This is a genomic window from [Flexibacter] sp. ATCC 35103, assembly GCF_001975985.1.
GTDB lineage: Bacteria > Bacteroidota > Bacteroidia > Flavobacteriales > Flavobacteriaceae > Flavobacterium.
This window is the reverse complement of sequence record NZ_MTQF01000011.1, coordinates 43,763-207,637: the sequence shown is the minus strand read 5'-3', so window position 1 is coordinate 207,637 and position 163,875 is coordinate 43,763. Positions and strand designations below refer to the sequence as shown.

Genomic DNA, 163,875 nt, shown 5'->3' with positions numbered 1-163,875 from the left:
ATTATGGAAGAATTATTATGTAAAAAGTCCTACTATTGTAAACAAATAGCAGGACTAAAATATAGTTGTAAATCTATTTTAGGATTAAGTGTAAATATGTAAACTTTTTTCAGGACGAGACAGCTATTCGGGCACGAGCGGGACGCTCGCGCTAGCTGGAAATCTGGAGGAAGTAGTAATGACAATTTTCAATTACGAAATATCAAGCCAATTAAATTTTCTTATAATGAAAATTTGAAAATGTATAAAATCGAAAATAAAGATCAAGTTAAATTTTTCAATTCGTCAGCTTATTAATTTTATCAGTAAAAAATGACATCTACACAAATTCAATCAATTGGAAATTTTTTAGCTTATTACAAAAGAGACTTAAATTACATTAGGAAATTTCAAGAATTTAAAAAAAAACCAGATAATGCTTCAGAATATATAAAGAAAGACATTGGAAGTTTTTATTCTTTTTTAATTGAATTTCGAGTTGTTAGAAATTTTACAAGTGGAAGTACTGATAAATTACTTGATGAAACATTATCATGGGTAAATTCAAAAGAAGCCAATAATGTTGATTTATTCGCTGAAAAACTCGCTCAGACTAATCTTACTCGGGGAAATATAACAACCTCCATGGCTTCTAAAATCCTATTCTTAAATAATCCGTGGGAAATTATACCAATGGATAGATTGGCTAGAAAAACTTTAAAACAAAAGGAAAATAAATATTCTATCTACAATAACAATCTTTTGGAATTTCGTAGAAATAATGAACCAGCTTTTGAAAATTGTTTAGAATTTATAAGACCTTTGATTACTTTAATTCATAGTGATTTCAATGATCTAAGTGAACTCGAGGTTATATGTAAAAATAGAATTGTCGATAAATTATTGTGGACAATGGGAAATAATAACATTTTTTAATTTGACATATTATAAAAAAAAATCTTTGAGTATTATAAATATTTAATACCTTTGCTTAAGCGAGGAGGAACTATACAATTTCAGTATTTTTCTAGACGCAAAAAAAAACAAACGTTAATATAATATTACACAATCTGTCGTGGGTTGTTGTAGCATTATGTTAACGTTTTTTTTTGCCATATATTGAAATAATTAGCTCTTTAGTATTTAAAGAGCAATAAGATTAATGTGTCAAAAAGGGAGGCACAAAAAAAGCCAGAATTGCACTTCTGACTTTGGTCTTATTTAATTTTCCCAGATTTCAAACATCATGGAAAATACATTGATGATCTTATTGCTATTAGTTATAGCAATAAAAAAATAAATAGTCAAACTATTTAAAAAACATGCAAAAGGAGGTGAAAACCTCCTTTTATTCTATCTAAAATAATTTTCAAATATATATAATTTAATTTTTCATTTAATGAAATCTCTTAAATATTTATGTAAACTTTATGTTTAATTATGTCCTATCAGCCTGTAAATAAATCTTATGCAAATCATCCAAAACTTCCATTCTTCTTCAGGCAAAAGCTGTAAAGCAATTTCAAGTAAAGTCACTACATCATTATCAGCTTCGTTAAATGAAAACTTGCCTGATTTCGGGCATCAATTAAGCAAAATAATACTTGCTTTTAACAACGTTGAAACCATTAAATTAGTTCCCCCGCTGTCGTGAGCGTCCCGCTCATGAACGCAATCAAAATCAATTTCAAATAATCTTATTATCCAAAGCAAAAGAAAGCGCTTCGGTAAAATTTTTAACTTCAAAAGTTTCAAAAATTTTTCTTCTGTAATATTTTATCGTATCCGGAGAAACAAACATTTTTTCGGCAATCTGATTTATGGTTAAACCCTGAGCATATAACCGAAGTATTTCTAATTCTTTGTCTTTTAATTTTGATTTGTTTTTTGCAATCCAGACTTTACCGGATAAATCAAATTTCCACAAAGTATCTGAACCCTGCTTGTTTATAATAATGTTTCCGGCTTTTTTATTGTGTGAAATAGAAACCAGACACAACGATTTCCAAACTGCTCCTTCCTGATTAAGAAAAAGTGGCGTCAGTTTATGATTGATAAGAATGGGTTTGTCATATTTCCCTTTTAAATGAAAATCATACGATATGCTGTATAATTTTCGTTCGTCATTGTTAGGTAGTTTATCATAAAAATCAAATCCGGCACTGTTGATGGTTTCTAATAACTGAAGATCTTCTGCTGGAACATTATTAAAATAGAATTCATAACCCATTTCAAGAACTTCTTCTGCCGAAAAACCACATAAAAACAAAGGATTATTAGACACATATTCAAACTTCATTTCTTCATAATCAATTACATAAATACTTTGATATGTTATTTTTGCAAAAGATTTTACCACTTCCAGATAATTACCAAACTGAGATTTGTCAGCCTCAGATGTGGTTTCTATCTTGTTGCGGCTGAGTAAAGATCTTTTTTCATTTTCCATCTTATAAAAATACTAAAAACTACACAAAAGTGTAAATTGAATTTAAAATCTATTACTTTTTTTTGTACTTAGTTTTAACTTTTTTTATTATGAGAAACAAATCAGTATCAGAGTCTAGTTTAAAAGAACTAAATAAGAATAAAAAAGCGTTAAAAATAACTAGTATCGGGTTAAGCATTTTATGGATTCTTATTCTGACCTGGATCATTAGTGTAACAAAGTACAGGTTAATTTTTACGCTGTTGACTCTTAGTGTTACAACAATAATCCCTATTTTAATTTTTATATATCATATAGATTCCGAAATTAAAAAACGTAATTCCCAGAACAGTTAATGAATCACACGCTGGCACTATCGGGACGCACTAGCAATAGAAAAACTTAAACTGCATTAGACTCCAAATAAATCTTGTGCAAATCATCCAACAACTCCATTTCTTGTTCTGGTAAAAGCTGCAATGCAATTTCAAGCAAAGTCATTACATTAATATCTGTATTTGCTGTAATACTTGACAAACTTTTTGCATCATCATTAAGCAAAATAATACTTGCTTTTAGTAAATCTGAAACCATCATATTAAGTTCGTTATAACCGGATACTTTTAGATTTACGCTAAACGAATTATCACCTTTATTTTCTTGTTTTAGTCTTCTGAAATCTTTTGTTTTATTCATTAATTCAAAAAAATCTGTAGCTTGTTTATTATTTTGTATTTCCATGATAGAATTGACTTGTTTAAATAATTTAGAAAAACAAAAATACAAAATAATCGGTTATAAATAACCGATTATTTACAATCATACAAAAACAATCTATTACTTGTAATTTCATCTCCATGAATAAATCAAGAAAAACTGAAATTCCGGAGGTTGTAATACAATTAGGAATTAAGATAAAAGATACAATTGAAGCAAATAAACTCAAACAAAGAGAAGTTGCTCATGATGCAGGATTGGATGTAGAAAACTTACGAAAATACATCAAGGGTTCTCAGGAAATGAAAATAAGTACTTTATTCAAAATTGCTAAATCTTTAAAAATAAATCCAGGCGATTTAATTAAAGATTTATAATATTCAACCAATACTAAAATGAATTTTAATAAAGAACTCGGAATAATTTTATTTATTCCTTTTGCTTTCTTCATGTTTTACAAACCTGTTATTTGTTTCCTGATGTTGGGAACATTATTATTGTTTTTTGCAATTCAAAGTCTTTTGTTTTTGATTAAGATTAACAAAAACGGAATAGAGAATCATGGGAAAATTGTATCTTATGAATCAGATGAGGAAGGCTATAAAACGCCAATTATTGAGTTCCAAATTTCTGAAGGAAAAACTTTTACAGGAACGCCTTACTTTCATACATCATCAGATTTAAACAAATTTAAGTCTTACAATAAAAACATAAATAAAACCATTAAAATAATCTACAATCCAGACCATCCTGAAAAATTTATTTTAAAAGGTAATTCCAGTAACTTTGCCGTAATACTATTGATTATTGTCGGGTTAATTTTTAGTGGTATTTCAATTGGAAATTTGCTCGGATATAATGATATCTTTTAATAAATACTTAAAGTTTATACTATTTTGGGAAACATTTAATTTTACCGATTGAGAAAAATTGAACTGAGCATATCTTATTGAAATATTCTTTAAATGAAAATACCTTCAAAATTTAGAACTTTACTTTTAATTAGAGTAAACATACTTTTTTTTATATTTTATTTCTTTTGTCTTTATATCCTTTTCAGTGGTTTTAAAAATGAAGATTATGAGGTAATTATAGGATCAGTTCTATTTTTAGCATTGAGCATCTTTATCCACATTCTTAAACTTCGCACAGTTAATGAAATTGTTGTTTTAGAAGATGGTTTACAAAAAATAGCTTTACTTTCGGGTAAGGTCGAATTTATTCCTTTTTCGTCTATTGTAAATATTCACACAGAACGCATTCAAGGATCTTATAGTGATGCAGGACAAATTACTACAGTTATTTTGAAAGTACAATTCTTCTTGAAAATGGTACACAATTATTTATTAACCCCGATTATGACAATTATATGGAAATTGTTGTCGCAATCAGGCAAAATATTTAAAAAACAAAAAACTTCTTTTGTGGATTGATTTATAAACAAAAAAGCTACCAGAAAATAATTCCGGTAGCTTTTTTTTAAATAAGTGTATATAGTATTGTTACGTATTAAAAAGAACTTACATAAGTAGCACCTGCGTCTTTAAATGCTTTCCAATTAGTATTTGAATAATCTACATCGTCTACAGCTATTTTAAGCGTAGAAGCATTATTCCTGAAATTACCTCCATTAAATTTTTTGTTATTACCATTTTTTAGATTTAATGAAGTCAGGAGATTGTTATCGCAAGAAAGATAATACCCGTCTTGTGCAGCAATAAGAGGATTTTTAGAAAGGTCTAAAGAAATCAGTTTATTGTTTGAACAGTTTAAACTCACTAATTTTGAATTGTTAGTTAAATCTAAACCTGAAAGTTGATTATCAGGACAAAACAAGGTTACAAGGTTCACATTTTTGCTAACATCTAATGTAGTTAACTTATTTTCCTCGCATAAAACCATCGTCAAAGCTGTATTAGCACTCAAATCTAAGGTTGTCAGCTTATTTAGTTTACAAGATAAACTTTTTAGAGCTGTATTTTTAGAAAGGTCTAATGTAGTTAAATTGTTAAGTTCTGTCCATAATACTTCTAACAAAGTGTTTTTAGAAACATCTAGTGTATTCAATTTAGCTCCTCCGCTATATAGATTTACTAATGCTGTATTTTTAGATAAATCTATTGTAGTGATAGTACCGCCAAAACCTAATTCTTTCAACAACGTATTTTTTGTGACATCTAATGTACTTAACGGATTTCTATCACAGTACAACAATGTAAGGGCAGTATGATTAGAAACGTCTATAGTAGTAATTAAATTAGAACTAACTTTTAATGTTTGTAAAGCCAGATTCTTAGAGATATTCAGAGTTGTGATATTATTAAATGAAACATCTACTGTTTTTAAGGCAAGATTTTTAGAAAGGTCTACTGATGTTAGTTTTATAACAGAAGCAGCATATATGTCTGAACAGGAAAAACTCTCTAAAGCTGCAAAATCCTGAATTCCTGTTAGATCTGCCACTCCAGAATCATTAAGACTTAGTGACTTAATTCTGTTTATTTTATACGTAGGCACACTTCCGTCAACAGGTGCTGTATCATATCCGTATTTAATAAGTACTTCTTCAAATTTAGCATCTGGTATAAGGGTTTTTACCGCAGGATCGCCTCCCATAACAACTGGCAGCGCAGTGGTTGTTCCTGATGCTACCGTAATCGAAGTAGTTTGAGTAATATACGAAGGAAAAGAAATTACAACGCTGGCAGCGCCCACAGGAATACCGGTAAATGTAAAAGTACCATCAGCTCCTATAGTAGCACTTTTATCTTCTTTACCCGTTTGTTTCAAAATTACAGTTGCACCTACAAGAAAAGTATCATTCTCTTTTACAGTTCCTGTTACTGTACCGGTAGTTATAGCTGGTAATGTTGGCGTGTCAGGAGCATCATCTTTACTGCATGATGATGTGGTTAAAGCGATAATAGATAGAAATAAGAAAAGAACTCTGTTAAATTTTTCAAATTTAAAAAATTCAATTGCGTAATGTTTTGTCATAGGTTTTGATAGTTGATTATTTTTAACAAATAACACTATAAAATTGATTAAAAACAAATTCCTATTCACGCATAGTTTTATTAGATTATTAAAAAATTAGTTATCAAACCGAGCAAAATAATTATAAGTTTAAACAAGTAAATTCTCTAAATTTGATTTTAAATATTAAAAACCTCATCTGTATTATCCTGATACAATTTTAAACTTATATAAAATTAAAAAATGAAGACTTACTTTGTGGACTCGTTTACGAATGAAAAATTTAAAGGAAATCCGGCTGCAGTCTGTTTACCCAACTCAGAGCTAGACAGCAAAACGATGCAAAGTATTGCAACAGAAATTGGATTTTCTGAAACTGCTTTTATAAAACAAATTTCAGACAACGTTTACAGCATCCGTTTTTTTTCTCCAAAAACTGAGATTCCGTTATGCGGACATGCGACACTGGCCTCATCAAAAATTGTTTTTGATACTACTTCTTTTGAAAATATAAAATTTATTAACCGTGATAATGTCGAGCTTTTTATTGCGAAAGAAGGAAACAAAATCAAAATGCAATTTCCTGTTTATGATACTCAGCAAACAGAAGTTCCTCAGGAAATGTCAGACGCACTTGGGATTTCTGAGATTTTGGATAAAAGATACAGTCCTAAAAATAATATAATTTTAATTGAAATTAAAAGTGCAACTGAACTGGCAAATTTAAAACCTGATTTCACGGTTTTAGTAAATTCATATACCGGAATAAACGGTGTTTTAGTAACCGCAGTTTCTGATACCGAAGCTTTCGATTTTCATTACAGATATTTTTGGCCTTGGTCTGGCACTAATGAAGATCCTGTAACTGGTGGCGTTCAAACTTTTTTGACCAAGTATTGGGTACAAAAACTGAACAAAACAAAACTGAATGCATATCAGTCTTCAGCAAGAACAGGAACAATGAGTACGGAACTTCTAGACGATAAAGTTTTTATTTTGGGCGAAGCTGTAACGGTATTAGAAGGCGAATTGAAGCTCTGATAATACAAGCATAATTTTCGTAAACATGAATATCCGGATTTTTTGAATATGGTCTTAAATTAAGGCCATTTTTCATTTTATAAAGAAGAGTATTCTATTTAAGTTTCTCAAATTTATTTGCAGTGATTCTATAAGCAAAAGGTCTATTATTTTCAGCTTTCTTTTTTATTTCGGGTAAACGTTTTACCAATTGCTCCACCATTTCCCAGAATGAATAACCATTTGATGGCGGTTTGAAAAAAAATACACCTAAACCGTGCATTTTATATAATTCATTTTGATGCCTAGTAGTTTGAATTTTTAAATCCTGAGTTATAACAATTCCATTTTCTTTACCAACCAACGGAATCCAAACTTCATCTTTTGCCCCGGCTCCAAAAACTTTTTTTATAGACAGGATTTTAATCTGGATTTTTTCTTTAGAATTTAAGTGCTGCTGAAAAACATCAAAACCGTTAGCCAGGAAATGTGAAAAATTCTCATCAATATAAATATTTACCATTATGCTACAATTTTACAATATTCAATTGCATCATTTACTTGCTTAAGTGAAATTTCATATGATTCTGCAATAAATTTTTTCGTTTCTTTAGCCTTATGTAAGTTAAAAATTGTCTGTGGAAAAATATTGGTGTTTTTAATAACCGGTTGTCCAAATTGATGACTTGGATCTACAACTACACTTTTTGCTTTTCCTAATGGATAAAATTTATTTGCCAAATTATCATTATCAAAATCTAATTTATGGGCAAAAGACTTAATAAATTTCATATTCAATTGCTTGGTTGAATCTAAATTGATTAAATCATTTTCGTTTATCTCGAACACTATTCTTTTACCTACGCAATTCATTTTATTGATTATCTCAGAAATAGCAAATGGAAATGTTGTATTAAATCTTTTTGATAAATCTGAATGCGCATTTAAAATTTGATCTGTAGGAACACCAACTTCTTTAAGCTGAAAGAAAATATAAAATTCTACTAAAGTGTGAAAACTTACCGCTTTATTATTATGAATGCTCCATGAATATTTTTTACCAAGTTCACTGGCAAACCTTTTGTCCCAATATTCGTTTAGCAAACTATGTACTTTTTTATAATTTAAATTTAAAATATTTGATATATCAGGAACTGTAAAAATACCTGTTCCTAGTTCTAAATGATTTTCAAATTCAAAATTTTCCATTTCACAAATTTAGACTTTTTTTGTTGCAAAAATTATAAATCAAGAATTTTGTAGTTATTTTCTTTATTTTTGTTTTTAATATATATGTCTGTTTACTAATATAAAGTTGAGAATAAAATATATTAAGTTTACAAACAAATTAAAAGTCTTTTTTAATTTGTTTTATATAAATCCCTATCGAAAAGCCAATAAACATGACACAAACCCAAACCGAAACCTTAAAACCAAAACAACATTTTGAGATCCTCGACGGATTAAGAGGAATAGCCGCTGTGGCAATTGTAATTTTTCATTTTATGGAAATCGTTCATCCGCCAAGCGAAAATTTTATTGCACATGGTTTTCTGGCAGTTGATTTTTTCTTTTGTCTTTCCGGGTTTGTTATTGCTTACGCTTATCACGATCGTATTGACAAAATGAAAATTAGCGACTTTTTTAAATTGCGCTTAATCAGGTTGCATCCTTTGGTTATTTTTGGTTCTGTATTGGGTTTATTGGCTTTTCTGTATGATCCATTTGGCGGTCATCCTGAAACTTACGAAACAGGTAAATTGATTTTGATATTTCTGGCATCGGTTTTTCTGATTCCTTTTCCGGTTATGGCAGATCGCTATTTTAATTTATTTGGTTTAAATGCGCCTGGTTGGTCTTTGTTTTGGGAATATGTGGCGAATATTCTATACGCGCTTTTTCTTTATAAACTAAGTCGTCGTTTGCTCTTTTTATTAACCGTTTTTGCTGCAATAGGTCTTTGTTTTGTCAGTCATCGTGCTGGAGGTTCGTTATTGGGCGGATGGAGCGGAGAAACTTTCTGGGATGGTTTTGCCCGTATTTCGTATTCGTTTTTAGCAGGAATGCTCATCTATCGCTCCAACTGGATTATTAAATCAAAGCTTGGATTTATAGGTTTATCAATATTACTATTGCTGGCTTTTTTTGTGCCTTTTTCTGATTTTAATTGGCTGACAGAACCTATAATTGTTTTGTTGTATTTTCCGTTATTAATAATTTTAGGAGCCGGAGCAACATTAAAACCAGGATTTAGAAAACTTTGTGTGTTTTTAGGAAATATATCTTATCCCCTATACATGACTCATTATGCAGCAATGTGGATATTTGCAAACTATTACACCAAATACAAACCAGAAACAAATGAGCTTACTTTTGTAGTAATTACAGGAACAATTATTTTAGTGGGAATCGCGTATTTAACCATGATTTTTTATGATACTCCAATTCGAAAATACTTAACAGATAAAAGAAAAAAGGTTTAATTTTAAATTTTTCCATTTAAGTTTTAATTTTAAAAAATGAACAACGATTTCTACTACAAAGCCATAGAACCAGACGAGTCACTTCTTGACTTTGTAGAGAATATTGGAATGTTTCATAACATGTCAAACAATGACATGGAAGTTGTCCTGATGCCAGACGGAAGAATTGATTTGTTTTTTATGAAGACAAAATCAGAGCCATTTCAAATTGCACTTATTGGTCTGGAAAATGTACCTGAACAACAAATCATTCCGGCAAATACGCTGGCTTTTAAAATTAGTTTTAAACCATTGGGAGCCGAATATCTTTTGCATACTTCTATTGCCGATATATTAAATAGTGCCAAAGTTTTACCAAAAGACTTTTGGAATATTACCAACGACGATTTAAAAGATTTCGAATCCTTTCATGCCAAAATAGCCGCAAAACTAAAGGAAGTTTTACCGGACAAAATCGATGAAAGAAAACGCAAACTTTTTAAACTGGTTTATGAATCAAACGGCGAAATAAAAATACAACAACTCTCTGAAGAAATTTCCTGGAGCAGCCGTGAAATCAATCGTTATTTCAACAAACAATTTGGACTTTCGTTAAATGCATTTTGTAAAATTCTGCGTTTCAAAGCTTCATTAGAACATATTGCCCAAGGCAAACTTTTTCCGGAATTAAACTTCACCGATCAAAATCATTTCATAAAAGAGATCAAGAAATTTTCCGGCGTAGTTCCCAGCGAATTACTTAAAAACACGAATGACCGATTTATACTATTATCTGTCCTGAAAGCACAATAATTTTGTCCCAACCAAAGGCTAATAAGTCAATTGGAATAAAATTAATTTAAAACTTAAACAGGAATGTTACTAGAAAATAAACAAGTTGCCATTATAGGCGGCGGTCCCGGCGGACTTACTTTAGCCAGACTTTTGCAATTGCAAAACATAGACGTAAAAGTATACGAAAGAGATTTGAATAAAGATGCACGAGTACAAGGTTCTCCGCTTGATTTGCATGACGACTCAGGATTGGCAGCGATTCATAAAGCAAATTTATTTGAGGAATTCAAGAATAATTTTATGCCCGGGGCAGATAAAACCCTTATTACTGACGAAAACGCAAAAATATTTTTTAGCGATCACGAAACAAATGTTGAGGAAGATTTTGGCAATGAATCTTTTCGACCTGAAATCGACCGCGGAGTTTTAAGAAAGATATTATTAGAATCCCTACAACCGGAAACCATAGTTTGGGACAGTCATTTTATTTCGATGAAACCACAAAACGAAGGCTGGCTGTTAAGTTTTAAAAACGGATCGTCATTTTACGCTGATATTGTAATTGGTTCTGATGGGGCAAATTCTAAAATTCGACCTTATATTACTGATATAAAAGCCTTTTATTCTGGCATTACTATGATTGAAGGTAATGTTTATGAATCTAAAATAGCAACGCCTGCAATCGATTCTTTACTAAACGGAGGAAAAATCATGGCTTTTGGGAATGAAAAAAATTTATTGATGGGACAAAAAGGAGACGGCGCACTTGGTTTTTACGCAAGTTTTAAAGCTCCGGAAAATTGGTCAGCCAACAATAACCTGGATTATACTGATAAAACACAAATACTGGAATGGTTTAAAAAAGAATATCCGGAATGGAGCAACATCTGGTACGAGTTATTCGAGAATGTTTCGGCACCTTTTATTCCGCGCCCTATTAATTGCATGCCTTTAGATCAAAACTGGGAAGCTTTGCCTAACCTAACTATTATTGGCGATGCAGCGCATGTTATGCCTCCTTTTGCCGGCGAAGGTGCAAATATGGCAATGCTGGATGCATTAGAACTAAGCGAATTCCTGACATCTGATCATTATAAAACCGTTCAGGAAGCTATTTCAGATTATGAAATAAGTATGCGAGAAAGAGCATCAAAAGCAGCACAGGAATCACTTGAGAATGGCGAAAAAATGCACTCAAAAGAAGCGTTGAAAACAATGCTGGATTTTTTTGCCGGTGTGTAGAAAAATGCTACGATTCTAAGTTGCTATGAAACGAAATAATCTCACTATCAAAATCGACCACTATAATAATTTGGAACGGATATTCTAGATGAGATTGCTTCGTTCCTCGCAAAGACTAAACGTGTAACTTCGCCAGATAAAAAAACAAACTTAAAAAACTTCATATCCAGCTTCTTAACGACAATACAAAAAACTTAGTTTCTTAGAACCTTAGCAATTTAGTAACTTTCTTATAATAAATCCCTAATTTCGCTCTTCAAATGTAAAAGAGAAAATGAAGGTCTGTATAGCTGAGAAACCAAGTGTAGCACGAGAAATTGCATCCGTTTTGGGTGCCAATACCAAACACGATGGGTATTTTGAAGGCAATGGTTATGCCGTGACCTATACTTTTGGGCATTTATGTACTTTAAAAGAACCCAACGATTATAAACCGCACTGGAAAAGCTGGGATTTGAACAATCTGCCCATGCTTCCTGAAAAGTTTGAAACTAAAGTAGTAGAGAATTCAGGAATTCAGAAGCAATTTAAAATAGTAAAAAGTCTATTCGACAAAGCCGAAGTAGTGATAAACTGCGGGGATGCCGGGCAGGAAGGAGAATTGATTCAGCGTTGGGTAATGAACGAAGCCCATTACAAAGGCGAAGTACAGCGTTTATGGATTTCGTCCCTGACAACCGAAGCTATAAAAGAAGGTTTCGAAAATTTAAAACCTTCTGCGAACTACGATAATTTATTTTACGCCGGATTTTCAAGAGCCATTGGCGACTGGTTATTAGGTATGAATGCCACGCGTTTGTATACCGTAAAACACGGCGGTTACAAACAAGTATTGTCTATTGGCCGTGTGCAAACGCCAACATTGGCAATGGTTGTTGATCGCTGGAAAGAAATCGAAAATTTTAAACCTCAGCCCTATTGGGAGTTACAGACTTTATACAGAGAAACCCTTTTTAGTTATGAAGAAGGCCGTTTCCTGAAAAAAGAAGATGGAGAACTTCTCGCCAATAAAGTCAAAGAAAGCGAATTCGAAATTGTTTCTGTCGATAAAAAGAACGGAAATGAATACGCACCAAAACTATTCGACTTAACAGGTTTACAGGTTTATTGCAATACAAAATTTGGATTTTCTGCAGATGAAACGCTTAAAATTGTACAAACGCTGTACGAGCAAAAAGTAGTTACATATCCCAGAGTTGATACGACTTTTTTACCAAACGATATCTACCCGAAAGTACCGGGGATTCTGCAAAGCTTAAAAAAATACAGTGAATTAACGCAACCGCTTTTAGAAAAAAAGATTAAGAAATCGCCTAAGGTTTTCAATGATAAAAAAGTTACGGATCACCACGCGATTATTCCAACCGGAATCGAGAGCAATTTGCAATACAATCAGCAGCAAGTATATGACATTATTACCAAACGTTTTATTGCTGTTTTCTACGACGATTGTTTGGTTGCCAATACTACAGTAGTAGGAAAAGCTGCCGATGTAATGTTTAAAACTACCGGAAAAGAAATCCTAAAAAAAGGATTCCGCGTTGTTTTTGAAGACCCAAATGCCAAAGAAAAAGAAGCCGATCTTTTACCCAGTTTTGTTGTGGGAGAAAAAGGTCCGCATGAACCTTCATTTTTAGAAAAAGAAACCAAACCGCCCAATCAGTTTACCGAGGCAACTTTACTTCGTGCAATGGAAACGGCAGGAAAACAAGTCGACGATGAAGATTTACGCGAATTGATGAAAGAAAATGGTATAGGCCGTCCGTCGACACGAGCAAATATTATCGAAACACTTTTTAAACGTCAGTATATTGTTCGAAATAAAAAGCAGGTTTTACCAACGCCAACAGGGATTCAGCTTATTGATACGATTCAGAATGAACTGATAAAATCGGCTGAGCTTACAGGTTCTTGGGAGAAACAATTGAAAGATATCGAAAAAGGAACTTTTACCGCCGGAGCTTTTATAAAAAACATGAAGCGAATGGTCGAAGCTTTGGTTACCGAAGTACGAAGTGAAACCAGACACGCTAATATTTCCCACGCCGGAAGTGTGCAGAAAGAAGTCGCTAAAGTAGAAAAAAAGAAAGCTGACGGAATTTTAGCAGAAACCTGTCCGAAATGTCAAAAAGCTAATTTGATAAAAGGAAAGTCCGCTTACGGATGCGGTAATTACAAAGCTGGTTGTGATTTTGTTTTGCCTTATACTTTTGCAGAGAAAAAAATAACCGAAAGTCAGTATTTAAGATTAATCCAGAAAGGATCAACCGTAAATATAAAAGGTTTTAAAACTGAAGAAGGAACTGTGGAAGGTTTGATACGTTTTGAGGAAAATTACAAACTCAAACTAGAAACCAAGAAAACAACTCCAAAGGCAAAACCAAAACCCGCTGCAACATCTGAACCAGACGCTCTAACTTGTCCGAAATGTAAAAAAGGAACAATCATGAAAGGTAAAACCGCTTATGGTTGTGGCGATTATAAATTAGGTTGTGATTTTAAAGTTACTTTTGATGATGTAAGAGCCAAACTAAAAGATCAAAAACCAACTAAAGAATTGGTTTATTCTATATTGAGTGAAAGTGTTTAAAAATTTTTAGCCACAGATTATAAAGATTAAAATGATTTTTGTTTCACGCAGATTGGGCAGATTTGGGCAGATTAAATTTTGATTTTAAATTATACAAATCTGTGAAGATCAGCTCAAATCTTTTTAAATCTGCGTGAAATAAAATTCGTATAAATTAGTGAGATTTGTAGCTAACTTTTTTTTCATAATTTAGTATTTCAAATTAACACCAAAAAATCAAAATATATGTTTCAAAAAATTACTCTTTTAATTCTTTTCGTAGCCATTGTTTCTTGCCAGAAAAAGGAATCTGTTGAAAAAGATAAAATCAAAATTGCTGATTGGCTTATTGGCAACTGGGAAAATAAATCTACTGATGGCACACTTTCAGAAAATTGGATCAAACTAAATGACAGTACTTTTAGTGCTGCTTCATACTTTATAAAAGGAAAAGATACTTTGCATTTCGAAAACATTGTTTTGGCTCAAAAAGGAGAAACACTAACCTATTTTGCAACCGTAAAAGGTCAAAATGATGATAAACCTGTTGCATTCAATTCAACTGCAGAATCTGATAAACAATTGGTTTTCGAAAATCCAAAACATGATTATCCTCAAAAAATCACGTATTCAAAAGGCGCTGATAATACTATAACAGCTGAAATTTCGGGGAAATTAGATGGAAAAGTTACAACGGAGAAATTTGTAATGGCGAAGAAATAATGATTTGTAAAAACTTGTTTTCAACAATTGGAATCAAGATTCTTATAATGTAATATTATTTACATTTGCTACATTTTTTTAAACTAAAGTCCAGCTCTACACTATAGATCATTCCTTCGGAATTTTAAAGTAAGAACCTTCTGTTCTATTTATTTTGTAAGGCTGGACTTTAGTCCAGTTTAAACACTAACAAAACTAAATAAAGCCATAGAACCTCAGCAACTTAGTCCCGAAGCCTCGGGATTGAAACTTCAAAAAAACTACTCGTTCTCCCCTATTTTATTCACCATAAAAATCATCAGTATACCTAGAAATGCCATTACCAAAAATGCGAATTTCATACTTAAGTATTCAGAGATAAAACCAACCATTGGCGGCACCAATAAAAAACCAAGGTAACCAATTGTTGATATAGAAGTTAACGCAGAACCACTGCTCAATTTTGAAGATCTTCCAGCAATGCTAAATACTAATGGAACTACGCAGGAAACCCCAACTCCGATTAAGACATAACCAAAAATCGTTGGATAGATAAAAGGCAATAGAAAACAAATTGCAAATCCTACCGTGATAAAAATACCGCTGTAGAGCAAAATTCGTTTCGTACCAAATTTCATTACTCCATAATCTCCAAACAAACGCCCTAAAGTTACTGCGGTTGCAAAAAATACAAATGCCGCACTGGTTAACTTTGGAGAAGCGTGCAATATATTTTCGAAATAAATTCCGCTCCAATCATACATGGTGTTTTCGCAAGCCATAGATACAAAACAAATTATGGCAAACTTAATCAGGTTTTTTTCCGGCATCGAAAAGAACTTCTTCTTCACCGGTACAGGCTCATTATGAATACTTAAAGGATAAAAACAAGCAGTAAGCGCCATCATAAAAACACTTACTCCCAATAAATGATGTGATGGTGCAATATGCCTTGATACCATTACATAACCTAAACCTGCGCCCGAAAAAACCGCAATACTCCAAACGGCATGAAAACGGGTTATGATCGATTGCTTGTATAATTTTTGAACCTCAAGCGATTGTGCATTAATAGATAAATTAAAGATATTACGAGAAGCCCCAAAGATTAAAAGTATAATGACCAGCTGCCATACAAAACCGGCAAGTCCGGGTAACGCAAGAACAATGTTAAACATTACTGCTCCAAGCAACATGATGTAACGGCTGCTGTATTTGTTTAATAATCTTCCTGTAAAAGGCATTGTTAGCATCAAACCAATAGGAAAGGCGAATAAAACAGTTCCAAATTCAGCTTCGGATAAATGTAATTGTGCTTTTATATGCGGAATTCGGGAGACCCAGGAAGAATATCCAAATCCGGAAAGGAAAAAAAATACAGTATTTGCTATTCTAAATCCTCTGGGCGTATTTTGAATTTTTTTAAAGAAAGGTAAAATCATGAAGTAATTTTTCAGACTGCAAAATTAAGGCATTTGAAGTGTAACTTCTACCCTTTTCAAATTTTTTAATGAACGTAAGAATTTTAACTCATTTGAAAGTCATCACAGAAATCTTTTAAAAAAACGGAGGAAAATATAACAAAAAGTACAATAAATCAAGCTAAATAATATTTGTTAAGGAAATATTAATTTTTACATTTGCATTGTTTTTATTCATTCTAAATAAAAATAGAAACCTTAACCAAATTTAATTTAAAAAATGAAATACTCTACTGTGAAAACGTATCGTTTTCTATTTACAATCAGTTTTCTTTTCTCTGTTTTTTGTTCATTTGCGCAACAAAACTTCGGAAAAATAAAAGGAACAATCACTACATCTGACGGAGATGCAGCAGCTGGCGTAAATGTTATTCTTAAAAACTCAAAATATGGCACTACCACAAACGACGATGGTAGTTTTGAACTGAACAGAGTACGACCAAATACTTACACGGTACAAATATCCTTGACGGGTTACGAAACTACTGAACAAGATGTTGTGGTAACCGAAAATGAAACAGCAACTATTAATTTGCAATTAAAAGTTTCTAACAAAGAATTGCATGAAGTTGTTGTAAACGGCAAGAAAAGCATCTTATCTAAAAAAACAGATTACGTTGCGAGAATGCCACTAAAAAATCTCGAAAATCCACAGGTTTATAGTGTGATTCATAAAGAACTTTTGCAGGAACAAATAGCGATAGATATAAAAAGTGCTACACAAAACTCTCCAGGTGCTGTGCCGGTAAGTTATCCTTCAGGAGGAGTGGGAATCACTTTTAGAGGTTTTACAACCGGAATTAATGCCAGAAACGGTATGGAAACAGCAACAAACCGTTCTTCTGTAGATCTGGCAAACGTAGAACGTATCGAAGTACTAAAAGGTCCATCCGGAACTTTATTTGGTTCAACTGTTTCTTCTTTTGGAGGTGTTGTAAATCTGGTAACTAAAAAACCGTTTACAGCAACTGCAGCAGAAGTATCTTATACTATGGGAAGTTTTGGTCAAAACCGCCTTACTGCTGATGTTAACACGCCATTAAACGAAGATAAGACAGTTTTATTCAGAATAAATATGGCTGCCAGTACAGAGAAAAGCTTTCTGGATTATGGTTTCAGTAAAACTTTTGCCATTACTCCCAGTCTTACTTTTAAGGCAAATGATAAGCTGACTTTTAATATTGATGCTGAATTAATTAATTCGAACAATACCAGACGTACTTATAACCGATATGATGCTGCTTCAGGAATTACAAATCCCGGAGATCTAAAAATTGGTTACCGCAAAACTTTGTTTTATGATGATAACGATGCTAAAACTTCGGCAAATAAATTTTTTGCTCAGGCAGAATATCAAATTTCTGAAAACTGGAAATCAACTACTTTATTTTCTTTTGTGGGAGAAAATGTAGATCGCAGTTACCAGACTTATCTTCTTTGGACTTCTCCTACAATGGCGTCCAGAAGAGTTGGAAATTGGGGACCTATTTATGATAATTATACCAATATTCAGGAAAATATTAATGGTCAGTTTTCAACAGGAAGTATCAAACATAAATTACTTATTGGAGCAAATTACAGTTTCAACAAAAGCGGTTTTTCATCTGGTGTAACTCCATATCTTGATACTGTTGATGTAACTGATACTTATGCCCCGCTAAGAAGAAAAGCGGTAGATGCAGTATTAACCCAAACTGCTTATCCTACAGATGGTACGGATACTTTTAGTGTATATGCATCTGATGTGATTAATTTTACAGATCGATTATCGACTATGTTGAGCTTACGTGTGGACCGTTTTAATCGTCCTGAAGTTGAGGGAACCGAAGGATATCATCAAACAGCATTATCACCAAAATTGGGATTAGTGTATGAGTTGGTTAAAGATCAGGTTTCGGTATTTGGAAATTACATGAACGGATTCCAAAATTCTGCTCCTGTAACACAGCCAGATGCTACCAGATTAGTTTTAGATCCAATATATGCTGTACAATATGAAGGTGGTGTAAAAGCAGAAGCTTTCAATAAAAAATTAAGTGCTACTGCTAGTTATTACAACATTAGGATTGACAATGCTACAAGAGCAACCGCAGACGGCTTTACAGTGCAGGATGGTGTACAGGTAAGTAAAGGTCTTGATCTTGAAGTAGTCACTAATCCAATTTTAGGTTTGAGTATCGTTGCCGGATATGCCTACAATGACAATCGTATCGTAAAAGCATCAGACGAATCTATTGAAGGAAACAGGGCTACAAGTTCTCCTGAAAACGTGGCAAACTTCTGGGCAACCTATACGTTGCAAAATCAGTTAAAAGGTTTAGGTTTTGGTGCTGGAGCCAATTATGTGGCTAAAAATTATATGTTTGAAGATAATGTTTTTTACATCCCATCTTACACGACTTATAACGCTACAGTATTTTATGACCAGCCAACCTGGAGAGTTGGAGTAAAATTCAACAATATATCAAACGAAAAATATTGGGATTTTTACGGAAATTCTCAGGCACCAACAAACTTTTTAGTAAACTTAACCTTGAAGTTTTAAATAAATATTTTATCAAAAACACCTCTGTATTAGAGGTGTTTTTTTAATAAATAAGGAAATGACCTTTAAAAAAATCATTCTTAAAATTCATTTATGGCTGGGTTTAGGCTCCGGACTCATTATCGTTATTCTGGGTATTACGGGTTGTATTTATGTTTTTGATGAAGAATTGAGACCTATTGTATACCACAGCAGGTATTATGCAAATGAAATAAAACCAGAACAAAAAAGCCTGGCAGAATTACTAAAAACTGCTCAGGATTCTATTGGAAATGACAAACCAATAAATGCAATCAGAGTACGAAATCAAAAAGATGCTACCATACTATTTTATGCCAGTAAAGAAAGAGAAAACAAAAATGCTATTTGGTATTGGGACACAAGAGCATACAGTTATACGATATACATAAATCCGTTTACAGGAAAAATTCAGAAAATTGAGAACACTACAACCGAGTTTTTTGAGGTAATTGTATTTCTGCACTGGAGTTTATTATTGACAAATAATATTGGTCAGCCTATCGTGGGTATTGCTGTAATCATCTTTATTATCTCCCTGATTACCGGAATTATACTTTGGTGGCCAAAAAATAAAGCTGCAGCAAAACAGCGCTATTGGTTCCGCTGGAAAAATAACACACAATGGAAACGAAAAAATTATGACCTGCATAATATTCTTGGCTTTTATGTTACGCTTTTTGCATTGCTTATTGCTCTTACAGGATTGGTATGGTCATTTAAATGGTTTGACAATAGTATAAAGTGGCTTGCGAACGGAGGTCAGACTATCGAAAGAAAGCAAGAAGATGTAGCATCTGATATTTCAAAAAATCAAAATCAAAATTTATTAGATAAAATATATGCTGCCGTACAATCTGATTATCCAAATGCAGAAGGTTACACTTTTTCGATGCCCGAAGATTCTTTACAATCGCAATCTGTTTATGTCGATAATGGTGGGAATTTCGGAATCGTAGCTACCCAATTTGATCAATATACGGGAGAATTATTAGAAAAGAAAACTTTTGCAGACCGAAACAACGGCGATAAGCTTCGGTCCCTTAATTATGCCATTCATTCAGGCGGAATATTAGGTTTACCAGGAAAGATAATGGCTTTTTTTGCTAGTTTTATATGTGCGAGTCTTCCTATAACCGGATTCTATATTTGGTGGGGAAGAAATAATAAAAAGAAGAAAACGAAATAATAATACTTAAAAATCATTTTTTAATTACTAATCTAACATCTTAACCAAATGAATTACTCAAATTTAAGATTGCCTAAATTCATATACCTTATCATTGTGTTTTTTGCTTTAACAACTTTATCTGCACAGCAAAATAACGGCAAAATTAAAGGAACAATCACAACATCTGACGGTGAAATGGCTGTTGGTGTAAACATCATTCTTAAAGATTCAAAATACGGCACAATTAGTAATGAAGATGGCGCTTTTGAGTTCAACAGAGTAAAAGCAAATACTTATACGCTACAGGTCTCCCTAACAGGTTATGAAACCTTAGAGCAGGAAATAACTGTTTCTGCTAATGAAACCTCAATGCTTAATTTGCAGCTAAAGGTTTCAAACAAACAATTAAAAGAAGTTATCATTACAAATAACAGGGCTAAACTTTTCCCGAAGCAAAGTAATTATGTTTCGAAAATGCCCTTGAAAAACATCGAAAATCCACAGGTTTATAATGTTGTTTCGGCTGATTTATTAAAAGAACAAGCGATTACAAATTATGAAGATGCCATGAAAAATGTACCCGGAATTCAAAAATTATGGGAATCTACAGGTCGTGGCAGTGACGGAGGTTCTTATTACTCTTTGCGTGGTTTCGAAACTCAGGCGAATATCGTAAATGGATTACCGGGTTTATCAAACGGAAGCTTAGATCCTGCCAATATTGAAAGAATTGAAGTGATGAAAGGTCCATCAGGAACTTTATTTGGCAGCAGCTTAATTAGCTATGGCGGACTTATTAATACAGTAACCAAAAAGCCATACACCGGTTTTGGTGCCGAAGTATCTTATCTTGCAGGTAGTTTTGGACTAAACAGAGTTACTGCAGATGTAAATACATCTGTAGATGACACTGATAATGTCGCTATTAGAATTAATGTAGCTTACCAGACTGAAAATAGTTTTCAGGATGCCGGTTTTCGTACTTCCTTTTTTGTAGCTCCTGTTTTATCTTATAAAGTGAACGAAAAATTATCTTTCCTGATTAATACAGAGTTCATGCAGGAAGAAAAAACAACTCCTTCGATGTTATTTTTAGGGAGAAATTCTCCTGTACAATATGCCAATGTTGCTGATCTTAATTACAACACAAAACTTTCCTTTTACAGTAATGATTTGTCTATAAAAAACCCAAAATACAATTTGCAGGGTCAGATGAATTATAAAATATCAGATCAATGGACTTCGCAAACTGCAATTTCAAGAGGTTCTACAAAATCAAACGGATATTACTCATATATCTACGACAACGAAAATGGCCAGCGTGATTTTAGTATTTTCATTACCAGAGAGCAGTCCCAAACCGCAACAACAGATATTCAGCAAAATTTTATAGGCGATTTCAAAATTGGCAATATGCGTAATCGCCTTGTGGTTGGTTTAGATTATTTTTCTAAAAACACTATTTTTAATGGTTCCGGCTGGGGTTGGATTTACAATGTAAATGCACAAGGTGGCATTAATTATATAGATCCTGAAACAGGAGCTGAAGCAACCGTAAAACGTTCTCTGACCCAGAGTTCTGTCGAAGATTTACTTTCGTCCACCGGAGCTCAAAATAACAATATCAAAGATGCAACTTACAGCGCGTACGCCTCTGATGTAATCAATATTACGCCAAAATTAGTTGCAATGGCAAGTTTGCGTCTCGACTATTTTGATACAGAAGGCAATATCAAAACAGATACTGATGATTATAACCAAACCGCTTTATCTCCAAAATTTGGTTTATTGTATCAGCCTATAGAAGATAAATTAGCTTTTTTTGCAAACTACATGAATGGTTTCAGAAACTTAGGCCCCGCACAAACAGCTAATCCTGACGGAAGCAACCCAACCAGCAAATCGTTTAAACCGGAACACGCCAATCAGTTAGAATTTGGAGTAAAAGCAAATCTTCTTGGTGATAAATTAAATGCAACTGTAAGCTACTATGATATAAAAGTGGCAGATCTTGTGACAGCAGATCCGGATAACTTTTACAATAGTTTACAAGGCGGAGAAGCTCAGAGTAAAGGTTTTGAATTTGACCTGAATGCTAACCCGTTTAAGGGATTCAATATAATTGCGGGATATAGTTACAACGACAGTAAAATTATCAAAGGAGACGAAGCAAATGTTTGGTTAGAAACCGGGAAAAGACCAATCTGGTCAGGGCCTGAAAACTTAATCAATCTTTGGGCTACTTATAAATTTGATTATGGAACTCTAAAAGATTTTGGTTTAGGTTTTGGAGGAAATCATGCCAGCGAAAATGCCATTCTGGATAGTCAGGTTACCGGAAAATTTGTGATTCCGTCTTATACTGTAATAAATGGATCTGTTTTTTATAACGTAAACAAATTCAGAATTGCATTAAATATAAATAATATTGCTAACAAAGAATATTTTAATGGAGGCTGGTCTACGATTAATCCTCAAAAAACCAGAAATATTGTAGCTAGTTTTACTTATAAGTTTTAATACCGATAAAACTTTTAACATCAAAAAGGAACTGATTCAAAAATTAGTTCCTTTTATTTTTTACGACATGTTGTGGCGGTAATCTTTAAACTTTAACAAGCCTTTTTATCTGTTTTATTTTTAATTATTCTAAATAAGACTTAAGTTTGTAAAAATATAAATCAATACAAAAATTTAAACTTCATCTTATGAAATCTAAAACTTTAAAATCAATAGCATTTTTACTTTTAATGTTAGTTGCCAGTCCTCAATTATTTGCTCATGCACTTTGGATCGAAACTAAAGCAACCGGAACAAAAGGAAAAGCACAAGAAATTTCAGTTTTCTTTGGAGAATTTTCAGATAATGATATTACGCCTGCTGCAAAATGGTTTTCTGATTTAAAAGATTTTACGTTAGTCGTTATTAGTCCATCAAAAAAAGAGACTAAACTTACTGCAACAGCTTTAGAAAATAAATATCAGGCCTTTTTTACACCAGATGAAGATGGTGTTTATACAATCGCAATGCACCATAAAGTAAAAGATGTTTACGGAACTATGGTTTTAGATTATAACTCAAGTGCAACTGTTACTGTGGGTAACGCTGCAAAAGGAAACGAAGCTGCTGCAAATACAAACATCATCAGCTTATTTTCTAAAGATGCAACAACGGCAAAACAAAAAGTAAAGGTGAACGTAAATGCTTTATACGAAGCTAAAGTTGCCAAAGAGCAAAAAATGAAAGTTATCGCTCCTAACGGATGGGAAAAAGAATTATGGAGTAATGAAAACGGAGAAATTTCGTTTACACCAATCTGGCCAGGAAATTATATGGTAGAATTTGCTTATACAGAGAAAACTGCCGGAGAACATAATGGTAAAAAATACGACGAAATCTGGAAAATGGCTACGTATTTAATCACAGTTAAATAAGCATTTATTCTATTTATTATTACAACCTAAACCTTGTTTCTTTTTGAGCAAGGTTTTTTTATGCCTTACATTAAAATACAATTATAAACAGATTTTTTGTTTGGGCGTTCCCTCCGGTCGGGCTATCCGCTAAATTCCCAATAAGTAAAACTACGGCTAAAAACCCTTGTTTTTCTAATTGCGAGATACCGCTTCTATCCCTAACGCAAACTTGGGTAAATAAGAAATATAAGATTTCAAAAAGCCACTTACATATAAAGGATTAAATCGTTACAAACAAAATCTTAAGCAAATCTTAAGACAAAACTAAGCAAGGTTTAAGTGTGAAAACTTATCAATAAATTTTGTTAAAACAAGTATGTGAACTTATATTTGCAAAAACTTATTTTTATTCAATCTAAATAAATACCATGAGATATAATTTACTATTTGTTTTATCTTTTATAAGCCTTGCCTCTTACAGCCAGCAATATACAAGTACAGAGAATGGTTCTACAGCAAATGATACTGTAAAAAATAAAAAAGGAGAAATTCTTAATGAAGTTTTAATTACAGCAAACAAACCTAAAAAACCTATTGAAGCAGCTCGTTCAGGAATCAAAGTAATGGATTTGCCACAAAGTGTTCAAATTATAGGTAATGAAGTAATCGAACAACAACAAGCTATCAGATTAAGTGAAGTAGTAAAAAACCTTAACGGAGTTTATGTAGGATCAGCTCGTGGTGGTGCGCAGGAATCTTTTTTCTCAAGAGGATACGATATGTCTGCCAATAATATGTTTAAAAACGGTTTTCGTTATAATGCCGGTTCAATACCAGAAGTTTCATCATTAGAAAAAGTAGAATTCTTAAAAGGAGGTTCGGCTTTATTGTATGGAAATGTTGCTCCCGGCGGAATCATGAATTTAGTTACCAAAACACCAAAATTTACACAAGGCGGTGAACTATCCATGCAAATGGGAAGTTACTCTTTCTACAAACCATCGCTGGACATTTATGGCCCATTAAATAAATCAATAGCATATAGATTTAATGCTTCTTACGAAAACTCAGAAAGCTTCAGGGATTTTGTAAAAAACGAGCGTATCTATATTAATCCGTCGTTTTTATTTCATGTTTCAGATAAAACTCAAATTACCGTACAAGGAGATTATTTAAGCGCAGACTGGACGCCTGATTTTGGTACCGGAATCTATGAGAAAACAATATTAAACTTACCACGCAACGAATTCTTTGGAGCGCTTTGGTCAACTGCAAATACTAAATCTGCCAGTGCATCGGTATTATTGAATCATGATTTCAATAAAAACTGGAAATTAAATTTTAATTCTTCTTACCAATCTTACCGCAGAACACAAACCTCAACAGCACAATTAAGTACGGTTGAAGCTAATGGAAACTGGAAACGCGGGTTAACCAAATCGGATGGTGCTGAGCAAATATTTGGTGATCAGTTAAGTTTACAAGGGACTTTTAATACAGGAAGCATCAAACACCAAATATTTACAGGAGTTGATTATGAAAATTCTATCGCTCCAAGTTATACGTATGGTTTTTATGCAACACCAAACGGTACAACAGCTATAACTACAGAAGCTACTGCCATCAATCTTTATAATTACGATTATAGTACACAAAGTCTTACTATACCTTACCCAACCAGAGCAACTCAATTAGCTACTACAAATACTCAACGTTTTGGTGCTTATGCACAGGATTTAATCTCAGTTACAGAGTATGTAAAAGTTTTAGCTGGTTTAAGATGGTCATGGCAGGAAAGTGAAGTTGAAACCTCTAAAGAAGTAATAGAAAAAAATGTTATTACAACAAGTCTTGAAAATTCAACTCCTGTAACAGGCGCTAAAACTTTAAACAGAGCATATTCGCCAAAAGCAGGATTGGTAATACAACCTACTAAAGATTTGTCTTTGTTTGCAAGTTACTCGAACTCTTTTACTCCAAATACAGGAACAACAGTAGACTTAAAACCTTTAGATCCTTCAATTATTGACCAATATGAAGTGGGTATTAAAAAAGATTTCTGGAAAGGTCTTTTGAGTACTAATATTACAGCTTATCAAATATCTAATAATAATTTAGCACAAACAGCGCCGTTTTTAGCAGATGGTGTGACACAAAACACTACTACAACATTAAAAGAATTAGTGGGAGCAACAAAAGGAAAAGGAGTCGAAATAGATATTACAGCTACTCCTGTAGAAGGTTTGAATATTATGGCAGGTTATAGTTTCAATGAAACCAAAGTATCTAAATCATCCGGAACAAACGGAAGTCTTGTTGTTGGTGATGTATTAGCAAGAACTCCAAAAAACACAGCCAATTTGAGCTTTTTCTACAAATTACCTGAAGGTTTATTAAAAGGATTATCATTTGGAGCCATTGCAAACTATGTTGGTGATCGCACAGGTGGTTGGAATGATGATTATTTATGGACAGCTGTTAAACCTACAACTGCAAATCCAAAACCGGATCCTGCTTACATCGTAACAATCAGAGACAGAGATATTCCGTTAAAAGGTTATACCACTATCGATGCATCTTTAGGTTACGAATGGAGAAAAATTTCGATTTTATGCCGATTATCAAATATTACAAATGAATTAAATTATACGGTTCACGAAAATTATAGTGTAAACCCAATAGCACCACGTCAGATAATGACAAGCTTAAGATATAAATTTTAAAAAATTGAATTAGATTTTTATCCTCCAAAACTTTTTCTGTATTTTCTTTATTGAAAATAAGAAGAAGTTTTTGGTTTTTAAAACACTACAAAACCTCATTTATAAACTAAATGAGGTTTTTTGTTTCCACAAAAGAAAGTCTTCTAATTGTATTACTTTTGTTGGGCAGATATTTTTTGCCTCATCAAAATAAATTCCAAATATGTCAAAAAACCAATTAAAGAAAAGTTTAGGATTAAGTTTTAATATTGCCGTACTAATTGGAGGAACAATAGGAGTTGGAATTTTAAGAACACCAGGTTCAATTGCAGGTTTATTAGATAATTACTGGCTTGTTATTGCTTCGTGGCTTTTTGGCGGATTATTTGTTTTAATAGGCGCTAATTCATACGCAGAGTTGGCTACGATGCTTCCTAAAGCCGGAGGATCCTATAATTATATCAAAAGGGCTTTTGGCGAATATGCCGGTTTTTTATCCGGATGGTTTGATTATATTACCAATGTCATTCCGCCCGCATTTTACTGTATTGTAATTAGTGAATACATGATCATCTTATTTCCGGGACTAAAGGAGTTCTCTACCCAAATGGCAATTTCTTTATTAATTGCTTTTGTATTATTACACTTAAGCGGCGTAAAAAACGGAAGCTTAATTCAGCAAATTACCAGTTTACTAAAAGTCATTTGCTTTTTTGCTTTGCTTGTGGCGTGCTTTATGTATTCAGGGGTGAAATTAGCTCCAATTCCTAAAGACAATTCGCTCGTTCAGATTGGTTTATTATTTGGATTTTTTAAATCTCTTCAGCTTATCATCGGAACGTATAACGGCTGGAACAGCGTTTGCTTTTTTGCAGAAGAAAATGATAATCCAAGTAAAAATATCCCAAAATCATTGTTTAGCGGTGTATTACTAGTAATCGCAATTTATGTTTTATTGAATGTTGCTTTCTTTCATGTTTTACCCATAGAAACCATAGCTAAATCGAATCTGGCTGCAGCCGATGTCGCCAATGTAATTTTTGGCAAAAACGGAGCCATAATTGTTACCGTAATTTCTATATTCTCTTTAATAAGTATTCTAAACGCCTTTATGATGATCCCGCCAAGAATTTTATACGGATTAAGCCGCGATGGTTTTTTTATAGAAAAAGGAACATCTGTTAATAAAGGCGGAACTCCAATTGTGGCGCTTTTAGTTTCCTCATTATTCAGTTTATTCCTGATTTGCATTGGCTCGTTTGAAGTCTTGTTTTCATTTGCGGCCTTTACCTCTATTATTGTTTGGGGATTGGCATATTGCTCTCTTATAAAACTAAGAATTTCAGAACCTCATTTACCAAGACCTTATAAATCTGCCTGGTATCCTTTTACAACAATTATCGCTATTATAGCTTCGCTGGCCTTATTAATTGGTTTTGTTTACAGCGATCCTAAAAGTTTTATCATTATCGTTGTTATCACGTTGATTTCTTATCCTTTATTTTTGGTTTTGAGGAGGAAGAAAAAGTAAATTAAACACTTAAAATAAAACTCACAACATTAGTTTCATCAAACAAAGAACTCATTTTTTAATTAGACTTTTTAAGTAAATTTGCTAGATTTATAGTTAATCTGATTAAAATAAATGACAAGTTGCTACTTGTCTTAAAAACAAATTCTAAATGAATAAATTAAAACCTCTAATTGTCTTATTACTATTAATCATCACCTCTTGTTCAGAAAGTGAAATAAAAGAACCAATAGAAACAATAGATCCTAACGAACCGGTAAAAGAAAACACTAAGCCTTTAATCAAATCAATAACGGAGATAAACCCTTCAAGTGGCTCAGTAACAACATTTAATTATAATGGTTTTAAAATCAAAGAAGCTACAACAATTGGTACTAATGTTGGTCTCTTAAAAATAACCTACAGCTATACTGGAGATTTAATAACTCAACAAGATGGCTACGTAGAGGATCAACTATATGTTAGCACCGAATACACTTATGAGAATAACAGATTAAAGACTGCTATTTTTAAAAACACGAATAGCGGAACTATTTTCCCCGCGATGAATCAAACTAAGTATGTCTATAATTATGTTTCCGAAAATCTTGTAGAGATTTATGTTTATAGCTATTCTAATAATGATTGGATACCAACAGGTTCTCTTCCTCAAGTAAAAATATATTTCAATAATGGCAACATTATAAAAAGAGAAAAATTCAGTTCAAAAGGCTTACTTACATCTACGCATAATTACGAATATGACATCAATCCCAATATATACAAAAACATAACAGGGTTTGATAAATTGTACTTTACAGATTCATTTGAAAATGTTTTTAATAGACATTTTGATATTAAAGACATCAATAATTCTAACAATGTAACATTTTTTACTGAACAAATTAATTCAATTTATACTGAAACTAAGCGCTATAGTTACGATCTTAATACAGATGGCTACCCTAAAGAAAAACGTCATCACTATGATAATAATAACATCGACAGATACCTTATAGAAAAAACGTTTACTTATTATTAATTTTTTTATATCATAAAAATTAAAAAATCCCAATACTGAAATTCTTCAGCATTGGGATTTTATATTTTAAGAAAAAATCTAATTCTTATTTCAAACCAGCGATACTTTGCTCGATTGTAGCAATTTTTGCTAAAGCATCCGCTTCTTTTTGTTTTTCGTTAGCCAGCACTTTCTCTGGTGCTCCGGTAACGAATTTCTCGTTTGATAATTTTGCCTGAACTGATTTTAAGAAACCTTGCATGTAAACTAACTCTGCAGTCAGCTTTGCAACTTCTGCTTCAATATCAATATTTCCTCCTGAAATTGGAATGAAATATTCATTTGATTTTACACGGAAAGATAACGCTCCGTCTACTTTTGCCGAAACATATTCGAAAGCTGAAATGTTACCTAATTTCGTTACGATTGTATCAAAATAAACAGAAATATTCTCGCTGTTGATTGCTTTTAATTCGATCGCATCCTTAAACGGAATGTTTTTATCTTTTCTGATCGTTCTAATTCCTGAAATTACTTCAATTGTACTTTCAAAATCAGAAATTAAACTGGCATTGAAAGGTTTTAATTCTGGCCAGGTTGAAACAATTAATGCTTCCTCTGGAGTTCTGTCTGCAATTAAATGCCAAATTTCCTCTGTTAAGAAAGGCATAAACGGGTGAAGTAATTTTAAGTTACTTTCCAGCATTTCGATTGCTTTATCGAAGGTTACTTTATCAATTGGTTGCTGATACGCCGGTTTAATCATTTCTAAAAACCAAGAACAGAAATCATCCCAAACCAATTTGTAGATCGCCATTAATGAATCAGAAATTCTGTACTTTTCGAAATTATCTTCAATGTCAACCAAGGTTTGCTGCAACTTCGCTTCGTACCATTCGATTGCTACTTTTGATGATTCCGGTTGTGGGATTGTTTCAGAAACTTCCCAGCCTTTGATCAATTTAAAGGCATTCCATATTTTATTTGTAAATGATTTTCCTTGCAGGCATAATTCTTCATCAAACATAATATCGTTTCCTGCAGAAGCGCTTAAAAGCAATCCTACACGAACACCATCAGCACCAAATTTTTCGATCAGGTCTAAAGGGTCAGGAGAATTTCCTAGTGATTTAGACATTTTACGGCGTTGTTTATCACGCACTAAACCTGTTAGATATACATTTGTAAATGGTTTTTTACCTGTATATTCATAACCTGCAATAATCATTCTGGCAACCCAGAAAAATAAAATATCCGGACCTGTAACCAAGTCATTTGTTGGATAATAATATTTAAAATCTTCATTTTCAGGATTCACAATTCCATCAAAAACTGACATTGGCCATAACCAAGCCGAAAACCAGGTATCTAATGCATCAACATCTTGTCTCAAATCTTTTGTTTCAAGTTTGAAGTTTGAAGTTCTTTCTTGTGCTAACTTTAAAGCATCTTCGATGTTTTCAGCTACAACAAAATCTTCTTTTCCGTCTCCGTAATAAAAAGCAGGAATTCTGTGTCCCCACCATAATTGGCGAGAAATATTCCAGTCGCGAATATTGTTCAACCAATGTGCGTAAGTGTTCTCGAAACGTTTTGGGTGCAATTTTATATCTCCGTCAACTAAAACTGAATTAATTGCCGGTTTTACTAATTCTTCCATCTTTAAAAACCATTGATCTGATAATCTTGGTTCGATTACCGCTTTGGTTCTTTCAGATGTTCCTACTTTATTCAAATGGATTTCGGTTTTTGCCAAAGCTCCAATTTCTTCTAATTCTTTTGCAATTTCGGTACGAACCACAAAACGGTCTTTTCCCTGATATTGTAATCCGAAACTGTTTAATGTAGCATCTTCATTAAAAATATCAACGATTTCAAGATTGTGTTTCTCTCCAAGCGTTTTATCGTTCATATCGTGAGCAGGAGTTACTTTTAAACATCCTGTTCCAAATTCTACATCTACATATTCATCTTCGATAATTGGAATTACACGACCACAAATAGGAACAATCGCTTTCTTTCCTTTTAAATGTGTAAAACGTTCATCATTTGGGTTAATACAAATTGCAGTATCTCCAAAGATAGTTTCAGGACGTGTGGTTGCAATCGTCAGAAAATCTTCTGAACCTTCAATTTTATATTTTAAGAAAAATAATTTTCCTTGTTGCTCTTCATAAATAACTTCCTCATCAGAAAGCGTTGTTTTAGCTTCAGGATCCCAGTTTACCATTCGGTAACCTCTGTAGATTAATCCTTTATTGTATAAATCTACAAATGATTTGATTACAGCTGCCGACATGTCCGGATCCATAGTAAATTTAGTACGCTCCCAATCGCATGAAGCACCTAATTTTTTAAGTTGCTCCAAAATTGTTCCACCATATTTATGTGTCCATTCCCAGGCGTGTGCTAAAAATTCTTCACGAGATAGATCGTTTTTATTGATTCCTTCAGCTTTTAATTTTGCTACAACCTTTGCTTCAGTTGCAATAGAGGCGTGATCCGTTCCCGGAACCCAGCAGGCATTGAACCCTTTAAGGCGTGCTCTACGAATTAAAACATCCTGAATTGTATTATTTAACATATGTCCCATGTGCAAGACACCAGTGACGTTTGGAGGCGGAATTACTATAGTATACGGCGTTCTATGATCTGGTTCAGAATGAAAATAGTTGTTTTTCATCCAGTAATCATACCATTTATTCTCAATCGTCTTAGCGTCAAATTGTGCTGGAATTGTCATTTAAATAGGTTTGTTTTATCGTTAATTAGTTGATTTGGTTACTGGTAAAATTGTTTAATCGTTGATTTGTTTTTGATGGTTTTTAATACCACAATTATATAAATCAATTAACCGGTTAAACAGTTAAACAAATAAACCATAAAAACTTTGGTTCAATTTTTGTAATTATAACTGACAGCAAAAGTAAATAATTAAGTACACTATAAAAAGCGAATTAATAATTTGTGTGTTAATTAAAAGAATGTATATTTACTTACAACTTTAAAAACAATTTCAAAATGAAAAATGTAGCCTCTTTTATTGCTGTCGTATTGTTTAGCGCAATAGGTTATGCACAAAATGGCCCAAAAATTGAATTTGCAGCCCAAGACAATACGATTGATTATGGAAAAATTTCGAAAAGTGACAATGGAGTCCGCTCTTTTGAATTTACAAATACCGGAGATGCCCCTCTTTTAATAACAGGCGCAGAATCTACTGTAAGTTCTATAGTAGTTACAAAACCCGCAGCAGCAGTTATGCCTGGTAAAAAAGGTAAAATTGATGTAAAATACAACATGACTGCCGGACCAATTCGTAAAACAATTACAGTTGAAACTAATGCTGTAAACTATCCTGACGGTAGAGTTGCCCTTAAAATTAAAGGGGAAGTTTTATAATAAAAACAAAATCTTAAAATAGTAAAAGCCGTTTCTTATTCAAGGAACGGCTTTTTTTTATTTCTCTTATTGGGAATTAAACCCGACAGGTTTTTAAAACCTGTCGGGTTTGAATATCTTATTTACATTCTGAAGTTGAGAATTTATATTTTACACGATCAAAATCAATTGGTTTATCCTTTACCAAATATGTTACTCCCATTGTAGTTTGCATAGTTCCGTTTCCTAAAATAAGTTGATTGTCTCGTTTTAAAAATGCCATTGGATTTTTGAATGTTTTATTTTTATTTGTTATTTCTACAAAAGTATAATCTACAAACAAAGTATCGCCACGAAATTCTCCTGTAACATCACCGGTTCTTTCTGTTGCGCTAGCGACTTTCATTACCATGTTCCCGGCAATTTTACCATTTTTCAGGGTATTTAATGTTAAATCGAGAGTGTCTTTTTCATATACTGCTTTATAACATTGCGTACTTACAGGCTTTTCAGCTTCCGGATCGACAACTTTTTTTTGTTCCTCATTCTTTTTACAGCTTTGGAGTCCAACGAAAGACAAAAGCAAACACGATATAACCAGATTTCTCATAATTATTATTTTTTTAGATTGATTGTTATCTTATAAAGTTAAATAAAAAAGAAGCTAAAAAAAAGCTTCTGAATTAAAATTAAAAAAACCTAACAGTCCCAAGGCTTCGGGACTATTAGGTTATCTTACTTTATGGAAACGAAGTTTATAGATTCTTAATTACAAATTCAGATCTTCTGTTTAATTCGTGTTCTTCTTCTGAACAAGCTTCATCGGTTTTACATTTTATAATAGGCACTGATTCTCCGTATCCTTTTGCCTGAACTCTTTTTGCATTAATTCCGGATTGGATTACAAATTCTCTGGTCGAGTTGGCTCTTTTTTGAGATAAATCCTCATTAAATTTTGCATTTCCCCTTGAATCTGTATGAGAACCAATTTCGATAACCATATCCGGATACTTTTTCATTAGTTCTACAACACGTCCTAAAACAACTTTAGATTCTCTACGGATGTACCACATATTATAGTCAAAATAAATAGGATCTGTTTTGATAATAAGTCTGTCTTTATCTCTAATAACATCTTTTTCATCCGTTAATATCTTTTTTATTTTTTCATTTTTCTTCACTTCCGTAGCAGCAATTTCGGCTGCTTTTTCTTTCTTCTTGATTTCTGCCGCCACAATTTGATCTGCTTTCGCTTTTTTCTGCGCTTCTTTTAAGGCAATAACTGCGAGAGCTTCTCTTTCTTTTTTGCGGGTTATTTCAATTTCTTCTTCTTTCTTTTTCGTTTCAGCAATTTGCTGTTCTTCTTGTTTTATAACTTCCAGGGATTTTAATGCCATTGAAGCATCATTGCTGGCATTTCTGGTTTTTCCTGAAGATAAGGATCGTGATTCGCTCGTATATTTTTCTTTTGAGGCTAAAACTGTAAACGAACTTTCGCAAGGAACTGTAAAACTGAATTTCCCATCTGCACTTGTTGTCACGGTATTCAAAGTTTTTTGATCTGAATCCTGCAATGTTACAATTGCATTTTCTAAAGCTAGTTTAGTATCAACATCTGTAATTGTTCCCGCAATAAACTGCTTGCAATCTTCTACAATTAGTTCTTTGATTTCTTTAAACCAATAAATATCATCACTCCCTTTTCCGCCTTCTCTATTCGATGCAAAAAAACCTTCTTTAGTATCTGAATCTATATTAAAAGAGAAATCATCAAGATTTGAGTTTAGCGGCAAACCAACATTTACCGGTTTTGTATATTCATTCCCGTTAATATCCGAAACAAAAACATCCAGCGATCCGTAGCCTAAATGTCCATCTGAAGAGAAATAAAGTTTGTTATCTCCTGAAACAAAAGGAAATTGTTCTCTTTTATCTGTATTAATACTGGGACCCAAATTTTTTGGTGTATCAAAAGCTCCTTTATTAATATTTACAGAATAAATATCAAATGAACCGAATGTTCCCGGCATATCAGAGGCAAAATACAAAACTTTCTCATCTGCACTTAATGCGGGATGCTCTACTGAATAATTAGCACTATTAAACGGAAGTGACGTTATATTAGTCCATTTTCCGTCAACCAGTTCTGCCTTAAAAATTTGTAGGTTCGAGATTTTTTTGTCGTCTGTTTTTTTAGTTCCTTTTTTAGAATTATTGCGCGTGAAATAAATCGTTTTTCCGTCTTTTGTAAAAACAGCATTCGATTCATGCATTCCGGTTTTTAATTCTTTGGCAAAATAATGTCCTGTAGAATCTGCAGTATTAATATTTTTTAATGGAATCTCTACTAAATTCAAATACGTTTCATTGTCCCATTTAAACTTTTTATCAAACAATCCCGGCTTTAGTTTTACTCCTGCAAAAACCAAATTATCATTATATCGTACTGCTCCAAATTCAGAATTAGGCGTGTTTATCGCCAGATTTTTAATATCGAATCGTTGCCCAATTGCTGATACATTTTCTAAAGTTTTAATATTGTTTTCGAAACTGGCAATATCATCAGCATTTGCAGATTTTGTATAATATTCTTTTAGCGCAGCATTTGCATCTTCATAACTATTACTTGCTTTTAAAGTCTGTGCGTATCTAAAATAATAATTTCGATCTAAATCATTACTATAATTCTGAATCAAAAGCCTGTAATAACGTTGAGCTTTTATCAAATCATTGGTATAGAAATAAGAATCGGCCAGATTTTTTATGACTTCCTGCGAAGGTTTTTTTTCGGCTAACTTTTCATAAAGAACAATTGCTTCACTATAATACGTTTTATCAAAAAATCTCTTGGCTCTTGCCAATTCTAAATCTTGGGCATTTATAAACTGTATTGAAAATACGAATATAATAACGAGTAGTTTTTTCATATTTTTCATTTTAGAAGAATCTTGGTGATTTATCATATCCTTTTCCTAATAAATCTAAATTAAAAAGCAGCATAATTTCATGTGTTCCGGAATTAAACTGACCCATATTCGAAAGCGTATGATCATAAGCATACCCTACTCTAAGTGATGGCGTAACGCTTATATTCATTAAAGCACTCACAGCATCATTTATTCTGTATGCAGCACCAAGTTCAAATTTATTGTTATACAAAACATTTGCCGTAAGGTCTACAGAAATTGGCGCTCCGCTCACATATTTTGACATAAAAGCAGGTTTTAACTTGACCATATCATTGATTTGAAAAACATATCCGGCAGTTAAAAAAGTATGGATGTTCTCTGATCCGTAAGCATTGATTCCTGACTTTTCTTCGATATGTTTTGAACTCAATAAATTTGGAGCAGACAATCCTACATAAAAATTATCTCTAAAATAATAGGCTCCTACTCCAATGTTGGGTTTGGTTACGTTTATATTTTCGGCGAAAGCCAAATCTGTACTGGTATCTCCGCTCTCAAAAATAAAACCGTTAAAATTGGTTTGCAGTGAAGTAAAACCCGCTTTTAATCCTAACGAAAGTTTGTTTTTTCCTCCAAGGTTCAAAACATAGGCAAAATCAGCGTAGAAGTTATTTTCTTTTTTAGCGCCATCACCAATATCATCAGAAACTAATGAAAGGCCTACTTCGACTTTATCCGTCACGGCAGTATGTCCAAAAAAAGTAAATGTTTTTGGAGCTCCTATAGCTCCAACCCATTGTGTTCTGTACAATCCTCCAAGATTTAGCATAGCAGGAACTCCGGTTGCATACGCCGGATTTACAACACTCATATTATACATATAATGTGTGTATTCCGGATCTTGCTGCGCTGAGGCTGATGTTATATAGAAGAGAAAAGATATAAAAAGTATTATTTTTTTCATTTGAAAATTATATTAAATAATATAAAAAGGAATTATCTGTTTAGGTAAAGTCGGCCTTGTTGCGCTTTTCTATTGTCTTTATTAAAATTGACAATATAAAAATAGACTCCATTTGGCGCCATTGCATCTCCAAAACCTGCCGATTCAGAATTTCTTCCGTCCCAGTTGGGTTTATTGGCATTTCCTTTAAACATTACATTTCCATATCTGTTAAAAATTTCAATGGTATAATCCGGGTATAAATATTCAATATCAGGAATTCTGAAAGTATCATTTACATTGTCTCCATTTGGTGAAAATCCGTCAGGTATAAAAAAGTCATATTGCGAAACATCACAATCAATCAATGAAACTTTAACTTCCAGATTCGTATCCGAAATACAATCTGTTACAGTCGAAAGATCGAATCCGTAATACGTCGCATTGTGAACAAGCAATGATGTCGAAGCCAATAAATTTCCGTTGTTTTCAGCATCGTACCAGGCAACCGTTGAAGGCACATTGGTTGAATTTGATAAATCAGCAATCGTAGGATTTGCCAAACCGCAAAAATTTTGTCCATCCTGGTTTAAAGTTGGAGCCGGTGTATCGTTTACTAAAACCGAAATCATTGTGGGAGCTGATGTACAATTTGAAGAAGAAGTTTCTCTTACATACAAATTTTCTGTCTTTAAAATATAAGTATCTGCCAGAGCCGTTACAGATGTTGCAGAACTGTACCATTTGTATTGAGAACCGCGTGGAACTAAGTTCGCTATTGAGGCCCGCTCAACTTTACAAAACTCCTGATCGCCTGCAAATGGTGCAGCAGGAATAGGATTTATTAAAAAGGCATCAGAAACATTCGTTAAATTAACATCACAAGTAGTGATATTGTTTATCAAATTAGTAGCTGTAATAGTTGTAGAACCCGTATTTAGTAATAAACCTGCAGGAATTACAAAACTTGCATTTCCGTTTGTAACCAGTAAATTAATGGTTTGTAGTGTAGAAGAGTTGCTATCTGAAAGTGTATACGAAAGTGTCGCATCTGTTAAATTTCCTAATCCGGAAACGGCAGCGGAAACAGGATCATTAATACAAAAATTATTTACCTGAATACTTACAGTTGCTGCATTTGGCAAAGGATTGATAATTAAATTACCCTGAGTATTCGCAACATTAGAACAACCTGTAGCTGTATTGGTGATTTTAATAATAGTTATTGTGGCAGCGCCGCTATTTCTATTTATACTTGCCGGAATGTTAAAACTCGAATTCCCTCCTGTAACCTGAATATTGGCAGTTTGCCCTGTGGCAAAATTATCACCTGTTACATTATAAACAATGTCATAATTACCATTTGCTAATTGAGATGCATTTGAAATTTGAACTCTTGAACTTTTATTCTGACACACTGTTTGTGCGGTTAATACAGCACCATCTAAGTGAGGCAATGGATTAATTATTAAATCATCTGACAGATTATTAATAATATTTACACAGGCTTGCTTACCGGTTGTGGCAGCAATTTTTGTAACATTTACGATATAGGTACCTACTTGCCTAAAATAAGAAGAACTGACAGGAAAACCAATTACACCGTTTACAAAATTTGCTGTGATAGTTTCTGATCCTCCATTTGGTCCGGATACACTAAATGTCACTTTATATTCTCCGTCAGGAATCGCTGCTGGCCCTTGCGTAATTGTGGCTGAATATGTGGCAGTAGGAATCTTATCTTCGCAAATATCAGAAGAAACTACAATTCGTGCTCCCGTAAAATCAAGTCTTTTTTCGAGCGTAATAGTTATAGGTACCGTTTTATCCGGACAAATTCTATTGTCAGGAAAAGATCGAACTGTATAGGTATAAATATAATCTCCGGGCCCATTATTATCAAACACTTCCTGAAGATTTACAATATTATCTGTTAATGAAGTTAAGCCTATACCATTCCACTCGCCTCCCATATCTTCTCCAGAAAGCAAAGTATGAAGATCTAAATTGGTATAAACGCCTAAATCCGTACTTCCGCATAAGATTAAATCAGTTGCTATTCCGGGTTCCGGTGCTTTAAAAATCGTTACGGTTACGGTTACAGATGGAGATATTGTTTCACAGGCAGGGACTGCAGGTACTGTATAAGTAAAATCAAATGATCCTTGCATACCTGTAATTGGAATTACTGCATCTACAGATCCTCCTGAACTATTTTTCCAGCTACCGTTTGAATGTGGCCCCATTACGGTACTGTTAAATGCTGTAAAAAGATTAAAAGTATCTTCAGAACTACATACTGTGGCAAATGGAGCAGGGACTCCCGGATATGCGCCTATAGTAAGTGTAACGGTAGATTTATTATCTGTACATCCGGCAACAGCAGGAGCGGTATAAGTATATTGATAAGTTCCGCCGCTACGGATAAGGTGTCCGTTTAAAATTCCGGTAGAAACATCTAATCCTCTGGATTTATTATCATCAGACCATGTCCCTCCGGGTGTTGGCGTACCTCCTAATAAAGAAAATAACGATATGTTTTGATTTGCAGAATTCTCAATATCACAAATTACTTTGATGCCGTCATTTCCCGCACATTGTGCAGCCATTTGAGAAGGTAAAACCGATAAAAAAATAAAAAACAATACAAATTGTAAGAAATTAATGTAGTTTTTAGCCATATGGTGTTATTTTTTTATAAACATAATAAAATAATAACGTTCATTAAACAAAAAACATGATTTAATAGCTAAATTTTCACAAAATTTAGTAAAACATAAAAATGAATAGCAATCTGCCATTATATATTTGTATTTTTAAATAATTATAATTGAACACTTTACAACTCATCTTCAAGTTTAAATCTAAATTTTAAAATAAGACTATTTCGTTCAACTTCTAAGTTAATCCATATATCTTCTTCAGATTTTAAAAGGGCATTAATTTGCTGCAAAGAATATTTATAAGGAACATTATTATTGATTCTAACAATAATATCCCCTTTTTGTAATCCGCATTTTTCAGCAGCTGAATTTTTACGAATATTGACAATTTCATAAATGGGTTTTAATGAAAATTTGTATCGGAAATTTCCATCTCTTTTCTCATTATATCCAGATTCCTCTATAGAAGTCGCCACCTTTACAGTTTCTAAATGAACGGTTTCCTGAACCCATTGAAGTCCGTTATGCTGAATCGTGATTCCGCTTTTGTTATAACTGAAAGGATCTGAAAATTTATTGTTTTTTTTAAGATATAACTTCTTATCTGCATAATCTAAAACTACTGTAAATCGTTTTAAAACTTCTCCGCCAACAGAACCAATCCGATCGGGAACCATTTTTACATTTTTAATGGAACTTGAATCCGGAAAAGAAACAATTGGTTTTTTAAAGTTAAAATCATCAATTAAAAAATTATCTATTTTAGCACGATGTCCTTCAATATCTCCGCTAAAACCTTTACCTAAAAAGTCAGGAAAATTCTTTTTGGGCAATTTAATTTTATTATTTTCAAAAATCCAGAATGCATCGCTATTCCCAACATCAATAAGTAATTTTGCCGGTATTCTGGCAGTATCAACAATTGCTGTTGTATAAATATACGGTTTGGATCTTTCTATGGTTATTGGAATTGTTTTAAATTTTTTCTGGAGTCTTTTACGGGTTTCTTCATTGTTTGCATGCACCACTAATCTCTTTTTCTGATAGTTGATTTCGACAATATTATTTTTAAAAAATTTGTACCCAATAATACCATTAACAGGAATACCAATATGAGACGACAAATTAAAACTCTGATCTAAAATAATATAAACCAATTGGCTGTTTGATTTTAAACCATGAGTTTCTAAAATGTTATTTGCTGATTTAAGGCCTTCAATTTCTTCTTCGCTGCCTAAACCTTTTAGTTTTATTTTTTCGACATTTTTAAAACTAACTTCCTGTTTATCTTCCATACTAAACAAGATCGTTTCTTCGACACCGGAATCCAGCAAGAAATTAAGTTCGACACCGTTTACTTTAATAGGAATAAAAACAAGGTTATTTATCAATTTAAAAGGAATAGTAACCTTCTTACTGTGGTTTTCGATTAAAAAATCGACTTGGGACATCACTGGCAAAGATGCCAAAAGCCCAAAAAACAACATGAAATATTTTTTCATTGATAATATTTTATGATAAAATTACTAAAAATATTGATAATTGTTACATTTTAATAAGTACCTGTAATGTTTACGTTAAATTCGAAAAAAAAATGCAAATTTGCACTTCAATAATTAAACTCATGCCAACAATTTCACACAAAGGCAGAAACATGCCCGAATCACCGATACGCAAACTTGCTCCTTTTGCAGATGCTGCAAAACAAAAAGGGAAGAAAGTGTATCACTTAAACATAGGTCAACCGGATATCAATACACCCGAAGTGGCCATCGAGGCGGTAAAAAATATTGATTTAACTCTTATCGAATACAGTCCGTCTGCCGGATATGAAAGTTATAGAAAAAAATTAGCTAAATTTTACCAACGTCAAAACGTAAATGTTAACTCAGAAGACATCATTATTACTACTGGTGGCTCTGAAGCCTTGTTGTTTGCATTAGCCACAATTACAGATCCGGGTGACGAAATTATTATTCCGGAACCTTTTTATGCTAACTATCATGCCTTTGCATCTTCTACAAGCGCAACTGTAATTCCGGTGATTTCGACGATCGAAACTGGATTTGCACTGCCAAGTATTGAAGATGTTGAAAAATTGATTACACCAAAAACAAAAGCGATATTAATATGCAATCCCGGTAATCCAACGGGTTATTTATATTCAGAATCAGAGATTAAACAACTTGCAGGTTTAATAAAAAAACATGATTTGTATTTAATCGCTGACGAAGTATATCGTGAATTTTTATATGATGGTGATGATGTTCACTATTCTGTAATGAATCTTGAAGATGTACAGCAAAATGTGATCATGGTTGATTCTGTTTCAAAACGTTACAGCATGTGCGGCGCAAGAATTGGATGTCTGGTAACTAAAAATAAAGATGTTTTATCAACGGTGATGAAGTTTGCACAGGCACGTTTAAGTCCGCCTACAATTGAGCAAATTGCCTGTGAAGCTGCAATAGATACGCCACAAAGTTATTTTGATGAAGTAATTACAGAATATAAAGGCCGTCGTGATACCTTGATTACTGAATTGAATAAAATCGAAGGCGTAATTGTTACCAAACCAAAAGGCGCTTTTTATTGCATTGCACAATTGCCAATAGAAAATGCTGATGATTTTGCACAATGGCTTCTTGAAACTTATGATTTAAACGGAGAAACCGTGATGGTTGCTCCGGCTGCCGGATTTTATTCGACTCCCGGAATGGGACTTAATCAGGTTAGAATTGCTTATGTGCTGAATAAAAAAGATTTAGTGACCGCCGTAAATATTTTAAAAGAAGCTCTTTTGGTTTACAACAAAAAATAAGCACTACAAAATAACACTCTTAAAAGACAATAACAGGCTATGTTATTGTCTTTTGTATTTTAAAAAAACAGCATTTTGGATTTAATTTAAATTATATCCAAAAACCATCAATTAAATAGTAAAAACGATAGAAAAGGTTTGCTTTTTATTAATTATCTTTACCGCCTTAAAAAGATATACCCATACTAATAGTAGTTTTTAATGATAAATAACGAAGATTTTTTAGACGAAACAGGAGACAATCATTTTAGCAGCAACGCTCAAAACCCTGTAAGACAGGATGCTTTTGACTTAAGTGATGATGAAAAAATAGAAAGAATAAAAAAAGATGTTGAAAACATCCTACAGACTTTAGGAATGGATTTAACTGATGACAGCATAAAAGGTACTCCAAACCGAGTAGCAAAAATGTTTGTAAAAGAGATTTTTGGTGGTCTTAATCCTTCAAAACAGCCAAAAGCTTCGACTTTTGACAATAATTACAAATACGGTGAAATGTTAGTCGAGAAAAACATTACCGTTTATTCTACCTGCGAACACCATTTATTACCTATTATAGGACGTGCTCATGTTGCTTACATTTCCAGCGGAAGAGTTATTGGTTTATCAAAAATGAACCGAATTGTAGAATATTATGCTAAAAGACCTCAGGTTCAAGAGCGTTTGACCATGCAAATTGTTCAGGAATTGCAAAAAGCATTAGGTACTGAAGATGTTGCCTGCGTGATCGATGCCAAACATTTATGTGTAAATTCAAGAGGAATTAAAGATATCGAAAGCAGTACAGTAACATCTGAATTTGGTGGAAAATTCAAAGATCCTCAAACAAAAAGAGAATTTTTAGATTATATTAAATTAGACACTCAGTTCTAGTTTAATTGGTAAATCGTTAATTTGTTTAATCGCTTCATTGCAAATCTGAATTTACGGTTAAATGATTAAACAAATTAACAATTAAACCAAAACACACATGTATACTTTTTCATTTGAAAAGTTAGAAGTTTGGCAAAACTCAAGAATGTTTATTTTGGATATTTATAAATTAACTGGTAAATTTCCATCAAATGAATTATTCGGAATAACTTCTCAAATAAAAAGAAGTTCCGCATCAATTGCGACAAATATTGCAGAAGGAACTTCGAGAAATACGAATAAAGATAAAGCTCATTTTTTAACGATCTCATATTCATCAGCGATGGAAACCTTGAACCACTTAATTATTTCAAAAGATTTAAATTATGTGTCCGAAACTGAATATGTAGAGTCTCGCGAAAAAATTGAGAAAATCTGTAATCAGATAAACAGTTTAAAAAAGTACTATCTTTCAAAAGAATAATACGTATCAAATTAAAAACAAAAAAAACGTTTACACGATTAAACAAATCAACAATTAAACGGTTAAACAGCAAAAAAAATATGCCTTTATATACAACGCAGCCACTAAAAATATACAATTCACTTTCAGGTGAAAAAGAAAATTTCAAACCAATCCATGAAGGAAATGTTGGAATGTATGTTTGCGGACCTACGGTTTATAGCAATGTACACTTAGGAAATGTTAGAACTTTTATGTCTTTTGACGTTATATTCAGGTATTTTTTACATCTTGATTATAAAGTTCGCTATGTTCGAAATATTACTGATGTAGGCCATATTGTAGATGATGTTGATGAAGGAGAAGATAAAATCGCTAAAAAAGCGCGTTTAGAGCAACTGGAACCAATGGAAGTTGTTCAGCGTTATACAGTAGATTTTCATGATATCCTGAAGTCTTTCAACTTTTTACCGCCTAGTATCGAACCAACAGCTACAGGACATATTATTGAACAAATCGAAATCATCAAAAAAATCATTGATACCGGAATTGGTTATGAAGCCAACGGATCTGTTTATTTTGATGTTGTAAAATACAACGAAACCAATAATTACGGAGTTTTAAGTGGCCGAAATATCGAAGATATGCTAGCTAATACCCGTGATCTTGATGGCCAGTCTGACAAAAGAAACCCACAGGATTTTGCTCTTTGGAAAAAAGCAGAACCGCAACATATCATGAGATGGCCTTCGCCATGGAGCGATGGTTTCCCAGGTTGGCATCTTGAATGTACGGCAATGAGTACCAAATATCTTGGTAATCATTTTGATATTCACGGTGGCGGAATGGATTTAAAATTCCCGCATCATGAATGTGAAATCGCACAAAACGAAGCTTGTACAGGTCAGTCTCCGGTAAATTACTGGATGCACGCCAATATGCTTACCCTTAACGGAAAGAAAATGGCAAAATCTACTGGAAATAATATTCTTCCGGGAGAGATTTTAAGCGGAGATAATACTATTTTGAGCAAAGCTTTCTCTGCATCTGTAACTCGATTTTTTATGTTGCAGGCGCATTACCGAAGTATTCTTGATTTTTCTGACGATGCTATTGTTGCTGCCGAAAAAGGATATAAAAGATTAATGGAAGCTGTTGATGCATTGCCAACTATATCAACAAGTGCAACTAGTTCTATTGATATTGCTTCATGGAAACAATTGAGCTACGATGCCATGAATGACGATTTTAATACTCCAATTTTAATCGCTCAATTGTTCGAAGCTGTTCGTTATATCAATTTATTGAAAGAAGGAAAAGAAACGATTTCTGCCGAAGACCTAGCTTTATTTACAACTGCAATTAATGCGTTTGTATTTGATGTTTTAGGCCTGAGTGATGACAAAGGTGCCGATGCTAATAATGATAAATTAGAGGGTGTCGTAAACATGCTTATTGGCATGAGAAATCAAGCCAGAGCTGATAAAAACTTTGCTCTTTCTGACCAGATTCGCGATCAGTTGATTGCTTTAGGCATTCAGTTGAAAGACGGAAAAGAAGGCACAAGCTTTTCTATATAATCAATTCATTTTCTAATAAATCATGAAAGTAACTACTCCATTTGTTTTATTAGTTCGCTTTTATCAAACTGCAATTTCGCCTTTTACACCGGCAAGTTGCAGGTTTGAACCTACATGTTCAACATACATGATTCAGGCCTTACAGACTCATGGTTTATTTTATGGCGGATATTTGGGAATAAAACGAATTTTAAGCTGCAATCCATGGGGAAGAACCGGTTATGATCCTGTTCCTGAAAAGAAATGTTCACATAAACATTAACTTTTTATAAAGAGCAACTTTACTTTTAATATTTATTTTTACATACAAAACAAACAAATTTAAAATATGACACTTTCCTCAAATATCATTTGGAATCCTTCTGAAGGAATCGATTTAGGATTTTTTATGATTCGTTACTACAGTTTAATGTTCGTAATCGCTTTTGGTTTAGGCTGGTTCATAATGAAAAAGATTTTCGAACGCGAAAATGAATCACTTGAAAAATTAGATTCTTTATTTGTCTGGACTGTTTTAGCTACTTTGATAGGAGCACGTTTAGGACATGTTTTATTCTATGACTGGGAATATTTTAGAAATCATTTACTTGAAATCTTTTTACCGGTTAGATTTGAACCAAAATTTGAATTTACAGGTTTTCAGGGATTAGCCAGTCATGGTGCAGCAATTGCCATTATTGTTGCGATGTATTACTACAGCAAAATGATCTTAAAACGTCCTTTATTATGGATTTTGGACCGTGTTGTAATTCCGGTTGCAAGCGGTGCGATTTTTGTTCGTTTAGGAAACTTTTTTAATTCAGAAATTATAGGAAAAGTAACTGATTCAGCATTTGGTATTCGCTTTTTACACGATCAGTTCAGCAAATCTGAAGCTGTAAATGCAACACAAATCGCAGATCCAAAAGCAGCTTATACTGCAATTGCTACAGATCCTAAATTTGCTGATTTATTAGCTCAGGTTCCTGCAAAACATCCGACTCAATTATACGAAGGAATTGCTTATATTTTTGTTTTTGCAGTTCTTTTCTTCATGTACTGGAAAACAAATGCAAGACTTAAATCTGGATTATTATTTGGATCTTTCCTTGTTCTGTTATTTGTAGTACGTTTTATAGTCGAATTTGTAAAAGAAAGCCAGGGCGGATTTGAGAATGAATTAGGCATTTTCTCAACAGGACAATGGCTAAGTATCCCTTTTATCATTATAGGGCTATTCTTTGTTATTAGAGCACAAAGAAATCCATTAGCAGAATCATAAAATACAATCAAAATATAAAAAAGCCCAATACCTTAAAGTATTGGGCTTTTTTATTTACAAGCACTCAAAGAATACCTAATTCAACATTTCTTGCATTATTACCGATATTTCACATCTTCTAATTCTGCATTAAATAGCTAACCAATTAAGCGAATATCAAACCAAGATTCATTTACTTTCACTGAAACTCTTAGCAATAAAACATCAACTAAAATAAACCTTTTGCTATTGTTTTTCTACACCTATTATCATTAACTCACTAACTTCCTAAAGCATTAATAGAATCTTTTCAATTTGTTACTCCTTCTTAACTCCAAAGATTTAGTACACTTAAATGTATTTTAAACTTTAGCATATTGATGTTGACACATAGCACAAAAAAAAGACCCAACTTTCGTTGGGTCTTTTTAATTTATATAAACTTGCAATTATGCTTGTTTGTGTTTTTCTTCGATTGTGTGTTTCTCATCACTTGAAATCGTATCTACCAATACTGGTGTAGCGATAAACAATGAAGAGTAAGTTCCCACAACAATACCTACTAACATCGCGAAGATAAATCCTCTGATAGATTCTCCACCAAAGATAAACATTGTCAATAATACAATGATCATCATTAATGACGTATTCAACGTTCTTGATAATGTAGTATTAATAGAAGCATTTACAATATCTTCAAAAGTACCTTTACGGTTACCGATAATAAACTCTCTAACCCTGTCAAATACAATTACGGTATCATTCATAGAATAACCAATAACAGTAAGGATTGCAGCGATAAAGTGCTGATCCATTTCCATATGGAAAGGCATGAATTTATAACATAAAGAGTAGATACCTAATACAAAGATAACGTCATGCGCTACAGCTGCAATCGCACCTAATGAATATTGCCATTTACGGAAAGAAACCATTAAGTATAAGAAAATAGCCGCCATTGCACCAAGAACTGCCCAGTATGAGTTAGTTTTGATATCCTCAGAGATAGAAGCTCCAACTTTAGAAGCTTGCAATACACCGATTCTTTTACCATCAAATGAGTTGATGAATTTATCGTAAGTAGTGTTTGGATAATACTTTTGCAAAGCAGCGTATAATTTTTGATTCACTTCTTCGTCGATAGCAACACCATCTTCTTTAATTTTATATTTTGTAGTGATTTTTAATTGATCATCATCACCTAAAATCTTAGCCTCAACCGGAGTTCCAAAAGCTGCAGATAATTCATCTGAAACTGTTGTAGCATCAATTGGTTTTTCGAATTTAACCTGGAAAGTTCTTCCTCCAACAAAATCAACACCTTCATCTAATCCATTCACAAAGAAAATAGAAGTTAAACTTACTACAACTACAATAGAAGAGAAGATATAAGTGAATTTTTTGATTTTAATAAAGTCAAAGTGGAAATTAGTAAACCAGTTTTTAGTAATGTTTGTAGAGAAAGTCAAATCAGCTTTTCCAGCAATATTTCTGTCGATAAAAATTCTAGCGATAAAAATTGATGTAAACATTGACGTTACGATACCAATAAGTAAAGTTAAAGCAAAACCTTTAATTGGTCCTGTTCCAAAAATAAATAAGATAGCCCCAGTTAAAACGTGCGTTACGTTCGCATCGATAATAGAACGCATTGCTCCGTGCCATCCGTAAGATTCTGTAACTGCTTCAGATAAAGATTTACCTTCACGTAATTCTTCTTTTGCTCTTTCAAATATAATAATATTCGCATCTACCGCTGTACCTAATGTAAGTACGATACCTGCAATACCTGGTAATGTTAATACAAAACCAAAACTTGCCATAATTCCGAATAAGAAAAGTAAGTTCAATAATAAGGCAAGGTTAGCATACCAACCCGCTTTACCATAATAGAATACCATCCATAAACAAACTAATAAAAATCCTAATACAGATGAAATTGTACCTGCATCAATTGCAGCCTGACCTAAAGATGGTCCTACAACAGTTGATTGAACAATATCAGCAGAAGCCGGTAATTTACCTGCATTTAATACGTTAGCTAAATCTTTAGTTTCAGCAACATCAAAAGAACCTGTAATTTCAGATCTTCCACCAGCAATTGGCCCACTTGTAACACCAGGAGCAGAATAAACGATATTATCCAGAACAATAGCAATATAACCTTTTTGAGAGAAAGCTCTACCTGTTAATTCTTCCCAAACTTTAGCACCCTGGCTGTTCATTTGCATAGAAACAGCTGGTTTTCCTAATTGGTCAAAAGTATCTTTTGCATCAGTAACAACACCACCGCTCATTGCAGGAACGTTATCTCTGTTACCTTTTAAAGCATATAATTCTACAGCTTCAAGATCTTTTCCTTTTGCATCTTTTATAGTAGTTGGTTTACTCCATACAAATTTTGCATTATGTTGGTCAGCAGCCAATAAAACTCTAATGTCAGCTCTTTTAAAATATCCGTTTACAGCAGCAGTATCTTTTGTTGCAAAGTAACCTAAAACCGGTCCGCCACCCTGACCTAACATTTTGTCAAATAATGGGTTGTTTCCTTTTTTAGTCTCAACTGAATCTTTAGCATCAGTTAATAAAGCATTCAATGAATCTTTAGCAACAGTTTTAGTTTCTGTTTTTTTGATTTCAGTCTTTTTCAAAGCCTCGTTAGAAGCTACTAAAAAGTTTCCAATTTCTTCAACTTTATAAGTTTCCCAAAACTCTAATTGAGCTTTTCCACCTAATAATTTTTTAATTCTATCAACATCCTTCGCACCCGGAAGCTCTACTAAGATTCTTCCTGTTTCTCCTAATTTTTGAATGTTTGGTTGTGTAACACCAAATTTGTCGATACGCTCTCTTAATACTTTATAAGCACTTTCAACAGACTCATCAACTTTTCTTTTAATTACTTTTTGAACTTGCGAATCAGACATTTGAAAATCGATTCCACCTTCTCCTTGTAAACTTCTGTTTGCAAAAATATCAGGTGAAGCTAATTTCACTGTTCCGTTTGAATTCGCTTCAAAAGCTTCAAAAAACTTATTTAAATAGGTTTTGTTTCCTTCTAAATTTGCAGATGCATCAGCTAATGATTTATTAAATACCGGATTTTTAGAATTGTTAGCCAAACCTTTTAAAACATCTTTAATAGAAATTTGAAGAATCACGTTGATTCCTCCTTCTAAGTCAAGACCTTTATTAAGTTGTTTGTTTTTTACTTCATTATAAGTAAAATCCGAAAAACCAAGGTTCAACACTTTTTCTTTACCAATAGAATCTAAATATTTTAATTCCTTGTCAGGATTATCTCCTGCAAAAGCTTTAGCTTCACTTTTGACGTTATTTGCCACAAAAGTGAAAGAAAGTTGGTAAATACTTACCAATGCAAATAGAATTGCGAAAAATTTAATAAGTCCTTTATTCTGCATTATTACTAAAAATTAATTATGTTTTATTGTTTGTTTTTGTTTTAAAGTCCCATAAAATAAGTCCTGACATGAGTTTTTAAAACTAAAAAATCGAGATCACGAATTACCACATTTTTTTTAAACCGAGCAAATATATAATTAACGAAAAGATTAACCAATTTATTTATTAATTAATCTTAAAAAAAAGACTGCAAAAGTGCAGTCTTTTCCTTTTTTTTCGAAAATCCTTATACTAAAATCGATTTTAGAGCATCATTCATACCTCTAACCGCATCTGCACTTTTAGCAAATAAGGCTTTTTCCTGGTCATTTAATTTGATGTCTAAAATTTCTTCTACTCCGTTTTTACCAATTATACATGGCACACCTATACATATATCATTTTGTCCGTATTCTCCTTCAACAAAAACAGAACATGCAATCATTTTCTTCTGATCGTTTAAAATACTATCTACAAGAAAGGCAACAGAAGCTCCTGGCGCATACCATGCTGATGTTCCTAAAAGACCTGTAAGAGTAGCTCCGCCAACCATTGTATCAGCAGCTACTTTCTGTAATACTTCTTCTGAAAGAAATTCAGTTACCGGAATTCCATTATAAGATGCCAAACGAGTTAAAGGAATCATAGTCGTATCACCATGACCACCAATAACCATTGCTGAGATATCATTTGCAGGTTTATCTAAAGCTAATGAAAGATAGGTTCTGAAACGAGAACTATCTAACGCTCCACCCATACCAATAATTCTGTTTTTTGGTAATCCGGTAGATTTTAAAGCTAAATAAGTCATAGTATCCATTGGATTAGAAACTACAACAATTATAGTATTTGGAGAAAATTTCAATACATTTTCAGCAACTGTTTTTACAATTCCTGCATTTATACCAATCAATTCTTCACGAGTCATTCCTGGTTTTCTCGGAATTCCTGATGTAATTACAACTACATCACTTCCGGCAGTTTTAGAATAATCGTTGGTTACGCCAGATACTTTGGTATTAAAACCTGTATTTGTCGCACATTGCATAATATCCAACGCTTTCCCTTCGGCAAAACCTTCTTTAATATCCAACAACACTACTTCGCTTGCAATTCCTCTATAAGAAATAACATCTGCACATGTAGCTCCAACATTTCCTGCTCCTACAATGGTAACTTTCATATTTTATACTTTATCGGTTATTAATTAATTTGTTTATTTGATAAATCGACAATTCGTTTAATCGTCTAAGTAAATTTAAACAATTAAACGAATTGAGGATTAAAATTTATTATGCATCGATATTTGCGTAAACTGCATTTTTCTCGATAAATTCTCTACGTGGCGGAACTTCATCTCCCATTAACATTGAGAAAACTCTATCGGCTTCGGCTAAACTATCAATAGTTACCTGGCGTAAAGTTCTAAAGCTTGGATCCATTGTGGTTTCCCATAACTGCTCCGCGTTCATCTCTCCAAGACCTTTATAACGTTGGATCGCTGCACTTCCTCCCATTCTCTCATTGGCCTGATCACGCTGAACGTCGTTCCATGCATATTCTTTCTTGTTTCCTTTTTTAACTAAGTATAAAGGTGGTGCTGCAATATAAACGTGTCCTTCTTCGATTAGTTCTTTCATGAAACGGAAGAAGAATGTTAATATTAAGGTAGAAATGTGACTACCATCGACATCGGCATCACACATGATGATTACTTTATGATATCTTAGTTTTTCAAGATTTAAGGCTTTACTATCTTCTGCAGTACCTACGGTAACTCCTAAAGCGGTAAAGATATTACGAATCTCTTCATTTTCGAATACTTTATGGTGCATCGCTTTCTCAACGTTCAAAATCTTACCACGTAATGGTAAAATCGCCTGAAAGTTACGATCACGACCTTGTTTTGCTGTTCCACCAGCCGAATCTCCCTCGACAAGGTAAACCTCACATCTTGCAGGATCCTGCTCAGAACAATCTGAAAGTTTTCCTGGTAATCCACCGCCACCCATAACGGTTTTACGCTGTACCATTTCACGTGCTTTTTTAGCAGCGTGACGGGCTTGAGCAGCCAAAATTACTTTTTGGATAATGATTCTGGCATCATTTGGATTTTCTTCCAAATAATTCTCTAACATTTCTCCAACTGCCTGAGAAACCGGAGAAACTACTTCTCTGTTTCCAAGTTTAGTTTTTGTTTGTCCTTCGAATTGTGGTTCTGCAACTTTTACCGAAATAATAGCTGTTAATCCTTCACGGAAATCATCTCCTGCAATTTCGAATTTCAGTTTATCGAGCATTCCGGATGCATCAGCGTATTTTTTAAGGGTTCTTGTTAAACCACTTCTAAAACCTTGTAAATGCGTTCCTCCTTCGTGCGTGTTGATATTATTTACGTATGAGAAAATATTCTCTGTATAACTTGTATTATAAATCAAGGCAACCTCAACCGGAATCTCACCTTTTTCGTGATCCATGCTGATTACGTGAGAAATAATTGGCTCACGGTTACCATCTAAATAACGAATGTATTCTTTAAGACCTTCATCAGAGTGAAAAACTTCAACTTTAAATTCGCCTTTTTCATCTACTTCTCTTTTATCTGTAAACGTGATTGTAATTCCTTTATTCAGGAAAGAAAGCTCACGCATACGAGCTGATAAAGTATCATAAGAGAATTCTATAGTCTGGGTAAAAATAGTATCATCAGGATAAAAAGTCTGACGTGTACCTCTTTTATCTGTTTCTCCAATTTGTTTAACAGGATATATTGCTTTACCTCTTTCGTATTCTTGTTCGTAGATTTTACCGTCTCTAAAAACAGTAGATTTCATATGAACTGAAAGTGCATTTACAACTGAAACCCCTACACCGTGTAAACCTCCTGAAACTTTATAAGAATCTTTGTCAAATTTACCTCCGGCACCAATTTTAGTCATTACTACTTCAAGTGCCGAAACACCTTCTTTTTTATGTAAATCAACTGGAATACCACGACCGTTATCTTCAACTGTTACTGAACCGTCTTCGTTGATTGCAACACCAATGGTATCACAATGTCCTCCCATCGCCTCATCAATAGAGTTATCAACAACCTCATAAACCAAATGATGCAGCCCTCGAACTCCCACATCTCCAATATACATCGATGGACGCATTCTTACGTGCTCCATTCCTTCTAATGCCTGAATACTATCTGCTGAATAATTGTTCTTCTTGATTTCTTCGCTCATATAATTTATTCTAAAAAAATGTAATTATTGTCTAACACGCAAATATATAAAAACGCAAATTATATATCCGTTAAAATACCATTTAAAGCACTTAAGTTATTAACACTATTGTGCAAAAAACCACAAAAAACGACAAAAGCTGACTTTAAATTCTAATTTTCACAAATTCTAAATTCTAAAAATAGAAATAACATAAAAAAATCCAAAACCAACAATTGAAATGTGGTTTCGGATTTCTGTTATTTCACACCAAATTGATATTTGGAATTTATTTTTTTGAATTTCTAAACCGTTACTCCTGCCTTCGAAATTTCGATATCGGCTTTTACGTGAGCTGCATTAGCTCTTCCGCTTGGATCCTGGTTTTCCTGCCATTTCGGTATCCATTTTCGAACTGTTTGTGCAGCACTTACCTGTGGATAAAATTTATGAAATATAGATCTGTACAAATAAGCTTCTTTTGTAGTTGGCGAATTATATGGAAATTCAGCACTTGCACCGGCTAATTGGTCGTCAGAAATCTGTCCGGAACAATATTCTATCAATTCATCTACCCAATTATATCCTACACCATCAGAAAACTGTTCTTTCTGTCTCCATAAGATTTCAGTTGGCAAATATGGATTTTCAGGTGTATCAAATGCTTTTCTTAAAATATATTTTTCAATATTATCGTAAGTCTTCGGTTGCTTTTCTTCTGTTTTTATTCGAATAGAAACATCTAGAAATTCCTTGTCTAAAAACGGAATTCTGGCTTCTAATCCGTGTGCCATTGTCGTTTTATCGGCACGAAGCAAATCAGCTGTAAATAATTTCTGCACTCTTTCGATTGTTTCATCCTGAAATTCTTCTGCAGAGGGTGCATTTCTAAAATACAAATGACCTCCAAAAACTTCATCAGCACCTTCACCGGAAAGAATTACTTTTACGCCCTGATCAGCGATTGCTTTTGCTAATAAGTACATAGGAACTCCAGATCTTACCGAAATGATATCGTAAGTCTCAATATGATAAATTACTTTCTCTAAAATAGCAACACCTTCTTCTACAGTAAAATGTATTTCATGATGTTCTGTATCTAAAAATTCAGCCGCTTTTCTTGCTGCAATATTGTCTGGCGAATCTGCATCTAAACCTATAGAAAATGATTTTAACTTTTTACCGTTTTCTTTTAATAATCGAGCTGCAATCGCAGATGTCAATGACGAATCTAAACCTCCTGAAAGCAAAACCCCAACAGGAACTTCGCTCATCAAACGCTTACGGGTAGCCTCGATCAAGGACTCTCTGACCAAATCAAGATCTAACGACTTGTTAGCATTAGAATGATCTTCGTATTCCGGATTATAATATTTTACAAAACCTGTTTTACCGGTATAATAATGCCCGGGAGGAAAAGTTGAAAACGATTTACATTGATCTGCAATTGACTTCATTTCTGAAGAAAAATAAATCCTTCCTCTTTCGTCCAGTCCGTAATATAAAGGCTTAACCCCAACTGCATCTCTCGCTGCAATATAATTATCTCCATCAATGACTACAAAAGCAAAATCACCGTCAAGCATATTACAAAACTTATATCCAAATTCTTCGTACAGGTGTACGATTACTTCAGAATCTGATTTTGTTCTAAAACTATGATCTTTTAAAACAGTATCTTTTAATTCCTGATAATTATAGATTTCTCCATCATGCACCATCCAGGCTTTATTCGTTCCCTGAATAGGCTGTTTGCCCGATTTAAGATCAATAATCGACAAACTTTCATGGCAAATAATACTGCCATTTTCCATAATATGTAAATCACTCTCATCAGGACCACGATGTGACATTCTTGTAGAAAGCTCTTTCACGAGTTGCGGGTCTTTTCCTTTACCAATAACGGCCAATATTCCAGACATACTATTCTATTTTTTTATTTATTTTAATTTTTTACTTAGGACTATTAGGAAATAAACCAAGCATAAAATTTATTATATTTTTCTAATTTTGAGCTAAACCAAATACAAACCTCAACTTTTCTGTACTTAAACAGCTACAATACAAGCAATCTAATTTTATTTCGATGAATGCCAAATATAAAAAAGAAACTTAAATAATTATCTTCAAGTCGCTGAAATAATAGAATTTAACATTATTAGACAAGAAAAACGCTCTCAGGATTGAGAACGTCTTTCAAGAAATATAATATATACTAATTCTAAAATTGTTTTTTATGCTTTTGCATAAGCATCATCATGAACGCTTGCAACGGCTCTTCCTGAAGGATCGTTCATGTTTTTGAAAGCTTCATCCCACTCTAAAGCAATTTTTGTACTACAAGCCACACTTGCTTCCTGAGGCACACATAAAGCTGCCGCATCACTAGGAAAATGTTCTGCAAAAATAGAACGATAGTAATATTCTTCTTTAGAAGTTGGTGTTTGTAATGGGAATTTGTATTTCGCATTTGCCAATTGTTCATCTGAAACTTCTTTGGCTACCACTTCTTTCAAAGTATCAATCCAGCTGTATCCTACTCCGTCAGAAAATTGCTCTTTTTGTCTCCATGCCACACTTTCCGGCAACATATCTTCAAAAGCTTTACGAACTACCCATTTTTCCATAGGGTGTTCTTTGTTGATCATTTTATCTTGCGGGTTGATTCTCATTGCCACATCCATAAACTCTTTATCTAAGAACGGTACACGACCTTCGATTCCCCAAGCAGCTAAGCTTTTGTTTGCACGTAAACAATCGTACATGTGTAGTTTACCTAATTTACGAACGTTTTCTTCGTGAAATTCTCTTGCGTTTGGTGCTTTATGAAAGTATAAATATCCTCCAAATAACTCATCAGCACCTTCTCCTGACAATACCATTTTGATTCCCATTGATTTAATAACTCTCGCCATTAACCACATTGGTGTCGAAGCCCTAACAGTTGTTACATCATACGTTTCTAAGTTGTAAATTACATCACGAACCGCATCTAAACCTTCCTGAATTGTAAATTTGATTTCATGGTGAATCGTTCCAATATGTTTGGCAACAATTTGAGCTGCTGCTAAATCCGGAGAACCATCTAATCCTACTGAAAAAGAGTGCAATTGCGGATACCAGGCCTCAGTAGTATCATCTGATTCAATACGTTTTTGTGCAAATTTTTTGGCTACAGCCGATGTAATAGACGAATCTAAACCTCCTGAAAGTAAAACTCCGTAAGGCACATCACTCATCAATTGTCTGTGAACTGCTGCTTCAAGTGCTTCCTTGATTGCCGGAATACTAGTTTCGTTGTCTTTTACTGCGTCATATTCAGTCCAGTCTCTTTTGTACCATTGTACAAATTCACCGTCTTTGCTTGTCATATAATGTCCCGGAGGAAACAATTGAATTTTTGTACAATATCCTTCTAAAGCTTTCAATTCAGAAGCTACGTAGAAAGTTCCGTGTTGATCCCAACCAATATACAACGGAATAATTCCCATATGGTCACGAGCAATAAAATATTCATCTTTCTCTACATCATAGATCGCAAATCCGAAGATTCCGTTCATTTCATCTACAAAATGAGGTCCTTTTTCTTTGTAAAGAGCCAAGATAACCTCACAATCACTTTCAGTCTGAAAGTTATATTTTCCTTCAAATTGTTTACGCAATTCTCTGTGGTTGTATATTTCACCATTTGCAGCTAAAACCAATTTTTTATCTTCTGTAAATAAAGGCTGTTTTCCTGAAGCCGGATCTACAATCGCCAAACGCTCATGAGAAAGAATTGCTTTATCATTGCTGTAAATTCCGCTCCAGTCCGGTCCGCGGTGACGAATGATTTTAGACATCTCTAATACCTGAGGTCTTAATGTTTCAGCTTTTTGTTTTAGGTCAAAGGCACATACGATTCCACACATAACTATATATTTTTTTTATTAATTTTATTTTGATAAGGCAAAGATGCATTAACAGTTACAATTGAAAAACACAAACATTAATTTCAGTTATAATTTTAAACCATAATTTTGTTTTTACATATAAAATGTAAAATTTTAACATAAAATATTACCCATAACTTTAAAATTTCAATTTCGAGGTTAATCAAAACTTAAAACGCAATATTTTAAAGAGATATTTGAATTAAATTTTACAATAATTCAGAATCATTGAAAAATTCACAAAGACGAGGATTGAAGCTCTTCAGAAATTATTGTTTATCCAATCTTTTCGAAGTTTATACTAGGAGGAAATTAATTAAGGTGTAGTCCCTACGGGACAATTTTATCGTGTCGCCATTTTTGTCTACCAATATTTAATCTCTACGAGATATATTTCTTATCGATAAATAATTGGCAGCTTATTTAATATAATCTTCAAAAAATACTTCTTTACAAGTTAAAAATTATTCGCATACCAATATTTAATCTCTACGAGATATATTTCTTATCGGTAAATAATTGGCAGCTTATTTAATATAATCTTCAAAAAAAACACTTCTTTAGGAGTTAAATATTAATCGTATACCAATATTTAATCTCTACGAGATATTTCTTACGGGTAAATAAGTTGGTAGCATATTTAATATAATCTTCAAAAAAAAATACTCCTTTAGGAGTTAAATGTTGGTAGAAAAAAAACAAAAGATGCAAAATAAAATTGTCTCGTAGGGACTACACAAAAATTACAAAACACTCTCTATAATATAATGCGTCTTATTAATTTCAAAAGTAAACCCAACTTTATTTCCCATCAAATGAGAACCAAGTGGAGATTGTGGAGAAAGTGCAATAACATTTGTACCTTCAATAGCGATTTTAGGAAGCGCTACACTCACATACAAGTAAATTCCGTTAGCTTTTACCAAACTGCCTGAAATAATATTTTCAGTAGTTTTTGAGGCATCAATTTTGTCTAAAACTGCTTTTTGGGTTATGGCTTCTTTTAGTTTATTGGTAAGTTTTTCCTGTTCGATATGCATCATCGACAAAGCCGTTTCATGCTTATCACCGGCAGAACCTTTAGCATCATTTTTAGAATCTTCGGTCAAAGCCGAAATCATGTCCCTAAAAACATCTATTCGGTCTTGGACCATTTGCAAATAATGAGAATGTATTTTTTGTTTGAATTCCATATTGTAGTTTTGCCACAAAGGCGCTAAGTCGCAAAGATCGTAAAAAAAAGTTAGCCACGAATTCACGAATTAATTAATATTATTCGTGAATTCGTGGCTAAAAAAAGTTTGTGTCGTAACGTTTTTGTGCAAATATCTTTTAGAAATCGAATTTATAATTTCCTCCTACTAATACCTGAAATCCTTGTACAGGATAATTAAGCCATTTCTCGTAAGCCTGATTCCCTATATTGTTTAATTTCAGGAAAAAAGTCAAACGTTCGTTATATTTATATCCTAAATGCGCATTGGCATCAAAATAACTTTTTAATGTTGTAATTACCGGATCTGTTCCTAAAGCCAGATTAGACTGCATGTCTTTACGTTCTCCTACAAAGAAAACATTTAAGCCAGCGTACCATTGTTTTGTAATATTTACATCAAGATTTGAACTTATTTTCATCGATGGTAAATTCCACGCTTCTATACCATCATATTTATAACTATTAAAAGTTCCGTTGATACCAAAAGATACATTTCTTGAAAAATCAGCTTTTAGCTCTCCATAAAAACGGAAGGTTCTTACGTCATCATAAACAACCGCAAAAGAATTTCCGAAAGCATAATTCTGATTAGAGAAATCCTCTGTATAATCATTCCCTTTGTATAATGCTTTGTCTTTTTCGTTTAGGTAAGAACCAGTAAGATTATAATTGATATTGTTTGCCAATTTACCTTTTAACCCTGCGAAAACAGTATACTGATTACTTGTTGGACGCATATTTAATGTTGGAGATAAAAACGGATTATCAGTTACAAAATCAGCATATGAATTTTGTTCTAAACCACCATTTACTCCCGTGTAAAAAATCATTAAATCACCTACCAATTTATATGAGGCATTTACTTTTGGATAGATATAAAATTTGTTTCCGCTGTTTTCAGAATCTAAACCATAGAACAATCCTGCTCCTAATTCTAATGTCCAGTCGTTTTCAAGAATTACAAAACTTGGTTCAATCCCAAAATTAGTCAAACTGTATTTTAAAGGTTGCGTATTATCTCTTGCATAATTATGTTCGAAAGATCCGCTTACATGATCCACGATAATGTTTGTATTGATCGATTGATCCATTACTTCTACCTTGAAAGAAGGTTTTACATAAAAACGATTTTCTGAAGAAGAAAAGCTGTCTGAGAAATGGGTGAATTTAGTAGAGATTTTACTAAAAATCCCTTCGTTAAATTCAATATTTCCGCCTAAATCAATTGTATTATAAGAATGATTAGGATTGATACTTCTTATTAAATCATCACGCGTTTGTCCCGCTAAAGTCGATCCAAATTCTGCAGGCAAACCATACCAATTATACAATTGATTTTGATATCCTAATTCAACATTCCAAGCCATATCGCGATTGTTTACACCATATGCCACATTTAATGCTGTATCATAAAACTCATCATTTAAATCTACACCTTTGATTCCGCCTTGCGAAGAATGATGACGAAACATTCCCGCAACATAATCATTGTTTCCCAAATCTTGATTTACGAATAATTCAGCATTTAAAGTTCCGTAATTTCCTACTCCTAAAGTAGCGTAATTATTAAACAATTTTTCTTTTTTTGATTTCTCAACACCTTCAGCTTTTCCTTTAGAAGGCGTAAATGTAGAAGCCACAGGAACAGACAAAATACTGTATTTTATCGTTTCTTTTGGCTGATTTCCGGTATCATCCAGCGAAGGAGTTTCCTTTACCTTAAAAGCATCTGAAATTGTTGGCGAATAGGGTTTTACCACATTTACTGTTTCAGTACCAATTGTTTCCTCTTTTTTCTTTTGAGCAAACGAAACCTGGACAACAAACAATACTAGTAAAATGATGATTTTATTCTGGCAATTAATTTTCATATTTCTTTATTTTTTTAGAGAATAGAATAAAGAGCAAAGAAGAAAGGCTTTTCTCTTATTTCTGAATTTTCTCTATTTCTTTATTCTATTATATTTTTCAGTCTTTGCTCTTTCCCCTAGCTTCTTGACTCTATTTCTATATTCTATTCTCTTTATTCTATTCTCTTTATTCTTTCTTCTTAACTCTATTCTCTTGACTCTTTCTTCTATATATCTTTTCAGCTAAGCTTCCCAATCTCCTTTTGCAACAAACTGAGCTTTTCCTCCTATTTTAATATCAAACTCATTATCGTTTAAACTTCCTTTAAAATAAATTTGAGACGGACGATTGATATAATCTCCCTGATAATTAATTAAATCAATTTCTGGTTTATGATATTTTAATAAAAAAGCTTGTAAACATGTACTTGCGCTTCCTGTTGCTGCATCTTCTACCAATTGATTGTGTTCAATACACAACATTCTGCTAAACAATTTTGAACCTTCGAGATAATAAAAATACAAACCTCTGTGGGTTGTTTTACAATTTTTTACCAACCAGTCGTTTGTTTTATCTTTATCTAAAACCAAACTTTCCAAAGCTCTTTTACTACTCAATCCAACCATTACAAAGGCACTTCCGGTAGTTACTTCCTGAATTGGAAATTGATTTTCGAAATCATGATTTTTCAGATTACTAAATACTGTAATATCTTCTTTCGAAAAAATATCCCAAAATTTTGGCTGAGCTGCTTTTAACCAAATCAAACCTTCTGACTGATGAATTGAAATTGGCCCAATTGGAACATTCAATTTTATATTCTCCGGAGAATCATTAAATATTTTATTCATCAAAACCCAAGATGTCCCAATTATAGGATGTCCCGCAAATTGCATCTCCTGAGATGGCGTAAATATTTTTATCTCGGCTTTATTATTTTCTTTGTCAAGTTTGGTTATAAAAGTACTTTCGGCAAAATTAATTTCGCGCGCAATCTGCTGCATTTCTGCCGAACTTAAATTTTCCGCCTCCAGAAAAACTGCCAATTGATTCCCGGCGTATTTTTTATCAGCAAAAACATCAACTATATAAAAGGGTAAACTCATTGTTCTTATTTTTTATTGAGAAAATAGATGCAAGAGCAAAGAAAAAAGACTTCTCAGCAATCTTTCTTATTGCATCTTGCTTCTATTCTCTTTATTCTATTTTCTTTATTCTATTTTCTATACTCTTTACTCTTACTTATTAATAGACGAATTTGTTTTAGATTCTTCTAATTTTATAGCGGCTAATTCTTTTTTAGCTTCTTCAACAACATCCGGATAATCGGTAAAATTGTTGATTACGTTATCTAAAATATAAGTTGCCTGATAACTATCTTTTAATCCGTAGAAGTTTTTAGCCATTAAAACCAAACTTTTCGCTCCGTAATATTTATAAGCCGAATAATTTTTAGCCAACTTTTGAACTGAAACATTCGAAGCTTCAAACTTGCCTTCTTTAGTTTTAAAATAAGCATCATAATACAATGCTTCTGCTGCCAATTCTCCTTTTGATGTTGCTGATAATTTCGCATAAGCTGCTTTCGCCTTGTCTTCATCTCCGGTTTGCATTGCTGCACGCGCTACGATAATTTGCGCATCGGCTTTTACGTTTGCATCTGCTTTTACATTCTGCAATACTTTATCTGCGTAGATAACCGAATTATCATAATCTTTTTTGTCGTAATGACATTTCATCAGGTTAGCTTGTGCAAAACTTTTGTTTTGAGAAGAATCAGATTCATTTTCTAATCTGATTAATACCGGAGTCGATTTATCACAATCTTTTGCTTTTAGATAAATCTGCGCTAATTTCATTAAAGATTGCTCTGTAAATTCGTTTCTTGGCTGATCTGTTACATACTGATAATTAGCAACCGATTTCGTTTCTGAGCCTTCTGAATAATACAATTGAGCCAAATAAAAATTAGTTTCTAACGAATGAAGCCCTGATGGAAACTTATTTATATAACCTGTAAAGCCTGTAATCGCCTGTTTACTGTTATTTTGACTGTATTGCTTGTAAGCAGCATCATAAGTATCGTTATCCAGCTCAGCATCTGTAACTGCAACAAAGTCTAAAGTACGAACCCAGGTTGCATATTCGTCTACTTTTCCTGAATCTACATAAATTAATCTCGCTGTCGAAACTGCTTCTAAAGCTTCGGGAGTTTTAGGAAAATCAGCCGCTACTTTCTTGAATTTAACCAATGCTTGCTCGTCACGATCTGAGTTATAATAAATCAAACCTTGTTTTAAAATTGACTTTGAAGTAAATGCCCCATTTTTATATTCAGAAATTAACTGATCATACGTTTTAATCGCCTGATCATTCTTTTTCTCTGCTACATAAGTATTTCCCAATTCATATAAAGCATCATCACGGTATTCAGATTTTTTATACATCTGAAGAAAATTATTCAGTTCATCGACTTTCTTGTCATTTTTAGACATAAATCCATAAGAAATTGCTTTTTGAAACTGAGCATAATCGGCATCAACTCCTTTTGCTTCAATTGCTTTTGCGTAAGCCTCATTTGCTGCAGTGTATTTTGAATTTACAAAACGACAATCTCCCAAACGTAAATAGGAATCATTCAAACGAACTTTATCTTCTTTTGAATTATCGATTTGTGCCTGAAATGAATTTCCTGCCTGATCGTATTCTTTGAGTTTAAAATAAGTGTATCCAATATTATAATTGATATTTTTATACTCATCAGTTGTTTTAGCGGCAGCTTGCCCTGCAAATTGTTTGTAAGTCAATAATGCATTCTGAAAATCGGCTGTAACATACTCTGTTTCTGCTTTCCAGAAAGTAGCACGTGCTGTAAACTCAGGTGTTTTTTGTTCGCTGATCGCACTTTTGAACATTTTTCCGGCTTCCTGATAATTCGATTCATTATACAATTCTAAACCTCTGTAAAAAAGTACTTTTTGATACGCCGCTTTATTCTCAGCTGATCTGTTTTTCTCTAATAAAACCAAGGCTTCTTTATAGTTTTTAGTCGAAATATAAGAATCAACTAATAATTTTTCTATTTCAGATCTGCTTGAATTATTTGGATATTTTTTCAGGAAATCAAGTAAAATTGCAGGAACAGTTTGATACGCATTTCCTATATCATAACTCACTTTAGCATAATTTAAAGCCGCATCTTCCTGAATTTGTGCATTAAAATCCATTTCAGAAGCATTTTTAAAAGCATTTAAGGCTTCTTGCTTTTTTCCTGTATTCAAATAACTCAACCCTAAATGATAATAGGCATTTTGAGCCACGAAATCTTTTCCTTCAATAATTTTATTAAATTGAGAAATCGCTTTTTCATACTCTTTTCTCTCATAATAAGCATAACCTAATTGGTAGAAATCAGTATTATTCCATTTTCCTTTTTTACCTGCATATTGCTCTAAAAACGGAATTGCTTTGTCGTATTGTTTTAGATTGAAATAGCTTTCGCCGATAATTTTATTTAATTCTGATTTTTCAAGCTCATTTGATTTAGACATCGCTTTTTGCCCTAAATCAATTGCTTTCTGGAAATTTCCTAATTTGAAATTCATATCAGCCTGATAGTACGAAAGCTTTTCTTTGTATTTTTCTTCGCCTGAAACCTCATCAAAATATTTGGTTGCTTCTTTATAATCATCGCCTTCATAAGCCATGAAACCCAGATAATACTTAGCCTGAGAACCAAATTCAGGAGAATTTACGACTTTATTAAAGTATGTTGTTGCTTCTTTTTTCTTTTTGGCATTGAAGTAAGCATATCCCTTTTGGAAATTAAATTTATCTGAATCTGATTTGCTCATATAACTTTCATCCACTTTATCAAACCACTGTAAAGCTTTTGGATAATTTCCCTGTTCAAAGAAAAACTGGGCAACCTCAATATAGGCCTGATTTTGTTTGGTGCTTGTTGGATAATCGGTAACGAATTTCTCCATCAAAGCATCCGCATTTGCTTTATTGGTCCTAATGGCACAATTGGCGATGTAATACGCACAATCTGACTGCACTTCTTCGGTCGTGGCATTGTTTTTTACATGTTCGAAAATAAGTTGTGCCGAAGCATATTGTTTGTCATTATATAAAGCCAGTGCTTTGTCAAACTCCTTTAGATCGTAAGTATAAATAGCTGATTTTTGTGCCGAAACTATGGTCGAAATAAGAATAATTGGTAATAAAAAGAACCAGGAAAGTTTACGCATTTTAATTATATTTAGTATTCAAATGTATCATTTTATACCGTTTATAACGAAACGTTTCAGGCTTTTATTATGAACAAATATTTTAATGCTTGTTATAAAATGGCTTACAGACTTCAAAATATTGGTTCTCAAACTTCCTCTTACAGATTTGCATCCATAAAAATTTAATTTTTCTCTGATAAACAATAAAATCTTTCTAATCCTTTTAATTTATGGCAGCTCCTTAAAAATTTCTCACAGAAATGATTCAAATTTATTTTGAATCGAAGCGTTATCTTATTACTTTTACCAATCAAATCAATTTATTATGTCACAAACCGTACTATCTCTCAAAGAAGTCACTATATATCAGGAAGGAAGAAAAATTTTATCTCATATTAATCTGGATGTAAATCATGGTGAATTTATATACATTATTGGAAAAACAGGATCCGGAAAAAGTAGTTTTTTAAAAACTTTATATGCAGATTTACCATTATCAGAAGGTGAAGCTCACATAGTTGAGTTTGATTTGGCGACTTTAAAAGAAAAAGATATTCCGTATTTAAGACGTAAAATCGGAATCGTATTTCAGGATTTTAAATTGCTTCCTGATCGTTCTGTAAAAGACAATATGCTTTTTGTTCTAAGAGCTACAGGATGGGTTGATAAAGAAGGAATGGAACGTAAAATCGATGAAGTTCTGGACAAAGTTGGAATGAAAGAATACGTTAACAAAATGCCGCATCAGCTTTCAGGCGGAGAGCAACAACGTGTTGCCATTGCAAGAGCTTTACTTAACGATCCGGAATTTATCCTTGCAGATGAGCCAACAGGAAACTTAGATCCGCAAACCAGTTCTGAGGTGCTTGAAGTATTGAAAAAAATCAACGCTAACGGTAAAACGGTTATAATGGCAACACACGATTATGCTTTACTGATGAAATTCCCGTCTAAAACGCTAAAATGTGAAGACGAAAGAATTTTTGAAGTGGTACAACGCAGCGTGTAATGCTTTCTATTTTAATTCCGACTTACAACTATAATGTTTATAATCTTGTTGAGTTATTATACAATCAGGCTTTAGAAGCAAATGTTACTTTTGAAATTATTTGTCTCGATGATGCTTCCGATAACTTTTTACTTGAAAACCAAAAGATTAATCAATTTCAAAACAGTTCCTATTCTGTTTTAGAAAAAAATATCGGTCGAAGTGCCATTCGGAATCTACTGGCTAAAAAAGCAAATTATGAGAATTTGCTTTTTCTGGATGCTGATACACTTCCGGTTCATAAAAACTTTATCACTAATTATATTTCACAAATCAATAATAGCGAAAAAGTAATATACGGAGGTATTTTATATCAAAGTAAAAAACCTAAAAAAGAACAGCTTTTACGTTGGATTTATGGTAATAAGCGAGAAGCTTTAGGAACTTTGCAAAGAAATATAAATCCTTATATTTCATTTTTAACCTTAAATTTTTTGATATCGAAAAGTATTTTTTCGAAAGTAAAATTCAATGAAAGCATTCCCAATCTCAGACATGAAGACACTTTGTTTTCGTTTGACTTAATGCAAAATAAAACTGAAGTTATTCATATTGAAAATCCTGTTTATCATTTAGGAATTGAGGATAGTCAAACATTTCTAAAAAAATCTGAAGAAGCCGTTATTGGACTAAAAAATCTCGTAGATTCTCATTTAATCACTTCTGATTATGTTAAGCTTTCTCATTATTTTCAAATCATAAAAAAATATTATCTTCGATCTTTAGTTGTTTTTGGGTTTAAAATCTTCAAACCATTTTTTCTTAAGCAATTACTGAGTAAAAAACCATCACTTTTTGTATTTGACATTTACAGACTTGGCTATTATTGTACTTTAAAAATTAAATAAATGACATTTTTTTCTGTAATAATTCCGTTGTATAATAAAGAAAAATTTATCGAAAACACCATAAAAAGTGTCTTGGATCAAAGTTTTGGAGATTACGAAATAATTGTCATAAATGATGGTTCAACAGATAAAAGTGAGGAAAAATTATTGAGTTTTAAAGATGAGCGAATTCGATATTACAGTAAAAAAAATGAAGGCGTTTCCCTAACCAGAAACTTGGGAATTTCCTTAGCTAATGGATCTTTTGTTACCTTTCTTGATGCAGATGACTATTGGTATCCGGATTTTTTAAAAGTAATGCATGAATATTGTACGCGGTTTCCGGAACAAAAAGTATTTGCAGCCGCAATCGAAATTGAAACATCACAAAAAATATTTCCTGCAAAATATTCGATAAGTAAAAAATCTGATTTTGAGTTTGTAAATTACTTTAAAGCTAGTGTAAAAGAATCTGCTATTTTAACATCAAGCGCTGTTTTTAATACAAATATTTTTGAGGAAATTGGCGTTTTTGATCCAAAAATAAAAAGCGGACAAGACACTGATTTATGGATTAGGACTGGATTAAAATATCCCGTTTTATTTATTTGGAAAGTTTTAGTCCGGTATATACACGATGAAAACAGCCTTTCTAAAAATCCGAATTTGATAACATCTAAAATGGATTTTTCGAAATTTACCGAGCTTGAAAAAACAAATCAAGATCTAAAATACTTCTTAGATTTAAATAGATTTTCACTTGCCATTAAAAGTAAATTATTATCTAATAAAATACTTTTTGATTATTATTACAATGGTATTGATTTAAAAAATATTGGCAGAAAAAAAAGATTTTTATTACATCTTCCGCCCTATTTACTTCAATTTTTAATTAAGGTAAAACTTAAATTGGCAAATTTAGGATTTGGCTCATCGGTTTTTAAATAATTTAAAATTTTTATATTCCCTGATATAATCTTCTTCATCAAATTCGTCTGAAGCCAAAACCAAACAAACAGCTCCTGAAGAAAAATTACATAATTCGCGCCAAATTCCGTCTACAATTAATAAGCCCAAATTTGGTCTGTTTAGCGTAACAGTCTGAGTTGATTTTCCGTCTTTCAAAACAACATCAAAACTACCACTCAAGGCTATCAAAAATTCTTGCTGCTTTTTATGTGCATGTCCGCCTCTTTTGCTTCCGCTTGGAACATCGTATAAGTAATAAACACGTTTTGAAGCAAATGGAATTATCGTTCCTTCTATAACCGACAGATTACCTCGTCTATCCTGAATTTTTGGAATTTCGATTAATTGAACGTCACCAATTGTAGTCATAGTTTATTTTGGGTTAATTCTTTGAATTGAGCAATTCCAGCTAATCCAATTTTATATTTCTTACTTAATTCTAAAAAGCGAATGTACTTTTTTCTAATTAAAAAAAGCACATATTTGGCAAGCAAAATGAAAGCAAAATTTCCATACAATTTATAAAACAATGCGGCTCTGGCATAAATTAAGTTATCTGCACCTTCAGCTTTGCCAGAAGAAAACAATGGATGCGAAACAATAATTTCAGGGCTATAATAAATTTTCAAGTTTTGAATCAATGCTCGCTTTAAAAACAAAAATTCTTCAGCTGTTTCAAAAAAGGAACCAAGTCCAAAATATTCATCAAAAGTGATGTTTTTTTCTTTTATATCGTCTGGTTTAAAGGCAATTTCAATAGAACTTACATTCCAGATACTTTTTTTATCATGTAAAAAAGAGGCTTTTTCTTTTTTTTGAGGTTGCAAATCTCCAATTCTCTCATGATTAAATGTAATTATACTTGCAAAAGGAAGGATTTCAAAAGCTGAAAGAATATCTCTATTGAAATCTTTTGCAAAAATCACATCATCATCAGCAATTAAACATATTTTTCCGGATGCATTTTTAATTGCCAGATTTCTGCTTTTAGACAAACCTTTTTCAGTGGAATTAATTACTCTAACTGATTTAAAATCAGAAATTAAAACCTCTGTTTCAGACTGATTTACAATTAAGATATTGAAAAATGAAAAATGCTGAAAGGGAAACATTGGCAACAAAAAATCCAAATTACTTCTGTCTCTTGTAGCAATTAAAATTTCGAAGTCATTTTGAGAAAAAACATTTGACATTTTTCATATATATTTACGTAAATATAAATATTTCCGGCACAAATGAAAATACTCTTGGTAGGAGAATATAGCAGGTTACATAATTCTTTAAAAGAAGGATTAGAAGCTTTGCATCATGAAGTTAAAATTATTGCGACCGGTGATAGTTTTAAACAATTTCCTGTAGACTATTCTATTTTTCCGAGATACTTCCTTAAGAATAAGTTTTTAGTATTTTTAAATAAGATCTTATTTCGTCTTTTAAAAATTGATTTGCAATTGGCTGAAAAAGGAATACGATTTTGGCTTTTTCTACCACAACTCAAAAATTATGACGCTGTTCAATTAATCAATTCAAATGCAATTGAAACTTATCCTTTTTTCTCTAAATTCTTACTGAACAAGCTTTTTAATCAAAATAAAAAAAGTTTTCTTTTAGTTTGTGGTGAAGATACTCCCATTATAGATTTTATGCTAAAAGACACTGGAAAATATTCTATATTAACGCCTTTGTTAGAAGATAGAAAACTTAAATCTTCCTATTCTTTTTCCTTAAAATATACTCAAAAAAACTATCGAAGTTTATATGATTTTATACAATCAAAAGTTAACAAAACAATTGTATCCGATTTAGATTATAAAATTCCACTATCTGAAGAAACATTAATACCGAATCCTGTAAATACAGATAAAATTTGCTTTGAGCCATTTAGCATTACTAAAGAAGTGGTTATTTTTTTAGGTGAAAACAATACAAGTTCTATCAAAAAAGGAACGCATTATTTTACAGAAGCGCTTGAAATAATTCAGAAAAAATACGGCGAAAAAGTCCGTATTATTAAAACTGAAAATACTCCTTACAACATATATATAACTCTTTTTAGAAATGCCCATATTGTGCTTGATCAGGTTTTTTCGTATGATCAGGGATACAATGCACTTGAAGCAATGGCAAAAGGAAAAGTAGTGTTTACTGGCGCTGAAACTGAATTTATAAATTATTATAATCTTACTGAAAAGGTTTGTATAAATGCGCTTCCTGATGTTGATTATTTAGTTCAGGAATTATCATTTTTAATTGAAAATCCTGAAGAAATAGTTGCAATAGGTAAACGTGCGAGAACTTTTATAGAGAAAGAACATGATTATGTAAAAATTGCTGAAAAATATTTGAGTGTCTGGAACTTGGATTAAACGATTAACCATCTGTTTAAATTTTCTTTTTCGCCTTGCCAATCTCTCGAAATATTATTCTTAATCAATTTTACAGGAATACCACCTATTAAAACATTTTCCCCAAACGAAGAATAATCTTTTGTACAGACACTATTTGAAGCAATAGTACAAAAATTAGGTGTTACAGTTCCCTTCATAATAGAAACTCTGTTACTAATAAAATTATAATTTCCTATTTGTATAGGTGAACTCATTTTATAAACCTCACCTGTTTGAGTATCAATCATCTGATGAAAATTAGTATCTATCAATTGACATTCTGATCCTAATCTTGCATAATCTCCTAAAATAATTTTATCTGTACATATTAATTTTCCATTTGATGCAAGAGAAGACATATGACCAAATTCACAGTATCCGTTTGTTTTTACTATAACAAAATAATCTTTCCCAAATTGTACACTTCCTTTAAAAACTAACGTTCCAGTTATATTAATTTCTGCAGTCCCTTTATGAATTGTATTCATTTCATAAGCCTGACCAAAACCAATCATTCCTTTTCGAATAGGTGCGTTGATCTCAATTTTACCTGCAATAGAAGTAAATTTTACCTTTCCATAAAAATATACAGGAAGTTTTTTTGCAACATCAAAAGGAAATTTTTTAAAATTAAAATACAGCGTTTTAGTCCAGTTTACTGAATAATAAAATTTAAATCGATGATATACCAGCCTCAGTTTATTGTACATATTAAAAAGTATTATCATTATTTCTAAAAATCGAAATAAATACATTTTTTAAATTCATTTCTTTATTAATCTGATACAAAACAAAAATTATCGACAATAAACACATTAATCCCATTAAACTGTATTTTACTACTGGCAGCTCTATATATCGCAATAAAAAACTAACAATACATATTAAAAAACAACTCATATAAATGATATAAAAACTCTTATCAAAATAAAAGCCATATCGTTTTTTAGTAATAATTTTCAAAATCAAAAAGTGAAAACCATAATATATTAAAAAACTAATTCCCAAACCTTTCAGTCCGTAAAAATAGTATCCGAAAATATTCATTACAAGCGATACAATATTAAACAAAATAGAAGTTCTAACAAACATTTTAGAATCCCCTTTTGCAATTAGAATATATCCAATAGACCAGGAAACAGCTCTAAATAGCATTCCTAAAATTCCAAAACAAACCATTGGTATTATTATGGTGAATTTTGAAGTATATATAAGTTTTATTATCAAAGGCACAAATGTCAAAAACAAAACTATTATAGGTGTAATAATCAAAATTGAAATTAAAGATTGCTGTGTAACACTTTGTTTTATTTTTTCAGTGTCTTTATTTATAGCCGCTAATCTTGGAAAATAATCCGTGCTCATAACGGTAAAAATAATTCCTACATAAGAATTCAATAATGTAAAACCTGCATTATAAAAACCAACTTGTTCAACATCACTAACGTTACTAATATAAATTTGAATGAGATAGGAAGACAACAATGTCAACAATCCACTTATCGTAAGCATTAATCCTAGTTTAATTATAATTTTCCCTTCTCCTATAAAATGAATTTTTTCTACTTTCTCTTTTTCAATCTTTATCTTATTCGAAAAATAAAAAGAAAACAATAACGCTGATAAAAAACTTATAATGATGGTTGGTACAATTGCATCAATCTTAAAATAAATGTATAAAGGAATTGAAAACAATAGTCCAAATAAATTTCCATACAAATTGGCTTTAGCTAAAAACCTCATTTTTCTTATTGCTTGCAAAACGATCAATTGTCCTGATGTTACTTGTTTAAATAACAATGTTATCGACAAAAAAATAAACGAATACATTTGATCTGTATTCCCAAAAGTCATAATACTAAGCCATTTTGAAAAAATAATGGTTAAAATTGTTCCAAATATACCCGTGAATAGCGTCATTTTTTTTACTATCGCGACTATTCTGGAAATACTTTTTAAATCTTCATCTTTATATTTTTCCGAAATATTTTTAATGGCACTTGTTTCAACTCCTAAACCAGAAATCCCGCCTATTATGTTAATCGTAGAATTTAATAATGATATTAATCCCATACCAGCCGCACCTATAAATACAGCAATAAATTTAGTCCGGATTACCGAAATAAGTATGGTAAAAAATTGAACTCCGCCAAAAAGAGAAGTCGCTTTTAAGATTTGTTCATATGATTTGCTATTGGACATTAATACTTATTTAAAACTTCAATAACAAAACTAACTTCCAAATCTGTTAAAACAGGATTTATTGGCAAACTTAAAACCTCATTATGAATCTTCTCTGTAATTGGAAAAGATAAATCATTAAAATCTAAAAGTGCTTTTTGTTTATGTGGAGCAATTGGATAATGTATAACAGTCTGAATATTATTTTGGCTTAAATATTCCTGCAAATTTTCTCTGTTTTCAGTTCTGATAACAAACAAATGAAAAACGTGATTATCAGAGAATTCCCAAACCGGAAGTATTATTTTATCATTTTTTATTTCCGCTAAATATCGTTTTGCAATAGTGCGGCGTTTGTAATTATCACTATTTAAATTAGGTAATTTTAAATTTAAGAATGCAGCCTGAAGTTCATCTAATCTTGAATTTACGCCTATATAATCGTTATAATATTTTTTCTCAGAACCATAATTGCGAAGCGAAAAAAGAACTTTGGCCAATTCCGGATCGTTTGTGGTTATTGCTCCGCCATCTCCCAACGTACCTAAATTTTTACCCGGATAAAAACTATAGGCAACAGCTGATTTTAGTCCCGAAGTTTCGGGATAGATTTTAGATTTCAGAGTAGTGATGGCACCATGAGATTGTGCAGCATCTTCAACAATTAATAGATTGTTCTGACTTGCAATTTCATTTATTTTATCCATTTCAGCCAATTGTCCGTAGAGATGAACCGCTAAAATGGCTTTTGTTTTCGAGGTTATTTTTTCTTCAATTAAATCCGGATTTATATTGTAAGTTTCTAATCTGGGTTCGACCAAAACAGGAATTAAATCTGCTTGTAAAATAGCCAGAATACTAGCAATATAAGTATTTGCAGGCACAATAACTTCATCTCCTTTTTGAAGTTTACCCAGTTGGATATATCCTTTAAAAATTAAAACCAGAGCATCATAACCATTCCCGACCCCAATACAATAATCTGTTTTGCAGAATTTAGCGAAAGCTTTTTCAAACGCTGCTACTTCATTTCCCAGAATATACCAGCCATTATCCAAAACTGATTTCAGTTTTTCCTGAAAAGCAGCTTCATAAGGTTCGTTTATTTTTTTAAGATCGAGAAATGATATCATATTATTTTTTATTACTAAACAAAAATACCTTTTAACTTTTTATAATTAACAGTTTGCAGTTCGTAGAAATCATGAATTATGATACTTGCGCCAAAACTTTCTTTCCAATATGATAATCCTTCATTTAGATTTTTCCCCTGATTTTCGTTCGAAATACCAAAATCAAAAAATCTCTTTTCAGCAAATCTTTCCTGAATTAAATGATGAAAAAGAAAATCTAAACTTCCCAGATTTTCCTGATCTTTATTTTTCGAAATATACTGACAATGCGCTACAGTCTGAGTTTCAAAAACAGTTGTTCCTGCCACAATTTTATCTCCTGAATAAACATTAAACTGATGAATATTTTTAGGAAAAACCGACTTTAAATAATTCATTTCTTCAACAGAATGAACGGGTTTTGCATTATGTCTTTTATCTAAATTAGGAATCAATATTTCATTCCAAAAAGATTCAAAATGAGTTTCTTCCTTAATTATCAGTTGATTTGAAACTCCCTTTTGAAAACCTCTTTTTCTAATTTTTGATGTAATATTATCTTGTGATAAATCTATTACTGAAAGAGAATCGCGGCGTACCAATTTTGCGTCGCCTAAAAACAAAGCATATAAAACTTCGTCAGCAGGCTTTAAATGATAAATAGAAGGAAGTGCCTTAAATTGTAAAATTTCAATCTTATTTTCATTCAGAAAAAATAAAATCGCCTGAAAAATTTCTATAACAGCTGCTAATTTCGTTTGCTCTTTATACACTAAACTCCCGTATGTAAGCCCTTGATGTGAGTATATAATTTCACCTGATTTATTCGCAGGTAAAACCGAAACTAACTTTTGACCCTCGAAAACTAAAAGTGAAAAATCATCAAAACGATCCTGGTGATATTCCATAAAATCGCGATGAAACAAAAACGTAGCATTTTTTGACTGAGCTACAAAATCATTCCAGATTTTATAGTCATCCTGGTCATATTTTTTTACAATATATTTTGTCATTCTTCTGCCACTTATTTACTGATTCATTAAGTTTTAGCCTAAAAAATCTATTTTAATCCTAATCTGTGGCTAATATCGTTTAAAAAATCTTATTTATGTTCAAATGCCGGTAAATACCATTTGAATTTTACCGCTAACAATCGAACTGTAATAATCACAACTGATGTTACTAAATACAAAACGTCGTCATCTAAATTTAATTTTTTAAGAGCAAAAAACACGATTCCGCCAAAAATACAAATCGTAGCATAAATTTCACGTCTGAATATTGTTGGAATTTCAGTACATAAAATATCCCGTGTAACGCCGCCAAAACAAGCTGTCATAGTTCCTAAAGCAATGCAAATTACAGGATGTAAACCAATCATGATTCCTTTTTCAAGACCTATTAAAGTAAAAACCCCTAACCCAATAGTATCAAATAAAAACAAAGACGTTCTTAATTTGTCAAACTTTTTTCTAAAGAGAATTGCAAGGCCAAAACCCAAAATAATCACATAGACATATTTTAAATCCTGCATCCACCCCACCGGTGTTCTGCCAATTAAAACATCACGAAGCGTACCACCGCCAACTGCCGTAACAAAAGCAATAATAAAAACACCAAACGGATCCAGTTTTTTATGCATTGCCGTTAAAGCGCCGGACATAGCAAAAGCCATCGTACCGATAAGATCTAATAAATGAAACATTCTTTCTTTTTCAAGGTGCAAAGGTAAAGAGATACTAAGATTTTGAGATTAGATTCGTAATTTAATTTAAAACTTTAAATTTTCAATCCTACATATTCTGAGTGTAAAAATTATAATCTTTCAGGATAACTCTCAAGAAATCATTACTATTCCCTGATTGATTTTTGATTCCGGTAACATTTTCAATCTTCGCTACTAATTTATAAATAACTTCATGGTCATTTCGTGCAAGCGCATTTTGAAAAGTCTCTTTAATAATTCGCATATCATTATCAGAAAGTTTAATCACCAAAGGATATGTAGGAACATATGCATCGCCAATTTCTTCAAGGATTGTATGACTAATATTGATTTTATTTTTTAGCGTTATCACAGCGGTTCCTGCAACCATATCGCCTAATCTTTGTGCTTTTTTACTCGAAACTACACTTACGATCGCTACAATTCCGTATAAAAGTGTAATATCAATTAATCTAAAAAACCAACGCATTAAATAATCGCCAAATCCGGCTTGATAACCATCTATTTTCACGACTTTTATCTTCACTAATTTTTTCCCGATAGTCTGTCCTTCAAAAATACTTTCTAGGGTTAAGGAATAAATAAAAAACGGAAAATAAAGAATTAAAATAATGGAAGTTTTTGACCAATTGTCTAATGTCTGGAATAATTTATCGAAATTTAACCCATAAAAAAAGATTAGGGAAATCACCGTTACATAGGCGAGTTTAATAGCCAGATCGATAAAATAAGATCCTATTCGTTCTCCGGCTGAAGCGGCAATAAAATTTATTTTAACATTTTGTGTTGTATTAATAGATAATTCTGACATATTTTATATTTTAGCCTGTAATGAGAGAAGTTGCCTTCATAAAACAAAATAAAGAAAAATGGCTGGAGTTTGAGCTCGCTATTTTTGGTAAAGCTAAAAAAAATCCTGATGAGTTAGCCAATTTGTACATTCAAATGATGAATGACTTGTCGTATGCCCAAACGTATTATCCAAAAAGTAAGACAGTTGTATATTTAAATCATCTTGCTTCTCAGATTTATCAAAAAATTTATAAAACCAAGAGAACCGAAAAAAACAGATTGTTGGAATTCTTTAAAACCGAAGTTCCTTTGATTCTTTATGAATACAAGAGATATTTGCTGTATGCATTTATTTTATTCTTCCTGACTGTGGCAATGGGAGTCATTTCTGCCAGATATGATCAAAATTTCGTGAGGCTGATTTTAGGAGATGGTTATGTAAACATGACTTTAGAAAACATCAAAAAAGGAAATCCAATGGCGGTTTACGGTTCCGGGAGCAACTGGGGAAGTTTTATTGGCATCACCATGAATAACTTGTATGTAGGCGCAAGATGTTACATTTACGGCATCTTTGGCGGATTAGGAACTTTTTATATTTTCCTTCAAAATTCATTGATGTTAGGTTCGTTTCAATACTTTTTTTACGAACAAGGCGTTTTCTGGAAAAGTGTCCGCGGAATCTGGATTCACGGATCTATGGAGATTTTTGCGATTGTAATCGAAAGTGCCGCCGGATTTATCCTGGGTGCTTCTATCTTGTTTCCTAAAACTTTTTCGAGATTAAATTCATTAAAAATAGGTTTTAAAAACAGTTTCAAAATATTTCTGAGTACATTTCCTTTCACTATAAGTGCCGGATTTCTTGAAGGTTTCATAACAAGATATTCTATCGATATGCCCAATTGGTTAAGCAGCTTTATCATTTTATTTACGTTAGGGATAATTTCATTTTATTATTTGGTTTATCCATTCATTGTTCACAAAAAAACAACTTCATTATAATGTTTGAACTTTACAAAAAACGACAACTGGGAGACTATATAGTAGACTCATTTACCTTTTTTAAAACTTTTGGAAAGCATTTTTTCAAAATCTTTTTTATCATAAATGCCGGAATGTTATTGGTTACCGGTGCCTTAATGTATTGGTTTTTAAAACTCAATTTTCAGTTTCTGTCAAATGATGCTGTACAAAAAGCGAATCCCAATCAATTTTTAGATTACTTAGGAAATTCTCCGGTCTTAATAGGTTTTACGATAGTTTCTATCATTATTGTGGTACTTATCTCCTTGTTCAATTCAGCTTATCCAATTTTGTATTTAAAATTAATAGCCCAACAAAACAACAATGATTTTACGGCAAAAGAGATACTGGCAACATTTAGAAAAAGCATCTGGAAAATATTTAAGTTTACCATTGGGCTTCTATTTATAGTAATGCCAGCGTTGTTTATACTTATAATTGCATTATTCTTTCTTTGTTTTGTTTTAGTGGGAATACCATTAATTATACTTGCTATTCCTACCCTTTTTACTTTTATAAATCTTAGCTTTTATAGTTATTTAACAGAAGACAGAAGCTTTTTTGAATCTTTAAATCATGCTTACCTTTTAGTAAAAGAAGATTTTTGGTCTACAATTGGAGCAAGTTTTATTGTCATGATTATCATCCAGATGATTCAGGCATCAATTACCATGTTCTTTTATTTTGTGGGGATATTTGCCTTTATTTTCTTTGCTATAGCAAATCCTGATTTCGAAAAATCATCTTTTCAGGTTTCACCGATAATAATAATTCTCCTGACAATCGTCTTTGTATTAATTCTTGTATTGAGTAATATTTTTAATAACATATTAGTCATTAATCAAGGAATTATCTACTATAGTTTAGAGTCAGAAAATAAAATTTCAACAACTGAAATTGAATCAATTGGAAGTAATAATGAATAAAATTTTCCTCATTATATCTTTCCTCTTCTTTTCTGGTATTTCGCATGCTCAGGATTCTTTGGCTACAGCCGAACCTCCAAAAGTCGCATCCATAAAATATACAGAAAAAGATATTCAAGTTGATTCCAGTACTATAGAAGCCAAAACCTTTACTAAAAATTTCAAGAAAAAATATACCGGATCAGATTTCGTTTACGAACAAAAAGCACCAGAAAAATCTCTTTGGCAACGTTTTATCGAATGGCTCGCCCGTATTTACAGAAGTGTTTTTAAAGAACAAAACGCCCAGACATCTGTAGATTTTGTTACCGTTTTTTTAAGAACAATAGCCGTTTTAATTATAGTTTTTGTAATCTATTTGATCGCGAAAGCCCTGATTAATAAAGAAGGACAATGGATTTTTGGAAAAAACTCGAGTAAAAGAAACATCTATTATTCTGATATCGAAAAGAATATTCATCTTCTTGATTTCGAAAAATTAATCCAGGAAAGTATCCAGTCAGGAGAAAAAAGAGTTGCCGTTCGCTATTATTATCTGTGGTTACTAAAAGTAATGGCGCAGAATCGCTATATCGAATGGGATATCGAAAAAACGAATTCTGATTATTTATATGAACTTCAAAAACCTGCTCATAAAGACGAGTTTACTTATTTGTCATACTTGTACAATTATATCTGGTACGGCGAATTCGAAATTGATGAAAGCTCCTTTATAAAAGCCGAAAACAGATTTAAAAATGCCATAAAAACCTTTAGTAATGGATAAAAGCATGAAAATTTACATTGCTGTTCTGGTTTTTATTTTAGCTTTGATTTTAATAATAGATCGCGACCAGCCAAAGCCAATCGATTGGCGACCAACTTACTCTGTCAATGACAAGATTCCTTACGGATTGTATGTTTTTGACAAGGAGATTAGTGGCATGTTTAAAAATAACAAAGTCGAAAGAATCTCAACCGTAACTCCTTACGAATTTTTAGATTCAAAATATGACGAAGATACTCTGGTAGAAAACTATAAAATAAAAGGCACTTTTATAAACATCTCTGAAGCAAATACAATTGACGACCAATCAATTAAAGAGATATTTTATTTTGTCTCTCATGGAAATAATGCTTTTTTAAGCATGAAAAATTTTCCTAAATATTTATTGGACACTTTAAAAGTCGAAGTTCAATCTGATTTTCAAAATACCGGAAATACTTTTGTCTGGCTGGCAAATAAAAAGGTAAAAACAAAAAAATATAAATTCTCTCAAACATTAGAAGATTATTTTTCTAAAATAGACACCTTAAACACAACTGTTTTGGGATATCAGGGAGTAAAACAAAAACACGTAAATTATATAAAAGTTCCCTATAGAAACGGATATTTTTATTTACATACTCAGCCTGTTGCTTTTACAAACATTAATTTATTAAAAACAGATCAGTATCAATATGCAGAAAATGTATTATCGCATTTGCCCAAAGCCGATGTTTTTTTCTACACCAAAGGTCAAAATGATGAAAATATTTCTCAATCACCGTTAAGATATATTTTAAGTCAGCCGGGATTAAAATGGGCATGGTATTTCTTTTTAATCGGAATGTTGGTCTTTATTATTTTTAATGCCAAACGAAAACAACGTATTGTACCTATTCTTAAACCTTTATCAAATTCAACGGTAGATTTTACAAAAACAATCGGGAATTTATATTATCAGGAAGGCGATCACAACAATATCATCGACAAAAAGATCATTTACTTTTTAGAAAAAATAAGAACTGAATATTTGATTGACACCACAAAACTGGATGATACATTTATTCAAAAATTACATCATAAAACAGGAAAAAGTGTAACCGATATTCAGGAACTTGTATTTTTGATTAACGAACACCGAAACAGCTATCACGGAAGTCTTGAAGAAGATTTAATTAGAATTAATAATGCAATAGAAAAGATTATACATTAGATAAAAAAATAAGATTTCTTGTCATTTCGACGAAGGAGAAATCACACACGAAGAGAAAAAACGTTGCGGAATATTGGATGTGATTTCTCCTTCGTCGAAATGACAAAAAGTAACCAACATATAAAGAAAACAGACCCAATATGGACGATATCAATACAACACAAAACGAAATCACAAATGAAAATGTGAATTTTGAAACAAGAATAAATTTAGCACCGCTTTTAGATCATGTAAACAGTATTAAAAAAGAACTGGAAACTGTGATTGTGGGACAACATAAAATGATCGATCAGCTTTTGGTTGCCATTTTATCAAACGGTCACGTTTTACTCGAAGGTGTTCCGGGAGTAGCTAAAACAATTACAGCAAAGTTATTATCTAAAACATTGAATATAGGCTTTAGCCGAATTCAGTTTACACCAGATTTAATGCCGTCTGATATCTTAGGAACTTCGATTTTTAATCTTAAAACTTCAGAATTTGAGTTTAAAAAAGGACCTGTTTTTTCGAATTTAATTTTAATTGACGAGATCAATCGTGCGCCTGCCAAAACTCAAGCGGCACTTTTTGAAGTTATGGAGGAACGCCAGATCACAATTGATGGATATGCGTATCAGCTTGAAACACCATTTTTAGTCATTGCCACACAAAACCCAATTGAGCAGGAAGGAACATATCGTTTGCCGGAAGCACAATTAGATCGTTTTTTATTCAAAATCACGATTGATTATCCTAAACTAAACGAAGAAATCCTGATTATTCAAAGAGAACATTTATTGCAGGATCACGGAAAATTAGAAGCCATAAAAACCATCCTTTCTGCTGCTGAAATAAAAGAATATCAAGGGCTGGTAAAACAAATTAGGGTTGAGCAAAATCTACTGGAATATATCGCCCGAATTGTGGTAAACACGCGCGAAAATGCTTTTTTATACTTAGGTGCTTCACCTCGTGCTTCGATCGCAATACTAAATGCTGCCAAAGGTTTTGCAGCCATTCGCGCACGTGATTTTGTTACTCCTGAAGATATTAAAGAAGCCGCAATTCCGGTTTTGCAACATCGTGTAATCGTAGCTCCTGAACGTGAAATGGAAGGAATTACAAGCTCAGAAATTATTAAACAAATTATAGAAACTGTAGAGATTCCTAGATAGTTTTCAGTCGCAGTTACAGTTAGCAGTTATCACATTTAAAATATTAAACTTTTTAAAATGAAATTTTCCAAACTATTCCTTTTATCCCTTATTTTTCTTTCGCTGGTAAGTTTTAAACCCATAAATACTAAAACTTTTAGCAATACCAAGACATCAATCTATTTTGCAACTGACAAACAACAACTTGAAACATTGATGAGAAAAGCTTATGAATGGATTGAAACAAAAAAAACACAAACTGATTTTGATGTTGTTGAAAACAAAAAAGGAGATAAATATGTTGGATTAAATGTAAAAGCACACAATAAAGTAGTAGAAGAGCTTAAAAAATCTAACTTTTTTGCACAACAATTTATTGATAATTATAATAAAATAGGCTTAAAAATTGGAGATAATCTTAAAACCAATAAAATGGAATATTTTGTTGGTGAACTTCCTCCTTATGGCAATGACAGTAATCCTTGGTGCAATTGTCAGGACAATCCTGAAGCATTTTGGAAAACCATGAAACTAAACAATTTAAAAATCGAAAATAACAAAGCTACTTTTTACTGGACATGGACAGAATGGAAAGAAACTCCTAAATATAAAGTAACAGCAGTTAAAGAAAATGGAATTTGGAAAATAGCCTATTTAGAAGGCTTTGATTTAAAAACATATTTCTAAATAATTTATCTGAACACTAAAACTTTTTAAAATTGAAATTCATAAAAAGCCTTTACCTCAATAACTTTTTCTTCTATATACTGCTGAGTATTATAGGAATGTTTGTCTGTGCTTTTATTTTTCCAAATTTATATAATGCCGTTTGGTTTGTGGTTTTGATTTTATTCACTTTTTTAGTGCTTGATATTTTAATTTTATATGCAACAAAAACCGGAATCGAAGCCGAAAGAATAACCGCCGAAAAACTTTCAAACGGGGATTTAAATCCTGTAACAATAAGTGTAAAAAACTATTATACTTTCAAAATTTCAGTCAAAATCATAGACGAAATTCCGTTTCAGTTTCAGGTGCGTAATTTTAAAATTGTAAAAACAATTAAAGCTTCTGAACAAAAAGAAATTGGTTACGATTTACGTCCAACAGAACGAGGCGAATATTACTTTGGATATCTGAATGTTTATGTTTCTTCTCCTTTAAAATTAATTTCGAGAAGATTTTCTTTCGATAAGGATAAAATGGTGCCTACATATCCGTCTTACATGCAGTTGAGAAAATATGATTTATTGGCTTTTTCGAATAATTTATATCAATACGGCATCAAGAAAATTCGTCGTATTGGTCACACCATGGAGTTTGAGCAAATTAAGGAATATGTTCAGGGAGATGACCTTAGAACTTTAAACTGGAAAGCCACAGCAAAAAAAGGTTCTTTGATGGTTAATCAATTTCAGGACGAAAAATCACAATCGGTTTATATGGCGATTGACAAAGGCCGCGTGATGCAAATGCCTTTTGATGGTTTGAGTTTATTAGATTATGCCATAAATTCGACCTTGGTTTTATCAAATGTAATTCTGAAAAAACAAGACAAAGCAGGAATTTTTGCTTTCTCAAAAAAAGTAGAAAACAGAGTTTTTGCAGAGAAAAGAGCCTCGCAAATGCAAAAAATCCTGGAAACTTTATACAATATCAAAACTGATTTTTTCGAAAGTGATTACAGTCGTTTATATGTCGATATCAAGAAAAACATTAATCAGAGAAGCTTAATTATTTTGTATACAAATTTCGAAACAATGGATGGATTAAACCGTCAATTACCTTATTTAAAAGGAATTGCAAAAAGTCATTTATTAGTTGTCGTATTTTTTAGTAATACTGAACTGAATACTATCATCAACAAAAAAACAGATACAATTCAGGAAATATACGATAAAGTCATAGCCGAAAAATTCATGTTCGAAAAACGTTTAATCGCAAACGAACTCAAAAAATACGGAATTTATTCTGTGCTTACTCAACCTGAAAATCTGACTTTGGATACCATTAATAAATATTTAGAGATTAAAGCAAGAGGAATTTTATAATTTTTATCCTCTATTAATTTATAGTTACATTACGTTATCACGTAAAAATTGATTGATTAAATTAAGTAGTTTTGAAACAAAATTTAACGAATCAATGTAATTTCAAATTAATAAAAAATGAAAAAGTCAATCTTAGTTCTGTTCATTTTATTAAGCTTTACATCTCAAGCGCAAAAAACAGAAAATATCATCGTTATAACTACGGACGGTTTTAGATGGCAGGAAATTTTTAAGGGAATAGATCCTGCAATCGCCAATGATAAAAAATTCAATCAGGGTGACAGTACTTATATTTATAAAAAATATTCAGGTCCTGACTTTCAGGAATCCCGAAAAAAAATCATGCCTTTTTTATGGTCACAAATTGCTGCAAAAGGGCAAATTTATGGCAATCGTGATTTGGGTAATAAAGTAGATGTTTCAAATCCGTATTGGTTTAGTTATCCGGGATATAGCGAAATCATGACCGGAAATGTAGATGTTGCGGTAAATTCTAATAGTTATAAAGCAAATCCAAATGTGAACGTTTTGGAGTTTTTAAACCAGCAATCTAAACTAAAAGGAAAAGTTGCGGCTTTTGGAGCGTGGGATGCTTTTGACAGAATCTTAAATGAAGAAAGAAGCGGATTCCCTGTAATTTCTGCTTTTGATAATGTGGGAGGAAATAAACCAACAGCAACTCAGAAATTATTAAATGAAATGCGAAATAATTCATTTAAACCTTTTCATGAAGATGAATGTCTAGATGTTTTTACGCATTACCAAGCTTTAGACGAACTCAAAACCAAGAAACCAAAAGTACTTTACATTGCTTATGGAGAAACGGATGAATGGGCACATTCCGGACATTACAGATCCTATCTGGATGCTGCAAACCAAGTAGATAAATGGATTAATGAAATCTGGGATTTTGTACAAAATGATCCTCAATACAAAAACAAAACTACATTACTCATCACCGTAGACCATGGCCGCGGAGACAAAACAAAAGCACAATGGACAGATCATGGAGCTGATGTTGTTGGTGCTTCTCAAATTTGGTTTGCAGCAATTGGACCAGAAATTGCAGCAAAAGGCGAAATCAAAACCGAATCGCAATTCTATCAAAAACAAATCGCCCAAACCATTGCAAAAATCATGAGATATACTTTTACAACATCTCATCCTGTTGCGAATGAGATTACAGAAGTGCTTCAAAAATAATTAGACCAACCAAAATAAAGAATTAACCAAAACCAATTTATTCAAATGAAAAAAACGTTACTATTTCTTTTTTTAATTTCTATTTTCATTCCCAAAATAATAGCGCAAAAAAACGATACTATTGCTGCTTATTATGACAAGGTCGAAAAATCATTTAAATACGAAACCGGCAAAATCGCTTTAACCGAAGGAGAAGGAACGCTTAATGTTCCTAAGGGATTTAAATTTTTAAATGCAGAACAAACACAAAATGTTTTAAGCAATTTATGGGGAAATCCTGAAGACAAAACTGTTTTAGGATCTCTTGTACCTGACGGTAAAGGCGTTACTCACAGCAATAGCTGGATGTTTGTAATTAGTTATCAGGGAGATGGTTTTGTAAAAGATGATGATGCAGGAGATATTGACTATGACGATTTGCTAAAAACCATGAAAGAAGATGTTCTGGCAGAAAACGAAGAACGTAAAAAAGGCGGTTATGAAGAAGTACAATTAGTCGGCTGGGCATCAAAACCCTATTATGATAGTAATTTGAAAGTATTGCATTGGGCAAAAGAACTAAAATTTGGAAAAGACGAAGCGAATACTTTAAATTATGATTTGAGAGTTTTAGGACGAAAAGGAATGTATAATATATCTGCAGTTGCCGGAATGAGTGAACTTGCAGAAGTAAAAGCGAGTATTCCGGGAATCTTAAAAAGTGTAGAATTCAATGACGGACACAAATATCTTGATTTTGATGCAGACACAGATACCGTTGCAGCGTGGACTATTGGCGGATTAGTAGCCGGGAAAGTGTTGGCAAAAGTGGGATTTTTTGCTATTCTCGCAAAATTTGGTAAAATCATCTTTCTAGCGATTGCAGCAGGATTTGCTGCTGTTAGAAAATTTTTATTTGGCAAAAAAGATCAGGTTACAACAAGACCTCAAGAAGAAGAAACGGCACTTCTTGAAGAAAATAATTCTACAGAGGAATAAATATTTTTTTGCCACGAATTTCACGAATTTTTACGAATTTTTACTAGCGTTAAGCGAAATGCTAATTCGGGAAATTCGTGGCAAACTTTTTTTATCATTTTAAGCCTTTGAACCTCTCAACCTTTACCACTTTGACCCTATTTTAAAAAAAACTAAGTATCTTAGCACCTTAGAAACTCAGTACCTTTAAGAATGAAACAAATTACCTCAATCCAAAATCCGTTTATAAAATCACTTGTTTTACTGCAGGAAAAAGCAAAAGCCAGAAAACAAACCGGAACATTTTTGATTGAAGGATTACGTGAAATTTCATTAGCCATAAAAGGCGGTTACGAAATAGAAACCGTTTTATTCTTACCCGAATTAGTAACTGAAAATGAAATTAATAAATTGGTTAATTCACCAGTTCAATTAATTGAAATCAATAAAGAAGTTTACCAAAAATTAGCCTATCGCGATACAACCGAAGGTATTTTGGCTATTGCCAAAACAAAATCGATGTTGTTATCTGATTTAAAATTATCTGCAAATCCGTTGATTATTGTTGCAGAAGCACCGGAAAAACCCGGAAATATTGGTGCCCTTTTGCGTACAGCCGATGCTGCAAATCTGGATGCCGTTTTGATCGCAAACCCAAAAAGTGATTTATATAACCCGAATATTGTTCGCTCAAGCGTAGGCTGTTTATTTACCAACCAAATTGCAACCGGAACTACAGCAGAAATCATTGCTTTTTTGAAGGAAAAAAAGATCGATTTTTATTGCGCAACATTACAAAACTCAACATCGTATCATACGCAGGATTTCACGACTCCAACAGCTTTAGTCGTAGGTACAGAAGCTACCGGTTTAACACAGGATTGGCGCGATGCTGCAACTCAAAATATCATAATCCCAATGCAGGGCGAGATTGACAGCATGAATGTATCAGTTGCTGCTGCTATTTTAATTTTTGAAGCCAAACGTCAAAGAGGGTTTAATTAAAATTATATACATAAACTATTTTGATTACTACCAATATGAAGCTCCTAGTGGAGCATTCTCTGTATAAACTATTTTCTTGGTTCTAAATATTTTTCTATCAATATTTAGCTCCTAACTGAGCATAATCATGTATAAATAATGTTTTTTATCCTATTTTCCGGTAACGGTTTTCTAACAATACCTAGCTCTAGCGAAGTATTATTCATATAAACTATATAGGTTATATTTTTACCTTTAAAGAAATATCCCTTTAGGGATTACATACTGGTAACCATAGCGTTATGATTATGATTTTTTGTCACGTCAGGGACTACACTTAAACTTAGAAAATCTAAAATCTAAACCGAAACTTCGGGACTAAAATCAACCTTCCATTCCCTTGCGTATGTTCAAACTTATTGCTATTTTTAGTACTTGAACTATGCCGTTATGATAGAAATAGATATTGAAAAAGAAAATAAAGCAATTGCCCAAGAGTATAAAGAATTACTTCGAATCAGTTATCAGACTTTAAGCCCTACTGATAAAAAATTAATCCGGAAAGCATTTGATGTTGCAGTAGACGCACATAAAGAACAAAGACGTAAATCCGGCGAAGCGTATATCTTTCATCCTATTGCAGTTGCGAAAATTGTGGCTTCTGAAATTGGTTTAGGAGCTACCTCTATTGCTGCGGCTTTATTGCACGATGTTGTTGAAGATACTCCAATAACGGTCGAGGATATCGAACGATTATTTAATCCAAAAGTAGCTCAGTTAGTTGAAGGGCTGACAAAAATTTCCCTGGTTCAAAAAGATCTGAATGCTTCCATGCAGGCAGAAAATTTCAGAAAAATGATCCTTACACTGAACGATGATGTTCGTGTAATCCTGATTAAACTGGCAGATCGTTTGCATAATATGCAAACCATGGATTCGATGGCAGAATATAAGCAAACCAAAATTGCCTCAGAAACGCTTTATATTTATGCCCCCCTCGCCCACCGTTTAGGACTTTATAATATTAAAACTAAACTCGAAGACTTAGGCTTAAAATATACAGAGCCTGCTGTTTATAATGATATTGTAAGCAAAATAAGAGAAACAAAAGAAGAACAGGATGCTTATATCAAAGATATCTCAGATGTATTGAAGAAATCTTTAGACAATGAAGGCATTGATTATATTATCAAAGGGCGTCCGAAATCTATTTATTCGATTCGCAGAAAAATGCGTGCTCAAAATGTGAGTTTCGACGAAGTTTATGACAAGTTTGCCTTAAGAATAGTTTACAAATCAGATCCGCACGATGAGAAATTTGTTGCCTGGAAAATTTATTCTATCGTAACAGATCATTACAGACCAAGTCCAAGTCGTTTGCGTGACTGGATTTCATCTCCAAAATCAACCGGATACGAAGCTTTGCATATTACCGTAATGGGACCAAAAGGCCGCTGGGTCGAAGTTCAGGTTCGAAGCGAACGTATGGATGAAATTGCAGAGAAAGGTTATGCTGCACATTATAAATACAAAAATGGAGCTACTGAAGAAAGCGGTCTTGATGTCTGGTTGAATTTACTTCGTGAAGCACTTGAAAATCAGGAAACCAATGCGGTTGACTTTGTAGAAGATTTTAAAATGAATTTATATTCTAAAGAAATCTTCGTATTTACACCAAAAGGAGAAATAAAATCGTTGCCAAAAGGTGCCACTTCCCTTGATTTTGCGTTTAGTATTCACTCAGAAATTGGAATCAAAACCAGAGGAACACGTGTAAACGGACGTTTGGTGCCGTTAAATCATGAACTAAAAAGCGGTGATCAGGTCGAAGTCATAACTTCTGCAAACCAAAAACCAACAGTAAACTGGTTAGAATATGTAACGACTTCAAGAGCCAAAAATAAAATTAAAAACGTTCTTAATGAGAACACCAAAAAAATTGCTGAAGAAGGAAAAGAATTACTTACCAGAAAACTGCGCCATTTAAAAATCACGATCAGCGAACAAGTTATCAATGAACTGGTCAACTTTTTTAAACTAAAAACAAGTTTAGATCTATTTTACAGAGTTGGAATTGGTGCCATAGAAAATCAGCAATTAAAAGATTATGCAGCCCAAAAAAGCAATACGTTTATCAATTTCTTTAAAAACAAAATCAAAAGAAATAAAGATACAACAGCTGCAGACGATATTCATAAACCGGTTATCAGCAGTAATTATGATATGCTGGTTTTTGGGACTGAGCATGATAAGTTAGATTACAAACTTTCGCCTTGCTGTAACCCGATTCCCGGTGATGATGTTTTTGGGTTTGTAACCATAAATGAAGGAATTAAAGTTCATAAAAAAGATTGCCCAAATGCTATTGGAATGCAATCAAACTATGCTTACAGAATTATGAGTGCTAAATGGATAGATTCTTCTCAGGAGGAATTCAAAGCCATCATCAACATAACAGGAATGGATGTTTTAGGACTTACAAATCAATTAACGAGAGTTATTTCGAACAATATGAGCGTGAATATTCAAAGTATCTCGTTAAGCACAGATGCCGGGATTTTTCATGGTCAGATTGCAGTAATTGTTCAAAACAATACCATTTTGAAAAAAATGATCAATGCGATTAAAAAAATTGACGGAGTTGATAAAGTTACAAGAGAATACAGAACATAAATCAATCGAAAATTAAAGTCTTAAAGTAAAAAGGAGAATACTATATCGTGCCTATTTTGCTTAAATATTGATATAAATATTTTTTTCATGAAAACAATTTCCTTAGAAGTAGAAATTCCCAAAGTAAATTTTGATGAAAACGGAGAACTTTTAATTGTTGCTTCTGAATCTTCGTCAAAAGATGATTTTGATTTTTTTCAGGGAAAATCAGTTATTCGGAACAAAAAATTAAAAAAGAGGTTTGCAAATTCTACAGAATGGATTGAATTTTCATCCACTCAGGAAATGTATAAGATTTTAAACGGAATTGGCAATATTGATAATTTTCTCGCGACTTTTGACGGCGAACCTTTTGAAGGAATGACGGTTAGATTGTTTAATCCTTCAACACGATTATGGAGTATTTATTGGGCTGATTCAAATACAGGAACTTTAGATAAGCCTGTAATTGGTTCTTTTGAAAATAAGGTAGGACATTTTTTCTCTAAAGACACTTTTGAAGATAAAGATGTGTTGCAAGTTTTTCGCTGGGATGCCAGAGATGAAAACAATCCGGTATGGAGTCAGGGTATGTCTGACGACAACGGAAAAACCTGGGAATGGAATTGGTATATGTATATGACAAAAACAAAGTAAGAAATTGTTAGTTTTATCATAAATAAAAATAATTATGTTAATTAAGTTCTTTTGAACTTATTAAATTTTAATGCTGTAAAAGCCTGTATTTGATGTGTTATAAAGAATCAAATACAGACCTTAACGTTAAACTTTAAACCCGAAACTTTTATTCATTAAAAATAAAAATTTATCTTTGCCGGATATGACACTCATTTCAACTGACAACACTAAGAATCAAGAAATTGTAAAAAATGTTTTTACAATGTATCTTGAGCAAAAAGGGCATCGCAAAACTCCTGAGCGTTATGCTATACTTCAGGAAATTTACGATAGCGAAGAGCATTTTGATATAGAAAACTTATATATCAAAATGAAAAACAAGAACTATCGTGTGAGTAGAGCTACATTATACAACACGATCGAGTTATTGTTAGACTGCGCTTTGGTTAGAAAACATCAATTTGGGCAAAATCAGGCTTACTACGAAAAATCATATTTTGATAAACAGCATGATCACATTATCATGACTGATTCTGGTGAAGTAATCGAATTTTGCGATCCAAGAATTCAAACCATCAAAAAAACAATCGAAGAAATATTTGATATCGAAATTACGAATCATTCACTTTATTTCTACGGAAACAAAAAACAAAAGCAATAATCCGCAAAAGGCATTATTTAAAAAATAAAAAAAAAGAAAATTAACTACATTAATCAGTAGGGCAACTCAAATTGCCCTAACGCAAATTAAAACAGAATGACCGTAGATTTATTACTAGGATTACAATGGGGAGATGAAGGTAAAGGGAAAATTGTTGACGTTCTTACCTCTAATTATGATATTATTGCACGTTTTCAAGGAGGACCAAATGCAGGGCACACATTAGAATTTGACGGAATAAAACATGTACTTAGAACCATTCCTTCTGGAATTTTTCATGAAAAATCAATAAACATCATTGGTAATGGTGTTGTAATAGATCCGGTAGTTTTTCAAAAAGAAATTGAAGGTTTAGAGAAATTTAACCTTGATATCAAAAGCAAATTAATCATTTCAAGAAAAGCACACTTAATCTTACCAACTCACCGTTTACTGGATGCAGCATCTGAGGCATCTAAAGGAAAAGCAAAAATTGGTTCTACTCTTAAAGGAATTGGACCAACTTACATGGACAAAACCGGTAGAAACGGTTTACGTGTTGGAGATATTGAATTAGAAGATTTTAAAGAGCGTTACAGAGCATTAGCTGATAAGCATGAAGCAATGATTGCTTTTTATGACGTAGCGATTCAATACAACTTAGCTGAACTTGAAAAAGAGTTTTTTGAAGCTATCGAAGAATTAAAAAAATTAGATTTTATTGACAGTGAAGAATATATGTACCAGGCTCAAAAAGCAGGTAAATCTATTTTATGCGAAGGAGCTCAAGGATCATTATTAGATGTTGATTTTGGAACTTATCCTTTCGTAACTTCATCAAATACTACTGCTGCAGGAGCTTGTACAGGTTTAGGAATTGCTCCTAACAAAATTAAGGAAGTATACGGAATCTTTAAAGCTTATGTTACACGTGTAGGTAGCGGACCTTTCCCTACGGAACTTTTTGACGAAGTTGGTGCAACAATGGCAAGAGTTGGTAACGAATTTGGATCTGTTACAGGAAGACAAAGACGTTGCGGATGGCTGGATATTGTAGCTTTAAAATATGCTGTTCAGGTAAACGGAGTTACTCAATTAATGATGATGAAAGGCGACGTTCTTTCAGGATTCGAAACTTTGAAAGTTTGTACAGAATACAACTATAAAGGACAAAATATTTCTCACTTTCCTTATAACATCGAGCCGGAAAACGTAACTCCTGTTTATAAAGAATTTAAAGGATGGAAAGCTGACTTAACGGGATTGACAACTTACGATCAATTACCAATTGAGCTAAAAGAATATATTGAGTTTATTGAAGAAGAAGTTGGAGTGCCAATTAAGATTGTATCTGTTGGACCGGACAGAAAACAAACAATAACAAAATAACACCTCTAAACGCTCTGATAACCAGGGCGTTTTTTTATACAAAAATATTTCTAATCATGAGAAATCCAGAAATTAAAGTTACGGAAACAAAATTGTTATCAGACAATTGGTATATACTAAACAAAGTAACTTTTGATTATCAAAAGAAAGATGGTAAAGTAGAATCTCATATTCGTGAAGTCTACGATCGCGGCAACGGAGCTGCTATTTTACTATACAACTCCTCTAAAAAAACAGTAATCTTAACAAGACAATTCAGGCTGCCTACTTATCTTAACGGAAATAAAACCGGAATGATGATCGAGGTTTGTGCAGGACTTCTGGATCAGGATAATGCAGAAGTTGCTGTTATTCGCGAAACCGAAGAAGAAACAGGTTATCGCTTAAAAAAAGTCGAAAAAGTTATAGAAACTTATATGTCTCCAGGTTCTGTTACAGAGATTTTATATCTTTTTGTTGGCGAATATGATGAAACCATGAAAGTAAATGATGGCGGAGGATTAGATGCTGAACAAGAAAACATTGAAGTACTGGAATATACGTTTGATGAAGCATATACAATGATTGAATCCGGTGAAATTACTGACGCTAAAACTATTTTATTATTGCAACATGCTAAAATAAAAGGATTGGTTTAATATCAGATGACTAAAATTAATATTTGGCAGGAATTCGCAAAAGAAACAAATGGAACTTTTAATGAAGGTTATTCATGGCGCTCTGACTCTAACGAAATAGAATACAAAAACTGGAAAATTACGTTTGATAATTACACCTTATGGTCAGGTAAATATAGTACTCAGTTAACACGCGTTATTGTTCCGATTACATTAAAAGATAATTTGAAATTTGAAATTTACCGTGAAGGGTTTACCCGAAAAATTGAAAAATTGTTTGGAGCACAAGATATAGAAATTGGCTATCCTGAATTTGATAAAGCTTATATCATTAAAAGCAATAATGAATTCAAAATAAAAAAAATATTACGCAATAAAGAGTTAAGAGACCTGATCGAATCTCAAAAAGAAGTAAACATTCAAATATTAAATCAAAAAGGAATTTGGGAAAAACAACTTCCCGTTAATGAATTCGAATTATCTTATTTTACAGATGGTAAAATTCTTGATTTAGAGGTTTTAAATTCTTTATTAAAACTTTTTAAAGTTTTGTTGGATCAATTGTTTGAAATGGATTGTATTGAATAAAATGAGAATCAAACAAACAATTCAAAAAATTGTGTAAGTTCCGTTAGCTACTATTAAAATAACTTTACAGTAATAAAAAACCAGTTTATGAAAAAGTTATATTACACATCCAATATCTTATTACTATTAGTATTAGTTTTATTAGGTTCATGCAAAAAAAGTGAATCAACTGAAGTAAAAAAAGAGGCAAAACCAAAGAAAACTATCGAATATAAAAAGCCACAATCAGTTTCTTATAAATTTGAGAAAACGAAAGAATGGCTGAAAATAAATGAATCGGACAGCAGCAAACTTAAAATTGCGTACGCTTTAAACCGAACTGATAAAGCAAATTTCGTAAAAATGGATTCTGTTATAGTTCCAGCTGATTTTACTGGAGACATTGTTTATTATCTTCCGTTTCCTTTGCATGTGAGCGCTTTAGAAGACGTTTCAAAAGTTATTATTTTCTCTTATCCTGCTCAGGCATTTGCCGCTTATGAGAATGGAGAACTTGTATATACCGGACCAACTAATATGGGAAGAAAAAAAGATCCAACTCCAACCGGATTATTTTTCACCAATTGGAAAGCTGAAAAAACGACCAGTACATTTAATGATGAATGGGACTTAAAATGGAATTTTAATATTGAGAACAAACTTGGTGTTGGTTTTCATGAATATGAATTACCAGGATATCCTGCATCACATTCTTGCTTACGATTACAAGAAAACGACGCTAAATACTTGTATAAATTTGCTGATGAATGGATCTTGAAAGATAAAGAAAATGTAAAAGTAAAAGGAACTCCGGTTATTGTTTTTGGAAGTTATCCGTTTGGTGAACCAAAACCTTGGTACGTATTAGTCAAAGATCCAAAAGCTCTGGATATTTCAGAATCTGATCTGGAAACTCAGGTACAACCTTTTATCCAAAAGATATTAGAAAATCAAAAAGTCAGGGAAACAGAAAAACAAACTGCTTCACTTTAAAATATAATCTAAAGAAAAAACTGCTAATAAGTTTTGACGAATTATATTAGTAGTTTTTTTAGATTTAAAATAAAACAAAAGGCATAAGNNCTTATGCCTTTTGTTTTATTTATTGAAAAGTCATTTATTTTTTTCTATTTTTAAATTTACATAACTTTTCTCATAAAAATAATGAAACCAATATTTCTATTAGTCTTCTTGCTTTTCTTTTTTACAGCAAAATTGTATTCTCAAACTAAAAAAGAAATCTATCAGTTTTCTCAGGATATAAATCACAAAATCGAAAAAGATACTGTAAAGTGGAAATATCAAAGCGGAGCAGCTGCTTATTCTATTAGCGGTTACTATAAAAAGGCACTTGAAACCTGGGATAAAAATGGAGCCAAAATACCGGTAATAACAAAGGAAGACAGCTTGTATTTTAAAAAGTTTCATGCAGAAAACGCAGCAGATTATATTGTTCGCAGATCTAAAACTGAAAAAGTTATTATGATCAATGAAGCCCATAATAATGCCAGACATCGAGTATTTACCACTTCAATACTTCAGGGTCTCTATAATAATGGTTTTCGTTTTCTAGGTATCGAAGCTCTTAATGACACCTTAATAAATAAAAGAGAATTTCCTGTTTTGGAGAGCGGATTTTATACGCAGGAACCTCAATTTGGTAATTTGATTAATGAGGCTATAAAAATTGGCTTTACTGTATTTGGCTATGAAGATTTTAATACCCCAAATTTAAACGGAAAAGAAAGAGAAATTAAACAAGCTCAGAATATTGCTAAATGGATAGAGAAAAATCCTGAAGGAAAATTTTTAATTCATTGCGGATACGATCATATCATTGAAGGAATACCTGGAATTAAATCCTGGGAAAAAGCTATGGCGGGCAGAATAACTGAATTTACAGGAATAAATCCGTTTACAATTGATCAAATTCAATATTCTGAAAGAGGCGACAGCAAATTGAATCAGCCTTATATACAAATGCTAAATTTAAATTATCCTGCAATCTTAGTAGATTCAAATAATAAAACATTTAATGGCGCTATTGATAATCCCAAAAAAATTGATTGCTCAATAATACATCCTATTACAAAATATGATAATGAAAGACCGGATTGGATGACTTTATCAGGAAAAAGAAAGATTTACAATATTTCAAATTCTAAAATAAAGGAGTTTCCAGTATTAGTTATGGCTTACCGAATTAATGAACTTGAAAAAGATGGAACACCTGCAGATATTATTGAAATTTTAGACAACACCAGCAAAGGCAGTTTAATATTAGATAAAGGCAAATACAAAATTGTAATTAAAAATAAAGATTACAAAATAACAAATGAGTTTTTGCATACAGTAAAAAACTAAAGCTTATAAAATTAAAAAAGGCATAAGATTTAGTTTCTTATGCCTTTTTTATATCTAAAACTAAAAAATTATCTTGAATAATTTGGAGCTTCTTTTGTAATTGTTACATTATGTGGATGACTTTCTGTAATTCCGCTTGACGTGATTCTAACAAAACGTCCGGTTTCCTGCAAAGTCGGAATATCTTTTGAGCCACAGTATCCCATTCCGGCGCGAAGACCTCCAACAAATTGAAGCATACTTTCATTTAATTCTCCTTTGTAAGGAACACGACCAACGATTCCTTCTGGAACTAATTTTTTGACATCGTCTTCAACATCCTGAAAATAACGATCTTTAGACCCCGTTTGCATGGCTTCAACAGAACCCATTCCGCGGTAAGATTTGAATTTTCTTCCTTCAAAAATAATAGTTTCTCCCGGAGATTCTTTTGTTCCTGCTAGTAAAGATCCTAACATTACACAGTCAGCACCTGCAGCAATTGCTTTAGGGATGTCACCTGTATAACGAATTCCACCATCGGCAATAACGGGAACTCCAGTTCCTTTGATAGCCGCAGCTACTTCAAGAACTGCTGAAAATTGAGGAAAACCAACACCTGCAACGATACGGGTTGTACAAATAGAACCTGGTCCAATTCCTACTTTTACTCCGTCTGCTCCGTTTGCTACTAAATATTTAGCGGCTTCAGGAGTTGCAATGTTCCCTACAATTACATCAATATTTGGGAATTTTGATTTTATTTCTTTTAATGTATTTACCACACCTTCAGTATGTCCGTGAGCGGTATCAATGATAATTGCATCAACTCCGGCAGCAACTAATGCTTCTGCTCTTTGCACTGCATCACCCGTAACACCAATTGCAGCAGCAACTCTTAAACGTCCAAAAACGTCTTTGTTAGCAATTGGTTTTTGCGTTAATTTTGTGATATCTCTAAAAGTGATTAAACCTACCAATTCGTAATTAGCATTTACAACTGGTAATTTTTCTATTTTATGTCCTTGTAAAACTACTTCAGCTTGTTCTAGTGAAGTTCCTTCGGCAACAGTAACTAAGTTTGTACTGGTCATTACCTCAGCAATTGGTTTTGCACCATTTTTTTCGAAACGTAAGTCACGGTTTGTAACGATTCCTTTTAATATTCTGTTTTCGTCAACAATTGGAATACCGCCAATTCCAAATTCTTTCATCGCATTTTTAGCATCTGCAATTGTTGAATTCATTGGTAAAGTTACCGGATCGATAATCATTCCTGATTCAGCGCGTTTTACTCTTCTAACTTTCGCAGCTTGTTGCTCGATTGTCATATTTTTATGCAAAACACCTATTCCGCCTTCTTGCGCCATAGCAATTGCCATAGAACTTTCTGTAACGGTATCCATAGCAGCTGATACTATTGGAACGTTTAATGTTATATTTCGTGAAAATTTTGATTTGATACTCACTTCGCGAGGAAGCACATTCGAGTAGTTAGGTACTAATAATACATCGTCGTAAGTTAAACCTTCGCCGATAATCTTGGAGTTGTGTGCTATCATGTTGCAATTTCTAGTTGAATTGCGTGCAAATATAGTGAATAAATTGGAAACTTGATTACTAACTTATTCATAAATTTAACTTTACAGGAAAGGACTTACAAATACAACAGCACTAGCCCTGATGGAAATGGAAAGCCACGAAAAGTAAAACATCATTTTTTTCTGGTCTTAAAAAGCGACCAGCGGAAGCTCTTTTAAGGCCTTGAAAAAAAGTTGTTTTGCTCGAGTGCTTGCAATAAACAGCAGGAAATAGCTTCTTAAAAAAAATCGCCATATTAGTCATAAAAGAAAATTTAATTCTTAGCCAATTTGCTATACTTTTCGCATAGTTCTCTCCCGAAGTCTCGGGACGCTCGAACTGACAAACTTCATCACTTCGGACTTTGACAAATTAAATGAACTTATATAACTTATATGGTAAAAATCAATCTTCGGAATTCTGAAAAACAAAATTAAAACCAAATTGAAATGCTATACTGTTGGCTTTTGAAACATCTTTATATTCGAGAACATTATCAACGAGAAGGTACATATTGAGTTTTCCAAGTGTTCCGGAAATTCCTAAACCTATATTTTTATTCGAATATGAATCGAATGTATAAGTAGCTTTTATATCTAATTTCTCGAAGATGCTTCGTTTATAAAAAGCGGTTACCGCCACAAATGGATCAACAGGCATTGACATTATAAACAATTGCCCACCAAGTGAATTGACATATTTTCTATCAATTTTTCCTTTACAATTACAATCTCCGTCATAACGCGCCTCGCCAAATGAATACTGAAGTGATGAATAGAATTTTGTTGGTCGCCAGGTCGTATACTTGTTATAAAGTGTATCCCTTGGTATGGCTTTTTCAAATTCATCAAAAATATTTTCAGGCTCATTTGTTGGGTCAAAACTAGGATTAACGCCCTGATAATTATAAGTCCCTTTGTACGTTATTGTTTCGAGATCTTTGGTGTGTCTTATAAAACCGAGATCGACAATACTTGCTGTAAACTGTAGATTTTCCTTAAAATAATAAGTAAGTCCGGCATCAAGACCAAGACCTAAACTCCCGTTAAAGAAAGTATTATGAGCAATATCTTTTGGGATGCTTCCTTCGTATTCATCTTTTGTAAAGGCAGCAATTCCAGAGGTTTTAAGTTCTAAATGCGAAGCTATTATTTGGTTATAAATATTTGGCGTTCCGGCACTTTGACCTGTAAAAATATATCCGGAATTTTTAGTCGATGTTGCATTTGCGCCACTTGAATATAATTTTGCACGACCACCTAAAACCAATTTCTCATTTAGTTTTTTATGAAATCCTACATGAAAAACAGACAAAACTTCTGCTCTTACATTTAAGTCGGCCAGATTAAATGATTTGCCAATGTAATCCCTGTTTCCGTCTAGCGCTAATATTGCAGGATCTTTTGGAACATACATTAAAAAATCGAATTCCTGATAAACACCAAACGACACATAAGATTGACTATCCTTTCCTCCTACCCTAAATCCGCCAGAAAATAATTCAAGCTGTTGATTGACCTGGGCTTTATCCTTGCTCGAAGAATTATTGATAACATTGCGGACTTTATCATTAAAATCAATTCCGTTATTTGCGAATAAATCATACGCCGAAAAACTACTGGAACCAAAATTGGCTGAAACTCCGGATAAAACCGGAATTCCGAAATAGAATTTATACGAAACATCAGCTCCCGGATTTAAAAGTGATGATTGCGGAATAGCCGTGAAATTATAAAGCACTTCTTTGTTTTGAGCAAAGCAGGAAAGTTGAAAAGCGATGATTACTATCAGATATACTTTTCTCATTCTATTTCCATATAAGCGGTTGCGCCTGAGCGTAATCTCAAACTTCCTGTACTATTTTGGTCTAATGCCGGTCCAGGTGCCATTCTAATAAAAAAAGCCAGTTTAGCCGTTTTTTTTAAAAGTTCTAACCTTTGATTTTCAAACACTTCAGTAGGATATTTTATAATATTTGAACTGCCTGAATAGGCTGGAATTGAATAGGAATTTGTTTCTAAAATCTGGCCATTAGCATCCAGAAGTAATATTTCAACTGTAAAATCTCTAATAATAGTGTTTTCTATTTCAAAATCAAGTTCTGCTTTAATGAGATTATCCCTGAGAAATTCTCCTTTAAAAGCGTCAAAAACCTGTTCATCAAATAATACTTGTCCTCCACCACTGTTTGCTAGTTGAGTTGCAGGAACATTAAAGTAGGTGAGATTAGCAACAAATACGGGTTTTAATTTCAGATCTTTAGTCTGGTCAAAATCTAAATCGCTTGAGCATGAAAAAAACAAGCTTGATAAAAAAAGTATCTTAAAAATTCTATTTATAAAGTTTACTTTCATAGCTTAATTTGTATCTAAACAATAACAACGTTATTATTTTATTACTTATTATCTGCCTGATAGTAAATATAGTAATTTTCTTAATGAAATTTGCCGAATAATTTAGAAGCCTCATTATAAGCACTTTCAAAACTTAAAGAGTTTAGTCCGGTTGCTTTTTTATTAGATGTAAAATAAGAGATTAATTTTTCTGTAGGCATATTTCCTGTCAGCTTATCTGTCGCCATCGGGCATCCTCCAAAACCCTGAATAGCACCATCAAAACGGGTACAGCCGGCTTTTGATGCGGCATCGATTTTTTCGAACCAACTATTTGGGGTGGTGTGCAAATGCGCGCCAAACTCTATTTGAGGATATTTAGGAATTAAATTTGAATAAAGATAAGTAATCACTTCAGGCGTAGAACTGCCAACGGTATCTGAAAGCGATAAGATTTTCACTCCCATTCCGGCCAGTTTTTCTGTCCATTCACCAACGATCTCAACATTCCAGGGATCTCCGTACGGATTGCCGAAACCCATAGAAAGATACGTTACGACTTCTTTATTTTTTTTATCGGCGATTTCCAGAATTTCTTCAAGTGTTATTAAAGATTCTGCAATGGTTTTATGGGTATTTCGCATCTGAAAATTCTCAGATATAGAAAAAGGAAATCCTAAATATTGAATAGGCTCATGTTCTGATGCTAATGTTGCGCCTTGGGTATTCGCGATGATAGCCAACAATTTGCTTGTGGTTTGCGATAAATCAAGTTGTGCCAGAACCTCAGCCGTATCCTGCATTTGCGGAATTGCTTTTGGAGAGACAAAACTTCCAAAGTCAATCGTATCAAAACCTACTCGAAGCAAAGCCTGTATATAAGAAACCTTGTTTTTAGTAGGAATAAAAGTTTTGATACCTTGCATAGCATCACGAGGACATTCGATAATCTTGATTTCTTTATTCAAAGCTTATTCTTTAGTGAAGGCTAAGTTAGCTTCTTTTTTAAAGAAATAAAAACTATAATTTTCATTAATTACAATATTACATTAAATCGTAATAACAAAACATATTACGTATAAACGTAATATTAAAACATATTACATTAAATGGTAATATTTACATATCTTTGTAGTATTAAATTTATTTATTTTTAATTATATTTGAATATGACAAGCGTAATTACAGGTGATATCATTGGCTCAAGACAACAAACCTCTAAACATTGGGTAGAGGATTTGAAAAAGATCTTATCTCTGTTTGGAGAAATGCCAAGTCAGTGGGAAATTTACAGAGGAGATGAATTCCAGATCGAAATTAAGAATCCGGAAGACGCGCTATGGTCTGCTATTTTGATAAAAGCCCATCTGAAAGCCATAAAATTAGATGCCAGAATGAGTATTGGTTTTGGCAGTAAAACACATCATGCAGAGAAAATATCAGAAAGTAATGGTACTGCTTTTATACATTCCGGAGAACTTTTTGGGACTTTAAAAAAACAAAAAGTAACTTTAGCCATGCGAACCGGTGATGATGCTATTGATGAAAAAATGAATTTAATGATACAGCTGGCTTTAACTTTTATGGACAGCTGGCTTGCACAACCAGCAGAATTTGTAGTGGCAGCCATACAAAATCCTACGTTATCGCAGGAAGAATTAGGACAAAAATTAGGCATTAATCAGGCAGCTGTAAGCCGCAGGCAAAAACGGGCCCAGTTTGATTTGATAATGCAATTAGATCGTTATTTCAGAAAACAAATAAAACAACTTACAACGTCATGATTTTATTTATAAAACTGCTTTTAGCACATTTATTAGGCGATTTTATATGGCAGCCCAATTCATGGGTAGCACATAAAGAGGCAAAAAAACATACCAGTATTTATTTATATCTTCATATAGTTTTGCATGGTATTCTGGCTGCAATTTTAGTTGGGGAAATTCAATTTATACCTTACGCTTTTTTAATTGCCGTAACACATGGCATAATCGATTTGATCAAATTAAATTTTCAGAAAACGAAAACAAGACGCACCTGGTTTATTATGGACCAAATTGCGCATGTTTTAATTTTAATTGGGGTTGTATTACTCTATAAAGGCGAAACCATCAATTTTACATGGTTCAATAATCAGTTTTGGATTTTAATTACAGGTATTTTATTTATTACCAAACCCACTTCTATTTTTATAAAAACCATTATTTCTATCTGGAGTCCGGAGAGTCAAAATAGTCATAATGATAATTCACTTGCTACCGCAGGAAATTATATTGGTATATTAGAACGCTTGTTTGTATTCTGTTTTATTTTAACAGGACATTTTGAAGCAATAGGATTTTTACTTGCCGCTAAATCAATTTTTAGATTTGGAGATTTAAAAGAAGCCAAAGACAGAAAACTTACTGAATATGTTTTAATAGGCACATTAATTAGTTTTGGGACTGCAATTGTTACAGCATTAATTGTGCAGGCACTACTTTTACAATTGCTTTAATATTTTTTTATTGATTGCTTTTATCAAAGCTGGTCCCTCATAAATAAAACCGGTATATAATTGTACCAGGCTTGCTCCGGCATTTAGCTTTTCGATAGCATCATCTGCAGAATGTATTCCTCCTACTCCAATGATCGGGAATGCTTTATTACTTTTTTCAGAAAGAAAACGAATCACTTCTGTAGAACGTTTCGTTAATGGTTTTCCTGATAACCCGCCCATTTCAGATTGGTTTGAAGATTGTAATCCATCTCTTGAAATTGTTGTATTCGTTGCAATTACTCCTGCAATTTGAGTTGTTTTTACAATATCAATAATATCCAATAATTGCTCGTCTGTAAGATCCGGAGCAATTTTTAATAAAATTGGTTTTATTTTTTGAGTACTTGTTTTTTGTTTTTCTACATTTCTGTTTTGCAGGGTTTGTAACAAAGCCGTTAAAGGTTCTTTATCCTGTAAAGCTCTTAGATTTGGCGTATTTGGAGAACTTACATTCACTACAAAATAATCTACATGATCAAATAGGGCATCAAAGCAAATAATGTAATCGTCTACGGCATTTTCGTTTGGTGTTACTTTATTTTTACCAATGTTTCCGCCAATTAAAACTCCTGAATTCTTTTTTAAACGCTCTACAGCTTCAAGAACACCACCATTATTAAACCCCATTCGGTTAATAATTGCCTGATCAGCTTTCAATCTAAACAAACGTTTCTTAGGATTTCCTTCTTGTCCAACTGGTGTTACAGTTCCTATTTCTATGAATCCAAAACCAAAATCAGAAAGTTCTTTATATAATTTGGCATCTTTATCAAATCCTGCTGCAAGTCCTACCGGGTTTTTGAATTTGATTCCAAATACTTCACGCTCTAAACGAGTATCTTTTACTTCGTATATTGATTTTATAATTGATGAAACTCCGGGAATTTTTGAAATGAATTTAACAAATGAAAAAGTAAAATAATGTACTTCTTCCGGATCAAACCAAAATAGTATAGGGCGAATTATCAATTTATACATAAGAGTGTTGTGTGTGTTTTTTCGGTTGCAAATTTAATTATAATACTTCAGACAATTATACACTAAAATGATTTTTTATTTTTCGCGATTATTCCTATTTTTTTCATAATTTTAATCATCTTAAAACACTGAAAATGAAAAGTATAAAAATAATTCTCAGAAAAATAGCGCTAGTATGTCTGATGGGATCATTTTTTTTGATTTCAATAGATAGCATAGCACAACGTCATGGCGGCGGAGCACACAGAGGCGGAAATATGGCAAGACCGGCTCAATCCAGACCGGCTCAGGCGAGACCTGCAACCCATACCAGACCCGCATCTAATGAATCTACAATAAAACGACCTGCAACTACAACCAGACCAGGATCTGGCGGTACCGGAACAAATAAAATTACAAGGCCATCAACAGGATCAAACTCTAAAATTGGGGATAGAACAAACAATCGAAACTCAAACACCGTAAATAGAAATAAAACCGGAAACAGAAATACTAATATTAGCGGTAATACGGTTAATAGAAACAGAAATAATGTAAATATTGACAGAAGCAGAGATATTAATATACACAATAACAGAAACACTGTTGTAAGACGAAACAATGTCATAGTTTACAATCGTCCGCCTTACAGATATGGAGGTTATCGATACAACACTTTCCACCCTTACTATTTCCATCCTTACCATCCATTTTATTATGGGCCAGTTTGGCATCCATGGGGCTTTTTCGTGGCAACTTTGGCCGTTACAGCAATTGTAGTTAGTGTCGAGAGTACTCAATATCACTATGATCAGGGAGTTTGGTATGCTCCATCAAACGGAGGTTATACGGCCGTTCCTGCTCCAGTTGGAGGAACCGTGAATAATATACCAAGCGGAGCAGAAACTGTCAATACAGGAACCGTCAACAACTACTATTATGGAGGAACTTATTATGAAAAAGACGGAAGCTCTTATAAAGTTGTTCCGCCAACCGCAGGAACCGTAGTCGATAATTTACCTGAAGGAGGTGAAGAAGTTACCATTGGTGATGTTAAGTATGTAAAATTTGGAGAAACCTATTATCAGCCTGTTCAAGTAGACGGAAAATCTAAATACGAGGTTGTATTGGTCGAAGAAGATAAATAAACTATATTAACCTTATCAAATAAATAGAGATTTGTAAGGTTATTTTTTAAACTTTATAAAATTTTATCAGAAATTGCATTTCTACGATTTTATAATAACGAACCAGCCATTTACCACATAAAATAATTATAATGAAAAATAAAACCTATTGGATTTTAGCAATTCTTACTATCTCCATTATTTCAATTGCATATGGTTACAGCACTTTTATTACTCCTAAACAAAAGTTAGCTGCATTAGATTGTGCCGAAACTCCAAATCCAGCTGACTCGTCTTTATTTAAACCTACAATAGAAAATAAAAACAGACCTCCTGCTAATAAAACCCCAAAGGGAATGGTATGGATTCCAGGTGGAGAATTCTCTATGGGAAGCAATGTTGAAGATGAAAGTTTATGCAGCATTAAGGGAGTTACAAAAGATGCAGCACCTATACATCAGGTATATGTAGATGGATTTTATATGGATAAAACAGAAGTTACAAACGAACAATTTGAAGCTTTTGTTAAAGCTACAGGTTATGTAACATTAGCCGAAACAAAACCAAGTCATGAAGAATATCCTGATGCTCCACTAGAAAACTTAGTCGCAGGATCTGCTGTTTTTACTCCTACTCCTGCAAAGGTTGATCTAAATAATTATATGCAATGGTGGACTTATGTTCATGGTGCAGACTGGAGACATCCTGAAGGCGCCGGAAGCTCTATTAAAGGAAGAGAGAAATATCCTGTAGTTCAGGTTTCATATGATGATGCGGCTGCTTATGCAAAATGGGCAGGAAAACGATTGCCCACTGAAGCTGAATGGGAATTTGCAGCACGTGGCGGAAAATCAGGCCAGTTATATGCCTGGGGAAACACCTTAAAACCAAAAGGCAAATTTCAGGCTAATATCTATCAGGGACACTTTCCTATAGAAAAAGGAGACACCGGAGAAGATGGGTATATTGGTATTGCACCAACCGCTCAATTTGAACCAAATTCGTATGGTTTGTATGATATTGGTGGAAATGTTTGGGAATGGACAAACGATTGGTATACTGCAGATTATTATGATATTTTAAAACAAAGCGGTAAAGTAGCCAAAAATCCAAAAGGCCCGGATTCGTCTTATGATCCAGGAGAACCTGGCTTACCTAAAAAAGTACAGCGCGGAGGATCATTTTTATGTACAGATCAATATTGTACACGCTATATGGTAGGAACCAGAGGAAAAGGTGATTATAAATCCCCTGCAAATCATATTGGTTTTAGGTGTGTGCAGTAAGTTTTTCTTAAAGAAATTTTGCCACGAATTTCACTAATTTTCACTAATAAAAAAATTGTTATGCATGCCTTAATATAAAAATCCCAGTTTTATGAATTATGATTCGTAAAACTGGGATTTTTATATTTAAATTAATTGGTGCTACTTTGTGAAATTCGTGGCAAACTTTTTTTACCCAAATTTACAGTTTTCATAATTTACAGCTTTACAACGCCTGATTATTTACTTATATTTGCTAAAAATTAAACAAATGCAACATATTATAGATCGTTTTATTAGTTACATAACTATTGATACCGAATCAGACCCAAATTCACAAACCACTCCAAGTACAGAGAAACAATGGAATCTTGCCAATAAATTGGTCGAAGAATTAAAATCAATTGGATTAGATGACGTTACTATAGATGACAAAGCTTATATCATGGCGACTTTGCCAAGTAATGTAGATCATGAAGTACCAACAATAGGTTTTGTATCGCATTTTGATACATCGCCGGATTTTAGCGGAGCAAATGTAAAACCGCAGATTATTACCAATTACGACGGAAAAGACATTGTTTTGAATGCAGAAAAAAACATCGTTTTATCTCCAAATTATTTCAAAGATTTACTACAATATAAAGGACAAACGATCATCACAACTGACGGAACTACTTTGTTAGGCGCAGATGATAAAGCCGGTATTACAGAGATTGTTTCGGCAATGGAATATTTAATTCAACATCCGGAAATTAAACACGGAAAAATTAGAATTGGATTTGCTCCTGATGAAGAAATTGGTCGTGGCGCACATCATTTTGATGTTCAAAAATTTGGTGCTCAATGGGCTTATACAATGGACGGAAGTCAGATTGGCGAATTAGAATATGAAAATTTTAATGCAGCCGGAGCCAAAATTACTTTCAAAGGAAAAAGCGTTCACCCGGGTTATGCAAAAGGAAAAATGATCAATTCGATGTTGATTGCGAATGATTTCATCAATAAACTTCCAAAAGGGGAAACTCCTCAGGAAACCAAAGGTTATGAAGGTTTTTTCCATGTTCATCACTTAACGGGAAGCATTGAAGAAACTGTTTTAGAACTTATTATAAGAGATCACAATAAATTAAAATTCGAAAAAAGAAAAGATCTGATTGGTAAAATTGCCAAAAAAATCAATAAAAAATTCGCTAAACAATACGGTGAAGATATTGTAACGACCGAAATAAAAGATCAGTATTACAATATGAAAGAAAAAGTGCTTCCGGTAAAACATATTGTAGATATTGCCGAAAAAGCAATGAGAGAACTGAACATTAAACCCATCATAAAGCCTATTCGCGGCGGAACTGACGGATCGCAATTATCCTTTATGGGATTACCTTGCCCGAATATCTTTGCAGGTGGTCATAACTTTCACGGAAAATACGAATATGTTCCTGCAGAAAGCATTCAAAAAGCAACTGATGTTATTGTAAAAATTGCTGAATTAACAGCGATTCAAGGTATATTCGATGTAACCGAAAAACCTAAAAGAAAAAGATAAATTGGAAGAAGCTAATTCTGACAAAAAACACGTTTGGGACAAAGTCAATAAGTGGGAAGAAGAACTTCTTTTCCTGAAATCAATTATTGACAAAACCGAACTTGTTGAAACCATAAAATGGGGCGGACCTATTTATGTTTACAACAAGAGAAATGTTATTGGGATTGGCGGTTTTAAAAATTATTTTGCGATTTGGTTTCTTAACGGAGTTTTTCTGAAAGACAAAAAAAAGAGACTCATTAACGCTCAGGAAGACAAAACAAAATCCATGCGACAATGGCGCTTTACATCAAAAGAAGAAGTAAACGAAAAAGAAGTTTTAGAATACATTCTTGAAGCGATTGAAAACGAAAAGCAAGAAAAAATTATAAAACCTTCTAAAAAAGAAGCTATAATCTCTGAACTTCTCCAAAAAGAAATGGATCAAAATCCAGCTTTAGCAGAAGCTTTTCAAAAATTTAGTCCTTATAAACAATATGAGTTTCTGGAATATATTGAAAGTGCTAAACAAGAGAAAACCAAACTTTCAAGAATCGAGAAAGTGATTCCGATGATTTTGAATAACTTGGGATTGAATGATAAATATAGGTAGAATTTCAAATTCCTATTTTCAGAGACCTTTGTCAAAGTTTAAAACTTTGACAAAGGTCTTTTCTTTTTTTGTCATTTCAAGAGAAACAAAACATACAACGATCTAATTGGAATCCAATCTCTTTACGCAGACGCACTGCAGTGCGTCTCTACGATTAACAATACGGATAATAGGAACGAACCATCAAATTTACAATCTACATAATACAAATCTATAAAGATTGACCGTAGAGACGCACTGCAGTGCGTCTAACTAAAGATTGAAGAGTTACTAAGTGGAGTTTCTTGCGGAGACCCCTCATTCATCGGGATGAAATACTTTGCGTACAATTATTTTTTTGTAATTTCGCATAGCACAACACCTTAAAACAAAAAAAATCCCAAATTCTAAATTAGAATTTGGGATTTATATTTTATAGAATGTCTAAAAAATTACGCTTTTTTAGCTAAAGCAGCGCTCATTTCCATAGAAATAGCTGAACGCTCAATTTTTAATTTTCCAGACATTGTTTCGATAACAGCACTTGTTTCTGCAAGCTCAACAATTTTACCGTGAAAACCACTTTTAGTAATTATCTTATCACCTACTTTCAGGCTGCTTTCAAATTCTTTTTCGTTTTTTGCTCTTTTTTGTTGTGGTCTGATCATGAAGAAATACAGTACTACAAACATTAGTAAATAAGGAGCAAATTTCATTAAATCTTGCATAGTATTCAGTTTTTATTTTTTATTATTAATATTTATGTTTTTCAATTTTTACATCAAACCTCTACCTACTTTAATCATCTTTTTATTGGCGGTAAGCTCTTTAACAAGATTATCTAAAATTCCGTTGATAAAAATACTACTTTTTGGTGTAGAATATTCTTTCGCAATTTCTAAATATTCGTTCAGCGTTACTTTTACTGGAATCGACGGGAATTTTAAAAATTCACAAATTGCCATTTTCAGGATAATAGTATCAATTTCAGCAATCCTTTCGCTATCCCAATTTGGTGTTTTGTCATCATATTCTTTTGCCAGAATAGATTCATTTAAAACTGTTCTTCTAAATAAATCTTTAGCAAAATCTTTATCTTCAACATCTTTATACAATTTTGGCACTCTAAAATCATCCGGATCCTGAGTTTTAATTGCTTTTAATTGTTTTACAATATGAGTATTTACAACCGGAATATCATCAACCCACGTTAATTTATCATCCTCTAAATATTCATATAATTTTTCGTTAGGAACAATTACATCAGCAAACAAATCAATTACAAATTGTCTGTCTTCTTCAAAAGTATTTGTAGTTGTACTCATGTATTTTGCATACAAATCACTTGACTTAATATCATTTAAAAGTAAAATGATATAATCATCATTCAAAGACCAGTTGTTGATTTTACGATTTTCTAAAGCAATACTTAGAGAATTGCTTTCGGCAAGAAGTTGAAAAATTTTGTTATTGATAAATTTTTCATTCGGATTACGTTCTGCTGCAGTTGCAAGATGTTTTTTGCTTGACAGATGCAAAAAAACAGATTCTTTTTTGCAAATTTCAATTAATGAAGAAAGCATTATAAGATATAAGTCCTGAATATTATCGATACTATAGAAAAGAAACTTTTCTTCTTTTTCCAGATTATCAGAACCGCTTTGATGCATTGCATAAATGGACTGCATTACTTTAACGCGTATGTGTCTTCTATTTACCACCTTGTAAGAACATTTAAAAATTAGTCTGCAAAATTAAGGATTTCAATCCTTATAATAAAATTTATTCGCAATTTTTAGTCACAGTTTTCAGGCGAACCTATTAGAAAGTCGCAGTTTTCAGTGTCAGTTTTCAGTCGATGCGCATAAAGTCGCAGTATTCAGTGTCAGTTTTCAGCCAATGCGAATAAAAAAATCCCAGTCTCAATTTTTTTCAAAACTGAAAACTGGGACTGAGACTGAGACTATAAACTGGCACTGAAAACTGAGACCGTGACTCTAAAAATTACTTCTTAGCAGCGTTTTCAATTTTTCTTAAATCAATACGATTTTGAGCAATTGTAAGCGCAGCTTTATGAGTTGTCATTCCGTTTTTCACGGCATAATCTATAATTTCTAAAGTCGTGTTATAGATATTTTCGGTTTTTGTCATGATTTCGGCTTTACCGTAGTGCTCTAATTCAGCATAAACATTGATAATTCCACCAGCATTGATTAAGAAATCCGGCGCGTATAAAATACCTCTTTCCTGTAATCTTGCTCCATGAATATTCTCATCAGCTAATTGATTGTTGGCAGCACCAGCAATAACTTTAGCTTTTATTTTATTTACAGTATCATTATTAATAGTTGCTCCCATTGCACATGGCGCATAAATATCAACATCAGCTGTATATAAATCTTCTCCTGTAAATATTGTTGCGTTGTATTTTTGAGCTACTTCGTATAATTTTTCCTCGTTGATATCACTAATAGTTACGATCGCTCCTTCTTTTGTTAAATACTCAACCAAAGCCTCACCAACGTGACCAATTCCCTGAACCAAAACTTTTTTACCATCTAAAACATCAGTACCAAACTGACTTTTAGCAGCAGCTTTCATCCCTAAATAAACACCATAAGCAGTGATTGGAGAAGGATTTCCTGAACCACCTCTTTCTTCAGAGATACCCGTAACATAAGGAGTTACATCTCTTACGGTATCCATATCTTTAGTTTCCATTCCAACATCTTCAGCAGTAATATATCTACCACCCAAAGAGTGAACAAATTCACCAAATTTGCGCATTAATTCAGGTGTTTTTTGCGTTTTAGCATCACCAATAATTACCGCTTTACCTCCACCGATATTTAATCCGGTAATGGCAGATTTATATGTCATACCTCTTGAAAGACGCAAAACATCATTTAGTGCTTCCCATTCGGTATTATAGTTCCACATTCTGGTTCCTCCTAAAGCTGGTCCCATAACCGAATTATGAATACCAATAATTGCTTTTAAACCCGTATCTTTGTCATTGCAAAAAACAATTTGTTCGTGATCGTCAAAAGATAATTGACCAAAAACAGGATCCATTTTTTGAAGTTCTTTTCCAGTTGCGAAAGTTGCATCCATAGCGCTACTAATTTATTTGTTAAAATTATGAATTTGTTAAAAAGACTTCTCAAATTTATACAAATAATATACATGTGCTAATTTTTTATCCTTAAAATAACAATTTAACAATCGTTTTGTTTTGATTAAATTATATATTCCGCTAATTTTAATTCATAATAATTTACAAAATCAAAACATTTCATCATTGAATCTCTTAAAAAAATGAAAGAATTAAGCTATTTAAACAAATATTTCATCAAATATAAATATAGTTTCTCTTTAGGAATTTTAATCACCATAATCGCACAAATATTCTCTTTATTCACTCCTAAGCTCATTAGCAAGTCTTTAAACGCAATTGAGAAGTTTGATAAACTGCCAAAAACAGATCAAACATCACAGGCAATTATTGACACTTATCGCGATGGTTTGATTCATAACGTTCTGCTAATCATAGCCACTACAATTGTCGCGGGATTCCTGACTTTTCTAATGCGCCAGACTTTAATTGTAATGTCACGTCATATTGAGTTCGATTTAAAAAATGAGGTTTTTAAGCAATACGAAAACCTTTCACAGAACTTTTACAAACAAAACCGTACCGGAGATTTAATGAATCGTATCAGCGAGGATGTTTCTAAAGTCCGCATGTATGTTGGTCCTGCGGTAATGTACACCATCAATACCTTTATCAGATTCGCAATTGTAATCATATATATGTATAATGTTTCACCATTATTGACCTTATATACTATTTTACCTTTACCAATTCTTTCGTATTGTATTTTTAAACTAAGTTCAGAAATCAACAAACGTAGTACAACGTTTCAGCAATATTTATCGAAAGTATCAAGTTTCTCACAGGAAATATTTTCTGGAATTCGTGTCATAAAAGCGTATTCATTAGAAAATCAACATCAGAATAATATGGTGGCTCTTGCCGATGAAAGCAAAAAAAAGAGTTTGGATCTTGCCAAAGTTCAATCCTTATTTGGCCCTTTGATGATTGCCTTAATCGGAATTAGTAATCTGGTGGTGATTTATTTTGGAGGTGTTATGTATATTAACGGAACCATTCCTAATATTGGTACAATTGCAGAGTTTATTTTATATGTAAACATGCTGACCTGGCCAGTTGCTTCTTTAGGATGGGTTTCATCTATGGTTCAGGAAGCAGAAGCTTCTCAAAAACGTTTGAATGAATTTTTAAAAATTGAACCTGAAATTAAAAACGAAAATGAAAATTCATCGGATATACAGGGTTCAATTTCTTTCGAAAATGTAAGTTATACGTATCAGGATACTAATATTGAAGCTTTGAAAAATGTAACTTTTACAGTAAAAAAAGGAGAAACATTAGCGATTTTAGGAAAAACCGGTTCCGGAAAATCTACTATTTTATCTTTAATTTCTCGTTTATATGATGTTACTGACGGGAAAATTACAATTGATCAGAATGAAATTAGCACATTAAATTTAAATGATTTGCGAAATAACATCGGAATTGTCCCTCAGGATGCTTTTTTATTTTCGGATACTATAAAAAACAACATCAAATTTGGTAATCAAAATGCCAGCGACGAAGAAGTAATCGAAGCTGCCAAAAATGCTGTCGTTCATGATAATATTATCGCTTTTAACAAACAATACGACACTATTTTAGGAGAGAGAGGTATTACACTTTCTGGCGGACAAAAGCAGCGTGTATCTATTGCGCGTGCAATAATTAAGAATCCGGCAATTTTACTTTTTGACGATTGTTTATCTGCAGTCGACACAGAAACAGAAGAAACAATTTTGAACAATTTATTTGAAATCTGTAAAGATAAAACTACAATAATAGTCAGTCATCGGGTATCATCAGCAAAAAATGCCGACAAAATAATCATTTTAGAAGATGGCAGGATCATCCAACAAGGCTCTCATAATCAATTAATAAATCAGGAGGGATATTATTCGTCATTATATTTAAAACAACTTTCGGAAAAAGAATTACTTTAAATGTTGCGTAATAGATAATTTTTTATGATTTTTGAGTACTATTAATTCCAAAAATGATAGAACGTATTATGAGAGAAAATGACATGTTAGAAAAAGAAGAGATTTTTTCTAAAGTATTACGAGCAGGAAGAAGAACTTATTTCTTTGATGTGAGAGCTACTAAAGCTGATGACTACTATATCACTATTACCGAAAGTAAAAAATTTACTGAAGAAGATGGTTCTTTTCATTTTAAAAAACACAAAATTTACTTGTACAAAGAAGATTTTAGTGCTTTTGCCGAAATATTAGAAGAAATGACTTCGTATGTCTTGAACCACAAAGGCGAAGAAGTGATTTCAGAAAGACATCAAAAAGATTTTAAAAAAGAATACGGTTCTGATAAGCCTGAAGGTCAAAGGACCAGTTTTACTGATATTGATTTTGACGATATTTAGTCAAAAATAACTTTTTAAAAAGTACGAGTCCAATATGTCCTGCATTTTGGACTTTTTTTATATATTTAAATTAAAAAAGCTAACCTTGATGACACTAACCACAAAACCACATTATTGTTTATTATTTTTTTTCTTTATAATATCAATATCGTACAGTCAAAAAGCGGATTTAAATATTGAAAAGAAAATCGACAAGATCATAAAAAACATGACCCTGGAACAAAAAATTGGCCAGACATGTCTTAAAGGAACTTCAAGCCGCAGTAAAGGTTTATCTGATGAACTTAAAAATGATGTTCGAAAAGGTTTAGTTGGCGCCATTTTAAACCTTACAGATCCCAATTTAGTTTTTGAAATACAAAAAATTGCCTTAGAAGAAAGTCCCAATCATATTCCTTTATTATTTGGAAGAGATGTTATTCATGGTTATAAAACTATTTTCCCGATTCCGTTAGGATTAGCTGCTTCGTGGGATATGGATTTAGTCGAAAAAACATCCCAAATTGCTGCTAATGAATCCTATTCAAGATGTATCAATTGGACTTATGCGCCAATGGTGGATATTGCTAGAGATGCCCGCTGGGGAAGAATCGCAGAATCTCCAGGCGAAGATCCTTTACTGGCATCACGATTAGGAGTTGCTTATATAAAAGGTTTTCAGGGAAATGATCCAGCCGTTCCGGGACAAATTTTAGCTTGTGCCAAACATTTTGCCGCTTATGGCGCTGCAGAAGGCGGACGGGATTACAACACAGTCAGCATGTCTGAATCGTTACTGCGAAACGTATATTTAAAACCTTTTGAAGCCGCAGCAAAAGCCGGAGCAGCTACTTTTATGAGTTCCTTTAATGACCTTAACGGAGTTCCTGCTTCCGGAAATCATTTTTTGCTAAAAAAAATATTACGAGAAGAATGGAAATATGATGGTTTTGTGGTCAGCGACTGGAATTCTGTTACAGAAATGATTCCGCATGGTTATGCCGCTGACGAAAAAGATGCTGCATTAAAATCTGCAACAGCAGGACTTGACATGGAAATGACCAGTTTATCATATGCCCATCATTTAAAAACCCTGATTGCTGAAAAGAAAGTTTCTGAAAAGGAATTGGATGAAATGGTTCGTAATATTCTTCGAATAAAATTCAGAGCCGGAATTTTTGAAAATCCATACTTTAAAGACCGTGAAAAATTTTCATTATTAAGCGCCGATGCTTTGCAGACCGCCAGAACTGCAGCAAGTAAAAGTTGTGTTTTATTAAAAAACGAAAATCAGATTTTACCTTTAAAATCCAATCAAAAAATAGCCGTAATTGGCCCATTGGCAGATGCTTCACGAGAACAATTAGGAACCTGGATTTTTGACGGAAATAAAGAAGATTCTCAAACTCCGCTAAAAGCGTTACAAAATAGTTTTGGATCAAATAATGTGTTTTATTCCGCCGGACTTTCGCATAGCAGATCTTTATCTGAAGATGGTTTTGCAGCGGCAATCTCAGAAGCTAAAAAATCAGATGTAATTTTATTTTTTGCCGGAGAAGAAGCCATTCTTTCCGGAGAAGCACATTCAAGAGCGAATATTAATTTACCGGGTTTACAGGAAAAATTAATAACTGAATTACAAAAAAACGGAAAACCAATTGTATTGGTATTGATGGCAGGAAGACCTATAACTTTAGGCGCTGTTTTACCACAGGTAAATGCCTTAATTATGGCGTGGCATCCGGGAACAATGACTGGTCCTGCCATTTCTGATGTGCTTTTGGGAGTTACAAATCCGTCAGGAAAATTACCTGTAACCTGGCCAAAAGAAGTTGGTCAGATTCCTATTTATTACAATCATCCAAATACCGGACGACCGGCAGATCCTAAAACTTTTGTGGCAATTCAGGATATTCCTGTCGAAGCCTGGCAAAGTTCTTTAGGAAATAACTCTCATTATCTTGATGCAGGTTATGAACCTCAGTTTCCTTTTGGATTTGGATTGAGTTACACGACTTTCTCTTATGAGAATTTAAAAATCGAAAAAGCAATTCTTAAAAATAATAATACTGAAAAATTAAACGTTTCAGCAATTATTACCAATACCGGCAATACTACAGGAACAGAAACGGTACAATTATATGTTCGTGATATTACCGGAAGCATTGTGAGACCAATTAGGGAACTGAAAGATTTTGTACAAATCGAATTAAAACCTAAGGAATCCAAAACAGTACAATTCTCAATTCCTGTTTCTGAGTTTGCTTTTTATAATGATAAAATGGAACTTAAAACAGAGCCTGGTGATTTTAAAGTATGGATTGCTTCGCATGCAAAAAATGGCCTGGAAGGTGATTTTAAAATAGAATAAAATTTACATTATGAAGAAAATAATAGTATTACTTTGTTTTTTTATTGGAGCTTCTTCTTTTGCCCAAAAAACAGAATATGAAACAAAAACCAATATTCAATATTATAATGCAGCAACTAATAAGTCTGATTCTTATATTAACGAAAGATGCGTTTTAGATATTTATTACCCTAAAAATACTAAAAATTTTGCTACAATACTTTGGTTTCATGGCGGAGGATTAACGGGCGGAAGCAAAGAAATTCCCGAAGCTTTAAAAAATAAAGGTTTTGCTATTATTGGCGTTAATTACAGATTATCTCCAAAAGCAAAAGCCGAAAAAGCTATTGAAGATGCTGCGGCAGCCGTTGCATGGACTTTTAATAATATTGCCAGTTATGGCGGTGATACTTCTCAAATTTTTGTTTCCGGACATTCTGCAGGAGGATATTTAGGCTTAATGATTGGTTTAGATAAAAAATGGCTGCAAAAAGAAGGCATCGATGCTAATAAAATTGCAGGACTTATCCCCTTTAGCGGACAATGTATTACGCATTTTGAAATTAGACGAGAAAACGGAATTCCGGAAAAACAACCCACTATTGATGCTTTTGCACCTTTATTTTATGTTCGTGCCGATGCTCCGCCACTTTTATTAATTACCGGAGATCGCGAAATGGAAATGTTAGGCCGCTATGAAGAAAACGCATACATGGCGCGCATGATGAAGCTGGCCGGACATACTCAAACTAAACTTTATGAATTAGACGGTTATGGTCACGGAATGACAGAACCAGGTTTTCCGTTACTTGTAAACGAAGTAAATCGAATCATAAAAGAAAATAAAAAATAATCATTTAAAAAATCCACGGCAATGGAAACAAATTTATTAATATTACCTGGACTTGGTAATTCTGGTGACAAACACTGGCAAACCTTTTGGCATAAAAAATTCGAAAATTCAATTCGCCTTGTTCAGGATAATTGGGATGAGCCCGTTCGCGAAGAATGGCTTCAAAGATTGAATGAAGAAGTTGTAAAACTAGACAAACCAACTATTTTAGTAGCGCATAGCCTTGCGGTTTCATTAGTAAACCATTGGGCAGCATCAAACAGTAATAAAAATATTGTTGGCGCATTATTGGTTGCTCCTGCCGATGTGGATTCACCTCAACATACTCCGGAAATTATTAGAAATTTTGCTCCAATGCCAATTTCAAAATTACCTTTTCCGTCAATCGTTGTTGCTAGCGAAAACGATCCTTATGCTTCTTTCGAAAGAAAACAATATTTTGCAGAAAAGTGGGGAAGTGATTTTGTAAACGTAGGACAAAAAGGACACATCAACTCAGATTCAGACTTAGAATATTGGGAAGAAGGACAATTGATTTTGCAGAAGTTAATTGATAGAATTTCTTAGTTTACAGTTACAAAAAAGTAAAAACAGTGCACAGTCTCAGTTCACAGTTTGACCTGAGACTGAAAACTGCGACTAAAAACTATCCAATTCTAAGTCCATTTTCTATTTTAAAATCCGGAGCTAATAAAATAACATCTCCCTCCTTTCCTATTGCGCCAAGAACAAGACATTCGCTCATGAATTTACCTATTTGTTTTCTAGGGAAATTTACAACCGATATGATTTGTCGATTGATTAAATCTTCTTTTTTGTAATGTACTGTGATTTGTGCTGATGATTTACGGATTCCAATTTCAGGACCAAAATCAATTGTGAGCTGATAAGCCGGTTTTCTCGCTTCAGGAAAATCATTTACTTCTATAATGGTGCCAATACGCATATCGGTTCTTTCAAATTCATTCCAGGTTAAATCCATTTGTTTTAATTTCTAGTGATTTACAAACCTATTAATTTTGTAATTATTACAACTAATTCTATAACCATTTTTTTAGTACTACTGCTAATTTTACTTAGCAAGTTATTAAGCTCATACTAAAAAAATATAAAAATGGAAAACACTCTCCTTAACGCCGACCAATCTATAAGAGATTTTGAATTTGATCTTCAGGAATTAAATACAGATAAATACATCGAAACTGCCAAAAACGTAAGATTGTATGTAAAGGATTATGGAAAAGGAAAACCGGTAATTTTAATTCATGGCTGGCCGCTTTCTAATGAAATGTGGGAATATCAAATTGATTTTTTAGTTCAGAACAATTACAGAGTAATTGCTTATGATCGTCGTGGATTTGGTAAATCTTCTCAGCCTTATGACGGATATGATTATGATACTTTGACGGACGATTTAAAAGAGATTATAGAGCAGCTACAATTAGAAAATGCAACTCTTGTAGGTTTTTCTATGGGCGGTGGTGAAGTAGTTCGCTATTTTAGCCGTTATGGAGGAAAAGGTGTTACAAAAGCAGCGCTGATTTCTTCGGTTGTTCCGTTTTTATTAAAAACCAATGATAATCCTGATGGTCATCCAAAGGAAAAAAGTGAAACTACAGCAAATGCAATCAAGGAAGACAGAATAGGATTTGTAGATAATTTTGGAAAAACTTTTTTCGGTATTAATATTATCAACAAGCCTTTGAGTACTCCGTTATTAGAATATTACAGAACTTTATGCTCTTTTGCTTCTCCTCGTGCAACTTTAAAATGTGCTGAATCTTTTTCATATACTGATTTTAGAGAAGAACTGGATTTTATAAAAGTTCCAACATTGATAATTCACGGTGACGATGACAAAATAGTTCCTATTGACCTTACTTCAAAAAAAGCTGCAGAAGCAATCAGGGAAAATACTTATATTGTTTATGAAGGAGCTCCACACGGATTATTTTATACTGACAAAGATAAATTGAATACAGATTTACTGAATTTCCTAAATTCATAAATCATCACTATACATACAAAAAATATCCAAGGAAGTTTAATAAAAGCTTCTTTGGATATTTTTTTATACGGGTGTATTTTCTTTTACAGAATATTAAAGTTATTTTTGGATAACTAATTTCTCTAAAATGGCACGAACTCTTTCAAATATGTTACCTCTTGGAACAATTGCTCCGGATTTTATATTAAAAGATACTAATTCTAGTAATCAATATTCTTTTGAAGAGTTAAAGGGATCAAAAGGCACATTAGTTATTTTTATTTGTAATCATTGCCCATTTGTACTTCATGTTATTAGAGAAATTGTAATGATTGCGAATGATTATCGTGTTCAGGGAATTGGCGTAATTGCTATTTCAAGCAATGATATTGAAAAGTTTCCGCAGGATTCTCCGGAATTAATGACAGAATTTGCTTTTGAGAATAAAATTGATTTTCCCTATTTATTCGACGAAACCCAGGAAATTGCCAAAGCTTATGATGCTGCATGCACGCCGGATTTTTATTTATTTGACAATCAGGACCGCCTGTTTTACCGCGGTCAGCTAGACGATTCCAGACCCGGAAACGGAATTCCGTTAAGTGGCAGCGATCTTCGCAGTGCCATTGATGCACTCCTTTATAACAGAAGCTTAAAAGAACCACAAAAGCCAAGTATTGGCTGCAATATTAAGTGGAAATAAAAAGAAATTAGCTATTTCAAAAAGTTTGTCTATCTTTGCAGATCAAATTAATCATTCTCATTTTGAGCACTATAAATATATTTACAGTCTTTATGTTGTTGTTTTCTCTAACGAGAAGACCGCTTACTGCTGTATTTATTTCACATAGTAAGGCCTTTATTAATTAGGCCTCCGTCTACTTCAATTTCTTCTTTCAGGCGGAGGATTTTTACCACGATTTTAATTATCTATTTTATTTGAAAGAGTAAACCTCTCTCAAATAATTTTCTGGTTTTCTAAATCAAAAAATTCCAAAAACACATTTCTATCAATTTCAATTGTACCCATACAATCTGAAATGGTATTTATGCATATATCAGCCTTGTAAAGAAGTATAAAACATTAATATTCAAATAATAATAATAATAATAATAAAACAAAATATAGTTATGAAACCAATACCCACTTTCTGTAAAACAGATTATCAGTTTTTAAGAGAATTGATATTAAAAAGTAAAAATTCAACAAATGCCAAAGAGGCAAATCAGCTTTCACAAGAACTTGACCGTGCCGTAATTAGCAAAGAAAGCGAACTGGATAATTCGATTGTAAAAATCAATTCGTATGTCACTATCGAAGATGTAAAAGCAAAAAAACAAATGAAAATTCAGATCGTTTTACCTTCTTTCGCAGACGTAAAACAAAGTAAAATTTCAATTCTGGCACCTTTAAGTGTTGCTATTATTGGCTTTAAAGAAAATGATGAAGTAGACTGGGAATTACCGGCCGGAATAAAAACTTTAAAAATAGTTGCGGTTACTAATACAACTGAAAACAATTCTTAATTTTTCAAACACCTCACTTGTGAAGGTGTTTTTTTATGTCCTATTTCAAACAAAAAAACTATCCAATACAACGTACTGAATAGTTTTATGAATCTACAACCGCAACTTTTATAGTTGAGAATTGATATAATTTGATATTGAAGCCATTTGAGTATCATCTAACTTCGCTTTTTTCTGCATTCTTGTCAAAATTGGTTTCCACTCTTCCTGAGTAAATTTCTTTGCTTCATATAGCTTATGGCATCTTCCACAACTGTTTTCGTACAAGTTTTTAGCCTCGGCTAATTCAGGTGTTAATGGTGCAGCTTTTGCAGTTTCAGTTACTGGAGCGGCAGGTGTTTGTGTTGTTGCAACTGCAGCAGACTTTTGAGTTCCGCAAGAAACTACAAGCAATACCACTGCAGCCAGAATTAAGATTTTTGATTTCATTGTTTTTCTATATTTGATAAGTAAATATAAAAAAATCCCATTCGCCGTGGCAAATGGGATTCTAATTTAAAACAATACTAAATTGTATTTAATATTCTTATTTTACTTCCATTAATTCTACATCGAAGATCAAAGTTGCATGTGGCGGAATAACTCCTCCTGCTCCTGCAGCACCATAAGCTAAATCAGACGGAATTACGAAACGAGCTTTGTCACCCACTTGTAATAAAGCAATACCTTCATCCCATCCTTCGATAACCTGACCTTGACCTAATCTAAATTCGATTGGTTTTTTACGTGGGTAAGATGAATCAAAAACTTTTCCGTTTTCTAAAGATCCTTCGTAGTGAACTGCAACTGTTTTACCAGCTTCAGCTTTTTTACCTTCTCCTTTATTAATCATTTTGTAACGTAAACCACTTTCAGTTTTATCAAAACCAGCAGCCAATTGTTCCATTTTAGCTTCAGATTCTGCTTTTAAAGCTGCATCTCTTTTTAGACGTGCACCTTTTAAACCTACAAAAGCTTCGATAGCATTAAATTTCTCTGCTTCTTCTCCAACTCTAATGATTTCTACACTTTCTAAAGCATCTCCCTGAGCAACTGCATCAACGATATCCTGACCTTCGATTACGTGACCAAATACAGTATGTTTTCCGTCTAACCAAGAAGTTGGAACGTGCGTGATGTAAAATTGAGAACCATTACTTGCAGGTCCTGAATTTGCCATTGCTAAAACTCCCGGACGATCGTGTTTTAAACTTGGGTGAAATTCATCATCAAATTTATATCCAGGATCTCCAGTTCCAGTTCCTTTTGGGCAACCACCCTGAATCATAAAATCAGGAATTACTCTATGAAACGTTAAACCATCATAGAATTTTTGTCCTTGAGGTTTTACTTTATTTTCCATATTTCCTTCTGCAAGAGCTACAAAATTCCCTACAGTTCCCGGAGTTAAATCGTGAGTTAGTTTTACTAAAATCGAACCTTTACTAGTATTGAATTTAGCATATATTCCGTTTTCCATTGTTGTTATTTTTAATTTAATTGCAAATTTACAAATTAATTTTATATCAATTTGTGCTTTCTATTTTTTAGACTTTTTTAGACTTTGATTTATAAGTAAGACCGTAAACTACAAATGAGAGTAATGACAATCCCACACAGCCAATAGCTACAGCGTGCCATCCGCCAAGTTTCCATAATAGTAATCCATAAGCAGATCCGGCTGCAGTTCCTAAAAAGCTAAACGACATGAATACGGTATTTAATCTGTTTCTTGCTTCCGGAAGTAACGAATATACTCTGGTTTGATTTGAAATATGAACGCCTTGAATTCCTATATCAATAAAAACAATTCCAATCGCAATTCCGATTACGCTTTCTATTGAAAAATAAAAAATCAAAAAGCTGATTAAAATCAATAAACAACCGTAACCCACAGCTACTCTTGAACCTCCTTTATCTCCCATTTTACCTACTAAAGGCGCTGCTAAAGCCCCTGAAGCACCTACAATGCCAAACAAACCAATTGTAGCACTACTGTAATGAAAAGGTTCTCCTGAAAGCAGCAAAACCATCGTAACCCAAAAAGCACCAAATTGTGCAAAACTGAACACATTTATAAGCGTTGCTTCACGTAAAATTGGCTGTGTTTTTATAAGTGTAAAAAGAGATTTAATTAACTGACCGTAAGTTCCCTGAAATTGCGGTTTGTTGACAGGAAATTTATTCTGAATCACAAAAAAGATCAAAAGACAAATTCCGGCTGCAATATAAAACATCGATCTCCAGCCTAAAATCTGACCTATGAATCCGCTTAAAGTTCTTGACAACAAGATACCAACAAGTAATCCGCTCATAATGGTACCAACTACTTTCCCTCGTTGTTCCGGCGCACTTAACGAAGCTGCCAAAGGCAAAATAAGCTGCGGAACTATCGAAGTGATTCCGATCAATAAAGAAGCAATTTGCAGTAGAAAAAAACTTTTTGCTGTAGCAGCAAGAATTAAGGCAATTACAGAGGCGAAAGTGGTCATTAAAATTTGCTTTTTTCGCTCGATTTTATCTCCTAACGGAACCATAAAAAATAACCCAATCGCATAACCTGCCTGAGTTAAATAGGTTATTGTTCCCGCACTGGCTTCAGGAATCTTAAATTCGTTGGCAATTAAAACAATTAAGGGTTGGCAGTAATACAGATTTGCAACTATAAGTCCAGTGCAAGCTGCCATAAATAAGACATTCGTTTTGGATAAATTCATTCGGCAAAAATACTATCAATATTTAATCTAAACTTATAATTAAAGTTATTTTTTTTATAAAATCTGTGTAAATCTGCGTCATCAGCGTTCTAAAAATTGACGCTGATTAAACGGATTCGCTATCGCGAAAACACAGATACTTACTGATTTTATTCGTTTAATTCTATTTAAAAAAATCCTCTCTTGCAGGACTAAAAACATCTGTCAAAAGTCCGCTTTCTAAACAAACAACTCCATGAACTGCATGAGGCGGAATATAAAAACTGTCTCCTTCTTTCAGCGTTTCAGTAACGCCATTTATAGTAACATCAAATTTACCGCTTGAAACATAGGTTACCTGAGTATGATAATGTTCATGCAAAACGCCAATTCCGCCTTTCTCAAAATGAACATTTACTAACATTACCCTGTCGTCATATGCTAAAATTTTACGCTTTATTCCTTCACCAACTACTTCCCACTCGATATCATCTCCTTTTAGAAATTCTTTACTTGATCCAAAACTCTTCATATATATTTTTTTTATTGAATTTGCACAAAATATTTAAAATGGTTTTATTTCCAGATTAAACTTTTAGAAATAAAATCACAACTCCTTTTAATAGATTCAAAGGGATTTGGATTAAAATTATTTTCCTGTTCCACAAAAAAATGATTCATGTCAGATTGTTTTGCAGCTTCAAAAATAGTTTTAAAATCAATTGTTCCTGATCCTATTTCTGTGTTCAAAGCCGGATTTAACTTATCCATATCTTTAACATGCCACATTTTAAAACGCCCGGGATTGTTTTCAAATAATTGTAGCGGGTTATTTCCTGAACGAACAACCCAGTATAAATCTAATTCAAAATAGACTGCGTTTTTATCCGTTTCGTTTAATAGAATTTCATAACCAGTAACTCCGTCATGTTTTTGAAATTCAAAATCATGATTATGGTATGCCAGTTTTAAACCTGCTTTTTGGCACATTTTTGCAGCTTCATTCAAGCGGGATACTATTACTTTATAATCTGCGATATTTTGTCTAAAAGGTTCATCGACCCACGGAATTGTAAGATACTCCGTTTTTAAAATTGTAGCAGCTTCAATCGCAGCTTTGAGTTCTGTGATATTACCATCTGCTAAAAAACTTCCTAAATTATAATGTCCACTTACTGCTTTAAGTCCGTTTTTATCTAATATTTTCTTCAATTCAATTGGAGAAAGTCCCCAAAACTGATCCTTTATAGAAAAACCATAAGTTTCAACAGTTGTAAATCCTGCTGCAGCGACTTTTTCAAGAGTTCCTTTTACATTTGCAGGAAGTTCATCACGCAATGTATACAATTGCAAACCTATTTCTTTTTTATCCATAGTAAACGCTAGTGAAGGCATGGCCAAAACTGCTGCTGTGGCCAAACTTGTATGTAATAGAAAATTTCTTCTTGTAACCATTTTTAATTTTAAAAGCTACAGTAAAACTAATCATTTAATCGAATTAGAAGAATCTTGAGACACTAAAAATTGATTTTCAAAATTGCATATAAAGCTCTCCAAAGCAGTCTCCGTTTCCTCGTTTATAATTTTTCCTTCTTCATTAATTTTTCCACGAATGCCTTGTATCAAAAGTTGTGTGCTTTGTTCAAGTTTAGCCTGGACTGTTTTCATTATCAAAATTAATTGTTCATGTGCCATTTCTCCCGAAGCAGAAGCTGTTATTAATCCTGTGTTTTTATTAGAAAAAATTGTTGTCGAAACACACCATTCCAGTGCATTTTTTAAACTTCCGGGCAGACTAAAAACATATTCCGGAGTACATATTATAACTCCATCAGCTTGATTAATTTTATTTCTAAAATCTTCAACTTCCTTTGGAGGATTCTCTGTATCTAAATCCGGATTAAAATGGGGAATTTGAGCTAAATCTTCGAAAATTTCAATCTCAAACTCCGCTTTTATATTTTCCGAAATAAATTTTAGAATCTTGTAATTGCTTGAATTCTTTCTTGTACTACCTGTTATAGCTAAAATTTTCATTTATTTTATTTTTACTGAATAATCTCAATATCCTTTTTCATTAAATTTAACCCATCTGTTAAATTATTCTTTTTAAAATATTTTTCTAAATCCGTAAGTCTCTTTTTATTATCATATTTTATACATGAATTCAATTTTCTTTGACAAACAGAACATAATCTTATGGTACTCTCATCTGTTTCAGATAAACTATTGGTTCCGTTCATCACACAATCTGCAGTAATACAATGATGCAGACCAAACATATGTCCTATTTCATGAGAACTTGTTTTTAATAATCTTGATAAACATAAATTAAAATTTTCAGAAGTCAGTTTTTCATCCTGAAACCTATAAATTGAAGTCACTCCCACTTTATCGTGGTAAGAAGCCAAACCAAAAACATAATTCCATTCCGGCTTAGGATATAAATCCAGTTCTGAAAGTCCCATTAAAGCAATTGTGTTTAAAGGTTTATCTTCTTTTAAAACATCATCTAAAAGATAACCGGCCAATAACTGTTCATGATCAGACATCATTCTTCTGGCAGAATTTGGAACTACATCATTAGAAATAGGCTCTAACGTTTTTGTTTTTAATTGAAAGTAAATTTCTAAATATTCATTGGTGAGCTGAATTTGTTTCTTTTGCAAAGAATTAAAATTCCCAATAGGTCGAATATAAATAATATTCGCCTCCTTTGTTGGAACGATATGTTTAGCTACAAAATATTGCTCAAAAGTTTGTCCTTTTTCTTTATGCGAATACAACCAATCTCCGTAAACTGGCTCAGCCAACTTTAAATCGTTACTCTTGATTTGCTTAAAATAAGAGGCTTCTTCAGGAATTTCTTTTAGACTCTCTTTTTGAGTTTCTTTAGTTTTTTCTTTACTACAGGAACAAAATATTATAAAAATAAGAATAGCGATTTTCTTCATATACTTTTTGTTAAATATATTCAAAAAACAACTATTCTTATTTTCTATTTTGATTTTCTTATTTTTTTTTGAGCTTTTTACTGGGAAGAAATATTACGAGAAGAAATACAAAAAACTTAAAACCCAAATCTACTTTTCGCCTTCTTCTTCAAAATTATCGAAATAATAAAATCTTTGGCAATTAATCCGCTTTTCTATTTTACAGCAATTTCCTGAGGTGTATGTTGCTGTTTATCTGTTCTATAAGAATAAATTTTTCCTTCCTTATTTATGTATACAAATTGATAAGTCCAATAATTAGGTCCTGCTATTCTCGAACCTACATCATTATTAGCATTCTCATAAACTTGTTCTCCGTAAATAAGTATCTCTCCTTGTTCACCATTATTTAAGGTTCTTATTGGAGTTCCCCAACTTTTTATTAGATTTTTTTTTGATTCTCCAATCCAATTATCGTTTGAGTTTTTAGTACTTGCACAAGAATGCAAAACCATAATTGCAATTAAAAAAAGTATGTTCTTGATCATAATAGTCAATTTAAAAATTATTTTTCAGTAAAAATTTCACATCATAATATTAATTGAAAATCAGCGGCATAAATTTACAGGAAAAAATTTATTTTTTATATAATTTCTATTTATTTAATTACATAACAACCTGTTAAACAGGTATATTAACTAAAAAACCTATTAAATATGTGAACCTGTAAATCTTTAAACTTCTCAAATATTAACTTTGTATCTTTGCCAACTGAACTATTGAAGAAAAAAAATGCGAATTGACATTATAACGATTTTGCCTGAATTATTAAGAAGTCCGTTTGAGGCTTCGATTATGAAACGTGCCATAGACAAAGGTCTTGTCGAAGTACATTTTCATAATTTACGCGATTATACTACAAACAAACAAAAAAGCGTCGACGATTACCCTTTTGGCGGTGGTGCCGGAATGGTGATGACCGTTCAGCCAATTGATGCTTGTATTACACATCTAAAAACCGAACGTGAATACGACGAGATTATTTATATGTCGCCTGATGGGGAAACGCTGAACCAGAAAATGGCCAATACTATGTCGATGTATGAAAACATTATCATTTTATGCGGACATTATAAAGGTGTAGATCAGCGTGTGCGAGATCATTTTATTACCAAAGAAATTTCGATTGGTGATTACGTTTTATCTGGCGGAGAATTAGGCGCTTTGGTTTTATCAGACGCTTTAATCCGATTAATTCCTGGTGTTTTAAGCGATGAAACCTCAGCATTAACAGATAGTTTTCAGGATAATTTACTTTCAGGACCTATATATACAAGACCTGCAGATTATAAAGGATGGAAAGTTCCGGAGGTTTTAACAAGCGGTCACTTTGCTAAAATTGACAAATGGCGTGAGGATATGGCTTTTGAACATACAAAGAACAGAAGACCAGATTTGCTTGAAGAGCATTAAATTTGTTTCAGGTTTCTTTTGTTTCAAGTTTCAGGTTTCAGGTTTCAGGTTTCAGGTTTCAGGTTTATATTGGAACGCATTCCGAAACTTGAAACAAAGAAAACACCCTTAACAATCAATTTATCAACAACTTAAAATAATTTACAATTAACAATTTATAATTCATAATTATTTTCTACATTTGCACCCGAATTAGACTAACCTCTGGCGAGATCCGTGAATGTTGCTCTATATAAAAACCATAATTATAAGATATCATGGCAGATTTAATGAAATTCGTTCAAACCGAATTAGTTGCTAAAAAAGATTTCCCTGTTTTCGGAGCTGGAGATACTATCACAGTTTACTACGAAATTAAAGAGGGTGAAAAAACAAGAACTCAGTTTTTCAAAGGAGTTGTTATTCAAAGAAGAGGTTCTGGTAACACAGAAACTTTTACTATCCGTAAAATGTCAGGAGCTATTGGAGTTGAGCGTATCTTCCCAGTAAACTTACCAGCTTTACAGAAAATTGAAATCAACAAAAAAGGAGCTGTACGTAGAGCTAGAATTTTCTACTTCAGAGAACTTACTGGTAAAAAAGCTAAGATTAAAGATAAAAGAAGATAATCATTTATCTCTTTGTTATAAAAAAGCTCGTTTCATTTATTTGAAACGAGTTTTTTTTTATGCCTGATTTTTAAAAATATTTTGCGTGATCATTTTTAGGAGCTAATCCCGCTATTCGTTTCAATCTTTTGCTTTTTAAAGAAAAAATCAAAAGGATTTCCACTTCTATCGGGGCTAGGGCAATCGTTTTCATAACAATATTTTCGTTTAGTTTTGGCTTTCTTGCTCTGTCAAATAGAACCGTGAATACCTTTGTCAAAGTTTTAGGTTATCTAATATTCGCAATCTTGTCATTTCGACAGAGGAGAAATCTTCGCAAGAAACTCGGCAAAGATTGATGACAATATTGAACGCGGATGACGCGGATTCGCTTTGCGAAAACACAGATTAAAACGGATTTTATCAGCTTAATCTTGTCATTTCGACGAAGGAGAAATCTTCGCGAGTAACTCCGTTCCTAAAGTCGCCAATCTTTGTCGAGTTTCTTGCGAAGATTTCTCCTCCGTCGAAATGACAAACTCTACGGATTACTGTCGAGTTTCGGGACGCAATCAAAATCGTCAATCTTTGCCGAATCCCGCGTGTGATTTCTCCCTTCGGTCGAAATGACAAGATTGAGTAGTCAGCAACAATTTGTTCCATCGGAACATCTCATCGGTAGAAAAAAAATAGATCGTGAAAAATATCGTCCTGTAGGGACGTTTGACAAATTGTGCGTCTAATATGTATGTGTTTTTGATGTCATTATTTATAAAATCAAACGTTCCGACGGAACGTAAAAAATGCCGTGTTTATTTGATTACCGATGAGATGTTCCGATGGAACAAAAAAGATAGCGAACAGACGAAGTAAATCACACGCGGGACGCGATCAAAATCGTCAATCTTTGTCGAGTTTCTTGCGAAGATTTCTCCTTCGTCGAAATGACAAGATTGTGGAGATAATCGCGCTTAATAAACAAAAAGTTCTCGTTTTACCGTTTGCGTGAGGGATAGAAGTGGAAAGCCCACAGCCTGACGAAGGAAGTGCGAGGACTTAAAGCGGATAGCCCGACCCGCCTTTTTCGGCGGGACACGCCCAAAATAAAAAAACCGACACTCATAAAGCATCGGTTTGTATTTTAATGAAAAATTGGTTTTCTATTTTTTTAATAGTTTTTCCAAATATTCTATTTTATCTTTTTCGGATTGTAGTAAACGTTCATAAAGCTTTTCTTTTTCCTGATAAGCTTCAATTAATTTATCTAATGGATTAAAAGTACAATGATTTGCATTGAATGCTCCATTTGTAAAACTATTATCATGAAAACTATTAAAATAATTAATCATATTGTCTTCTGAAAAATTTTTAATTGCTTCAACAGTTACGCCAAGCGCTTTTGCAACTTCTGCAAGTTTTTCATCATCTATTGTTTCACTGTTTTCAATAGCCGAAACAGTTTGCTGACTTGTTCCTAAAGCCTGCGCCAAAGCTTCTTGTTTCATATCACGAAGTTCACGAATACGGCTGATTTTTCGCCCTATATGATTTGGTTTTGTAAGTGTGCTCATAATTCAAAGATAATGATTAAGCGTAATAATAAACAACAAGTAAAAAACATATTAAACAATGTATCTCACATTTGTTATATGTCTTTTGCGTTTTAGTCAAAAATACAATTTTTCATACAAAAACAAGCGAAAACAAAATGATTTTATGCAACTGTGATATTTCCGTTTTTCGAAATGTTCTGCTTTTACTTAAGATTCATCAAAACTGTAATTTTTTAATATGAAAACCATCGATTTGACAATTAAATGACACCGAAATAACAATCTGATAATTTCGGTAATTATGAGAAAAACTACACCGTTTTCGGACTGTTTTTATTATATTTGCTCCGCTCGTTTTGAGCCAACTATACCTTTTACATCGCCATTTCCTGACGATACGATTATAAAAAAAAAAAAAAAATGACACAGAATTCAAAAATTTATTACACCTTAACTGATGAGGCGCCATTGTTAGCGACTTATTCTTTTTTACCAATTGTTCAGGCATTTACTGCTACTGCAGGTATTGCAATTGAAACTAGAGACATCTCTTTGGCGGGTAGAATTTTATCAAATTTTCCTGAGCTTTTAACTGATGCTCAAAAAACCGGAGATGCTTTGGCAGAATTGGGTCAATTAGCAACACAACCTGAAGCTAATATCATCAAATTACCAAACATTTCAGCATCTGTACCACAATTAAAAGCGGCTATTGCTGAATTACAATCTCACGGTTACAAAATTCCTGATTTTCCGGAAGATCCTCAAAATGATGCCGAAAAAGATGCTAAAGCTAAATATGCTAAAGTTTTAGGTTCTGCTGTAAATCCTGTTTTACGTGAAGGTAACTCTGATCGTAGAGCTCCAAGAGCGGTTAAAAACTTTGCAAAAGCAAATCCACACTCAATGGGTGCCTGGTCTGCTGACTCAAAAACTAAAGTAGCTTCTATGCCAAACGGTGATTTCTACGGAAGTGAAAAATCGCTTACTGTTGCAGACGCTAATGATGTAAAAATCGAATTCGTTGCAAAAGACGGTACAACTACTGTTCTTAAAGCAAGTACTCCATTAAAAGCAGGTGAAATTATCGACAGTTCTGTTTTAAGTGTAAAAAAATTAAAAACTTTTGCTGCTGAAGCAATTGCTGAAGCAAAAAAAGATGGTGTTTTACTTTCTGTGCATTTAAAAGCTACAATGATGAAAGTTTCAGATCCAATTATCTTTGGCGCTATCGTTGAAGTATATTTTGCTGATCTTTTCAAAAAATATGAAACTTTATTTGCTGAATTAAATATTGATACAAGAAACGGCTTAGGTGATATCTACGCAAAAATTGCCGGAAGACCTGAACAAGCTGAAGTTGAAGCTGACATTACGAAAGCTATCGAAAACGGACCAGCTCTTGCAATGGTTAATTCTGATAAAGGAATTACAAACTTACACGTTCCGTCTGATGTTATTGTTGATGCTTCTATGCCGGCAATGATTCGTACTTCTGGACAGATGTATAATAAAGAAGGAAAACAACAAGATACGCTTGCTGTTATTCCAGATCGTTCTTACGCCGGGATTTATACTGCAACTATCGATTTCTGTAAAAAACACGGTGCTTTTGATCCAAAAACAATGGGAAGTGTTCCTAACGTAGGTTTGATGGCTCAAAAAGCTGAAGAATACGGATCTCATGACAAAACTTTCCAAATAAAAGGTGACGGAGTTGTTCGCGTTCTTGATAATAAAGGAACAGTTTTAATGGAGCAAAACGTTGAAACTAATGACATTTTTAGAATGTGTCAGGCTAAAGACGCTCCAATTCAGGACTGGGTTAAACTTGCTGTAAACAGAGCTCGTTTATCTGATACTCCTGCTGTTTTCTGGTTAGACGAAAACAGAGCGCATGACAGAGAATTGATCGTAAAAGTTCAAAAATATTTAAAAGACCACAATACAACAAATCTTGATATTCGTATTCTTAACCCAATTGCTGCTACTGAATTTACTTTAGACAGAATCATCAAAGGTTTAGATACTATCTCTGTAACAGGAAACGTTTTACGTGATTATTTAACTGATTTATTCCCAATTTTAGAATTAGGAACTTCAGCTAAAATGTTATCTATCGTTCCGTTAATGAATGGTGGTGGATTGTTCGAGACTGGTGCCGGAGGTTCTGCTCCTAAACACGTTGAGCAATTTACAGAAGAAGGATATTTACGTTGGGATTCATTAGGAGAATTTTTAGCACTTGGTGCATCTTTAGAGCATTTAGGACAAACTTTAGACAACTCTAAAGCAATTGTTTTATCTGAAACTCTTGACGAAGCTAACGACAAATTCCTTGCTAACGATAAATCTCCAGCTCGTAAAGTAGGACAAATTGATAACCGCGGTTCTCATTTTTACCTTGCTTTCTATTGGGCACAAGCTCTTGCTGCTCAAAATAAAGATGCTGAATTAAAAGCAATCTTTACTCCAATTGCTGCTCAATTTGAAGCTAACGAAGCTAAAATAGATGCTGAATTAATTGGAGCACAAGGAAAACCTCAAACTCTTGGTGGTTATTACCAGCCAACTCCTGAGTTAGTAAGCAAAGCAATGCGCCCAAGTGCAACATTTAATGCAATTATTGCTGAAATAAAATAGTTTATCAATAAAAGATGCGCTCTGGTGCAGCTCTAAGATTTATATATTAAAAAGACAACTTTAACCGGTTGTCTTTTTTTTTTGATTATAATCTTCAATATTAATTTTTATGAATTACCAATTAAAGAAAAAGCATGAATAGAATTTTAAAGTCTAAAAAATAAAAACTCTAAAACCTGTAACAAATAGAAAGCATTCTTAACTAATGTTTAACAATCTTTCTATGAAAATATTTAGTAAGAATTGTTAACTATGTGATTCAAATACAAGACAATGATTACAAAAAAAATTGGCCTTCTTTTTATCCTCCTTTTCACGACTTTGACTTCATTTGCTCAGGAAAAATTTACACTTAGCGGCACGATAACTGATTTTAAAAATAATGAAACCTTAATTGGTGTCAATGTTTATATTCCGTCTTTAAAAATAGGAACTACAACCAACGAATATGGATTTTATTCGCTTACCGCTCCTCAAGGTGAGTATGAAATAGAGATTAGTTATGTTGGTTACAAAACCATTGAAAAAACAGTTTCTCTAAATCAAAACACTAAAAATAATTTTGCCATAAACGAAAGTGGCGAAGAACTTCAGGAAGTTATTATTAAGGATAATAGAGGTAAAATCAATATAAAATCGCCAGAAATGAGCGCCAATAAACTTTCTATTGCCACCATAAAAAAAATGCCTGTTGTAATGGGCGAAGTCGATGTTCTAAAATCGATTTTGCTACTTCCCGGAGTTACAAATGCCGGCGAAGGAGCTTCAGGATTTAATGTTCGTGGCGGCGGCGCAGATCAAAACCTGATTTTATTAGACGAAGCTACAATATTTAATTCGTCTCACGTATTTGGCTTTTTCTCTGTTTTTAATCCCGATGCCATAAAAGATCTAAAATTATATAAAGGCGGAATTCCTGCCCGCTATGGCGGAAGAGCTTCTTCTGTTTTAGACATTTATCAAAAAGACGGAAACAGTAAAGAATTTCATGTAAACGGAGGAATAGGCTTAATTTCAAGCCGAATTCTTGCTGAAGGTCCAATTGTAAAAGACAAAGGTTCGTTCTTAATTGGCGGAAGAGCATCGTATGCTCATTTATTTTTAAAATTGTCAGAAGACCAAAAAGATAACTCGGCTTATTTTTATGATTTAAATACAAAATTAAGTTATAAACTCGATGATAATAATAGTTTGTATTTATCCGGTTATTTTGGCCGTGACGTGTTTAGCCTGAATAAAAGTTTTACGAATACATACGGAAATGCAACCCTGAACTTACGCTGGAATCATTTATATTCTGATAAATTATTTGCAAATTTATCGTTGATTTACAGTGATTACTATTATGGTCTGGATTTAGATTTTGTAGGTTTCAAATGGGATTCCGGAATTAAGAACTATAATATCAAATACGATTTCAAAAACTATATTTCAGATAAATTCAAATTAAACTACGGTCTAAACGGAATTTATTACGAATTCAATCCCGGAACTATCAAACCAAGCAACGAATCATCAGGAATTAATCCGGATCAATTAGACAAAAAATACGCCTTTGAACCCTCTGTATATATTGAAGCCGAAAATCAGCTTTCTAAGAAAATTACGATTTCTTACGGTTTACGTTATAGTTTATTTTATCGTTTAGGCGCTTCGACAATCAATTATTATGATAATAATGAGCCTGTTATTTTTAATACTGACATGCAGATTTATGAAAAAGCGACACCAACATCGACTAAATATTTTGGCAAAAACAAACAAATCCAAAATTATAACAATTTAGAACCTCGTTTCTCAGCCTCTTATCAATTAAATGATGATCAGGCGATAAAAGCGAGTTATAACAGAATGTCGCAGTATCTTCAATTGATATCAAACACCTCATCTCCTACTCCGCTTGATGTCTGGATGCCAAGTGATAACTATATCAAACCACAAATTGCAGATCAGGTTGCTTTGGGTTATTTTAGAAACATAAATAATGGCGCATATTCTGTAGAAGTTGAAACCTATTACAAAAAAATTCAAAACAGATTAGATTATATCGATGGTGCAGATTTAATTGCAAATGACGCTATCGAACAAGTAATCCTGAACGGAAGAATGCGCTCTTACGGTCTGGAATTTATGCTAAAGAAAAACGAAGGAAAATTTAATGGGTGGATTTCGTATACTTTATCAAAATCAGAACAGCAAACTCCGGGAAGAACTCCGGAAGAAACAGGAATTAATAACGGACAATGGTATAGCTCAGCTTATGATAAAACACATAATTTAGCTGTTACATCTGCTTATAATCTAAACGAAAAATGGTCTTTTGGAGCTAACTTTGCTTTACAATCCGGTCAGCCTGTTACGTATCCTAACGGTCAATACGAATATTTAGGAATTACGGTTCCCAGCTACGGACAAAGAAATGAAAACCGTTTACCGGCGTATCACCATTTAGATGTTTCGGCAACTTTGACACCCAGAAAAAATAAAGATCGAAACTGGAAAGGAGAATGGGTTTTTAGCATTTACAATCTTTACAACCGTCATAACGCAGCGTCTATCAACTTTCGTCAAAACGTGGATACTGGCGCAAATGAAGCTGTACAAACCTCGATTTTTGGAATTGTTCCTGCTGTTAGTTATAATTTTAAATTTTAAAAAACTTTCTGTAAAAAGAAAACAAAAGATATATCATGAAAAAAGCATCCTTGTTAATTGTATTATTCTTATCGATTTTCTTCACGAGCTGTGAGGAAGTTGTCGATGTTGATCTTGATACCGCCGCACCAAAATTAGTCATCGAAGCGGCTATAAACTGGCAAAAAGGTACAACAGGAAAACAACAAACTATAAAACTGACGACCACAACAGGTTATTTCGAAAATGTGATTCCAACGGTTTCCGGAGCTACAGTTTTTATAAAAAACAGTCAAAACGTACAATTCAACTTTACTGAAGTTCAAAAAACAGGACGATATGTTTGTAGTAATTTCATTCCCGTAATCGATGAAAACTACACTTTAACAGTAATTAATAACGGAATCACTTATACCGCTACTGAAACAATGAAATCTGTAGCACCAATAACCCGAATAGAACAAAATAATGAAGGTGGTTTTACAGGAAAAGATATTGAAACTAAAGCCTTCTTTAACGATCCGGCAGATGTAGATAATTTCTACTTGTTTAAATATGTCTACTCAAATAAAGTTACCTCAACATATTATGTTAGTGAAGATAAATTTTTTCAGGGAAATGAATATTTCAGTTCTTCAGATGATGACGAGCTAAAAATTGGAGATGAAGTTGAAATGACACATTACGGAATTTCAAAACAATACTATAATTACATGAGTATTCTGGTGAGCATTGCCGGAAGTAATGTTGGCGGACCTTTTCAATCACCTCCGGCAACCGTAAAAGGAAACATCATCAATATGACTGATAAATCAAATTATCCGTTAGGTTATTTTTCGCTAAGCGAAATTGACATAAAAAAATATAAAATTCAATAATCATTATACATGGAACACAGAATTGAGATTTTATCCGAGAAAAAACTAATTGGTAAATACATTATAATGTCATTTATCGAAAACAAAACTTTTCAATTATGGAGTTCTTTTATGCCAAATCGAAAAGAAATTAAAAATTCAATTGATTCAAATTTATATTCGCTTGAAGTTTTTCCTAATGGTCATTTCGATAATTTCGAACCAGGCAATACTTTCGAAAAATGGGCTGCAGTTGAAGTTACTGATTTTAATGAAATTCCGTTAGAAATGGAGCCTTTAGTAATTCCAACCGGATTATATGCTGTTTTTGTTCATAAAGGCCCACAAAGCGAAGGGCATAAAACCTATCATTCTATTTTTGTAGAATGGCTGCCAAATTCAGAATATACTGTAGATGAAAGACCTCATTTTGCTGTAATGGGAGCACAATATAAAAAAGAACATCCGGATTCTGAAGAAGAAATCTGGATTCCGATAACAAGTAAGAATTAACCTTTGTCGCAGATTTAAATCTGTAACAAAAAATAAAATATTATGCTAATCGAAACCTTAAAATCCCTTTTTAACAGAGATCTAAACAAATTAAAAGTTGAAATCGAATCGTACCAAAATGAAAGTCAGATTTGGGCGATCGATAAAAGCATTTCTAATTCAGGAGGAAATCTATGTTTGCATCTTATAGGAAACATCAATACTTATATTGGAGCACAAATTGGAAAAACCGGTTATGTTCGGGATCGCCCTTTAGAATTTTCACTAAAAGATATTCCAAAATCAGAATTAATAGCTAAAATTGAAGCAACAATTCTAGTGGTAAATAATGCCTTAGATACTTTAACCGAAGAAGATTTACACGCAATTTATCCAGAAATTGTTTTCGAAAAAGAAATGACAACCGGTTTCTTTTTAGTTCATCTTGCAACACATTTAGCCTATCATTTAGGACAAATCAATTATCATAGAAGGCTGGTTTAGTCGCAGTTTACGAGTCTCAGTATTCAGTCGCAGTTTACAGTCGCAGTTTACAGTCGCAGTTTGCGGCAAATAGTGAAACTGTAAACTGAGACTGGGACTGCCACTGCGACTGTAAACTGTAAACTGAAAACTAAAAACTAAAAAAAACCTCAACATATGTAATGGTTTAGGAATTAGAATTAAGCAAACTTTGCAAATAATTAATTCAAAAATTCTAAAACATGAAACACTTCTTTTTTACCTTATTTTCTCTTTTTGCCTTTACTGCAAAAGCACAGACTTTTAAAAATCCTGAATCATTATTCGACCCAACTCCGTATGGTTTTAGTCATGCATCATCTGTTGCAATGCCTGGTGAATTTGTTTTTATTTCCGGACAAAGCGGCGGATTAGGAAAAGAACATATTTTAAACAGCGACTTTAGAGAACAAACACAGGTTGCATTAAACAATATTGTAACAGTTTTGGATAGTTATAATCTGAAACCGGAAAACATTATGAAAATAACGATCCTAATTGTAAACCATTCACCGGAAAAACTTAAAATCTGGAACGAAGAAATTAAAAAGGTTTGGAAAAACAAACCATTTCCGGCAAGTACATTAATTCCTGTTCCTAAATTAGCTATCGACGGAATGTTAATTGAGGTGGACGCTACAGCTTTTAAAGCAACAAAATAGTTTTCACCATTAAGAGATTAATAAAGTTAAGTTTTGACATACAAACACAAACCATTTAAAAAATCTTTTTAATCTTAATAATCTGTGGCAAAAAAATCTGAAATCTGAAATCTATCCTGAAACTTCAGGACTAAAATCGTATCCTTTCGTACATTTGCAGCACATTTCAAATCAAAAAACTAAATGTCTTCACATCATATTGTACGCGACGATCAGGAACCAGCTTTAATTATTGCAAACGGAGCAGCCTGTAATCCTGAATTATTAGGGCAATTGCTAGAATGGTCTCCGCTCGTTATCGTACTGGATTCTGCCATAGAAAGGGTTATACCTTTAGGCATAAAAGTCGATGTGCTTTTAGGAGACTTTGATAACGGTTTTGATCCTGAAATCTACAAAACGTCACAATATCCTATCGAAATTGTACATACCCCGGATCAGGATAAAACAGATTTAGAGAAAGCTTTTGATTATTTGATTGCCAGAAAAATTCCCGCAGTAAACGTAGTTTGGGCCACCGGAAAACGTGCAGATCATACTATTACAAATCTTACAAATATTGTTCGTTACCGCAATTTGCTTAAAATTGTTATTCTCGACGATCATTCTAAAATTTTTTTATTACCCAACAAATTCGAGAAATGGTATACGGCAAAAACACCAATCTCATTGATTCCAATTGGTGTTGTAAATGGTATTTCCTCTATTAATTTACAATATCCGCTTCAGGATGACACACTTACAATTGGCTACAGAACTGGCAGCAGCAATGCGGTTCTTAAGGATGGTTTAGTAAGTATCACGCATACAGATGGCGATTTATTGTTAATGGAATGTATGGATTAGAAGCTATTTCCTGCTGTCCGCTATATCTTTTCCCGGTTAAAGAAACCGGAAAAAGGATGTCGCTTCCATCAGGGCTAGGGCAATCGTTTTTATAATTACGTCTTTCTCCAAAAGGAATGACTATCTTTGCACGGAAATTTACAAAATGAAAGCAATAGACAATTCCGAAAAAAATAATTTACATCCTCGAAATCTTCACCGTTCCCGTTATGATTTTGAACTTCTTATTGCGAATTGTCCCGAGCTAAAAGCACAAGTTGCCATAAACGTTCACGGAATCGAAACGATTGATTTCAGTAATCCTGTTTCGGTAAAATTGCTTAATAAAGCCTTATTACAAACCTATTACGACATACAAAACTGGGATATTCCTAAAAATTATCTGTGTCCTCCCATTCCCGGAAGAACAGATTATATTCATTATCTCGCTGATTTACTTGCCGAAACCAACAACGGAATCATTCCGCAAGGATCTTCAGTATTAGGTTTAGATATAGGAACCGGTGCTAATTGCATTTATCCTATTTTAGCAAATGCTATTTACGACTGGAGTTTTGTTGGAACAGACATTGACGAAAAAGCGATTGAAAATTGCAGTAAAATTATCGAAGCGAATCCAAAATTAATTGATGCGATAAGTTTACAACAGCAAACCGAATCCCGCTTTATTTTCAAAAATATTATCACACCCGAAGATCGTTTTACTTTCACGATGTGCAACCCTCCTTTTCATTCTTCTGCCGAAGATGCAAATCAAAGTACCGTTCGTAAAGTTTCGAACTTGACAAAGGAAAGAAAAAAAACAAATCCTGTATTAAACTTCGGAGGTCACAATGCCGAGTTATGGTGCGATGGCGGAGAAATTGGTTTTGTAACTCAAATGATTTACGAAAGTTCAAAATTTGCAATGCAATGTCTGTGGTTTACTACTTTGGTTTCAAAAAGAGAAAACCTTTCCAGCATTTACAAAACATTAAATAAAGTAAATGCTTCTTCAATAAAAACAATCGACATGGCTCAGGGTCAAAAAAACAGCCGTATCGTTGCCTGGACTTTTCTAAGTGAAAGCCAGCAAAAGGCTTGGAAGTTTGAAGACATGTCTATTTAATTCTTATACTTCTCTGTTTTTTTTGTTAAATATCACCTACAATTCTCACGATTATAAGGTTATTTTTTATTTAACGTAATATTTTTCTTTAAAAAAATTAAAACATAGTAAATTTTACTTATGTTTGTTATTCAGTTATGCACTGAATTTCTTTAGAAGTCAACTTTAAAAGTTGCAAATACCACCATCTTATCGAAATTAATAATGGAACTAACAAATTAGTTCCATGTTATGTTCATTTATATATGTTTTTAAATCATATAAAAATGTAATACTGTCAATTACATCTGTAATCAGACAAACTTTTTTTTACATAAAAATTAATTAAACGAATCAACCCACAGATGAAAAACGTATTTATCATATTGCTTTTGATACCATTTTGTGGATATTCACAATATAAAATATCAGGAAAGTTGGTTAATGAAAATAATTCTCCAGTAGAATATGCAGAAGTAACTCTTCAAACATCAAATTCTATTTCCTTACACTCTGAACTTACCAATAAATATGGTGAATTCAACATAAATAATATTAAGGGAGATAATTATGAGCTTTCTATAAAATATTTTTCACAAAATGTTTATTCTCAATTTATTATAATCGACAATAATTTAGATTTAAAGACTATCAATCTTAATATCGGAATATCCCTAACAGGAGTAATCCTTGAAAATAAAAAATCACTTATTGAAAATAAAGTAGACAGAATGGTTTTTAATGTTGAAAATTCTGTGGCGGCAACCGGCGGCAATGCCTTAGATGCTTTAAAACTTACCCCTAGAATAAAAGTTCAAAATGATGAAATATCAATGATTGGCAAAGGCAGTATGCTTATTATGATAAATGATAAATTAGTTCAATTTTCAGGTGAAGAATTAGCAACTTACCTCAAAACCCTTAATGCAAGTGATTTAAAAAAGATAGAAGTACTATCAAATCCTCCTTCAAAATATAGCGCAGAAGGTAATAGTGGTATAATAAATATTGTAACAAAAAAAACAAAAAAAGATGCTTGGGATGCCTCTTTAAGGACCATTTACCAACAATCTACATATGCAAAAACAAATAATGGCGGGAGCTTTAATATACAAAAAGGGAGAGTACAAGTAAACTCTGGTTTAAACTACATTAATGGATCAAATGCTCCTGAATATACTAATCAAATTTATTACCCTTCTCTTACTTGGGAAAAGGTAAACAATCGTCGGGATTTTTCTAATCTTCTTTCTACAAAATTAGGAATGGAATATAAAATTAATGATAAGCTTTCTACAGGTTTTAATTACAATTTCGTAAGTAATAAGCCTCTCAGGAAGGAAATTGGCAAGACGAATTTATTTGATTCCCAAACCAAAGCTCTTGATTCTATAATTAAAACTATCAGCAGAGGCAATTACGAAAAAACAACAAGCACTTTAAATTATCATATCGCCTATGATATAGATAGTATTGGCAGAAAACTTTCGATAGATTTTGATTATTTTAATTACAAAAACATAGCAAACAGATTTCTAAAAACACAAACCTTTTTACCAAGTAATGAACCTATTGAAAATAATCTTCTTGACGCACGAAATTATGGATTTCAGGATATTCAAAATTATGCTGTAAATATAGACATGGTGCATCCAGGCAAATGGGCTGAATTTAATTACGGAGGCCGAATATCATTTACTAATACTAATAATTATTTCAACTATTTTAATATTAAAAGTAATATAGAAGAAATTGATCCTGGTCTTAGTAATGAATTCATTTATAAAGAAAACACTCAAGCTGTATATTGTAGCGCTGAGAAAAATCTAAGTGAACAATGGAAAACTAAAATAGGGATAAGACATGAATTTACACAAACTGAAGGTTTGTCCAGAACAGTTATTCAAAGTAACAGTAAGAGTTATGCCAGGCTTTTCCCGACATTCTTCTTATCCTTTACTCCTAATGAAAATCATTCCTTTAGCGCCAATTATGGCAAAAGAATTAAAAGACCGGGGTATAGTTTATTAAATCCCTTTAAATATGTCTCTAATCTTTATTCTTACTCAGAAGGGAATCCTTTTTTACAGCCTTCTTTTACAAATAATATTGAATTAGAATATGCTCATAAAAGTAATCTGATAACTAAAATCTATTTTTCTCATACTAATAATAATTTTGACCAGGTTACTATACTAGATGAAATAACCAATATTGAAAAAATTATTCCTTTAAATTATATTACTAATAAAATGCTGGGAATTAATCAAACATTCATTTTTAAGCTTTCAAAATGGTGGAATATCAATACTTCAGTAGACGTATACTATAGTAGTACAAACTCTACAATACCTGTAACCTTGCAATATTTAAAAGGATGGAACGGAGAATTTAACATTTCAAATGATTTAACCTTAAATAACAACAAAACAGTATTATTTAATACAAATATGTGGTTCATTACAAAAGGCGTAAATAATTTAGACTATAATTCAAATGGAATCCAGGTCGACACATCTTTTAAATGGCTTTTACTAAATAAAAAATTAATTATTAGTCTAAACTTAGAAGATATTATTAACCCTAAAGGCATAAAGTATACATCCTATTCTAATGGAATTAAAAATTCATTCAGAAATTACAATGATGACCAATGCTTTAAACTAGGTATTATTTACAATTTTGGAAAGAAAATTAATGTAAATAAAAGAGAGTACAAAAATCAAGAAGAACAAAATAGAATTGATTAAGAATTGATATTTCAAGTACGCTGTAGTTGCAAATACAGAGGAAAGAATTCAATATAAATTGTTTGCAAACAACTACCAATTAAGAGTTTTATGTAGTAAAAGATAACTCAATCTATTAATGTAAAAATAAAATTAGTATGAAAAAATTAACATTATCTAAGGTAGTTGAATCTAAAGGAATTTTAACTGGAGGCTTTACAACACTTACTCCAAAGCAACAAGCAAAATTAAAAGGAGGAGCTGACAATTGTGACTGTACAAATAAAAAAAATTGTAAAGTTAAAGAAGCAGATTAAGCTCAATGAATAATTATATCTAATACATAGTTGGGTAGAAAATAATCTACCCAACTATCCAAATAAAACAAAAAATTATGATCATTAGTCAGTTTAACACTTTTTTCTATCATCAAGGTTCAATGATAGGATACAATGCTTTATCAAATGAATTTATTATTCTGGAATTAGAATTATTTGAACTTTACCAAGCTGCTATTTCTGAAAAAAAAATTTCAGAATTAAATGACATACACCCTGGCTTTTATAAACATATTAAAGATAAAGGTTTTATTATTAATAAAAATACAGATGAAATTCAATCTGTAAAAAAATTAGTAGCCTCTATTGATCAAAATGATAAAATCTATGAATTAATTATTAATCCCACAATGAACTGTAATTTCAAATGCTGGTATTGTTATGAGACTCATATAAAAGATTCGAAAATGTCATCATCAATAATAGAAAATGTCATCTTATTTATAAAAAGCATTTTAGAAAACAATAATTTAAAACAATTTCATCTAAGTTGGTTTGGTGGTGAACCTTTACTTTATTATGATAAAACTATTCTTCCTATACTAGAAAAAATCTATCCATTAATAAAACTTAAAGGAATTGAGTTTTCATCAAATTTCACAACCAACGGATTACTTGTAAATCAAAAAATTCTAACAGATTGTAATCTGTTTGGGGTTAATCATTTTCAAATAACTCTGGATGGCCACAGGGAACGTCACAATAAAGTAAGATTTGTGAATAAGGAAAGAGGATCGTACGATGAAATAATCAACAATATAAAATTGATATTGAAAAACAAAATAAATGTTACTGTAAGATTAAATATTTCAGAAGAAACTTTAAATGGTAAGATTACTGAAATAATTAAGGATTTTTCAGATTTGACTTCTCAACAGAGAAAGCTTTTAATTTTTTCATTTCATAAGGTATGGCAAGAAGAAAAAAATATTGAAAATGAAATGTCTAAAATTATTGATGAATTTAAAATAAATAAATTATCAACACAAACAATAGATGAAGTAGATCATGTTAGAAACTCTTGTTATGCTGATAAAAAAAATCAAGCAACAATAAATTACAATGGAGAAGTATTTAAGTGTACTGCCCGAGATTTTAAATCAGAAAATAAAGAAGGCATTTTACAAGATAATGGATCTATTTTATGGAATGAAAAATATTATCACAGAATGAATGCTAAATTTAAGAACCAACCATGCATAGAATGTAAAATATTACCTATTTGCAATGGTTCTTGTTCACAATTGGCAATTGAAAGTAAAAATGAGGAATATTGTATTCATGATTTTGATGAAGATAAGAAAACAATGGTTGTTAAAAATATATTTTTAAATGCATTAAACTAATTTGAAAAGAAATTCTATTATGAAATTTACCGCCCAACATGACCAAATGGATTGTGGTCCAGCCTGCATTAGTATGGTGGCAAGTTTTCACGGAAAAAATTATCCTTTAGAATATCTACGCAAAAATGCATATGTGACCAGAGAAGGCGTCTCTGTCTTGGGAATAAGTGAGGCATCCAGGCAAATTGGTTTCGAAACACTTTCAGTACAAACAACAACTGAAAAGCTTATAAAAAATAAACAGATCATTCCTTTTATACTTTATTGGAATCAACGTCATTTTGTTGTTCTTTATAAAATAACTAAATCATTATTTTCAAGAGAACAAATTTTTCATATAGCCGATCCTAAACATGGAAAAATAAAAATAACTCAGGAAAAACTAGAAAAATCATGGCTTTCTGACAGAGCTCAGGGAGTAGCAATATTTTTAAACCCTACTGAAAAATTTTACCAAAAAGAAGCTCCAAAAGAAGACAAATTAAATATAAGATACTTGTTTTTCTATCTTATACCCTACAAAAAGCAGTTAGTCATTATGTTTTTACTACTTTTAATAGGTTGTGGCTTAACTTTATTTCTCCCTTTTTTAACAGAAGCCCTAATAGATGAAGGCGTAAACAACAAAGATCTTAATTTTATATCTCTTATACTTTTAGCACAATTAAGCTTGTTCATAGGTTCACTAACAATTGGTATATTTCGTAATTGGTTATTGCTATACATTGGTACACATTTAAGCATTACAATTGTTTCGGACTTTTTAAAAAAAATGCTTCGGCTTCCAATAAAGTTTTTTGACACAAAATTAATGGGAGATTTTCAACAACGAATACAAGACAATGATCGTATAGAGGAATTTCTTACTTCACAAAGTTTAACTACTTTCTTTTCTATTATTACTTTTTCAGTTTTTTTTGCTATATTATGGTATTATGATATTAAAATTCTTTTAGTATACTTTCTATTTACAACTTTATCAATTATATGGTCATTTTATTGGCTAAAAAAAAGAAGAATATTAGATTACTTTCGTTTCCAGCAAAGGAGTGAAAATCAAGAATCGATTTTTGAAATGCTCAATGGCATTACAGAAATGAAACTTAATCAACTTGAAAATTTTAAAATAAAAGAGTGGGAAAAAATTCAAAAGAAACTTTTTAAACTTAATTCGAAAATTTTAAAACTTGATCAAATTCAACTTTCAGGTTTCGACTTTATAAATCAACTTAAAAACATTCTGGTTACTTTTTTAGCAGCAACTTACGTAGTACAGGATACAATGACATTAGGTATGCTACTTTCTATTTCTTATATTATTGGACAAATGAATGCGCCAGTAAATCAATTAATAAGTTTTTTTCGATCTATGCAAGATGCAAAATTAAGTTTAGAGCGTTTAAATGAAGTGCAAAATAATAAACCTGAAGAAGTTAATGAGCAAATACGTTTATTAGATAATATTAGAAATAAAAAAAACTGTCCAGAAAATGGAATTTCTTTTAAAAACCTATCATTTCAATATGAAGGGCCAAAATCCCCTTTTGTTTTAAAAGATATAAATCTGTTTATTCCTGAAGGAAAAATAACAGCTATTGTTGGAGCAAGCGGCAGTGGAAAGACTACATTAATAAAATTGCTATTAAGATTTTACGACCCAATTGATGGTGAAATTTTCTATAATAAAGACAATATACTTACTATTTCACCAAAAAGCATTAGAGAAAATACAGGTGTAGTAATGCAAGATGGCTTCATTTTTTCAGACACAATACAGAGAAACATTGCAACTAAAGATAAAAAAATCAATAAAACTCAACTTAAGAAAGCAGTAAAAACTGCCAACATCAAAAATTTCATGGAATCATTACCACTAAAATACAATACAAAAATAGGTTCTGCAGGTAGTGGTTTATCAGGTGGAGAAAAACAAAGAATTTTAATTGCAAGAGCTGTTTATAAAAATCCACATTACATATTTTTTGACGAAGCCACATCTGCACTTGACTCAGAAAATGAAAAAATAATACATGATAATTTGCAAGAATTTTTTAAAGATAAAACAGTAATTATAATAGCTCATCGATTAAGCACAGTAAAAAATGCGGACAATATTGTAGTTTTAAAAAAAGGAAAAATAGCCGAAACAGGAAACCATAATCAACTAGTAAAAAATAAAGCGGATTATTTTAATTTAATCAAAAATCAATTAGAATTAGGAAATTAAATCTAATCGTTATAATAACTGAACATTATAATTATAATACTTTAAAATAAAATTCTGATACTTTATCGGCGCGCAATTTACGTATCTTTAATATCAATTGAATTTTATGACTATGCCAAAAATATACTTTAGAATACTATTATTAATTCTACTTACTGGTTGTGCTTCAACTAAAAAGGCAAAATTTGAAGACTATGTCTTTAAAACCAAAAGCGAAAAAACAGCCTATATCAAATCCTACGACAAAGCTTTAAAACTTTGGGATATCCCTTACACTGAAGAAGATATAAGAACAACTTACGGAACTGCACACGTTATTATGGCTGGTCCCAAAAACGGAAAAGATCTGGTTTTACTTCACGGAATGGATGCCAGTTCAACAATGTGGTATCCAAACATTAAACCTTTAGCTAAAAATCATCGCATTTACGCCATTGATTTTATGATGGAACCAGGCAAATCTACTTTGATTTCAAAACCACTTTCATCAGAAGATATCGTGATTTTGTACAACGAAATTTTCGATCATTATAAATTAAAGAAATTTGATATTGTAGCCGCTTCAAGAGGTGGCTGGATCGCAACTTTACTGGCTACAGAAAAAAGAAATTCGATAGATAAAATAGTGTTGTTAAGTCCGGCGCAAACCTTTAAATTTATAGATAAAGTTGGCAAAACAACTTCTGCTCTAATGCTAAAACTCTTCCCAAGCGAAAAGAAATTCGGAAAAACCCTGACTACATTTTCAACACATCCTGAAAAAATTAGTCCTGTTTACAAAAGACAATTTTATCTGGCCAATAAATACGCAAAATCAAATTCAAGTATGCTTAAAATGCATCCCTTTTCTGATGATGAATTAAAATCTATTACGAATCCTGTTTTGGTATTAATAGGCGATCATGATGTTATTAATTCAGAAGAAAGTCTGGAAAGAGCAAATAAATATTTAATCAAAGGCAAAACACAAACAATAAAAGATGCAGGACATTTTTTATCCATCGATCAGTCAAAAGTGGTAAATAATGCAATGATTGATTTTTTGGAATAATTAACAAACGGTAGGCCAGCCCCTATCATTAAGTGAAGAGTTTTCACTCAGATTTAAAAAGATTTAAAAAGATTAAAGCAGATCTACGGAGATTATAATTAAAATAAATCTGCTCAAATCTTTTTAAATCTGAGTGAAACAAAATCAACAATAACAAAAAATTCGGGCAATTCGTGTAATTCGTGACAACCCTTTTTTATAGAATTCAAACTTTGTATCTTTACAAAACTAATCTTTTCATCATCCCAAAATGAATTTCCAAGTATCCTCAGAGTATAGTCCAAAAGGTGATCAGCCACAAGCAATCGAAAAACTTTCGCAAGGTGTAGTAGATGGCGAAAAGTACCAGACATTATTAGGCGTTACCGGATCCGGAAAAACATTTACGGTTGCCAATGTTATTCAGGAAGTTCAAAGACCCACTTTGGTTTTGGCACATAATAAAACGCTGGCAGCACAATTATATTCTGAGTTCAAACAATTTTTCCCGAATAATGCTGTGGAATATTTTGTTTCGTACTACGATTATTATCAGCCCGAAGCTTTTATGCCCGTAACAGGGGTTTTTATAGAAAAAGATTTATCTATCAACGAGGAGCTAGAAAAAATGCGTTTAAGCACTACTTCTTCCCTACTTTCAGGACGCAGGGACGTTTTGGTTGTTGCTTCTGTTTCGTGTTTATATGGTATTGGGAATCCGGTTGAATTTAAAAAGAACGTAATTGAAATAAGCAGAGATCAGGTTATTTCAAGAACCAAATTACTTCACAGTCTGGTTCAAAGTTTATACGCCAGAACCGAGGCCGATTTTAATCCGGGAACTTTCAGAATAAAAGGAGATACAATCGAAGTATATCCAAGTTATGCCGATGATGCTTACAGAATACACTTTTTTGGTGATGAAATTGAAGAAATAGAATCTTTTGATGTCAAGTCTTCTCAGGTTATTGAGAAATTCAAACGACTTACGATTTATCCTGCCAATATGTTTGTGACTTCTCCGGATGTACTGCAAGGTGCCATTTGGGAAATTCAGCAGGATTTGGTCAAACAAGTCGATTATTTTAAAGAAATAGGAAAACATTTAGAGGCCAAACGTTTAGAAGAACGTACCAATTTCGACTTAGAAATGATTCGGGAATTAGGGTATTGTTCCGGAATCGAGAATTACTCCAGATATCTTGACGGAAGACAAGCCGGAACAAGACCATTCTGTTTATTAGACTATTTTCCTAGTGATTATTTGATGATTGTAGACGAAAGTCACGTAACTGTTTCACAGGTTCACGCCATGTATGGAGGCGACAGAAGCCGTAAAGAAAATCTGGTAGAATATGGTTTCCGCTTACCTGCCGCAATGGACAACAGACCTTTGAAATTTGAAGAGTTTGAAGCCATACAAAATCAGGTAATTTATGTGTCTGCAACACCGGCAGATTATGAATTACAAAAAACGGACGGTATTTATGTTGAACAAATTATTCGCCCAACAGGATTATTAGATCCAGTTATCGAAGTACGACCTAGTTTGAATCAAATCGATGATCTAATCGAAGAAATTCAGGTGCGCTGCGAATTAGACGAAAGAGTTCTGGTAACTACTTTAACTAAAAGGATGGCCGAAGAATTAGCCAAATATTTAACCAAAGTAAACATCCGTTGTCGTTACATACACTCTGAAGTAGATACTCTCGAACGTATCGAAATTATGCAGGATTTACGTAAAGGTATTTTTGATGTTCTTATTGGAGTAAATTTACTTCGTGAAGGACTTGATTTACCAGAGGTTTCGCTGGTTGCAATTCTTGATGCTGATAAAGAAGGTTTTCTTCGTAATCACAGATCGCTAACACAAACTATTGGTCGTGCTGCAAGAAACCTAAACGGAAAAGCAATTTTGTATGCCGATAAAATTACGGCAAGTATGCAACGAACAATAGACGAAACTGAATATCGCAGAACCAAACAAATTAATTACAATACAGAACATGGTATCACGCCACAGGCTTTAAATAAAAAAATAGACAGCGCTTTTACCAAAAATCCTTTGGTAGAATACGAATTGGGTCATACATTATCTGTTGCTGCAGAACCGGAAACAGCTTATTTATCAAAATCTGAATTAGAAAAGATGATTCGGGAAAAACGTAAATCTATGGAAAAAGCAGCAAAAGAACTTGACTTTTTGCAAGCCGCTAAATTACGTGACGATATCAAAAAATTACAGGAACAATTAGCTTAATTATGTTGTTCCTGAAAAACTTTCAATAAAACTTTAGGATCAATTATAGCGTTTGGAGCTGTTTTCATTAAATCTAAAACGCGTTTGGTTGCATTTGGATTCAATCCCATTTCAATCGCAATTTGCTGTATTGCTTTAGCTTCTTTTTCATGCAAAATACCATCGCAATACATGATAAGCGCTAATCTGTAAAACTGTTGAATTCTCTGAAACTCAGATTTTATAACCTGAGTCGAATGTTCCTGATGAAATAAATCTTTAAAAACAGCCAATTCAATATTTAATTCTTTAGCCACCAGCCACAAAAACTCATATTCCCTTTTATGCAATTGCCCATCAACAGTAGAAAAAGCAATCATTTCTAAAAGTAAACTCCTCTTTTGTGTTTCGGTATTCATCAATTTATTATTTTTAGCTAAAATATTGTTTTTAAATCTAAAACACAAGGGAACTAATAATTAGAGGTTTCTTCTTTTTGTATTGTTGTAGATTCCCTTTGTTTTTATTTGAAATATAAAAAACATTCGAACTCATTATGGAACTAATTTTAAGAGAATATAATTTACAATTAAAACATACTTTCACCATTTCCAGAGAATCGATTGATTTTCAGCCTTCTTTGATTGTCGAACTAAAAAGCGATGGTTTTTCGGGTTTTGGAGAAGCAACTTCAAATCCGTATTACAAAACTACCGTTCCTGTAATGATTGAGGATTTAGAGAAAATAAGAACGATTATTGAAACTACACAAGACGAAACTCCTGATGTTTTTTGGGAAAAAATATATCCGCATTTAAAAAGTGATATGTTTGCTTTATGCGCTTTAGATTTGGCATATAATGATCTTTATGCCCGCAAGAAAGGGAAGAAATTATACGAATTGTGGAATTATAACATCAAAAAAAATCCATTAACAGATTATACGATTGGGATTGCATCTATAGATAAAATGGTTTCGAAAATGCAGGAACTTCCGTGGCCTATTTATAAAATTAAATTAGGCACAAAAGAAGATATTGCAATTGTAAAAGAACTCAGAAAGCATACCAATGCGGTTTTTAGAATCGATGCCAATTGTGGTTGGGAAGTTGAGGAAACGATTAATAATGCGATTGAACTTAAAAAACTTGGCGTAGAATTCCTGGAACAACCCATGAAAGCCAATAATTGGGAGGCACACAAAGAAGTTTTCAAACATTCTGTTCTACCAATAATTGCCGATGAAAGCTGTATTATTGAAGAAGATGTTGCCAAATGTTTTAACCATTTTCATGGCGTAAATGTAAAATTGGTTAAATGCGGCGGATTAACGCCCGGGAAACGCATGATTGAAGAAGCTAAAAAACTAGGTTTAAAAACAATGGTGGGCTGCATGACAGAATCTACAGTTGGAATTTCGGCAATTGCGCATTTATTACCTCAGCTGGATTATGTAGATATGGATGGAGCGTTACTTTTAGCAAAAGACATTGCAACCGGAGTTACTATAAAAAATGGCGTTATTCACTATTCTGAGGGTAACGGAACCGGAGTTACTTTAATCTAAAATGTTATGAATGTCAACCAATTTCCGGATAGAATTATTGAGATTGACCAGGAACATTACTTGTATTTTGGAGGAACGGCTTATTTGGGATTACCTGTAAATAAGAATTTTCAGGAATTGGTCATTAAAAACATTCGGAACTGGGGAACGACTTACGGAAGTTCCAGAAGCGCCAATATAAAACTGAATGCTTACGAAAATGGCGAGACTTTTTTAGCCCATCATATCAAAGCAGAAAGTGCCGTTACTATTTCGTCAGGAATGCTTGCAGGAAAATTGGTGATCGATGAACTGAATAAAAACACGGATTGCTTTTTTCATTTTACTGATATTCATCCCGCTATCAAAGCAAATAGTTTACCTCTATTTTTAAACGATGACATAAATCCTCGTTTATTAGATTCTAATTCAGAGAAAATTACAATTCTAACAGATAGCGTTCCCTCTTTTCAAACTAAAGCAATCGACTTATCGGTTTTAGCAAAAATTTCGGACCATAAAGAAATTACACTCGTTATTGACGAATCACATTCTCTGGGAATACTAGGCAAAAATGGCTGCGGAATTCATTCTGAAATCAATCTTCCAATTAAAAGAAAAATTACAGTTTCGTCGTTGGGGAAAGCCTATGGTTTAAACGGCGGCGTTATTGCCAGTGACGCTTCTTTCATCAATCAAATAAAAAATCTGGACACTTTTATTTCTGCCGCCGGAATGAATCCTGCATTTGTTCAAACATTGGCGGATGCTTCAGCTCTTTATAAAATTCAACATCAAAAACTACTGAAAAACCTGAATTATATCGATCGACAGTTAATTAAAAATGATACTATAAAATTTGATAAGAGTTATCCTTTAATCTATTTAGAAAATGAAGATCTAATCGAAAAACTAAAAGAAAATAAGATTATCATCGCCAATTTTAAATACCAGGAAAACGAAAGAAATCTAAATCGAATTGTCGTAACAGCAAATCATTTGCATGAAGATTTAGATAAATTAATTGGAGTTCTAAACGAAAATATTTAAAAACAAAAAAGTAAAAAGGTTGCCACGAATTACACGAATTTTCACGATTTTTTCCATTCAATTCTTGAATTTGTGCCGAAAAAAAAACAAAACCCTAATCTCTGACATGTAGTCCCTACGGGACACTTTTTGTTTATTTCTTTTTTTTCTACCAATATTTAACTCCTAACGGAGTATTTTTGATATACTATTTTAAACGATAATAGTAACTGGAAACTTACTAAAACCATGATATTAAGAAGTATCTCGGAGAGATTACATATTGGTAAAAAGGTATTGGAAAAAGCTTTTTGTCCCGTAGGGACTACACCTCTTTTTATTTATAAATTCGAGAATTCTTTGCAAAAAACGCCAAACTTGCTTGTACTCAGCTTTAAATAAAAGCCGAAAAAATTGTCACAAATTCCACTAATTTTCACGAATTAAAATTTAAGCGTGATACAATTCGTGAAATTCGTGGCAAAAAATCTAAGCCTCTCTCAATAAATTGTAATCAAATTAGTTTTAAAACGTACCTTTGTAAAAAATTAAACGATGACGAACAACGATATCCTAAAAAAACTCCGCGTGGCTTTGATGCTCCGTGACGACCAAATAGTTGAAATTTTAGAATTAGTAGATTTTAGAATTACAAAATCAGAATTGGGCGCTTTTTTTAGAGCCGAAGACCATGAAAATTACATGGAATGTGGTGATCAGGTTTTGCGTAATTTCTTAAACGGACTAGTAATTCATTTAAGAGGAACGAAGGAAAATCCGAAAAACCCAAATGATGTTTTGGCAAAACATAAAGCTGAAATCCCGAAGAAAGACAGCACCAAAGAAAGACCTGAATTCAAAGCAAGCGCTAAAGATTCTGAAAGAGGAAGAGGCGATAAAGCTCCTTCTAAATCTGGTCCGGCAACTGGAAAACCTAAAAAGAAAGAATTCCCTAAAGGAAATGGAAAAACATCTGTTGTAGAAAAAGTGGTTTACAAAAACGGAAAAAATAAAAAATAATTTAACCGCAATCCGATAGCTATCGGGAGCAAAGTTTTTTAGCCACGAATTCACGAATTATTTTTCATAATCTTGAAAATAAAAATTAGTGAATTCGTGGCTATCATTTTAAACCCGCAATGTTCGCAAAGTTGTATAGATAAAGCTTTGCGAACTTTGCGTTTATATTGAATCTTATGAATAAAAATCTTTGCGCACTTTGCGGTTAAATGACCACCAAACCTAGATTTTATTCTGATCGATTCTTTCAAAAAAAGCATCTTTAAAAGTTGCGCCTATTGGTAATTCTTTTCCATTAATAAAAACAGAAAAACTATCGGTAGATTCTATTTGTTTTAAGGCAATTATATACGATTTATGTATTTGGACAAAATCCTTTTCAGGCAACGATTCAATTACATTTTTTAAAGACGAATGTGTGATAATTTGTTGTTTCAGTGTATGAATACAAACGTAATTCTGAAGACTTTCTACATATAAAATCTCATCTAAAAACAACTTCTGAAATTTATTCTTTCCATCTGTTTTTATAAAAATAAAATCCGGTGAATTGTTCGGTATAATTTCCGTTTTGGGTTCTGTTTTTAGTTTTGAAACTGCCTGATAAAAACGTTCGAAAGCAATTGGCTTTAATAAATAATCAACAGCATTAAGCTCAAAACCTTCTAAAGCAAAGTCCGGATAAGCAGTTGTAAAAATGACTTTTATATCTTTTGAAATAATTCTGGAAAGCTGTAAACCTGTTAATTGCGGCATCTGGATATCTAAAAAAATAACATCAACACTTTGTGTATTCAGAAATTCTAATGCTTTTAATGCGTCATTAAAAACACCTGCTTTCTCCAGAAAAGATATTTTATCAATATAATTTTCGAGAATGCGGGTTGCTGGCGGTTCATCATCGACAATGATACATTTAAGGTTCATAGATTATTTCTTTAGTGGTATTTTTAAATAGGTTTTAAAGGTATCGTTTTCTGCTGTTTTTTCAAGAATAAACTGATTTTTATAGGTGTATTCCAACCGCTTTGTCAGGTTCTCAAAACCAATTCCGGTTGATGAATAATTCTCCCCTTCAACATTATAATTAAAGGTTGATAGCTCTAAAAAGTGCTCTTCTATCCGGATCGAAATAATTGCTTTTTTATCTGGATTATTTAATTTTCCATGTTTAAAAACATTTTCTATAAAATGAATCAAAGCTGCTGAAAGTATTTTTTCTGTCGAATAATTTCCTTCAATTTCAAAGTCTAAATAAAGCTGGTCTTCAAATCGTTTTTTCTGCAAATGAATGTAGTTTTGTATGAATTGAATTTCTTTAGAAAGCAAAACCTCTTCTTTATCTGTCTCTGTAATGACGTAGCGAAGCAAATCTGAAAGAACCAAAACATCTGCTGCCATTTCATCATCTTTCAAAATCAATTGACTATAGAAAGAATTTAGCGTGTTAAACAAAAAATGCGGACTAACCTGCGATTTCAACATTTGAAGTTCTGCCTTTTTATTCTCTAAAAGCAATTGTTGATTGTGTTTGTATGTTTCCTGAAATTGCCAAAATAAATAACTCAAAGCGCTTAAAACAATTGAAGGTAATCCGAAGAAAAAATTATCACGAACATAATACGTTAGCTCTCTTGTTTTTTGGGCATAATTATGAATTCCCGTAATTTCAAAAATAACTATTTCCTGCATAAAATAGCGTACTCCGGCAAAAATCAATAAGGAGACGGGAATACTTAATACATAAAATAAGAGTCTTTTTTTATTTAAAAACCAATCACAAAACGTGTAAAAGTTCAAAAGATAAACAATGAAAATAGAAAACACAAAACCGGCATTAAATGCAAAATAAAGACTGCTAAAAACGAAATCCATTTTCTGGTTATTCACACCAATATCCCAAAGATAAAAGGTTACAAACAGTCCTGAAAAAAGAAGAATATGATAATAGAAAGGGATTTTTAGCTTCATAATAATGTCGTTGTTATTTCAAAAATACAACTATGACTTTATATGAATACTATATTTATATAAAACCTCTATTTCAGGTGATGAAACATCAAAAACAGTACATGAAATTTTTCGACATTCAATTATCAACGTTTACAATTTGAAACCTGTAGTTTATCAAAAACTAATAAATCACCTTAAAAGCGACTATACATTTGTCATGAATTTAAAAACAAATCATCATGAAAAAAATCGCTTTACTATTCCTTTTTACAATTGCATTCAATACGGTTTCTGCACAATCAAAAAAGAAACAAATTTTATTACTTGGAACTTTCCATTTTGAAAATCCGGGACTTGATATTGCTAAAGTAAACACGTTTAATGTTATGTCTGACAAAAGCCAAAAAGAACTGGAAAACATTACCAATAAAATTAAAAAGTTTGGTCCTGATAAAATTTTCGTTGAATGGAATTATGAGAGACAAGCCAAACTGGATAAGTTTTACAATAAAAACACTGATAGTTTACTCCATAAAGATGCTGACGAAATTGTGCAGGTAGCTTTAAGATCTGCTAAAAAATTAGGTCATAAAAAGCTTTACGGAATTGATTACAACAACGCCGATTTTCCTTATGATAGTTTGGTAAAAGCAATGACAGCAGCGAATCAACTTGATTTAATCAAAAAAAATGAAGAAACCATGAAACATTATGAAGTTGATCAAAATCAAAAAATTGCGAAATATTCCTTAACCGAACTACTCCTGGATATTAATACCAAAGCATCCAACGAAGATAATATTAGCTGGTATCTTGAAACCGCGATTAAAGGCGGAAAAACCGATAATTTTGTTGGCGCTTTTTTAGTATCAGAATGGTACAGAAGAAATCTTTATATGTATGCTTTGATTCAGAAACTAACTGAAAGTAAAGACGATAAAATAATGGTTTTATTAGGCGCAGGTCATACCGCAATGATTCGTGAATTTGTAGAACATGATCCTAATTTTGAAATTGTAGAATTGGCAACGGTTTTGAAATAGTTGTCAATTTAACCGCAAAACTCGCAAGGATTTAAGCAAGGTTCTCAAAGTTTTTTTAGCCACGAATTCACGAATTATTTTTAATCTCAAAGATTATAAAAAAATAATTCGTGAATTCGTGGCTATTTTAAACACATAGCTTTGCGAACTTTGCGTTTATATAAAATCTTATAATTTAAAAAACTTTGCGTGCATTGCGGTTAAATCTCTCAGCAGTAAAATTAAACTCAAAAAAAATCCCTCCGAATGATCGGAAGGATTTTATATATAGTTGATTTCTTATTTGATTAAGAAAGTGCAGCTTTAACTTGGTCAGCAGCTTCTTGAAACTGAACAGCTGATAAGATTGGCATACCTGAATTGTCAATTAATTCTTTTGCAATTTCAGCATTTGTTCCTTGCAAACGAACGATAATTGGCACATTGATAGCGTCACCCATGTTTTTGTAAGCATCAACAACACCTTGAGCAACACGGTCACAACGAACGATTCCTCCAAAAATGTTAATCAAAATAGCTTTTACGTTAGGATCTTTTAAGATAATTCTAAAAGCTGTTTCAACACGTTTTGCATCAGCAGTTCCACCAACGTCTAAGAAGTTAGCAGGCTCAAAACCAGCGTATTTAATTAAATCCATAGTTGCCATTGCAAGACCTGCTCCATTTACCATACATCCTACAGTACCGTCAAGATCTACATAGTTCAATCCTACTTCTTTAGCTTCAACCTCGATTGGGTTCTCCTCACGGATATCTCTCATCTCAGCATATTTTGGTTGTCTGTATAAAGCATTATCATCGATATTTACTTTAGCATCTACAGCCATAATTTTATTATCTGAAGTTTTCAAAACCGGGTTGATTTCAAACATAGAAGCATCAGAACCAATGTAAGCATTGTATAATGAATCGATGAATTTAACCATTTCCTTGAAAGCATTTCCAGAAAGACCTAAGTTAAAAGCAATTCTTCTTGCTTGAAAACCTTGTAATCCAACAGAAGGATCAACTTCTTCAGTAAAAATTAAATGAGGAGTGTGCTCAGCAACTTCTTCAATATCCATTCCACCTTCAGTAGAATACATAATCATGTTACGACCAGTAGCTCTATTTAATAAAACAGAAACATAAAATTCAGAAGTTTCACTTTCACCAGGATAGTAAACATCTTCTGCAACTAATATTTTGTTTACTTTTTTACCTTCTGCAGAAGTTTGAGGTGTAATCAATTGCATTCCGATAATTTGTCCAGCAATTTCTTCAACTTGTTGCAAGTTTTTTGCTAACTTAACTCCACCACCTTTTCCACGACCACCTGCGTGAATTTGTGCTTTTATTACGTGCCATCCTGTACCAGTCTCGGCAGTTAATTGTTTTGCAGCAGCCACAGCTTCGACTGCATTGTTAGCCACAATTCCGCGTTGAATGCGTACTCCGTAACTCGCTAAAATTTCTTTTCCTTGATATTCGTGTATGTTCATAATATAGAATTTGTCTGGTTCTGAATTTATTTCAGAATAAAAGTGCGACAAAAGTAGCAAAATTCAACTTAAAAGTAAAATCTTTTTCAATTAAAAAACAAGTAGGGAATTTATAAAACGTTTATTCTTTTTCTATGCAAAGAAATAGTTAACTAAACAATTTGTTAATATTAACTGGAATCCGCTAAAACGTTTGATATTTAACAAAAACATCACCGTATTTATTAGCCTTGCGGCGATTTTTCTTAATATATTCTAACGCGTGTTGTCATTTTATCAATTCGCAATGGCTAATATAATATTATTATCAATTAAGAAGCGTTTTTCTAATATTACAATAAAAATGTAAGTCAAATTATAATTTCAATACATTATGTTTAACGAAATCTTTATTTTTGTAGAAAAAATATCAAGAATGAAAGTTAAAGAACAAGGGCTTTATTTGCCTGAATTTGAACACGACAATTGTGGTGCAGGATTTATTTGTAATTTGAATGGTATTAAATCAAATGATATTATTCATAAAGCATTGGACATCTTAATAAAATTGGAACATCGTGGTGCCGTTAGTTCTGATGGAAGAACTGGAGACGGGGCTGGAATTTTATTCGATATCCCTCATGCTTTCTTTAAAAAAGTATGTGACTTTGAAATCCCTGAAACACGTGAGTATGCAGTAGGAATGGTTTTTTTACCAAAAAGCAAAAACCAGGTTTCTTTTTGTATCAATGCTTTCGAATCGACTATTAAGGATCAGAACTTAAAGATCCTGGGTTGGAGAGATGTACCTGTTGAAGTAGAAAATTTAGGACAGATTGCCGCAGAAAAAGAACCAACAGTTAAACAGGTTTTTGTTAGCAAAAACGGTCAGGATTTAACTGAACAAGAATTTAATGCAAAACTTTTTGCAGCTAGAAAAATTGCTGAACATGCCGTAAGAGGATCTAAAACCTCTGAAAGTCATATGTTTTATTTCTCTAGTTTATCGACAACTACCATAATATATAAAGGTTTATTGATGCCGGAAGACATCAGCCGTTATTATGTTGACTTAAAAGATCCAGATTTAGTGACTCGTTTGGCGTTAGTACACCAACGTTTCTCTACTAATACTTTCCCGTCCTGGGAACTAGCTCAACCGTTTAGATACATGTGTCATAATGGTGAGATCAATACACTTCGTGGAAACGTTAGCCGTATGCGTGCTCGTGAAGAACTGATGGAAAGCAAAGTTTTTGGAAATGATATTAAAAAATTATTCCCAATTATCTTAGAAGGAAAATCAGATTCTGCTTCTATGGATATGGTGGTTGAACTTTTATTAATGACTGGTCGTTCATTGCCGGAAGCGATGATGATGGTTGTTCCTGAAGCTTGGGAAAAACACCAAACGATGTCTCCTGAAAAAAGAGCATTCTACGAATTCAACTCTTGTATTATGGAACCTTGGGATGGTCCAGCTTCTATCCCGTTTACAGATGGTAACGTAATTGGTGCTTTATTAGACCGTAACGGTTTACGTCCTTCTCGTTATACGTTGACAAAAAGCGGTTTCGTAATCATGTCATCAGAAATTGGTGTACTTGATGTTGAGCCGGAAGATGTAGTACAACACGGTCGTTTAGAGCCAGGAAAAATGTTCTTGGTTGACATGAACGAAGGCCGTATTATTGAAGATGATGAAATTAAAAAAGCAATTGTAACAAAACGTCCGTATCAGGAATGGATCGATGCTAACTTGTTGCCTTTGTCTAAAATACCATATACCAACAATCCTACTCCGGTTGAGAAACTTGATTTCCAGACCAGACAAAGATTATTTGGTTATACTATCGAAGATTTAAAAACAATCATAAACCCAATGGGAGCTCAGGGTGCTGAAGCCATTAGTTCTATGGGTAACGATACGCCATTGGCAGTATTATCAGAGCAGCCGCAATTGTTGTACAACTATTTCAAACAATTATTTGCTCAGGTTACCAATCCGCCTTTAGATGGTATTCGTGAAGAAATCATTACAGATATCAGCTTAGCAATTGGTGGTGATTTTAATATTTTTGAAATTGAATCTAAACAATGTAAAAAACTAAAAATCCAGAATCCGGTTATTTCGAATGAGGATTTGGATAAAATCAGAAACATTGATCACGCAGATTTCAAATCGGCTACTATTTCTACTTTATATAAAATAGAAAAAGGAGTTAACGGTTTAGAGCGCGCGCTTGAAAAATGTGTTCAGGCAACTTTTAAAGCTGTTTCTGAAGGATGTAACATCATCATTTTATCAGACAGAGGCGTTAGCGAAGAATTAGCTCCAATACCAATGTTATTGGCTTGTTCTTATATTCACCACTCTTTGAATATTTTACAGGTACGTTCTAAATTCGGAATCATAATCGAATCTGCAGAACCTCGTGAGCCACATCATTTTGCTTTATTGTTTGGATATGGTGCAAGCGCCATCAATCCTTATATGGTAAACGAGATTATTCACGATCAGGTAAACCAGGGATTCATTACCGGAGTAAAAGCGGATTATGCTATTGTAAATTACAATAAAGCAATCGCAAAAGGTATCCTTAAAATCATGAACAAAATTGGTATCTCGACTTTACATTCGTACAGGGCTGCTCAGATTTTCGAAATTTTAGGTTTAAACAAAACTTTCACTAATAAATATTTCCCTTACACACCTTCAAGAATCGAAGGAATTGGTTTGATGGAAGTAGAAAAAGAAGTAAAGAAACGTTTCCAGAAAGCTTTCCCAAATTCAAAAATTGCAAACTTGCTTTCTCTTGAAATTGGAGGTATTTACAGATGGAGACGTGGCGGAGAAAAACACATGTTTAACCCCACAACTATTTCTAAATTACAACAGGCCGTTCGTTTAAATAGCCCAGAAAGTTATAAAGAATACTCTAACATGGTTAATGAGCAAAGCTCAAACCTAATGACAATTAGAGGTTTATTCGAATTCAATAATTTAGATCCAATTTCTATTGATGAAGTAGAGCCCTGGACAGAAATTGTGAAAAAATTCAAAACGGGTGCCATGTCTTACGGGTCTATCAGTAGAGAAGCACACGAGAATTTGGCAATTGCCATGAACAGAATTGGCGGAAAAAGTAACTCTGGAGAAGGTGGAGAAGATCCTAAACGTTTCCAGAAAGAAATTAACGGAGATTCCAGAAATAGTGCAATCAAACAAGTTGCATCAGGACGTTTTGGTGTTTCGATTAACTATTTGACAAACGCTAAAGAAATCCAGATTAAAATGGCCCAAGGAGCAAAACCTGGTGAAGGTGGTCAATTACCCGGAGAAAAAGTAGTGCCTTGGATTGCTGAAACCAGAAACTCAACGCCTTATGTAGGTTTGATTTCGCCTCCGCCTCACCACGATATTTATTCTATTGAGGATTTATCTCAGTTGATTTTCGACTTGAAAAATGCGAATCGTGAAGCACGTATAAACGTAAAATTAGTTTCTGAAGTTGGAGTTGGAACGATCGCTGCCGGTGTTGCCAAAGCAAAAGCTGACGTTATCCTGATTTCAGGTTATGATGGAGGAACTGGTGCTGCACCATTGACATCGCTACAACACACAGGTATTCCGTGGGAACTTGGATTAGCTGAAGCGCAACAAACTTTGATCTTAAATGATTTAAGAAGCCGTGTAGTTCTGGAATGTGACGGACAATTAAAAACAGGTCGTGACGTAGCTATCGCTGCATTATTAGGAGCCGAAGAATTTGGTTTTGCTACTGCCCCGCTTGTTGCTTCCGGTTGTATTATGATGAGAGCTTGTCACTTGAATACTTGCCCGGTTGGTATTGCTACTCAGGATCCTGAATTAAGAAAAAATTTCAAAGGAACTCCGGAACACGTTATTAACTTCATGTATTTTATTGCTGAGGAATTAAGAGAAATCATGGCTCAATTAGGTTTCAGAACCTTAAAAGAAATGGTAGGTCAGTCACAAAAATTAAATGTGAACAAAGCGATCAAACATTACAAAGCAAATGGTTTAGATTTATCATCGATTCTATACAAACCTGAAAAAGCGAAAACTGAACCAATTCACAATACAACTGAGCAAGACCACGATTTAGACAATGTATTGGATTTTGCTATTATCAAAGAAGCAATTCCTTCTATTTATAGAAAAGAAAAAACAAGAGTTACATTTAAAATTAAAAATACAGACCGTTCTGTAGGTGCTATTTTGAGTAATGAAATCTCAAAAATATATGGCGCACAAGGTTTACCTGATGACACTATTTTAGTTGATTTTGAAGGTTCTGCCGGACAAAGTTTTGGTGCTTTTGCCACAAACGGATTGTCGTTTAAAATTCACGGAAACTGTAATGACTATTTAGGAAAAGGATTATCCGGAGGAAAATTGATTATCAAAGTCCCTCCTACTGCAACTTTTAAACCTGAAGAAAACATCATTATTGGTAACGTTGCCCTTTACGGAGCTATTACCGGAGAGGCTTATATTAATGGAATGGCCGGTGAGCGTTTTTGTGTGAGAAACTCCGGAGCAACTGCGGTTGTTGAAGGAATTGGAGATCACGGATGCGAATACATGACAGGTGGTACAGTAGTAGTTTTAGGAAAAACAGGAAGAAACTTCGCAGCTGGTATGAGCGGTGGTGTTGCTTATGTATACGATCCTAATCAAAAATTCGATGCAACACTTTGCAACATGGAAATGGTTGCCTTTGATCCTATCGAAGAAGATGATGTTACAAAACTAAGAAAACTGATCAAAAACCACTCTTTGTACACCAACAGTCCATTAGCAAAAAGAATTTTAGCAGACTGGGAAAATGAACAAAACCATTTCGTAAAAGTAATGCCAACTGATTACAAAAAAGCATTACAACGAATTGCAGAAGAGAAAAAAATAGAAGAATTAATAGCGTAATTAAAAAGATTTTTGAATGATGATTAACGATTTTTGATTTCAGATTTCATCCCATTTGTCTTCCTGAGCGTCCCGAGACTTCGGGAGAAGGATTGAATTGGAAGTCTGAATTTAAAAATTGGAATTTAAAACATCATTTGGAATTTAATTAAAAGATCATGGGTAAAATAGGCGGATTTAAAGAATATAACAGAGCCGACGAAAGTAATTTAGCAGTAGCAGAACGTGTTTCTAACTACAATGAATTTACGATTCCGTTAGCAAAAGATAAAATAAAAGAACAAGGTTCAAGATGTATGGATTGTGGTATTCCTTTTTGCCACAGTGCTTGTCCGTTAGGAAATTTAATTCCTGACTTCAATGACATGGTGCATCAGGAAGAATGGCAAAGTGCATTAGAGATTTTACAATCTACTAATAACTTTCCGGAATTTACAGGTCGCTTATGCCCTGCTCCATGCGAGAAATCATGTGTATTAGGTATCATCAAAGAACCTGTTGCGATCGAAAACATCGAGAAAAACATCATCGAAAGAGGTTTTGCAGAAGGTTGGATCAAACCACAAGCGCCAAAAAAGAGAACAGGAAAAACTGTTGCCGTTATTGGTTCAGGTCCTGCAGGTTTAGCAGCAGCTCAACAATTAAACAGAGCCGGTCACACCGTTACTGTTTTTGAAAGAGACAATGCAATTGGAGGTTTATTACGTTACGGAATTCCTAATTTTAAATTAGAAAAAGGAATTATCGACAGACGTGTTTTAATTCTTGAAGCCGAAGGAATCACTTTTAAAACTAACGTAAATGTTGGAGTAAATTTTAGTGTAGACGAATTAAACGCTTTTGATTCTATCGTATTATGCGGTGGAGCAACAGAGAGAAGAAGTTTGCCAACTAAAGGAATCGAAAGCAAAGGTGTTGTTCAGGCAATGGATTTCCTGACACAGCAAACTAAAGTTTTATACGGAGAATCTGTTCCGGACCAAGTAAAAGCAACCGGAAAAGATGTGATCGTAATTGGTGGTGGAGATACAGGATCTGACTGCGTTGGAACATCAAACAGACACGGAGCCAAATCGGTAACGAACTTTGAGATTTTACCAAAACCTCCGGTTGGCAGAAGCGAATCTACGCCATGGCCTTTCTGGCCGTTGCAATTAAAAACTTCATCTTCTCACGAAGAAGGCTGCGACAGAAACTGGTTAATCAATACAAAAGAATTTTTATCGAATGATAAAGGAGAATTGGTTGGATTAAAAACCGTTGAAGTACAATGGAAAATGACTCCGGGTCAACGTCCTGAATTAATCGAAAAAGAAGGTTCTGAGAAAATCTGGCCTTGCGATTTGGCTTTGTTGGCTTTAGGATTTACAGGTCCTGAAAAAACTTTAAGCGAGCAATTAGGTCTTGAAGTAGATATGAGAAGCAATTATAAAGCTACTAATTATCAAACAAACGTTCCGCACATTTTCACTGCCGGAGATATGCGTCGCGGACAATCATTAATTGTATGGGCTATTTCAGAAGGTCGCGAAGCAGCAAGAGAAGTAGATTTGTTCTTAATGGGCTCTACGAACTTGCCAACCAAAGGAAACGGAGACTTACCAAGTCTTTAATTTTTTGAGGTTCTGAGTTACTAAGGTTCTAAGACTCTAAGTTTTCTTACTACCTTAAATTTAAGAACATCAAAATGATTTAAAGTCTCTAATTCCGATAAACAACACTACTACAAAGGCTCCTGAAAATTCAGGAGCTTTTTTTATGCCACTGATTTCACAGATTAAAATGATTTTTTTTGGTTTGCCACAAATTACACTAATTTTCACTAATTAAATGTATTGCGTTTATGTATGGTGTCCCAACGATTAAAACCTTTGGCTATGTTTAGCGTTGCAACAATTAGAAAAACTAATTAGATTGATTAACTCAAAAATTCAAAGAATAAAAAATTCGTGAAAATTCGTGAAATTCGTGGTAGAAAAATATAAAAATCTCTGCTAATCTTTTTAATCTGTGGCAAAAACTTAGTAACTTAGATCCTTAGCAGCTTAGAATCTTTTACTAGGCATGCATTGTAATTTTATAAAAACCCATTTTAAGTCGATTTTTGTTTAAAAACAAACAATTTGTTACAATTTGTTATTTTTCTACAAATAATTTGCTGTTAGTCAAAAGTGTAATAACTTTGCTCAAAATAGTTTAAAAATGCAAGCAAAAGATTTACTGCAGTTAGCAGACCAATTTGGAAGTCCATTATATGTTTATGATGCCGAAAAAATCCAATCTCAGTACAACAGGTTAACTAAAGCTTTCTCTAAGGTAGAAAACTTAAGAGTTAATTACGCCATGAAGGCATTGTCTAACGTTGCGATTCTTCAGTTATTAAAGAACATGGGGTCTGGTTTAGATACTGTATCGATTCAAGAAGTTTTATTAGGACTTCATGCTGGCTATGAACCTGAAAAAATCTTTTTTACACCAAACGGAGTTTCTCTGGAAGAAATCGAAGAAGTTGCCGCAATGGGTGTACAAATCAATATTGATAACTTATCTATTCTGGAGCAATTCGGGACAAAATATCCACAAATTCCGGTATGTATTCGTATCAATCCGCACGTAATGGCGGGAGGAAATGCTAATATTTCGGTAGGACACATCGATAGTAAATTCGGAATCTCTGTACATCAAATTCCGCATATATTGCGAATTGTAGAGAACACAAAAATGAGTATCGTAGGTATTCACATGCATACAGGATCAGATATTCTTGATATCGAAGTATTCTTGTATGCTGCCGAAATCTTGTTTGATACCGCAAAACACTTCAAAGATCTTGAGTTTTTAGATTTCGGAAGCGGATTTAAAGTTCCTTACAAAAAAGACGATATCGAAACCGATATTGAAGAATTAGGAAAAAAATTATCCAAAAGATTCAATGCTTTCTGTACAGAATATGGCAGAGATTTAACGTTGATTTTCGAACCAGGAAAATTTTTGGTGAGCGAAGCAGGTTTCTTCTTAGCAAAAGTAAACGTAGTAAAACAAACAACTTCAACCGTTTTCGCGGGAGTTGATAGTGGTTTCAACCACTTAATTCGCCCTATGTTTTATGGTTCACAACACTATATAGAAAACATCTCAAACCCAAAAGGAAAAGAGCGTTTTTATTCGGTTGTAGGATATATTTGCGAAACAGATACATTTGCAAACAACCGCAGAATTTCAGAAATTACCGAAGGTGATATCTTAGCTTTTAGAAACGCCGGAGCATATTGTTTCTCAATGGCATCGAACTACAATTCAAGATACAAACCAGCCGAAGTTTTATGGAAAGACGGAAAAGGAATCTTAATTCGTCAACACGAAACATTCGAAGATTTGCTTAAAAATCAAATTCCGTTGCCGCAAGAAGTTGCTGCAACAGTTTAAAAATAAAAAAAAAGAGAATATCTATTTAATCCCGTTTCTTAATTGAAGCGGGATTTTTTTTGTTTTAGATTTTAGATATCTAACATTTGTCAGGCTAAGCGAATTGTATGTCAGGCTGAGCGTCCCGAGACTTCGGGAGAAGTTCACGCAAAGTAATCGCCAATAATAGAACGCGGATGACGCGGATTCGCTTTGCGAAAACACAGATAAAAACAGATTTTTTTTATGATCTTTCAACTGAATTTACGTGACCTAACAAACCCGACAGGTTTTAANNTAAAAACCTGTCGGGTTTAACAAACTCTAATCATCAGGTCTCTGGGAATTTGAATTTTCTGAATTTTGGCATCTTTCTCCGAAAAGATTTAATCAATTTCACTTCACAAAAGACTTTATTTCAGAAACAGAAATTGGTTATTATTTTATTTTAAATACTTAAACCATTTGTCTTCCATAGATTTCTCTACATCAATATTGTGATAATTGGCAAACAATAAAATTTGCCCAAGAAGATCAGCTACTTCATTCGAAATATTTTTTTTCAATTCTTCCTGTGTCAAATTTCTATTTCTTCCTCTAGATGTATAAGAAAGATAATTTTGAGTCAATTCTCCCAATTCTTCCTGAAGTTTTAAAATATACCAATCATCATCTCTTGTTATATTACAGTTTTTTTCATACTGATCAGAAACCATAACAACTTTTTTTGTCATTTCATTTAAATCCATTTCCTTTTCAAGTGTCTTAAATTTTAATTATTCCTCTTTATTTTATCTTCTTCTAATCTCTAATAAAAATAATGTTCGCAAAGATAATGATAATACTTTATTTTTATAAA

The 163,875-nt window shown here is 32.8% G+C and carries 136 protein-coding genes; 83 read left to right on the top strand and 53 right to left on the bottom strand.

Annotation, left to right across the window (positions count from 1 at the left end; translation table 11 throughout):
- Positions 1–312 precede the first annotated feature (312 nt).
- Positions 313–915, top strand: a complete 603-nt coding sequence (locus BXU01_RS20730) for a hypothetical protein (RefSeq protein WP_083695064.1) — start codon at positions 313–315, stop codon at positions 913–915.
- A 751-nt stretch (positions 916–1,666) separates the two neighbouring features.
- On the opposite strand, the gene BXU01_RS20725 is transcribed toward BXU01_RS20730, so the two are convergent.
- Both BXU01_RS20725 and BXU01_RS20720 read right to left on the bottom strand, forming a co-directional pair.
- Positions 1,667–2,428: a response regulator transcription factor gene (locus BXU01_RS20725; RefSeq protein ID WP_083695063.1), complete on the bottom strand. Its 762-nt coding sequence runs from the start codon at positions 2,426–2,428 to the stop codon at positions 1,667–1,669.
- Between the two features lie 381 nt (positions 2,429–2,809).
- Entirely contained in the window at positions 2,810–3,148 is a 339-nt protein-coding gene (locus tag BXU01_RS20720) for a hypothetical protein (RefSeq protein WP_056246343.1), read from the bottom strand.
- A gap of 116 nt (positions 3,149–3,264) precedes the next feature.
- On the opposite strand from BXU01_RS20720, the gene BXU01_RS20715 reads away from it, so the two are divergent.
- The 3 genes from BXU01_RS20715 to BXU01_RS20705 all read left to right on the top strand — a co-directional run bounded on the left by BXU01_RS20715 (position 3,265) and on the right by BXU01_RS20705 (position 4,557).
- Positions 3,265–3,501: a helix-turn-helix domain-containing protein gene (locus tag BXU01_RS20715; RefSeq protein WP_083695062.1), complete on the top strand. Its 237-nt coding sequence runs from the start codon at positions 3,265–3,267 to the stop codon at positions 3,499–3,501.
- Between the two features lie 18 nt (positions 3,502–3,519).
- Positions 3,520–3,996, top strand: coding sequence for a DUF3592 domain-containing protein (locus BXU01_RS20710; protein WP_083695061.1), 477 nt, complete (start codon positions 3,520–3,522; stop codon positions 3,994–3,996).
- A gap of 93 nt (positions 3,997–4,089) precedes the next feature.
- Positions 4,090–4,557 carry a hypothetical protein gene (locus BXU01_RS20705; RefSeq protein WP_083695060.1) on the top strand — a complete coding sequence of 156 codons (468 nt, stop codon included), beginning with the start codon at positions 4,090–4,092 and terminating at the stop codon, positions 4,555–4,557.
- A gap of 76 nt (positions 4,558–4,633) precedes the next feature.
- Here the strand turns inward: BXU01_RS20705 and BXU01_RS20700 are convergent, their stop codons facing one another.
- Positions 4,634–6,121: a carboxypeptidase regulatory-like domain-containing protein gene (locus BXU01_RS20700; RefSeq protein ID WP_083695059.1), complete on the bottom strand. Its 1,488-nt coding sequence runs from the start codon at positions 6,119–6,121 to the stop codon at positions 4,634–4,636.
- Positions 6,122–6,343: 222 nt separating this feature from the next.
- Between BXU01_RS20700 and BXU01_RS20695 the strand changes: the two genes are divergently transcribed.
- Complete coding sequence (locus BXU01_RS20695; RefSeq protein WP_083695058.1) at positions 6,344–7,141, top strand: PhzF family phenazine biosynthesis protein; 798 nt, start codon at positions 6,344–6,346, stop codon at positions 7,139–7,141.
- A gap of 94 nt (positions 7,142–7,235) precedes the next feature.
- Here the strand turns inward: BXU01_RS20695 and BXU01_RS20690 are convergent, their stop codons facing one another.
- Together BXU01_RS20690 and BXU01_RS20685 are read right to left on the bottom strand one after the other, a co-directional pair.
- The gene (locus BXU01_RS20690) at positions 7,236–7,643 is read right to left on the bottom strand and encodes a hypothetical protein (RefSeq protein WP_083695057.1); all 408 of its coding nucleotides are present in this window, start codon (positions 7,641–7,643) and stop codon (positions 7,236–7,238) included.
- A complete protein-coding gene (locus tag BXU01_RS20685; RefSeq protein WP_083695056.1) occupies positions 7,643–8,329 on the bottom strand; it encodes a DUF433 domain-containing protein in 687 nt (228 codons plus the stop codon). Before BXU01_RS20685 ends, BXU01_RS20690 begins: the two co-directional genes overlap by 1 nt.
- Before the next feature lie 194 nt (positions 8,330–8,523).
- On the opposite strand from BXU01_RS20685, the gene BXU01_RS20680 reads away from it, so the two are divergent.
- From BXU01_RS20680 to BXU01_RS20660, 5 genes are all read left to right on the top strand, one after another.
- On the top strand, positions 8,524–9,603 hold the full coding sequence (locus BXU01_RS20680; RefSeq protein ID WP_083695055.1) for an acyltransferase: 1,080 nt from the start codon (positions 8,524–8,526) through the stop codon (positions 9,601–9,603).
- Between the two features lie 36 nt (positions 9,604–9,639).
- Positions 9,640–10,395 carry an AraC family transcriptional regulator gene (locus tag BXU01_RS20675; protein ID WP_083695054.1) on the top strand — a complete coding sequence of 252 codons (756 nt, stop codon included), beginning with the start codon at positions 9,640–9,642 and terminating at the stop codon, positions 10,393–10,395.
- 63 nt (positions 10,396–10,458) lie between these two features.
- On the top strand, positions 10,459–11,619 hold the full coding sequence (locus BXU01_RS20670; protein ID WP_083695053.1) for an NAD(P)/FAD-dependent oxidoreductase: 1,161 nt from the start codon (positions 10,459–10,461) through the stop codon (positions 11,617–11,619).
- A 274-nt stretch (positions 11,620–11,893) separates the two neighbouring features.
- Positions 11,894–14,209 (top strand): type IA DNA topoisomerase, encoded by a 2,316-nt coding sequence (locus tag BXU01_RS20665; protein ID WP_083695052.1) that lies wholly within the window; start codon positions 11,894–11,896, stop codon positions 14,207–14,209.
- Positions 14,210–14,434: 225 nt separating this feature from the next.
- Positions 14,435–14,911 (top strand): DUF6265 family protein, encoded by a 477-nt coding sequence (locus BXU01_RS20660; RefSeq protein ID WP_083695051.1) that lies wholly within the window; start codon positions 14,435–14,437, stop codon positions 14,909–14,911.
- A gap of 260 nt (positions 14,912–15,171) precedes the next feature.
- Here BXU01_RS20660 and BXU01_RS20655 read toward each other — a convergent pair whose 3' ends face one another.
- The gene (locus tag BXU01_RS20655) at positions 15,172–16,332 is read right to left on the bottom strand and encodes an MFS transporter (protein WP_055098406.1); all 1,161 of its coding nucleotides are present in this window, start codon (positions 16,330–16,332) and stop codon (positions 15,172–15,174) included.
- 259 nt (positions 16,333–16,591) lie between these two features.
- Here BXU01_RS20655 and BXU01_RS20650 point away from each other — a divergent pair, with 259 nt between their 5' ends.
- From BXU01_RS20650 to BXU01_RS20620, 7 genes are all read left to right on the top strand, one after another.
- The gene (locus BXU01_RS20650) at positions 16,592–18,916 is read left to right on the top strand and encodes a TonB-dependent receptor (protein WP_083695050.1); all 2,325 of its coding nucleotides are present in this window, start codon (positions 16,592–16,594) and stop codon (positions 18,914–18,916) included.
- A gap of 58 nt (positions 18,917–18,974) precedes the next feature.
- On the top strand, positions 18,975–20,123 hold the full coding sequence (locus BXU01_RS20645; protein ID WP_083695049.1) for a PepSY domain-containing protein: 1,149 nt from the start codon (positions 18,975–18,977) through the stop codon (positions 20,121–20,123).
- A 48-nt stretch (positions 20,124–20,171) separates the two neighbouring features.
- Positions 20,172–22,625 (top strand): TonB-dependent receptor, encoded by a 2,454-nt coding sequence (locus tag BXU01_RS20640; protein ID WP_083695048.1) that lies wholly within the window; start codon positions 20,172–20,174, stop codon positions 22,623–22,625.
- A gap of 188 nt (positions 22,626–22,813) precedes the next feature.
- Positions 22,814–23,539 carry a hypothetical protein gene (locus BXU01_RS20635; RefSeq protein WP_083695047.1) on the top strand — a complete coding sequence of 242 codons (726 nt, stop codon included), beginning with the start codon at positions 22,814–22,816 and terminating at the stop codon, positions 23,537–23,539.
- Positions 23,540–23,949: 410 nt separating this feature from the next.
- Complete coding sequence (locus tag BXU01_RS20630; protein ID WP_083695046.1) at positions 23,950–26,244, top strand: TonB-dependent siderophore receptor; 2,295 nt, start codon at positions 23,950–23,952, stop codon at positions 26,242–26,244.
- Positions 26,245–26,446: 202 nt separating this feature from the next.
- Positions 26,447–27,754, top strand: a complete 1,308-nt coding sequence (locus tag BXU01_RS20625; RefSeq protein ID WP_255373813.1) for an APC family permease — start codon at positions 26,447–26,449, stop codon at positions 27,752–27,754.
- A gap of 151 nt (positions 27,755–27,905) precedes the next feature.
- Complete coding sequence (locus BXU01_RS20620) at positions 27,906–28,775, top strand: hypothetical protein (RefSeq protein WP_083695044.1); 870 nt, start codon at positions 27,906–27,908, stop codon at positions 28,773–28,775.
- An 85-nt stretch (positions 28,776–28,860) separates the two neighbouring features.
- On the opposite strand, the gene BXU01_RS20615 is transcribed toward BXU01_RS20620, so the two are convergent.
- Positions 28,861–31,497 (bottom strand): valine--tRNA ligase, encoded by a 2,637-nt coding sequence (locus tag BXU01_RS20615; protein ID WP_083695043.1) that lies wholly within the window; start codon positions 31,495–31,497, stop codon positions 28,861–28,863.
- 278 nt (positions 31,498–31,775) lie between these two features.
- Here BXU01_RS20615 and BXU01_RS20610 point away from each other — a divergent pair, with 278 nt between their 5' ends.
- Positions 31,776–32,156: a DUF1573 domain-containing protein gene (locus BXU01_RS20610; RefSeq protein ID WP_055098413.1), complete on the top strand. Its 381-nt coding sequence runs from the start codon at positions 31,776–31,778 to the stop codon at positions 32,154–32,156.
- A gap of 118 nt (positions 32,157–32,274) precedes the next feature.
- Here the strand turns inward: BXU01_RS20610 and BXU01_RS20605 are convergent, their stop codons facing one another.
- The 5 genes from BXU01_RS20605 to BXU01_RS20585 form a co-directional block, all read right to left on the bottom strand.
- A complete protein-coding gene (locus BXU01_RS20605; protein ID WP_083695042.1) occupies positions 32,275–32,745 on the bottom strand; it encodes a hypothetical protein in 471 nt (156 codons plus the stop codon).
- A 145-nt stretch (positions 32,746–32,890) separates the two neighbouring features.
- Complete coding sequence (locus tag BXU01_RS20600) at positions 32,891–35,062, bottom strand: OmpA family protein (protein WP_165689815.1); 2,172 nt, start codon at positions 35,060–35,062, stop codon at positions 32,891–32,893.
- Positions 35,063–35,072: 10 nt separating this feature from the next.
- The gene (locus BXU01_RS20595) at positions 35,073–36,008 is read right to left on the bottom strand and encodes a type IX secretion system membrane protein PorP/SprF (protein ID WP_083695040.1); all 936 of its coding nucleotides are present in this window, start codon (positions 36,006–36,008) and stop codon (positions 35,073–35,075) included.
- 32 nt (positions 36,009–36,040) lie between these two features.
- Positions 36,041–38,668, bottom strand: coding sequence for a gliding motility-associated C-terminal domain-containing protein (locus tag BXU01_RS20590; protein ID WP_083695039.1), 2,628 nt, complete (start codon positions 38,666–38,668; stop codon positions 36,041–36,043).
- A gap of 158 nt (positions 38,669–38,826) precedes the next feature.
- Positions 38,827–40,152, bottom strand: coding sequence for a PDZ domain-containing protein (locus BXU01_RS20585; protein ID WP_083695038.1), 1,326 nt, complete (start codon positions 40,150–40,152; stop codon positions 38,827–38,829).
- Between the two features lie 122 nt (positions 40,153–40,274).
- On the opposite strand from BXU01_RS20585, the gene BXU01_RS20580 reads away from it, so the two are divergent.
- From BXU01_RS20580 to lgt, 6 genes are all read left to right on the top strand, one after another.
- Positions 40,275–41,471, top strand: a complete 1,197-nt coding sequence (locus BXU01_RS20580; protein WP_083695037.1) for a pyridoxal phosphate-dependent aminotransferase — start codon at positions 40,275–40,277, stop codon at positions 41,469–41,471.
- 201 nt (positions 41,472–41,672) lie between these two features.
- A complete protein-coding gene (gene folE / locus BXU01_RS20575; RefSeq protein WP_055098419.1) occupies positions 41,673–42,344 on the top strand; it encodes a GTP cyclohydrolase I FolE in 672 nt (223 codons plus the stop codon).
- A 97-nt stretch (positions 42,345–42,441) separates the two neighbouring features.
- On the top strand, positions 42,442–42,807 hold the full coding sequence (locus BXU01_RS20570) for a four helix bundle protein (protein WP_083695036.1): 366 nt from the start codon (positions 42,442–42,444) through the stop codon (positions 42,805–42,807).
- Between the two features lie 80 nt (positions 42,808–42,887).
- A complete protein-coding gene (gene cysS, locus BXU01_RS20565) occupies positions 42,888–44,366 on the top strand; it encodes a cysteine--tRNA ligase (protein ID WP_083695035.1) in 1,479 nt (492 codons plus the stop codon).
- 22 nt (positions 44,367–44,388) lie between these two features.
- Positions 44,389–44,628 carry a membrane protein insertion efficiency factor YidD gene (gene yidD, locus BXU01_RS20560; protein ID WP_055098421.1) on the top strand — a complete coding sequence of 80 codons (240 nt, stop codon included), beginning with the start codon at positions 44,389–44,391 and terminating at the stop codon, positions 44,626–44,628.
- 66 nt (positions 44,629–44,694) lie between these two features.
- Positions 44,695–45,627, top strand: a complete 933-nt coding sequence (lgt, locus tag BXU01_RS20555) for a prolipoprotein diacylglyceryl transferase (RefSeq protein ID WP_083695034.1) — start codon at positions 44,695–44,697, stop codon at positions 45,625–45,627.
- Positions 45,628–46,055: 428 nt separating this feature from the next.
- Here the strand turns inward: lgt and secDF are convergent, their stop codons facing one another.
- The 9 genes from secDF to BXU01_RS20510 all read right to left on the bottom strand — a co-directional run bounded on the left by secDF (position 46,056) and on the right by BXU01_RS20510 (position 63,472).
- Complete coding sequence (gene secDF / locus BXU01_RS20550) at positions 46,056–49,028, bottom strand: protein translocase subunit SecDF (protein ID WP_083695033.1); 2,973 nt, start codon at positions 49,026–49,028, stop codon at positions 46,056–46,058.
- Between the two features lie 227 nt (positions 49,029–49,255).
- Positions 49,256–50,191 carry a malate dehydrogenase gene (gene mdh / locus BXU01_RS20545; RefSeq protein WP_056246268.1) on the bottom strand — a complete coding sequence of 312 codons (936 nt, stop codon included), beginning with the start codon at positions 50,189–50,191 and terminating at the stop codon, positions 49,256–49,258.
- A gap of 109 nt (positions 50,192–50,300) precedes the next feature.
- The gene (gene gyrB / locus BXU01_RS20540) at positions 50,301–52,241 is read right to left on the bottom strand and encodes a DNA topoisomerase (ATP-hydrolyzing) subunit B (protein WP_055098425.1); all 1,941 of its coding nucleotides are present in this window, start codon (positions 52,239–52,241) and stop codon (positions 50,301–50,303) included.
- 284 nt (positions 52,242–52,525) lie between these two features.
- On the bottom strand, positions 52,526–54,142 hold the full coding sequence (gene asnB / locus BXU01_RS20535) for an asparagine synthase B (protein ID WP_083695032.1): 1,617 nt from the start codon (positions 54,140–54,142) through the stop codon (positions 52,526–52,528).
- Positions 54,143–54,454: 312 nt separating this feature from the next.
- Entirely contained in the window at positions 54,455–56,131 is a 1,677-nt protein-coding gene (gene asnB / locus BXU01_RS20530; protein ID WP_083695031.1) for an asparagine synthase B, read from the bottom strand.
- 764 nt (positions 56,132–56,895) lie between these two features.
- Positions 56,896–57,345 (bottom strand): hypothetical protein, encoded by a 450-nt coding sequence (locus tag BXU01_RS20525; protein WP_083695030.1) that lies wholly within the window; start codon positions 57,343–57,345, stop codon positions 56,896–56,898.
- A 139-nt stretch (positions 57,346–57,484) separates the two neighbouring features.
- The gene (locus BXU01_RS20520) at positions 57,485–59,239 is read right to left on the bottom strand and encodes a TonB-dependent receptor (protein ID WP_083695029.1); all 1,755 of its coding nucleotides are present in this window, start codon (positions 59,237–59,239) and stop codon (positions 57,485–57,487) included.
- 222 nt (positions 59,240–59,461) lie between these two features.
- The gene (locus BXU01_RS20515) at positions 59,462–60,325 is read right to left on the bottom strand and encodes a PhzF family phenazine biosynthesis protein (RefSeq protein WP_083695028.1); all 864 of its coding nucleotides are present in this window, start codon (positions 60,323–60,325) and stop codon (positions 59,462–59,464) included.
- A gap of 132 nt (positions 60,326–60,457) precedes the next feature.
- The gene (locus tag BXU01_RS20510) at positions 60,458–63,472 is read right to left on the bottom strand and encodes a tetratricopeptide repeat protein (RefSeq protein WP_083695027.1); all 3,015 of its coding nucleotides are present in this window, start codon (positions 63,470–63,472) and stop codon (positions 60,458–60,460) included.
- Between the two features lie 307 nt (positions 63,473–63,779).
- On the opposite strand from BXU01_RS20510, the gene BXU01_RS20505 reads away from it, so the two are divergent.
- The 3 genes from BXU01_RS20505 to BXU01_RS20495 are packed head-to-tail and all read left to right on the top strand — an operon-like array spanning position 63,780 to position 66,277.
- Positions 63,780–64,463, top strand: coding sequence for a cell division ATP-binding protein FtsE (locus BXU01_RS20505; RefSeq protein WP_055098433.1), 684 nt, complete (start codon positions 63,780–63,782; stop codon positions 64,461–64,463).
- The gene (locus BXU01_RS20500) at positions 64,463–65,350 is read left to right on the top strand and encodes a glycosyltransferase family 2 protein (protein ID WP_083695026.1); all 888 of its coding nucleotides are present in this window, start codon (positions 64,463–64,465) and stop codon (positions 65,348–65,350) included. Before BXU01_RS20505 ends, BXU01_RS20500 begins: the two co-directional genes overlap by 1 nt.
- Positions 65,351–66,277 carry a glycosyltransferase family A protein gene (locus BXU01_RS20495; RefSeq protein WP_083695025.1) on the top strand — a complete coding sequence of 309 codons (927 nt, stop codon included), beginning with the start codon at positions 65,351–65,353 and terminating at the stop codon, positions 66,275–66,277. It abuts the gene before it with no gap.
- Here the strand turns inward: BXU01_RS20495 and BXU01_RS20490 are convergent.
- Positions 66,260–66,667 carry an FdtA/QdtA family cupin domain-containing protein gene (locus tag BXU01_RS20490; protein ID WP_083695024.1) on the bottom strand — a complete coding sequence of 136 codons (408 nt, stop codon included), beginning with the start codon at positions 66,665–66,667 and terminating at the stop codon, positions 66,260–66,262. The two genes, BXU01_RS20495 and BXU01_RS20490, sit on opposite strands and share 18 nt — an antisense overlap.
- Positions 66,664–67,491 (bottom strand): glycosyltransferase family 2 protein, encoded by an 828-nt coding sequence (locus tag BXU01_RS20485; protein ID WP_083695023.1) that lies wholly within the window; start codon positions 67,489–67,491, stop codon positions 66,664–66,666. Before BXU01_RS20485 ends, BXU01_RS20490 begins: the two co-directional genes overlap by 4 nt.
- 42 nt (positions 67,492–67,533) lie before the next feature.
- Here BXU01_RS20485 and BXU01_RS20480 point away from each other — a divergent pair, with 42 nt between their 5' ends.
- A complete protein-coding gene (locus BXU01_RS20480; RefSeq protein ID WP_083695022.1) occupies positions 67,534–68,664 on the top strand; it encodes a glycosyltransferase in 1,131 nt (376 codons plus the stop codon).
- Here the strand turns inward: BXU01_RS20480 and BXU01_RS20475 are convergent.
- From BXU01_RS20475 to BXU01_RS20450, 6 genes are all read right to left on the bottom strand, one after another.
- Positions 68,661–69,395 carry a transferase gene (locus BXU01_RS20475; protein ID WP_083695069.1) on the bottom strand — a complete coding sequence of 245 codons (735 nt, stop codon included), beginning with the start codon at positions 69,393–69,395 and terminating at the stop codon, positions 68,661–68,663. The two genes, BXU01_RS20480 and BXU01_RS20475, sit on opposite strands and share 4 nt — an antisense overlap.
- 1 nt (position 69,396) lies before the next feature.
- Positions 69,397–70,887, bottom strand: coding sequence for an oligosaccharide flippase family protein (locus tag BXU01_RS20470; protein ID WP_083695021.1), 1,491 nt, complete (start codon positions 70,885–70,887; stop codon positions 69,397–69,399).
- A complete protein-coding gene (locus tag BXU01_RS20465; RefSeq protein ID WP_083695020.1) occupies positions 70,887–71,999 on the bottom strand; it encodes a DegT/DnrJ/EryC1/StrS aminotransferase family protein in 1,113 nt (370 codons plus the stop codon). The genes BXU01_RS20470 and BXU01_RS20465 overlap by 1 nt, the downstream gene beginning before the upstream one ends.
- Positions 72,000–72,013: 14 nt before the next feature.
- Positions 72,014–72,991: a GNAT family N-acetyltransferase gene (locus BXU01_RS20460; protein WP_083695019.1), complete on the bottom strand. Its 978-nt coding sequence runs from the start codon at positions 72,989–72,991 to the stop codon at positions 72,014–72,016.
- Between the two features lie 89 nt (positions 72,992–73,080).
- A complete protein-coding gene (locus BXU01_RS20455) occupies positions 73,081–73,683 on the bottom strand; it encodes a trimeric intracellular cation channel family protein (protein WP_083695018.1) in 603 nt (200 codons plus the stop codon).
- Between the two features lie 88 nt (positions 73,684–73,771).
- Positions 73,772–74,515 carry an RDD family protein gene (locus tag BXU01_RS20450; RefSeq protein WP_083695017.1) on the bottom strand — a complete coding sequence of 248 codons (744 nt, stop codon included), beginning with the start codon at positions 74,513–74,515 and terminating at the stop codon, positions 73,772–73,774.
- A gap of 20 nt (positions 74,516–74,535) precedes the next feature.
- Here BXU01_RS20450 and BXU01_RS20445 point away from each other — a divergent pair, with 20 nt between their 5' ends.
- The 18 genes from BXU01_RS20445 (at position 74,536) to BXU01_RS20360 (ending at position 93,602) form a co-directional block, all read left to right on the top strand.
- Positions 74,536–75,501, top strand: coding sequence for a stage II sporulation protein M (locus tag BXU01_RS20445; RefSeq protein ID WP_083695016.1), 966 nt, complete (start codon positions 74,536–74,538; stop codon positions 75,499–75,501).
- A complete protein-coding gene (locus BXU01_RS20440) occupies positions 75,501–76,448 on the top strand; it encodes a hypothetical protein (RefSeq protein WP_083695015.1) in 948 nt (315 codons plus the stop codon). Before BXU01_RS20445 ends, BXU01_RS20440 begins: the two co-directional genes overlap by 1 nt.
- Complete coding sequence (locus tag BXU01_RS20435) at positions 76,441–77,214, top strand: DUF4129 domain-containing protein (RefSeq protein WP_083695014.1); 774 nt, start codon at positions 76,441–76,443, stop codon at positions 77,212–77,214. Before BXU01_RS20440 ends, BXU01_RS20435 begins: the two co-directional genes overlap by 8 nt.
- 4 nt (positions 77,215–77,218) lie before the next feature.
- Entirely contained in the window at positions 77,219–78,406 is a 1,188-nt protein-coding gene (locus BXU01_RS20430; protein ID WP_255373812.1) for a DUF4350 domain-containing protein, read from the top strand.
- A gap of 140 nt (positions 78,407–78,546) precedes the next feature.
- Positions 78,547–79,560, top strand: a complete 1,014-nt coding sequence (locus BXU01_RS20425; protein WP_083695012.1) for a MoxR family ATPase — start codon at positions 78,547–78,549, stop codon at positions 79,558–79,560.
- A 57-nt stretch (positions 79,561–79,617) separates the two neighbouring features.
- Positions 79,618–80,226, top strand: a complete 609-nt coding sequence (locus BXU01_RS20420; RefSeq protein ID WP_083695011.1) for a hypothetical protein — start codon at positions 79,618–79,620, stop codon at positions 80,224–80,226.
- A 32-nt stretch (positions 80,227–80,258) separates the two neighbouring features.
- Complete coding sequence (locus tag BXU01_RS20415; RefSeq protein WP_083695010.1) at positions 80,259–81,590, top strand: DUF58 domain-containing protein; 1,332 nt, start codon at positions 80,259–80,261, stop codon at positions 81,588–81,590.
- A gap of 117 nt (positions 81,591–81,707) precedes the next feature.
- Positions 81,708–82,793 (top strand): alkaline phosphatase family protein, encoded by a 1,086-nt coding sequence (locus tag BXU01_RS20410; protein ID WP_083695009.1) that lies wholly within the window; start codon positions 81,708–81,710, stop codon positions 82,791–82,793.
- Between the two features lie 45 nt (positions 82,794–82,838).
- A complete protein-coding gene (locus BXU01_RS20405; RefSeq protein ID WP_083695008.1) occupies positions 82,839–83,771 on the top strand; it encodes a DUF2167 domain-containing protein in 933 nt (310 codons plus the stop codon).
- Positions 83,772–83,963: 192 nt separating this feature from the next.
- Positions 83,964–84,755 (top strand): RNA methyltransferase, encoded by a 792-nt coding sequence (locus BXU01_RS20400; protein ID WP_083695007.1) that lies wholly within the window; start codon positions 83,964–83,966, stop codon positions 84,753–84,755.
- A 429-nt stretch (positions 84,756–85,184) separates the two neighbouring features.
- Positions 85,185–87,407, top strand: a complete 2,223-nt coding sequence (locus BXU01_RS20395) for a bifunctional (p)ppGpp synthetase/guanosine-3',5'-bis(diphosphate) 3'-pyrophosphohydrolase (protein ID WP_083695006.1) — start codon at positions 85,185–85,187, stop codon at positions 87,405–87,407.
- A gap of 87 nt (positions 87,408–87,494) precedes the next feature.
- Positions 87,495–88,043 carry a hypothetical protein gene (locus BXU01_RS20390; protein ID WP_083695005.1) on the top strand — a complete coding sequence of 183 codons (549 nt, stop codon included), beginning with the start codon at positions 87,495–87,497 and terminating at the stop codon, positions 88,041–88,043.
- Positions 88,044–88,227: 184 nt separating this feature from the next.
- Entirely contained in the window at positions 88,228–88,686 is a 459-nt protein-coding gene (locus tag BXU01_RS20385; RefSeq protein ID WP_026981862.1) for a Fur family transcriptional regulator, read from the top strand.
- A 96-nt stretch (positions 88,687–88,782) separates the two neighbouring features.
- Positions 88,783–90,054, top strand: coding sequence for an adenylosuccinate synthase (locus BXU01_RS20380; protein WP_083695004.1), 1,272 nt, complete (start codon positions 88,783–88,785; stop codon positions 90,052–90,054).
- Between the two features lie 56 nt (positions 90,055–90,110).
- The gene (locus BXU01_RS20375; protein ID WP_206196632.1) at positions 90,111–90,692 is read left to right on the top strand and encodes an NUDIX domain-containing protein; all 582 of its coding nucleotides are present in this window, start codon (positions 90,111–90,113) and stop codon (positions 90,690–90,692) included.
- Between the two features lie 6 nt (positions 90,693–90,698).
- Positions 90,699–91,259, top strand: coding sequence for a hypothetical protein (locus BXU01_RS20370; RefSeq protein ID WP_083695002.1), 561 nt, complete (start codon positions 90,699–90,701; stop codon positions 91,257–91,259).
- Between the two features lie 87 nt (positions 91,260–91,346).
- Positions 91,347–92,231: a L,D-transpeptidase gene (locus BXU01_RS20365; protein WP_083695001.1), complete on the top strand. Its 885-nt coding sequence runs from the start codon at positions 91,347–91,349 to the stop codon at positions 92,229–92,231.
- Positions 92,232–92,402: 171 nt separating this feature from the next.
- Positions 92,403–93,602, top strand: a complete 1,200-nt coding sequence (locus tag BXU01_RS20360; protein WP_083695000.1) for a hypothetical protein — start codon at positions 92,403–92,405, stop codon at positions 93,600–93,602.
- A 68-nt stretch (positions 93,603–93,670) separates the two neighbouring features.
- Here the strand turns inward: BXU01_RS20360 and guaB are convergent, their stop codons facing one another.
- The 4 genes from guaB to BXU01_RS20340 form a co-directional block, all read right to left on the bottom strand.
- Positions 93,671–95,143 (bottom strand): IMP dehydrogenase, encoded by a 1,473-nt coding sequence (guaB, locus tag BXU01_RS20355; protein WP_083694999.1) that lies wholly within the window; start codon positions 95,141–95,143, stop codon positions 93,671–93,673.
- A gap of 424 nt (positions 95,144–95,567) precedes the next feature.
- On the bottom strand, positions 95,568–96,968 hold the full coding sequence (locus BXU01_RS20350; protein ID WP_083694998.1) for a DUF5723 family protein: 1,401 nt from the start codon (positions 96,966–96,968) through the stop codon (positions 95,568–95,570).
- Positions 96,965–97,516, bottom strand: coding sequence for a hypothetical protein (locus tag BXU01_RS20345; protein WP_083694997.1), 552 nt, complete (start codon positions 97,514–97,516; stop codon positions 96,965–96,967). The genes BXU01_RS20350 and BXU01_RS20345 overlap by 4 nt, the downstream gene beginning before the upstream one ends.
- A gap of 80 nt (positions 97,517–97,596) precedes the next feature.
- On the bottom strand, positions 97,597–98,463 hold the full coding sequence (locus BXU01_RS20340) for a hydroxymethylglutaryl-CoA lyase (protein WP_083694996.1): 867 nt from the start codon (positions 98,461–98,463) through the stop codon (positions 97,597–97,599).
- Between the two features lie 201 nt (positions 98,464–98,664).
- Between BXU01_RS20340 and BXU01_RS20335 the strand changes: the two genes are divergently transcribed.
- Positions 98,665–99,279: a SatD family protein gene (locus tag BXU01_RS20335; protein ID WP_083694995.1), complete on the top strand. Its 615-nt coding sequence runs from the start codon at positions 98,665–98,667 to the stop codon at positions 99,277–99,279.
- Positions 99,276–99,992, top strand: a complete 717-nt coding sequence (locus BXU01_RS20330) for a DUF3307 domain-containing protein (protein ID WP_083694994.1) — start codon at positions 99,276–99,278, stop codon at positions 99,990–99,992. Before BXU01_RS20335 ends, BXU01_RS20330 begins: the two co-directional genes overlap by 4 nt.
- On the opposite strand, the gene BXU01_RS20325 is transcribed toward BXU01_RS20330, so the two are convergent.
- Entirely contained in the window at positions 99,978–101,012 is a 1,035-nt protein-coding gene (locus tag BXU01_RS20325) for a quinone-dependent dihydroorotate dehydrogenase (RefSeq protein ID WP_083694993.1), read from the bottom strand. The two genes, BXU01_RS20330 and BXU01_RS20325, sit on opposite strands and share 15 nt — an antisense overlap.
- 134 nt (positions 101,013–101,146) lie before the next feature.
- Here BXU01_RS20325 and BXU01_RS20320 point away from each other — a divergent pair, with 134 nt between their 5' ends.
- The 4 genes from BXU01_RS20320 to BXU01_RS20305 all read left to right on the top strand — a co-directional run bounded on the left by BXU01_RS20320 (position 101,147) and on the right by BXU01_RS20305 (position 105,524).
- Complete coding sequence (locus BXU01_RS20320) at positions 101,147–102,139, top strand: DUF6515 family protein (RefSeq protein ID WP_083694992.1); 993 nt, start codon at positions 101,147–101,149, stop codon at positions 102,137–102,139.
- Between the two features lie 131 nt (positions 102,140–102,270).
- On the top strand, positions 102,271–103,404 hold the full coding sequence (locus BXU01_RS20315; RefSeq protein WP_083694991.1) for a formylglycine-generating enzyme family protein: 1,134 nt from the start codon (positions 102,271–102,273) through the stop codon (positions 103,402–103,404).
- Between the two features lie 250 nt (positions 103,405–103,654).
- Positions 103,655–104,932: a peptidase T gene (gene pepT, locus BXU01_RS20310; protein ID WP_083694990.1), complete on the top strand. Its 1,278-nt coding sequence runs from the start codon at positions 103,655–103,657 to the stop codon at positions 104,930–104,932.
- A gap of 1 nt (position 104,933) precedes the next feature.
- Positions 104,934–105,524 (top strand): YdeI family protein, encoded by a 591-nt coding sequence (locus tag BXU01_RS20305; protein ID WP_083694989.1) that lies wholly within the window; start codon positions 104,934–104,936, stop codon positions 105,522–105,524.
- 431 nt (positions 105,525–105,955) lie between these two features.
- Here the strand turns inward: BXU01_RS20305 and yajC are convergent, their stop codons facing one another.
- The 3 genes from yajC to BXU01_RS20290 all read right to left on the bottom strand — a co-directional run bounded on the left by yajC (position 105,956) and on the right by BXU01_RS20290 (position 108,617).
- Positions 105,956–106,231: a preprotein translocase subunit YajC gene (gene yajC, locus BXU01_RS20300; RefSeq protein WP_055098477.1), complete on the bottom strand. Its 276-nt coding sequence runs from the start codon at positions 106,229–106,231 to the stop codon at positions 105,956–105,958.
- A 48-nt stretch (positions 106,232–106,279) separates the two neighbouring features.
- A complete protein-coding gene (nusB, locus tag BXU01_RS20295; protein WP_056247300.1) occupies positions 106,280–107,191 on the bottom strand; it encodes a transcription antitermination factor NusB in 912 nt (303 codons plus the stop codon).
- A 316-nt stretch (positions 107,192–107,507) separates the two neighbouring features.
- Positions 107,508–108,617 (bottom strand): Glu/Leu/Phe/Val dehydrogenase, encoded by a 1,110-nt coding sequence (locus tag BXU01_RS20290; RefSeq protein WP_083694988.1) that lies wholly within the window; start codon positions 108,615–108,617, stop codon positions 107,508–107,510.
- Positions 108,618–108,821: 204 nt separating this feature from the next.
- On the opposite strand from BXU01_RS20290, the gene BXU01_RS20285 reads away from it, so the two are divergent.
- The 5 genes from BXU01_RS20285 to BXU01_RS20265 all read left to right on the top strand — a co-directional run bounded on the left by BXU01_RS20285 (position 108,822) and on the right by BXU01_RS20265 (position 114,786).
- Complete coding sequence (locus tag BXU01_RS20285) at positions 108,822–110,600, top strand: ABC transporter ATP-binding protein (protein ID WP_083694987.1); 1,779 nt, start codon at positions 108,822–108,824, stop codon at positions 110,598–110,600.
- A gap of 68 nt (positions 110,601–110,668) precedes the next feature.
- Positions 110,669–111,037 (top strand): PUR family DNA/RNA-binding protein, encoded by a 369-nt coding sequence (locus BXU01_RS20280; protein ID WP_017495419.1) that lies wholly within the window; start codon positions 110,669–110,671, stop codon positions 111,035–111,037.
- An 88-nt stretch (positions 111,038–111,125) separates the two neighbouring features.
- On the top strand, positions 111,126–113,387 hold the full coding sequence (locus BXU01_RS20275) for a glycoside hydrolase family 3 N-terminal domain-containing protein (RefSeq protein ID WP_255373810.1): 2,262 nt from the start codon (positions 111,126–111,128) through the stop codon (positions 113,385–113,387).
- A gap of 10 nt (positions 113,388–113,397) precedes the next feature.
- Positions 113,398–114,219, top strand: a complete 822-nt coding sequence (locus BXU01_RS20270; RefSeq protein ID WP_083694985.1) for an alpha/beta hydrolase — start codon at positions 113,398–113,400, stop codon at positions 114,217–114,219.
- Positions 114,220–114,240: 21 nt separating this feature from the next.
- Complete coding sequence (locus tag BXU01_RS20265) at positions 114,241–114,786, top strand: alpha/beta hydrolase (RefSeq protein WP_083694984.1); 546 nt, start codon at positions 114,241–114,243, stop codon at positions 114,784–114,786.
- A 79-nt stretch (positions 114,787–114,865) separates the two neighbouring features.
- Here BXU01_RS20265 and BXU01_RS20260 read toward each other — a convergent pair whose 3' ends face one another.
- Complete coding sequence (locus BXU01_RS20260) at positions 114,866–115,201, bottom strand: tRNA-binding protein (protein ID WP_083694983.1); 336 nt, start codon at positions 115,199–115,201, stop codon at positions 114,866–114,868.
- Positions 115,202–115,333: 132 nt separating this feature from the next.
- On the opposite strand from BXU01_RS20260, the gene BXU01_RS20255 reads away from it, so the two are divergent.
- From BXU01_RS20255 to BXU01_RS20245, 3 genes are all read left to right on the top strand, one after another.
- Positions 115,334–116,227 (top strand): alpha/beta fold hydrolase, encoded by an 894-nt coding sequence (locus BXU01_RS20255; protein ID WP_083694982.1) that lies wholly within the window; start codon positions 115,334–115,336, stop codon positions 116,225–116,227.
- A gap of 127 nt (positions 116,228–116,354) precedes the next feature.
- Positions 116,355–116,909, top strand: a complete 555-nt coding sequence (locus BXU01_RS20250; RefSeq protein WP_083694981.1) for a thioredoxin family protein — start codon at positions 116,355–116,357, stop codon at positions 116,907–116,909.
- A gap of 428 nt (positions 116,910–117,337) precedes the next feature.
- On the top strand, positions 117,338–117,733 hold the full coding sequence (locus BXU01_RS20245) for a GreA/GreB family elongation factor (RefSeq protein ID WP_083694980.1): 396 nt from the start codon (positions 117,338–117,340) through the stop codon (positions 117,731–117,733).
- 108 nt (positions 117,734–117,841) lie between these two features.
- Here the strand turns inward: BXU01_RS20245 and BXU01_RS20240 are convergent, their stop codons facing one another.
- The 8 genes from BXU01_RS20240 to BXU01_RS20205 form a co-directional block, all read right to left on the bottom strand.
- Positions 117,842–118,162, bottom strand: a complete 321-nt coding sequence (locus BXU01_RS20240) for a cytochrome C (RefSeq protein WP_083694979.1) — start codon at positions 118,160–118,162, stop codon at positions 117,842–117,844.
- 97 nt (positions 118,163–118,259) lie between these two features.
- Complete coding sequence (locus tag BXU01_RS20235; RefSeq protein WP_083694978.1) at positions 118,260–119,192, bottom strand: peptidylprolyl isomerase; 933 nt, start codon at positions 119,190–119,192, stop codon at positions 118,260–118,262.
- A 67-nt stretch (positions 119,193–119,259) separates the two neighbouring features.
- Complete coding sequence (locus BXU01_RS20230; RefSeq protein ID WP_255373809.1) at positions 119,260–120,399, bottom strand: MFS transporter; 1,140 nt, start codon at positions 120,397–120,399, stop codon at positions 119,260–119,262.
- Between the two features lie 193 nt (positions 120,400–120,592).
- A complete protein-coding gene (locus BXU01_RS20225) occupies positions 120,593–120,940 on the bottom strand; it encodes a cupin domain-containing protein (RefSeq protein ID WP_083694976.1) in 348 nt (115 codons plus the stop codon).
- Positions 120,941–120,984: 44 nt separating this feature from the next.
- Positions 120,985–121,863, bottom strand: coding sequence for a sugar phosphate isomerase/epimerase (locus BXU01_RS20220; RefSeq protein WP_083694975.1), 879 nt, complete (start codon positions 121,861–121,863; stop codon positions 120,985–120,987).
- Positions 121,864–121,893: 30 nt separating this feature from the next.
- Entirely contained in the window at positions 121,894–122,445 is a 552-nt protein-coding gene (locus BXU01_RS20215) for an NADPH-dependent FMN reductase (RefSeq protein WP_083694974.1), read from the bottom strand.
- Between the two features lie 11 nt (positions 122,446–122,456).
- Positions 122,457–123,362 carry an archaemetzincin gene (locus BXU01_RS20210; protein ID WP_083694973.1) on the bottom strand — a complete coding sequence of 302 codons (906 nt, stop codon included), beginning with the start codon at positions 123,360–123,362 and terminating at the stop codon, positions 122,457–122,459.
- A gap of 194 nt (positions 123,363–123,556) precedes the next feature.
- Positions 123,557–123,889, bottom strand: a complete 333-nt coding sequence (locus BXU01_RS20205) for a hypothetical protein (protein WP_255373808.1) — start codon at positions 123,887–123,889, stop codon at positions 123,557–123,559.
- A 244-nt stretch (positions 123,890–124,133) separates the two neighbouring features.
- Between BXU01_RS20205 and trmD the strand changes: the two genes are divergently transcribed.
- A complete protein-coding gene (trmD, locus tag BXU01_RS20200) occupies positions 124,134–124,814 on the top strand; it encodes a tRNA (guanosine(37)-N1)-methyltransferase TrmD (protein ID WP_083694972.1) in 681 nt (226 codons plus the stop codon).
- A gap of 257 nt (positions 124,815–125,071) precedes the next feature.
- Entirely contained in the window at positions 125,072–125,422 is a 351-nt protein-coding gene (rplS, locus tag BXU01_RS20195; RefSeq protein ID WP_055098496.1) for a 50S ribosomal protein L19, read from the top strand.
- 70 nt (positions 125,423–125,492) lie between these two features.
- Here rplS and BXU01_RS23910 read toward each other — a convergent pair whose 3' ends face one another.
- Positions 125,493–125,615: a hypothetical protein gene (locus tag BXU01_RS23910; RefSeq protein WP_255373807.1), complete on the bottom strand. Its 123-nt coding sequence runs from the start codon at positions 125,613–125,615 to the stop codon at positions 125,493–125,495.
- 946 nt (positions 125,616–126,561) lie between these two features.
- Positions 126,562–126,972 (bottom strand): helix-turn-helix domain-containing protein, encoded by a 411-nt coding sequence (locus tag BXU01_RS20185; RefSeq protein ID WP_083694970.1) that lies wholly within the window; start codon positions 126,970–126,972, stop codon positions 126,562–126,564.
- 402 nt (positions 126,973–127,374) lie between these two features.
- Between BXU01_RS20185 and BXU01_RS20180 the strand changes: the two genes are divergently transcribed.
- The 14 genes from BXU01_RS20180 (at position 127,375) to uvrB (ending at position 146,630) form a co-directional block, all read left to right on the top strand.
- On the top strand, positions 127,375–129,597 hold the full coding sequence (locus tag BXU01_RS20180; RefSeq protein WP_083694969.1) for an NADP-dependent isocitrate dehydrogenase: 2,223 nt from the start codon (positions 127,375–127,377) through the stop codon (positions 129,595–129,597).
- Between the two features lie 273 nt (positions 129,598–129,870).
- Positions 129,871–132,252, top strand: coding sequence for a TonB-dependent receptor (locus BXU01_RS20175; RefSeq protein WP_083694968.1), 2,382 nt, complete (start codon positions 129,871–129,873; stop codon positions 132,250–132,252).
- A gap of 35 nt (positions 132,253–132,287) precedes the next feature.
- Positions 132,288–133,109: a DUF4249 domain-containing protein gene (locus BXU01_RS20170; protein WP_083694967.1), complete on the top strand. Its 822-nt coding sequence runs from the start codon at positions 132,288–132,290 to the stop codon at positions 133,107–133,109.
- Positions 133,110–133,118: 9 nt separating this feature from the next.
- Positions 133,119–133,601, top strand: coding sequence for a GyrI-like domain-containing protein (locus BXU01_RS20165; protein WP_083694966.1), 483 nt, complete (start codon positions 133,119–133,121; stop codon positions 133,599–133,601).
- A gap of 42 nt (positions 133,602–133,643) precedes the next feature.
- Positions 133,644–134,084 (top strand): DinB family protein, encoded by a 441-nt coding sequence (locus BXU01_RS20160; protein ID WP_083694965.1) that lies wholly within the window; start codon positions 133,644–133,646, stop codon positions 134,082–134,084.
- A 221-nt stretch (positions 134,085–134,305) separates the two neighbouring features.
- The gene (locus tag BXU01_RS20155; RefSeq protein ID WP_083694964.1) at positions 134,306–134,764 is read left to right on the top strand and encodes a RidA family protein; all 459 of its coding nucleotides are present in this window, start codon (positions 134,306–134,308) and stop codon (positions 134,762–134,764) included.
- Between the two features lie 183 nt (positions 134,765–134,947).
- On the top strand, positions 134,948–135,610 hold the full coding sequence (locus BXU01_RS20150; RefSeq protein WP_083694963.1) for a thiamine diphosphokinase: 663 nt from the start codon (positions 134,948–134,950) through the stop codon (positions 135,608–135,610).
- 145 nt (positions 135,611–135,755) lie between these two features.
- The gene (rlmF, locus tag BXU01_RS20145; RefSeq protein ID WP_083694962.1) at positions 135,756–136,718 is read left to right on the top strand and encodes a 23S rRNA (adenine(1618)-N(6))-methyltransferase RlmF; all 963 of its coding nucleotides are present in this window, start codon (positions 135,756–135,758) and stop codon (positions 136,716–136,718) included.
- A 344-nt stretch (positions 136,719–137,062) separates the two neighbouring features.
- Positions 137,063–139,447, top strand: coding sequence for an outer membrane beta-barrel family protein (locus tag BXU01_RS20140; RefSeq protein ID WP_083694961.1), 2,385 nt, complete (start codon positions 137,063–137,065; stop codon positions 139,445–139,447).
- 137 nt (positions 139,448–139,584) lie between these two features.
- On the top strand, positions 139,585–139,743 hold the full coding sequence (locus BXU01_RS23705) for a hypothetical protein (RefSeq protein ID WP_165689814.1): 159 nt from the start codon (positions 139,585–139,587) through the stop codon (positions 139,741–139,743).
- A 77-nt stretch (positions 139,744–139,820) separates the two neighbouring features.
- On the top strand, positions 139,821–141,110 hold the full coding sequence (locus tag BXU01_RS20135) for a radical SAM protein (protein WP_083694960.1): 1,290 nt from the start codon (positions 139,821–139,823) through the stop codon (positions 141,108–141,110).
- A 19-nt stretch (positions 141,111–141,129) separates the two neighbouring features.
- Positions 141,130–143,337, top strand: coding sequence for a peptidase domain-containing ABC transporter (locus BXU01_RS20130; protein WP_083694959.1), 2,208 nt, complete (start codon positions 141,130–141,132; stop codon positions 143,335–143,337).
- Positions 143,338–143,449: 112 nt separating this feature from the next.
- Positions 143,450–144,388: an alpha/beta fold hydrolase gene (locus tag BXU01_RS20125; protein WP_083695066.1), complete on the top strand. Its 939-nt coding sequence runs from the start codon at positions 143,450–143,452 to the stop codon at positions 144,386–144,388.
- Positions 144,389–144,638: 250 nt separating this feature from the next.
- Entirely contained in the window at positions 144,639–146,630 is a 1,992-nt protein-coding gene (gene uvrB, locus BXU01_RS20120; protein ID WP_083694958.1) for an excinuclease ABC subunit UvrB, read from the top strand.
- On the opposite strand, the gene BXU01_RS20115 is transcribed toward uvrB, so the two are convergent.
- Positions 146,627–147,028 (bottom strand): excinuclease ABC subunit B, encoded by a 402-nt coding sequence (locus BXU01_RS20115; RefSeq protein WP_083694957.1) that lies wholly within the window; start codon positions 147,026–147,028, stop codon positions 146,627–146,629. The two genes, uvrB and BXU01_RS20115, sit on opposite strands and share 4 nt — an antisense overlap.
- 137 nt (positions 147,029–147,165) lie before the next feature.
- Here BXU01_RS20115 and BXU01_RS20110 point away from each other — a divergent pair, with 137 nt between their 5' ends.
- The 3 genes from BXU01_RS20110 to BXU01_RS20100 all read left to right on the top strand — a co-directional run bounded on the left by BXU01_RS20110 (position 147,166) and on the right by BXU01_RS20100 (position 150,204).
- Entirely contained in the window at positions 147,166–148,176 is a 1,011-nt protein-coding gene (locus BXU01_RS20110; protein ID WP_083694956.1) for a dipeptide epimerase, read from the top strand.
- A gap of 6 nt (positions 148,177–148,182) precedes the next feature.
- Positions 148,183–149,205, top strand: coding sequence for an aminotransferase class I/II-fold pyridoxal phosphate-dependent enzyme (locus tag BXU01_RS20105; RefSeq protein ID WP_083694955.1), 1,023 nt, complete (start codon positions 148,183–148,185; stop codon positions 149,203–149,205).
- A gap of 534 nt (positions 149,206–149,739) precedes the next feature.
- On the top strand, positions 149,740–150,204 hold the full coding sequence (locus BXU01_RS20100) for a DUF1456 family protein (protein WP_083694954.1): 465 nt from the start codon (positions 149,740–149,742) through the stop codon (positions 150,202–150,204).
- A 222-nt stretch (positions 150,205–150,426) separates the two neighbouring features.
- Here BXU01_RS20100 and BXU01_RS20095 read toward each other — a convergent pair whose 3' ends face one another.
- Positions 150,427–151,131 (bottom strand): LytTR family DNA-binding domain-containing protein, encoded by a 705-nt coding sequence (locus BXU01_RS20095; RefSeq protein ID WP_083694953.1) that lies wholly within the window; start codon positions 151,129–151,131, stop codon positions 150,427–150,429.
- Between the two features lie 3 nt (positions 151,132–151,134).
- Positions 151,135–152,175, bottom strand: coding sequence for a sensor histidine kinase (locus BXU01_RS20090; RefSeq protein WP_083694952.1), 1,041 nt, complete (start codon positions 152,173–152,175; stop codon positions 151,135–151,137).
- Between the two features lie 221 nt (positions 152,176–152,396).
- Here BXU01_RS20090 and BXU01_RS20085 point away from each other — a divergent pair, with 221 nt between their 5' ends.
- Positions 152,397–153,200, top strand: coding sequence for a DUF5694 domain-containing protein (locus tag BXU01_RS20085; RefSeq protein ID WP_083694951.1), 804 nt, complete (start codon positions 152,397–152,399; stop codon positions 153,198–153,200).
- Between the two features lie 287 nt (positions 153,201–153,487).
- Here the strand turns inward: BXU01_RS20085 and sucC are convergent, their stop codons facing one another.
- Positions 153,488–154,681: an ADP-forming succinate--CoA ligase subunit beta gene (sucC, locus tag BXU01_RS20080; RefSeq protein WP_083694950.1), complete on the bottom strand. Its 1,194-nt coding sequence runs from the start codon at positions 154,679–154,681 to the stop codon at positions 153,488–153,490.
- A 415-nt stretch (positions 154,682–155,096) separates the two neighbouring features.
- On the opposite strand from sucC, the gene gltB reads away from it, so the two are divergent.
- The 3 genes from gltB (at position 155,097) to lysA (ending at position 163,037) form a co-directional block, all read left to right on the top strand.
- The gene (gene gltB / locus BXU01_RS20075; protein WP_083694949.1) at positions 155,097–159,611 is read left to right on the top strand and encodes a glutamate synthase large subunit; all 4,515 of its coding nucleotides are present in this window, start codon (positions 155,097–155,099) and stop codon (positions 159,609–159,611) included.
- A 158-nt stretch (positions 159,612–159,769) separates the two neighbouring features.
- Positions 159,770–161,224 carry a glutamate synthase subunit beta gene (locus tag BXU01_RS20070; RefSeq protein WP_083694948.1) on the top strand — a complete coding sequence of 485 codons (1,455 nt, stop codon included), beginning with the start codon at positions 159,770–159,772 and terminating at the stop codon, positions 161,222–161,224.
- A gap of 589 nt (positions 161,225–161,813) precedes the next feature.
- Complete coding sequence (gene lysA / locus BXU01_RS20065; RefSeq protein WP_055098521.1) at positions 161,814–163,037, top strand: diaminopimelate decarboxylase; 1,224 nt, start codon at positions 161,814–161,816, stop codon at positions 163,035–163,037.
- A gap of 422 nt (positions 163,038–163,459) precedes the next feature.
- Here lysA and BXU01_RS20060 read toward each other — a convergent pair whose 3' ends face one another.
- On the bottom strand, positions 163,460–163,750 hold the full coding sequence (locus BXU01_RS20060) for a hypothetical protein (protein ID WP_083695065.1): 291 nt from the start codon (positions 163,748–163,750) through the stop codon (positions 163,460–163,462).
- Positions 163,751–163,875 lie beyond the last annotated feature (125 nt).

What these genes read in the sequence shown, in the direction of transcription:
- BXU01_RS20730 (WP_083695064.1), top strand. Translation starts at nt 313, where the DNA reads ATGACATCTACACAAATTCAATCAATTGGAAATTTTTTAGCTTATTAC.
- BXU01_RS20725 (WP_083695063.1), bottom strand. Translation starts at nt 2,428, where the DNA reads ATGGAAAATGAAAAAAGATCTTTACTCAGCCGCAACAAGATAGAAACC.
- BXU01_RS20720 (WP_056246343.1), bottom strand. Translation starts at nt 3,148, where the DNA reads ATGGAAATACAAAATAATAAACAAGCTACAGATTTTTTTGAATTAATG.
- BXU01_RS20715 (WP_083695062.1), top strand. Translation starts at nt 3,265, where the DNA reads ATGAATAAATCAAGAAAAACTGAAATTCCGGAGGTTGTAATACAATTA.
- BXU01_RS20710 (WP_083695061.1), top strand. Translation starts at nt 3,520, where the DNA reads ATGAATTTTAATAAAGAACTCGGAATAATTTTATTTATTCCTTTTGCT.
- BXU01_RS20705 (WP_083695060.1), top strand. Translation starts at nt 4,090, where the DNA reads ATGAAAATACCTTCAAAATTTAGAACTTTACTTTTAATTAGAGTAAAC.
- BXU01_RS20700 (WP_083695059.1), bottom strand. Translation starts at nt 6,121, where the DNA reads ATGACAAAACATTACGCAATTGAATTTTTTAAATTTGAAAAATTTAAC.
- BXU01_RS20695 (WP_083695058.1), top strand. Translation starts at nt 6,344, where the DNA reads ATGAAGACTTACTTTGTGGACTCGTTTACGAATGAAAAATTTAAAGGA.
- BXU01_RS20690 (WP_083695057.1), bottom strand. Translation starts at nt 7,643, where the DNA reads ATGGTAAATATTTATATTGATGAGAATTTTTCACATTTCCTGGCTAAC.
- BXU01_RS20685 (WP_083695056.1), bottom strand. Translation starts at nt 8,329, where the DNA reads ATGGAAAATTTTGAATTTGAAAATCATTTAGAACTAGGAACAGGTATT.
- BXU01_RS20680 (WP_083695055.1), top strand. Translation starts at nt 8,524, where the DNA reads ATGACACAAACCCAAACCGAAACCTTAAAACCAAAACAACATTTTGAG.
- BXU01_RS20675 (WP_083695054.1), top strand. Translation starts at nt 9,640, where the DNA reads ATGAACAACGATTTCTACTACAAAGCCATAGAACCAGACGAGTCACTT.
- BXU01_RS20670 (WP_083695053.1), top strand. Translation starts at nt 10,459, where the DNA reads ATGTTACTAGAAAATAAACAAGTTGCCATTATAGGCGGCGGTCCCGGC.
- BXU01_RS20665 (WP_083695052.1), top strand. Translation starts at nt 11,894, where the DNA reads ATGAAGGTCTGTATAGCTGAGAAACCAAGTGTAGCACGAGAAATTGCA.
- BXU01_RS20660 (WP_083695051.1), top strand. Translation starts at nt 14,435, where the DNA reads ATGTTTCAAAAAATTACTCTTTTAATTCTTTTCGTAGCCATTGTTTCT.
- BXU01_RS20655 (WP_055098406.1), bottom strand. Translation starts at nt 16,332, where the DNA reads ATGATTTTACCTTTCTTTAAAAAAATTCAAAATACGCCCAGAGGATTT.
- BXU01_RS20650 (WP_083695050.1), top strand. Translation starts at nt 16,592, where the DNA reads ATGAAATACTCTACTGTGAAAACGTATCGTTTTCTATTTACAATCAGT.
- BXU01_RS20645 (WP_083695049.1), top strand. Translation starts at nt 18,975, where the DNA reads ATGACCTTTAAAAAAATCATTCTTAAAATTCATTTATGGCTGGGTTTA.
- BXU01_RS20640 (WP_083695048.1), top strand. Translation starts at nt 20,172, where the DNA reads ATGAATTACTCAAATTTAAGATTGCCTAAATTCATATACCTTATCATT.
- BXU01_RS20635 (WP_083695047.1), top strand. Translation starts at nt 22,814, where the DNA reads ATGAAATCTAAAACTTTAAAATCAATAGCATTTTTACTTTTAATGTTA.
- BXU01_RS20630 (WP_083695046.1), top strand. Translation starts at nt 23,950, where the DNA reads ATGAGATATAATTTACTATTTGTTTTATCTTTTATAAGCCTTGCCTCT.
- BXU01_RS20625 (WP_255373813.1), top strand. Translation starts at nt 26,447, where the DNA reads ATGTCAAAAAACCAATTAAAGAAAAGTTTAGGATTAAGTTTTAATATT.
- BXU01_RS20620 (WP_083695044.1), top strand. Translation starts at nt 27,906, where the DNA reads ATGAATAAATTAAAACCTCTAATTGTCTTATTACTATTAATCATCACC.
- BXU01_RS20615 (WP_083695043.1), bottom strand. Translation starts at nt 31,497, where the DNA reads ATGACAATTCCAGCACAATTTGACGCTAAGACGATTGAGAATAAATGG.
- BXU01_RS20610 (WP_055098413.1), top strand. Translation starts at nt 31,776, where the DNA reads ATGAAAAATGTAGCCTCTTTTATTGCTGTCGTATTGTTTAGCGCAATA.
- BXU01_RS20605 (WP_083695042.1), bottom strand. Translation starts at nt 32,745, where the DNA reads ATGAGAAATCTGGTTATATCGTGTTTGCTTTTGTCTTTCGTTGGACTC.
- BXU01_RS20600 (WP_165689815.1), bottom strand. Translation starts at nt 35,062, where the DNA reads ATGAAAAAACTACTCGTTATTATATTCGTATTTTCAATACAGTTTATA.
- BXU01_RS20595 (WP_083695040.1), bottom strand. Translation starts at nt 36,008, where the DNA reads ATGAAAAAAATAATACTTTTTATATCTTTTCTCTTCTATATAACATCA.
- BXU01_RS20590 (WP_083695039.1), bottom strand. Translation starts at nt 38,668, where the DNA reads ATGGCTAAAAACTACATTAATTTCTTACAATTTGTATTGTTTTTTATT.
- BXU01_RS20585 (WP_083695038.1), bottom strand. Translation starts at nt 40,152, where the DNA reads ATGAAAAAATATTTCATGTTGTTTTTTGGGCTTTTGGCATCTTTGCCA.
- BXU01_RS20580 (WP_083695037.1), top strand. Translation starts at nt 40,275, where the DNA reads ATGCCAACAATTTCACACAAAGGCAGAAACATGCCCGAATCACCGATA.
- folE (WP_055098419.1), top strand. Translation starts at nt 41,673, where the DNA reads ATGATAAATAACGAAGATTTTTTAGACGAAACAGGAGACAATCATTTT.
- BXU01_RS20570 (WP_083695036.1), top strand. Translation starts at nt 42,442, where the DNA reads ATGTATACTTTTTCATTTGAAAAGTTAGAAGTTTGGCAAAACTCAAGA.
- cysS (WP_083695035.1), top strand. Translation starts at nt 42,888, where the DNA reads ATGCCTTTATATACAACGCAGCCACTAAAAATATACAATTCACTTTCA.
- yidD (WP_055098421.1), top strand. Translation starts at nt 44,389, where the DNA reads ATGAAAGTAACTACTCCATTTGTTTTATTAGTTCGCTTTTATCAAACT.
- lgt (WP_083695034.1), top strand. Translation starts at nt 44,695, where the DNA reads ATGACACTTTCCTCAAATATCATTTGGAATCCTTCTGAAGGAATCGAT.
- secDF (WP_083695033.1), bottom strand. Translation starts at nt 49,028, where the DNA reads ATGCAGAATAAAGGACTTATTAAATTTTTCGCAATTCTATTTGCATTG.
- mdh (WP_056246268.1), bottom strand. Translation starts at nt 50,191, where the DNA reads ATGAAAGTTACCATTGTAGGAGCAGGAAATGTTGGAGCTACATGTGCA.
- gyrB (WP_055098425.1), bottom strand. Translation starts at nt 52,241, where the DNA reads ATGAGCGAAGAAATCAAGAAGAACAATTATTCAGCAGATAGTATTCAG.
- asnB (WP_083695032.1), bottom strand. Translation starts at nt 54,142, where the DNA reads ATGTCTGGAATATTGGCCGTTATTGGTAAAGGAAAAGACCCGCAACTC.
- asnB (WP_083695031.1), bottom strand. Translation starts at nt 56,131, where the DNA reads ATGTGTGGAATCGTATGTGCCTTTGACCTAAAACAAAAAGCTGAAACA.
- BXU01_RS20525 (WP_083695030.1), bottom strand. Translation starts at nt 57,345, where the DNA reads ATGGAATTCAAACAAAAAATACATTCTCATTATTTGCAAATGGTCCAA.
- BXU01_RS20520 (WP_083695029.1), bottom strand. Translation starts at nt 59,239, where the DNA reads ATGAAAATTAATTGCCAGAATAAAATCATCATTTTACTAGTATTGTTT.
- BXU01_RS20515 (WP_083695028.1), bottom strand. Translation starts at nt 60,325, where the DNA reads ATGAGTTTACCCTTTTATATAGTTGATGTTTTTGCTGATAAAAAATAC.
- BXU01_RS20510 (WP_083695027.1), bottom strand. Translation starts at nt 63,472, where the DNA reads ATGCGTAAACTTTCCTGGTTCTTTTTATTACCAATTATTCTTATTTCG.
- BXU01_RS20505 (WP_055098433.1), top strand. Translation starts at nt 63,780, where the DNA reads ATGTCACAAACCGTACTATCTCTCAAAGAAGTCACTATATATCAGGAA.
- BXU01_RS20500 (WP_083695026.1), top strand. Translation starts at nt 64,463, where the DNA reads ATGCTTTCTATTTTAATTCCGACTTACAACTATAATGTTTATAATCTT.
- BXU01_RS20495 (WP_083695025.1), top strand. Translation starts at nt 65,351, where the DNA reads ATGACATTTTTTTCTGTAATAATTCCGTTGTATAATAAAGAAAAATTT.
- BXU01_RS20490 (WP_083695024.1), bottom strand. Translation starts at nt 66,667, where the DNA reads ATGACTACAATTGGTGACGTTCAATTAATCGAAATTCCAAAAATTCAG.
- BXU01_RS20485 (WP_083695023.1), bottom strand. Translation starts at nt 67,491, where the DNA reads ATGTCAAATGTTTTTTCTCAAAATGACTTCGAAATTTTAATTGCTACA.
- BXU01_RS20480 (WP_083695022.1), top strand. Translation starts at nt 67,534, where the DNA reads ATGAAAATACTCTTGGTAGGAGAATATAGCAGGTTACATAATTCTTTA.
- BXU01_RS20475 (WP_083695069.1), bottom strand. Translation starts at nt 69,395, where the DNA reads ATGTACAATAAACTGAGGCTGGTATATCATCGATTTAAATTTTATTAT.
- BXU01_RS20470 (WP_083695021.1), bottom strand. Translation starts at nt 70,887, where the DNA reads ATGTCCAATAGCAAATCATATGAACAAATCTTAAAAGCGACTTCTCTT.
- BXU01_RS20465 (WP_083695020.1), bottom strand. Translation starts at nt 71,999, where the DNA reads ATGATATCATTTCTCGATCTTAAAAAAATAAACGAACCTTATGAAGCT.
- BXU01_RS20460 (WP_083695019.1), bottom strand. Translation starts at nt 72,991, where the DNA reads ATGACAAAATATATTGTAAAAAAATATGACCAGGATGACTATAAAATC.
- BXU01_RS20455 (WP_083695018.1), bottom strand. Translation starts at nt 73,683, where the DNA reads ATGTTTCATTTATTAGATCTTATCGGTACGATGGCTTTTGCTATGTCC.
- BXU01_RS20450 (WP_083695017.1), bottom strand. Translation starts at nt 74,515, where the DNA reads ATGTCAGAATTATCTATTAATACAACACAAAATGTTAAAATAAATTTT.
- BXU01_RS20445 (WP_083695016.1), top strand. Translation starts at nt 74,536, where the DNA reads ATGAGAGAAGTTGCCTTCATAAAACAAAATAAAGAAAAATGGCTGGAG.
- BXU01_RS20440 (WP_083695015.1), top strand. Translation starts at nt 75,501, where the DNA reads ATGTTTGAACTTTACAAAAAACGACAACTGGGAGACTATATAGTAGAC.
- BXU01_RS20435 (WP_083695014.1), top strand. Translation starts at nt 76,441, where the DNA reads ATGAATAAAATTTTCCTCATTATATCTTTCCTCTTCTTTTCTGGTATT.
- BXU01_RS20430 (WP_255373812.1), top strand. Translation starts at nt 77,219, where the DNA reads ATGAAAATTTACATTGCTGTTCTGGTTTTTATTTTAGCTTTGATTTTA.
- BXU01_RS20425 (WP_083695012.1), top strand. Translation starts at nt 78,547, where the DNA reads ATGGACGATATCAATACAACACAAAACGAAATCACAAATGAAAATGTG.
- BXU01_RS20420 (WP_083695011.1), top strand. Translation starts at nt 79,618, where the DNA reads ATGAAATTTTCCAAACTATTCCTTTTATCCCTTATTTTTCTTTCGCTG.
- BXU01_RS20410 (WP_083695009.1), top strand. Translation starts at nt 81,708, where the DNA reads ATGAAAAAGTCAATCTTAGTTCTGTTCATTTTATTAAGCTTTACATCT.
- BXU01_RS20405 (WP_083695008.1), top strand. Translation starts at nt 82,839, where the DNA reads ATGAAAAAAACGTTACTATTTCTTTTTTTAATTTCTATTTTCATTCCC.
- BXU01_RS20400 (WP_083695007.1), top strand. Translation starts at nt 83,964, where the DNA reads ATGAAACAAATTACCTCAATCCAAAATCCGTTTATAAAATCACTTGTT.
- BXU01_RS20395 (WP_083695006.1), top strand. Translation starts at nt 85,185, where the DNA reads ATGATAGAAATAGATATTGAAAAAGAAAATAAAGCAATTGCCCAAGAG.
- BXU01_RS20390 (WP_083695005.1), top strand. Translation starts at nt 87,495, where the DNA reads ATGAAAACAATTTCCTTAGAAGTAGAAATTCCCAAAGTAAATTTTGAT.
- BXU01_RS20385 (WP_026981862.1), top strand. Translation starts at nt 88,228, where the DNA reads ATGACACTCATTTCAACTGACAACACTAAGAATCAAGAAATTGTAAAA.
- BXU01_RS20380 (WP_083695004.1), top strand. Translation starts at nt 88,783, where the DNA reads ATGACCGTAGATTTATTACTAGGATTACAATGGGGAGATGAAGGTAAA.
- BXU01_RS20375 (WP_206196632.1), top strand. Translation starts at nt 90,111, where the DNA reads ATGAGAAATCCAGAAATTAAAGTTACGGAAACAAAATTGTTATCAGAC.
- BXU01_RS20370 (WP_083695002.1), top strand. Translation starts at nt 90,699, where the DNA reads ATGACTAAAATTAATATTTGGCAGGAATTCGCAAAAGAAACAAATGGA.
- BXU01_RS20365 (WP_083695001.1), top strand. Translation starts at nt 91,347, where the DNA reads ATGAAAAAGTTATATTACACATCCAATATCTTATTACTATTAGTATTA.
- BXU01_RS20360 (WP_083695000.1), top strand. Translation starts at nt 92,403, where the DNA reads ATGAAACCAATATTTCTATTAGTCTTCTTGCTTTTCTTTTTTACAGCA.
- guaB (WP_083694999.1), bottom strand. Translation starts at nt 95,143, where the DNA reads ATGATAGCACACAACTCCAAGATTATCGGCGAAGGTTTAACTTACGAC.
- BXU01_RS20350 (WP_083694998.1), bottom strand. Translation starts at nt 96,968, where the DNA reads ATGAGAAAAGTATATCTGATAGTAATCATCGCTTTTCAACTTTCCTGC.
- BXU01_RS20345 (WP_083694997.1), bottom strand. Translation starts at nt 97,516, where the DNA reads ATGAAAGTAAACTTTATAAATAGAATTTTTAAGATACTTTTTTTATCA.
- BXU01_RS20335 (WP_083694995.1), top strand. Translation starts at nt 98,665, where the DNA reads ATGACAAGCGTAATTACAGGTGATATCATTGGCTCAAGACAACAAACC.
- BXU01_RS20330 (WP_083694994.1), top strand. Translation starts at nt 99,276, where the DNA reads ATGATTTTATTTATAAAACTGCTTTTAGCACATTTATTAGGCGATTTT.
- BXU01_RS20325 (WP_083694993.1), bottom strand. Translation starts at nt 101,012, where the DNA reads ATGTATAAATTGATAATTCGCCCTATACTATTTTGGTTTGATCCGGAA.
- BXU01_RS20320 (WP_083694992.1), top strand. Translation starts at nt 101,147, where the DNA reads ATGAAAAGTATAAAAATAATTCTCAGAAAAATAGCGCTAGTATGTCTG.
- BXU01_RS20315 (WP_083694991.1), top strand. Translation starts at nt 102,271, where the DNA reads ATGAAAAATAAAACCTATTGGATTTTAGCAATTCTTACTATCTCCATT.
- pepT (WP_083694990.1), top strand. Translation starts at nt 103,655, where the DNA reads ATGCAACATATTATAGATCGTTTTATTAGTTACATAACTATTGATACC.
- yajC (WP_055098477.1), bottom strand. Translation starts at nt 106,231, where the DNA reads ATGCAAGATTTAATGAAATTTGCTCCTTATTTACTAATGTTTGTAGTA.
- nusB (WP_056247300.1), bottom strand. Translation starts at nt 107,191, where the DNA reads ATGCAGTCCATTTATGCAATGCATCAAAGCGGTTCTGATAATCTGGAA.
- BXU01_RS20290 (WP_083694988.1), bottom strand. Translation starts at nt 108,617, where the DNA reads ATGGATGCAACTTTCGCAACTGGAAAAGAACTTCAAAAAATGGATCCT.
- BXU01_RS20285 (WP_083694987.1), top strand. Translation starts at nt 108,822, where the DNA reads ATGAAAGAATTAAGCTATTTAAACAAATATTTCATCAAATATAAATAT.
- BXU01_RS20280 (WP_017495419.1), top strand. Translation starts at nt 110,669, where the DNA reads ATGAGAGAAAATGACATGTTAGAAAAAGAAGAGATTTTTTCTAAAGTA.
- BXU01_RS20275 (WP_255373810.1), top strand. Translation starts at nt 111,126, where the DNA reads ATGACACTAACCACAAAACCACATTATTGTTTATTATTTTTTTTCTTT.
- BXU01_RS20270 (WP_083694985.1), top strand. Translation starts at nt 113,398, where the DNA reads ATGAAGAAAATAATAGTATTACTTTGTTTTTTTATTGGAGCTTCTTCT.
- BXU01_RS20265 (WP_083694984.1), top strand. Translation starts at nt 114,241, where the DNA reads ATGGAAACAAATTTATTAATATTACCTGGACTTGGTAATTCTGGTGAC.
- BXU01_RS20260 (WP_083694983.1), bottom strand. Translation starts at nt 115,201, where the DNA reads ATGGATTTAACCTGGAATGAATTTGAAAGAACCGATATGCGTATTGGC.
- BXU01_RS20255 (WP_083694982.1), top strand. Translation starts at nt 115,334, where the DNA reads ATGGAAAACACTCTCCTTAACGCCGACCAATCTATAAGAGATTTTGAA.
- BXU01_RS20250 (WP_083694981.1), top strand. Translation starts at nt 116,355, where the DNA reads ATGGCACGAACTCTTTCAAATATGTTACCTCTTGGAACAATTGCTCCG.
- BXU01_RS20245 (WP_083694980.1), top strand. Translation starts at nt 117,338, where the DNA reads ATGAAACCAATACCCACTTTCTGTAAAACAGATTATCAGTTTTTAAGA.
- BXU01_RS20240 (WP_083694979.1), bottom strand. Translation starts at nt 118,162, where the DNA reads ATGAAATCAAAAATCTTAATTCTGGCTGCAGTGGTATTGCTTGTAGTT.
- BXU01_RS20235 (WP_083694978.1), bottom strand. Translation starts at nt 119,192, where the DNA reads ATGGAAAACGGAATATATGCTAAATTCAATACTAGTAAAGGTTCGATT.
- BXU01_RS20230 (WP_255373809.1), bottom strand. Translation starts at nt 120,399, where the DNA reads ATGGCAGCTTGCACTGGACTTATAGTTGCAAATCTGTATTACTGCCAA.
- BXU01_RS20225 (WP_083694976.1), bottom strand. Translation starts at nt 120,940, where the DNA reads ATGAAGAGTTTTGGATCAAGTAAAGAATTTCTAAAAGGAGATGATATC.
- BXU01_RS20220 (WP_083694975.1), bottom strand. Translation starts at nt 121,863, where the DNA reads ATGGTTACAAGAAGAAATTTTCTATTACATACAAGTTTGGCCACAGCA.
- BXU01_RS20215 (WP_083694974.1), bottom strand. Translation starts at nt 122,445, where the DNA reads ATGAAAATTTTAGCTATAACAGGTAGTACAAGAAAGAATTCAAGCAAT.
- BXU01_RS20210 (WP_083694973.1), bottom strand. Translation starts at nt 123,362, where the DNA reads ATGAAGAAAATCGCTATTCTTATTTTTATAATATTTTGTTCCTGTAGT.
- BXU01_RS20205 (WP_255373808.1), bottom strand. Translation starts at nt 123,889, where the DNA reads ATGATCAAGAACATACTTTTTTTAATTGCAATTATGGTTTTGCATTCT.
- trmD (WP_083694972.1), top strand. Translation starts at nt 124,134, where the DNA reads ATGCGAATTGACATTATAACGATTTTGCCTGAATTATTAAGAAGTCCG.
- rplS (WP_055098496.1), top strand. Translation starts at nt 125,072, where the DNA reads ATGGCAGATTTAATGAAATTCGTTCAAACCGAATTAGTTGCTAAAAAA.
- BXU01_RS23910 (WP_255373807.1), bottom strand. Translation starts at nt 125,615, where the DNA reads ATGAAAACGATTGCCCTAGCCCCGATAGAAGTGGAAATCCTTTTGATT.
- BXU01_RS20185 (WP_083694970.1), bottom strand. Translation starts at nt 126,972, where the DNA reads ATGAGCACACTTACAAAACCAAATCATATAGGGCGAAAAATCAGCCGT.
- BXU01_RS20180 (WP_083694969.1), top strand. Translation starts at nt 127,375, where the DNA reads ATGACACAGAATTCAAAAATTTATTACACCTTAACTGATGAGGCGCCA.
- BXU01_RS20175 (WP_083694968.1), top strand. Translation starts at nt 129,871, where the DNA reads ATGATTACAAAAAAAATTGGCCTTCTTTTTATCCTCCTTTTCACGACT.
- BXU01_RS20170 (WP_083694967.1), top strand. Translation starts at nt 132,288, where the DNA reads ATGAAAAAAGCATCCTTGTTAATTGTATTATTCTTATCGATTTTCTTC.
- BXU01_RS20165 (WP_083694966.1), top strand. Translation starts at nt 133,119, where the DNA reads ATGGAACACAGAATTGAGATTTTATCCGAGAAAAAACTAATTGGTAAA.
- BXU01_RS20160 (WP_083694965.1), top strand. Translation starts at nt 133,644, where the DNA reads ATGCTAATCGAAACCTTAAAATCCCTTTTTAACAGAGATCTAAACAAA.
- BXU01_RS20155 (WP_083694964.1), top strand. Translation starts at nt 134,306, where the DNA reads ATGAAACACTTCTTTTTTACCTTATTTTCTCTTTTTGCCTTTACTGCA.
- BXU01_RS20150 (WP_083694963.1), top strand. Translation starts at nt 134,948, where the DNA reads ATGTCTTCACATCATATTGTACGCGACGATCAGGAACCAGCTTTAATT.
- rlmF (WP_083694962.1), top strand. Translation starts at nt 135,756, where the DNA reads ATGAAAGCAATAGACAATTCCGAAAAAAATAATTTACATCCTCGAAAT.
- BXU01_RS20140 (WP_083694961.1), top strand. Translation starts at nt 137,063, where the DNA reads ATGAAAAACGTATTTATCATATTGCTTTTGATACCATTTTGTGGATAT.
- BXU01_RS23705 (WP_165689814.1), top strand. Translation starts at nt 139,585, where the DNA reads ATGAAAAAATTAACATTATCTAAGGTAGTTGAATCTAAAGGAATTTTA.
- BXU01_RS20135 (WP_083694960.1), top strand. Translation starts at nt 139,821, where the DNA reads ATGATCATTAGTCAGTTTAACACTTTTTTCTATCATCAAGGTTCAATG.
- BXU01_RS20130 (WP_083694959.1), top strand. Translation starts at nt 141,130, where the DNA reads ATGAAATTTACCGCCCAACATGACCAAATGGATTGTGGTCCAGCCTGC.
- BXU01_RS20125 (WP_083695066.1), top strand. Translation starts at nt 143,450, where the DNA reads ATGCCAAAAATATACTTTAGAATACTATTATTAATTCTACTTACTGGT.
- uvrB (WP_083694958.1), top strand. Translation starts at nt 144,639, where the DNA reads ATGAATTTCCAAGTATCCTCAGAGTATAGTCCAAAAGGTGATCAGCCA.
- BXU01_RS20115 (WP_083694957.1), bottom strand. Translation starts at nt 147,028, where the DNA reads ATGAATACCGAAACACAAAAGAGGAGTTTACTTTTAGAAATGATTGCT.
- BXU01_RS20110 (WP_083694956.1), top strand. Translation starts at nt 147,166, where the DNA reads ATGGAACTAATTTTAAGAGAATATAATTTACAATTAAAACATACTTTC.
- BXU01_RS20105 (WP_083694955.1), top strand. Translation starts at nt 148,183, where the DNA reads ATGAATGTCAACCAATTTCCGGATAGAATTATTGAGATTGACCAGGAA.
- BXU01_RS20100 (WP_083694954.1), top strand. Translation starts at nt 149,740, where the DNA reads ATGACGAACAACGATATCCTAAAAAAACTCCGCGTGGCTTTGATGCTC.
- BXU01_RS20095 (WP_083694953.1), bottom strand. Translation starts at nt 151,131, where the DNA reads ATGAACCTTAAATGTATCATTGTCGATGATGAACCGCCAGCAACCCGC.
- BXU01_RS20090 (WP_083694952.1), bottom strand. Translation starts at nt 152,175, where the DNA reads ATGAAGCTAAAAATCCCTTTCTATTATCATATTCTTCTTTTTTCAGGA.
- BXU01_RS20085 (WP_083694951.1), top strand. Translation starts at nt 152,397, where the DNA reads ATGAAAAAAATCGCTTTACTATTCCTTTTTACAATTGCATTCAATACG.
- sucC (WP_083694950.1), bottom strand. Translation starts at nt 154,681, where the DNA reads ATGAACATACACGAATATCAAGGAAAAGAAATTTTAGCGAGTTACGGA.
- gltB (WP_083694949.1), top strand. Translation starts at nt 155,097, where the DNA reads ATGAAAGTTAAAGAACAAGGGCTTTATTTGCCTGAATTTGAACACGAC.
- BXU01_RS20070 (WP_083694948.1), top strand. Translation starts at nt 159,770, where the DNA reads ATGGGTAAAATAGGCGGATTTAAAGAATATAACAGAGCCGACGAAAGT.
- lysA (WP_055098521.1), top strand. Translation starts at nt 161,814, where the DNA reads ATGCAAGCAAAAGATTTACTGCAGTTAGCAGACCAATTTGGAAGTCCA.
- BXU01_RS20060 (WP_083695065.1), bottom strand. Translation starts at nt 163,750, where the DNA reads ATGACAAAAAAAGTTGTTATGGTTTCTGATCAGTATGAAAAAAACTGT.